This window comes from Photobacterium proteolyticum (assembly GCF_001939735.1).
Lineage (GTDB): Bacteria > Pseudomonadota > Gammaproteobacteria > Enterobacterales > Vibrionaceae > Photobacterium > Photobacterium proteolyticum.
In genome coordinates this window covers 115,075-310,913 of record NZ_MJIL01000095.1, presented here as the reverse complement: position 1 = coordinate 310,913, position 195,839 = coordinate 115,075, and the positions used below count along the sequence as shown (strand labels likewise).

General features: G+C 45.9%; 186 protein-coding genes, 1 pseudogene and 1 riboswitch (1 of these 188 running past the window's edge). Of the genes and pseudogenes, 112 read left to right on the top strand and 75 right to left on the bottom strand.

All coding sequences use genetic code 11. The features are described 5' to 3' along the window. Window positions 1–233: 233 nt before the first annotated feature. The 3 genes from gcvP to BIT28_RS24830 form a co-directional block, all read right to left on the bottom strand. Entirely contained in the window at window positions 234–3,113 is a 2,880-nt protein-coding gene (gene gcvP, locus BIT28_RS24840) for an aminomethyl-transferring glycine dehydrogenase (protein WP_075767618.1), read from the bottom strand. 130 nt (window positions 3,114–3,243) lie between these two features. After that, the gene (gene gcvH, locus BIT28_RS24835; protein WP_075767617.1) at window positions 3,244–3,624 is read right to left on the bottom strand and encodes a glycine cleavage system protein GcvH; all 381 of its coding nucleotides are present in this window, start codon (window positions 3,622–3,624) and stop codon (window positions 3,244–3,246) included. Between the two features lie 110 nt (window positions 3,625–3,734). Continuing rightward, window positions 3,735–5,030: a serine hydroxymethyltransferase gene (locus BIT28_RS24830; RefSeq protein WP_075767616.1), complete on the bottom strand. Its 1,296-nt coding sequence runs from the start codon at window positions 5,028–5,030 to the stop codon at window positions 3,735–3,737. Between the two features lie 574 nt (window positions 5,031–5,604). Here BIT28_RS24830 and BIT28_RS24825 point away from each other — a divergent pair. The 3 genes from BIT28_RS24825 to BIT28_RS24815 all read left to right on the top strand — a co-directional run bounded on the left by BIT28_RS24825 (window position 5,605) and on the right by BIT28_RS24815 (window position 8,124). Then, window positions 5,605–6,240 carry a helix-turn-helix domain-containing protein gene (locus tag BIT28_RS24825; RefSeq protein ID WP_075767615.1) on the top strand — a complete coding sequence of 212 codons (636 nt, stop codon included), beginning with the start codon at window positions 5,605–5,607 and terminating at the stop codon, window positions 6,238–6,240. Window positions 6,241–6,571: 331 nt separating this feature from the next. Beyond that, window positions 6,572–7,690 (top strand): glycine cleavage system aminomethyltransferase GcvT, encoded by a 1,119-nt coding sequence (gcvT, locus tag BIT28_RS24820; protein ID WP_075767614.1) that lies wholly within the window; start codon window positions 6,572–6,574, stop codon window positions 7,688–7,690. 155 nt (window positions 7,691–7,845) lie between these two features. Beyond that, window positions 7,846–8,124 carry a hypothetical protein gene (locus BIT28_RS24815; RefSeq protein ID WP_245823869.1) on the top strand — a complete coding sequence of 93 codons (279 nt, stop codon included), beginning with the start codon at window positions 7,846–7,848 and terminating at the stop codon, window positions 8,122–8,124. Between the two features lie 835 nt (window positions 8,125–8,959). Here BIT28_RS24815 and pdsS read toward each other — a convergent pair. Next, window positions 8,960–11,140 (bottom strand): proteobacterial dedicated sortase system histidine kinase, encoded by a 2,181-nt coding sequence (gene pdsS / locus BIT28_RS24810; protein WP_245823867.1) that lies wholly within the window; start codon window positions 11,138–11,140, stop codon window positions 8,960–8,962. Between the two features lie 12 nt (window positions 11,141–11,152). Continuing rightward, window positions 11,153–11,839 carry a proteobacterial dedicated sortase system response regulator gene (gene pdsR, locus BIT28_RS24805; RefSeq protein WP_075767613.1) on the bottom strand — a complete coding sequence of 229 codons (687 nt, stop codon included), beginning with the start codon at window positions 11,837–11,839 and terminating at the stop codon, window positions 11,153–11,155. Window positions 11,840–12,108: 269 nt separating this feature from the next. Here pdsR and pdsO point away from each other — a divergent pair, with 269 nt between their 5' ends. Further along, window positions 12,109–12,882, top strand: coding sequence for a sortase-associated OmpA-like protein PdsO (pdsO, locus tag BIT28_RS24800; RefSeq protein ID WP_075767612.1), 774 nt, complete (start codon window positions 12,109–12,111; stop codon window positions 12,880–12,882). A 14-nt stretch (window positions 12,883–12,896) separates the two neighbouring features. Next, on the top strand, window positions 12,897–13,082 hold the full coding sequence (locus BIT28_RS24795; protein ID WP_075767611.1) for a hypothetical protein: 186 nt from the start codon (window positions 12,897–12,899) through the stop codon (window positions 13,080–13,082). A gap of 148 nt (window positions 13,083–13,230) precedes the next feature. On the opposite strand, the gene BIT28_RS24790 is transcribed toward BIT28_RS24795, so the two are convergent. Continuing rightward, entirely contained in the window at window positions 13,231–14,169 is a 939-nt protein-coding gene (locus BIT28_RS24790; RefSeq protein ID WP_075767610.1) for a chemotaxis protein CheV, read from the bottom strand. An 846-nt stretch (window positions 14,170–15,015) separates the two neighbouring features. On the opposite strand from BIT28_RS24790, the gene fdhF reads away from it, so the two are divergent. After that, entirely contained in the window at window positions 15,016–19,167 is a 4,152-nt protein-coding gene (fdhF, locus tag BIT28_RS24785) for a formate dehydrogenase subunit alpha (RefSeq protein WP_075767609.1), read from the top strand. Between the two features lie 523 nt (window positions 19,168–19,690). Continuing rightward, complete coding sequence (locus BIT28_RS24775) at window positions 19,691–20,074, top strand: NADH:ubiquinone oxidoreductase (protein ID WP_075767607.1); 384 nt, start codon at window positions 19,691–19,693, stop codon at window positions 20,072–20,074. An 85-nt stretch (window positions 20,075–20,159) separates the two neighbouring features. On the opposite strand, the gene nagA is transcribed toward BIT28_RS24775, so the two are convergent. Next, window positions 20,160–21,284 (bottom strand): N-acetylglucosamine-6-phosphate deacetylase, encoded by a 1,125-nt coding sequence (gene nagA / locus BIT28_RS24770; RefSeq protein ID WP_075767606.1) that lies wholly within the window; start codon window positions 21,282–21,284, stop codon window positions 20,160–20,162. Between the two features lie 416 nt (window positions 21,285–21,700). Here nagA and BIT28_RS24765 point away from each other — a divergent pair, with 416 nt between their 5' ends. Next, on the top strand, window positions 21,701–22,462 hold the full coding sequence (locus BIT28_RS24765; protein WP_075767605.1) for a DmsC/YnfH family molybdoenzyme membrane anchor subunit: 762 nt from the start codon (window positions 21,701–21,703) through the stop codon (window positions 22,460–22,462). An 81-nt stretch (window positions 22,463–22,543) separates the two neighbouring features. Here BIT28_RS24765 and BIT28_RS24760 read toward each other — a convergent pair whose 3' ends face one another. Both BIT28_RS24760 and BIT28_RS24755 read right to left on the bottom strand, forming a co-directional pair. Then, entirely contained in the window at window positions 22,544–23,083 is a 540-nt protein-coding gene (locus BIT28_RS24760) for a hydrolase (RefSeq protein WP_075767604.1), read from the bottom strand. Between the two features lie 130 nt (window positions 23,084–23,213). Continuing rightward, window positions 23,214–24,758, bottom strand: a complete 1,545-nt coding sequence (locus BIT28_RS24755; RefSeq protein WP_075767603.1) for a glutamate synthase-related protein — start codon at window positions 24,756–24,758, stop codon at window positions 23,214–23,216. Window positions 24,759–24,983: 225 nt separating this feature from the next. Between BIT28_RS24755 and BIT28_RS24750 the strand changes: the two genes are divergently transcribed. Beyond that, window positions 24,984–25,670 (top strand): VC0807 family protein, encoded by a 687-nt coding sequence (locus tag BIT28_RS24750; protein ID WP_075767602.1) that lies wholly within the window; start codon window positions 24,984–24,986, stop codon window positions 25,668–25,670. A 153-nt stretch (window positions 25,671–25,823) separates the two neighbouring features. Next, on the top strand, window positions 25,824–26,105 hold the full coding sequence (gene ppiC / locus BIT28_RS24745) for a peptidylprolyl isomerase PpiC (RefSeq protein ID WP_007465584.1): 282 nt from the start codon (window positions 25,824–25,826) through the stop codon (window positions 26,103–26,105). Window positions 26,106–26,354: 249 nt separating this feature from the next. Here the strand turns inward: ppiC and BIT28_RS24740 are convergent, their stop codons facing one another. From BIT28_RS24740 to BIT28_RS29735, 5 genes are all read right to left on the bottom strand, one after another. Next, window positions 26,355–26,777 (bottom strand): hypothetical protein, encoded by a 423-nt coding sequence (locus BIT28_RS24740; RefSeq protein ID WP_075767601.1) that lies wholly within the window; start codon window positions 26,775–26,777, stop codon window positions 26,355–26,357. Between the two features lie 317 nt (window positions 26,778–27,094). After that, entirely contained in the window at window positions 27,095–27,601 is a 507-nt protein-coding gene (locus BIT28_RS24735) for a CPBP family intramembrane glutamic endopeptidase (RefSeq protein WP_075767600.1), read from the bottom strand. A gap of 54 nt (window positions 27,602–27,655) precedes the next feature. After that, window positions 27,656–28,075 (bottom strand): GFA family protein, encoded by a 420-nt coding sequence (locus tag BIT28_RS24730; RefSeq protein WP_075767599.1) that lies wholly within the window; start codon window positions 28,073–28,075, stop codon window positions 27,656–27,658. 121 nt (window positions 28,076–28,196) lie between these two features. Continuing rightward, window positions 28,197–28,532 (bottom strand): hypothetical protein, encoded by a 336-nt coding sequence (locus tag BIT28_RS24725; protein WP_075767598.1) that lies wholly within the window; start codon window positions 28,530–28,532, stop codon window positions 28,197–28,199. Between the two features lie 313 nt (window positions 28,533–28,845). Next, window positions 28,846–29,013 (bottom strand): hypothetical protein, encoded by a 168-nt coding sequence (locus BIT28_RS29735; RefSeq protein ID WP_175577606.1) that lies wholly within the window; start codon window positions 29,011–29,013, stop codon window positions 28,846–28,848. Window positions 29,014–29,270: 257 nt separating this feature from the next. Here BIT28_RS29735 and BIT28_RS24720 point away from each other — a divergent pair, with 257 nt between their 5' ends. The 4 genes from BIT28_RS24720 to BIT28_RS24705 all read left to right on the top strand — a co-directional run bounded on the left by BIT28_RS24720 (window position 29,271) and on the right by BIT28_RS24705 (window position 34,164). Continuing rightward, entirely contained in the window at window positions 29,271–30,443 is a 1,173-nt protein-coding gene (locus tag BIT28_RS24720) for an alpha/beta hydrolase (protein WP_075767597.1), read from the top strand. 331 nt (window positions 30,444–30,774) lie between these two features. Then, complete coding sequence (locus BIT28_RS24715; RefSeq protein ID WP_175577605.1) at window positions 30,775–31,491, top strand: class I SAM-dependent DNA methyltransferase; 717 nt, start codon at window positions 30,775–30,777, stop codon at window positions 31,489–31,491. A 292-nt stretch (window positions 31,492–31,783) separates the two neighbouring features. Further along, on the top strand, window positions 31,784–33,625 hold the full coding sequence (locus tag BIT28_RS24710; protein WP_075767596.1) for a lipoxygenase family protein: 1,842 nt from the start codon (window positions 31,784–31,786) through the stop codon (window positions 33,623–33,625). A 176-nt stretch (window positions 33,626–33,801) separates the two neighbouring features. After that, complete coding sequence (locus BIT28_RS24705; RefSeq protein WP_075767595.1) at window positions 33,802–34,164, top strand: phasin-related domain-containing protein; 363 nt, start codon at window positions 33,802–33,804, stop codon at window positions 34,162–34,164. Between the two features lie 446 nt (window positions 34,165–34,610). Here the strand turns inward: BIT28_RS24705 and BIT28_RS24695 are convergent, their stop codons facing one another. After that, a complete protein-coding gene (locus BIT28_RS24695; protein ID WP_075767648.1) occupies window positions 34,611–34,979 on the bottom strand; it encodes a hypothetical protein in 369 nt (122 codons plus the stop codon). A 122-nt stretch (window positions 34,980–35,101) separates the two neighbouring features. Further along, the gene (locus BIT28_RS24690) at window positions 35,102–36,406 is read right to left on the bottom strand and encodes a winged helix-turn-helix domain-containing protein (protein ID WP_075767593.1); all 1,305 of its coding nucleotides are present in this window, start codon (window positions 36,404–36,406) and stop codon (window positions 35,102–35,104) included. A gap of 356 nt (window positions 36,407–36,762) precedes the next feature. On the opposite strand from BIT28_RS24690, the gene BIT28_RS24685 reads away from it, so the two are divergent. Further along, window positions 36,763–37,998 carry an autotransporter outer membrane beta-barrel domain-containing protein gene (locus tag BIT28_RS24685; protein ID WP_075767592.1) on the top strand — a complete coding sequence of 412 codons (1,236 nt, stop codon included), beginning with the start codon at window positions 36,763–36,765 and terminating at the stop codon, window positions 37,996–37,998. 25 nt (window positions 37,999–38,023) lie between these two features. On the opposite strand, the gene BIT28_RS24680 is transcribed toward BIT28_RS24685, so the two are convergent. After that, a complete protein-coding gene (locus BIT28_RS24680) occupies window positions 38,024–38,986 on the bottom strand; it encodes a hypothetical protein (protein ID WP_175577604.1) in 963 nt (320 codons plus the stop codon). Between the two features lie 460 nt (window positions 38,987–39,446). Here BIT28_RS24680 and BIT28_RS24675 point away from each other — a divergent pair, with 460 nt between their 5' ends. After that, complete coding sequence (locus tag BIT28_RS24675; RefSeq protein ID WP_075767591.1) at window positions 39,447–39,725, top strand: hypothetical protein; 279 nt, start codon at window positions 39,447–39,449, stop codon at window positions 39,723–39,725. Window positions 39,726–39,773: 48 nt separating this feature from the next. Here BIT28_RS24675 and BIT28_RS24670 read toward each other — a convergent pair whose 3' ends face one another. The 6 genes from BIT28_RS24670 to BIT28_RS24645 form a co-directional block, all read right to left on the bottom strand. Next, window positions 39,774–40,700 (bottom strand): hydroxymethylglutaryl-CoA lyase, encoded by a 927-nt coding sequence (locus tag BIT28_RS24670; RefSeq protein ID WP_075767590.1) that lies wholly within the window; start codon window positions 40,698–40,700, stop codon window positions 39,774–39,776. 16 nt (window positions 40,701–40,716) lie between these two features. Then, entirely contained in the window at window positions 40,717–42,897 is a 2,181-nt protein-coding gene (locus tag BIT28_RS24665) for an acetyl/propionyl/methylcrotonyl-CoA carboxylase subunit alpha (protein WP_083652129.1), read from the bottom strand. Continuing rightward, entirely contained in the window at window positions 42,890–43,762 is an 873-nt protein-coding gene (locus tag BIT28_RS24660) for an enoyl-CoA hydratase-related protein (RefSeq protein ID WP_083652127.1), read from the bottom strand. Before BIT28_RS24660 ends, BIT28_RS24665 begins: the two co-directional genes overlap by 8 nt. Before the next feature lie 51 nt (window positions 43,763–43,813). After that, window positions 43,814–45,430: a carboxyl transferase domain-containing protein gene (locus tag BIT28_RS24655; RefSeq protein WP_075767589.1), complete on the bottom strand. Its 1,617-nt coding sequence runs from the start codon at window positions 45,428–45,430 to the stop codon at window positions 43,814–43,816. 12 nt (window positions 45,431–45,442) lie between these two features. Next, window positions 45,443–46,612, bottom strand: coding sequence for an isovaleryl-CoA dehydrogenase (locus BIT28_RS24650; RefSeq protein ID WP_075767588.1), 1,170 nt, complete (start codon window positions 46,610–46,612; stop codon window positions 45,443–45,445). Between the two features lie 62 nt (window positions 46,613–46,674). Next, complete coding sequence (locus BIT28_RS24645) at window positions 46,675–47,052, bottom strand: MerR family transcriptional regulator (protein WP_075767587.1); 378 nt, start codon at window positions 47,050–47,052, stop codon at window positions 46,675–46,677. A gap of 271 nt (window positions 47,053–47,323) precedes the next feature. Here BIT28_RS24645 and BIT28_RS24640 point away from each other — a divergent pair, with 271 nt between their 5' ends. The 7 genes from BIT28_RS24640 (at window position 47,324) to BIT28_RS24610 (ending at window position 55,063) form a co-directional block, all read left to right on the top strand. Further along, window positions 47,324–48,535 (top strand): thiolase family protein, encoded by a 1,212-nt coding sequence (locus tag BIT28_RS24640; protein WP_075767586.1) that lies wholly within the window; start codon window positions 47,324–47,326, stop codon window positions 48,533–48,535. A 78-nt stretch (window positions 48,536–48,613) separates the two neighbouring features. Beyond that, entirely contained in the window at window positions 48,614–50,107 is a 1,494-nt protein-coding gene (locus tag BIT28_RS24635; RefSeq protein WP_075767585.1) for a CoA-acylating methylmalonate-semialdehyde dehydrogenase, read from the top strand. A gap of 25 nt (window positions 50,108–50,132) precedes the next feature. Next, window positions 50,133–51,302 (top strand): acyl-CoA dehydrogenase family protein, encoded by a 1,170-nt coding sequence (locus BIT28_RS24630; RefSeq protein ID WP_075767584.1) that lies wholly within the window; start codon window positions 50,133–50,135, stop codon window positions 51,300–51,302. Window positions 51,303–51,347: 45 nt separating this feature from the next. Further along, window positions 51,348–52,130 (top strand): enoyl-CoA hydratase, encoded by a 783-nt coding sequence (locus tag BIT28_RS24625; RefSeq protein ID WP_075767583.1) that lies wholly within the window; start codon window positions 51,348–51,350, stop codon window positions 52,128–52,130. Window positions 52,131–52,150: 20 nt separating this feature from the next. Then, window positions 52,151–53,329, top strand: a complete 1,179-nt coding sequence (locus BIT28_RS24620) for an enoyl-CoA hydratase/isomerase family protein (RefSeq protein ID WP_075767582.1) — start codon at window positions 52,151–52,153, stop codon at window positions 53,327–53,329. Between the two features lie 33 nt (window positions 53,330–53,362). After that, window positions 53,363–54,274 (top strand): 3-hydroxyisobutyrate dehydrogenase, encoded by a 912-nt coding sequence (gene mmsB / locus BIT28_RS24615; RefSeq protein WP_075767581.1) that lies wholly within the window; start codon window positions 53,363–53,365, stop codon window positions 54,272–54,274. Window positions 54,275–54,304: 30 nt separating this feature from the next. Then, entirely contained in the window at window positions 54,305–55,063 is a 759-nt protein-coding gene (locus BIT28_RS24610) for an SDR family oxidoreductase (protein WP_075767580.1), read from the top strand. 120 nt (window positions 55,064–55,183) lie between these two features. Here BIT28_RS24610 and BIT28_RS24605 read toward each other — a convergent pair whose 3' ends face one another. The 3 genes from BIT28_RS24605 to BIT28_RS24595 all read right to left on the bottom strand — a co-directional run bounded on the left by BIT28_RS24605 (window position 55,184) and on the right by BIT28_RS24595 (window position 56,927). Next, on the bottom strand, window positions 55,184–55,291 hold the full coding sequence (locus tag BIT28_RS24605) for a 3-ketoacyl-ACP reductase (protein WP_075767579.1): 108 nt from the start codon (window positions 55,289–55,291) through the stop codon (window positions 55,184–55,186). Between the two features lie 143 nt (window positions 55,292–55,434). Next, entirely contained in the window at window positions 55,435–55,950 is a 516-nt protein-coding gene (locus tag BIT28_RS24600; protein ID WP_075767578.1) for an NUDIX hydrolase, read from the bottom strand. A 41-nt stretch (window positions 55,951–55,991) separates the two neighbouring features. Beyond that, a complete protein-coding gene (locus tag BIT28_RS24595; protein WP_075767577.1) occupies window positions 55,992–56,927 on the bottom strand; it encodes an alpha/beta fold hydrolase in 936 nt (311 codons plus the stop codon). A gap of 248 nt (window positions 56,928–57,175) precedes the next feature. On the opposite strand from BIT28_RS24595, the gene galE reads away from it, so the two are divergent. Beyond that, the gene (gene galE / locus BIT28_RS24590) at window positions 57,176–58,192 is read left to right on the top strand and encodes a UDP-glucose 4-epimerase GalE (RefSeq protein ID WP_075767576.1); all 1,017 of its coding nucleotides are present in this window, start codon (window positions 57,176–57,178) and stop codon (window positions 58,190–58,192) included. A 64-nt stretch (window positions 58,193–58,256) separates the two neighbouring features. On the opposite strand, the gene BIT28_RS24585 is transcribed toward galE, so the two are convergent. Next, window positions 58,257–58,871: a DUF2238 domain-containing protein gene (locus BIT28_RS24585; protein ID WP_075767575.1), complete on the bottom strand. Its 615-nt coding sequence runs from the start codon at window positions 58,869–58,871 to the stop codon at window positions 58,257–58,259. A 171-nt stretch (window positions 58,872–59,042) separates the two neighbouring features. Between BIT28_RS24585 and BIT28_RS24580 the strand changes: the two genes are divergently transcribed. Continuing rightward, complete coding sequence (locus tag BIT28_RS24580) at window positions 59,043–59,387, top strand: hypothetical protein (protein WP_139310518.1); 345 nt, start codon at window positions 59,043–59,045, stop codon at window positions 59,385–59,387. A gap of 175 nt (window positions 59,388–59,562) precedes the next feature. Next, window positions 59,563–60,900: a DEAD/DEAH box helicase gene (locus BIT28_RS24575; protein ID WP_075767573.1), complete on the top strand. Its 1,338-nt coding sequence runs from the start codon at window positions 59,563–59,565 to the stop codon at window positions 60,898–60,900. 103 nt (window positions 60,901–61,003) lie between these two features. Here the strand turns inward: BIT28_RS24575 and BIT28_RS24570 are convergent, their stop codons facing one another. Genes BIT28_RS24570 through pdhA form a run of 3 tightly spaced genes read right to left on the bottom strand, consistent with a single transcriptional unit; the run spans window position 61,004 to window position 64,207 of the window. Next, complete coding sequence (locus BIT28_RS24570) at window positions 61,004–62,146, bottom strand: dihydrolipoamide acetyltransferase family protein (protein WP_075767644.1); 1,143 nt, start codon at window positions 62,144–62,146, stop codon at window positions 61,004–61,006. Next, window positions 62,143–63,126, bottom strand: a complete 984-nt coding sequence (locus tag BIT28_RS24565; RefSeq protein ID WP_075767572.1) for an alpha-ketoacid dehydrogenase subunit beta — start codon at window positions 63,124–63,126, stop codon at window positions 62,143–62,145. Before BIT28_RS24565 ends, BIT28_RS24570 begins: the two co-directional genes overlap by 4 nt. After that, window positions 63,119–64,207 carry a pyruvate dehydrogenase (acetyl-transferring) E1 component subunit alpha gene (gene pdhA / locus BIT28_RS24560; RefSeq protein ID WP_075767571.1) on the bottom strand — a complete coding sequence of 363 codons (1,089 nt, stop codon included), beginning with the start codon at window positions 64,205–64,207 and terminating at the stop codon, window positions 63,119–63,121. The genes BIT28_RS24565 and pdhA overlap by 8 nt, the downstream gene beginning before the upstream one ends. 424 nt (window positions 64,208–64,631) lie before the next feature. On the opposite strand from pdhA, the gene BIT28_RS24555 reads away from it, so the two are divergent. The 4 genes from BIT28_RS24555 to BIT28_RS24540 all read left to right on the top strand — a co-directional run bounded on the left by BIT28_RS24555 (window position 64,632) and on the right by BIT28_RS24540 (window position 69,213). Next, entirely contained in the window at window positions 64,632–65,093 is a 462-nt protein-coding gene (locus tag BIT28_RS24555) for a hypothetical protein (RefSeq protein WP_075767570.1), read from the top strand. A gap of 93 nt (window positions 65,094–65,186) precedes the next feature. Further along, on the top strand, window positions 65,187–65,621 hold the full coding sequence (gene trxC / locus BIT28_RS24550; RefSeq protein ID WP_075767569.1) for a thioredoxin TrxC: 435 nt from the start codon (window positions 65,187–65,189) through the stop codon (window positions 65,619–65,621). A gap of 171 nt (window positions 65,622–65,792) precedes the next feature. Beyond that, window positions 65,793–66,707, top strand: coding sequence for a cation diffusion facilitator family transporter (locus tag BIT28_RS24545; RefSeq protein WP_075767568.1), 915 nt, complete (start codon window positions 65,793–65,795; stop codon window positions 66,705–66,707). Between the two features lie 904 nt (window positions 66,708–67,611). After that, a complete protein-coding gene (locus BIT28_RS24540) occupies window positions 67,612–69,213 on the top strand; it encodes an EAL domain-containing protein (RefSeq protein ID WP_083652125.1) in 1,602 nt (533 codons plus the stop codon). A gap of 60 nt (window positions 69,214–69,273) precedes the next feature. Here the strand turns inward: BIT28_RS24540 and nagZ are convergent, their stop codons facing one another. Next, window positions 69,274–70,278, bottom strand: a complete 1,005-nt coding sequence (gene nagZ, locus BIT28_RS24535; protein WP_075767567.1) for a beta-N-acetylhexosaminidase — start codon at window positions 70,276–70,278, stop codon at window positions 69,274–69,276. A gap of 390 nt (window positions 70,279–70,668) precedes the next feature. Between nagZ and BIT28_RS24530 the strand changes: the two genes are divergently transcribed. After that, window positions 70,669–71,154 (top strand): DUF1097 domain-containing protein, encoded by a 486-nt coding sequence (locus tag BIT28_RS24530; RefSeq protein ID WP_075767566.1) that lies wholly within the window; start codon window positions 70,669–70,671, stop codon window positions 71,152–71,154. Window positions 71,155–71,220: 66 nt separating this feature from the next. Here the strand turns inward: BIT28_RS24530 and BIT28_RS24525 are convergent, their stop codons facing one another. Continuing rightward, complete coding sequence (locus tag BIT28_RS24525; protein WP_075767565.1) at window positions 71,221–72,159, bottom strand: precorrin-2 dehydrogenase/sirohydrochlorin ferrochelatase family protein; 939 nt, start codon at window positions 72,157–72,159, stop codon at window positions 71,221–71,223. 275 nt (window positions 72,160–72,434) lie between these two features. Between BIT28_RS24525 and BIT28_RS24520 the strand changes: the two genes are divergently transcribed. Next, a complete protein-coding gene (locus tag BIT28_RS24520; RefSeq protein ID WP_075767564.1) occupies window positions 72,435–73,550 on the top strand; it encodes an efflux RND transporter periplasmic adaptor subunit in 1,116 nt (371 codons plus the stop codon). A 9-nt stretch (window positions 73,551–73,559) separates the two neighbouring features. Next, complete coding sequence (locus BIT28_RS24515) at window positions 73,560–76,712, top strand: efflux RND transporter permease subunit (protein WP_075767563.1); 3,153 nt, start codon at window positions 73,560–73,562, stop codon at window positions 76,710–76,712. 70 nt (window positions 76,713–76,782) lie between these two features. Here BIT28_RS24515 and BIT28_RS24510 read toward each other — a convergent pair whose 3' ends face one another. After that, on the bottom strand, window positions 76,783–77,841 hold the full coding sequence (locus tag BIT28_RS24510) for a S1 family peptidase (RefSeq protein WP_075767562.1): 1,059 nt from the start codon (window positions 77,839–77,841) through the stop codon (window positions 76,783–76,785). A 266-nt stretch (window positions 77,842–78,107) separates the two neighbouring features. On the opposite strand from BIT28_RS24510, the gene BIT28_RS24505 reads away from it, so the two are divergent. Both BIT28_RS24505 and BIT28_RS24500 read left to right on the top strand, forming a co-directional pair. Then, window positions 78,108–78,932 carry a DUF5718 family protein gene (locus tag BIT28_RS24505; RefSeq protein ID WP_075767561.1) on the top strand — a complete coding sequence of 275 codons (825 nt, stop codon included), beginning with the start codon at window positions 78,108–78,110 and terminating at the stop codon, window positions 78,930–78,932. 55 nt (window positions 78,933–78,987) lie between these two features. Next, on the top strand, window positions 78,988–79,539 hold the full coding sequence (locus BIT28_RS24500; protein WP_245823863.1) for a nucleotidyltransferase family protein: 552 nt from the start codon (window positions 78,988–78,990) through the stop codon (window positions 79,537–79,539). 55 nt (window positions 79,540–79,594) lie between these two features. On the opposite strand, the gene BIT28_RS24495 is transcribed toward BIT28_RS24500, so the two are convergent. Then, complete coding sequence (locus BIT28_RS24495) at window positions 79,595–80,599, bottom strand: lipid A deacylase LpxR family protein (protein ID WP_075767560.1); 1,005 nt, start codon at window positions 80,597–80,599, stop codon at window positions 79,595–79,597. Window positions 80,600–80,818: 219 nt separating this feature from the next. Here BIT28_RS24495 and BIT28_RS24490 point away from each other — a divergent pair, with 219 nt between their 5' ends. Next, on the top strand, window positions 80,819–81,670 hold the full coding sequence (locus tag BIT28_RS24490; RefSeq protein ID WP_075767559.1) for a sulfurtransferase: 852 nt from the start codon (window positions 80,819–80,821) through the stop codon (window positions 81,668–81,670). Window positions 81,671–81,729: 59 nt separating this feature from the next. Here BIT28_RS24490 and BIT28_RS24485 read toward each other — a convergent pair whose 3' ends face one another. Together BIT28_RS24485 and BIT28_RS24480 are read right to left on the bottom strand one after the other, a co-directional pair. Next, window positions 81,730–82,554, bottom strand: a complete 825-nt coding sequence (locus BIT28_RS24485) for a phosphate ABC transporter substrate-binding protein (protein ID WP_075767558.1) — start codon at window positions 82,552–82,554, stop codon at window positions 81,730–81,732. A gap of 81 nt (window positions 82,555–82,635) precedes the next feature. Further along, a complete protein-coding gene (locus BIT28_RS24480) occupies window positions 82,636–83,523 on the bottom strand; it encodes a GGDEF domain-containing protein (RefSeq protein WP_075767557.1) in 888 nt (295 codons plus the stop codon). A gap of 579 nt (window positions 83,524–84,102) precedes the next feature. On the opposite strand from BIT28_RS24480, the gene BIT28_RS24475 reads away from it, so the two are divergent. From BIT28_RS24475 to BIT28_RS24460, 4 genes are all read left to right on the top strand, one after another. Then, window positions 84,103–85,758, top strand: coding sequence for an ATPase RavA domain-containing protein (locus BIT28_RS24475; RefSeq protein ID WP_075767556.1), 1,656 nt, complete (start codon window positions 84,103–84,105; stop codon window positions 85,756–85,758). 14 nt (window positions 85,759–85,772) lie between these two features. After that, complete coding sequence (viaA, locus tag BIT28_RS24470; protein WP_075767555.1) at window positions 85,773–87,221, top strand: ATPase RavA stimulator ViaA; 1,449 nt, start codon at window positions 85,773–85,775, stop codon at window positions 87,219–87,221. Window positions 87,222–87,882: 661 nt separating this feature from the next. Then, on the top strand, window positions 87,883–89,304 hold the full coding sequence (locus tag BIT28_RS24465) for an NfeD family protein (protein WP_075767554.1): 1,422 nt from the start codon (window positions 87,883–87,885) through the stop codon (window positions 89,302–89,304). Between the two features lie 3 nt (window positions 89,305–89,307). Further along, window positions 89,308–90,102, top strand: a complete 795-nt coding sequence (locus tag BIT28_RS24460; RefSeq protein WP_075767553.1) for a slipin family protein — start codon at window positions 89,308–89,310, stop codon at window positions 90,100–90,102. A gap of 108 nt (window positions 90,103–90,210) precedes the next feature. Here BIT28_RS24460 and pelG read toward each other — a convergent pair whose 3' ends face one another. Genes pelG through BIT28_RS24425 form a run of 7 tightly spaced genes read right to left on the bottom strand, consistent with a single transcriptional unit; the run spans window position 90,211 to window position 102,197 of the window. Then, complete coding sequence (pelG, locus tag BIT28_RS24455) at window positions 90,211–91,584, bottom strand: exopolysaccharide Pel transporter PelG (RefSeq protein WP_075767552.1); 1,374 nt, start codon at window positions 91,582–91,584, stop codon at window positions 90,211–90,213. Next, window positions 91,565–93,079 (bottom strand): GT4 family glycosyltransferase PelF, encoded by a 1,515-nt coding sequence (gene pelF, locus BIT28_RS24450; protein ID WP_075767551.1) that lies wholly within the window; start codon window positions 93,077–93,079, stop codon window positions 91,565–91,567. Before pelF ends, pelG begins: the two co-directional genes overlap by 20 nt. Next, window positions 93,076–94,047 carry a HEAT repeat domain-containing protein gene (locus tag BIT28_RS24445; RefSeq protein ID WP_139310517.1) on the bottom strand — a complete coding sequence of 324 codons (972 nt, stop codon included), beginning with the start codon at window positions 94,045–94,047 and terminating at the stop codon, window positions 93,076–93,078. The genes pelF and BIT28_RS24445 overlap by 4 nt, the downstream gene beginning before the upstream one ends. Continuing rightward, window positions 94,007–95,350, bottom strand: coding sequence for a PelD GGDEF domain-containing protein (locus BIT28_RS24440; protein ID WP_075767549.1), 1,344 nt, complete (start codon window positions 95,348–95,350; stop codon window positions 94,007–94,009). Before BIT28_RS24440 ends, BIT28_RS24445 begins: the two co-directional genes overlap by 41 nt. Window positions 95,351–95,377: 27 nt before the next feature. Beyond that, window positions 95,378–95,899, bottom strand: a complete 522-nt coding sequence (locus BIT28_RS24435; RefSeq protein WP_075767548.1) for a hypothetical protein — start codon at window positions 95,897–95,899, stop codon at window positions 95,378–95,380. Between the two features lie 9 nt (window positions 95,900–95,908). Then, window positions 95,909–99,433: a tetratricopeptide repeat protein gene (locus BIT28_RS24430; protein ID WP_083652124.1), complete on the bottom strand. Its 3,525-nt coding sequence runs from the start codon at window positions 99,431–99,433 to the stop codon at window positions 95,909–95,911. Window positions 99,434–99,446: 13 nt separating this feature from the next. Beyond that, a complete protein-coding gene (locus tag BIT28_RS24425) occupies window positions 99,447–102,197 on the bottom strand; it encodes an endo alpha-1,4 polygalactosaminidase (RefSeq protein ID WP_075767546.1) in 2,751 nt (916 codons plus the stop codon). A gap of 306 nt (window positions 102,198–102,503) precedes the next feature. Here BIT28_RS24425 and rlmF point away from each other — a divergent pair, with 306 nt between their 5' ends. The 12 genes from rlmF (at window position 102,504) to BIT28_RS24365 (ending at window position 113,180) form a co-directional block, all read left to right on the top strand. After that, window positions 102,504–103,508 (top strand): 23S rRNA (adenine(1618)-N(6))-methyltransferase RlmF, encoded by a 1,005-nt coding sequence (gene rlmF / locus BIT28_RS24420; protein WP_075767545.1) that lies wholly within the window; start codon window positions 102,504–102,506, stop codon window positions 103,506–103,508. Between the two features lie 200 nt (window positions 103,509–103,708). Beyond that, window positions 103,709–104,656: a YbgA family protein gene (locus tag BIT28_RS24415; RefSeq protein WP_075767544.1), complete on the top strand. Its 948-nt coding sequence runs from the start codon at window positions 103,709–103,711 to the stop codon at window positions 104,654–104,656. After that, the gene (locus BIT28_RS24410) at window positions 104,646–105,458 is read left to right on the top strand and encodes a MerR family transcriptional regulator (RefSeq protein WP_075767543.1); all 813 of its coding nucleotides are present in this window, start codon (window positions 104,646–104,648) and stop codon (window positions 105,456–105,458) included. The genes BIT28_RS24415 and BIT28_RS24410 overlap by 11 nt, the downstream gene beginning before the upstream one ends. Window positions 105,459–105,489: 31 nt before the next feature. Next, window positions 105,490–106,974: a deoxyribodipyrimidine photo-lyase gene (phrB, locus tag BIT28_RS24405; protein ID WP_075767542.1), complete on the top strand. Its 1,485-nt coding sequence runs from the start codon at window positions 105,490–105,492 to the stop codon at window positions 106,972–106,974. A 46-nt stretch (window positions 106,975–107,020) separates the two neighbouring features. Further along, window positions 107,021–107,452 carry a nuclear transport factor 2 family protein gene (locus tag BIT28_RS24400; protein ID WP_075767541.1) on the top strand — a complete coding sequence of 144 codons (432 nt, stop codon included), beginning with the start codon at window positions 107,021–107,023 and terminating at the stop codon, window positions 107,450–107,452. 2 nt (window positions 107,453–107,454) lie between these two features. Beyond that, window positions 107,455–108,183, top strand: coding sequence for an SDR family NAD(P)-dependent oxidoreductase (locus BIT28_RS24395; RefSeq protein WP_075767641.1), 729 nt, complete (start codon window positions 107,455–107,457; stop codon window positions 108,181–108,183). Continuing rightward, window positions 108,183–109,511, top strand: a complete 1,329-nt coding sequence (locus BIT28_RS24390; RefSeq protein WP_083652123.1) for an NAD(P)/FAD-dependent oxidoreductase — start codon at window positions 108,183–108,185, stop codon at window positions 109,509–109,511. Before BIT28_RS24395 ends, BIT28_RS24390 begins: the two co-directional genes overlap by 1 nt. After that, complete coding sequence (locus tag BIT28_RS24385) at window positions 109,504–110,298, top strand: DUF1365 domain-containing protein (RefSeq protein ID WP_075767540.1); 795 nt, start codon at window positions 109,504–109,506, stop codon at window positions 110,296–110,298. The genes BIT28_RS24390 and BIT28_RS24385 overlap by 8 nt, the downstream gene beginning before the upstream one ends. A gap of 10 nt (window positions 110,299–110,308) precedes the next feature. Further along, a complete protein-coding gene (locus tag BIT28_RS24380; protein ID WP_075767539.1) occupies window positions 110,309–111,547 on the top strand; it encodes an SAM-dependent methyltransferase in 1,239 nt (412 codons plus the stop codon). 21 nt (window positions 111,548–111,568) lie between these two features. Further along, a complete protein-coding gene (locus BIT28_RS24375) occupies window positions 111,569–112,069 on the top strand; it encodes a DUF2878 domain-containing protein (protein ID WP_075767538.1) in 501 nt (166 codons plus the stop codon). Further along, window positions 112,066–112,560, top strand: coding sequence for a chalcone isomerase family protein (locus BIT28_RS24370; protein WP_075767537.1), 495 nt, complete (start codon window positions 112,066–112,068; stop codon window positions 112,558–112,560). The genes BIT28_RS24375 and BIT28_RS24370 overlap by 4 nt, the downstream gene beginning before the upstream one ends. A gap of 65 nt (window positions 112,561–112,625) precedes the next feature. Continuing rightward, window positions 112,626–113,180, top strand: coding sequence for a DUF3833 domain-containing protein (locus BIT28_RS24365; protein ID WP_245823861.1), 555 nt, complete (start codon window positions 112,626–112,628; stop codon window positions 113,178–113,180). 11 nt (window positions 113,181–113,191) lie between these two features. Here BIT28_RS24365 and BIT28_RS24360 read toward each other — a convergent pair whose 3' ends face one another. Both BIT28_RS24360 and BIT28_RS24355 read right to left on the bottom strand, forming a co-directional pair. After that, window positions 113,192–114,217, bottom strand: coding sequence for a sensor domain-containing diguanylate cyclase (locus BIT28_RS24360; RefSeq protein WP_083652121.1), 1,026 nt, complete (start codon window positions 114,215–114,217; stop codon window positions 113,192–113,194). A 150-nt stretch (window positions 114,218–114,367) separates the two neighbouring features. Then, window positions 114,368–116,047, bottom strand: coding sequence for an ATP-dependent endonuclease (locus BIT28_RS24355; protein ID WP_075767536.1), 1,680 nt, complete (start codon window positions 116,045–116,047; stop codon window positions 114,368–114,370). A gap of 233 nt (window positions 116,048–116,280) precedes the next feature. Here BIT28_RS24355 and BIT28_RS24350 point away from each other — a divergent pair, with 233 nt between their 5' ends. Further along, window positions 116,281–116,676 (top strand): VOC family protein, encoded by a 396-nt coding sequence (locus BIT28_RS24350; protein WP_075767535.1) that lies wholly within the window; start codon window positions 116,281–116,283, stop codon window positions 116,674–116,676. A gap of 43 nt (window positions 116,677–116,719) precedes the next feature. On the opposite strand, the gene BIT28_RS24345 is transcribed toward BIT28_RS24350, so the two are convergent. After that, the gene (locus BIT28_RS24345; RefSeq protein ID WP_075767534.1) at window positions 116,720–117,658 is read right to left on the bottom strand and encodes a YeeE/YedE thiosulfate transporter family protein; all 939 of its coding nucleotides are present in this window, start codon (window positions 117,656–117,658) and stop codon (window positions 116,720–116,722) included. A gap of 266 nt (window positions 117,659–117,924) precedes the next feature. On the opposite strand from BIT28_RS24345, the gene BIT28_RS24340 reads away from it, so the two are divergent. Continuing rightward, window positions 117,925–119,682: a bifunctional metallophosphatase/5'-nucleotidase gene (locus BIT28_RS24340; RefSeq protein WP_075767533.1), complete on the top strand. Its 1,758-nt coding sequence runs from the start codon at window positions 117,925–117,927 to the stop codon at window positions 119,680–119,682. Between the two features lie 201 nt (window positions 119,683–119,883). Then, window positions 119,884–120,525, top strand: coding sequence for a CatB-related O-acetyltransferase (locus BIT28_RS24335; RefSeq protein WP_425439653.1), 642 nt, complete (start codon window positions 119,884–119,886; stop codon window positions 120,523–120,525). Window positions 120,526–120,968: 443 nt separating this feature from the next. Here the strand turns inward: BIT28_RS24335 and ribB are convergent, their stop codons facing one another. After that, window positions 120,969–121,646 (bottom strand): 3,4-dihydroxy-2-butanone-4-phosphate synthase, encoded by a 678-nt coding sequence (gene ribB, locus BIT28_RS24330; RefSeq protein ID WP_075767532.1) that lies wholly within the window; start codon window positions 121,644–121,646, stop codon window positions 120,969–120,971. Between the two features lie 149 nt (window positions 121,647–121,795). After that, window positions 121,796–121,989, bottom strand: a riboswitch (FMN riboswitch). Between the two features lie 9 nt (window positions 121,990–121,998). On the opposite strand from ribB, the gene BIT28_RS30235 reads away from it, so the two are divergent. Further along, window positions 121,999–122,124 (top strand): hypothetical protein, encoded by a 126-nt coding sequence (locus BIT28_RS30235; RefSeq protein ID WP_281251588.1) that lies wholly within the window; start codon window positions 121,999–122,001, stop codon window positions 122,122–122,124. Here the strand turns inward: BIT28_RS30235 and BIT28_RS24325 are convergent. Next, window positions 122,121–122,930, bottom strand: a complete 810-nt coding sequence (locus BIT28_RS24325; protein ID WP_342743792.1) for a hypothetical protein — start codon at window positions 122,928–122,930, stop codon at window positions 122,121–122,123. The two genes, BIT28_RS30235 and BIT28_RS24325, sit on opposite strands and share 4 nt — an antisense overlap. 412 nt (window positions 122,931–123,342) lie before the next feature. On the opposite strand from BIT28_RS24325, the gene BIT28_RS24320 reads away from it, so the two are divergent. The 10 genes from BIT28_RS24320 (at window position 123,343) to BIT28_RS24275 (ending at window position 132,842) form a co-directional block, all read left to right on the top strand. Continuing rightward, window positions 123,343–123,534 carry a hypothetical protein gene (locus BIT28_RS24320; RefSeq protein ID WP_075767530.1) on the top strand — a complete coding sequence of 64 codons (192 nt, stop codon included), beginning with the start codon at window positions 123,343–123,345 and terminating at the stop codon, window positions 123,532–123,534. A 214-nt stretch (window positions 123,535–123,748) separates the two neighbouring features. Further along, on the top strand, window positions 123,749–124,027 hold the full coding sequence (locus BIT28_RS24315; protein WP_075767529.1) for an HlyU family transcriptional regulator: 279 nt from the start codon (window positions 123,749–123,751) through the stop codon (window positions 124,025–124,027). A 455-nt stretch (window positions 124,028–124,482) separates the two neighbouring features. After that, complete coding sequence (gene pntA / locus BIT28_RS24310; protein ID WP_075767528.1) at window positions 124,483–126,039, top strand: Re/Si-specific NAD(P)(+) transhydrogenase subunit alpha; 1,557 nt, start codon at window positions 124,483–124,485, stop codon at window positions 126,037–126,039. 10 nt (window positions 126,040–126,049) lie between these two features. Further along, entirely contained in the window at window positions 126,050–127,423 is a 1,374-nt protein-coding gene (gene pntB, locus BIT28_RS24305) for a Re/Si-specific NAD(P)(+) transhydrogenase subunit beta (protein WP_075767527.1), read from the top strand. A 175-nt stretch (window positions 127,424–127,598) separates the two neighbouring features. Then, on the top strand, window positions 127,599–129,041 hold the full coding sequence (gene vxrA / locus BIT28_RS24300) for a sensor histidine kinase VxrA (RefSeq protein ID WP_075767526.1): 1,443 nt from the start codon (window positions 127,599–127,601) through the stop codon (window positions 129,039–129,041). Further along, entirely contained in the window at window positions 129,016–129,687 is a 672-nt protein-coding gene (locus BIT28_RS24295) for a response regulator transcription factor (protein WP_075767525.1), read from the top strand. Before vxrA ends, BIT28_RS24295 begins: the two co-directional genes overlap by 26 nt. Continuing rightward, the gene (locus BIT28_RS24290; RefSeq protein ID WP_083652119.1) at window positions 129,687–130,553 is read left to right on the top strand and encodes a DUF2861 family protein; all 867 of its coding nucleotides are present in this window, start codon (window positions 129,687–129,689) and stop codon (window positions 130,551–130,553) included. Before BIT28_RS24295 ends, BIT28_RS24290 begins: the two co-directional genes overlap by 1 nt. 156 nt (window positions 130,554–130,709) lie before the next feature. Then, a complete protein-coding gene (locus tag BIT28_RS24285; RefSeq protein WP_175577603.1) occupies window positions 130,710–131,915 on the top strand; it encodes an NnrS family protein in 1,206 nt (401 codons plus the stop codon). A gap of 67 nt (window positions 131,916–131,982) precedes the next feature. Next, entirely contained in the window at window positions 131,983–132,156 is a 174-nt protein-coding gene (locus BIT28_RS24280; protein WP_075767524.1) for a YoaH family protein, read from the top strand. Window positions 132,157–132,326: 170 nt separating this feature from the next. Then, a complete protein-coding gene (locus BIT28_RS24275; RefSeq protein WP_075767523.1) occupies window positions 132,327–132,842 on the top strand; it encodes an HD domain-containing protein in 516 nt (171 codons plus the stop codon). Window positions 132,843–132,925: 83 nt separating this feature from the next. On the opposite strand, the gene nadE is transcribed toward BIT28_RS24275, so the two are convergent. After that, window positions 132,926–133,762, bottom strand: coding sequence for an ammonia-dependent NAD(+) synthetase (nadE, locus tag BIT28_RS24270; protein WP_075767522.1), 837 nt, complete (start codon window positions 133,760–133,762; stop codon window positions 132,926–132,928). A gap of 183 nt (window positions 133,763–133,945) precedes the next feature. Here nadE and BIT28_RS24265 point away from each other — a divergent pair, with 183 nt between their 5' ends. Beyond that, complete coding sequence (locus BIT28_RS24265) at window positions 133,946–134,491, top strand: nicotinate-nicotinamide nucleotide adenylyltransferase (protein WP_075767521.1); 546 nt, start codon at window positions 133,946–133,948, stop codon at window positions 134,489–134,491. A 130-nt stretch (window positions 134,492–134,621) separates the two neighbouring features. Then, window positions 134,622–135,080 (top strand): hypothetical protein, encoded by a 459-nt coding sequence (locus BIT28_RS24260; RefSeq protein ID WP_139310516.1) that lies wholly within the window; start codon window positions 134,622–134,624, stop codon window positions 135,078–135,080. Window positions 135,081–135,180: 100 nt separating this feature from the next. On the opposite strand, the gene BIT28_RS24255 is transcribed toward BIT28_RS24260, so the two are convergent. Continuing rightward, complete coding sequence (locus BIT28_RS24255; RefSeq protein WP_075767519.1) at window positions 135,181–135,867, bottom strand: AraC family ligand binding domain-containing protein; 687 nt, start codon at window positions 135,865–135,867, stop codon at window positions 135,181–135,183. Window positions 135,868–136,140: 273 nt separating this feature from the next. Here BIT28_RS24255 and BIT28_RS24250 point away from each other — a divergent pair, with 273 nt between their 5' ends. After that, window positions 136,141–137,250 (top strand): 1-acyl-sn-glycerol-3-phosphate acyltransferase, encoded by a 1,110-nt coding sequence (locus BIT28_RS24250; protein WP_075767518.1) that lies wholly within the window; start codon window positions 136,141–136,143, stop codon window positions 137,248–137,250. Between the two features lie 38 nt (window positions 137,251–137,288). Here the strand turns inward: BIT28_RS24250 and BIT28_RS24245 are convergent, their stop codons facing one another. Next, complete coding sequence (locus BIT28_RS24245; RefSeq protein ID WP_083652117.1) at window positions 137,289–137,837, bottom strand: OmpA family protein; 549 nt, start codon at window positions 137,835–137,837, stop codon at window positions 137,289–137,291. A gap of 88 nt (window positions 137,838–137,925) precedes the next feature. Then, a complete protein-coding gene (locus tag BIT28_RS24240) occupies window positions 137,926–138,855 on the bottom strand; it encodes a LysR family transcriptional regulator (RefSeq protein ID WP_075767516.1) in 930 nt (309 codons plus the stop codon). A gap of 491 nt (window positions 138,856–139,346) precedes the next feature. Between BIT28_RS24240 and chrA the strand changes: the two genes are divergently transcribed. Beyond that, the gene (gene chrA / locus BIT28_RS24235) at window positions 139,347–140,495 is read left to right on the top strand and encodes a chromate efflux transporter (RefSeq protein WP_075767515.1); all 1,149 of its coding nucleotides are present in this window, start codon (window positions 139,347–139,349) and stop codon (window positions 140,493–140,495) included. Between the two features lie 231 nt (window positions 140,496–140,726). Next, the gene (locus BIT28_RS24230) at window positions 140,727–141,026 is read left to right on the top strand and encodes a hypothetical protein (protein WP_075767514.1); all 300 of its coding nucleotides are present in this window, start codon (window positions 140,727–140,729) and stop codon (window positions 141,024–141,026) included. A 78-nt stretch (window positions 141,027–141,104) separates the two neighbouring features. On the opposite strand, the gene BIT28_RS24225 is transcribed toward BIT28_RS24230, so the two are convergent. Together BIT28_RS24225 and rpoS are read right to left on the bottom strand one after the other, a co-directional pair. After that, window positions 141,105–141,644 (bottom strand): YceB family lipoprotein, encoded by a 540-nt coding sequence (locus tag BIT28_RS24225; protein WP_075767635.1) that lies wholly within the window; start codon window positions 141,642–141,644, stop codon window positions 141,105–141,107. Between the two features lie 489 nt (window positions 141,645–142,133). Beyond that, entirely contained in the window at window positions 142,134–143,009 is an 876-nt protein-coding gene (gene rpoS / locus BIT28_RS24215) for an RNA polymerase sigma factor RpoS (protein ID WP_075767512.1), read from the bottom strand. A 746-nt stretch (window positions 143,010–143,755) separates the two neighbouring features. Between rpoS and BIT28_RS24210 the strand changes: the two genes are divergently transcribed. Continuing rightward, window positions 143,756–144,349, top strand: a complete 594-nt coding sequence (locus BIT28_RS24210) for a GNAT family N-acetyltransferase (RefSeq protein WP_075767511.1) — start codon at window positions 143,756–143,758, stop codon at window positions 144,347–144,349. On the opposite strand, the gene BIT28_RS24205 is transcribed toward BIT28_RS24210, so the two are convergent. From BIT28_RS24205 to BIT28_RS24195, 3 genes are all read right to left on the bottom strand, one after another. Further along, on the bottom strand, window positions 144,299–144,805 hold the full coding sequence (locus BIT28_RS24205; RefSeq protein ID WP_175577608.1) for a GNAT family N-acetyltransferase: 507 nt from the start codon (window positions 144,803–144,805) through the stop codon (window positions 144,299–144,301). The two genes, BIT28_RS24210 and BIT28_RS24205, sit on opposite strands and share 51 nt — an antisense overlap. Next, window positions 144,802–145,074, bottom strand: coding sequence for a type II toxin-antitoxin system TacA family antitoxin (locus BIT28_RS24200; protein ID WP_075767509.1), 273 nt, complete (start codon window positions 145,072–145,074; stop codon window positions 144,802–144,804). Before BIT28_RS24200 ends, BIT28_RS24205 begins: the two co-directional genes overlap by 4 nt. A gap of 133 nt (window positions 145,075–145,207) precedes the next feature. Beyond that, window positions 145,208–145,417 carry a hypothetical protein gene (locus BIT28_RS24195; protein ID WP_075767508.1) on the bottom strand — a complete coding sequence of 70 codons (210 nt, stop codon included), beginning with the start codon at window positions 145,415–145,417 and terminating at the stop codon, window positions 145,208–145,210. A 787-nt stretch (window positions 145,418–146,204) separates the two neighbouring features. Here BIT28_RS24195 and BIT28_RS24185 point away from each other — a divergent pair. The 5 genes from BIT28_RS24185 (at window position 146,205) to BIT28_RS24165 (ending at window position 152,643) form a co-directional block, all read left to right on the top strand. After that, window positions 146,205–147,689: a sigma-54 interaction domain-containing protein gene (locus tag BIT28_RS24185; protein WP_075767506.1), complete on the top strand. Its 1,485-nt coding sequence runs from the start codon at window positions 146,205–146,207 to the stop codon at window positions 147,687–147,689. 366 nt (window positions 147,690–148,055) lie between these two features. After that, the gene (locus BIT28_RS24180; RefSeq protein ID WP_075767505.1) at window positions 148,056–148,712 is read left to right on the top strand and encodes an amino acid adenylation; all 657 of its coding nucleotides are present in this window, start codon (window positions 148,056–148,058) and stop codon (window positions 148,710–148,712) included. 323 nt (window positions 148,713–149,035) lie between these two features. Beyond that, complete coding sequence (locus BIT28_RS24175) at window positions 149,036–150,556, top strand: AAA family ATPase (RefSeq protein ID WP_217696667.1); 1,521 nt, start codon at window positions 149,036–149,038, stop codon at window positions 150,554–150,556. Further along, window positions 150,549–152,090, top strand: a complete 1,542-nt coding sequence (locus tag BIT28_RS24170; RefSeq protein ID WP_217696666.1) for a VWA domain-containing protein — start codon at window positions 150,549–150,551, stop codon at window positions 152,088–152,090. The genes BIT28_RS24175 and BIT28_RS24170 overlap by 8 nt, the downstream gene beginning before the upstream one ends. A 19-nt stretch (window positions 152,091–152,109) precedes the next feature. Then, window positions 152,110–152,643 (top strand): HEPN domain-containing protein, encoded by a 534-nt coding sequence (locus BIT28_RS24165; RefSeq protein ID WP_075767503.1) that lies wholly within the window; start codon window positions 152,110–152,112, stop codon window positions 152,641–152,643. A 294-nt stretch (window positions 152,644–152,937) separates the two neighbouring features. On the opposite strand, the gene BIT28_RS24160 is transcribed toward BIT28_RS24165, so the two are convergent. Together BIT28_RS24160 and BIT28_RS24155 are read right to left on the bottom strand one after the other, a co-directional pair. Continuing rightward, window positions 152,938–154,257: an ISNCY family transposase gene (locus BIT28_RS24160; RefSeq protein ID WP_075767502.1), complete on the bottom strand. Its 1,320-nt coding sequence runs from the start codon at window positions 154,255–154,257 to the stop codon at window positions 152,938–152,940. A gap of 154 nt (window positions 154,258–154,411) precedes the next feature. Next, complete coding sequence (locus BIT28_RS24155; protein WP_075767501.1) at window positions 154,412–154,675, bottom strand: helix-turn-helix domain-containing protein; 264 nt, start codon at window positions 154,673–154,675, stop codon at window positions 154,412–154,414. A gap of 146 nt (window positions 154,676–154,821) precedes the next feature. Between BIT28_RS24155 and BIT28_RS24150 the strand changes: the two genes are divergently transcribed. The 23 genes from BIT28_RS24150 (at window position 154,822) to BIT28_RS24060 (ending at window position 167,811) form a co-directional block, all read left to right on the top strand. Continuing rightward, complete coding sequence (locus BIT28_RS24150) at window positions 154,822–155,070, top strand: hypothetical protein (protein WP_075767500.1); 249 nt, start codon at window positions 154,822–154,824, stop codon at window positions 155,068–155,070. Continuing rightward, window positions 155,067–155,297 carry a DUF3850 domain-containing protein gene (locus tag BIT28_RS24145; RefSeq protein WP_075767499.1) on the top strand — a complete coding sequence of 77 codons (231 nt, stop codon included), beginning with the start codon at window positions 155,067–155,069 and terminating at the stop codon, window positions 155,295–155,297. Before BIT28_RS24150 ends, BIT28_RS24145 begins: the two co-directional genes overlap by 4 nt. After that, on the top strand, window positions 155,294–155,500 hold the full coding sequence (locus BIT28_RS24140; protein WP_075767498.1) for a hypothetical protein: 207 nt from the start codon (window positions 155,294–155,296) through the stop codon (window positions 155,498–155,500). Before BIT28_RS24145 ends, BIT28_RS24140 begins: the two co-directional genes overlap by 4 nt. Continuing rightward, a complete protein-coding gene (locus BIT28_RS24135) occupies window positions 155,497–155,700 on the top strand; it encodes a hypothetical protein (RefSeq protein WP_075767497.1) in 204 nt (67 codons plus the stop codon). The genes BIT28_RS24140 and BIT28_RS24135 overlap by 4 nt, the downstream gene beginning before the upstream one ends. After that, entirely contained in the window at window positions 155,697–155,933 is a 237-nt protein-coding gene (locus BIT28_RS24130) for a hypothetical protein (protein WP_075767496.1), read from the top strand. Before BIT28_RS24135 ends, BIT28_RS24130 begins: the two co-directional genes overlap by 4 nt. 75 nt (window positions 155,934–156,008) lie before the next feature. Beyond that, window positions 156,009–156,155 carry a hypothetical protein gene (locus BIT28_RS29730; protein ID WP_175577598.1) on the top strand — a complete coding sequence of 49 codons (147 nt, stop codon included), beginning with the start codon at window positions 156,009–156,011 and terminating at the stop codon, window positions 156,153–156,155. 15 nt (window positions 156,156–156,170) lie between these two features. Further along, window positions 156,171–158,201, top strand: a complete 2,031-nt coding sequence (locus BIT28_RS24125; RefSeq protein WP_075767495.1) for a hypothetical protein — start codon at window positions 156,171–156,173, stop codon at window positions 158,199–158,201. Window positions 158,202–158,217: 16 nt separating this feature from the next. After that, entirely contained in the window at window positions 158,218–158,382 is a 165-nt protein-coding gene (locus tag BIT28_RS29725) for a hypothetical protein (RefSeq protein ID WP_175577602.1), read from the top strand. Beyond that, window positions 158,375–158,863, top strand: a complete 489-nt coding sequence (locus BIT28_RS24120; RefSeq protein WP_075767494.1) for a hypothetical protein — start codon at window positions 158,375–158,377, stop codon at window positions 158,861–158,863. The genes BIT28_RS29725 and BIT28_RS24120 overlap by 8 nt, the downstream gene beginning before the upstream one ends. Window positions 158,864–158,891: 28 nt before the next feature. Then, window positions 158,892–159,407, top strand: coding sequence for a hypothetical protein (locus BIT28_RS24115; RefSeq protein WP_075767493.1), 516 nt, complete (start codon window positions 158,892–158,894; stop codon window positions 159,405–159,407). Continuing rightward, window positions 159,407–160,078: a type IV secretory system conjugative DNA transfer family protein gene (locus BIT28_RS24110; RefSeq protein ID WP_075767492.1), complete on the top strand. Its 672-nt coding sequence runs from the start codon at window positions 159,407–159,409 to the stop codon at window positions 160,076–160,078. Before BIT28_RS24115 ends, BIT28_RS24110 begins: the two co-directional genes overlap by 1 nt. Window positions 160,079–160,346: 268 nt before the next feature. Continuing rightward, the gene (locus tag BIT28_RS24105) at window positions 160,347–161,198 is read left to right on the top strand and encodes a major capsid protein P2 (RefSeq protein ID WP_075767491.1); all 852 of its coding nucleotides are present in this window, start codon (window positions 160,347–160,349) and stop codon (window positions 161,196–161,198) included. Between the two features lie 9 nt (window positions 161,199–161,207). Further along, window positions 161,208–161,486, top strand: coding sequence for a hypothetical protein (locus BIT28_RS24100; RefSeq protein WP_075767490.1), 279 nt, complete (start codon window positions 161,208–161,210; stop codon window positions 161,484–161,486). After that, window positions 161,483–161,635 (top strand): hypothetical protein, encoded by a 153-nt coding sequence (locus tag BIT28_RS29720; protein ID WP_175577597.1) that lies wholly within the window; start codon window positions 161,483–161,485, stop codon window positions 161,633–161,635. The genes BIT28_RS24100 and BIT28_RS29720 overlap by 4 nt, the downstream gene beginning before the upstream one ends. Further along, window positions 161,635–161,838 carry a hypothetical protein gene (locus BIT28_RS24095; protein WP_075767489.1) on the top strand — a complete coding sequence of 68 codons (204 nt, stop codon included), beginning with the start codon at window positions 161,635–161,637 and terminating at the stop codon, window positions 161,836–161,838. The genes BIT28_RS29720 and BIT28_RS24095 overlap by 1 nt, the downstream gene beginning before the upstream one ends. Continuing rightward, window positions 161,838–162,269: a hypothetical protein gene (locus BIT28_RS24090; RefSeq protein WP_075767488.1), complete on the top strand. Its 432-nt coding sequence runs from the start codon at window positions 161,838–161,840 to the stop codon at window positions 162,267–162,269. Before BIT28_RS24095 ends, BIT28_RS24090 begins: the two co-directional genes overlap by 1 nt. Then, on the top strand, window positions 162,262–162,873 hold the full coding sequence (locus BIT28_RS24085; protein WP_075767487.1) for a hypothetical protein: 612 nt from the start codon (window positions 162,262–162,264) through the stop codon (window positions 162,871–162,873). Before BIT28_RS24090 ends, BIT28_RS24085 begins: the two co-directional genes overlap by 8 nt. Further along, entirely contained in the window at window positions 162,870–163,688 is an 819-nt protein-coding gene (locus BIT28_RS24080; protein WP_075767486.1) for a hypothetical protein, read from the top strand. Before BIT28_RS24085 ends, BIT28_RS24080 begins: the two co-directional genes overlap by 4 nt. Further along, on the top strand, window positions 163,685–164,782 hold the full coding sequence (locus tag BIT28_RS24075; RefSeq protein WP_075767485.1) for a hypothetical protein: 1,098 nt from the start codon (window positions 163,685–163,687) through the stop codon (window positions 164,780–164,782). Before BIT28_RS24080 ends, BIT28_RS24075 begins: the two co-directional genes overlap by 4 nt. After that, a complete protein-coding gene (locus BIT28_RS24070) occupies window positions 164,779–165,291 on the top strand; it encodes a virion protein (RefSeq protein ID WP_083652116.1) in 513 nt (170 codons plus the stop codon). Before BIT28_RS24075 ends, BIT28_RS24070 begins: the two co-directional genes overlap by 4 nt. A 100-nt stretch (window positions 165,292–165,391) precedes the next feature. Then, a complete protein-coding gene (locus BIT28_RS24065; protein WP_075767484.1) occupies window positions 165,392–165,607 on the top strand; it encodes a hypothetical protein in 216 nt (71 codons plus the stop codon). Between the two features lie 9 nt (window positions 165,608–165,616). Next, window positions 165,617–165,769, top strand: coding sequence for a hypothetical protein (locus tag BIT28_RS29715; protein ID WP_175577601.1), 153 nt, complete (start codon window positions 165,617–165,619; stop codon window positions 165,767–165,769). A 92-nt stretch (window positions 165,770–165,861) separates the two neighbouring features. Continuing rightward, the gene (locus BIT28_RS24060) at window positions 165,862–167,811 is read left to right on the top strand and encodes an ATP-dependent nuclease (protein ID WP_075767483.1); all 1,950 of its coding nucleotides are present in this window, start codon (window positions 165,862–165,864) and stop codon (window positions 167,809–167,811) included. Between the two features lie 38 nt (window positions 167,812–167,849). Here BIT28_RS24060 and BIT28_RS24055 read toward each other — a convergent pair whose 3' ends face one another. Together BIT28_RS24055 and yciH are read right to left on the bottom strand one after the other, a co-directional pair. Then, on the bottom strand, window positions 167,850–168,320 hold the full coding sequence (locus BIT28_RS24055) for a phage protein (RefSeq protein ID WP_075767482.1): 471 nt from the start codon (window positions 168,318–168,320) through the stop codon (window positions 167,850–167,852). Between the two features lie 577 nt (window positions 168,321–168,897). Then, window positions 168,898–169,221: a stress response translation initiation inhibitor YciH gene (gene yciH, locus BIT28_RS24050; protein WP_075767481.1), complete on the bottom strand. Its 324-nt coding sequence runs from the start codon at window positions 169,219–169,221 to the stop codon at window positions 168,898–168,900. 120 nt (window positions 169,222–169,341) lie between these two features. Between yciH and BIT28_RS24045 the strand changes: the two genes are divergently transcribed. Beyond that, window positions 169,342–169,947, top strand: coding sequence for an HAD family hydrolase (locus BIT28_RS24045; protein WP_075767480.1), 606 nt, complete (start codon window positions 169,342–169,344; stop codon window positions 169,945–169,947). Between the two features lie 108 nt (window positions 169,948–170,055). Then, window positions 170,056–170,571 (top strand): ATP-dependent zinc protease family protein, encoded by a 516-nt coding sequence (locus tag BIT28_RS24040; protein ID WP_075767479.1) that lies wholly within the window; start codon window positions 170,056–170,058, stop codon window positions 170,569–170,571. 70 nt (window positions 170,572–170,641) lie between these two features. Here the strand turns inward: BIT28_RS24040 and BIT28_RS24035 are convergent, their stop codons facing one another. After that, entirely contained in the window at window positions 170,642–171,007 is a 366-nt protein-coding gene (locus BIT28_RS24035; RefSeq protein WP_075767478.1) for a DUF3319 domain-containing protein, read from the bottom strand. Between the two features lie 251 nt (window positions 171,008–171,258). Between BIT28_RS24035 and BIT28_RS24030 the strand changes: the two genes are divergently transcribed. Further along, on the top strand, window positions 171,259–172,230 hold the full coding sequence (locus tag BIT28_RS24030; RefSeq protein ID WP_075767477.1) for a tyrosine-type recombinase/integrase: 972 nt from the start codon (window positions 171,259–171,261) through the stop codon (window positions 172,228–172,230). Between the two features lie 61 nt (window positions 172,231–172,291). Here BIT28_RS24030 and BIT28_RS24025 read toward each other — a convergent pair whose 3' ends face one another. The 4 genes from BIT28_RS24025 to BIT28_RS24010 all read right to left on the bottom strand — a co-directional run bounded on the left by BIT28_RS24025 (window position 172,292) and on the right by BIT28_RS24010 (window position 175,090). Further along, window positions 172,292–172,933, bottom strand: coding sequence for a putative adenosine monophosphate-protein transferase Fic (locus BIT28_RS24025; RefSeq protein ID WP_075767476.1), 642 nt, complete (start codon window positions 172,931–172,933; stop codon window positions 172,292–172,294). Continuing rightward, window positions 172,923–173,096 (bottom strand): YhfG family protein, encoded by a 174-nt coding sequence (locus tag BIT28_RS30435; RefSeq protein ID WP_083652114.1) that lies wholly within the window; start codon window positions 173,094–173,096, stop codon window positions 172,923–172,925. Before BIT28_RS30435 ends, BIT28_RS24025 begins: the two co-directional genes overlap by 11 nt. A 93-nt stretch (window positions 173,097–173,189) precedes the next feature. Then, window positions 173,190–174,182, bottom strand: a complete 993-nt coding sequence (locus BIT28_RS24015) for a D-alanine--D-alanine ligase (protein WP_075767475.1) — start codon at window positions 174,180–174,182, stop codon at window positions 173,190–173,192. 326 nt (window positions 174,183–174,508) lie between these two features. Then, window positions 174,509–175,090 (bottom strand): SPOR domain-containing protein, encoded by a 582-nt coding sequence (locus BIT28_RS24010; protein WP_075767632.1) that lies wholly within the window; start codon window positions 175,088–175,090, stop codon window positions 174,509–174,511. Window positions 175,091–175,240: 150 nt separating this feature from the next. Between BIT28_RS24010 and BIT28_RS24005 the strand changes: the two genes are divergently transcribed. Both BIT28_RS24005 and BIT28_RS24000 read left to right on the top strand, forming a co-directional pair. Next, on the top strand, window positions 175,241–175,750 hold the full coding sequence (locus BIT28_RS24005) for a DUF2301 domain-containing membrane protein (protein ID WP_075767474.1): 510 nt from the start codon (window positions 175,241–175,243) through the stop codon (window positions 175,748–175,750). A gap of 167 nt (window positions 175,751–175,917) precedes the next feature. Beyond that, on the top strand, window positions 175,918–178,620 hold the full coding sequence (locus BIT28_RS24000) for a bifunctional acetate--CoA ligase family protein/GNAT family N-acetyltransferase (RefSeq protein WP_075767631.1): 2,703 nt from the start codon (window positions 175,918–175,920) through the stop codon (window positions 178,618–178,620). 65 nt (window positions 178,621–178,685) lie between these two features. On the opposite strand, the gene BIT28_RS23995 is transcribed toward BIT28_RS24000, so the two are convergent. After that, on the bottom strand, window positions 178,686–179,579 hold the full coding sequence (locus tag BIT28_RS23995; RefSeq protein WP_083652112.1) for a LysR family transcriptional regulator: 894 nt from the start codon (window positions 179,577–179,579) through the stop codon (window positions 178,686–178,688). A 259-nt stretch (window positions 179,580–179,838) separates the two neighbouring features. Further along, a complete protein-coding gene (locus BIT28_RS23990) occupies window positions 179,839–180,492 on the bottom strand; it encodes a hypothetical protein (protein WP_075767472.1) in 654 nt (217 codons plus the stop codon). 321 nt (window positions 180,493–180,813) lie between these two features. Between BIT28_RS23990 and BIT28_RS23985 the strand changes: the two genes are divergently transcribed. After that, window positions 180,814–181,149 carry a hypothetical protein gene (locus BIT28_RS23985; RefSeq protein WP_075767471.1) on the top strand — a complete coding sequence of 112 codons (336 nt, stop codon included), beginning with the start codon at window positions 180,814–180,816 and terminating at the stop codon, window positions 181,147–181,149. A gap of 103 nt (window positions 181,150–181,252) precedes the next feature. On the opposite strand, the gene BIT28_RS23980 is transcribed toward BIT28_RS23985, so the two are convergent. After that, the gene (locus BIT28_RS23980; protein WP_075767470.1) at window positions 181,253–182,530 is read right to left on the bottom strand and encodes an NRAMP family divalent metal transporter; all 1,278 of its coding nucleotides are present in this window, start codon (window positions 182,528–182,530) and stop codon (window positions 181,253–181,255) included. Between the two features lie 454 nt (window positions 182,531–182,984). Here BIT28_RS23980 and BIT28_RS23975 point away from each other — a divergent pair, with 454 nt between their 5' ends. From BIT28_RS23975 to BIT28_RS23960, 4 genes are all read left to right on the top strand, one after another. Further along, window positions 182,985–186,263, top strand: coding sequence for an intermembrane phospholipid transport protein YdbH family protein (locus BIT28_RS23975; RefSeq protein ID WP_075767469.1), 3,279 nt, complete (start codon window positions 182,985–182,987; stop codon window positions 186,261–186,263). A gap of 48 nt (window positions 186,264–186,311) precedes the next feature. Next, window positions 186,312–186,527 (top strand): YnbE family lipoprotein, encoded by a 216-nt coding sequence (locus BIT28_RS23970; protein WP_083652108.1) that lies wholly within the window; start codon window positions 186,312–186,314, stop codon window positions 186,525–186,527. 18 nt (window positions 186,528–186,545) lie between these two features. Further along, complete coding sequence (locus BIT28_RS23965; RefSeq protein WP_075767468.1) at window positions 186,546–186,869, top strand: YdbL family probable chaperone protein; 324 nt, start codon at window positions 186,546–186,548, stop codon at window positions 186,867–186,869. A 117-nt stretch (window positions 186,870–186,986) separates the two neighbouring features. Beyond that, the gene (locus BIT28_RS23960; protein WP_075767629.1) at window positions 186,987–187,931 is read left to right on the top strand and encodes a YeiH family protein; all 945 of its coding nucleotides are present in this window, start codon (window positions 186,987–186,989) and stop codon (window positions 187,929–187,931) included. A gap of 114 nt (window positions 187,932–188,045) precedes the next feature. On the opposite strand, the gene BIT28_RS23955 is transcribed toward BIT28_RS23960, so the two are convergent. From BIT28_RS23955 to BIT28_RS23940, 5 genes and pseudogenes are all read right to left on the bottom strand, one after another. After that, the gene (locus BIT28_RS23955; protein ID WP_075767467.1) at window positions 188,046–188,267 is read right to left on the bottom strand and encodes a hypothetical protein; all 222 of its coding nucleotides are present in this window, start codon (window positions 188,265–188,267) and stop codon (window positions 188,046–188,048) included. Window positions 188,268–188,422: 155 nt separating this feature from the next. Further along, entirely contained in the window at window positions 188,423–191,140 is a 2,718-nt protein-coding gene (locus tag BIT28_RS23950; RefSeq protein ID WP_075767466.1) for a cation-transporting P-type ATPase, read from the bottom strand. A 34-nt stretch (window positions 191,141–191,174) separates the two neighbouring features. Continuing rightward, a pseudogene (locus tag BIT28_RS29390) lies at window positions 191,175–191,301 on the bottom strand (IS6 family transposase); the annotation flags it as partial. A gap of 22 nt (window positions 191,302–191,323) precedes the next feature. Further along, the gene (locus tag BIT28_RS23945) at window positions 191,324–192,628 is read right to left on the bottom strand and encodes a Y-family DNA polymerase (RefSeq protein ID WP_075767628.1); all 1,305 of its coding nucleotides are present in this window, start codon (window positions 192,626–192,628) and stop codon (window positions 191,324–191,326) included. A gap of 5 nt (window positions 192,629–192,633) precedes the next feature. Beyond that, on the bottom strand, window positions 192,634–193,017 hold the full coding sequence (locus tag BIT28_RS23940) for a LexA family protein (protein ID WP_075767465.1): 384 nt from the start codon (window positions 193,015–193,017) through the stop codon (window positions 192,634–192,636). Between the two features lie 263 nt (window positions 193,018–193,280). Here BIT28_RS23940 and BIT28_RS23935 point away from each other — a divergent pair, with 263 nt between their 5' ends. Then, window positions 193,281–193,685, top strand: a complete 405-nt coding sequence (locus BIT28_RS23935; protein WP_075767464.1) for an SPOR domain-containing protein — start codon at window positions 193,281–193,283, stop codon at window positions 193,683–193,685. Between the two features lie 90 nt (window positions 193,686–193,775). Here BIT28_RS23935 and BIT28_RS23930 read toward each other — a convergent pair whose 3' ends face one another. Next, window positions 193,776–195,191 carry an MATE family efflux transporter gene (locus BIT28_RS23930; RefSeq protein WP_075767463.1) on the bottom strand — a complete coding sequence of 472 codons (1,416 nt, stop codon included), beginning with the start codon at window positions 195,189–195,191 and terminating at the stop codon, window positions 193,776–193,778. Window positions 195,192–195,344: 153 nt separating this feature from the next. Here BIT28_RS23930 and BIT28_RS23925 point away from each other — a divergent pair, with 153 nt between their 5' ends. After that, a protein-coding gene (locus BIT28_RS23925) for a LysR substrate-binding domain-containing protein (protein ID WP_075767462.1) crosses the window boundary here: on the top strand, window positions 195,345–195,839 show its 5' portion. 471 nt of this gene lie beyond the right edge of the window; the window shows 495 of its 966 coding nt (coding positions 1–495); its start codon is at window positions 195,345–195,347; the stop codon falls past the right edge of the window.

The following is a 195,839-nucleotide window of genomic DNA, read 5'->3' as shown; positions in this document are numbered from 1 at the left end:
TCATAGGTTCATCTGGTGATACAGATGGTTCACTCATTAAGCGGTGAACAACGCTTCATACGACTTCAGGTCGCACGGGCAGAAGTGATTTAGAGAACACGTCAGATTAGATTCATCTCGATCCTGTTATTGGCTATCTTCAAATGATTCTCGTGATAAGAGAAAGAAAATGGACAAACCGAAGTTTGTCCATTTTTTATTAGGTTTGTCCAAATTTTAAACAGACGACTGCATTAGTCTTCAATGTAGTTCTCAATACCAGGGCAAGAACATACTAGGTTACGGTCACCAAATACGTTATCAACCCGGTTAACCGTCGGCCAGTACTTGGCGTCCTTGGTCTGGTTTGACGGGAAGCAACCTAGCTCGCGGCTGTAGCTGCGGTTCCACTCGGTTTCCATCAAGTCTGCCTGAGTGTGTGGTGCGTGGACTAGCGGGTTGTCTGCCAGATCCCACTCGCCATCTTGAACTCGGGCAATCTCGTGGCGGATTGCGATCATCGCATCACAGAAGCGATCCAGTTCAGCCAGGTCTTCTGATTCTGTTGGCTCGATCATCAGTGTACCGGCAACAGGGAATGACATGGTTGGCGCGTGGAAGCCGTAGTCCATCAGACGCTTCGCGACGTCTTCCTCAGAGATGCCAGAGGCTTCCTTGATTGGACGGATGTCGATAATACATTCGTGAGCAATACGGCCGTGTGTACCGCGGTACAGAACAGGGTAGTGCGGACGTAGACGCTCCATCACGTAGTTTGCGCCAAGGATAGCCAGTTTAGTGGCTTCAGTGAGGCCTTCTTCACCCATCATCGCAATGTAAGCGTATGAGATTGGCAGGATTGAAGCAGAACCTAGTTCAGCAGCTGATACAGCGTACTGAGGCTTGTCGCTTTCAGAGCTTTCTGTGTGACCCGGCAGGAACGGAGCCAGGTGCGATTTAACACCGATAGGACCCATGCCCGGACCGCCACCACCGTGTGGGATACAGAATGTCTTGTGCAGGTTAAGGTGTGAAACGTCAGAGCCGATGAAGCCAGGGCTAGTCAGACCAACCTGGGCGTTCATGTTGGCACCGTCAAGGTAAACCTGACCGCCAGCTTCGTGTACCAGCTCACACACTTCCTGAACGGCTTCTTCGTATACACCGTGGGTAGAAGGGTAGGTGATCATGATGCACGACAGGTTGTCGCGATGTTTTTCAATCTTCGCTTTCAGATCTTCAACGTCGATGTTACCCAGATCGTCACAGCCAACAACGACTACTTTCATCGATACCATAGCAGCAGAGGCCGGGTTAGTGCCGTGTGCAGAGCTTGGGATCAAACATACGTTACGGTGTGAATCGCCGTTAGACTCGTGGTAACGCTGGATTGCAATCAGACCGGCGTACTCACCCTGGGCACCTGAGTTAGGCTGTAGCGAGAATGCATCGTAGCCTGTTACCGAGCACAGCATTTCAGAGAACTTCTCGGCCAGCTCAGCATACCCCTTCGCCTGATCAGCCGGAGCAAATGGGTGCAGGGCACCGAACTCAGGCCAGGTGACAGGGATCATTTCAGCAGCAGCATTTAGCTTCATGGTACAGCTGCCTAGCGGGATCATGCCGTGAGTAAGTGAGTAGTCTTTGTTTTCCAGCTTCTTCATGTAACGCATCATCTGCGTTTCACTATGGTGCTCGCTAAATACTGGGTGCGTCAGGTACTTGCTGGTACGACGGCAGCTTTCTGGAATTGCTGCAAATTCGTCTGAAGCGATATCAGCCGTGAACATGGATGCTTTTAGAGCATCACCGCTGAACAGAGCAAGCAACTCTTCGATATCTTCAACCTTGGTGGTTTCGTCAATGCTGATACCAAGCTGAACGTCATATTTACGCAGGTTGATGCCGGCATCGAGTGCTTTTTTGTAGAACTCGTTCGTTTTCTTGCCAGTGTTTAGCGTGATGGTGTCGAAGAAGGTGTCATGCGCCAGTTCGATGCCAGAGTTGCGCAGGCCAGCTGCAAGAATTGCTGTTAGGTGGTGGACACGGCGGCCGATTTTACGCAGGCCTTCCGGACCGTGGTAAAGGGCATAGAATGCAGCCATGTTTGCCAGAAGCGCCTGAGCGGTACAGATGTTAGACGTCGCTTTTTCACGACGGATATGCTGTTCACGCGTCTGCATTGCCATACGCAGGGCTTGGTTATCTTTGGAATCTTTCGATACGCCGATAACGCGGCCTGGCATTGTACGCTTGTGCTTGTCTTTGGTTGCCATGAAGCCCGCGTGCGGACCACCGAAGCCCATCGGTACACCGAAGCGCTGGGCACTACCGATAACAACGTCGGCACCCATTTCGCCAGGTGATTTCAGAAGCGTTAGTGCAAGCAGATCAGAGGCAACGGCAACCAGTGTTTTCTTGGCGTGTGCTTTTTCGATAGTTTCAGTCAGATCGACTACGTTACCGCTGGTGCCCGGGTACTGAACCAGGGCGCCGAATACGTCGTGGTTGTCCAGCTCGTCGATAGAGCCAGTGATGATTTCAATGCCAATATAACCGGCACGAGTACGAACGACATCTACAGTCTGCGGGTGCAGGTCGTTCGATACAAAGAATGCTTTGCTCTTGTTCTTACCCGCACGCTGACAAAGGGTCATTGCTTCGGCAGCTGCTGTTGCTTCATCAAGCAATGAGGCATTAGCCAGTTCCATACCAGTTAGATCCATGATCATCTGCTGGTAGTTAAGAAGTGACTCAAGGCGGCCCTGAGAGATTTCTGGCTGGTAAGGAGTATAGGCTGTGTACCAACCTGGATTTTCCAGGACGTTACGCAGAATAACGTTTGGCGTTAAGGTGTTGTAGTAACCCTGACCGATAAAACTGCGGTTAATGATATTCTTGCTCGCCATGGCTTTTAGGTTGGCAAGCATATCTGCTTCGCTTTGAGGCTGGTCTAACTTCATTGGTTCTGGCAGGCGAATTGCCGCCGGGACGGTTTCTTCAATCAGCTGATCAACGCTTGCAACGCCGATAGTTTCCAGCATGATTTTTTGTTGTGCTGAATCCGGGCCATTATGACGACCTGCGAATTCCTTATCGTCACTTAATGCATTTAGAAGAGTCATGTCGGTCATGGTTCTTTCCTGAACAGTTACTGCCTATTACACCTGAGCATGATGCAATAGTGGGAAGTCATCGAGAGTAGGTTGAAAACGGCTTTTAAGCGGAAAATGTTTTTCTCGTTACCTAAAAGCCGGTATTCAATTAGTCTTCGTCGATAGACGCTAGGTATTTCTCACCGTCGATAAGCTTGCTTAGCTCTTCAACATCGGCCACTTTGATTTTAGCAATCCAGCCGCCTTCGTACGGTTCTTCGTTGATCAGCTCAGGGCTGTCTTCCAGCTCTTCGTTGATTTCAACAATTTCACCGGTTACAGGCGCGTAGATGTCAGAGGCTGCTTTTACAGATTCAACGAGAGAGAAAGACTCGCCAGCTTCTGTTGAGTCACCAACTTCTGGAAGATCAACGAATACAACGTCACCTAGTAGGCCCTGAGCGTGGTTAGAGATACCCATAGTGATAGTGCCGTCACCGTTGTCGCGTACCCACTCATGGCTTTCAGCGAACTTCAATGTATTTTCCATTTTTACTCCTTGCGCAATGCTTCCGCAGATTTTGTTTATTTTTACAGGCCCGTCTAGAAATGCATCGGGCCACAGAGTTTCGGTTTGTCTTAATCAATAATCGTAGAGGATTACTGATATAGCGGGAAACGGCTGCACAGTTTCTGTACCTGCTGTTTCACACGTTGCTCAACTTCACTGTTGTCTTCCTGGTTGGCAACCAGACCGTCAAGTACATCACCGATCCACTCACCGATTTGTTTGAACTCTTCAGAGCCAAAGCCACGGCTTGTGCCCGCTGGGGTACCAAGACGAATGCCTGATGTAACCATAGGCTTTTCTGGGTCGAATGGGATGCCATTCTTATTACAGGTGATACCTGCACGTTCCAGTGCCTCTTCAACCTGATTACCTTTCAGTCCCTTAGGACGAAGGTCAACCAGCATCAGGTGCGTATCTGTACCATCAGTAACAATATCGCAACCGCGAGCTTGCAGGACTTCCGCTAGTACTTTCGCGTTGTTGATCACATTTTTAATGTACAGTTTGAATTCAGGCTCTAAGGCTTCACCCAGAGCAACCGCTTTGCCGGCAATAACATGCATCAGCGGACCGCCCTGAAGGCCTGGGAACACTGCTGAGTTGATTTTCTTGTTAATGTCTTCGTGGTTAGTCAGGATCATACCGCCACGAGGACCACGCAGTGTTTTGTGCGTTGTAGTGGTTACAACGTGTGCGTGTGGGATTGGGTTAGGGTGCTCACCAGCGGCGATTAGGCCGGCAATGTGTGCCATATCAACCATCAGATATGCGCCAACTTCGTCGGCAATTGCGCGGAACTTGGCAAAGTCGATTTGACGAGGAATGGCTGAACCGCCGGCAATAATCATCTTAGGCTGGCTTTCGATAGCAAGCTCACGTACTTGGTCGTAGTCGATTTCGCAGTTTCCTTCGCTGACGCCGTATTGAACCGCATTGAACCACTTGCCGGAAAGGGCAGGGCGAGCACCGTGAGTTAAGTGGCCACCGGCATCCAGAGACATGCCCAGGATGGTGTCACCCGGCTGAAGCAGTGCAAGCATGACTGCACCGTTGGCCTGGGCGCCAGAGTGTGGCTGAACGTTCACGTACTCGCACTGGAAAAGTTGTTTGGCACGAGCAATGGCGATTTTCTCTACTTCGTCGACATGTTCACAGCCACCGTAGTAACGGCGTCCTGCGTAGCCTTCAGCGTATTTGTTGGTTAAACAGCTACCTTGTGCTTGCATAACCGCTTTAGAAACGATGTTCTCAGAGGCAATCAGCTCGATTTGCTGGTTCTGGCGGTTTAGTTCTGCCTCGATGCCTGCGTTGACTGCTCCGTCCACCTGAGCAAGATTGGTGGAGAAGAACATTTCTAAATCGTGGTTTTGGTATGAAGCTTTCATTTCACGTTATCCTCAAGTGCGCCCTAGTGGGTGTTCCATTTCCAGAGCCGTTGGCTGTTTTGTTGTTATGGATAATATCTGCAGCTTATTGCCCTAATCAGACGAAAAAATGATTCCGAATGTCTAACTGACCCTAACAACTGCGTAACATACCTTTCTATAGATAGCCGATCAAACGAAAATTTCCAATAGTGGAACATCGTCCACTTTAGTGTCGTGCATTTTAAGCAAACGTTTGCGTCTTGTCATGTGAATTTCTGTAAAAAGGCCAATTTCTTAGTCATTATTAAGTTTATTGGTGTCGTTGCGATGTGGTTAAATTCGGTAACAAACCCAGTTCTGGTAAGGGTTTTGTAAGTATTTTGCAAATGAGGTAATGTGGGAGAAAGGAATGTGCCGCAGTGCAATTATTGCCCTGTTAGGCAGTCAAAAAGGAAGCAGAAAAGTTGATGTTTCCTTTTGGAAACTTTGTTTCAAATATGATGCATGGGTCAAACTTTTTTATTCGTATGACTTTTAAGTTTCCGATCGGCTATGCCAAAATGAAGTATCAGTAGTACCAAGGAGGGATGTAATGAGTGACGAACAACAGCTTGATGTCTACCCATCGATGACGGTGGCGAAAGAACAGGGTGCAGATAAAGACGAAAAAATCGAACCGCTGAAACTCGGCAAGCGACTCAAAGAAATCCGGATGGCCCATGGCCTGACACTGGAAGAAGCCAGCAAGCGTACTGGTCTTGCCCGTTCGACGCTCTCAAAGATTGAGAACGAACAAATTTCTCCGACATTCCAGGCAATGCAAAAGTTGGCTGGCGGCCTGGAAATTGATATTCCTCAGCTATTTGCGCCTCCCAAGCAGATTAAGGCAACGGGCCGTAGAGACATTACCCGTCAGGATGAAGGTAAACCTCACCCGACAACGACCTATGAGCATGAGCTGCTGGCCACACAGTTGACCAAGAAGAAGATGATGCCGTTCAAATCACGGGTAAGAGCGCGTCAGTTTGAGGACTACTCTGATTGGATCCGCCATGACGGCGAAGAGTTCCTGCTTGTTCTCTCCGGAGAGATCACTTTCTTCTCTGAATTCTACGAGCCGGTGCAGCTTAAAGAAGGTGACTCCGTTTACTACGATGCCACAATGGGGCATATGCTGGTGTCTATCAGTAAAGAGGATGCACACATCCTATGGGTGACCGCATCGTGACAACCTCGCAACGGGCGATTGTTTGGCAATGAACTATGATGTTTATTGCCATTCCAAACGTGACCAGCCCGGAGGGCTGTAACTCATCGGAACAGGTGATACAGGTTATTAACAACAGGGCAAAGCTGGCTTCTTGATTACCGTATCGTTCGTTTTTGTATGACTGCAAAGTCAGACAAAAGGAAATATTTTACGTCTTTGTGAAATTATGTGATGTCGCGCAGTTTGAACTGAAAGAAACTTTGTTTACTATAGGAAACCTAGTTTAACATAGTCGCAACAAGTGATATGGAAAATAGCCGCATGCTCGCGGTTCACGGAGTATAAACGTATGTCCCAAGAATTACTGGTAACACCTCTGCACGCACTTCATGTTGAGATGGGTGCAAAAATGGTTCCTTTTGCTGGCTTCGACATGCCTGTTCAATACGCATTAGGCGTTCGCAAAGAACATATTCACTGCCGTGAAGCAGCAGGTCTGTTTGATGTGTCGCATATGGGGCAGCTTCGCCTTCATGGTGCCAATGCTGCGAAAGCACTGGAAGCTCTGGTTCCTGTCGATATTATTGACTTGCCAGCAGGCAAGCAGCGTTATGCCTTCTTTACCAATGAGCAAGGCGGGATCCTTGATGATCTGATGGTGACAAACTTTGGTGATCACCTATTTGTTGTTGTTAATGCGGCATGTAAAGATCAGGATATTGCTCACATCAAAGCGCACTTGCCTGAAGACGTTGAGATGGAACTAATTGACGACCGTGCATTGCTTGCGCTTCAGGGCCCTAAAGCGGCTGAAGTGTTGGCTCGTCTGAATCCTGCTGTCAGCGATATGCTGTTCATGGATGCGGTCTCTATTGACCTGCTTGGTGCTGAGTGTCTGGTAAGCCGTTCTGGCTACACAGGTGAAGATGGCTATGAGATTTCTGTTCCTGCCGATAAGGCGGAAGAATTAGCTCGTGAGTTGCTTGGCAACGCTGAAGTTGAGTGGATTGGTCTGGGTGCGCGTGATTCACTGCGTCTGGAATGTGGTCTATGTTTGTACGGCAATGATATCGACCCGACGACTACGCCAGTAGAAGCTAGCCTGTTGTGGGGTATCAGCAAGCCTCGTCGCGCAGACGGTGAGCGCGCTGGTGGTTTCCCTGGTGCAGATTTGATCCTTGAGCAAATCAAGACCAAAGATGTTGCTCGTAAGCGTATCGGTCTGGTTGGTCAGTCTAAGGCTCCGGTTCGTGAAGGTAGCAAGTTATTTGATGCTGACGATAACGAAGTGGGTATCGTAACCAGCGGTACTTTTGGTCCGACTAAAGGTGCACCGGTTGCAATGGCTTATGTGAAGACGGATCTGGCTCAGATTGGTACTGAGTTGTTTGCTGAAGTGCGTGGCAAGAAGCTTCCGATGACTGTCGAGAAAATGCCTTTCGTGCCTCAAAACTATTACCGTGGATAAGAACAAAGTCGACCGTGGTGAGTAGATAGTTAAACTGTCTGATACTGAAGGAAAAGGAGCCGATGGCTCCTTTTTTATTGAGTGTCTCATTAATAAGCTGGCGTTGTCGTTGTTCATCAACTTCACTTAAAAGGTCAAAAATTACCTTGGTGTGAATGATGATGAAACGAAGTGCACTATTGATGGTTGGTGTGGCTGTTTTCTTTATGGCGCCGGCACATTCAGAAACCTTGTTGATGAAATATGATGAATACATGGATCGTTGTCTTAGTACCTATGGCGAAGACAAGGTGACGAAAAGTGTATGCGAATCTCAATACCAAGCTATCGAAAAAAAAGAACAGGAGCTGATGGCGCAGGCTGATAGCGGCGATCAAAAGTCGTGGATACCAGCATCGTCGCAAGATGGACTGCGTGAAGAGCGAATAAAATAAGTTTTAACTGAACAATCACTTTAATTACTCCTCAAGCGTAATAACGGGTAAGGGGGCTAAAGCGTATGAAAGCCATGTGCTGAAAATAGTGCTTTTCCATAATCGTCTCTTATTCGATTGTGGTTATTATCTTCACCGTAGAGATCATTATTTTCGGAATCAATGAATCGCGGAAGTTCGATCGTACTGACCTTCCACTCTGCCAATAATTTAAGTGCCTTCTATTGGTTGAGCGGTAAATTGACGTCTTTATTATCACTGTGCTGATGTGGCGTTTCATACTTTGTTATTCAAGGTGGTAGGTTTAACTCTGCGAGTGATGACAAGTAATGAACTGTAATGATGAGAGTAGTAGAGGCTCAAAAGCCAAAAAATCAAAAAGTTACATTCACAAAGCTGCTTCTGTTGTGCTGTTCAGGTTCGATTTAGCCTCAGCCGTTAGTATCAATAATGTAATCTAAATAGAGGAAGGCATATTGGACACCATTGTTAGTTTGTTATTAATCAATAAACACACTTGCATTTATCAATGGGTCCTGTGTCATACAGTTCACATCTTTCGTTGTTGTTAACAAAGTTCAGATATTTGCTTACTCCCAAAGGGAAGGCATAGCTTTGGCATGGTAGCATTCATCGGATTATAAGCGTCCCAAGTTTAATCGGGACTGCTGGTTGGATAATTTATGCAAAATATGCTGTTTGAAGTGTTGTTAGCTATTGCTGCAATAACGATTGCTATCGGATTGTATACAGCAGTGGTGTAGACATAAGTGAAGCACGTTAAGGTGCTATGTTATACCCAAACTATTTATATTTAAGTAGTTTGGGTATGGCTTTAATTGTCGATGATTTGTACGGGAAGGGTAATCACAACCTCAACACCCTGCTGATCAAGACGGTTTTTTAGTTCAATTTCACCATGATGGAATTGGGTGATCAGGCGGGCAATAAACAGTCCAAGACCGAGGTGGGGTTTAGTTTGCTTTTGCTGACTGCGTACCGATACCATTGAATTGAGCAGTTGATCCGACATATCGTCAGGCAGTAGCGGACCTCGATTACTGACGGTGAGAATTGCAGATAATCCTTTCTGAACCAATGACACCTCAATCGCATCTTCACTGTTGCTAAAGTCTTCTGCATTGGCGATTAACTTGTCCAGAAGCTGGGCAAGGTAATCGGGTGCCCCATAAATGAAAATGTCCGAGTTACCAGTCTGTACATCAAAAGCCTGATGAGGGTAGGCCATTTGGTAGCCCTGCATGCACCCCGTTACAAGCTCGTTGAGCGGAAAACGTTCTTTTTCGGCTCCCTGAAGGCTCTGCTCGATTCGCGTTGCTTCTGTCATGCTTGAAAGGATAGTACTCAAGCGATGTACACCGTCCTGTGCGCGAGCAATGTAACGTTGCGAGTCTTCATCCTGGTTGTGCATTGACAGGTTTTCTATCGATGAACGAACGACGGCAACCGGCGTTCTTAGTTCGTGCGAAAGGCGAGAAGAAAGGTTCTCCAAATAATGGTTATATTGTCCTAATCGCCCCACCATCGCAGCCATACTTCGGGAGAGGTCGCCGATTTCATCAGCATCTTTGGTCGGTGAAATGTGTTGCTGAATACGTCCCTGGCTGTCAATGGCCTGCTCGGCTTCGTCACGAAGGCGGCGGATCCGCGATGAAATTTTCGATGCGAACAAGAATAGAGTGACGGTACCAATAGCCATTATGGTCAGAATAGCGTTAAACAGCTGCTCCATTGCCCGGTTACGCAAGGTTTGAATACCGACTGTTGATTCTTCGGCAATTACGGCTCCCATCACATTGTCGCCCAACCAGATAGGGTAGGCCGCAGCAAGGATCATAGCCTTCCCATCTTCTGACTGCCGCCAGTGGGAGTACCCGCGTCCACTCAGCGCCTGCGAGACATGCACGCCCTTAACCAAGGCTTCATCCTTGAGAGAGTCGACAAATTCGGTAGGCTCGGAAATAAAATAGCGATAATAAAGCGGATGAAGCACTTTTTTCTCGATAGTTGACCACCACGAATCGTCATTACCGGCGTATTTAACCGATGACGACCATACGCCGTTTGAGTCTTGGATATTGCCAGTTTGTGCGAGTACGCGCTGGTGGCGATCAATAACCCAGATACGGGTGCTGGTGTGTCCCATACCCTTTAAGATTTTCTCGATTTCCGGGGAAGGAACCAATACTGTGCCCAAGCGATTAAGATGAGAGGTATTGGAGGTACCAATGATTGTCTCGATTTCACGGTTCTGACTGTTATTGACATCGTAGAACGCAAAGCCCAGTTTGTTGCCGAGGAACGAGAGTGGGATCCTGAGCTCGATGTTGTATCCCTTGTCGGTTGTTCGCCAATAGCCCTGAATTTGGTTTTGCAGGATCAGGTTGGTTGAGTCAGTGATATCATCGGTGATTTGCCATGCATTGACCCAGCCATCTTCATGGGCGGCAACAACATAGCGGAAGAACTCACCGTCAGGTGAGGTCATCGCGATGATCAGGTGGTCGTTGCGGTCAACTCGAACGGAGTTCTTCCGGCGCATGATAGGGTTCTTATCCTTCACTTCGAAGGCGGCATACAGGTAGCCGTCATATTTTCCGACAAGATGGCGGAAGTTGATACTGTTATTGTTATACGGGCGACGGCTGAACTGAACATATTCACGCCCGTAGTGCACCATTCTGTCGTCATAGTCTGTCCAATCAGTAAGCTGGCCATTGAGGGTGATTGGCGACTGAAGTTCATAGGCATATAAGTCGCGCCCTTTTTTGACTGACTCCAGGAAGCTGGCTTGAGAGCTAAACAGTTTTGGGCGTTCGTTCAATGCAGTGGCGACAGCACGGGTTGTGCCTACCAGCGTCTGCTCCTGTCCCTGACGTAGCAGTTTTTCCATTTCAAGAATATATTTATAGCCAACCCAGGGCAGGGTAAGCAGAAAGCTTGAAATCAGAATGACTTTTAATCTGAGGCCGATACGAAATTTAGGCATATTCATGATCAACCTCGGTTATGAGCCCCACCGGTAGCCCATGCCGTACACCGTGTTGATGCAGTCGAAGCTATCATCATATTGCAGGAATTTTTTACGGATCCGTTTTACGTGGGAAGTGATAGTGCTGTCGTCGACAACAACCTGAGCCTCATCCATGAGGTCATGGCGGCTTTTGACATGGCCCGGGCGCTTTGCCAGCGCGTAGACCATCCAAAATTCGGTGACGGTGAGCTCAACCAACTGCTTGTTCCAGAAAATCTGCATCTTATTCTTATCTATCGTTAACGCCCCGCGCTCAATTAGCGTTTCTTGCTCTGTCGGGACAGCGAGCAGATCACTACGACGAAACAGGGCAGCAATTCGGGCCATAAGATGGGGCAAACTAACATCTTTGGTCAGGTAGTCATCTGCGCCCATTCTCAACCCGCAAACAGTGTCAAAATCACTATCACGAGCGGTCAGGAAGATAATAGGTAGGGTAGGAGACAGCGCGCGAAGAGACTGGCATAACGAAAATCCACCATCAATTTCATTCTGAAGGCCGATATCAATAATGGCGAGATCGGGTAGGTGCTGTTCGAATGCCGCTTGTGCATCGGGCCGGTTGTCATACCCCTGCACGCTATAGCCGTGTTTCTTCAACACATCGATATAGTTTTCACGGATAGCGGCTTCGTCTTCGACAATCACAATCTTCTTCATGTATGGCCTTAGCAGATGTTAGTTGGTAGCTCGGGATGTTGATATGTGCTGACTATACAATAAAAAATGCCTGAAAAAAGCCACATCAACCAATTGCCATTTTTTTGCCACAATTGATCAGCATATTGCCCTTTTTCCTCCCGAATATTGCCAGATCCAGTTGGTTTAATTGCCTCATCGAAACGACATCGATATAGCCAAAAAGCTTTAAACACGATGTCGATACCAAACAACCAATCAGCACATTGTTTACTGATGAGGAACGGAAAATGAAAAAGCAGCTAATTTCAACACTGATTGCAACCACTATGATGGCTTCTGTTATTACACCGGCCACACAAGCCGCAGAGGGGAAGACATCGGGGGCTAACACGACTCCAGATGCCTATACCGTTGGTCAGGATGAGCAGTTAATCGGCATGGGGTCCGGTGCGGCATTCGGTGCGTTAGTCGGTGGCCCTGCAGGGGCGGTGATTGGGGCAATTGTCGGTGGGATTGCCGGTACGGCAATGGGGCAGGAGCAACATATTCAGGCTCAAGACGAAGAAATGCTGGAGTTGACAGCACGTAACGGCGAACTTGAACGCATTAGCCAGCGCTATAACCAGTCACAAATAGAGATTGCACGCCTGCAGCAGCAACTCATCGACCAAAACAGTCTAGAGCAACGCCAGATAGATTTGGCTTTAGAGATGAATGTACACTTTCGAACTGGCTCTGCCCGGATTGAACCGCACTTTGAAGCCCAGTTGGAGGAGTTGGCAGAGCTAATGAAACAGGCCCCTGATGTGAAATGGGAACTGGCTGGATACGCTGATCGTCGTGGCGACAGCCTGAAGAACTACAACCTGTCACAACGTCGTGTTGATGCGGTTCGAGATTATCTGGAACAACGTGGTGTGGATGGTAACCAGATCTTTGCGTCAGCCTACGGCGATCAGGAGCCACTGAAAGCAGAGCAGAACTTTGAAGGTGACTTTTTCGACCGACGTGTAACGCTGCGTAGCAGCCAGAGCCAGGTTCGTACGGCAAATACGCACTGAGGGAGCGATGACGTATGACCCCAAAGACACCAAAAGGAGCACCTGATTGGGTGCTTCCTCTTCTCATCATCGTGTTGCTAACGATGCAGCTAACAGTAAAAGCCGAAGATGTGACTGAGCCAAAGATCGATATTTTGCATGGAGAAACGCTCGAGGCTTGGAATGAACTAGAGTCAGTGGCCAATAAGGAGTGTGAGTGATGTTTGTTGACGACCAGTTGTGGTTAACCTTGATGCTGAAACTGACCGTACTTCACTTCAGTATTATCTATTGCTAGGTGTATAGTTGGAGGCGGCATGAAGAAAGAAAAAACTCGCCCGCAGGCGAGTTCTTCTTGTTTTGATATGGTTAGAGTACCGCTCGTAACCTGTCTTGCACAACCTCAACCAAAAGATCTGGCTGGAACTTGGAGATAAACCGATCACAGCCAACTTTTTTCACCATCGCCTCATTGAAGCTACCACTGAGGGAGGTGTTAAGCGCTATATATATGTCGTTCATTCTTGGGTCATTGCGGATTTCGTGGGTAAGCTTGTATCCGTCCATTTCCGGCATTTCGGCATCGGTGAACATCATCAGGATTTCGTCATTGATATTCTTGCCTTCATCACACCAGCTCTTAAGCAGGTTCAGGGCCATCAGACCGTCGCTAGCTTCAATAATCTGCAACCCTAGCTGAGAAAGGGTGTCGCGGATTTGCGCACGAGCAGTCGAAGAGTCATCGACAATCAGTACCTTGCGGCCATGGAAATGGTTCACGATATTGTTATCAAGCACTTCTTCTGAGATCTGAATGTCATAGTCAATGATCTCAGCCAGCACTTTTTCGACATCAATGATACTTACTAGTCGGTCGACACCATCACGCTGCAATTTAGTAAGGGCAGTTAGGTAGTTGTTCTTTCCAACCTGGCTCGGTGGTGGCTGGATATCACGCCAGGTTAGGTTTTCAATGTTCATTACCTGGCCGACAAGGAAAGCCTGTACCGAACGGTTGTATTCGGTGATGATCATATTGCTTTCGCCGTCTGTATCTACGGGGCGCATACCAATTGCCTGACGTAGATCGATGACAGGAATTGATTGGCCACGGATGTTGGCAACACCGGTGATATTAGGGTGTGAACCAGGAAGCACGTTCAGTCTAGGAAGCTTAACAACTTCTTTAACTTTAAACACATTGATGGCAAATAGCTGTGATGAGTTCAGCTGGAAGATAAGTAACTCGAGTCGGTTTTCACCGACAAGCTGGGTACGCTGATCAACAGAATCTAGAATATTGGCCATAATTTGCCCGGCAGCTCACAAAATTATTAACATTATCATCAAATTATATGATGTTCATTAAGTAAAAGTCACGCCTTATATAACGTTTCCTGATAGCTTGGTAACGGATTTTGTGGCAACTCTGTGATTATCCTCGCTTTCTCACTACATTCTTTCGCCAAAGCTCAACGGGTGGATGCAGAGAGTAGTGCATGTCTACGCAGTGGTTCACCATACTCTGCTATCTGCTATCTGCTATCTGCTATCTGCTATCTGCTGACATTTATAATGCGAATATAAGCCACCCATGTTTGAAAGGCTGTTCAATCTAGTCTTGAAATTGCTATAAACTGATTGCACAAAACTTTGTTTTATCGTCAAGCAATAATTGATTGGCGAGATTGTATTGTACCGTCTAATAAAAAGACATTTTGTGTATTATTGTTTCACTTAATAATTCTGTCAGCAGTATGTTTATAAATTTAATCTTAATTTGTCGTGATGATTTAACGAAATTAACACTTTAGAATTATATATATACCGCCTTGGGGGTAGGTTGGCTGAAAATTAATAATGTAAATATATTTCAATATGTGACTATTTAAGGCGATACATAGATTATTGCTTGCTTTATTTTGCTTGGAAAATAATCCACTACAGTGTTCCAAATCAAGGAATTTTATCCTGAGCCTGATACGTTGGGGGAATAACAAAAAAATGATGATTTATCTAAATCATCCGTGAGCGCTGTACTGGCTTTCCCTATGAACAAGAAGTTAGTTACGAGTTGATAGCTGCGTATATATCCGGCTTATCCGTATAACTCATTACCTTGATGCAGCGCCAAGCAATAGAAAGAGGCAATATATGATAAATGTCACAATAGACGGACAAGCCGTGGTTGTTGATGATCAACAAACATTGCTTGAAGCCGCTACACAATGCCAAATTGATATTCCATCTCTATGTGGCTTAAATAAAAACGGTGAAAAAGTTCCTTGTGAATTATGCGTAGTTGAAGTCGAAGGACAGGGCACAAAGCGCGCATGCGAAATTCATCCTAGCGAGGGGATGAATGTTACTACGAAGAGTGATGCATTATCTGCTGCGCGCAAAAAAGCATTGAATCGCATTTTGTCTGATCACTACGCAGACTGTGAGGCACCGTGTCAGACTGCCTGTCCGGCCGGAGTTGATATTCAGTCTTATCTTTATCATATCTCTCAGAATGATCATCAAAAAGCGGTCGAAGTAATCAAGCGTACTTTGCCAATGCCGCTTTCTATCGGTCGTGTCTGCCCAGCATTCTGCGAAACGGAATGCCGTCGAGGACTTGTTGACGAACCGCTGGCTATCAGACAGCTAAAGCGCCATGCAGCGGATGCTGACTTGGAAGCACAGGAACAATATGTTCCCGAAGTAAAACCTGCCAAAGGCAAATCTATTGCCATTATTGGTAGCGGACCGGGCGGATTAACCTGTGGTTATTACTTAAGCAATGAAGGTTACAACGTCACCGTGTTTGAGTCGATGCCTCATGCTGGTGGCTGGCTACGTTACGGTATTCCAGAGTACCGCTTGCCGAAAGCGATACTGGACAAAGAAATCGAGCTGATGTGCCGAAACGGTATGCAGGTTGAAACCGGCAAAGTGCTGGGTAAAGACTTCCTCTTATCCGAGCTTGCTAACGACTATGATGCCGTCTGCCTGGCAGTAGGCGCATCAAAAGCTGTCGAGATGAACTATCAGGGCAGTGATCTTGATGGTTGTTACCTCGGTGTCGATTACTTGAAAGATTATGTAACCGGTCACCAGTATACGACGGGTAAGAAAGTAGCTGTGATCGGTGGTGGTAATACGGCGATAGACTGTGCTCGAACCGCTGTCCGCGATGGAGCAGACACTACGCTGATTTACCGTCGTACTCGTGATGAAATGCCTGCCGAAGATTATGAGATCCTCGAAGCAGAGCATGAAGGCGTACATTTCCACTTCCTGACCAACCCTGTTGAGAACATTGCCGATGCGAACGGTCGTGTTTGTGAGGTGAAGCTTGAGAAGATGGCACTCGGTGAGCCTGATGCTTCGGGGCGCCGACGTCCGGAACCTACTGGCGAATACTTCACAGAGGCCTTTGATACGGTAATTGCAGCCGTTTCACAGAAACCGGATTTGGCATTTCTTGAAAACGACGACATTGAGCTGCCTGTTACCCGCTGGCTCACTCAGGAGTCGGATCCGTATACGATGCACTCCGGCTTGGAAAACATTTTCAGTATCGGTGATTTCCGTCGCGGACCGGCTACGGCTATCGAGGCGGTGGCAGACGGACGCATTGCTGCCGAGTCTATAGACCGTTTCTTCAATGGCGATATGGAAAAGATCCCGGTCAAACCGTTCAACTCCCAGAAAGCACCGAAGGTGAAGCAGGTCGATCCAAAGCAGTTTGCCGGGATCAAGAAAGTCATGCGTTCTGTCATGCCGGAGCTGAGTACCAAAGAGCGTGAACTCAGCTTTGCCGAAGTCGAAACCGGCTTTATGAACGAAGACGCTATCCGGGAAGCCGAGCGCTGCCTTGAGTGTGGTTGTCAGGCCAACACAGACTGTAGCCTTCGTGACTATGCCACTGAATATCAGGTTGAGAATAAAGATCTGGATCTCGGTAGTTGCCAGAAGTTCAGCGTTGATGATAGCTCAGAGTTTATTGTCTTTGACGCTAACCGTTGTATCAGCTGTGGCCAGTGTGTGGATGCCTGTAACGAGCAGGCAGTCCATGGAGCGCTGAGCTTCATGAAAAATAGCGATGGTAGCAGCGCCAAGCGTCCGGAATGTCGTCCAGGGTTTGATAACGGCTATAGCATGGGCGATTCAAATTGTGTGCAATGTGGCGCCTGTGTTCAGGTATGTCCGACAGGGGCACTGGTTGATAGCCGGGATAAGTCTCAGGGTCGAATTGAGATGCTGAAACCGGTTGATACGATTTGTACCTATTGCGGGGTGGGCTGTAAGGTCACCATGTTTGTTGATGAGATCACCAACAAAATTAGATATGTTCAGGGCACCAAGGACTCACCGGTCAATCAGGGGATGCTGTGCGTGAAAGGTCGCTTCGGCTTTGACTTTATCCAGAGCGAAGAGCGACTGAACACTCCGCTGATCCGCAAGGATGGCGAGTTGCAGCCAGCAAGCTGGGATGAAGCGTTGACGTTGGTTGCCGAGAAACTTGGTGGAATTAAGTCTCAATATGGCGGCAACGCACTGGCAGGGTTCTCGTCGGCAAAAACAACCAATGAAGACAACTATGCCTTCCAGAAGTTTATTCGCCGCGAGCTGGAGACAAACAACGTCGATCACTGTGCCCGTTTGTGTCACGCATCAACGGTAACAGGGTTAGAGGCCTCTCTCGGTAGCGGGGCTATGACCAACGATATACCGAGCATCCAGCATTCGGACGTCGTGTTCATTATTGGCTCGGATACTACCTCTGCCCACCCAATCATTGCTTCGCACATCAAGCAGGCGATCCGTAAAGGAACGGCGCGTTTGATTGTTGCCGATCCGAAGAAGATCGATATTGCAGAGCATGCACAGCTCTATGTGGCTCATCGTCCGGGAACGGATGTGATGCTCATGAATGGCATTATGCAGCAGATCATTAAAAATGGCTGGCATGACGAGCAATATATTGCTGATCGCGTTGAAGGCTTTGAGGCTCTGAAAGCTGAAGTGATGCGAGATGAGTATACGCCGGACAAGATTGAGCTTATCACCGGCGTTCGTGCTGCTGATGTTATTAAAATGGCTGAAATGATCGGTACTGCGGACAGAACCGCTGTGTACTACTCAATGGGGATCACCCAGCATACGACAGGACATGATAACGTTCGTTCGATTGCCAACTTGCAGCTATTGTGTGGCAACATTGGTATTGAAGGCGGGGGTATTAATCCGCTTCGTGGCCAGTCTAATGTTCAGGGCGCGTGTGATATGGGGGCACTGCCGAACAACCTGCCGGGCTATCAGAAGGTGTATAACCCCGAGGTCCACAGCAAGTTTGCCAAGGCCTGGAATAAACCGGATTTGCCATCTGAATCGGGCTTGACGCTGACAGAAATAATCGACGCTGCCTGCCATCAGGAGGTGAGAGGTTTATATGTTATGGGTGAGAACCCAGTACTCAGCGATCCGAATCAGGCACATGTGATTGAGGCACTGGAACAGCTCGACTTCCTTGTCGTACAGGATATCTTCCTGACTGAAACCGCGCAGTATGCCGATGTTGTTCTGCCGTCATGCTCGTTTGCCGAGAAGTCAGGGCACTTTACCAACACCGAGCGCCGTGTTCAGCGTATCTCGCCAGCAATTAACCCGCCGGGCGAGGCGAAGGAAGACTGGTGGATTATCCAGAGCATTGCTAATGCGATGGGAAGTGACTGGGGATATGAATCTGTGCAGGGTATTACCGAAGAGATCTGTCAGGTAACACCTCAATATGCCGGTATTCACTGGGAGCGTGTTGGCCGAGACGGAATCCAGTGGCCTTGTAAGGACGCCCAGCATCCGGGCACTCGGGTTATGCACCAGGAGACGTTTATTCGAGGCAAAGGTGAGATGGTTGCGATACCGTTCCGCTATGCGGCAGAGCTTCCGGATGATGACTATCCATTAATCCTGACAACTGGGCGGCTGCTTGAGCAGTTCCACACCGGAACCATGACACGTAAGACTAAAGGGCTGGATAATCTGGCTGGTCCGCGTGCAATGATTTCTGTGGCTGATGCAGAGCGATTGGGGATCGGCAATGGCGAGATGCTGCGTGTATCGACCCGAAGGGGGAGTATAGAGACACCGGCATTTGTGACTAAGCGTATGCAGCCTGGCGTTGTATTCGTGCCGTTCCACTTTGCTGAGTCACCGGCAAACCGATTGACGATTACAGCGACGGATCCGCACGCCAAGATCCCTGAGTTCAAGGTTGCGGCGGTGAAAGTTGAAAAACTGGAAGCAGCGATAGCATAGAACTGATCTAACTGAGCTTTATAGCATCAGCTCTAACGTTCGAACACCCGGCCTCGGTCGGGTGTTTTTTTATCTGTAGTCAGCTACTGGAAGCGCGGATGGTCAATTGTTGAACGATTTTTAAGCATAAAGCTCGCCAGAATCACGCAAAAAACACATCCATTCGATAAATCTTAAATTCCATATTTAATAAACCAATCTGGCCTGTTGATAAATTCTCCTGCTGCTTTTTTTGGAAGAATTTTGTTTTTTCTAGAAGATTTATTTCAATAGTAACGATTTGAAAAGATTTCTTACAATTCACGCTATTTTTAACAATCAATTAACTCTTGGTGAAATATTCCTGTAATAATGCGCCCTTAGCATGTTACAGGATGTAAAAATATAAGCTTTTAGCATTCTTTTAGGTTTCGGCTTCTTTTGGGGAAGTATGATTATTGAACAAAAGATGGGAAAATATCCCTGTTAGCAATGATTAGCATTGAAAGGTTGTTTTTCTCTTATTCGTTTTAGAGGAGTATGTATGAAGTTCGCTCTGATTTTTCTAATGTCGACTTTAGGCGGCGTGCTTTCTGGAGAACATTTTCATTCATTCATGGCCGGGTTAGGTATTGCATCAGTTGCAGTAGGTACAGGTTACTGGCTGGCATTTCGCTGCTCAACACGATACCCACAGCTTGCATTATTGCTGCTATTGATGGGGATGATGGCCAAAATGGCGGTCACTATAGCTGGCGTTATGTGGGGCCTGGAAGCGAACGTGATTAACTCGCCAATCGTTTTTGCTCTTTCGTACCTGTTCTTTTCAATTGTGGTTACTTACCTCTACTCAAAACTGCGTGAGTTCCAGATGGCCAGAGCTACGGCAGCCACTGAGGCAAACAAGTTAAAAACGAAAACAGCTTAATTGCAGCATTCAGTAAAAAAGCGAGCTAAAGGCTCGCTTTTTTTATGTTTGATATATTTTAGGCTTTATTGATTCACACTGTCTATCAAATGCGCTTGGTACCCATCTGATACACGCTGTGAACTTCGTTGTTTGGTGTCAGCAAGGTGATATTTGCTTTGTAGCCCTTGGCAATGACACCGTAGTGGTCATCAATCTTTAAGGCTTTGGCTGGATAGAGGCTGGCCATCCGTAATGCTTCCTCTCTACTAACTCCAACATGATTGATTAGGTTTTGCACTCCTTCAATCATCGTGATTGCAGCACCAGCTATTGTTCCATCTTCATAGTGGCACTTTCCGTTGGTGACATAGCCTCTGGTTCCGGCCATATCGTATTCAGTCATGTCTGTTCCGGCAGGGGTAACAGCATCGGTGACCATAAACAGGTTCTCTCCCATGATCTCATGGGCAATACGCACAGAAGCAAAATCAGAGTGAATGCCGTCGACAATGATGCCGGCATGCGGTTTTTTATCGAAAATGTAACCGACGACGCCGGGCTCGCGTGACCCAAGCGGGCTCATGGCATTGTATAAATGAGTTGCCATGGTAATGCCGTGCTTTTCATCAAGCTGTTTGTAAGTGGCATTGGTATGGCCGAGAGAGACAGTAATACCCGCCTCGGTGAGAATGTCGATGACAGATTGGGAGGTGTTTTCAGGTGCCAGAGTGATCACTTTGATTTTATCGGCGTGGTCAGCCAGATAGTAGGCGGTCATTTCGTCTAGGTGGCGAATGTGAATAGGATCGTGAGCGCCTTTTTTCTCTTTACTTATGAAGGGACCTTCAAGGTGCAGCCCAAGGATCCCCACAGATGGTCTGTTATCAATATCACCGACCATATCGATGACCTGACGCATTGCGTCGTTACCGCTCGTAATGAAAGTAGGAAGGTACTGGGTGGTACCGTTTTGCAGGTTGGTTTGGTTCATGATATCCAGCGTCTCTTTGCGGATATCTGTGTTGAGCAGTACGCCGCCACAGCCGTTGAGCTGAACATCAATAAAGCCAGCTGTTGCTGTTAACCCAGTACCATCATAGGTTTCTTCAGGCAATGATGCTTGATCCATCGGGACAACAGCCTGAATCGTGTCACTTTCCACGAGTATGGCTTGGTTCGTTATAATGCTAGTGCCATCAAATACATCAACGTGAGTTATTGCAAACATAGGCGTCTCTGAATAATTAATCTGTTCAATTCCAGAAGTGAATGGCAAAGTTATGCAGCCTCTTCTCTTCCAACCGTAATGTACAAACTTCGCGATACTTATTTTTTCATTAAAAATAAGATAGCGGATAGTCGGGATTTTAGTCAACAACTAACCGTTATTTTTTGTCTGATAATTGATGGTCTGGCCTCAAACCTGTGATCAGAGCAGCTTCTTATGGTGCTTATTTCTTGAAGAAAATTCGTTTGCTGTGAGTCTGCCCACCATTGCCTAACGGTTGATGTATCGGGTCATGGGCTTAACTCTATCAATTCTGGCACATCGGTTCGGCTTCAGGCACAATACGCGGCTTTCATTACTCCATATAATTTCTGAGCATCCTGTGGTGAAACAGGGTCAGATTGAAGAGGTAGATCATGGCTTGGTTTGATTGGCCATTTATTTTATCCAGTGTGTTTGCCCAGCTTGCGATTGGATCTTTCATTGTTTTGGGCTTGGTGATTTTCAGTAGAAAGTTGTGTTTTGGTCAAAGCGATCGCTTGCATAAAACGATGCCAGTACTCTGGATGTTACTATTTGCTTCGTTGATCCTACGCGAAATAAATTTGATGATGTCTAATACCCATTCGGTATACAGCTTCAGTGTTGAAGCGCTGATGACAACCGTATTCTTCGTACTTGCCTTGCTTTACTGGTTTGCCGAGAAAGCGCTGATGGGCAGTGATACCCTTAGAAGTGGGATGCTTGCGGTTACACTAGCAAGCGGTTTTCTTTATTTCGGACATGGTTTGGTAGAGCGTAGCGAACAGTGGCTGGTGGCTGTTCATTTCATTGCAACAACCTTATGTGGTGGAACTTTGTTTGCCCACACTGCATTGATTAGAGCCGAACACAAAGTCGAGGAAGTTAACCGTTATCTGCCTCTGCTGGGTAGTGCAATTGCCGTTATTTGTCTTTTTACCGGTATTCCTCAGCTTACTGATCTTGCAAGCCGTGCTGAAACCTACAACGAACTGTCGCCGTTTATCGCGCATGTTCTGAGCTTAGGGCTGTTGCTTGCCGCGGTTGGCGTGTGGTTGATGCCGACTTTGACGAAAAGTAAGCCTGTATTGCATGTAATGACATTTGCCCTGGGGTTAATTTTTATCTCATCTTACTGCGCAGGGGTCGGCTATTAACGACAGACTAGCTCAGTCATAAAACGGTTGAATGCAAAGATTGAAAGCCGATGGGAACCATCGGCTTTTTGCTATAAACCGCTACTTAATGATACTCAGAATTTGCTTGAAGCGTTCGCCCTCGGCGATTTCCTGAAGTTCAAACAGTACCATTTCCGTGCATGACAGCTCTGCACCAGCATGCTGAAGCTTGTTCAAGGCAACTTGTTTGTTCTGTGGATCACGTGACGACACAGCATCGGTGATCACTTCGACATGGAAACCTGCGCTGATCATTTCGAGAACGGTCTGATAAACACAGATGTGCGCTTCAATGCCAACAACAATGACATTCTGACAATGCGTTTCAGCCAGCGCTTCGACAAAGGCTGAGGACTTATAGCAACTGAAGCTATTTTTGGCGATAGGCTGGTGGTCATGCAGCTGATCGGCAATTTGCGGAATCGTCGGACCCAGTTTATCTGGGATCTGTTCAACCCATACAATTGGTAGTTCAAGGATTTTGGCACCTCGGACAATGGTCTCGAGGTTACTGAACAGCGCATCCTTCTGATCCATTATCTGGGCCAGCTTCCCTTGGACATCAACAATGACGAGGGCAGTATTATCAGCTTTAAGCATTTTAAAGTCCTTTTTTGAGAGTGAGCAATATAGAGCATGGCCGTTTGCTCTAAAACCAGCTTATCAGAATATCAAGTTATATTCTTTTAACTATAAGAGGTTAGTAGAATTTCACAGAATAGTTGCCTTGCTACTCTCGTTGCTTAAAGCCGGAGTATTCAATGCCTGCGAGTCGAGCCATTTCATGGTGCCAGGTAGCCAAATCATCCTTATTGAATTCGTTGAGATGGGAGTGGCCACAAGCTCTGGCCATCACTTGCATTAGCTCAGTAGAAGCCGTAAGAAAATTAGCCAGTTGCTTGGCGGCTTTATCCGAATTTAATTTTTGGCGTAGGTCTTCTTTTTGTGTCGCGATGCCTGCCGGACAGTTGTTGGTGTTACAGATTCGCGCGGCAACACAGCCAATAGACTGCATAGCGCTGTTGGCGATGGCGATGCCGTCAGCACCCAGTGCCAGGGCTTTAACGAAATCGGCAGGTACACGCAGACCACCGGTAATAATGAGCGTGACCTGATCAGACATACCAGTTCTGTCGAGAAAATACCGTGCTCTGGCAAGGGCTGGGATAGTGGGGACGCTGATATGATCGCGAAATATTTGAGGCGCTGCGCCGGTACCGCCTCCGCGACCGTCGAGGATGATGTAGTCGGCTCCCGCCTCAAGGGCAAAGCCCATGTCTCGCTCGATGTGATTGGCGCTGAGCTTGAAGCCGATTGGGATCCCGCCGGTGATCTCACGGACATTGTCGGCAAACTCGGCGAAGTCGGACACGGTTTTTAAGTCGGTAAATGTGGGCGGAGAAACAGCGTCTGTACCTTCTTTTAAGCAACGCGTCTTAGCGATTTTTCCTGTGTTCTTAGCGGCAGGCAGGTGGCCTCCCGTACCGGTTTTCGCACCTTGTCCCCCTTTAAAGTGGAAAGCCTGTACCTTTTTTAGCAGCCCTTCGTGATAGCCAAATTTGGCACTGGCGAGTTCATAGAAGTATCGGCTGTTGGCCTGTTGTTCCTCTGCTAGCATACCGCCTTCTCCGGAGCAGATACCCGTACCGGCCATCTCAGCGCCCATGGCTAAGGCCGTTTTGGCTTCTTCAGATAGCGCGCCGTAGCTCATATCGGAAATAAGTAAGGGTATATCAAGCACCAGTGGACGTTTTGCTTTGGGGCCAATGACCAGCTCTTTGCCAACCTTGGCATTTTCAAGCAGCGGCTTGGTAGCCATTTGAGCCACCATGATCTGGATATCATTCCAGTCAGGAAGCTGATAACGCGGTACCCCCATGGCTGTCATAGGGCCGTGATGTCCCATTTGGGATAGTCCTTCCCGGGCGAGCTGATGGATAAAAGCGACAGTGGGTTCTTCCTTCGTGGCAGAGGCTACTGGCATTGCATCTTTAGTTGCTGTAACCCCGGGACCTTCTTTTCCGACGTCAGAGCCACTAAACTGTTTATGAGTACCATCGCAGAACGGGGCATTTCCGGTATGCTTACAGGCACACAAGTACTCTTCACTGCTTTGTTCTGCTTTGAAAGGTAGTGGGGTGATGCCTGTACCTTTATGGGAGCCATCACAGAAGGGCTGTTTTGTTGAACGGCCGCATCGGCAAAAGTAGTACTCCTGACCTTTTTCAAGGCTGACTTTGACGGGTTTATTATTGGCGATTAGCGGCTTGGCCATTGCTTGGCTCCTTGTTCATTGTTTCTGGATGACAGTAACAAGGTAATTCATAGACATGTTGATAGAGTATGGGAGAGGATGAGCGAATTTGCAGGCCAGTAAACAGAAGAATATGCGTATCAAGAATGATAATTTACGCTTTGTAACTGCAACACCCTTTACACCAGCTCCGTTTCACGGAACAATGGCACGGTATTAACTTTTAGGTAACGTTTGAAAGAGATTATGACAGAAAAAAAAGCGAACCCATTTACTGATTTGATTTTTAACGTCATTGTCCCGTCTGTTGTCCTCATGAAATTGAGTGGTGATGAGCATCTGGGTTCAGTTGGCGCGTTAGTTGTCGCTTTAGCATTCCCGATTGTTTTTGGTGGCTATGAGTTAATTAAGTACAAGAAGTTTAACTTCATCTCGTTGCTTGGCTTCGTCAGCGTGTTGCTGACCGGTGGTATCGGCTTATTGGAACTTGATGCCAAGTGGCTGGCAGTGAAAGAGGCGCTTATCCCAGGCTTGATTGGATTGGGAGTCTTTATCTCGACATTTACCAAGTATCCGGTAGTGAGCAAAATGTTGTTCAACGACACGGTACTAAACTTGTCTCTGATTAAAGAGAAGTTGGGAGATAATGGTAAAGAGAAAGATTTTCAGCGTTGCCTGGCTAAATCAAACTACCTGTTCTCTGGTACGTTCGTATTCTCTTCTGTGATGAACTACGTATTGGCAACGATGATCGTGACAAGCCCGTCGGGTTCTCAGGCCTTCAATGAAGAGCTGGGTAAGCTGACTCTGATGAGCTACCCAATGATTGCTATTCCTTCGATGGTGATGATGATGGGGATCTTCTACTTCATCTGGCGCCAGATCCGTCAAATGACCAATCTCGAAACGGCTGAGATTTTCAAGACGCAGTAATCTGCCTCAAAACAAACAGAGAAGAATGCCAGTCGACATATCGACTGGCATTTTTTATGCCTTGAGGATTTTACATTGAGATAGCGCTTGCGACTTTTAGTGATTTATCGCACACTTTCACCGTTTTAATATTGGTTATATTAGGTTTGTATCATGGCCTCAACAGCAGCAGCTCTACATATTCTGGTAAAGCACAAAGAACAAGCAGACGACATTCTGAAGCAACTGAAAAAAGGGGCTAAGTTCCAGACCCTGGCAAAGAAATACTCTACCTGCCCATCCGGCAAGCGTGGTGGTGACCTAGGCGAGTTCCGTAAAGGCGCAATGGTTCCGGCATTTGATAAAGCCGTATTCACCGGTAAAGTGCTAGAGCCAATCGGTCCGGTTAAAACCAAGTTCGGTTATCACATCATAAAGGTGTTATACCGTACTTAAGTTTGAATTGTCCACGCGCTATGTAATTATTTAGAGCATAGCGCGTGGGGTAGGAGAAAACTCCCATTCATTTCTTATTTGGCCACTATCTTCCTTGGTAGTATTTTATTTTGAGCGTATCTAGCTTCAACTAGAAGCTGCTATTTTGCACACGCATGATTAGGGAGGAGCTCTACCGATTAGGAATATCGAAGGTTAGTTTTGTCAGTCATGCAGAGCTGTCATCTAAGAATGTTTGATATTTAATCATTACATTTCAAAGTTCTCACATGTTTTTTTATCAATGAACATTGTTAATAATTCTTTCCCCTGTTTATTGACAAAGCGGCCACCAATCCTGGGTACTGTTCTTAGAATGTCCAAATATTTACTGTTTGAACAAAATTCATTAATAAAGCCCTTTTGTAATTGGTCACCATAATCGGCTAGAACAAATCCATCCAGAGACTTATCATAAGTACTAAAGATAACTGTACAGTTTTCTAACAATGGTTTGTTTACTATTATCTGACCATCTAAACGCAGGAAAGGAGTTACATTATCAATCATTTTATAAAATGATAATACGTTTTCATCACATGTGTTATTTTGTGATTTTGGATATATAAAAGAAATAAGTATAGAAGAAAAAAGTATGCATACCGTAACCTTAAACTTAGATGTACCTAACATTTTCACAACCCAATATTTTATTTGATTTTATAAAGTTATTCTCTTGTTTCAAAAATGAATCTATAAAATTTAAGATGATGATTTTTCAGAATAATTAGTCGATTATATATTAGCGCTGGGCGTTTCAAATGTGAGTAACGTCAACTTTTTATGTGATTATTCAAGAGGTAATGGCGAAAAGTCAAGATGTGATTCAAAGAATAGATTCCTTGTGCGACTAGCTAGTCTATGTTGAAGGATAAGGGGTGTTGTTTTTCAGCTCTGTTTTTGCGCGCTCCAAGCGTAATTCACTCAAATGATTCTCTCGCTTTTCTGGTTCAACTTACTCCAAACCAAAATGACAAGTCACCAAGGATAGTAAGAAAGTTCCAACAAATATGTGCCACACAGACAAGAATTAGTGCAGAGATATTTCCAATTCTCATTCTGACATATTCATAAGTTAAAGCCAGTGCAAACCCGAGGCCTATAACTATAGTTGCATTCAAAACTGAATTATTCAGATGAACCAGAGAGAACACAATAGCTGAACCTGCAATAGAAAAGCTTGGGCTACCTGTTATTCGGCGAAAAGCGCCTTGTATAAACCATTGGAATATTAGAGTTTCAGTAATTGGTGCATCAACCAGGAGGAAAAACAGAGCTGCTGAAATTTCGTCCTCAGTCGGAGTAGGAACAACGTCATTAATATCAATGAATATGAAGTGATGCAGAACGACTAGAGTTAATCCCCACGTAAGAGCTAACCCATATACTCGAAATATAAAGGGCTTAGTCCTTAATCCCAACGTGCTATAGATCAGTGAATTTAACTTTTCTAGCAAACAAAATCTCCATCTTTGTCTGATTTGCCAACTTGATTCCTTTGTGTGTTCTTATTAGCTGAATTTTTCCATAACTTCAGCTTCAGTCATGACCGGACAATCATTGTCAAAGCTGTAATAGTCTGGTTTTAAATCAATGAAGTACTGCATTGACATATGTAGTTTTTCTTTCTTATCAAGATCCATTGCACCCAGTAAGATGTTGTAGGTTCCTGACTGACTCATCTTGAAATATAAATGCGTTCCGCAATTGCGGCAAAAGCCTCTTTTTGCCCAAGGGGAAGATGTAAACTCTGAAAGATATTCAGCCCCTTGAATTTCAACGTCTGTACCGCATGGCATCGCAAATTGCGGTCCGCCATTCCACTTTTTACATGTGTCACAATGGCAGACGATGAACTCATCCTTAAGCTTTTGTATTTTTAGGGTTACTTTGCCACAAAAGCAAATTGCTTCATGATTAGTTTTCTCCATACTTAATCTCCTTAAGTTTATCACTAAACATCAGTTGCGCCTCGAAGACTCAATTAACGCGCTGTGATTCATATTAAAATATGAGCCACAGTTTCAGCTTGGATGTTTCGTCTATTAAGTACTAAATTGTGCAAATTATGTCTTTAAAGTAGCTATGTGCACCTTTCACTTTGTGGGTTTTGATATATTGCTCCATGCTTCTCTTTTTCCATGCGTCATTCGAGCCTTTAGCTTTTGCTGACTCAGAAAATAAATAGCCATGTGGGCAAAGTTCGCTAGCTTTATTCTTGAAAACACTATCGACTTCACTATTTGAGATCACAGATTCCTTATCACTAATGGCTATCAAAGTATATCTGTTATCGCTTACTTCATGGCTGAGTATTTCGGTCGACGAAACTTGAGAAGAAGCACATCCGCTTAAAAGTATCAAACTAAAAAATACTGTAGGCTTCATTTTTTCCTTTATAACCTTACATTGTGTTCAACGCACAAGGTTTCCATATCACTTCTCTTTCCAAAAAACGGTGTGGACTTTTGAACGCTGTTCTTTGGTGCTGTTTCGCGAATTGTATAATAATTTATTCACCCGTAAATTAGACATGCATCACACTTTTGTGGATGAGCCTTCTATATCCCATTATTACCGAGAGCGGATATGACATGATCAACCAGCTTCTGACCAATGCCCCGTGATTGCTAGGCTGATGATACTGACAGGTGTTGCAGATATCCTCTACGTCCATCGGCACCAACCAGAACGGCACCAATTATCTTGCTGTTGTGGATTGTAACAAAGCCAGCCCTTGGTTTCGCTGTAGGTACGTTTCTATGTTCGCTCTTGAGTCACCATCACTGAGAGTCATGCCTTTTGATGCTGCCCAAAGATTAATTACACCTTGATAGTCTGAGATATCCATTTCTCCAAATTGAATCATTAATACACCATTATTAAAATCTAAGTTGCTTGCGTCTTAGTTATTACCGTTGTCACATTTCGGCACGTATAACAAATGAGAATACTCTCTTTCATTGATTAGTCTAATCAAATTGATATAGATTGCATATTGTTGCATATTGTTGCATATGTTTGGTTGAATATTTGCTTTTTGGTGATTGTCTTGTTTTGCAAGTCGTTGTAATTGCCATTTTTGGTATGAATATCGATAAATAGAGAGAAGTAGGAATATCTAATATGAAATGGAAAATAGGAAGGCTGGCATTAGCTGGTTTTATCGGCATTTTGCAATGGCCTGCAATTGTTCATGCTGAGGCAGTTGAGCAGCATACTGCTGTATTTCCGAAACCAGATGGCCAGTATCAAATTGGATTTCATCAATTTGAGGTCACTGAAGAGGAAAGGTGGATTCAGGTTTCTGCATGGTACCCGAGTGAAGCAGAAGCCGTTGGTGAACAAGCGACCTATGTGATCCCGGCGATTGCCAAGGTACTACAAGATAATGATTTCCCTGAGTCTGAATATAAAGGGTTGCCAGCATCGTGGTCGTTTTTTGATCTGCCTGCGGCCTCGGGTAAACACCCTGTATTAATCTATAACCATGGATTTAATACCTTTCCGCGTCAGAGTATGACTCGGTTTGAGTACCTCGCCAGCCATGGTTACATAGTACTCGCGGTTGGCCATCCTGAAGATACAATGGCGATAGAAAGAGATACAGGGGACGTGGTTTATCAGCTAGATAAAAACATTAATGGAAATATTGATAAGGATGACCTGGCAGCCTTGATAACAAGCTTAAAACGTATGTCTAAAGCTGAATCTCAATTGGAGTGGCAAGAGGCGCTTAGTAAAGCCGTAACAGCGAAATTTGCGAATGGTTTCACTGATCGATTTGATACTTGGTACACCAATAATATGATGCTAGTCGATGCACTGTCTAAAATTCAATCAGGTACAATTTCGACACCATTACAACAACATATGGATCTAGAGGAAATCGCCAGTTTTGGTCATTCTTTTGGGGGGAATGTTTCAGTCATTCTGGCTAACAAGAACCCTGAAATAAAGGCTGGCGTCAATCTTGATGGGGCAATGTTTAATTGGACTATGGATGAGAAACTGACAGTACCTACATGTTTCTTTTATTCCAACTCCGGTGAATCGTTTCCTGGTCTCAATGATTCCTTGTTTAATGACTCAGTACCTGTTTGTTCTCTGAGCTTTAACGGCGCCAGCCACATGAGCTTTACCGATCTTACTTACACCATGCCAGATGGGGCTGGGAAAGTTAATGGCTATCCAATTGGTCAGGCGATTGATACTAACCTGAAAGCATTTTTCGATGCCAAGCTTAAACATGCGAACAGTTGGCCACCAGTGTCTAATGAAGGTGTTATACAAAAGTAAGGTGCAGAGATGGCCAGTTATTCTCTAGCATGAGAATGCTTGAAGCCGTATATAGCTTCGTATTACTACCTAATTTATTAAGGGGGCATGAGCCCCCTTTAATCAGCTGAATCCAACTCAATACATCATTGAAAGCTATATGTAACTATTGAAAGTTATAGCGCTGATTTATTGCTCTTTTACATGTTATTACCTGTCTGATGAATAAGCTGATGATATTTCTATTTTGGGTTGCTTGGACGCCTATCGGCTGATAAGTTCCTGCTTGCTTCGTGTTGAAATTTTCCAGCGAGCGTATCAAATGCCTCGCTTTATATGTTTAGGAAGCTCTATGAAATCTGATATGTATTCAAAATATGCAGAACAGTATGACTCGGCTGTACAGGACAATATTTACAATGCTCATTTTGAAAGACCGTCTATGCAGGCAATGCTGGACGATTTGTCGGGAAAGGATGTGCTTGATTTAGGATGTGGATCAGGTGTTTATGCTGAGTTTCTTATTAAGCAAGGTGCATCTAGTATAACCTGTATTGATGCCTCTGAAGAAATGATCAAATTGGTGAGACATAAGCTTGGTGATAGAGTTGTTTCTTATACTCAGGATTTGTCTATCGGCCTTCCTAAAGAAAAGTCGAATAGTACTGATGTGATTATTTGTCCGCTTGTTCTTCATTATCTACAGGATCTCTCAACTTTGTTTGATGACGTTAATAGAGTCTTAAAACCGAGTGGGTATATGGTTTTCTCCACGCATCATCCCTTTGCTGATTTTGAGTGTTCCACTAGCGGCAACTACTTTGAATGCGAGCTTGTGAAGGACATCTGGGACACTGTTGGTACTCCCGTTGATGTTACCTTCTATCGGCGATCATTAACGGAGATCATGACAGCCATTACAAATAGTGGCCTGGTTGTTTCCCAGTTATCTGAAGGTATTGTATCGGAGAAAGTCAAAGAGCTTTCATTGCAGCATTATGAACATTTATCTAACAACCCAAACTTCATCTTTATAAAGTGTCAGAAGTTATCATTGGGTGATCTATAGCCATTAATTCGCTAGGAAATGTGATCTTTCTTCAATTGTTTTGTTGGGCTGTGGAAATAAAACTTTCATGATCGGTGAGTGAATTAACAGTTTAGACTCTTGATATGCAACTGGTTTGATTTTGGCTGGTTAATTAAAGTTCCTGAACTATCTTCTTTATCAATCTTATCGAATAGTGGTTTGACCTGTAGCAATACAGTGGCTCGATGAGTGATGCCAATGACCATTTTTTAGATTTTGCATGTAACGGTCATTCTTATATATCTCTACAATTAAGAAGAAAGGACTCACCATGTTTAACTTATTTCCGCGTTTACACCCAACGCTGCCGCAGAATGACAGTAAACGAGAGCAAGAAAAGCGTCGGAACCAACTTGAGACAACACAAGAACAATATGTCTGGGATCTCAAGCATCCAAATGTTGCACCTGTTCCTATGGTTAAAGAAGTGCCGAGAGAAGCGGATCCGACCTTAACTTGGAAGATCACCGTGCTAAAAACCTTAGTACCTGTTGTTGAAAATCTTATCGCCAATGTCAAAGATGCTGCAGATCTGGTTGATATAAAAGATGGCTTGAAAGAAGTTTCCGAGGCAGCTGTGAGCTTGAAGCCTGGGCAAGAGTGGGCTTTGATCAGAAATACATCTGAAATGCTGAAGTCACTGGTTGAGATGTATTTGAGGTTGGTGCAATCGGAGGTGAAGGAATACCGCAATGAGGCCGGCCTCGATGCATACAAAGATCTGTTCAAAAAGATCCCTCTACCAGCTGTCGCCGAAGTGTTCCAGAAAAATGAGACTTTTGCCAGATTCCGGGTTGCGGGTCAGAATCCAATGTTAATCAAAGGGGTTACCAGCATTCCGGATAACTTCCCCGTCAGTGAAGAAGGATTTCAAAAAGTGATGGGGACTGATGATTCATTAGCCGAGGCGCTGACAAATAATCGTGTCTACCTGCTTGATTACCATGAGCTAGAGATGCTTGCCGACAACCCTCAGGGGGCAGAAAAGCAAGTCTTTGCACCAATTGCATTGTTTGCTATTCCCAAGGGCCAGAAATCACTAATGCCCGTTGCAATACAAAGTGCTCAGGATAAGGACACATCCATCTTAACCTATGCGGTCGAGAATAATGATAACTCTGCGGAATACTGGCAGTGGCAGGCCGCTATGACCTTGGTTCAGGTTGCGGATGGTAACTACCATGAGCTCTTTGTACATTTAGGCCGAACTCACTTGATCATTGAAGCCTTTACCATAGCGACGAATCGCTATCTTGCTGAATCTCACCCGATTAATGTGTTGCTGTTACCTCATTTCGAAGGGACCTTGTTTATTAACAATAGTGCCGCAGGTTCGCTAATCGCAGAAGGTGGGCCTATTGATAGTATCTTTGGTGCCAAGATTGAATCTACCCAACAGGCAGCTGGTACAGACAGGCTAAATCTGGACTTTTATGGGTATATGCTGCCAGCCGATTTAGCGACGCGCTGTGTAGATAATAAAGATATTCTGGATTACCCATACCGTGATGACGCTATTTTGGTCTGGGATGCGATTCAGGAGTGGACGACGTCCTATATCAATGTTTATTACTCTGATGATGCCGCTGTAACTGAAGATTATGAGCTAACCGCTTGGACAGAATCTTTGATGAAAGAAGGTTCGATAAAAGGGTTCAAGCCAATCACAACTCGTGAGCAGTTGTCCGAAGTGCTGACGATGATTATATTCACTGCCAGCGCACAACATGCCGCTGTTAACTTTCCACAAAGTTCTTTGATGAGTTTTGCACCTGCAGTAACCGGGGCTGTATGGGGCAAAGATCCGTTGAATGTACACACGGAGGAAGCTTGGCTGCAAAACTTCCCGCCTATGAAGCAGTCGCTTGAGCAGTTGTCATTGCTACAGATTCTTGGTGGTGTTTATTATCGTAGGCTAGGTGAATACCGTACGAACAATTTTCCATACTTTGAGTGGTTTGAAGATGACAGGATAACGAAAGAAGGCGGTCCTCTTTGCTGCTTTAATGCCTCTTTGAAAGAGGTTGAAAAAATCATCAACGACCGAAATGAAACGCGTGAAGAATACAGCTTCCTGTTACCGAGTAAAATCCCACCTAGCATTAATATCTAACTAAGCTGAAAGCGGGAGATGTTCTCCCGCTTTTGTTTACGTCATCCTGTACATATTTCCCTGAATGATTCGCTAAATTAGTGAGATCACTCTAATTGAAAGCATTATCCTGATACATAAGAAGTCAGCTTTTATCATTGGCTGGCAGTTGTAAGCTAGTGTATGAGGACATGATCATGAAAGACCAAGAACGGAAAATAGAAGATTCGGCCCGTGAAGAAAAGCTCCATAATAAGGTTTGGCTTGCTGGGTTAGGTGTATACGCGAAAGGTGGGGATGAATTGAATCAGCTCTCGGGCAAAGGCAAGGCTATGTACAATGAGCTGATTGAACAAGGTCGAGGCGTTGAATCTGAGCTGAAAGAGCGTATTCATACAACTCGTATCCACAAGTCTGTTTCTGCTGAAGAACGTGCGCACCAACTGGTTCAGAAAATGGTTGGTATGGATAATGAGCGCCTAGACAGTCTTGATGATAAGATCGATCAATTGACGGCAAATATTGAAGCGCTATTGGAGCGTCGTGAAGCGAAAAAATAACTGAGTGACATCACTAGATTGCTAGGTAGATATTGTACCAGGCTTCTAGTTGTCGCTCACAAATGTCGACTGTTATCAGTTCTAAGCGGGATGACCTGGCTCTCACGAGTATCAGCCCAGGCAAGGATCAACGCGTAGTACTTTTTCAATAACATCAGATACACTCCAGTCAGCGCAAAGCCCAAACATATTAGTTGGCTGGAGTCGTGCACGTTGGAAGGTGTCGCCATAAGTATTATCCCTAATGTAATGCCTAGTACACTTAAGCCAAACATAAGCGGATAAGCTAGGTTAAAAAAGGGCTGTAAGTTTATGAATGTGCTAAAAAGTAGCCGTTTCAACGTTACCATACCAAATCTCCCGTTGAAGTGTAGTTACAATAATTTAACAAATGGCGCGGGGATGGCAATAGCGGTATTAAGCAATTTTAGGTATTCGCTATGTACTTAACTTGAAGGGGCTGAGGCGCTTTTTAACTTCTCTAAAGGGTTAGGGCATTTTTCGTCTGCAATACGCATCACCTCTTTCTGGAGTGTCTCGTCAGCACTGATATCTGGGTATTTTTTACTTAGGTCTTCAATACACAGCTCAGAGGTGTTCATCACTCTCATCATCTCATCTTGTGAAGCTAATATCTTGGACATGTCGCCGGATTGCAGCGCCTCGTTTACGAGCGCTAATGTCTCTTCCGCATGTTGGTAAGGTCCTTCTAGGCAAACACAGACATCATCAGCAGCCGCTTCGAGGTTTGCTGCAAAGAGATGTGGGGAGAGAACTAGCGCCAGTACTGTAGCAGGGAAGATATACCGATTCATTGGATACTCACGTTTCGTTATGAATTTGTATGGAGGATCTGATGTCATGGATAGTATAGCTGAATCACTTTAAGTTGTGGTTCCGGCAAGGGCTGCCGGAATCAAGGTTGTACCGGAGTTCTCTAGTCACATTCTGGATCAGGGTTGAGCTGAAGATCTCCATTGCATTTGGCAAACTGGAAATATTCGTCGAAGTTTGAGTCGGTTTCTCCTTGCTGGGCATACCAATAGAAACCTACATCCGGTGAATACCAAAGGAAGAGTCCTTTTTGCCTGTATAACATGTAAGTGTCATAGCCAACAGCCTTGGTATATAGGCTATTTTCATAGTTCTTTACTTCACCAGGGAGTTTCACGCCCATTGTCTTGAGTTCTTCCTGAGAATTGATCCAATAGAAGTATCCGGGGGTTATCTTGCTGGTGGCAATGAAAGGCGAAATGTTAGATTCAATCAACGAGAATTGCCCCCCTTTAAATGAAATAGCGACAAACTCAGATTTATCTTTATTCATACGGAAGCTAATGCCGGTAAACTTCCATGTGTCCTTGCCTTTTTTGCGTACGAAGTATTGAGACAGGTTAGGGTAGATGTTGCCGTTCTCAAGGTATAAATTATATGACTTTGCAGAAGCCTGCATATTGGTCGTATTTTCATAAACTGACATCGCACCTATCGTCATTGATTCTTCGGTTAAGAGCGGCCAAAACGTATCAATGTCAAAATGCTTAAAGGTTACTGCACGGGCAGAATCTGGATCGCAGTAATTTTGCTTAGTTTTATTACAGAAGGCTATTGAATAGTATTCATCTGATTTTGAAATGAAAAACAGCTTATCATGAATAGTTTTAGGGGTAATGTATTGATTGCTATAACCATGTAGTGGAATAAGATCACTTTCAAGTTTAGATAGCAGCACCACAGTATTGTTCTCATCATCAGTGATAGTCCGATGATAAAACTGGTCTCTTTGCAGATGGCTATATAGCAATATGGAGAGGCCTGCGAATAGAGTCAATGCAAAACAAAGCGCGATCTTGGGTGCGCGTCGTGATTTATTTATTGTTTTATGGGGTCTTTCATCAGAAGGGGCAGGCTTTCTGGGCTGCATGATGTTTATTTTGTAACCAAGTTTAGGCACTAGCTCAATGATTTGCCCTTTCTCTTCTTCTTTTAGCTTTATCCTGAGGTTGCGGATGGTTTGAAACAGAGAGGTTGGAGTGACTTCTTTTCTTACCCAGCCTGCCTTCAGCAGCTCGGCTTTTGTCACCATTCGTGGTGCATTGGCTATCAGAGTATAGAGTACCTCTCGTTCAGCGCGGTTTAACTTAATGATTTGTTGTTTGTTTAAGAGTTGCTTCGTCGAGCAATCGAAAACGAGGGCTTTGCCGATTATAACTTTATCTGTTTGTTCGTGGTTATCAGGCATGCTGGTATTGCTCAATAGAAGGTGACTTTAGCTTTATAGATTTCGACACAAAACAATCCATTGATTTCATGCAAAACTCTATGACATGAAAGTTAAATACTGCCACAGAATATATATAGAAGCTAGTTTGAGTCTTAGTAGAAAAGAGCTGTATATCAATTAAGTAGATGAACATTTAATGCTTGTTAGCATTTATATTCTCGCTTAGATTTTTTTGTTTGAAAAATTATCGATATGGTCATTTTTGCGACAGGGGCAAAAGTGCTCACTTTCTATACTAATTAGTGACTTCATTGCTACTGACTATTTTAACAATTTAATTGTGGTGAAGGGCAATAATTTCTGGGGGAAGTTGTATGTCTGCGAAGCTAATTAGACTAATTACACCAGCCTTGGTTGCAGGAACCTTGTTGAGTCATCCCGCCGTAAGTGCAGCAGATGCCGAGCAGCAAGAGTCGGTTACAACCCGCTTATCTTCTGAAGTGTATAAGGCAATTTCTGATTTGATGGCGTTGGCTAGTGATTTTAGAGGTGATAAACCTGATTCAGTTTCTGCTCCTCCTGGGCAAGTTCCGTCGATGCCATATTTTGCCAGCAATAACAGTGAAATGGGCCAACGGGTAAGTAATTTACGTACCGCTATGAAATCGAATGCCCAGCCTACGACTTATGGTGGTCAATATTCTGAGCTAACACTATATCAGGATGGTTTGCTTGGCGAGCAAAACTACTCTCGTCTCGGTGCCTATTTTAGAGTTAACTCAAATGTAGCCAATAATGAAAGTTCGATGTTTGCAACTAGCAGAAATCAGGAACAAGATGGCTATTCATTAACCTTAGGTGGTGATTATTTATTGAATGACCACTACTTATTTGGTCTGGCGTTGGGGTTGCCCTTTTATGACGATGAGCATGAAAGTACGGAAAGTGATATTGACGGATTGGTCGCTTCCGGCTACTTCAGTTATTTCCAAAATGACTGGTATGTGGATTTCACTGCTAGCTATGCATTAATGGATACAGACATAGAAAGACGTATTAGTCATTATTCGGATACGGTTATCAACAATGCAAATGAAGCTGATTCGGATATATGGGTATTTTCGCTTGGTGGCGGGTACGTTATTGACTATAACTATCTTAATATTGCTTTTGAAAGCAGCTTTCAGTATACGTTATCCGATACCGATCGCTATGCAGAACGGCTTTCAAAAGGTAATGCAAACTACCTGATTTCTAAGGTCGAAAATGTCAACAACTTGGAATCAACAATGTTGATTACAGGTGTCAGTATCTCACATCCGGTACGATCGAGTTTGGGTATCTTCCAACCTTATGTTCGAGGGTATATTCATTATGATATTGACAGCGGATCAGAGCGAATTATCAGCCAATTGAAAGCTGATCATTCAGGTAGTGTGTTACCAATTATTGTTAACTCCGACGATGCCGTATACGGGCGGATGCATTTTGGGCTTTCAGGCGCATTTAACGAAGATTGGCATGGCTATGCAGAAGCCAGTACGCTTATTGGACTTGATGAGCTTTCCGCATCTTCCTTTACTGTTGGTGTAAGTATGTCCCTCAATTAATTGTTACTCATTTAGAGCTTGCGGATTACGGTGTCGGTATTGTTCTTTTTAACCTGTCTATACCACGATCTGAACTGAAGAATAATTCGAGTTCTACCATAATTCCCGGATTTATTTTGTAGTTAAATTTGTCCTGGAAGTCGATCTCGGGCGTCACTGTCAGATATAACCACTGCTTGTACAACCGATGTTTCCATCCTGCAGATATCCATGAGTTTGTAATAGAGTATGTGGGCCTTGAGTCTGCGCTGATACCCAGCGAGTATTGAAGTAAGTTATCATCATCAATACGATCAAGGATTTCTGTTTGCTGTACAAACTCCCAGTTATTGTCTGTATCAAGATACTGTATGTTTGAGCTGAGTTTTAATATTGTCGAGGGATCATCTCGGCGAGCGTAATAGAGATCAAGTGAGGACAGGCTGCCCGGTCCCTTTGAATGGTAATAAAAGATTTCTTGTTTGAAACGGCTTGTCCAGTTGTGACTGAGTTGGTCAACTCGGCGGAGATCTGCGCGAGTGAAGGGATCTAAAGGCCATTTGAGTTTTACCCCGAGGTCTATATTGGTTTTCCATTCTCCCAGTTTTCTCCCCTGGAGGCGCACACCGCCGATTGCGCTGTTCAGACTATTGTCACTGTTATTGCTAATGCTGCGCTCTTTATCCTCTAATCGGTCGAAGTCATCCGGATCTGTTTCAAAGATCAGCTTCCAGTTTTTCTTGGTATGAGGGAGGTCCAGTTTCAAATAGACATTGGCATCAGGGTCAAAATGTTCACGGTGGGTATAACGGCTTTTGAAGCGAATTCGTATATAACTTCGGTTGCTTATGGGTTCTTCATCTTCTGTTTTGCCGACAAAGTGGTCAACTGACGCACCATATTCTTGGATTGTATCGGATATGGAAAGTTGTGTGTCGTCAATCCATGATTGGAATGTTTCGTCATGTTCAGGTTCATTTACCTTCTCATGCTTGTATTCATTGAACATAGACTCAGATGATGATTCCTTTCCATTAGAAAGCGGCGAGAGAAAAATACTGATAACCAGAGAGGAGTATTTAATCGAATTTGTGAGCGCAGTTATCTGAAGCCGCGATAGCCTATCTTGGTGATAATGAAACGGGGTTATCACTGTCTCAAAACCTATAAGATTATGAAATAAAGATAATATAAGTGTAGCTTACTCCTACGTTACTTTATGGTGCTGAAACCCTGCGCCTGAAAAATGAGATGTTTTTCTAAAATATTAACTTTTTTGCGTTGTTTATTTTCATTGTGTTTTGATATTCAGATGGTTAACTAGAATGGAAACAGTGTCTTACAGTTAATTACAGATTGAATATTTAAAAAAGTCAAAAATCTTATAAGTAATAATTTATCAACTACACTTTATTTGATTTGAAAATCTGTACATTGGAGTACAGGATTATTTTCGGAGTAATAACACGATGGATAGTTCGGACTTTGATGGAATCAAGAGAGATATTTCACTAACGGTAAATGATATTTTTGAAGACTTTGAGCAAGACAACAACTGCTTGCCGACGGTGGAAGAATTCAGAAAACTGTTTTCTGGATATGCGGATCAATATATCGGTCCAATGGATGAACTTAGTGTTGAAGGTATCACCAATAACTTTGAAAAACATCAATCTAGGGAGCAGAAAATATGGCGGGCAGTGAACGAACTTGAAGCCGAGCAACGTTTCTTAAGGTCTGAGCAATAATTGCAATGCCCCGTTTGTCTTTGACGATGGTTACTCTGATCGAAGTAACTATCGTCTTTTTTGCTCGTCTCTGATCTTTCTGGCTCTAATAGCAAGAGAGGCCTTTGATGACGGTAACTTGCCAAGTTGTTGGCATATTGTCCAGCCTGCGTCTGCAACCTTGTCTATGTCGATGCCTGTTTCGATTCCTAGCCCGTTGCAGAGGTAGAGCACATCTTCTGTCGCCACGTTTCCGCTCGCCCCGTCGGCATAGGGGCAACCGCCAAGGCCTGAAGTGCTGCTGTCGATGACAGTGATCCCCATGGTTAAAGCTTGATAAATATTGGCAAGTGCTTGTCCCCAAGTATCATGAAAATGAACGGCGAGTTGGTTAATGGGAATATGTTGGTTAACTGATTCAAGCATTTTGGCAATACGTAGCGGGGTGGCAGTGCCGATTGTGTCGCCAAGCGAGATTTCATAACAACCAAGGTTGATTAGCTCGCGGGCTACTTCTGCCACTTTGACTGGTGGCGTTGCACCATCGTAGGGGCAATTGGCAACACATGAGAGATATCCCCGAACTGGTATTTGGTATTGCTCGGCCAGTTCCATCACAGGTTCGAATCGTTTTAGGCTCTCACTGACTGAACAGTTGATGTTGTGTTGGCTGAAACCTTCCGAGGCTGAACCAAATATTGCGACTTGATCCGCGCCAGCCTGAAGAGCGAGCTCGAAACCCTTTACATTTGGTGTCAGTGCTGAGTAGGTGATGCCAGAAGTACGGTTAATCTGGTTCATTACAGAGAGTGAATCGGCCATTTGTGGTACCCATTTGGGTGAGACAAATGCACCAGCTTCTATATGTTTTAGGCCTGTTTGTGATAGCTGGTTGATAAAGTGGACCTTGTCAGCGGTTGTGACTAGATTTTCATTTTGCAGGCCGTCTCGTGCGCCGACTTCAACAATAGAAACATGCTTGGGTAAAATCGACATCAGAGCTCTCCGTCTGTTATTTTTCCGGGTCAATGCGCACGAGTAGTTTGCCATGATCCACTTGATCACCGAGTGCGAATAACATTTTTGAAATTGTGCCTTTGTATGGCGCTCTGACGGTATATTCCATTTTCATGGCTTCAATAACCAGCAGTGGCTGGTCTTTTTCGACGCTATCGCCTGGCTGGCAGAGCAGGGCGGACAGGATGCCATTCAGGGGGGCAATGGCTTGATTTTCTTCTTCATTATGTAAATGGACATGGTCAGTGTCGTTACCGATGAAATAATTATCATGCCAGGTTTGATAATAAATATGCTGCTCTTCATTTGATTCAATATGCGTAAAGTGTTCTTTCTGACCATTAATTTCTATCTGGTAGCGATGCCCACCGTTGATATTGGTAATAGATAACAGGTGGATGTTCTGAGCGGCCAGGTTATATTGCTGGTTATTCGTTTCTATTTGTACCAGTTGGATTTCTAGACCATTAGGTGCAAGCGCTTTTGATACTGATGTTGATAGATCCGGGAACTGAAAGAGAAAGTGACAATGCCCATCTCGGGTGTGATTTACTGCTATTTTTTGGCTCGCTGATTGATTTAAGCGCCAATGTACAAACTGACCTTCCCGATGGATAGCTGATATTGCAGCGAATAGTGTTAGTTTGGAAATAGTTAGCAAGCCTGAGTGGTTGCTGGTCTTGTCAGCATCAGTCTTGCCTGTGTCTCTTAGCTTGACGCTAGGTGCTTGCTCGTTATTAAGTTCAGCTTGATGATGCTCTATAAAATGAGTTGTGAGCTCGGCATTGTTGAAAGCTGGGTGGTTAATGACCCGCTGTAGATAATCAATATTGGTTGCAGGACCAATCAGCCTATAATCTGCAAGTGCCTGAGAAAGTGCTGTTATTGCTGTTTTTCTGGTTGAAGCCCAGACGATGAGCTTTGACAGCATTGGGTCATAATGAGAGGTGACAGTGTCACCTTGTTGGATCCCGGAATCTACCCTGACAATTGATTGCTTGCTGCTTTTTTCTGGTTCACTAAGATGATGAATATGACCCGATGAAGGCAAGAAGTCCTGATTTGGATCCTCTGCATAAATCCTTACTTCCATCGCGTGCCCCTGATGGACTATCTCGTTTTGGCTGATTGGGAGCGGGTTACCTCTGGCGATATTGATTTGCCATTCAACCAAATCTTGCCCGGTTATGAGCTCTGTAACCGGATGCTCGACCTGGAGTCGGGTATTCATTTCCATGAAGTAAAACTGACCGGAAGCGTCAAGCAAAAATTCGACAGTACCGGCACCGATATAACCAATCGCTTTGGCAGCATCGACAGCAGCCTTACCCATTGCATGACGTAGCGATTCCGACAGGTTAGGGGCCGGTGCCTCTTCTACGATTTTTTGATGACGTCGTTGAATTGAGCAATCACGATCAGAAAGATAGATCGCATCTCCGTATTGGTCGGCAAACACCTGAACTTCAATATGTCTCGGCTCGACCAGATATTTTTCAATAAGCAGCAAATCATCCCCAAACGCTGCCGCTGATTCGCGTTTGGCGCTGGCAATGGCATCGGGCATCTCATGTGCAGATTCGACGATCCGCATGCCTTTACCACCGCCACCGAGTGCCGCTTTGAGCAGGACAGGGTAGCCGATTTGGTTGGCTATCGCAGTTAGTGTTTCAACGCTATTATCGTTACCGTGGTATCCCGGTATTAAGGGAACATGTGCCTGTTCCATAATGGATTTAGCATCTGACTTTGAGCTCATTGCTTTCATTGCTGAAGACGGTGGACCGATGAAAATTAAATCGTTTTCAAGGCAAGCTTCGGCAAATGCTGCATTTTCAGAAAGAAAACCGTAACCCGGATGAATGGCATCAGCCTCGAGTGTCTTGGCGGCCTTTATAATTCGTGCAATATTGAGGTAGGAATTAACGGTTGGCGCTTCACCTACCAAAATGGCGTGATCGGCCATCTTGACATGCTTGGCCATCCTGTCTGCTTCAGAGTAAATGGCGATGGTTTCAATACCCATTTTTTGGGCGGTCTCAATAACCCTGCACGCGATTTCACCACGGTTGGCAATAAGTATCCTGCGAATGCCTCTTGGCTCATTGAGTGCTGTCAGAGAGTCTCCGGTGTTATTTGCTAGGGGAATGACTTTCTCATCCGTAAGTTTACTCATTATCAATGCTCCATGCCGGTGGGCGCTTGGCGAAGAAGGCTTTCAGTCCTTCTTGTCCCTCAGGTGAGATACGGATTTCAGCAATGAGTTCGCTGGTAGTGTTTATAAGTTCTTCATCAATACTGTGTCTGTCACACAGTTGGCATAACTTCTTCACTTGAACCATCGCATTAGGACTATTGCCCAGGATATGAGAAGTCAGTTTAGTAACGAGCTCAATGGCTTCTTCTTGGGTGCTGGTTATTTCATGGATCACGTTGAGCTGATGGGCGGTTTCGACATTGAAGCGTTCTGCAGTCAGCATATAACGTCGTGCCTGGCGTTGCCCGATAGCGCGACAGACATAAGGTCCGATTGTCGCGGGGATCAAGCCGAGTTTGACTTCACTGAGGCAGAATTGAGCTGTCTTGTCAGCAATTGCAATATCGCAGCAACAAATGAGCCCTAAAGCGCCGCCAAAAGCACTTCCCTGAACATAGACAAGGCTGGGGGCTGGGAAATTGTCCAGTTCATACAACAGCTTGGCTAGTTGGAGCGCATCAGCCTGATTTTCTTCAAGAGGCTTATCGACCATGGATTTCATCCATTGAAGATCGGCACCAGCCGAAAAATGCTTACCATTGGCTTTTAGGATAAGTGCCCTAAGTGCAGGGTGGGCTTTTAACTGATAAAGGTAATCCAGTAGGGTACGAATGATATTGTTATCAAACGCATTGTGTTTGTTGACCCGGTTAAGCGTAATGGTCGCAATCCCGGTTTCGTCGATTGTGCATAACACATCAGCTTCGGGCTCGGTGTGCAGGTTTTCAGCTTTAAAGCTGTTACTGTGGTTGAGGCAATTGCTTCTATACGGGGGCTGACCCATGCTCATCTCCTTTGAAGCCCTATTCAGAAGTATTCTTAGCGATGTGTACCCTTACATTCTGAAAATACCAAATTGGCTTTCTGGAATCGGTGCCCTTAATGACGCTGAAAGGGCAATGCCGACAATCTCCCTTGTCTGTCTCGGATCGATAATGCCGTCATCCCACAGCCTGGCACTGGCATAATACGGGGAGCCTTCTTTTTCATACTGGTCGCGAATAGGCTTTTTAAAAGCGGCTTCCTCTTCGTCTGTCCAAGGTTGGCCTTTGCGCTCTTTGATATCGCGAGTGACCTGGGCCATCACCCCAGCCGCCTGAGCACCACCCATGACGGATATGCGGGCATTCGGCCACATCCACATCATGGTTGGGTTATAGGCTCTGCCGCACATGCCGTAGTTACCAGCCCCGTAAGAGCCGCCAATGATCACGGTAAATTTGGGTACGTCGGCGCAGGCTACAGCCATCACCATCTTGGCCCCATGTTTGGCTATTCCTTCAGATTCATATTTTTTGCCGACCATAAAGCCAGTTATATTCTGGAGGAAAAGCAGGGGGATTTTTCTTTTGGCGCAAAGTTCGATGAAGTGGGCACCTTTCTGGGCTGATTCTGAAAACAAGATCCCGTTGTTGGCAACAATGCCTATAGGGTGGCCATAGAGTGTTGCGAAACCGCAGACCAGAGTGTCTCCATATAAGGCTTTGAACTCATCAAAGGCAGAGTCATCAACGATGCGTGCGATCACTTCCTTGATGTCGATGGGCTTTCTCAGATCCGTGCCGACAATACCGAAAAGCTCATCGGCAGGGTAACGTGGCGGCAACGGGTGATTTTCAATTGAACATTCGGCTTTGGGTTGAGTTTCAATGTGACAGCTTGCTATTGCTTGCCGGGTCAGATCAATAGCATGATGCTCATTTTGGGCAAAATAATCGGCAACACCTGATGTTTTGCAGTGAACATCTGCACCACCAAGTTCTTCGGCAGAGACAATTTCACCTGTAGCGGCTTTTACCAGTGGGGGGCCAGCCAGAAAAATTGTGCCTTGCTCTTTAACGATAATTGAAACATCGGCCATGGCCGGTACATAGGCTCCACCTGCAGTACATAAACCCAGTACCACTGCAATTTGCGGGATCCCCTTGGCAGACATCCGAGCCTGATTGAAAAAGATCCGGCCAAAGTGGTCCCGATCGGGAAAAACTTCAGCCTGATGAGGCAGGTTCGCACCACCTGAATCCACCAGGTAAATGCAGGGAAGATGGCAGCGTTCGGCAATTTCTTGTGCTCGCAGGTGTTTCTTAACGGTGAGTGGGTAATAGGTGCCGCCTTTGACGGTGGGATCATTGCCGATAATCATGCACTCGACACCTTCCACTCTGCCAATTCCCGCTACGACACCTGCACAAGGAATTTCTTCGTCATAGACCTGCCAGGCTGCAAATTGTCCGATTTCAAGGAAAGGGCTGCCAGGGTCGAGTACCGCATCTATCCGTTCCCGCACCGGAAGTTTTCCTTTTTCTTTCTGCCGGGCTTTAGCCTGCTCGCCACCACCTTGAAGCAAGAGGTGAACATGGCTATGAAGCTCGTCAACCAGCTCGGCCATACTCTGCTTGTTTTGCTTGAACTGGGGTTCATTGGCATGAATATGTGTCTGAATAATTGCCATTAAGCCGTGTCCTTATTTAGATTCCTCGAACAGTTCTCTGCCGATCAGCATGCGGCGAATTTCAGAGGTGCCGGCACCTATTTCATACAATTTGGCATCCCTGAGCAGACGACCAGCAGGGAACTCGTTGATATATCCATTTCCGCCGAGTAGTTGAATGGCGTCCAATGCCAACTGTGTGGCCAGTTCGGCACTGTACAAAATGGCACCTGCAGCATCTTTTCGTGTGCTTTCGCCCCGATCACAGGCAGCAGCAACGGCATAAACATAAGCACGTGCTGCATTGGTGCGGGTGTACATATCTGCGACTTTGGCCTGAACCAACTGGAATTCGCCAATAGATTGGCCAAACTGCTTGCGGTCATGGATGTAGGGCATAACAAGATCGAGACAGGCCCGCATGATCCCCAAGGGGCCGGCGGCAAGAACGACTCGTTCATAGTCCAGCCCGCTCATCAAGACGTTGACCCCTTTGTTGAGTTCGCCAAGGAGGTTCTCGGCCGGCACGACACAGTCATGGAACACCAGTTCACAGGTGTTGGAGCCACGCATCCCGAGTTTGTCGAGCTTTTGTGCATGACTAAAGCCTGCAAAATCACGTTCAATAATAAACGCTGAGATCCCATGTGAACCGGACTCTGGCTCTGTTTTGGCGTAGACGACAAAGGTCTCGGCATCGGGGCCGTTGGTGATCCACATTTTGCTGCCATTGAGGACGAAATTGTTCCCGCGTCGCTCGGCCTTAAGCTGCATACTGACAACATCTGAGCCCGCATTGGGTTCACTCATCGCCAGGGCTCCAACATGTTCGCCCGTAATTAGCGGCGGCAGGTATTTTGCTCTTTGCTCAGCTGTCCCGTTGCGATAGATTTGATTGACACAGAGATTCGAGTGCGCTCCATAGCTCAAACCCACAGAGGCTGATGCCCGGCTAATTTCTTCCATGGCAATAACATGGGCGAGATATCCCATGTTAGCACCGCCATACTCTTCACTCACGGTGACACCGAGTAGCCCCATTTCGCCCATCAGAGGCCAAAGCTGGTTGGGAAATAGATTGTCCTTATCCGCTTGTGCTGCCAGAGGAGCAATGGCCTCGCTGGCAAAATTGTTTACCTGCTCACGGAGCATGTCGAGGGTGTCGTCAAGGCCAAAATTGAGGGGCGTGAACAGATCTTTCATAACATCTCCGGTTAACCAAGTTGTGATGAACAGCTGTAATTTCGATATCTAAATGGTCGTATTCAGTGTGTGTCTGAGTTGTTCAGGGCCTGATGGCAACGGGCTTTGGCAATCTGGAGCTCATTTAGCACAACATTGATATCATCAAGCTGGCGCTTCAAAATGGCCTGCTTATCGTCAATGATCCTTAGCATCTCATTGAGCTGGGTGTGGCTTTGGTTAGTGTCATAGAGTTCGAACAGTTCGCGAATTTCAGCCAATGAAAAACCTAGCCGCTTTCCTCGTAAAATCAGCTTGAGCCTGATTTTGTCCCGGCGTTTGTAGACCCGGGTATTACCGTTTCTGGATGGGTGTAGCAGGCCGACATCTTCATAAAACCGAATACTTCGGGTTGTGATGTTGAACTCCTTCGCTAAGTCACTGATTTTAAAAGTCTCCACTTTACAGCCTCCTCAAGGCGCGGACTCACAATATGGTGAGGTCCGGCAACAGTCTGGACTGACATGTTGAACTCAGCCTGCGATTACATTTGGCAATTATGCTGTACATCGGGTTGCCAACAGAATTACAAGTGTGATCAGTTTGTTTCTTAACGTTTACGTAAATGTTAGTGCTATGCTTACGTAAACGTCAAGAAATTGAGCCGGCTCTGACTATTATCAAAGATGTTCAGTTTTCACTGTTATTGCTGTCTTCAAAGAGGGCGAAGTAATGGAAAAAAACGTTTGGATTGTCGCAGCACGCCGTACTGCTCTCGGAAGCTTTCAGGGGCAATTTTCTTCATTCTCGGCACCGGAATTGGGGCAGTTTGCCATTCAAGCTGTGCTCGAAGAGGCAGCAATCACTCCGTCAGAGATTGATGAAGTTTACATGGGATGCGTGTTACCTGCCGGGTGCGGCCAGGCTCCGGCAAGGCAGGCCGCCCTTGGTGCGGGGCTGCCACATTCGGTTGGCTGTACCACCATAAATAAGGTCTGCGGGTCCGGGATGAAATCTGTCATGCTTGCGAATGACTTAATCTGCGCTGGCTGCGCCAAAGCCATTATCGCGGGTGGAATGGAAAGCATGACCAATGCACCGTATTTGCAAAAAGAAGCTCGCAGCGGAATGCGATTAGGTCATCACACTGTTTACGACCATATGTTTCTTGATGGTCTGCAAGATGCCTATGACGGACATTTAATGGGCGTTTATGCTCAGCAGGTGGCAGATAAATTTGAGTTTTCCCGCGAAGAGATGGATCAATGGGCAGCTATGTCTGTTGAACGGGCTGTTGCTGCGCAGCAACATCAGATGTTTGACCAAGAAATAGTATCCGTTAAGAAAGAAAGTAAACACGGAGTCATCTTAGTTTCTCAAGATGAGCATCCTGGCGAAATAAACATCAAGAAGATCCCTGCACTCAAGCCGGCTTTTGCCAAAGACGGAAGTGTTACCGCAGCCAATTCCAGCTCAATTTCTGATGGCGCGGCAGCTCTGTTGGTGATGGATGCCGAGTCGGCCAGCCAGCAAGGGCTTGCACCTCTCGCCATCATCAAAGGGCACGCGACATATGCACAGCGGCCAGCTGATTTTACAACAGCACCTGTTTATGCCATCCGCAAATTACTTTCCGAACTTGAATGGTCCGTCGATGATGTCGATTTGTGGGAAATTAATGAGGCCTTTGCTGTTGTGACCCAGATAGCCGTTCGTGAGCTGGAGCTAGATCCGGCAAAGGTTAATGTTCACGGAGGAGCTTGCGCACTTGGTCATCCAATAGGAGCAAGTGGTGCGAGAATTCTCGTTACCTTAATTCATGCTCTGAACAACAAGCAACAAGCCAAGACGAAAAAGCAGACATTGAAAGGCATTGCTTCGCTATGTATAGGGGGAGGTGAAGCGACGGCCATAGCTATTGAAGTTCCAGCGAACTCTGGTTAGTACACTTTGTGTATGAAAAATATTATTCACGAATTTTCCCTTCTATTTATACAGGGTGATAAACCCTGAGGAGCAATTATGACCCAACATGTTCCTTTATATATTGATGGTGAGTTCCGTCAGTCGCAATCACTGCAATGGGTAGACGTTACCAACCCGGCAGATAACAGTGTTATAGCCAAGCTACCTTGTGCGACAGAAGATGAAATTGAAGAGGCTATATCGAGCGCTTACGAGACTTTCAAATCATGGAAAGAGGTGCCGGTGCCGGAACGTTCCCGGTTAATGCTGAACTATCAGCAATTGCTGAAAACCCATCATGATGAAATAGCCACGTTGCTTTCCAGTGAAACAGGAAAGATATTTGCCGATGCCAAAGGGGATGTCTGGCGTGGGATTGAAGTGGTTGAGCAGGCTGCCAATATCGCCAGCCTCATGATGGGGGAAACGGTCGAGAACGTCGCCAAAGAGATCGATACTTATTCGATCATGCAGCCACTAGGAGTCTGTAGTGGGATAACACCATTTAACTTTCCGGCGATGATACCGTTATGGATGTTCCCGATGGCCATAGCCGCAGGTAATACCTTTGTACTGAAACCTTCTGATCAAGTGCCTCTGACTTCCATTCGGCTGGCCGAACTGTTTGAACAAGCCGGTGCCCCAAAAGGCGTGTTACAAATTGTTCATGGCCAACGGGAGCAGGTGGACTATTTATTGGCGCACCCGAAAATTAGAACGATTTCTTTTGTTGGTTCGGTGCCAGTTGCCCGTCATATCTACCAGACAGGGACTCATCATCTCAAACGTGTTCAAGCGTTTGCCGGGGCAAAAAACCATATGGTTGTGATGCCGGATGCCAACAAAGAGCAGGTAATTAATAACCTGGTGGGTTCATCTGTTGGTGCTGCTGGCCAGCGATGTATGGCAATTTCTGTGGCGGTGCTGGTTGATGGTACCAAGGAATGGATACCAGAGTTAAAGCAGGCTATGGCAAAGATCCGGCCCGGGTCTTGGGATGACGAAAATGCCGGCTATGGCCCTTTGATCAGCCAAAAAGCCAAAGATCGTGTTTTACGTCTGATCCGCGAGGGTAAAGATCAAGGTGCTGTCTGTGAGCTGGACGGTAGCCACTGTGAGGTTGAAGGCTATCCAGATGGCAATTGGGTTGCACCGACACTATTCAGTAGTGTTCAAACGTCAATGTCTGTCTATCAGGAAGAGATTTTTGGTCCGGTATTGCTCTGTGTTGAAGTCGATACGTTGGAAGAGGCTATTGCGCTCGTCAATGCCAACCCGTACGGCAACGGCACATCAATATTCACCGCCTGTGGTGCTGCTGCCCGTAAGTATCAGCATGAAATTGAAGTCGGTCAGGTTGGTATTAATGTACCTATTCCGGTGCCGTTACCTTTCTTCTCTTTTACCGGGTGGCGAGGGAGTTTTTACGGGGATCTGCATGCGTATGGCAAGCAGGCTGTTCGTTTTTACACTGAGACAAAAACAGTCACCTCTCGGTGGTTTGATGATGATATTCCAACCGGACCAAATTTGACGATCCACCTACGTTGATTTACCAACGCTAAGGGAGACGAAGATGGATTTTGAACTCAATGAAGAACAACGTGCTTTTGCTGAAACTGCCCGTCAGTTTGCCAATGAACGTTTGGCGCCACAGGCGGCTGAATGGGATGAAAAGCAGATATTTCCTAAAGAGGTGCTAAGAGAAGCGGGTGAACTAGGCTTTCTGAGTCTATATGTGCCGGAAGAGCAGGGAGGGTTAGGGCTAAGTCGCCTGGATGCCTCTATTATCTTCGAGCAGCTTTCGATGGGCTGCACCTCAACCACGGCCTTTATGACCATTCATAACATGGTTAGCTGGATGATTGCCTCGTTTGCTACCGAGCAGGCAAAGGCGGCGTTTTGTCCGAAATTACTGACGGGAGAATGGTTGGCTTCTTATTGTCTGACCGAGGCCAATGCCGGATCCGATGCAGCATCACTAACCACAACGGCTGTTAAGAAGGGTGATAGTTATGTGCTTAACGGAGCCAAGGCTTTTATCTCCGGCGCAGGTGAAACGGATGTGCTTGTAGTAATGGCAAGAACTGGCAGTGATGGTTCGAAAGCGACTGGAGCAAGTGGTATTTCAGCCTTTATTGTACCGGCGGAGGCTGCCGGGATCAGCTACGGAAGAAAAGAGCCTAAAATGGGTTGGAATAGCCAGCCAACCCGTGCTGTGACATTTGAAAATGTTGAAGTCCCTGCTGTTAACTTGCTCGGTAGTGAGGGAGAAGGCTTCAAATTTGCGATGAAGGTGTTAGATGGCGGGCGGATAAACATTGCATCTTGCTCGCTAGGTACGGCCCAGCATGCCCTTAATCAGGCAAAGCAATATGTGACCGAGCGGCAGCAATTTGGCCAGTCACTGTCTCAATTTCAGTCGGTTCAGTTCAAGCTTGCAGATATGGCAACAGAATTGGTCGCAGCCAGGCAGTTGGTGCGCTATGCCTCAACCAAGCTAGACCGACAAGATCCCGAAGCGACAGCATACTGCGCGATGGCGAAGCGGTTTGCGACAGACATTGGTTTCAAGGTTTGCGATCAGGCACTGCAACTCTACGGTGGATATGGCTATATCAAAGAGTATTCGCTGGAACGCCATTTCCGTGATGTAAGAGTCCATCAAATCCTAGAAGGAACCAATGAGATCATGAGGCTTATTATTTCACGGCGGGTACTGAAAGAAGGAACCGAGCTACTTTAATTCGAACTTGGATAGACCAAGCCAACAGAGATAAAGGAAGCCATTATGTCAGACAACAACGCGATTTTAGTCGACATTGACGGCCATGTCGCCGTGCTTACCATGAATAACCCACCAGCGAACACCTGGACGGCAGAGAGTCTTGTTCAGCTCAGAAAGATAATCGAGATATTGAACAAAGATAAACATGTCTATGCCTTGGTGATAACCGGGCAGGGCGAGAAGTTCTTTTCTGCCGGCGCTGATCTGAAATTATTCGCCGATGGTGATAAAGCCGTGGCAGTTGAAATGGCTCAGTGCTTTGGGATGGCTTTTGAGACTTTATCTGCTTTTCGTGGGGTATCCATCGCGTCAATCAATGGGTTCGCCATGGGAGGTGGGCTTGAAGTTGCACTGGCTTGTGATATACGAGTTGCTGAGGCCCATGCCGAAATGGCATTGCCAGAAGCCAAGGTTGGTCTGTTGCCATGTGCCGGAGGTACGCAGAATCTGACCTGGCTGGTGGGAGAAGGTTGGGCGAAACGAATGATCTTGTGCGGGGATCGGGTTAGCGCCTCTCAGGGGCTTGAAATTGGCTTGGTTGAAGAAGTCGTGGCGTCGGGGCAGGGGCTTGAGAGCGCCATGAAGCTGGCTAATTCTGTAGCTAACCAGTCTCCTTCATCTGTGGCTGCTTGTAAGAAGCTGATTCAGAACTGCCGGACAGCGCCATTGCAACATGGTCTGATGAAAGAGCGTGAATTGTTTGTTCAGTTGTTTGATACCGAAGATCAAGCTGAAGGTGTGAAGGCGTTTTTGGACAAGCGTCCACCCCAATGGAAGAACAAGTAATCAAAATAATGAGGTAGACAATGGTTGGCAAAGTGAACTGCAGTGAGCTTGATTGTGTTGATGGGAACAAGATTGGGGTAGTGGAACTAGACAACCCAGCCTCGCTCAATGCGCTGACACTGGATATGCTCAGGCAACTGAAAGCAAAGCTGGAAGTATGGGAGAGCGATGAACGTATCGTGTGCGTCTTTCTGCATGGCGTTGGTGAGAAGGCGTTTTGCGCAGGAGGTGATGTCCGCACCATGTATAACATGATGCGTGCTGCGTCAGAGAGAGAAGGGCAGGCCGAAACGGCAAAGCAATTTCTTACAGAGTACTTTACGGTTGAATACGGCTGTGATTACTTAATTTATCGCTACAGCAAGCCGGTGATAGTGTGGGGGGAAGGAATAATAATGGGGGGCGGGATGGGCCTCTATATGGGTGCCAGCCATAGAGTCACGACGCCCACCTCCAGGTTGGCCATGCCAGAGATAAGTATCGGGCTATATCCGGATGTTGGCGGAACCTGGTTTCTGAACAAACTTCCTGACGGTATTGGTATGTTTCTTGGGCTTACCGGCGCACAGATCAACGCTACTGATGCGCTTGAATTAGGGATGTCGGAGCATATGTTAATACCCGAACAGAAGCAGTCAGTGCTTGAGAAGTTACAGGGTAGCAATTGGGTCAAAAGTAACAAAGTTGCTGATGGTGATTTGACGTTCAACAAGGAGTTGGTCACAGAGATGTTGACTGGCTTTGCCGATACCGCAGACCCACATCGTCCGGTTAGTTATATCGGCCCTTACTTTTCTCAGATTCAGCTCGCCTGTAAAGCGGATGATTTGGTTGATATCTCCCGCCAGATCATGTCGATTGAAGGAGATAACCGTTGGCTGGAAAGAGCAAAAAGAACGCTTGAGGAAGGCAGCCCAATTACAGCCAATATTTGCTTTCGTCAGTTGACTCAATATCACCACTTGTCGCTGGAAGAGTGTTTTCGGCTTGAATTAAGTCTATCTGTGCATTGCGGTTTACTTGGTGAGTTTCAAGAGGGAGTCAGGGCAAGGTTGATAGATAAATGCGGTCAACCAGATTGGCTTTATACAACTTTGAGTGAAGTTGACCAAAGTGTCATTGACTCCTTGTTTACCCCGCTTTGGGATGAATCTGAGAATCCTCTGGCCACATTAGGTCAATCATTAACAATGAACTAACCAATATTATCTTTATTACGCAGGAGGTTTATCATGAGCACCATCGCGTTTATCGGGTTGGGTAACATGGGCAACCCAATGGCTCAAAATCTATTGAAAGCTGGCTGTAACGTAAGAGTTTATGATTTGAATACCGAGGCGGCAAAAAAGCTTGAAAGCCACGGTGCCTTTGTTGCCTCGTCTCCTGAAGAGGTGGTAAAGGGAGTAAACATTGTTATTACGATGCTTCCTGCCGGTGAACATGTTAGGGCTGTCTATCTTGGCGATCATCATGGAGGCGTCGGGCTGCTTAACCTTGTTGATGATGATACTTTCCTGATTGACTCTTCGACAATCGATCCTGAGTCGGCTCGTATCGTGGCCGCAGAGGCTGCAAAGAAGGGGTTCGAGTTTGTTGATGCCCCTGTTTCCGGTGGTGTCGCCGGGGCACAAGCTGCAACACTGACATTTATTGTTGGCGGTACTGACAGCGGTTTTGAGAAAGCGCAAGAGACTCTTAAACATGTCGGAAAGAACATCTTCCATGCGGGTAAGGCCGGTGACGGACAAATGGCCAAAATATGTAATAACCTGATGTTAGGTATTTTGATGTCGGGGACGTGTGAGACATTAAGCCTGGGCATTGATAACGGCCTCGACCCCAAAGTCCTTTCAGATATCATGCTGCAGAGTTCTGGGCGTAATTGGGCTCTGGAGCTGTATAACCCGTGCCCTGGTGTAACGGATAAAGCGCCTGCTAGCAACGCTTACCAGCCGGGGTTTATGAGTAAGTTAATGCTCAAAGATCTTGGTTTGGGGATGGATGCCGCCCTTCATAGCCAGTCGGCCATTCCTATGGGGGCTTTGGCCAGAAACCTTTATGCACTTCATAACGCAAAAGGCAATGAGTTACTGGATTTCTCCAGCATGTTCGAGTTCTACCGTGACAAGAAAACCAACAATTGAGCCTAAATTCTATTCAGGGGAGGCAGACATATGGATTTGAAGCAGAGTGTCATTGCAATTACAGGGGCCGGGCAGGGACTAGGCCAAATGATGGCAGTTACTTTGGCACAGGCTGGTGCTGAGCTGGCTCTTATTGATGTTAATGAAGATGGCTTGAAGCAAACTCAGTCGCAGTGCCAGATGCTCAGTACCAAAGCGTTGATATATATAGCCGATGTAACCTGCGAGAAGAGTGTTGAAGACGTCTTCTCGAGTGTGATTGATGATTTTGGTCAGTTAAACGGGCTAGTAAACAACGCCGGGGTATTACGCGATGGTTTACTGGTTAAGCAAAAAGAAGGTGAGATCAGCAAGATGTCACTGGAGCAATTCAAGACTGTGATGGATGTGAATGTGACAGGGACTTTCTTGTGTGGTCGAGAGGCTGCATTACAGATGATTGCTTCCGATAGCCAAGGAGTAATCATTAACATCTCAAGTGTCTCCCGAGCCGGTAATATCGGTCAGACTAATTATTCGGCCTCAAAAGCCGCCGTCGCAACCATGGCAGTGTGCTGGGCGAAAGAGCTTGGAAGGTATGGTATTCGTGCAGCAGCAGTTGCTCCCGGGATTGTGCAGACAGCGATGGCAGATCAGTTAAAGCCGGAGGCCATCGAGCGACTGAAGAAAATGGTCCCGGTTGGCAGGATGGGAGAGGCCTGTGAAATTGCACATGCCGTGAAATACATTCTGGAAAACGATTATTTCACTGGTCGGGTACTTGAAGTTGATGGCGGTATGCGAATGTAGTCAATTCCTAAGTAGACCTTAGGCGCGATGTATCGCGGTAACGCCTGACACAATGTCCAGGCGTTACCGTTTGTTAAAGAGCTTGCCTGTTTGCCTGGTGGCTGTGTGGCGTTGACTGTATTAATTGCCGTAAAACATGACAAACAGCGCCATACCGCCGCCAGCAATAAACATGAGCATAGCCAGCAGTGCCGTGGCCTTATTTAGCATCGAAAAAAGTTTGTCCATCAGAATCGTCCTCGTTAGTTGACGGGCAAGATGCCATAACTGGCACCCTAATTCGAGTGTTTGTTCTGTCTGAAATAGACCTTATTGGTAACAAAGTATTCCATGCTCCGGGATCCTGCCGTTACGAAGAGTCACTCCAGCACTTAGAGTAATTTCAGCATACGTGCCTTGAAAAAGGTTGAGAGTGTTTTGGCGTCTTGTATTTCGCCACTGGCTACTTTCATCTCAAAATCATTAACAGAGAGGGTGATAACTTCAATGATTTCATCATCATCTAGTTCGCCAGTGCACTCTGTTAGCCCTTTGGCAAAGAAGAGGTATTGGACTTCATCACAGAAGCCGGGGACAGGCAGCAATTCACCAAGGTCTTGCCACAGCTCTGCTTTAAGCTGAACTTCTTCGGCCAGTTCTCGTTTGGCACAGGAAAGGATATCTTCCTGACTTTCGAGAGTCCCAGCCGGAAACTCCAGAATCCATTTTTGAATTGCTGGCCGGTACTGGCGAACCATAACAAGCTCGCCGTTATTTGTTACCGGTAAAATCACTACAGCTCCGGGGTGCTTAACCGTTGTAAAGTCAATCTGTCGGCCATCTGGTAAGCTGTGTGTCGCCTGTTCAACAGAGAAACATTTCCACTGGCATAACGTTCTAGTTTTCATAATACTCATCTTGATAGTTTACTCTCCCACTGCGACTTGATTTAGGATAAGAATGATTTCAACAATTTAGTCACCAGTTTTGGTTGCTCGTTAGTAACACCGTGACCGGTATTGGGGATCACAACCAGCGATGAATTCATGTACTCGCTGAGTTTAATTCCGCTATCAAGGGGGAAAATCTGGTCACTGTCGCCCCAAATTAACATGCTCTGTGGCAGTTTATTTGCTGGGTATTTGCTGATCCGTTCTCTGTCACTAACAAGGCTCTGAATTAGCTGTTTTTTCTCACTTCGCCATGGTGCGAAATAGCTGAGGTAAATCTGGTCGGCAACAAAGTCTGGCATACGTTTTTTATCAACAAACACATAGTCAAATAAACGGCGAACTTCATTGCTATTTTGCGGTACAAACAAGTCCTCCGGTTTCTCGACATTGGCACGCATACAGAGCTGACTTAAATCATCATCATTGAAAAGAGGACCGGGGCTGGCGATGATGACTGATTTATCAATTCTCTGTGGTGACAGCATCATGTTGTAAGTAACAAAGCCACCATAGGAGATACCAGCAACATTGATTTTTTCAATGTTCAACGAATCAATGATCTGCCATACGGCATCGGTTTGGGTAGTGAGGTTAGGTGTACCGTTACTGTGCGAGTCGCCGAACCAAGCAAGATCAGGCGCAATCACCATGTAGTCTTTGTTTAGCTCTAGCATCTCCTTTTTCCATGTTGATATGGCCGTGCCGCCAAAGCCATGGAGAAGCAGCAAAGGCTTTCCAGTGCCTCCGACCCAATATTTCATTTTGCCGCCGTCGGCAAGAGTGAGAAAGTGTTCCGTGTAGCCCGCTTCCTGAAGGGCAAGTTTATCCTGCTCTGCTTTCCAGCCAACTATTTCACAGCCTGTTAAGGTAAACAGCAGGAAGCAAAGGGCTACAAGCTGGCGAAGAACTGTGGAGCTTGTGAATTTTGTCATTAATGAATGCCATGCTGAGAAAAATTAATTTTACATCGTTTTATTTTAGGAGTCTTCTTTAAATTATCTCTTCTGTCATTGAGTTTAAATTGCTAGAAATTAGGAATGGACTAGGTGATTTGTCTTCAATATCAGAGCTATATAAATGTAATTATTAGTATACACATGGTTGTTATGCCTGAGAAATGTACTATAGCTAAATAGAACAGTTAAGAATTTACTAATGTGATTTTTCACAGGGAGGCACCATGCGTGTTTTAGTAACTGGCGGAATGGGCTATATAGGTAGCCATACCTGTGTACAGATGATTGAAGCAGGTATGACACCGATTATTGTTGATAATCTCTATAACAGTAAGAAAACGGTATTAGCCAGGATAGAAAAACTGACTGGAGTTCAGCCTGCTTTTTATGAAGGTGACATTCGTGACCGTGCCTTCTTGGACAGTGTCCTGGCAAAAGAAAATGTCGAGTCAGTGATTCATTTTGCCGGCCTGAAAGCGGTTGGCGAATCTGTCGAAAAACCAATGGAATACTACGACAACAATGTTCACGGTACACTGGTTTTGGTTGAAGCAATGAGAGCGGCAGGGGTGAAGAGTTTAATTTTCAGCTCCTCGGCTACGGTTTATGGTGATCCGGCAACAGTGCCAATTACTGAAGATTTTCCGACAAGCGCAACAAATCCGTATGGGCGTAGTAAGCTGATGGTAGAAGAATGCCTGACTGACATTCAAAAAGCCCATCCGGAAATGAGCATCACTTTGTTGCGCTATTTTAATCCCGTTGGTTCCCATCAATCTGGTGAGATGGGTGAAGATCCACAAGGCATTCCAAATAACCTGATGCCGTTTATCGCTCAGGTTGCGGTGGGTCGTCGTGAGTATTTATCAGTGTTTGGTAATGATTATCCGACCGTTGATGGTACCGGCGTTCGTGATTATATTCATGTTCTTGACCTGGCTGACGGGCATTTGGCTGCGCTGAACTATAGAGGAAATAAGGCTGGTCTGCATATTTATAACTTAGGTACAGGCAATGGGCTTAGTGTTTTGCAGATGGTTGATGCTTTTTCGAAGGCGGCAGGGGTAGACGTTGCCTATCAAGTAGCACCTCGCAGGGCGGGTGATATCGCTGAATGTTGGGCGGATCCCAGTAAAGCGAAAGCTGAGCTTCACTGGGAGGCGACCCGGACGATTGAAGATATGACAGCGGATCTCTGGCGCTGGCAATCCAACAATCCAAATGGTTACCCAGACGTATAATCGATATAGAGCAATCTTGTAATGATCTAGATTAGGCCGCTGAAAATATTCAGCGGCCTTTGTATCAATAGGCGTTTGTGTAGGTTCGGTAGGGCTTGTTGAAGAAGAAAAATATCAGGCTTGTAATCGCCCCAAGGGTATCAGCCAGCATATCTTGCTGAGCATCCCATATATCGCCTTGTGAACCCAAAAACTCAATGCCAGCTTCTCCACCAGCCAATACAGCGTACCACCATTCGATGATCTCGTAACCGGCAGCAATAGCCATTATTGCGCATAGGCCGAATAATCCGGCAAGAAACGGAGAACAGTGGCCTTTACGTGAGAGATATTCAGCTATCGGGTAGGCGTAGAATCCAATAGAAAAATGGGCAAAGCGATCGAAGTGGTTTCGCTCGGAACCGATCAGTTCGCTAAACCATTCAAAGGGTACATTGGCGAACGTATAATGCGCGCCAACGGTGTGCAATATCAGCCAGCATGACATAAACAGGTATGCTGCGTTTGAGAACCTGAAGTGTTTATAGGTAATCAGTAATGGTAAGAAAATTAAGATGATCGGGACAATCTCCGCGATCCATACTTCAGGAAAAGCTGGGTTAATTCCAGACCAAACGATTGTCGAGCTTATGATAATGGCAAGGATTAATGGCAATGTCTTGTCTTTGTTTACTGTCATTGAGGGTAATCCCTTATCCGGATAGAGGTAACAATCAAATATAATACACTGTTTTATTGTTTTCGGAAACAACAGTGTGTAATTAATGAGATATTGATAGATTAGTCCCGTCAAATTTCATAATACGTTAACCAAGTACTATGCTGGTGGAGTTGAAGGCGATAATATTTAATGGTTTACGGACGTGTTTTACAAGGAGAAGATATGCATACGGTGGCGTTAGATGAAGGTGTAGCAGCATTACACCAGCAGCGGTTGATTGCAGGCTTCACGAAATACCTTGAACAATTTCCAGATTATCATGCTTACGGCGAAGAGAGTGTGGGGTTTATCCACATGCGAAATAACTCTCCGTTGTGTTTTTACAATTCATCATCAGGTTATGCAGCGCTTATCGATTGTCCAGTTGCCCGCCTTCAGTTTGAAGAGTTCCTCCAGCGCCCGGATATTGATGAGTATGTCGCTTTATCATTTGTAGGCACCCGTTACGAGCAGCAATATCCAAGGAAGTCTTAGTATCAGTATCCCGTTCTTGCATAACAAAAAATACAGCGTTTTAAGTAGATGTCAGTATCAATAATTGTGATATAATCCTCGGCTAACATTTTCTACCTTAGTGTGAGTTGGCTCACGTAAGGTAGAGCTGTAATAATTATCTGCTTAGCATTGAGCATTTTACCGGAGCACCATTTTGCATTTTAAAGACCTTGGATTAGACCAGCGCCTACTTAAGAAACTGAATCACCTGGCGTTCAATAAACCAACTGAAATTCAACAAACGGCTATTCCTGTTGGCATCCTGGGTAAGGATGTGTTGGCTTCGTCGAAGACGGGCTCCGGTAAAACACTGGCTTTCTTGCTTCCGGCTATGCAGCGTATGTACCGCAGCAAGCCGTTCACAAGACGCGATCCGCGCGTCTTGGTACTGACTCCGACTCGTGAGCTTGCCAAGCAGGTATTTGCTCAATTACGTACGTTGAATGCGGGTACACCCTATGATGGTACGCTGATTGTTGGCGGTGAGAACTTCAACGATCAGGTAAAAGCACTTCGCAATGACCCAATGTTCGTGATCGCGACTCCCGGTCGATTGGCTGATCACCTTGAGCACCGCAGTACTCATCTTGATGGGCTCGAAATGCTGATCCTTGATGAAGCAGATCGTATGCTGGACCTGGGTTTTGAAGCGCAGCTACGCCGAATTCATGAAGCTGCCAGCCATCGCCGCCGTCAAACTTTGATGTTCTCGGCTACGCTGGATCACGCTGATGTTATTGATATTGCCTCGGATATGCTGAATGCTCCGAAGCGTATTTCTATTGGTCACTCAGCTGAAGAGCATACAGATATTACTCAGCGTTTTATCTTGTGCGATCATTTAGATCACAAGCAGGCGTTGCTTGATAAAGTGCTGGAAACAGAAGACTACAACCAGGTGATTATCTTTACCGCAACACGTGCGGACACTGATCGCCTGACCAAAGAGCTGAATGAACGCAAGATGAAAGCTGTCGCATTGAGCGGTAACCTTAATCAGACTCAGCGAAACAGCATCATGAGTCAGTTTGAGCGTGACTGCCATAAGATCCTTGTGACAACAGATGTTGCCTCTCGTGGCCTCGATATCGACAAAGTATCTCATGTGATTAACTTTGATATGCCAAAGCATGCCGAGGAATATGTTCACCGTATTGGTCGTACTGGTCGCGCGGGTAACAAAGGTGATGCAATTTCACTGGTCGGCCCGAAAGACTGGAAGAGCTTTAAGAATGTCGAAGCTTTCCTCAAGCAAGAGATCAGCTTCAGTACCATCGAAGGCCTAGAAGGTAAATTTAAAGGTTTGAAACCGGCACCGAAGAAAAAGTTTGTTAAGAAGAAGCCTACCAGCAAGAAACCTGTAGCGAAGAAAACAGATTCTGCCAAACCGAAGAAGAAAATGGATAAACGCTTCTACGACAACATGGCGGTGGGTGATAACGTATTCGTTCCTAAAAAGAAAAAGCCGGTTAATCCAGCGAAGGAAGATTAATCGCCTTCTGTAGTGTTACAACGGTTAGTTAAAAAGTGCCAGCTTTCGAGCTGGCACTTTTGTTATTGGATAAACTGTCACCGATTGGTTAACTGCGATTAGGTTAACTGCTCCCTTGCTGTAAATGGTTGACAAGGATCTTCATAAATCGTGCTGCTTCGCCACCGGTACAGGCCCGATGATCGAAGGTCATTGAAAGCGGCATTAATTTTATTGAGACGGGTTTGTTATCACGCAGGATGAGTCTTTCGATAATACGGCCGGCCCCGACGATCGCTACCTGAGGAGGGGAAACAACAGGAGTGGCAAAAATACCGGCGATCGCCCCGAAATTTGTCAATGTGATAGTGGCATGCTGAAGCTGCTCACGGCCAATCTTTCTTTCCTTAATGCCCGTCACGGTTCTATCGACCCATTGCCGGATCCCACGCGCGCTGTATTCATCGGCATTGCGGAGAACGGGGACATACAGGCCATGGGGACTATCAACAGCGATTCCGATGTTCACGGTACTGTGAACACAACGGGTCATGGTTTCGGCGTCAAACCAAGCATTGAGAGCGGGTTCCTGATGGCAGGCTTCTATGATAGCCAAGACCAGGCGGCTGGTGATGTCTTCACCTGGGCTCCAATTTTCAAGCATCGCCTCTTCAGTGATAGTTACGGAAGCAACGTTGTGGTGTGATTCTGCCATGGTACGTACCATGGTTCTGCGGGCTCCCTTTAGCACCTCTGTACCGGGGAGCTGCTTGTCACAGGCATTGTAGACATCGGTGTCGAGAATAACGCCGCTAGGTCCGCTGCCGGTGATGTCATTCAAATCAACCCCCAGCTTTTTAGCCAGTAAACGTGCTGACGGCATGGCGGTTAAGCTATCAGTAGGCTTGATTGGCTGGTGTTGACCGACCCAAAATTCATCGACATTCACATCATGATCATGGTTGGATACTGTACCTACAACGGTTGCAGCATCGTTTGTTGAGACATTCTTTTGTTTAGGAGCTGTAGTGGACGATTCCTCTATTTCCAGTAACAGGCTACCTATACTGACGACGTCTCCCGGATTACCAAACCGTTTAATGATTGTTCCGCTATATGGGGCTGGGACCTCCACGGTTGCTTTGGCTGTTTCAACTGTCAGAACAACCTGATCAAGCTCAACGGTGTCGCCTATCTCGACATGCCACTCAATGATTTCTGACTCAGCGAGGCCTTCCCCCAGATCTGGCAAGGTAAATGACTTCATTTCCATCCCTCCGTAAGCTCTTTCGCTGCCCTGATGATGTCTTCTTCCTGAACCATGAAGTACTCTTCGTTGCGGTAATATGGCATCACAGTATCCATACCCGTAATACGTCTGGGTGGCGCTTTAAGCAAACACATGGCATGTTCGGCGGTTCTGGCAAGTATTTCGGCACCGACGCCACAGGTTTGGGCGGCTTCATGGACAACCAGTAAGCGTCCGGTTTTTTCTAATGAGGAATAAATAGTTGCCATATCTAGCGGCTTGATTGAGGCGACATCTATGACTTCCACTTCGATACCCTGATGTGACAGTTCAGTGGCTGCCTGAAGTGATTCAACCACGCAGGCTCCCCATGTGACCAGCGTTATATCCCGTCCTTTTCTTAGGGTGAAGCAGGTGTCCAGAGGTAATGCTTTGCCATCGTCAGCAACCTCGGATTTTACAGTTCGGTATATTCGTTTAGGTTCAAAGAACATAACAGGATCATTGCTTCTAATAGAAGCAAGCAATAAGCCATAGGCGCGTTGCGGTGATGACGGAATGATAACCTTTAGCCCAGGTATATGGGCAAATAGCGCTTCGACACTTTCAGAGTGATGCTCAGGTGCGTGAATGCCGCCGCCAAATGGCGCTCTGAACACAGCAGGGCAGGTGAGCCGTCCCCTGGTACGATTGCGCATACGGGCCGCATGGCAGGCAAGGTGCTCCATTGCCGGGAAAACAAAGCCCTGGAACTGGAACTCGGCGACTGGACGCAATCCCTGACTGGCCATACCGACAGTTACACCGCCGATCAGGGCCTCGGCCAACGGAGAATCAATAACGCGTTTACAACCAAATTTCTCTTTTAACCCGACGGTTGCTCGGAAAACGCCACCGTTGTCACCGACATCTTCACCTAATACGATGACATTGGAGTCTTCGGTCATCTCATGGTGAAGGGCAAGATTGACCGATTCTAGTAGTGATAATTCAGCCACGATCACCTCCCTGCATTCGCATAGCTTTGTTGATAATCAAGTCACGTTGCTTATGAAGATCGCTGTCTAAAGACTCATAGAGAAAGTCAAAAGCAGATTCTGGTGGCTGAGGAGTTAATGACCGGTATTTCTCTACCGCTTTTTCGACCAGTTCCCGGCAGTGTTCCTGCCATTGTGTGTCATCCGCTTCTGACCACCAGTTTTGGCTTATCAGGAATTTTTTCAAACGACCGACGGGTTCAAATTCCCAGGCTTGTTGCAATTCGTCTTCGCTACGGTAGCGGCTGGCATCATCCGCGGTTGTATGATCGCTCAGTCGATAGCTGATTGCCTCAATGAGTGTCGCGCCTTTGCCTTTTCGGGCTTTATCCAGGCTGGTAATGACAGCGTCGTACATAGCGACAATATCGTTGCCGTCCACCGTTAGCCCTTCAAGACCGGCGCCTTTGGCTTTATCCGAGAGGAACTCGGCACCACATTGAATTGCTCTTGGGACAGATATTGCCCACTGGTTGTTGTTGATCACAAAGACTAACGGAATGTTCCAGGCCCCGGCACAGTTTAATGATTCGAGGAAGTCGCCTTTGGAGGTGGCGCCGTCACCGCAAGTCACCAGTGCTGCCTGATGATTGCCTTGGATTTTTAATGCGGCAGCAACACCGACTGCATGAGTACACTGGGTGGCAATCGGGACACAAAACGGTAGATCACGACAATGACTGTCGTCGGGTGAGAAATCGCTGCCTCGCTCGTCACCGCCCCAGTATTGGAGGTTTTTCTCCATACCGATACCACGGGCCCACATCGCAGGCATGTCACGATAGTAAGGAATGAATACATCTTCAGCTTTCAGTGCCCGACCGATGGCAATGCCGATGGCTTCGGAGCCCAAATGTGAAGGGTAGGTACCGAGCTTACCGGTACGTTGTAGCGCAATTGCTTTGTTATCATAGATGCGGGTTAGTACCATATCGCAGTAAAACCCTTTCAACGTAGACGGATCGGCCCATGCGGGAAGTTGATCGACGAGATTACCATGATGATCAATGAAGCGATGCATTGGTAAGGCCTGAACATTCATCTCAAGCTCCTTCTGTTGCTGCCTCGGAAGAGGCGGACAGCAAATCAAAAAATGGCTATACCGACAAATGGGTGCTGCGCTGCTGTACCTAATAAATGGCTTATCTCAAGATAAGTCTTGGTATAACCAGATAAATATAAGTGTAAGCAAAATGTTAAAATACCGCCTCCATCAATGAGTTATTAGTCAGTAAAGAATACAATACAGACTAAAATGTCGATTTGTCGTAAGTGTGTTTCCAGTGCTTAGAAAAAAATATGGGTTTTTTGTTTTAGCGCGGTGTTTAATATCGCCCATGTTTCGCTTGTATAGGCCAGATAGTCTCAGTGTTGAGACTACCTGGGGATCCGCCGTTTGCTTCGAGAGAATTCGCTCATAATTAGGTGTGGACTTTGATGCTGTTCTTGACTCCTTGTGGTGCGCTATGAAGTTATACAGTAGTTTATTCTTTACATTTTTTGTTTCCGCCTGTACGTCGCAGGAAGCAGTGACAGATGTGGCCGGACAGAAAACAACCTACATACAAGGGGAGTGTTATGACTCCTCAACCTACAGCCTGACTGAAACGTTTGATGAGTTCATTGATGAGCGACAGCAAGAACTGAAAATCTTGCGCCCGGAACTCACCGCGGAAAACTATGAACAGTTGGATTATGCTCTGAGGCATTTTACAACTTACTGGATGCAACTCAGGCAGGAGCGTGATCAGGCTTGTGAAGAGCATGCGACCTGTGAATTTATCAGGTTGAAAAACTATGACTCTCAGGCTTACAACCGAGAGTTCTGTGACGGTACAGACTTTGAGTACAATGTTAGCCGTGCCAAAATGATTCATTTTTTCAATGATATAGAGCGGTTGCAGTTACAGCGTTCGGCTCAGCAGTAATGATTTTACTGAATATATAGATATGATCTTATGATTGGGGATCTGGTATCCTTGTGCACATTATGTATGTGCTGTAAGTCGTCCGGAAGGCCCATGAAGTTAATCAGTGTTTTATGTTCTCATTGTCAAAAGTCGGTGTCAATTTCTCCCCTGTCCTTGTCGAATACGGTCCTGTGTGAACATTGCAATAAACCCGTATTAGATGGCAAACCGATAGAGGCTGATGTCGGTAACTTTGATATTTTAATCAAAGGCCCTAAGCCTGTTGTTGTGACTTTTTGGGGAGCTAATTGCTCGCCTTGCAACTCTTTCAAGCCGATATTCGAAAAGGTGGCCTCTGAGAAGAAAAAGCAGCTTCGCTTCTTGCGTGTAAATGTCCAACGAAATAAAGCACTGGCGAGCAGGTACCGTATACGTGGTGTTCCAACCTTAATGGTTTTCAAAAAAGGCAAACAGCAATCTGTGTTGAATACCGCTTTGCGTAAAAAAGAGTTTGTTGACTGGCTAGATGACACATTAAATTCATAGCTTTGGATGATAATTAGAAGGCTTACTATGTGTTGGATGGTGCAGTATGAATGGTAAAAATATACAGCTTTTCATTTAGTTATAGTTAGTGCTAAGGTAGATAAATACTTAGCATCCTCCCTTAGGGGACTGGGTGTGGTCAATAATTTATTAGTGTATAAGGAGGATTGTATGGCTATTTGCCGTAAAATCAGTAAAGAGCGTTTGGCATTAAAATTATCCCTGGCTGGAACCGTTTTGTTGGCTGGCTTGGGGATTGGCTATGGATTATATGTCGGATCCAACGCCATTTTACTCGACGGCATGTTTTCGTTTCTCAGTATGGGTATGACTGGCCTAAGCCTTTATACCGCCTACCTCGTTTCAAAGCCTGATGACAAGCAGTTTCAGTTCGGTTACGCGCACATCGAACCTCTTATCAATGTCGTCAATGGCTTGCTCATCCTTATAACTTGCTTTTTTGCATTTCTCAGTGGTGTGCAAACCATTGTCAAAGGTGGACATGATATAGTTCTGGAACATGCAATTGTTTATGCGATCATTTCCACCGTATGTTGTTTTGCCATTTATTTTATTGAAACGTATATCGCGCGCAGTGTGGAGTCCGAACTGGTACGCGTTGACTCCCAGGAATGGCTTGTTGACGGCATTCTGAGTGCCGCAATATTGGTTGGCTTTATTATTGTAGTCTTATTGGATCAGTTAGGTTATTCACGCTGGAATGCTTATGTTGATCCAATCTTGGTCTCGACACTGGCTATTGCCGCCTCAGTACTTCCGATTAAAGTATTGCGGCGTAACCTTCGTGAGGTGCTGCTGGTTGCTCCTCAAGATAATGTACAACGGCAAGTTGATCGGGTGATTGCGAGGTTGTCGCGGCAATATCGCTTTGCTGATTACACCCATCACTTTGCCAAAACAGGGCGTCAGTACGATCTTGAAGTAAATATTCTGGTTATAGACGATGCCTATTGGACAACTACTCGGCAAGATTATATCCGACAGTTACTTTGGGATGAGTTAGCCGATGAGCTAGGTGATACCTGGCTTTCTGTTACCTTTACTGGTCAGAAGCGTTGGTTATAACAAACATTCGTATGAGCTAGTACAAAAGAACGGCACCAGTCGTTCTTTTGCTATTAGTTTTTCTAATTATGAAAGCCAATAAATTTCAGCAGTAAAGTGCTGGTAATCTTGTCTAATTGAGCGCAAAATATACGGGCTACAAATAAGAAACCGAATATTTATAAGAAATAGCGATTTAGATTGCTATTCTGGGCGCTGTGTAGATTAGCTTATTGATTATGGGTTAATAAATTAATCTACGATATAATGCCTGGTAGATGGATATGATTATTCATCACATTTTTGTAACTAGTTAGTGCAAATTAAACGTAAATAAGGTATCTTATTTTTAGTCTAAAAATTGCTTTTGCCAAGAGGCAATCTTTAGACCGTAGTTTAACCCTTTTTTTGGTGTCTTCATTCTCGGATTAAGCACCATGGCTTAAATCAAAGGTTTACAGGTTATTATGGAAACTCTGCTAGTCATTGCCTTCATATTCGGCGCTGCATTCATTATCGTAAAAGAGAAGAAATGCACGAAGGGTATAGACTATTCACGAGACTCGCTATAAAACTCGGGCGCCATATGGCGCTTTTGTTTTATTTATCTATTCAATGTGAATAGTAATTACTATTGTTTGACTATTCCTGTCTAAGCAAACTCCTGCTGCCTTTTCTTTACATCCTCATTTCCTCTGCATTCAATTTTGATCAAGATCAGGTTTAATCTAGATCTTGTAATACATTTTTTTCGTTTTTTATCAAGTCGTGATCTCAGTCGTAAGAGATAAAAATGTAATGCTTGAGAATCATCTCATTAATGAATATTGTTGTATATTGTTGTAACTCAATATCGTTGTTTTTATTGTGACATTCACTGTTACAATCCATGGACGGCTACTAGGGAAAGGTTGTTTTTCAGGTTATGTTATTCGATAATCGAGCTCGGAATACAGAGGCGAGTGTATTCAAGCGTGGGGTTCTAAAAAAGCATAACTTATCATCTATTGTATTTGTTCTAGGCCTATCGTTTCTTTTTTCACTGCTAAGTGGCTTCTTTTCACAGCTTCAGCTGTCATATATCATTAGTTCAGATTCGAAAGAGCTGTTGAATACCTATTCAATGAAGGTGGAACGCTTCCCTGATGTACTCAGTTCGCTAAGCCGGAATTTTCAGTTTGATTGCGGCCCACTTGATCAGCATCAGCTTCAGCACATTGCGTATAACGATTATGTTATTCGGCGGATTACCATAAAAACGAAGAGTGGTTCACAGTGCTCTAGCTTTCAGGGCGCTGATACGGAATCAAGGTTGGTTCCTTTGCTTAGCAACATGACGCCTGACGTTTCATTGTGGGTAGCATCAGAGTCGAGAAGCGAACAGAACCTTCTGGTAGCAGAATGGAAGGGCGAGAAGGGGAGGTTGTTGGTTCATATGGAGCCCCTTGTTTCTGAAACTCTAAGAAACAAGTACTGTGATGACTGTGTATTAAGCTCGATCTCTTCTATTGATAGTCCAACCGTCTCTTATTGGCGTGGAGACGCAGCATTGCTTGTTAATGAGCCGCTGTTTACCTCTGAATTTTCTGAAGGGCTCAGGATCAATACGTTTGTAAAGCAAGAGCTACTTGCTCAGTATAAGGAAGAGTTATGGTTGCCATTGTTTTTGTTTGGCGGTGGGCTTGGGGCTATCTGTCTTTCCTTATATCGTATGTTTATCCGTAGAAAAATGTCGCTCCACTCACTGGTTGAACAGGGCTTGGCGAAGCAAGAGTTTGTTCCTTATTATCAACCCATTGTTGATGTATCTAGCAATTCTCTTTACGGCTGTGAAATGCTTGCTCGCTGGCAGCGACCAGGACAAGATGTTATTTCACCGATGGAGTTTATCCCTTACGTTGAGAAGAGTGGCCAGATCTTACCCATTACCGAGCAGCTTATAGAAAAGGCAATTTATGAGATCAGCAAACTGAATTGGCAGACGACGAAACAGGTTATCAGTATCAATGTGGTTCCTGATCAGCTAGAGAGTCTGGATGTGCTGGAAAAATCACTAAAGCTGCTACAACACTCAGAAATAACACCCGAACAAATTGCTTTTGAAGTAACTGAGCGAAAGCAGTTTACAGACTTAACCATGGCTTCAGATGTTATTGAGCAGCTGAGAATGCGGGGTATTGGTGTCAAACTTGATGATGCCGGGACCGGTTATGGCGGTTTTAGCTATATCCAGCAGCTTAATATCAGAAGCCTAAAAATTGATAAGATGTTTGTGGAGAATATTGGCACTGCCGATATCAAATTATCCTTGCTTGATTCGATAATCGCTTTTGGCAAGGAGGCAGGGATGGAGATGATAGCCGAAGGTGTAGAGACTGAAGAGCAATCAAAGTACCTTGCCGAGCAGGGGGTCTACTTGCAGCAGGGATACTTCTTTGGTAAGCCAATGATTTTTCGTGATTTTGCGTATTTCTGCAAGAGTATGGCTTCTCAACCTCAGGAACAAAAGATGGCCTGTGTGGCTTGAGGTAGCTAGGGTATATTACCACTGCCGGCGGGATCGTTCTTATCCCGCCGACGAGAAGAATTAAGACTGCTGTTCCCGCCAAGATTGAGCAAGTTTGCTAATTGCTTGTTGATTGTCCTGCCACATCCTGGTTTTGACCAAATCTCTGTACTCACCAGTCGGCTTCTTACATAGTGCTTCTAAGCAAGGAACTTGTGTTTGGGGAAGGCCATCAAGTGCCTGAACAGCGCCGGCTCGGTTGTTACAGAGCATGACCATATCACAACCGGCTTGCTGGGCGGCAATGGCGCGCTCGCTATAATTTCCAAGCACATCGGCCCCTTTCATATTCAGGTCATCTGAGAAAATAACCCCTTTGAAGTTGAGATCGTCACGCAACACGCTCTTTAACCAATATTCAGAACCGCTGGCAGGTTGGTTGTCGTAAGCATCAAAGATGACATGGGCAGGCATCATAGCATCAAGCAAACCATCGTTAATAAGCTGCATGAATACTGTCATATCATGCTGTTTAATGTTATTGCGTGGATCTACCGGTGTTTCGAGGTGCGAGTCCTCAATGACGCCGCCATGGCCAGGAAAGTGCTTGCCTGTTGTCGCCATACCGGCTTCTTTCATTCCAAGAATGAATTGACTGGCATATTTAATAATCTGCTGAGGATCATCAGAAAAGGCACGATCTCCGATGGCTTTGCAGTCGAAGCCGAGATCCAGCACCGGTGCCAGGCTTAAATCGATATCCATAGCCAGCAACTCGGCGGCCATGAGCCACCCGCCTTGTTTGGCAAGCTCAAGACCGTTTTGTTGGCTTGCAAAAGCTTTGGCTGGCGGTAATAAGGTAAAGCCTTCACGGAATCGCTGTACTCTTCCACCTTCTTGGTCAACAGCAATAAGTAAAGGGCGGTTGGCTGTTTTTCGGATATCTTTGGTTAGCGCCCTTAGCTGCTGACGGTCATGATAGTTTCGGGCAAAAAAGATAATTCCGCCAACGGTAGGGTGTTGAATGATTTCGCGTTCTTCAGCATCTAGCTCGTAGCCAGATACGTCAAGCATTAAAGGTCCCATGAAAACTCCGACGTAAACAATGAACAGGTTGAAAGCGAGGAGCGAATAGTAAGCTGTTCATAGCAGTTAAAAACCGTAGATACGTTACCACAGTCAATTCAAGACAAACATGACTAATAGACCGGATTCATAGTATTGGAGACATATCACTAATACGAAACGTTATTTGTTTACGTTGGTAAACAGTGAGTTTACTCTTGGTTTGGCACTAACTAGTATAAACAGAACTGAAAGCCGTAAAGTGTTGATGAAATCGTTATTGTAGTGATCTGGATCTTATTTGCTGATTTTGGTGTATGTAAGTTTCATACTTTGTGTGATCTTAATCACTCAAATGAAATAGGAACTCAATTAGACTGTTTCCCTAAGCGTATTAATAAGAGATTTCACATGTCAGTTCTTGTCGCCATTGCTATCACAACGGGAATTCTTTCTGGTATCTGGGGATGGGTTGCCGTTTCGCTCGGCTTGCTAAGTTGGGCAGGTTTTTTAGGTTGTACAACGTACTTTGCCTCTCCGAAAGACGGAATTAAAGGTTTGGGTTTAAGTATTGCGACAAACCTTAGCGGCGTCTTTTGGGCAATGGTGATTATTCACCTCTCAACTATGGTTGGCATTGAGATTCTTGGCTACGTTGTAACAGCCGTTGTTGCGTTTCTGATGTGTGTACAAGCCAAGAAGTCTTGGCTGAGTTTTATTCCAGGAACGTTTATCGGTTCATGTGCGACGTTTGCAGCAAATGGTGACTGGCAGTTGGTGATCCCATCACTTATCGTTGGCGTACTGTTCGGTTATAGCATGAAAGCGTCTGGTGTATGGCTACAGAAAAAGCTGAGCCAACCAAAAGAAGATTTCGCTGTCGCGGAACTTGACTGATAAAATTATTCTATATCATTTAAAAAATGCCGCGCGATTGCGCGGCATTTTTGTATTTAAACTCGCTTAGCCTAAACAAGGAATAAGCGAGCTGTTATATTCGTCACATATAGCGTCTAGACCGCATGGGGCTGCGTGTTTGGGAACCAGTATGCAAACTCGTAAGTCCTTAGCTAATAGTGTGGCTACCTGCTGCTTAATAGTTGATTCCTTGTACATTTCACGTTCTGCATCTCGTCGGCACAAATCAACAAAAATATCATTGTTTCCCTCGGGATAAAGTACGCATTCAGCTTGTTGCATCAACCGTAATGCTTTCAGTGTGAGAAGTTCCGGATCACCACCGGTTTCGATAACGTATAGGCTTCCTGATGAAGTATCAGGTTGATTTAGCAGCCGTTGGAATGCTACCTCAAGTTGCTCTACTGAGGTGGCATTCTCAACTTCAGGCAGACGGAAGTATCGTTCCCAGAACTTGCGGCGCTCGTCGACCGTAGAGTAATGTTGCTTGATTCGCTGGCGCTGTTTGCCTGAGTAGCTTGCTAGCAGGCTAAGGTTTTGCGGGAGCTGGGTCTCCAGCTTCTCTCTGATAAAGCGAACCAGAACTGGAGATGCTCCACCACTGGAAACTGCGACTTGAATCGGGGTACGGTCAATCATTGATGGCGTAATAAAGTCGCAGTGGCCGGGATCATCGACGACATTGGTCCAAATGCGCTGCGCGTCTGTATCCTTGAATATTTGATGGTTTAACGATGGTACATCGGTCGTTGCCCATACTTGATGAAATCCTGTTATATCATCGGATTCATATTCTTTTTCTATCCAGGTTAGCTGACTGCTATCGGCAAGACCGGCAAGGTAAGGGTGTAGCTGAGGTGAGATCAATGTGATCGATGCACCTGCTCGCAGTAAAAGATCAACTTTTCTACATGCAACTTCCCCTCCGCCAATAACCAGTACTTTCTTATTGCTTAGTTTTAGAAAAACAGGGAAAAAGTCCATATAGATAATATTCCTTTGTTTGGGGTTACCTTTGTAAATATTTGTATTTAAACAATAAATGTCGCCATCGTTATTGATAATTGAATCAAATAAAGGCTAGAAACATTTTGAAACACTTAAGCAGCGAAAATCCGTTACTAATTTCAATTGTTCAGCTTTCATTAAAGGCGCAGTGCTAAGTTTATCAGACTACAAAAATATCTGAATAATTTATCAATTTTTCGGTAATTGCTTCGGCAATTTCTTGTTTTATATATATTACATATGGTCGGCAAATGAATAAAAAACATATTATTGCAACACTGATAGCTGCCAGCTTGTTGGCTGGGTGTGGCGATAAGGTATCGGGCAAATCTGCACCGGTCAGCCCTTTGGTAACCGCACAGCCTGTTTCACTTATTGATTATCAGCAAGGTAAGAAGTTTGTTGGTAGGACCGAAGCGATAGAAGATGTTGCAATTACCGCACAAGTATCCGGATACCTCAAAGAGCGATATTTTGATGAGGGGGAAGTGGTTGAAAAAGGCCAGTTGTTATTTCAAGTGGAACCCGCGGCCTATGAAGCAAAAGTAGCGAGTGCTAAAGCTTCAATAGCTCAGGCCGAGGCGACATTGAAACGCGCCAACCTTGATTGGGAAAGGAGTAAAAACCTGTTACCTAAAGGTAGTATTAGTCAATCTGATTTTGATAAAGCGACCGCAGACAAACTGAATGCCGAAGCCCAGTTAAAGTCCGCGAAAGCTCAGCTGATGTCAGCAGAGGTCGATTTGTCTTTTACCCGGATTATTGCGCCTTTTACCGGTCGGATTAGCGATAGCAAAGTCAGCATTGGCGATCTTGTTTCCCCCAATTCTGGGGTATTAACGACTTTGGTGAGCCTCGACCCCATTCAGACTTCATTTAATATCAGCGAACGTCAGCGACTCGATTTGGGTATTGACGGGCTTGACGGAAGTGGTGAGGGGCAAGGTGACGTCGAAGTTCTTCTGACGCTAAATAACGGTAAAGATTATGAGCACCTTGGTGAAGTTGACTTCATTGGCAATCGAATAGATCTGAACACCGGTACAATTGCGATGCGAGCCAAGTTTGAAAATCCTGAGCAGCGACTGTTGCCGGGGCAGCATGTGCAAGTCTTTCTGCGAGAAAAAGAGCCTGTCAAAATGACGGTGATCCCACGCCGCGCGGTACAGAGCGACCTTGAGGGGGATTTTGTTATGGTATTGAAAGACGGCAATGTGGCTGAGCGCCGGAATGTTGTGTTAGGTGCGCAAACAGAACAGGGCGTGATTATTCGCAAGGGCCTGGACTCAAAAGATGTCGTGCTGACCAAGGGCCTTCAGCGTGTTCGTAATGGTATGACTGTTCGTTTCGAACAGTCGGATGCGTAAGGAATAATCATGCTTAGTCGCTTTTTTATCCAGCGTCCTAAATTTGCGCTGGTGATCTCCATTATCTTGACTTTGGCCGGGGCCATCGCACTGATGAACCTGCCGATCGCTGAGTACCCAAAAATCAGCCCGCCTTCGGTGAGCGTGACTGCTTATTACTCGGGGGCGAGTGCCGAAGTGGTCGAAGAGGCTATTGCCGATCCCATTGAAGCGTCGGTAAACGGCGTTGAGAACATGATTTACATGTCCTCCAAAAGTGCCAATGACGGTTCCTATAACCTCAATGTGACGTTTGATGTCGGAACGGATCCGGATATGGCGCAGGTTAACGTTCAGAACCGAGTTTCTCAAATTGAGTCGAAGCTGCCGGCGGAAGTCCGCATGGTTGGTGTGACAGTGAAGAAACGCTCCCCGGATCTGTTGATGGTACTGAACTTCTATTCGCCAGATGGCAAATATGATGATCAGTTTCTGATTAACTACATTAACCTGAATGTAAAAGATCAGCTTGCGCGGGTACAGGGTATCAGTGAGGTAAATGTTCTTGGTGGCGGCGAATATGCGATGCGTGTTTGGCTGAACCCCGAGAAGATGGCCAACCTGGGATTGACGACCTCTGATGTCAACGCTGCTCTTGCAGAACAGAACGTTCAGGTAGCAGCTGGCAAGGTGGGGGCACCGCCATTCAACAATGCCCAGGAAGTACAGTTTAACCTGGTGACCAAAGGCCGCTTGGAGTCGGTTAGTGAGTTTGAAAATGTTGTGCTTCGTGCCAACCCGGATGGCTCGGTTGTTTACCTGAAAGATATTGCCCGTGTAGAACTGGGTAAAAAGTTCTATGACGGAAACGGTACCTTTAGAGGACAACCAGCCTCCATCGTGACGTTGTCACTTCAATCTGATGCCAACGCGCTGGAAAGTGGCAAGGCGGTGATGGCTCTTCTTGACAACCTGAAAGCCAATATGCCGGAAGGTATGGCGTATGAAACCAGTTATGACACCACCTTATTTGTTGCGGAGTCCATCAAAGGGGTTGTTAAAACACTGATTGAAGCCATCATTCTGGTTATTGCCGTAACGTATATGTTCCTGGGTAGTATGCGTTCAACCTTGATCCCGGTTGTTGCCATTCCTGTGTCTCTTATTGGTACTTTTGCCATTATGTTGGCAACAGGTTTTACCATCAATACGGTTACCTTGTTCGGCTTGATACTGGCGATTGGTATTGTGGTGGATGATGCGATCTTGGTTATCGAAAACGTCGATACCAACATGAAGCGGGATCCAAGCCTGACGCCTCGTCAAGCCACTCTTATTGCGATGAAAGAGGTCACGGGGCCGATTATCACCTCGACACTGGTTCTGCTGGCAGTATTCCTGCCTGTTGCTATGTTGCCGGGTATTACCGGGATCATGTATCGCCAGTTCGCGCTGACAATCTGTATTTCTGTTGTTATTTCGTCGATTAATGCACTGACATTATCACCGGCATTATGTTCGCTTGTACTTAAGCAAGGTGGGGAGAATACCTCTCGCTGGTTCCAGACGTTTAACCGAGGGCTGGACAAGATCACATTGAAGTACGGTGCCATCGCCGGTTTTATGGTACGAAAAGTTGGTATGCTGGTTAGCTTTTTTATTGTTGCAGTGCTGGCCGTAAGCTACTTGTCGAAGGCCACATCGACAGCATTTGTCCCGCAGGAAGATAAAGGGATATTGCTGGTAAATGTCCAGTTGCCAGATGCAGCCTCGCTCTCACGTACAGAAGAAACAACCATTAAGCTTCAGGAGATTGTCGAGCAAGAGCCAGGTATCGAAGGGATCACCGTTGCTAATGGTTATGCGTTCCTGACTGGTGCAGCGGCCTCCAATGGTGCATCACTGTTTATCAAGCTGAAAGAGTGGGACGAGCGCAATGCCATGGAAGGGGATCATTCGTCATTTGCTATTACCAATCGTATCAACGCACGCGCAGCAGCCGAATTGCCGGAAGCGATTGTGTTTGCTATGGGCCCACCTGCTGTTCCGGGGATGGGCGCAGCATCAGGATTTGAATTTGTTTTGGAAGATACGCTGGGCCGAAATCGAACTGATTTGGCCAATGTGATGGGTGAACTGATCCAAAAAGCCAATGCCCAGCCTGAAATTCAGTTTACTTTCAGTACATTCCGCGCCAATGTGCCGCATTACTATGTGGATGTTGATCGGGTTAAAGCCAAGCAACTGGGTATTCCGCTGACGGAGGTATTCCAGACGCTACAGGGTAACCTCGGTTCTATGTACATCAATGACTTTACACTGTATGGCAAGAACTTCCGTGTGACGGTTCAGGCGGACAGCGAATATCGAAACGACCTTGATTCGCTTGAGCGTTTCCACGTTCGCTCATCGAGTGGCGAAATGATCCCGCTTAGTACTTTGGCGACAATTGAACAGGTCTTTGAGTCGGATGTGGCATGGCGCTATAACATGTACCGCTCTGCTGTGATACAGGGCAGTGCTGCTGCTGGTTACTCGAGTGGTGATGCAATTGCTGCTATGGAGCGTGTTGCTGCTGAAGTATTGCCGCAAGGCTATCAGTATGAGTGGACGGGGATGGCCTATCAGGAAGTTAAGGCCGGTAACCAGGCTATCTATGCTTTTGCGTTAGCATTGATCTTTATTTACTTGTTCATGGTTGCGCAATATGAAAGCTGGAGTATTCCACTAGCGATTATCCTGGTTGTGCCGGTTGCGACACTGGGTTCTTTCCTCGCATTGGCAGCGACAGGGACACCGCTTAACCTGTATGCACAGATTGGTCTTGTACTCTTGATTGCGCTGGCTGCAAAGAATGCAATATTGATTGTCGAATTTGCGAAAATCGAGCGGGAAGAAAAAGAGCTGGATATTGAGCAGGCATCGGTCCGTGGTGGTAAGTTACGTTTCCGTGCGGTAAATATGACCTCCTGGTCATTTATTCTCGGAATCACACCACTGATCTTTGCATCGGGTGCTGGGCATATCAGCCAGAACTCCTTGGGTATCTCGCTGACAGGTGGTTTGCTATGTGTTTTGCTGGCAGGTACCTTCTTGATCCCTGGCTTCTTTGCACTAGTTCAGCGTCGTCGAGAGAAATTTCATGGCGGGTCAACAAAGATTGTTGCACTTGAAGATGCTTAATTTCAGACAAAACCTGTAACGCAAAAGGGCTCCGAACGGAGCCCTTTTTTTATTCTTAGAAGTTGTACTGTTAGCGACGCTGGCGCATAAAGCCAATTAGCGACAGCAGGCCAAGTCCCCAGATTGGCATTGAACCACCTGATGAGCCTGAGCTCTTAGGACGGTCTTCAACGACTACAAACGGATCCTGGCTTAAGGTTGGGGTAGGGATCGCCGAAAGGCTAAAAGATGGATTACTGTCTTCAGCCTGAATTGTCGTTTCTATCCAGGTACGGTATGTCGATAACTGCGAGTACTGACCATTGAGTTGATAAGCCGGGTTATCCGCATTGTCGTTTTTATCGCTGCATTTTGCCCCATTGCTTGTGACACCGACAAGGCGTATGCCCTTGTCTGTATCAGCGATAGAGCTTGGGTTCTGCCATATGATTGGTCCGCCAGAATCCCCGGCACATACATCTTTGATCAGGCCTGCAATGTTAGTGTCTGCGCAGACAAAACTGTCGTTGTCCGTCATCGTATTGTTGCACTGGTCATCCGGGATACCGCCAAGCTTGACGACCTGAAGCTCTTTTGGTGAGTTACCATTAGTGACAGTGTCACCCCACCCGGAAGCGATCAGGTTTCCTCTGGAATCAGCACCGGCCACCCAGGTATTGGCAAAGTCCTGATCAGCAACTGCTTGTTCAGCAGCGGTTGCAATTTTGATCGGTTGGGCGATGCTATATAGCGAGCGATCAACACGGAACAGGGCCACATCATGATTGATGTTAGTGTCATCATAGTTTGGGTGTGCAATACGTTTGACAACGTTGAATTTATACTTGTCATCTAGCTGGCTGAAATCGCCCTGCGGAATATTAGAGGTTCCGGCAATTACAACATTCCCAATTTGGAGAATGTCACAGTGAGCAGCCGTCACTACCCAGTTTTCACTGATAACAACAGCGCCACAGCCGGTAGAGTCAGCAAAGGTTTGCTTTATCGCGGCTTGCCAAGGTAGCAACAAACTGCCATAGGAGGAGGCGTCGCTACCGTTGATGACTTTAGTTTCCGGGGTTGCCGCACTACTTGGTGTTGCTGCGATAGCGAGAAGAATCGCTGTTGCCCCAAAGGTTGTTTTATACATCCTGTTACCTAGTGAACGTCGTTTTTTTATTGCAGCTAACTATATATAGGCAAAGTGAATAAGTCTATACAGATTGCTTCGTTATGTGCTGTATGTTGTTGCATGAAAAATATCTGTTAATGGATATATTAATCGAAAGCTGTATTATTTCTGTTCAAAGGGCAATTTAATCATTGAGCTGGCACAAAGACTCAACCATTGTTGAGTGATCTCCACGGGGCATCTCGATATTATGTTTATAGTTTTTCAAAGTGAATTAGACAGTTATGGCATTTAGAAATGTAATTGGTTTTGGCGTAGCCGGTAATTTTGCCGGTCACCTTGAGCAAGCAGGCGAAGCAAATGACTTTTTGACGGTTGAAGTAAAAGAAGCTGTTCAACCAAAAGCTATTTTTCCATTTTATGTCCCTTCGGATAAAGCTGGGTTTCTGGCGACTTACCCATTGTCATCAGACACCATTACCCCACCAAATGAAGCCGACAACTTACAGATTGAGCCCGAAGTTGCGTTGCTTTGTGATATTCAATATCAGGGTAAAAAAGTGATTGGGCTAAAGCCGGTTAAGTTTGCGGCCTATAACGACTGTTCAATCCGTAAACCTAATGCCAATAAAATCAGTGAAAAGAAAAACTGGGGAGCGAGTACTAAAGGGATCGCTAGCCAGATGTTTGAGCTGGAGAGCTTGTCTGAGGGCGGAGATCTTGATCGATACAGAATTGCAAGTTTTCATCAACGGGACGATCAGGTCGAGCGTTACGGGGAAGATAGCCCGGTGGTTGGTTATAGCTATTTCCATGAAAAGCTATTGAACTGGATTGTAGAACGGATGAACAATCAGCAGGATGTCGGGCCGACTGAGAACATTGCCCAACATCTTGAGAATGCCAACTATCCCGAGCAGGCGTTGATCAGTATCGGTGCGACGCGTTACACCGAATACGGTGAAACAACCTTCTTGCAACCAGGCGATACCAGCATGGTTGTTGTGTATGATGGCGAGAAATATTCCGCACAGGATATTGCGGCTATGGCTGAAAAGGCAGAGTTCCCGCAAGACGGTATTTCATCACTTATTCAGAAAGTCGTCTAGCAGCGTTTATTTGCCTTGTATCAATTTTGCGTTGTCGAGGGTAAGGGGGCAGAAAGTGACAGGATTTGAAGAAAAGACCAGCCAGATTTTAGTCCGTGACGAGCTGCGAATGGCCTGTTTAGAGGTGGCGCGTATGCTAGAGTTGCCAGATTGGTATCTGGGAGCCGGTTTTCTCAGAAATGCTATTTGGGATCACCTGCATAGTAAAACGGTCATGACACCACTTAACGATGTAGATGTCGTCTATTTTGATGCGAGGGATACCTCACCAAAGACAGAAAGCAATATAGAAGCAAGCCTTAGAAGGCTGTTGCCTGATGTTGAATGGGAGGTACGTAATCAGGCGAGAATGCATGCTCGCCATGGCCACCAGCCTTATTCTTCTACAACAGAGGGGATAGCGCGATGGATTGAGGTGCCGACATGTGTGGGTGTGAGGTTAGAGTCTGATCAAAGCTTTACATTTACGGCTCCTTTTGGCCTTGAGGAAAACTGGTCATTGATGGTGCGTGTTAATCCTTACAACCCAAGGCCGGAAATATTTCAACAGCGCATAGTTGAAAAGCGGTGGCTGAAGCTGTGGCCAAAACTGCAAATTCTCACTTAATACCAAACAAGTAACAGCAGTGGCGATATCGTCGCTACTGCTACTTTGTCTTAGATTACAAGCGCCAGAATACTTCCAATGAACCAATAGAACTTGATGAGTGCATATCCTCTTCAAATTCAGGTGTACTGATTGAAAAGCTAAGGCTTAATCCCCATTTGGGCTGGTAGTATACACCGCCAATTACCGCAGTTGCCTGTAAGTGTTCTACATTACTATCGGGAACCTCACTGGGGCGGTCTCCCTCTATGGTTATGTCATTTATCCGATATCGGCCCTCGATGCCAGTAAATAGGAAGTAGCCTTGCGGACTGGCTGAGAGCATGCCGATATCAACAAATTTTCCCGGGCTGAATCCGGTGGTGCCAAAGTTATGGGCAAGATTGTTTCCCCAGCGTGCAACCGAGCCAATGGCAAGCTCGCTTTGATAGTTACCTGCGTTGATACGGCCAACACCACTAAAGTCATATTGTGACAAGCCGCTATTTGATTGCTCAGTATTATGCCGGCTTATTAATCGATGGCCTTGATAGCCAAGATTAAATACGATTTGGTTCTCGATCTGGTAGTCCCAGCCCATCGGTTCATCCGAGCCGATAATGTCATGGATAAATCTTTGTCCTTGTTCGGCAAGAGAGTTGGGGCCAACTGTGCCGAACATGAAATTGTATTGATCAGTCCGGCTGGGTGAGTATTGATAGACACCTGTTTCGAGAAAGAGCAATCCGGCATAAGGTCGCTCGTCTTCGACAGGCTCGGTACTCTCAATGTCTTCCGGGGTCCATATTTGTTGACCAAAGACGACATTCCAGCCTTTAGCGCTCTCTTTGTCCAAAGGCAGATATTTTGCAATTTGGTAGATCGGTCCGGGAGTTACGTTACTCAGTAACGGTGAGGAGGCTGAATGATAAGCCAGAAAAATACCATTGGTATAGTTTTTATCGGTGCCAACAATACCATCATTATCAATAGTAAATGAAACACTTCCTGAGTTGTAAGCTACAGTATCAGGTGATAAAAACATACTGAAGGCAATAAGCCCGGTGAAAAAATGTTTCATCGATAGCCCTCGAGAAAACTAAGCTTTCTGGATAACAACATAATAATCATACTTAACGACGATGACTTATAGCTATTAGTATTATTGTTATAACCGTAAGAAAATGTGTTTATGCCAATCGAATAAGTAGGTGGTCGGATATTAACTTTAAGAATGACTAAATTTTTATATTGGTTGGCGTTATATAAAGATAGAAGTACCTAGCGAAAGGAATGCAATATGTCGGAAAAAAAGTTCCCGTCCCCGCTTGTGTCAGTCCAGTGGCTGGCCGAGCAAGTTGAAAGATCTGACATCGTGGTACTTGATGCCAGTTGGTTTTTACCTGGAGTAGAACGTGATCCGGAGCAGGAATGGTTGGAAAAGCGTATCCCCGGTGCTCGCTTTTTTGATTTTGATAAAAAAATCGCCGCACCAGACACCGAGTTACCACATATGTTACCGTCATCGATGCTGTTCTCTCAGGCGTGCTCTGAGCTTGGAATCCAATCTAGCGATAACATTGTTGTTTACGACAGCCAAGGGCTCTTTTCGGCACCAAGAGTTTGGTGGATGTTCAGGGCGATGGGACACCAATCGGTTGCTGTACTTGATGGAGGGCTGCCAGCCTGGGAAGAGGCAGGACTGCCAATTGATACTGACACTCCCGAGCAAGTGGCGAAGACTGAATATAACAGTGATTTTCAGCCTGAGTGGGTAATTGATGCTGATACTTTAAGTACTCAGTTAGATGCATTGGATACTGTAGTAATTGATGCCCGGCCAGCCGCACGTTTCTATGGCACCCAGCCCGAGCCGCGTAAAGGCGTTCGTAGTGGACATATGCCAAACGCCAAAAGCCTGCCTTTTTCACAGTTGGTGAAAGACGGCCACTTTATTAGTGTTGAACAGCTAGTGAAGCGCTTTGATGCGGTAAGTGATCCAGAACAACGCTTGGTATTTAGTTGCGGCTCCGGGGTAACAGCTTGCGTGTTGGCTCTGGCCGCTGAACTAGCAGGTCGCAATAAGTTGACAGTGTATGATGGCTCATGGACAGAATGGGGACGGGTTATGAAATATCCCGTTGTTCAATAAAGCGTTGAGAGTCAAAGGCCAGCATGTGCTGGCCTAGTCACTGTCATTGTGAATTGGCGTTACTGTGGATTGGCTGCAAGATAACCGCGTTTTTCGATGATTGTCTGGCCATTATCGGAGATAACGTAGTCAATAAATGCCTTGGCGTTATCAGCGATTTTCTTTTCTTTGTACAGCATTAGGAATGGTCGGGAAATTTTATAGTCACCGGACTCCAGTTTTGCCAGGCTAGGTTCAACCCCTTCAAATGCCAACGCTTTTACGGAGTCATCGACTGAACCCAGGGAAATATAGCCAATCGCATGGGTATTGCGCGAGACTAAACTTTTTACTGTGCCGTTGGTATTGACCACCAGTACTTGCGGGTTGATATCAGAGACCGTCTGACCGGCGACTTGCTGTGTCAGTCCCATGAAATCCTCGAAAGAGAAGCGAGAGCCTGATGCATTTTCACGGCTTACGACAGCCATTTTCAGATCAGGTCCACCCACTTGTTTCCAGTTGGTAATTTCGCCGTGGTAGATTTTGGATACTTGCTCTTTGGTCAGGTTTGTAACTGGGTTGCTTTTGTTAACGATGAGGGCGATACCGTCATGGGCAATAGTGACAGTTTGTACGTCAGGGTTAATTTCTGCTGTCTTTAAATACCGCGAGCTCATACCAATATCGGCAGCATTTTGTTTGACTGCGGCAATACCAGCAGAAGACCCCACTCCCTGTACTGCAATAAATGTTTCTTTATTAGCTTGGGAGTAGGTCTCTGCAAGCACTTCAACAACATGGCTAACAGATGTGGATCCTGTAACCGTAACAGTCTCTTTAGCATGTACATTAAATGCAAGGCCGGCGAAAATGGTGCATAGGGTAGTAGCCCTGGATAACATTACATTTCTCCAAAAATAAACCAGAATAAGATCGCCGGACATCTTATTACGGGTATATGACAGTAATGTGAAGAAGTGGGGTTAAGAAACAACGGATAAAGACTGGTTTGTCCGCTCCTTGTTGAGTTTGTTTTTGTACATCGCCTTATCCGCTTTCGCTAAAATAGCGTCAGGCTCGCTCAGGTTTCCGGGGTAGTATGGCGCCAGTCCAATACTGATATCGATATTGTAATGCTCTCGAGTTTCAGCCGTAACTTCATACAAAGTATCAATCCATTGATAACATTTTTTCTGATCTTCGTCAGGGAGTAACACGACAAACTCGTCACCTCCAATGCGGTATATTTGGCTGCCGGTCGGGACGGTTTTCAACAAGTACGAGGCGATATTGATCAGTAGTTGGTCACCATGATTATGCCCCAGACGATCGTTGACCTGTTTGAAGTTATCGAGGTCGATATAAGCAAGGATCCCTCTTTCAAGGTGAATGGCCATGTTGTCGAAGCGACGAAATAACGCGCGTCGGTTATTCAGGCCGGTTAGGTCATCTTGAAGGGCTAAACGGCTCAGTTGTCCCTCCAGGGTGCGTGCTTTGGCTATTTGAATATTGAGTTTACCGATAAGGTTAAATCGTTGGCGAAGCATTTTATTAAAGCAAAAGCAGATTAAGAAAACGCCAATATGCATGAAAATGTCATCGGTACTATCAAGTAGCCAATGTTTCCTTAACTCAGGAATTTCATCAAGCAAATCGGCTAGTACGCCAAGCCCGTATGTCCCTAATGCGAGGAATAGCCAACCGCGCATTTCATTGCCGAAGTCTTCACGTAGTAAAATAATAATCAATACGAGAGAAAAAATAGACAGTATGACGTCTAGCGCACCTCCTGACGGAACCAATACAGATAAGCAGATACCAGCGGTAACGACAATGGCTAACCGCTTAGGGAGTTGAGATAGGCTGTTCATTTATTACCAAAGAAAAGGCGAAGAAATTCTATGACGTTAAGAGCTAAATATAGTGTCAGAGTATGAAACCACACACAAGTTATTTGCTGGATGAACAAATGAAATCCAACGCTGATCTTTCTAGGTGAAATAAGGGGGCTTTTTTTGGGTTGTTATTGACTCGAATTTGTTAATTTGATCACAAACTTAAAACCTTGGTTCAAAAACAAACAATGGCTTCGGAGATGAAATAACTATTCTGATAAGGAACTCATTTGAAAACTGTGAAATGTATCATTTGTTTCTTATCGTGCAAAAAAACAGCAATAAAAGCGGAGTCTATATTAACCACATGAATATTAACTAATTATTTCGAGAGCATTTATACGGTATAACTGAATCACATTTACTAAGCAAGATCTCAATAATGCAATCATAGTTTCACTTATGGCTGTAGAACGAACTGTCTGATATACAAGGAATGTAACAAATTATTTCAGTTAACATTATTGTAACATGACGTGTTTTATGTCTATTCTATAGAAGACTAGAATTGTTGTGCTACAGGCACATGGACATAACAATTAGAGAGGTCGGAATATGCTAACAATGGCAAGACAAGCACAACCAAATAAAGCCTTGGTGTCTGAAAGGATCCAAAAACTTGTTAAGGCTCTGTCTAATGGTGTCTATGAGCGCGAAGAAACGATTAAGCTGTGCTTGCTTGCAGCCTTAGCTGGTGAGAGTGTATTTCTGCTGGGTCCTCCGGGCATTGCAAAAAGCCTTATTGCCAAGCGCTTGATTCAAGCATTTGATAATAGCCAATTTTTTGATTATCTGATGACGCGCTTTTCTACCCCTGAAGAAGTGTTTGGTCCACTCTCTATTCAAGAGCTAAAAGATAACGGTAAGTATGTAAGGTTGGTGGACGGTTATTTACCGACTGCGCAGGTCGTGTTTCTTGATGAGATCTGGAAAGCTGGTCCTGCCATTCTCAACACCTTGCTGACTGTTGTCAATGAGCGCACATTTAAAAACGGTCAGGATATCCTCCCGGTACCCATGCGCCTCTTGGTTACGGCATCCAATGAATTGCCCGAAGAAGACAGCGGACTGGAAGCGTTGTTTGACCGAATGCTAGTACGCGTGTTTGTTAATCGGATTCAAGAAAAGCAGAACTTTAAAGCCATGCTGATGGGAGACGGACCGTCGATAAAAGAATTAGAGCCGGGGCTGGCAATTACCGATGAAGAATATGAGAGTTGGCAGCAGCATATCGACGAGATCCGCTTGAATGATGAGATCTTTGAAAAAATCTATGAACTGAAATCGATGGTTGAACAGCGCGCTGAGGCTGGCGAGGATTTTGCCTCTGAAGATAGTGAGCTGTATATCTCAGATCGCCGTTGGAAAAAGTCAGTGCGTCTGCTGAAGACGAGTGCGTTCTTCAACGGAAGGGAAGCCATCAATCCGCTTGATTTGTTGCTGTTGCAAGACTGTTTATGGCATAGCCCTGAATCACGCAATGTCGTTCGTTCCATCATCAGTGAGTTTGCGACTCAGAAAGCTTTCAATCAGGAGACGGCGCAACTAAATGCCAATGAGGCACAGAGTATTATCGATGATGTCCATGATGATATTGCCTCTGAGCTGTGCATCACCTTTGAGCACGAAACTATGATGCGTAAAGAGAGGTTCAAGTGTGATTTCTCTACCGCTCGACGTTATAACGTGAATCATAATCCGCGAATGATCAAGCTGGTCATGCTGCAGCAAAATCCGTCTGTTTCCGAACAAGAAACCGGAGACAGCCGTTGGGTGTATGTTGATGGCGATGAGTTTGAGAAGAAAATTAAAACCGGCCAATGCGATATCTACGGCTTCGTCAACAAGAATACCCACCTTTGTCGATTACAGTTTGAGGTTGACGCCCAGCATCGTTTGGTCATTAAAGATATTGCTAATCGCTCTGTCTTGGTTGGTGTTGCAGGTGCAGATGGTATGACTGATGCCCAACAGCAACTGTGGCAGATCGAGGCAGAGAAGGCATCAGGTAAAATTGCAGATGCTGAGCATAGCCTTAAGGTGTCCCGTAGCAGCTTCCATGGCGCATTACCTCATAACTTTGTCGATGCCGAGCTTCCGGCTTTGATAGAGCAAAGTATTTCATCGGCCTCAGATTCCGTTGCTGATCTGAAGATTGTGATTGAGAAGAGCGCGTTTCGGATCTCTCAGATGTCTGAGTACTTTGCTTAAGCTGGAGAACTTCTATGCCAGTTACTGAAAGTGTAAATATTGCAATGATGCTTGCTGAGTCAGGTATTATTGACAATGCAGTTCATGAACTGATGATGCGCCCGCAGCTGATAGTTGCGGCTGAGTCTAATCCCGGCATCAAAGCGGCGATGAAAAACCAGATCATGAAATGGCGGGGACAGGTACAGCATCGTGTTACCAAGGTCAGTATAGAGGCTCGGTTTCAGCAGGAGATAGATCTCTACCATGAAGTGAGTAATTGGGAGCCTGAGTACTTTGTCGAACATGCAGACTCGATTGTTAAAAGACTCGAAGGCCATTCATCCTTTTATTTTAGGGCAAAAACCCTGGTAGACAGAGAACACCAGAAACATAACCCAATGTTTCAGAGCTATTTTTGTAACCAGTGGTATCAGGCATTGGCTAAGTCATTGACCGAGGCGCAGCAAACTGAGCTGGAGCAACACAAAGACAAGCTGTTGGCGGATCTGTATCAACGCATCGAAACTATGCAGCAGATGGAAGAGGTCACTGAAGCCGGTGACGAGAAGAAAGCAGGTCGTCTGTGGGACATGGCCAAGGCCAAGCTGACTCGCAGTGATGTAGATAGCTTAAAATCGATCGCTGGATTTTTGAAGAAGAACAATGGGCTTCAGGAGATTGCCGAAAAGCTGGGCCGAATGGCCAGTGAAATAGACGATCCGAACAAGGAACGTGTTCGTTCAGAAGATCTCAAAATGGTTGAAGAGCGCAGTGACAGTGTCACGGATGATATTGTTGGTGTACACGAGAGTGATGATCTGTCAAGGCTCTTGCCTAACGAGGCGATGTTTTTAGCCTATCCGGAGCTTGAAGTCGTCTTCTACAAGCATTTGGTCGACAAGCGCCTGTTGAATTATCGTGTGCAAGGTGCGCAACGTAAGCTGAGAAAGGTGAAGGCGTACAAGCGCCAGACTAAGCAGGTTGAACAAGATAAGGGACCGTTTATCGTTTGTATAGATGCTTCTGGTTCGATGAATGGTTTTCCTGAGCAATGTGCCAAGGCATTGGCCTACGGGTTGATGCAAATTGCCCTGGCTGAAGAGCGGGACTGCTATGTCATCATGTTCTCGACACAGCAAATTACCTATGAACTGACCAAACAAGACGGCCTCAGTGAGGTGCTGAATTTCCTTTCTTATTCTTTCCATGGCGGGACAGATTTAGGCCCGGTACTTGATCAGTCCATTGAGCTAATGACTAGTGGGAAATATAAGAATGCCGATTTGGTTGTGTTGTCAGACTTTATCGCGCCGTCTCAACCCGATGCAATGATGAAGCGGATTAACAAACTCAAGGAGCAGAAGAACCGTTTCCATGCTGTTAATCTTTCGAAATATGGTAACCCAGAGCTGATGACAATCTTTGACCACTGCTGGTCTTATCATCCGTCGCAATTAGGGCGCCTACTTAAGTGGAAATAACACGGTACACCCAAGCTACCTCAAGATGCTCGTTTCAGCGAGAATTACTTGGGTTGTGGCCGGGCCGCGCAGGCTAGGCACCGATTTGAAAATCTAGTGGCTCTAAATTAATAATCGGTAACAACGTATAGAAGCCCCTATCTACTTAAAAGAACAGGAGCTCGCCCTTTGGGAGAGAGCCAGTTGGTTCGGCATTCCGACGTCCATTTCTGTGTCAAATAACGTTGAAAGGGAATACCATTCCTACCGTCATTTTCCTTGAACGGAGCACGCTGGACTCACTCTGAATCCTGCATCTTGAGGTAGCTTGGGTATAATACTGTTTACTTGGCTTTGGTGACTTACCGGTCGCCATTTTTTTCACCTAAACCAAAATCACTCTCTGCTAAATACTTATGTAACACCTATCGCCATTCGAAAGTTTTTCTGACTCTGGGCAAGGCACGGTTAAGTGTTTCTGCATATTGGCTGCTCTTTTGCCCATACTTGCCTAAGTATAAATGTCATTTTTCCTTCATGTTGTTGTCTTATTTTTGAATGTAAGAAGCCATAAAAACAGTGTGCTTAATGACTTAGGCTATGCTTATAGCAGTTAATGGCAACTCAGAAACTTAGCAGTACTATCGAGTAAGTCGCTATTTTTCTTGGGGGAGGAAGTTAGATGAGGCTTTTCTCTTATTGTGCGCTGGTATTGACCTTACTGTTTACAGCATTTTCAGCTTCTGCCGATAATGTGTGGGTCATCGAAATTAGAGGTGGAATTGGCCCGGCGACGAGTGATTATGTGGCCCGTGAAATCGACGATGCCAGAGAGGCGCAGGCATCATTTATTGTGTTGAAAATGGACACCCCGGGAGGGCTGGATACCTCCATGCGGGATATTATCCGTGCAGTCACGACATCATCAATTCCCGTGGCAACCTGGGTCGGACCGTCAGGGGCTAGAGCTGCCAGTGCCGGGACGTATATATTATTAGCCAGTCATGTTGCGGCTATGGCGCCTGGGACCAACTTGGGGGCGGCGACGCCTGTCAATTTAACTGCTCCGTCAGGAAAAGATGATGACAGCAGTAGTAATCCGTTTGCGCCAAAGGAAGAGAAAAAAGAGTCGAATGAAGAGGAATCTGCGGCTACTGAAAAAGAGACAAAACCTGAAGATGATCGGGTAAAAGCGAAAACCGCCATGGAGAAGAAGGTCATTAATGATGCAACTGCCTATATCCAGGGGTTAGCCAAGTTACATGGCAGAAATGAAGAATGGGCGGCGAAAGCGGTAACTGAAGCGGCGAGTTTAGATGCCGAAAGTGCCCTGAAAGAAAATGTCATTGATTTTATTGCCGCCGATCTAGATAGCTTGATGACGCAGTCGAACGGGCGAACCATCACCATAAACGGCTTAGAGCAACAAATTGAGCTGGACAACATTGCTTTTGTCGAGAGGGAGCAAGACTGGCGCTTTAAGTTGCTTTCTGTCATCACCAACCCAAATGTGGCCTATATTCTGATGTTAATCGGGATCTATGGTTTGCTGTTGGAGTTTTATAACCCGGGTGTCGGTTTGCCTGGGGTTCTCGGTGGTATATGTCTGTTATTGGCAATGTATTCACTGCAAATGTTACCCGTGAGCTACGCAGGGCTAGGTTTGCTGCTGCTCGGTATTGCCCTGATGATTGCGGAAGCGTTTAGCCCGAGTTTCGGCATACTTGGTCTGGGCGGAATCGTGTCCTTTGTTTTGGGTTCGATTATGCTAATGGATACTGAAACACCAGGCTATCAAATCGCCATCCCACTTATAGTTGGCCTGACTGTGGTGTCTGCTCTCTTTACCTTTGTCATCCTCGCATTGCTGCTTAAGGCAAGGCGCAAACCCGTTACAACCGGTGTAGAAGTGTTATTGGGGCAAAGTGCCAAGGTGGTAAGTGGCTTCCCAGGTGATGGTCGAGTATTGGTTGATGGTGAGATATGGCAGGCGAAATGCGACCAGCCATTGGCTAAAGGGCAGAGCGTCGTAGTGAGAAGAGTTTCGGGTTTATATCTTGTTGTAGAAGACGGCTACAGTGATCCCTCAACTAATAAGGAATAACATATGGTTACTTATTCGTTAGCGACGATAATCGTGCTGGTGGTGGTCTTAATCGTCAGCATGTTTAAGATTTTACGTGAGTATGAACGTGCCGTCGTTTTCTTTTTGGGGCGGTTTTATGAAGTAAAGGGGCCTGGCCTGATCATCATTGTACCGATAATTCAGCAAATGGTGCGGGTTGATTTGCGGACTATTGTACTGGATGTACCCACACAGGATCTGATCACCAGGGATAATGTGTCGGTTCGGGTAAATGCGGTTGTCTATTTTCGTGTCGTTGACCCAAAGATGGCAATCAATAATGTCGAAAATTATCTCGAAGCGACCAGTCAGTTATCGCAGACAACTTTGCGCTCGGTACTCGGACAGCATGAGCTTGACGAATTACTGTCGGCCCGGGAAGAGCTGAATAAAGATCTGCAATTGATCCTTGACCAGCACACAGATAACTGGGGAATTAAGATTGCGAATGTCGAAATTAAGCATGTTGATTTAGATGAAAGTATGGTTCGCGCTCTGGCAAGGCAAGCAGAAGCGGAGCGTGCTCGTCGAGCCAAGGTTATTCACGCTGTTGGTGAGCTTGAAGCCTCAAAGAAGTTGAAAGATGCCGCTATGGTGTTAAACGAAGCCCCCAATGCTGTCCAGCTTCGTTATATGCAGACGCTAACTGAAATCTCCAACGATCGCACTACTACAATCTTGTTCCCTATGCCAATAGATTTGGTCGATAAGTTAGGCGGATTCATGAAAGCCTCTTCGGTCTCCTCTGAGACGGAACATAAGATTGATTATCCCTAAGGACTAAGTCGATTAACCAGTTAGCATCTAAACTTTAGGCTCCCAAAGCTGGGAGCCTAAATTGTCTGAAGGTTAATTTTCTTCATTTTTGAAGGAGAAAGATCAGTATCAGGGACGCTGAAGCATGAAGGTATGATACTCAAGATCATCAAATTGTCTGTCGAGCATGATGAGCCCAATAATCGTAGTAACCAGCATGGTAATCGCGAAGCCATAGCCATAATACACAGGCCCCAAGTCGATGCTGAGATGGGCCAAAACAAAGTTACCGACTGCCATTAATGCCGTGAGTGCCAATGCCGAGTAGCGTTTATCGAGGTAGAACATCACGTTCAGGATTGACATCACAAGTACCTGAAGGCTAACACCAACGAGGTCAACATAAAGTAGATGTAAGTAAGCTAAGTCAATGTTTAGCGACACGAGTATATCTTCAGCCCACAGCAACAGTAAGGCGAGCGTCATCCCCTGAACTTTGAATATTTCGTAGATACTTTGCTGGCAGGCTAGGATCATTTTATCTTTGAGCAGGAAGATAGAATCCAACGTTGCACCTTCACGAACGGCATCGTAGAACTTAAGGCAGGCATCCGCAAAATCTGTTTCCATACGAAGCATAAATACGGCCATACCGGGAATAATGGCCAAGTAGGCGACAAATATCGGCAGATCGTAGATGTAGGACGCTCGGAATAGGTCTATGACCTGATGAGAAGTTTCGTCTCTGAACCAAAAAACAAATTTATCCAGCCATACCCCAAGGTTGTATAAAAAACCGCAGAACAATAGCGAGTAAAAGACCTTTTTAGGGTTAAGAAACTCAAAGGAAATTAGCTGCTTGGCAGGGAAGTCGCGAATAACGTGATAAAGAAACGCAAACGTTAGTACTGCTTGGCAACCGCAGAAAATCACCATCAGTCCAAGCAATCCAAAAGGTGGTAATGTGACGCTTAATACAATCATCAGCCCGTAGCTGAGCATTATGGTGAAAAAGATACGGTAGTACTCTTTCATTCCACTGAGAAATATGATGATTAGCCACTGATTACAAAGGAGCACGAGGCAAGTAAATATGGTGATTTTGACTGCGGGCTCTAACTGGGTAGATAACGCCATGACACCACTGCCCACTGCAGCGGCGATTAAGCTCGTGACTAGCATTGATCCGAGCAGGTTAGGGATAATCCGATGTTCCTCCTCGGCAAAAAGAAGGTCAGAAATAAATCGCGTTAACAATAGCTGGAACAGGCCGCTAATGATCAGTGAACCGGCCATTAAATAGGTAACAATGACCAGAAATTGCACTATCACATTGGTTGGAAAGACAATCCCGATACTGAGTATGCCGATAGCCAGCAGGGCCAGAATAGAAATCACCCACGGCCCCGAACTGATCAAGCCAGCTAACCCATAGGCCTCGAGCATAGACAGTAACGAATTCTTTTTAAGTATCTTCCTTAATTCAAAGCCAATCCCTGCCACTGATGGCCTCCTCATATAAATGACGATACGAATCGTACATCCGTTTCTCATCGTAGTAACGGGTGACGCGTGCCTTGCCGACATCGCCTGTCTTGATCCAATTATCTGTGTCACTCAATACGTTGATAATCGCTTCTGCCCCCTCAATTGGGCTGGCTATCGGTATAATGACACCGCAAGAGCCAAGAGCTGCATCTTCACCAGCTGCACCGTCAATAATTTCCCGACAAGCGCCGACTTCGGTTGAAATACAGGGGATACCCGCCGCCATCGCTTCCAGCAGGACAAGCGGCTGGGCCTCACTGATAGAAGTTAGCATCATTACGCCAAGTCTAGGCATGATTTCCGCCACATTCTGGCTGCCGAGCATTTTGACATTATTGGTGAGGCCGAGACTTTCAATCAGCAACTCACACTCGTGTACATAGCCTGGATCTTCTTCAGTCGGGCCGATGATCCAGCCTTCAAGATCCGGTAATTCCTCTACGGCGCCACGAATGGTACGTATAAATGTTTTTATATCTTTAATTGGGACAACTCTGCCAACCAAGCCAACAACAAGAGGTGGTTTGGGTGGTCGCTTTTCGTAGGCTGCATGAAAATGCCTGGTGTTAATGCCATTAACAATTACCTGGGTTTTATGCTCTGGAGCGCCGTCTCTATGCTGACGCTGCCTGTTGCCCTCGAAAAGGGCCACGATTTCATCGGCATGATGGTAGGCTGTCAGACCTAGTTGTTCGAAAAAACGAATCCAGGTTTTTCGGGTTAAATCCATGTCTTTGTGCATACTGATATCAATCAGGCTGTGTCTGTCTTTAATCCAGTTGGCCTGCGATAAATCAATTTTTCGCTCTTTGGTGTATATGCCGTGCTCTGAAATTAGAAACGGGCGTCCTGTTTCTTGCCGGCAAAGTGCGCCAAGGAAGCCTGCATACCCTGTAGACACGCTATGAAAGGCCTTAGCATTCGGGAGGTTCTGGGATATTTGCGATAGAACAAAAAGCGGTTGGTAAATGCCTCTATAGGTCCAGAAATAGTCAACGAAGGACTGGTTTTCGGCGGACTCAAGATAACGCTCTGTCAGTACATCCCAAGATGCACGGCTATATAAGAAATCAGTCAGGCTGAGTTTATTTTTCTGTCCTAGAAACTCTGAAATTTGTCCAAGCAAGTCTCCGGGAATAGGTGTTTTTTCACTCTCAAAAAAAGACAAAAAGCGTCCCCAGGCTTGGAATAGTTTACTTTTCCCAGAGCGTGGAGATGGTTTCGATTCTCCTGGTGAAGATAACAAATAGTGGACTTCAAACCCGACGACATTATCCGGAAATTCATAGGCCGGTTCGCCATAAAAGTCAGGATGTCCGCCCAAAAAGATCAGGTGAAAAGTGTATTCGGGCAAGCCGCTTATGATTTGATGTACCCAGCTTGATACTCCTCCTCGCACATAAGGGTAGGTCCCCTCAAGCAGCAGACAGATGTCGACATCTTTGGTCATGACCAGTACTCCTTGATTTGGCTGAGGCGCTCACCTTTTTGATCAGGGAAGTAGTCAATATATTGCTTAACCTTTTGATAATCACCGGTTATATAGGCGGCTTCAGCTAAATATGGAGCCACCTGTTTGACGCGCAAACCACCGTGTAGCGCAGCTGTTAAGTAGATAATTGCCTGATCGGGACGTTGCTGTTCAAGCAGTACACGCCCTAGCAACAGGTTGTTTGACGCACGTTGTTCCTTTTCGATGGAAATCTTAAGGTAATGCTCGGCCTGCTCGAGGTAGTGTCTTTTTAGTACTCCCTCGGCAATCCCGAGATAACAGAGTTCCCAATATTGCTGAGCAATCTCGAATGCTTTGGCTGGCTGGGCGGTATTCTCATATTGCTTCTTGAACAGAGATATCAACTCGTTAATCTGACTTTCGATACCTTCCAAAGCTGCGTAGGCTAGTAGGCGAACATCATCGGACAGATCTTTGAGTGCTAGCTGCAAGAGTGGCACAGATTGTTGGCGCGGAAGGTGACATACGGCATTGACAGCAAGTGACCGGCGATCAGGGTCATCACTATGGATCAGTATTTCGCGCAGTGCTCCGGCGCCATACTGGTTGCCTAATACTTCTCCCGGGCTTTGTGGCAGGGGGTGTTCCTCACATTCCTGCCAGGTAATCTGGCTTTGTTTTCTTGGCAGGTATAGAGCTATTAATAACGAGCAGGCGGTACCAATCATGCCGACGAGCGGAAGTAAAAAATTAAATAGAAACAAAAAGCTCAGTGAGCTAATCAAAGGAAACTTAAACTTTTGCGGCAGCAGTAGCCAACTGAGCGCAGCAAAGCTGGCACAGGCGATAGCATGCGAAGCGACAAATGTTGTCCACTCGGCAGACGTCAATTCATGATTGAAGACGAGGTAGAAGCTTAGGACTTCAAATGAGATCGTCTGAATACACAGCCAGGCTTTCATCATAAGCTCCAAATTCATTCATAAGAGTTTTTATTTGTTTTTGATCTTGCTCTAAAGATAACGGTCCAAGAATATCGATATCGTCGATGTGATTGCCAATTGTAAGAGACACAAGCTCCTTGAGGCGCTTTATGTATTGCTGCGCATCATAAACTGACGTGAGGGGCAGCAGGACAACCAGTGCATGCTGGCCGTGTTTGGTCTGACAGGACCAGTAAACATCCGCCCCACGGCGGTAATTGACGATAGAATCTAGGCTCTTCTTGTGAACCCCGATAGTATCAATACATACAACAAGGGTGCTATCAGCTCCGTAATGACGTTTGTTGTACTCGGCTCTGTCAAGGTAACTAAGGAACAATGTACTCTGATGAGCCTGCAGGATGGGGGTAACAATCGCGTCACTGAGCAAATCGGCCGCATGGTTTGACACCAGAGATAAAAGAGCGACATTGGCTGGCGTCAGCATAAAGAATTTGGCATGCTCGGCAATGACAAAGCCTTGTAGTGTCTTATGGGTATCAAGTAGCGGGATACATAGTTGGTAACGCGATTTGTGGACTTGATTTTCATCTAGCTTAGCTGGTGAAAGAAGCTTCTGAGTTTCCAGCATGTCTTGTAGCATAGGATCGCTCAGCACCAGTCTGTGATGATCCCCAAGCGTAGCATGTGCCTGCGGATCGACCTTCCCATCTGTAACCCGGTATATGCCGGCAACTTCCAGTCCGCCAATTTCAGCCATAAGGTTAATGAACGGGTGGCCAAGATGCTCTAGCCGGTGCGAGCTATGTTTCGATGCAATTTTATGTAGCGCACTGATACTTGCTCTAAGGCTAACAGTTTGCCCGGCTGTACGTTGTTCCAATTGATCATGAGAGACTTTCAGCAAGTGGTAGTTTTGGGTAAAACTATCCAGCTTTTGTGCCATATAGGTATGATCTAATATGTGCTTTTGGTTAATGCTGTGCCAATAGTCATGGAATTCGCCTGCAATCATTGCGACCAGAATTAAACCAACAGCCAGCGATAGGGGGTAATACTCCAATAGGCCTGTAGCATTCATGATGCTTGCCAACCCAGCTGTCGTAAGCAAGGCGCTAATCAAGCCCTTGGCAAACCCGTATCGCAATGCAATGAGCAGCGGACCAAAAAGCGGCCAGAAGAAATTATGCTCGGTAGATGACGGAGCAAGGGAGTCTGACTGGGTCCATATGTATATCGAAAGTACTGAAACCACGATAGCTTCAAGCCAGGCGAAGCCATCCTGTTTGAATCCGATAATAAAGCGATTCCAAATGTTGTTCATTGGCAACCTTATTTCACTTACTGCTTGTTATTTTTGTTCGATGTTAAGGCCATCAAGAAGCGTTTCGATAACGATATGGCCGGTGCCGCTGACACTTTCTCTTCCCCATCCACCACGCGTACCTGTTGCACGCCAGTAGGTGTTTTTGCTTTTGGCTGATTGCACTTCCAGGGTAATACCTACGGCTGGCTCTCCATCAAGGCCGCTCTTATAGTGCCACTCTTCAATCGATCCGGTGATTACGTAATCGACGTTTTGGGAGGCCAGCCATGCCTGGGCATTTTTTCTTCTCGCTGAGTTATCTAAAATACTTGCTAGGTCACTGGTTTCGCTCGTCGGGTACATCACGGCATTAATACCTTTTGCATACAGTTGGGCGTTGAGAATTTGCTCGGCTTTTTCTGCCGCCAGCGGGGTATTGGAGTTATTGAGCATAGGCATCACTGCCCAGCGACTCCCAGCTGCAAATGTCGGGCTTTCCGGTACCTGGTAGCTCGTGCAGGCACTTAAGGCAAGGGTGGTTGCAAGTAACAGTTTATTTTTCATCATTGTAATCCTTTAAAAACTGTAAAAGTATCCCAGCGAGAGCTTCATCGACTCATCGCCATTTCTGTCCTGGTTTTGCCAGTCGACGGACAAGAAAAGCTCGTCGTTACCAACGACGCGCCAACCGAAGCCGGAGCTGACCGTCATATCAACCCGGCTGGTGGTGACGTTGTAACCTAATGAGCTGTCAAACCAGTATCTCGGAGAGGGAACCATGGCTCCGGGCTGGCCCGGGTTTCCATGCCAGACGCGCTGGCCTATAGCGACACGTTGATAATCGTCCTCAATAAAATCTGCACTGGTTAACGTCGACCTCCCTTCGCGCCAGTTATTGACACCATCAAGCGGATCATCGCTCAGGTTAACGCGCTGCATACTGAAATCGCCATAGACTTGCCATGCAGGATCGGCAAAGAAAAACTGTTCAGAAATGCGGAAGTTAAGGTCCCAGCCCTGACCGATTTCATCATCAAATCGGGTCGAGATATCATGCAGGTTGAACTGGAAAGCAACAGACTCACGTGCTGTCGGCTGGTAGTTTAGGTTTATGCCTGCAATAGTACTCTGACCAGAAAGTGTGAGTAGCTGGCTCGCTTCAATTGCATTATTAAGCCCCAGCTTGAAAGAGGCTGTCCAGTACGCGTCCAGCGGTGTCTGATAAGTGGCGGATACGCCGAGTCGCTTGTCACCAAGACCGTCTGCAATATCAAGATTAAACTTCCATGCAGCATCTAGCCGTTTGTGCCGATACTGGCCTCGGAGTCTGGTCTCATTGTCGATGTCATTGCCTTGAAACTGAACTGGGGCATCTGCGATTTGGTAGTCGCTTCCCAACTGCCAGTTGCCGTTATAGTGCGGCGTATAGTAATCCAGACTGAACTTGGTGATATCCCATTGGCTATTCTGAGTAACCTGTGATCGAAAACTGTGTGTTTTATCCGGGTGTTGATTGACATGCACCCGTTTTAGTTGCTTTTCTGCTGGCTTGTCTATTATACGGCCAAGGTTTTCCTGCCCATGTTGCCAGGCTTCCTGATACTGGCCTGTGAGCTGAAGAGCCGTGTTTTTATCTGCTTCGGGCAGGTTAACTGATTCCGTGAGCAGCCTTTCCATTTCATATCTGTCTTTAGTCTGTATAGCGAGAGATAACTGTTGCCAGTCAGGTAGCTGATAGTGTTTGAGCGCAGTTCTTTTATGCCAGAACAGAAGGTTGTCGGCTCGGTTTTGTGTAAGGAAAAACTGAAAGAGCTCTTGAGTCTTACGGTTGTTGGGTTGTTCCAGAGCCGCTTCGGCGACCTGGGCATAAGCAAACTGTTCGCCCATAAATAGTGCAACTAACGAGCGATAGGTAATATCGCCATCTTTAAGTTTGAGCAATGAATCACTGAGCTCGGCCGCGACATAACGACGAAGCTTGTAAGCCGTATCATAGCGCCCTTGTAATTCAAGCAAAGCTGCATAGTTAATAATAACGGAGACATCGGGTTTTTCTGTGTTCAACAGCAGGTGTTGATACCATAACTCTGCCTCTTCGGGGTGGCCGAGAAGTTGTGCCGTGGTGGCAAAAGCGAGCCATAGCTCTTTTTCACCTTTGAGGGCAGATTTATAACGACGATAAAGGCTATCCATAGTCTCATTGTCTTGAGTGTTAATGGCGAGCCATAGCAAACCGCCAATGGCACTGACATTGTTCGGTTCCCGTTTGAGAATGTCACTGTACAGAGTGTTTGCTTTCTCTATGTTGTTTTCATCAAGTGCCAGTTGAGCCTGATACAGTTGAATATTCGTATTATTGGCAAGTGAAGGGTCGTTCGAAGCCAGTTCCAGCAAACGGATAAATTGCTCTTGATTATTGGCTTCTTTCGCTGCCTTTATGGCAGCGAGTAGCGGCTGTTCATTGTTCGTATTCGTGTATAGGGTCACCAGTTCGTCTATTTTTTTGTTCAGAACGGGTAAATTGGTATTGAGGTAACGGTACACGTCTATGTTGTTGCTCGACAGCACTAACAGTCTATCTTGAGAAAGTTGCGCAAGTTTGCGATCGCTGGTTTCCCAGGCTAGCGAGGCGACGGCTTCAAGGTAGTCCTCATCAGCGTTCAGCCAGTCGGCAGGGGCTGTTAAGACTGCCAATGCCAATTTGGGCTGATAGGTCATGATGTAGGCGTTAGAAAAACGCAGAGCTTCAGCCGTCGTTGGTTTACGCAAGCGCTGCAGTTTCTGCCATTGTTTAATCACCCGGGCATAGTCACTCTGATAGTCGTACAGTCGCGCGGTGTGGACGACTAAAGCCGGATCCCTGGGGCGCATTGCAGAAAGCCGTTTTATGCTTTTTAGAGCCGCATTGGTGCCTTCAGCCTTTTCAAGCGCATTCAGCCAGCTTGAATACTCCTTGCTGGTGATTTGGTTATTTTCCGCAAGTCGGTTATAGAAAACACCTTCATGATAAATGTCCCCGAGAGCACGGGATTCTTCAACACCAGCTCTGAGTTGCGCTTCTGATGGCGAACGGTCGAGTAGCTCTTTGCTTAGCGCAAAGGCTTTAGGTACATTGCCTTGCCAGCGATAAAGATCATGTAGCTTGGCAATATGCACAGAGGCGTTTGTACTGCTTACCAACTGCTGTTGAAGAGACGTTGCTAACGCCAGGTCTCCGTTAGTGATAGCGAGTTCTACCGTGCTCGCCATTAGCTGGTTACTGGGCTCGATGGCCAGTAATTTTCTCGATTGCATCAGCGCGGTATCGAAATTGCCCATGAGCCTGGAGTGATCAATTGACAGGTGCAAGAAGTCAGGCTGTTGGCTGAGTTTGCCGTTATAGTTGTTAATAAATTGCTTGCTTAATACCGGTTCATTAGATGAGGCTAACAGTGCCAGTAATGATTTTGCCTGGTCGAGACTTTCGAACTCCCTGAATGCATCCAGTTGGAGCTTCAGCGAGTTATCATAGTCTGAATTCTGTAGCGCGAGAGTGATCAGCTCCTGGTGGTTGGTTTCGCCGCTTTGTAGATGTGGCAGCAAGAGAGCCAAACCTTTTTCCGGCATCGAGAGTTCAATTGCAGCATCGGCAAATTGACGCGCCAACTCAGCCTCGGGAACATAATCCGTGTTACTTATTACGCGCTTAATTCTGCTTTTTATTTCGCTATTAGTTTCATTCTGATGGAAAACATCCAGCAACAGTTGAAGGTAGACAGCAAAGGCATCCCAGTCTCTGGTGGCGTCGTCATAGGTAAGGATGGTTTGTGACAACGCTAATGCTTCTTTGCGGCGATCGAGCTGGGTATAGGTCTCGATCATCAGTTTGATGACTTCTCGGTTGTCTGGTTCCTGACTATTGATTTCACGTAAAAAGGCCAGTGATACATCGGGTGAGGAAGAACGCGCAACGAGTTTGATCAGCATATTCTGGCTAGGCGAGACTAACCATAGTGCCCATAATGAGGTAATCGTAAGAACAGCCAAGGTTCGCTTGTTAACCAGGCGTATCCTCGGCTTTTTTCTTTTACCTGAGTGGGGACGTTTTAAAAATGCTGACATACGTAGTTAACCGTTAGTCGTTTTTGTTCGTTGTTACAATTTGACTACTGCAGCGTAGTGAGCCAGAGAAAGTACCAGCCTTAGATGCGCGATATCTGATCCTGCCATTTGCGATGACAGTTGCTTTTAGTGTCGAGTCACTGATGAGTTTGCACCCTGACCCATTGGCGATTTCAAACTCAAGCGGAGTATGACTCTTAATTCTCCAGTACGTATTTGCCCCGTCTTTTTTCCATTGTATAAGTTGGCCGTTGGCATTTTTTAGATAGGTGTCTTGGTTTTGAATGTTAGCCAAAGCGATAACACTGCGTGGTGCTGATAGAGTCAAGAACTTACCATCCGGTCCTTGCTCCCAGCCTGCGATATTGCTTTCTGAGATAACCGGAAAGCCCATAGAGTCCGGCAGGCGGATGCTGGTAATGCCTGAACTGGTGACTTGCCAGTTGCCATTGAGGGTTTTCGCAATTCCTGTTTCATACAGAGTACGAGCACGCTTGGCATATTCGCTCAGGTAGAGGGGAGTGGCCTTTTGCTTCACTGCCCAGTCATAGACATCAAGAAGCCCCTTCAACGATGCGGGGTAAGCGCCTGAGTACATGTGATAGTAAATAGCGATAGTTTTCAATCGGCGTGGATTACCAAGTAACTCGAATGTTTCTACTGCACGTCCGTAACCATCATGATGTTCAGTCCAGAGATTAGTATATATATTTTCGTTTAGAACCGGCGCATAGACTTGAACCGCTGAGGGATACCAGGCAATAGTGGGTGAGACTTGGGTATAGTTGTTATTTCCTTTTACAACATAGGTGTTGCCGCCGTTAACATTGAGCAGGTTGGCTTTTTCAGCAATGGTTAGAATGTCTTCTTTGGGATCGGCTTTTCCAGACCACAGTATCAGCTTAGTTTTTTTGTCTTTGGGGGCGAGGTTTTTGTTGATGTAGTTAACACTACCGATGATTTCATTGTGGTAGTCCAGGGTGTAGCCGGGAATAGGCAGGTGATCACCATACTGCTTTTTCTTAAATGTCCTGGTCTGGTCCCAGAAAAAAGGGTGGCTAAAAGTATGTGATGCAATCTCTACATTTGGCAATGTAAATATGTCACGGGCTACCGCTTCCATGGCTTCACTTTCGTCAGGGTATAAGCCGCGTTTACCAACCTCGCCTTCAATAACAGAAACAGTTTGCGGTAGAGCGTATTTTTTAAAGACATGTTTTAGCAGTACTTCTGCGGTATAGGGCTTTCCAGGGAACCAGGCTTTGGATGGGAAACCGTCACCGTCGACATGGCTGGTAAGGATCCGTCTGCCTGATTCCGTCGTGGCGTCGGCCGCGGGAATAACCGGAAGGTCCAGTGTCTCGTCGATTAAGCGGAAAGGATCAATTGACCAAGTCTCAGTGTTGTTTGCCAGGTTAAGCACTGGTAATGGGGCCAAAACCGCGCCTCCCCAAGGAGCCTTGAACAGGAGACCTGAAGAATGGCCGTTTTCATCTGTTGCTTCAATGAGCCGAGCGATGCTTGTACTTTTGGTAACCCAACGCGGATGAGGTTCAAACTCGCTGAAAGTGGGAGGGTAGCGATTAGCCCCCCAGTCTCTGCCGCGACTGATATCGATTTTACCTTGTAGTGTGCCAGATTCGGTAATGCCGAGCTTGGCTCGTAATGTTTCATCCGTAGGCAGTGATTTGATAAAAAGGACCGGGCGTTCGTCAATAGTATGGAAAAGCCATTGCTGAAGTTTGGCATTGCTTTGATAGGAACTTTCTTCCAGCCACAGCAAAATGGCAGCGTAGCGACTGAGGTCGATATTGTCGATGTTGGTTGACCGGACGTCCCTGCATTCAGGTACGTAACCCATGTACTCAATAGGCATTGAGATCATCCGGTGACACTCAGATGATGAAAAGTCAGTGAACTGGCTGTCGTAAAAGCCGAGAATGCGCTTGGCAACCGGTTCGATTGTGCTCACGCCGAACTCATAGAGCATTCCGTCACTGATATACGGCGTATAGCCTTCGTCAAGCAGGCGTTTCGCGGCTGCAATTTGTGCTTCACGGTCTTTCGCCGGGATATAGTCAATAACAATCGCCTCGATGCCACGTGCTTTAACTTGATTCAGTTTGCCGGTAAGCCATTCTGAATCAGAGGGTTTGACTTTCTTATAGCTATTATCGACAGGGTGGTAGCTGTTGTAGAGCGACTCAGCTAGGACGGCAGAGATTGGATGCTCTAGCTGTTCGATGACTTCAAAGCCCCGGTTTAGAATGAGTTGTGGTTTACCCGATAGGTGATCAAGTTCGGCAATGATCTTAACAAGCGCCTGTTGTTGCTCTTTCTGTTTTTTCTCGGTTTTTGCAAAGAGGTAATAGCTGTCCAGAGTATCAAGAAATAAGCCATCAAAACCTTTGGCGAGATAAGCTTCAGCTTTTTGGGTCAGATATAGTTGCCATTGGGGATCGGTTAAATCCATGGCATAACTTTGCCAGTTTTCATTTCTTGCAGGAGAGGAAGTACGTAAGTTGTCGGGTAGGATTTGACCGTCAAATTCCCCAACACTCAGATAGGCAAAAACTTTCGTTTTTGCTTTATGTAATGTCTCTATTTGTTTTGGGGTAATTAGGTCCGCGGTTACAACGACACGATCGTAATTCATTAATTCCCTGACGGAATCAATTGAGTTGTAATAAAAAGCGATTGACGAAGGTGTCTGTGCAGACACCAAAGAAGGCAAAACGAACAGCACAAAGATCCATATACGCATAATGCAACTCCTTTTGCTTGTAATGCCTAAATAGCACTGCACAGCTATGCCAGTTAATTCCACTGTAAAATTTGAGACATGTTTTTTCTACAAATTTGTCTCATATTTAGCGAACTTTGCGTGAATTGACCATTTATTGACCATTTTGTCGCGGGGTATGCGTTTAGTTTTGCGTGTGTCTTGGAAAATATTTTTTATATGGTTTGTCCGTGGACTTATTGCAACAAGGTTTATGCTGTAAAATGCAGTGTATCAATTGCAGTTAACAGTATTGTTTAGCTGCTAATTAAGCAAAGTGATAATTAAATGACGCAAAAGAAGAAAACCCAGGTAACCAAAAAAGGGTTACATCCTCGCAATCCCCACCGTCAGCGTTATGATTTTGACGCCCTGATAGCGAGCTGTCCTTCGTTAAGTCCCTTTGTAGCAAAGAACAAGTTTGGTGACTTGTCTGTTGATTTTACTGATCCTCAGGCAGTCAAAATGCTGAATAAAGCATTGTTAAGTCATTTTTATCAGGTTCAGCATTGGGATATTCCACCGGGTTACTTGTGTCCGCCAATTCCCGGCCGAGCAGACTATCTTCACTATATTGCAGATTTGTTGGCTGACTCGAACAAGGGCGTGATCCCCAAAGGGAAACGTATAACTGGCCTTGATGTTGGAGTCGGAGCGAATTGTGCGTATCCGATTGTTGGGCACCGGGTTTATGGCTGGCGTTTCGTTGGGGCTGATATTGATCCGCTTTCAATTAAATCAGCGAAGTTTATTGTAGAGTCTAATCCAACGTTGTCTGGTGGGATCAAGTGCCGCTTGCAGAAAAATCCAGATCATATCTTTACCGGGATGATCAATGCAGACGATGTTTTTGATTTTACGATGTGCAACCCGCCTTTTCACGCTTCATTGGCAGAAGCGACCGCTGGCAGTGAGCGCAAAGTACGTAATCTTGCTGCCAACGCTCAAAAGAAGGGGACGGATAGCTTTCAAAAATCCGGAAAAGGGAAGAAGCCTGTTCTCAATTTTGGTGGGCAAAAGGCTGAGCTTTGGTGCCCGGGTGGAGAGGCCGCTTTTATCAAGCGCATGATTAAGCAAAGTGTTGACCATCAGGCCCAATGTTTTTGGTTTACAACGTTAGTGTCGAAGAAAGAAAACCTGCCGGAAATCTATCGTAGCCTGAAGAAAGCAGGTGCTGCCGATGTACGTACCATTGACATGGCACAAGGTCAGAAAATGACCCGTGTTGTAGCGTGGACGTTCTTGAATGGCGAGCAGCAGCAAGCCTGGCGTGAAAAGCGCTGGGAGCAATAAAGGTTCGCTTTTCAGCTTGTCACTTCAATAAGTTTCTAGAATTTGTCATTAACAGCAAAGCGGCCTTAGGCCGCTTTTTTCTTTGTTAATCATATGGCTAATCACGAACCTATATATGTACAAAAAAAATTATTGTACAACCTGAGAACATAGGCTAACTTTAGTTGTACAAGTTTGTTGGTTTGTACAAGGTTGGAGCTATGACTATTTCCGTTGGTATAAGTGCATGTGTTCTCGGACAAAAAGTTCGCTTTGATGGCGGACATAAGCAAAACCGCTTTGCGGCCGATGAGCTTTCAAAGTATTTTGATTTTAAGCCTGTTTGTCCTGAGGTTGGTATTGGGATGACAATTCCGAGACGCGCTATTCGGTTGTTGCAACTGCCAGCAGGTGATGAGCGTTTGGTGGACAGTAAAGACAACGACATCGACTTTACCTCTCAGATGCAAGAGTTTGCACGGCAGCAAATCCCCCATTTTGGTGGTTTGCGAGGTTATGTCGTGTGTGCCAAGTCACCAACCTGCGGCATGGAAAGGGTCAAATTACACATACCTAACGGAAATACGGTACCCGGTGGAAGTGTTGGGGTATACACCCGAGAGTTAATGGAGAAGATGCCCTGGTTACCCGTGGAGGAAGATGGGCGCCTTCAAGATCCGGTGCTGAGAGAAAACTTTGTATTTCGAGTTTTTTCGCTCAATGATTTTTATAATTCTATCGGTGATAACTTTAGCTACGATGCTTTTGTTAAGTTTCACTCACGCTATAAGCTCGTTTTGATGGCACATAGCCCGATAGCCTACAAAGATATTGGCCGGTTGGTGGCTTCAATAAAAGAATGGGATTTAACGGAATTCTATGTCGAATATCGACAGCAGTTTATGGACGCCATAAAAAATAGGGCGAGCAAAAAGAATAACACCAATGTATTAATGCATCTTCAGGGTTATTTCAAACGCTCATTAACCAAAGAGCAAAAACAAGAGTTAGCCGAACTGATAATGAGTTATCGTGAGGGTAACCAACCAATACTGGTACCTTTAGCACTTATTAACCATTATCTTAAGCAATATCCGGATCCGTATTTACAGCTACAAACATTTTTGAATCCATATCCCGAGGAGTTGAAATTACGTTATGGATTGTGAACATCAGTATTACGCAATAAAAGAAGTCTCCGATATAACGGGGGTGAATTCGGTAACCCTGAGGGCGTGGCAAAGACGTTATGGCTTGTTAAACCCGAAAAGAACCGAAAAAGGTCACCGTTTATATTCTGAACAAGATGTTGAGAAGATACGCATTATTCTATCTTGGTTGGATAAGGGGGTAGCAATAGGTAAAGTGCGTCCTCTTATTGAAGGCGTACAAGATGCCGAAAAGGAAAGTGAGCAGCCGGAAAATAAAAAATCTGTCGACTTATTATTATCGGCACTGATTGACTGTAATGGTGCCAAGCTAGATAAGCTATTAATACAGATAATGAAAGAGTATCCACTTGAAGTTTTTGTTACGCATATTGTGAGCCCTGTGGAAAGCGAGATAAAAAAAGCTGAGAATCCGTTCGTAAGTATTCAATTATCACTGTGGCAGTCAGCCATTATGCAGCGCTGTGTTGCGTTGATAGCCCAAGCCAAAAAGCGATCGTCAAACCTGTGTTACTTATTGAGCTTCGATACGCCGGGTGATTATCACATGTGGTTGCAGGCATGGCAGTTAACAGATGAGGGTTACAACGTCACTGTTCTTGGCTCGTTAGACGGTAAGTTAACTTCCCTTGGAGCGGCATTAGAAGCATTGAAAGTCAGTAAAGTGGTCGTGATTGGTGAAAGGCGCATATCAGTAAGTAACCTGGAACAATTAAAAAAGCTGGTTGTGAATTCGCAGTGTCATTTTGAACTCGTTGGCAGTATCAGGACGATACACCAGGATATGTTAGCTCAGCCGTAATGGCCCGAAATAATCAATGGGAGTTTGTAGTATGGTTAATCAATCATTAGAAAAGAAAGAGACGTCAGATACTCCCGAAGGTGCAAGTTTAATATGGTTTCGCTCAGATCTTAGGGTGGTCGATAATACAGCTCTCGCGGCCGCAACCCGTTGTAGTAACAATGTACTTGCAGCCTTTATTTCAACGCCAATGCAGTGGCATGAGCATAATGTTGCCCCGATGAAAGTTGATTTTATTCGGCGCCGCCTTGATGTACTCAGGGAACAACTTGCTGAACTCAGTATTCCGTTAGTTGTTGTTGAGGTCGACGACTTTGATAGAGAGGCGCAGGCAATTGCGGATTTAGCGGTGTCCCATAATATCAGTCATGTTTTTTGTAATCAGCAATATGAGTGGAATGAGCGTCAGCGTGATGAACTCACCGCAGGGCTGTTAGATATACACAATATCAGGTTCAGCGCGTTTGATGATGACTGCATTATTACGCCAGGGAAGGTACTGACAAGAAATGGTCAGCCTTTTAAGGTATTCACTCCCTTCAGGCGTGAGTGGCTAGAGGTTTATCGTTTTGAAGTGCCTTCTGTCCATCCTAAACCTGAAAAGCAGCAAGCAAATGGTTTTATGTTGGATGTGCAACCAGAGCCGATGATGTCGTTTACTTACCCGGTTGCAGACAGTGTTCACTGGCCGGTCGATGAAGAAGCTATCAAGCAGCGGCTTCATATGTTTTGTGAAGAAAAAGCAGCGCTTTATCATCAGCAAAGAGATATTCCCGCCATAGATGGAACCAGTTGCTTGTCACCGTATTTGAGTATAGGAGCACTGTCTGCTCGTCAATGTATGGCAGCATTGCTGGCTGAGTTTCCGCAATGTTTAGATGATTCGAAAAGTGGCGCATTTTGTTGGTTAAATGAAATTATCTGGCGAGAGTTCTATCGTCACTTAATTGTGGCCTGGCCGAAATTAAGCCGGGACCAACCTTTTCTCGGTTGGACCCGCAACGTGGTGTGGCAGAAGTCCGACTCTATGCTGAATGCCTGGCAGCAAGGCAGGACGGGCTATCCGATTGTCGATGCTGCGATGAGACAGCTCAGGCAGACAGGCTGGATGCACAATCGGCTAAGGATGATTACAGCCAGCTTTTTGACCAAAGATCTGCTCATTCACTGGCAAGCTGGCGAACAATGGTTCATGTCTCAGCTGATTGATGGTGATTTGGCTTCAAACAATGGCGGCTGGCAATGGGCAGCCTCGACTGGCACCGATGCCCAACCCTATTTCAGGGTGTTTAATCCGACCGTTCAGGGGGAGAGGTTTGATCCAGATGGTAGCTTTATCCGTACTTGGATACATGAATTACGAGACGTGCCAGATAAATATATTCATCAGCCGTTTTTATGGGACAAGGCGGAGAGCCTGAATTATCCGAAGCCGATTATTGATCATAAAAGTGCAAGGCTCAGAGCGATTGAAGTATTTAAATCGGCCAAAGCTCTAATTGGTGAAGCCCAATAAACCGAACCGGGCTGGGTATTAAATATATTATGTTGAGGAGTGAACTATGGCTGAACAGTCAGGGTTTTTGACAGCTAAATTTGTCGAAACATATAACCAACTTACCAAGCATAATTTAACTGAGCTTGAAGAACTCTATCATTCTGATGTGATTTTCGAAGACCCTGCCCACAAGATGGTTGGTTGGCCAAATTTACATGACTATTTCACCCGGCTCTTTCGGACCGTCAACGAATGCCAATTCGAAGTACATGACACCTTATCATCACAAAACAAAGCCTACATTGAATGGACAATGACATTCAGCCATCCGCGTATCGCCGGAGGAAAGCCCCGCTCAGTCAGAGGGTGCTCAAGGCTTGAATATAAAGACAACCGCGTTATATATCACCGGGACTATTTCGACATGGGGGAAATGCTCTACGAAGGCGTGCCGATTTTAGGCTCTGTTATCCGTCGGATAAAAGTGAGTATGTGATGATGGAACAAGTATTAATAACAGGGGCAAGTTCGGGTATTGGCGAACAGCTTGCATTAGATTACGCGGGAGAAGGTTGGCAGGTATATGCCTGCGGCCAATCGCAACAGCGGTTAGATTCACTCTGTCGGCACAGTGCAAATATTCAACCTGTTCAGTTTAATGTTACCGATATGGATGAAGTCACCCTAGCTATGACGTCATTGCCGCAGGTTCCGAAACTGATCATTTTAAATGCTGGTACGTGTGAATATATCGAACACGGACAAATTGACGTCGAACTATTCAGGCGTGTATTTGATGTCAATGTCTACGGACTGCTTAACTGCATTCAAGCTTTGCAGCATTGCTTTGATGCCGAAACCCAACTGGTGATTGTTGGATCAACGGCATCTTATATTCCGTTGCCTCGGGCCGAGGCATATGGCGCATCGAAAGCGGCTGTTGCCTATATCGCAAATACGCTTGCAATTGATCTTGCGAATAAAGGCGTCAAGGTTACATTGGTCAGCCCCGGTTTTGTCAAAACACCGTTAACCGATAAAAATGACTTCGCTATGCCGATGCTGGTGACAACGCAATATGCGTCGGCTGCGATTCGAAAAGGTATTGCCGCCGGAAAAACAGAGGTCCATTTTCCACTTAAATTTAGCTTGTTTCTTAAAATGCTTGCGCTATTGCCGACTCGGGTTCAGTTGGCTGTGGTTAAACGAATGACAGGAAAACAATGATGAAAATAGCCATTATCGGTACTGGAATATCAGGGTTAACATGTGCGTGTCATCTGCATCGTCAGTACGATATTACCGTCTATGAAGCCAATGATTATATTGGGGGCCATACTGCAACGGTCGATGTTTCAGTGGCCAGCGGAGACTACGCGATTGATACTGGTTTTATTGTTTTTAATAATCGTACTTATCCGAGATTTGAACGTTTGTTGTCGGAAATTGGTATTAGCGGCGATCCGACAGAAATGAGCTTCAGTATCCACAACGATAGCAACGGGCTGGAATATAACGGTCATAGCTTAGCATCCATGTTTGCTCAGAAGCGTAATATGGTTAACCCGAGGTTTTTATACTTTATCTATGAAATTCTCCGGTTTAACAAGTTGGCAATGTCGGTAGATTTGGCTGACGAGCAAAGCCGTACTTTGGGAGAGTTTTTACAGCTCCACAAATTCAGTCAGTATTTTGCCGAGAATTATATCTTGCCCATGGGCGCGGCTATCTGGTCATCGACCTTATCAGACATGCGTGCGTTTCCGTTATCGTTCTTTATTCGGTTCTTCCGAAATCACGGACTTCTTGAAGTGACAAATCGCCCGCAGTGGTATGTTATCCCTGGAGGGTCGCGAGAATATATCAAGAAACTCATTGTCCCTTTCAGGGATAAAATATTGTTGAGCCAGCCAGTTAGAAAAGTAATTCGTCAGCAAGGGAAAGTCATCGTTGAAACCGAACTTAGTCGTGAAGTTTACGATCAGGTGATATTTGCCAGTCATAGTGATCAGGCGTTATCGATGTTAGGGGATGCCACGGCTGAAGAGCAGCGGGTACTGGGTGCCATGGAGTATCAGGATAACGAAGTTGTGCTCCATACCGACATCAATATGCTCCCTCAATCTCGGACTGCATGGGCTGCCTGGAATTATCACCTTGGTCCCAGCGCCGAAAATGGGCAACTTAGAGACAATAAGTTAGCCAGTCTGACCTACAACATGAATATTTTACAGAATATTTCATCTCCCGAGACGTTTTGCGTCACTCTAAACCAGACAGAGCGGATAGCGCCGGAAAAAATACTCCGACGGTTTACCTACGCTCATCCTGTGTTTTCCACGTCGAGCATGATGGCGCAGCATGCAAGAAGCGATATTAACGGTGTTAACAACACATGGTACTGCGGAGCCTATTGGTATAACGGCTTTCATGAAGACGGAGTACATAGCGCGCTAGATGTTGTCGATGGTATATCAAATTTAACCGTTGACGGTTCACTGGGGAGTCAAAAGCTCACCGCAGCCTATCAGGTTGAGGGAGAAAGGTATGAATAGCGGACTGTATGTTGGCACTGTCAGGCATCGACGGTTCACACCGGTAGAGCATAGTTTTAGCTACCCGATGTTTATGCCTTTGATAGATCTCGACGAGCTTGAAGAATTACAAAGAACTGTGAAAGGGTTTGGCAAGAGCGTATCGAACTTCGCCCGTTTTCGTCCACTGGATTTTATGAATGATCCAAGTGCACAAGAACAGGTTAGAGTTATTGATCCTCAATCATTAAAGCAGGCTGTGCTTGCCAAGGTCGAGAACCTGACTGGAGAGCGAGTCCAGGGTCGAGTCATGATGCTCTGTCAGCTTCGTTATGCCGGCGTGTATTTCAGTCCGCTGAATATGTATTACCTTCACGATGAACAGGGTAATTGGCGCTGGGTATTGGCCGAGGTAAGCAACACTCCCTGGAACGAAAGGCACTATTATGCAGTGCCAGCTGGCTCACGCTATCACAATCCTAAAGCTTTTCATGTCTCGCCATTTAATCCGATGAGCCAGGAGTACCATTGGCGGCTCAAGGCTCCAGAAAAGCACCTAGTTGTGCATTTGGATATTCGCTCAAGTGATGGGGAGCAAAAAATCATGGATGCCACCATGGTAATGAAGCGCCGGCCTTTTACAACAAAAGTGCTCTGGCAGCTTATTACCGCCACACCGGTTCAAGCCATAAAAATAGTGATTGGTATTTATTGGCAGGCATTGCGGCTGTGGTTGAAAGGTGCGCCTTTCTACAACCATTCGCCAAGTAAGCAGATTCCGTCAAATCAAGAATGGAACAGTAAATAAGGGGCTCATTATGTTTAAAAGTGATGTAAGTCGTTCTGAGTTGGTGATGACGGGGACAGAGAATATTGCCCGCAAAGTGATTTTTAAGGCACTTGAGCAGCTAGAGAGTGCAGGGCTTACCGTCGTCGAACAGAGTGGAGATACGTATTTTTTTGGGCAGCGTCAGGCCAGTTGTCAGGCTCAGCTGATTGTACAAAACCCTGCGTTCTATAAGCGGTTACTGTCTGGCGGCAGTATTGCAGCTGGTGAGTCTTATATTGATGGTTGGTGGGATTCCCCCGATGTGACTCAAATTGTGAGAGTAATTGCCAAAAACCTGCCAGTTATGGAGCGGATTGAGGCAAAAATGAGTTGGTTGAGTGTGCTGAGAGATAAGTGGGTACACCGAACCCGACGTAACAGCAAGGAAGCCGCCAAACAAAATATTTTGGCACATTATGATCTCGGTAATGATTTCTACCGTACCTTCTTAGACCCGAACATGCTTTATTCGGCGGCTATTTATGATGACAAGCATCAGGAGTTGTTTCAGGCGCAGATCAACAAGATGGACAGGCTTTGTCGAAAGTTGAACCTGACTGAATCTGACCACCTGCTGGAAATTGGTACAGGATGGGGGGCGTTAGCGATACATGCGGCCAAGTACTACGGCTGTAAGGTGACAACAACGACTATTTCCGATGCGCAGCACCTATGGGCCAAAGAGCGAATTGAGCAGGAGGGGCTGTCAGATCAAATAACCTTGTTGCTCAGTGATTACCGGGAACTGAGTGGTCAGTATGACAAGATTGTCTCGGTGGAAATGATAGAAGCTGTCGGTAAGGAGTATCTGACCACTTACATCAAAAAGTGCCAGTCGCTGCTGAAGCCCGAAGGTTTGTTTGCTATTCAGGCGATTACGATGAATGACCAACGCTACGGTAGCTATAGCAAGGGTGTCGACTTTATCCAGAAGTACATTTTTCCGGGGGGCTTCTTACCGTCAGTGACCACAGTCGCCAATCAAATGACAGAACATAGTGATTTCATTATTCGCGATATTAAAGATATCGGTATGGACTATGCGAAGACATTGGCAGACTGGCATCATAACTTTAACGACAGTATCGAGAAGCTTACAGAGCAAGGGTTTGATAATAGATTCATCCGAATGTGGCGGTTTTATCTTTGCTACTGCGAAGGGGGCTTTTTAGAGCGCAGTATCAGTACCGTTCAGCTCGTTGCCAGTCGTTCGGGATGGCGTGAATAGCCGTTTCAAACTGGAGGTTGTATGCCAGCTCGTCAATTACTGATTATTGGTTTGATCTTTAATGTTTATTGGTTTCTGGCGGTGATAGGTCAGGGGCAGTTTGTTTGGCTTCTGGCTATTTTGTTGTTCGCTTGCTGGTGGCGTTACCAGGGGACGTGGCGGTTTGGACTGATGTTGGGCGCAACGGGTGTGCTGATGGACTTGATGCTTAGCTGGATGGGCCTCTACACGTTTGCAGCTAATGCGTTTCCAATTTGGTTAGTGTTGCTTTGGCTTGGTTTTGGCTCCTTCATTTGGGTAATGCGCCAGACCATAGTGGCTAACTCGCCATACATCATAGTGGTGCTGGGCGGTATAGGCGGGACCATGAGCTATTTTGCCGGTTACCGGTTCGGGGCCGTAATGTGGCCGTTAGGCATCGAAATTACTCTTATCTGTATTTTGGTGTGCTGGTTATGTTTTTCGGTATTGGTATTAGCGCTTCTCAATAGATGTAACAGGCAACAGTCGGAGGGTGTATGAAGGTAGTAATAGCATTGACTTTCCTGCTGGCCGTAATAACGGCAACAGCCAAGACACCGTGGCAAAGCTGGCCAACTGTCGGAGATGCACGGTTAAAATGGGGACCGTGGGTGATTTATGATTCCGAACTGAGAACGCCAACGGGAATTTATCGCAACGATACTGAAGATCTTGCCTTAGTGATCAAGTATCAGCGTAACGTTGATAAAGAAGATCTGCTGGAAGCCACCGATAAGCAATGGAAGCACTTGGGGATCTCTGCACACAAACGTCAGGCATGGTTATCACGTTTGGCTGAAATCTGGCCGGATGTACAAAAGGGGGACAGGTTGATTTTTGTCATTGAGCAGGCTGGAGGTGTTTTCTATCAGGGTAACCGTCAAATTGGAGTGCTGACAGACCAAGAAATGTCAATGTCGTTTCTTCATATCTGGCTATCGCCAAGGACTTCCTACCCGGATATTCGTCGTCAACTGATTGGGCAAGCCTAAGTTCATTAGCTTCAAATATAAGGCATACTCGAAAAACAGCCTGAGAAAGCAAGCTTGGAAAAGGGATGAAGATTTGGAGAGGCTACATGGTATTTACGTTGAAACGGCTGGTCATGGCGGCCGTTGTATTATTGCTTCCCGGATGCTCTCTATCGACTGATGAATATCAGGGAACAGAACCGGATTTTAACCTGTTTGAGTTTTTTGACGGTACTGTCATGGCCTGGGGAATGTTACAGGACAGAGACGGAAAGCAGACCAGGCGTTTTGAAGTGGTGATTCAGGGACGTGTACAGGGCAAAACGTTAACGCTCGATGAAGACTTTATTTTCGATGACGGCGAAAAACAACAGCGAACCTGGGTGATTACACGTACAAGTGATGGGCATTATTCAGGACGGGCTGGCGACGTCATTGGACTGGCAACAGGCAAGTCAGTCGGTAATGCGCTTAATTGGCAATATGTACTCCGTATTCCGGTTGATGATACGACTTACGATATTAGTATTGATGACTGGATGTACAGGCAAGATCATAAGCGGGTATTTAACATCGCCACAATGACTAAATGGGGAGTTAGTGTAGGGACACTGACATTGTTTTTTGAAAAGCAAGAATAGTCGGCTTAGGTTCAGCAACTGGCCATAAGCTTACGTTTATGTCTTTGCTTCGCTTCATACATATCAGAATCAGCAAGACAAAGCAGTGAGTGAATGTCGTATTCATCTATGTCACACCGCTGAATCAGGGTATAGCCAATCGAAGCCGAACAGTTCACATTATCAATTGTAAGGCCACCCCCGATATCATTGAGGAGTTGGTTGTGCTGACGTCTAAATGCGTTCTTGTCTTTAAATGTTGATAGCAAAGCGAATTCATCACCACCCAGTCTCCCGACAACGCCAGTGTCACAGCTCAGCTTATTTAGTCGTTTCGCTGTTTCGACCAGGACCAAATCACCAAAAGCATGACCATACTGATCGTTGATTGTCTTGAAGTTGTTGATGTCGATATAAAACAACGCAACATAGTCATCGTGTTTGTTGTAGTCATCGACCTCTTGTTGCAACTTCTGACAAAATGCCCGCCGATTATAGGCATTGGTGAGAAAATCATAGGTTGCAGACTGCATTAGCTCTTCTTCGATTTCGTATTTTTCGAGTGTAACAGCGCAAACCGATGCCGCCATTTCTAAAATTTCTAGCTCGAAAGGCGAGGGGCTTGATGGTTTGCGGCTGTAAGTGGCGAAAGTACCTAATAGTTTGTTCTTAGAGGATAAGATCGGAACAGACCAGCAGGAGGAAAGATTGGCTCTGGAGGCTATGGCTTTGAAATGAGCCCAGTTACTGTGCGTATCGATATTTTCGGTGATTACTTTCTGCCTATGGTATGCAGCAGCCCCGCATGAGCCAACGGTTGGCCCGATGTGAATGCCTTCAATCGCTTTGTTATAACACTCAGGTAAACTGGGCGCACAGGCACAGTGAAGGGTGTCCGTTTTTGGATTGAGCAGCATAATTGATGTCAACCGATCCGTATAGATGTTCTCGGTAACATCAATCAGCTGTTCGAGCATTTCCTCTTTCTCTTGCCCCAGGGCGAGCATCCGCAGGATTTTATTGAAAGCTCTGTGCGCGTGAAGAAGTTCGTTAATCAAAATACTTCCTTTCAGGCTAACTGTTTATTATTAGAGTTGCTTTTAATAGTTATCTTTTAATTTTATCCAATAACTTTTATGCAACAAAGCCAAGGCGTCGAAGTTTTGATATTTATTGCGAAACTGTGACATCAATTGTGTCGATAGTAGTTAACTGACTCCCCGCGACATCGCAACAATCCGCTTGAGTATCCACCTAAGCAGAAGTGGGATCTCTTCAATGTTATCTTCGTCGGTATATTCAACCATGGCCAGCGCGACATCCGGTTTGGCGTGACGCTTAAGTGCCCTCAATATAATCTTTTTGGGCGGTACCTGACTATCATGAGGAATGTTTGCCAAACGACGGAACAAAGGCTCGTAACCATTGTTAAACAGGAAGTGTTCGATATCCCGGTTAGGCAGCACGGTTAGTCGGTGGCGTTCGGCTTCGGTGCCCAATAAATTTCGGACCGTATCGGCATATTTTTTACCGGCCAGATCACCGTCAGCGACGAGATGCCACTCAATCCCTAAGCTTCTCGCTACCTTAATGAGCGGCTTCAGGCCACTTTGTGCAAACTCAATAATTTGTACGCCTTCAGCGGCCAGGTTATAACCGCAGATACGGGCAAACTCATTAAATAACCAGACTTCGGTTTCCCCTTCGACTAATAACCAGGCACGGGCAAATAGTGCATTGGGCCGATGAAGCCGAACATGGAAAGTTACCCGTCTTTCTTCGTCACGGCTGAGTCTCTTTGGTAGTATCGAATAGACATGAGTACGGTCCGGCTCACGAATAAGCTTTTTGATTGTGTGTAATGGCACAACACTCGTTAGATCCGGGCTATTGGTCGTTAAGATCTTCTGCATCGGCATATTCATAATAAATGACCAGGCCTGGTGCAGAATGGTTGGGTGAAGCCGGCCTTCAGGATCTTCGAGAATCATAATAGGGCGTGAAATACGCTTCAGTTCAACCGGCCCTCTTGCTCGGATAAACGCATTGAGTAAGCCCATTAGCACCAGTCGACCTTGTTTGGTCATCTGTGGTTGGGTGAGCTGTTCCAACGGGTTGACGGCGTACTGAGCTTTGACCGGAAAATGAGCGCGGTTGAAATCTTTCGAGCGATTGTGTGGCGTAAAAGCGAAATAATGATCGACCAGGGTCCTTAACGCATTAATGCTGCTTTTTATCTCTTCAGGGCTAACATGTCCCGGTCGGGTCATAAGCCGTTCGCAAGTGTTTTCAAGCCGGCGTTGGATACGCGCGTTTTCAGTCTTTTCTTTGTCACCATTCCCATTACCATTGCTGTGGCCATTCCCGTTACCATTGCTGCTGACTGGTTCAGTACGCAGCCTGCGCGCATCTCTAATCCTGACAATAGGGTGTAAAATCATCAGCTGGCGAGCGAGCTTGTCATTGTCGTAGCAATCTATAACTTGGGCGTTTTGGTTAAGGAATGCACGATGATTAATGATTTTATCGTCTTTGACAATGCTGTCGAGTTGATAATAAAGGTGCTTGATATCATCGTTACCTTGAACCCAAAGGGGAGCAAAGCACTTGTATTTTCGTAATTTATATTCTCCCGGATAGTCTTCTTTCCAATGAAGAACGATCTGCAACTGGGTCATCTTGTTATGACCTGCCGTGTAGTCGACATGAAAATCTGAGAACTTAAAATTATAAAACTTGGTGTCCGGAGAGAGGGCAATACTTAACGCATCGAGCAATGAAGACTTACCCCAGGCGTTTTCACCGATAAGCACCGTTAACTCGTCAAAAGTCAGTGATAGGCGTTTGATCCCTCTGAATCCAGAAACTTCAATTCGGTTTAGCTGCATAGTTCACCTCTAATATTTAGAGTACAGCACCTTTGTCGTATATGTGCGTGTCAAGCTCACAGAACAGTAAGAACTCATTGATTTTAAAGACTCAATCGCCAAATTAGACTGAAAGCTTGTTGTTATTCAGCCTGGTTGATATAGTCCGGAAAACTGAATTTGCCGGCATTTGACTTAACCTTCAACTGCTTAGGTGTAATTGAAAAAGATAAATAATTTACTGGAGTTGTCAGATGGCTAAGATAATCCATTCTATGATCCGTGTTTTGGATCTTGATAAATCATTGAAATTCTATAAGCAGGCGCTTGATCTTGATATTGCTGAGCGATTGGATTTTGAAGGCTTTAGCCTTGTCTATCTGCGCAATGAAGAAAACGATATGGAACTCGAACTGACCTGGAATGAAGGTACAGAAGAGCCATACACTCATGGTACAGGCTATGGTCATATCGCAGTCGCGGTTGATGACTTGGAAGCAGAGCATGAGAAACTAGAGGCGTTTGGGTATGAGCCTGCTGAGATAAAAGAATTCTTCCGTGATGGTATATTACTGGCGAAGTTCTTTTTTGTTCAGGATCCTGATGGTTATAAAGTTGAGTTCCTGCAGCGCCATGGCCGCTACCAGTAAACAGCTATATACGTGACTATGAGCGATAGGGCTTTCGCCAGTTTTACTGGTCAGTATCCGTCGCTCTGTCAGTAAAATGCTGGATAGCTTTTCTGATTAAAATCCCGCAAGTGATCCCCGCAATCATACAGAAGATAGTAATGGCACCTGCGGGTGAGAAAGATGGCAGAGCGATGAGTAACTGCGAGTCATTGCCACCTAACGCTAGCGAAGCACCAATGCCCATGATTATTCCTGCAATTAAGTGAACGATAATCTGGCTTGGCCTTAGTTCAAACTCCTGGACTGAGAGTCGCTTTTTAGCGCTAATGCTCATTCCGAAGACAAGACCGACAAGTATTAGGTAACGTTGCAAAGGCGGCCACTTCTCTGTTTCCCCGTGAATACTGGCGGCAGAGATGTCTTTGAACAGCTGGCTGGGTGACCATTCAGGTACCTGGTATGTAAGAATACTTGCAATAACACCAAATAATATGATGCCAAGAAGAATCGGTCTTCGTTGCGGCGGTATCCTAAACATGATGATCGCAACAAGAACAAACAACACCACAACCACGGTAACGGAGGGGCTTGTTATCGGTGCGAGTGGGGTGTAGTTAAGATCTGTTGGAATAGAGGCGAGTAGGCACCATCCGATGAGCCATCCGCCCACCGTAGCAAACATATGGTAATGGCCCTTGGATAGCTTGGTGATGGTTGATATAGAGCAGCCTTTATTGATGGCTGCTCCCAGCCCGAACAGTAATCCCCCCAAGATGAACGGAGTGCTGACGGAATGGCGGTTCATTGCGAGGCTGATACTGTCTTCAATAGCATAGGGGGTGACGAGCCAGAACCAAAACCCGCAGCACAATATTGTGGCAAGAAATCCGGGGCGTTTGGCTAGTAGCTCCTGAACACCTCTTACCATACAAAGGCCTGTTTTCTGAGCAAGAATACCGACTAGGCAGGCAAGAATAATAGGTAACAGATAACCAAGCATGATATCGCCCTGTCATAAATTTGTAGTGATTATCTTTTAACTATAATACGTCAGGCTCAGGCTGATTCGCCGGGAAGAGTGTCTACGGCTTGGCGTAAAGACATATCGAATGAAGTGCTGCTAGAACTCTCATACACCTTGTCAAATGTCACAAACTTAGTTTGTGTAAAATAATGTATCAGGAAATTATGTGATTTGAGTCATATTGTATTATGATGATGTCTTATACCAGAGATAAAGAAAGAAATGGAGAGCAATAAGCCTATATGACAATGCACCGCTTAGCGAAATTAACAATCGCGCATATCAACGACACACATTCACACTTTGAACCTTCTTCGATATCACTCAGTTTGCCCGAACAAGTACTGGACGCGGAGACGTCGGTTTATGCAAGCTGTGGTGGGTTCTCCCGCGTGTCGTCAGCGGTTAAGGATGTCAAAATGCAGGCACACCTGAAAGGGCGTGAGTTTATGTTTGTCCATGCAGGCGATTGCTTTCAGGGCACATTGTTTTTCTCACTCTATAAAGGTTTGGCGAATGCAAAATTGCTCAATGCAATTGGTGTCGAAGCCATGGCGTTGGGTAATCATGAGCTGGACATGGGCAATGGCGTTGTTGCTGATTTCATGGATCAGGCTAATTTTCCTCTGTTGGTAGCCAACTGGGACTTGGCGGATGAAAACCAGTCCAAGTCTAATCCGCTCCGTAGCAAGAACAATGTTTACGCATTCGATAACACCAATGATCATGGCCGCTATATCGTTAAAGATGTTGAAGGTGAACCGGTCGCGATTTTTGGGTTGGCCATTGAGAATATGGCGGGTATTGCCAACCCTGATCCTGACACATATTTCCTCAATGTTGTGAGCGTTGCTGAGAAAACTATTTCGGCTATCAGACAGCAAGGGATCAACAAAATTGTTTTGCTAAGCCATCTTGGCTATGACCGGGATCTCGAGTTAGCCTCTCAGGTTGATGGAATTGGTGCAATTATCGGCGGACATACCCACACAATGCAGGGCGACTTTTCCAATATCGGTTACGGTGTCACTGACTCCTATGCGAAAATGGTAAACGGTACCTGTGTGGTACAGGCTGGATGCAATGCATTGGCACTGGGGCAGCTTGAACTCGATTTTAATCCGGATGGTACTGTCGCCAGTGCTAGCGGGGCAAACCAGCTCTTGTTGGGAAGACAATTTACTGTGGATGCAACGCGAAGTGAGCACCTTGACGAAAGTAGCCATGATGCGGTCAAACAGTATCTGAAGGCACAAGCAAATGTTCGCTTTTGTGCCAAAGACCCGTTTATAGAGAATATCCTCAACACAGACTACCGTCCTGATGTACGTCAGCTTCAAACACAGCATATTGCAGAAGCGGTGGAGCCTTTACGCCATGTCAGGATCCCCGATCATAAAGGCGGAAGCCAGATAGCACCGCTGGTGGTTGATAGCTTTGTCTGGAAGGGGCGGCAGCTGGGTCATGACGTTGATTTTGCTATTCACAATGCTGGTGGGGTTAGAGCCTCGCTTAACCCTGGTCCAATTACGTCGGCTGATATTGCCGGTAAATTGCTTCCTTTCGCGATTGAACTAATGGTCTATCAGGTGAAAGGTAGGCAGATCAGGGCTGCCTTGGAAGGGGCGATTAACAATGCCATTGATAATGGTGTTGAGGGAACAGGGAGTGGCAGCTTCCCTTATACATCACATTTGCGCTTCACCTATCGTTGTTGTTCGTCACCTGGTTTGCGAATCGAAAGCTTGCAAACGTTCAAGGATGGAATCTGGAACGATATTGATGATGAGACGGTTTATACCTCGGTTTCTTCTGGTTATACGGCCACGGGTAAAGAAGGCTATAGTGCGTTGCTGGACTGCGTTTCTGAACCAGTGACACTCAACGTAACGATGGCAGATGCTTTTTCAACGTATGCAAAAGAAATGGGGGCGTTGGCTGCACCGACAGAAACGCTGATCTCCTATATTCCATGCGAATGCTCTCAGGTTGTCGCCTGATTAGATAAGTCACCAAAATGAATCAATACACCTTTTATAGGCCGTTGCTAAACCAACCAAGGGTTAGCAAGGCGGTGATAATTCTCCGGACGTAGAATTATCGCCATAGACGACGGGGTTTGTTTGGACAAACTTCATAACGTTCCGTGGCGCAGAGCAAATAACGAAACAGTCAGCTGATTGACTGATATAGGCGATGCCATGAAAAAACTGACAAATAAAACTTGGACAAAAACTCAACTGCTTAGTGACGTTGTCACTAATAAAAATATTGTCGTTAAGGGCAATCACAGTTATTACAGTGATTATTGGGACGATGGTTTTGAACAATCCGTGGTTCGTTACCTGCTCGGTGATGAGCTAACCCGTGATGCGCCCACACGATGGGAAGTCGATAAACTCTATATCGGTGACTATGTGTGTATCGCGGCAGAAGTTGTCATTTTGATGGGAGGAAACCATAACCACCGGGTTGATTGGTTTTCGCTCTACCCGTTTATGGATCATATTGAAGAATCCTATATCGGTAAAGGTGATACCCATATAGGTGATGGTTGCTGGATTGGTATGCGGGCAATGATTATGCCTGGCGTTACAATAGGTGAGGGAGCGGTGATAGCCGCCAATAGTGTCGTTACCAAGAACGTTGAGCCCTATAGTATTGTTGGAGGCAATCCGGCAAAGCATATACGCTATCGTTTTTCCCGTGAGGTGATAGATAAATTGGTAGAATTTGATATCTACAGTTGGCCTGAAGATAAGTTCGACTCCCTGAAACCATATTTATGCAGCTCTGATTTGACCGCCCTTGAAAGGGCAATCAAAGACTATGAACAAGAGTAAAGTCTCAGAATCTTAACGTAATAACTGCATCGAAATTGCGCTTTATTGCCGTTAAATGTCGTCAAAATATTGTAATTTGAGCATCTGGAGTGCCATTTAAATGGCACTCCTTTTTTTATTTATTCAGGAGGGGAATATATTTGGGAGCAAGTTAAAAATAATTCAGCTAATTAATAGAAAGATGCAAAAAAAAACTAAAGACTTAAAAGCCTATGACGATAAAAGGTAGTCAGGTAAGTAATTGTGGAGATGTGGTATGAGTCGTGATTGGGTCGATGTGGCAATGGTAACTGGGTGGATTTCAGCTTGGTCTGTGTTGATTTATTTTATCCCAGCAGCTGGCGTTTAACACTATTTGGATATACCTACTGTGAATATAATGAATGCGTTGATCGGTAAAAAGCCGCGCTTGGTCGCGGCTTTTTAGTCTCATTTCTCACTTATCAAGCGGTAATAGCCTCTGGCTGTTCAGAATTAGCGACTTCCTTTGCTAGTCGATAAGCGGCTAAATCTTCGATTGTCAGTACAGGCATATCAAACTTCTCACCAAACTTAATTACTTCTGGCAGGCGGGCCATTGTGCCATCTGGATTAGTGAGCTCACAAAGTACACCGTAAGGCTTCAAGCCTGAAAGCCTCATCAAATCAATAGTTGCTTCGGTATGACCACGACGCGCCAGTACACCTTCAGGATTTGCTTTAAGTGGGAATACATGACCAGGGCGGCTTAAATCGGCAGGTTTTGCTCCGTCTGCAATTGCCGCTTTAATCGTCGTTACACGATCGGCTGCAGATACGCCTGTAGTTACACCATGGGCCGCTTCGATAGTGACGGTGAATCCAGTCTGGTTTGCACTGGTATTGTTTTCAACCATCATTGGTAGTTCAAGCTGCTCGACGCGCTCTTCAGTCAGGCACAGGCAAACAATGCCTGAACATTCACGGATCATAATTGCCATTTGTTCTGCGGTAAGTGTTTCAGCAGAGAAAATGATGTCTCCTTCGTTTTCACGATCTTCATCGTCAACAACAAGAACACCGCGACCGTTGCGGATTGCATCAAGACCAGCTTCAACACGCTCGAACGGCGTACCAAAAGGGGATAGTAGTGACTGATTCATGGTAAAAGTACTCCAAATAAAAAAGATACCAGAATCAGGGCGTGAAAAGTCAGCGTTTTAGCCAATGCTAAAATAGCTTTACAGAAAGGTATAACAAAGCCAACTTGCATCGGCATTTGTATTGTAAAAGCCTATGGCCAAGGGCCATCACCGATTCTCTTTCATCCGGACTATAACCGTCGGCTCTGGATTGATACTTATAGTAAGTACTGGACCAGATCTGCTGACCTTAAAAGGTTGGTTGCGTAACAAACCTTTTAAGCGCTCGCGGGCTTTTCAAATGGCAGACTCTGCTGTTTGAACTACCGCCGGTGGGGAATTTCGCCCCGCCCTGAGAATTCGAAGAAATCTTATGGAAATCAACCGATACAAGCAAGAGAAAGTGTCGATTTTGGCGCATAAGTTTGAACTGGATGGCTCGCTGAGTGATTTGTCATCAGAGTTCGCGCGGATTTCAACCAGCTTCCTTGGTCGTTAGATATCAGCATTGGAGGACGCTGATGTTTTGAGTACAGTACTTTTTCTTAGATAGCGATTGAGCCACTTGACGAGCATAGGTAAACAATAGGTAGGTAGTTGAATTGCCCCCATCAGGATCAAAAAATCGGGCCCCAGGTAGCTGCCTGCAACGGTAAATGTAAGCAGTACATTACGATTAGCTGAGGTAATCGCTGCCAGTAATCCTTCATTGATACCAGCCCTGGCGTAGGCTACATAACCTGCAAGAAAGTATAAGGCGCAAATAGCTAGTCCAATAAAGAAGAAAACGATACCTGCTGAATATGACTGATCGAATACTTCCCTAAAAGGGCCAATCAGGCCAAATGGAAAAGCCAACACTAATAAGATAGTTACCTGGGATAGTTTTGCATGTACCCGGCTGAGCAGGTTACGAGGAACAACACGGTAACACACTGCAGAAAATAGCATTGGGCCAAAAATGAATATAACCAAACGCTGAAGGTAGCTTTGCATATCCAGTGAAAAGCTACTGTCCTGAAAAAGCAATAAGTTCACATAGAGCACAACAGGCATTAGCAGTGTCGAAGAGATGGTTATGGCCATTGCTTTTAGGGGCTCAAGGCCCACAGAGCGGGCTATGGCAGGCGTGGCAAATAGTGAGCCTGTGGCAGCGACAGCTGATATAGCAAGCGTTAGTGAGGCGCTGGCGCCAGCAAGAAGGGCTATAGAACAGCTTACGAGTGAGAGGAACACGGAATGAAAGCCGGCATATAGCCACACAGAGCGCAGTGCCAGCATTTTGATTAATTCGCGCTGTTGCATGCCAAGCAATGTAAAGAGCATTAAGCAAAATAAAATATAGGGAAGGTAGGGAAATACGGCTGCGGAAGCTGATGGAAATGCGAACCCGCATACAGCTGCAATGATAAGTAATAGAGACGAATGACGTGATAGGAAGCTCAGCATAAATTTTATTTTCTTATGACATGTTGCATTATTGTTATACAAAAAGTAAGCCGAATGCAAGCTTATGCTAAACAAGCAATTGAATGGTGTTTTTGCGGGTATTTATGCATAAAACCTGCAGCTTTAGACTAGGCTTTTTTTGCCCTTTTAACTGCAACTTAACACATTAGGAAAACTAATCCTGATATGGAAATATTGTCATTTTTGGAAGGAAAAATAAGCAGTTAAGATTACCTCAGTTCAAAAATACAACAAAAGAGAGGCAATCATGGCACAGGCACTGAATTTTGACACCATCGCAACCCCAGCCGCAATGGACAAAAAAGCCTATGCGGTTAACATCAAAGGATTGATTGCACACGCATTGGATATCTTGTTTGGTGGTAAAAAAACGCCTAAGCAATATAATGTTTCTGATTTACCTGCGCACCTGCAAAAAGACATCGGTCTGTACCGATAGCAGCAAGTCAGAACCAAAGGACATCAAAGAAACGCCGGCTTTTGCCGGCGTTTTTGTCTTCTTTAATTAATCTTATCTGAATTGTTGCAATCTTGTTTCTGTGGGCGGCATTTTTATTGAACTTTTTTGCCATATTTTAATCTTGGTTTAATTATTTTTTTCAAGAATATGGCATTATGGTCCCGTATGTGTATAAGCCACGGAGATGAATTTAGTGGGTTTTTTCTCAAAACTGTTTGGGTTAGATAAAGAAAGCAAGGTTTCTGAGGTGGAGCCTGTAGAATACGAAGGCTATCTGATCTATCCAGAGCCTATTGCTGAAGGCGGGCAATTCCGTATAGCAGGCCGGATCTGCAAGCAAATTGATGGAGAGATGAAAACTCATACATTTATTCGCTCAGATTTACTTGCATCAAAGCAAGATGCTGAAGAGTTTATGTTGAACAAAGCGAAGATGTTCATCGATCAAACTGGCGACAGCATGTTTCAGTGAGAATTCTATTCAAAAGAAGCCAGTACCTGCCACTGGCTTTTTTTGTTTTTGTCTGGGCAGGTGGTGCTACTGGGAAGTAGTAAGTTTTGCGCAACTTCATCAGGGATAGATAGGCTTAAGTTATGCCAATTAAGCTTTCAAGGCGTATCTTCTTCTGGTGAGTTTTAAACAAGTATTCTGCACAATCAGAGTGCTGTTTTGGACGATTAGATGGTTAAACTCGGTAAGCATGGCGATTTATGCAGCTTTTCGTGCGTATTTTGTTAATTTTATTCGTGGTTTGACCTCTGTCCAGGTGTTATAAACGTTCTTTTATTTCTGTTAGAAGGTAACATTCGTTGTAAATAACAACGTATATGTTGGAAAGTTTTGTATTATTCCTACAAAGTACTTGATATTACTGAGTGGGTTGGATACAAAATCGTTACTTCTTTGCCAATGTTCAGGGAATAATAATGCAAATTGGTGTGCCAAAAGAAATACTCGCCAATGAAACGCGAGTGGCTGCGACACCTAAAACGGTTGATCAGCTTATAAAAATGGGGTTCAGCGTTGCGATTGAGCAAAACGCTGGTATACACGCAAGTTTCGACAATGCAGCTTATGAAGCTGCGGGTGCGACAGTCGTTTCAACTGAGGAAGTATGGCAGTCAGATCTTATTCTGAAAGTTAATGCACCGCAGGTAAACGATGAAACTGGCGTTGACGAATTTGACTTGATTAAAGAAGGCGCAAGCCTTGTCAGCTTCATTTGGCCGGCTCAGAATCCTGAGTTGCTCGAAAAGCTATCAGGCAAAAACATCAACGTAATGGCAATGGACTCAGTGCCTCGTATTTCTCGTGCTCAGGCACTTGATGCCTTGAGTTCGATGGCTAACATTGCCGGTTATCGCGCTGTTGTTGAGTCAGCTCACGAGTTTGGACGTTTCTTTACGGGCCAAATTACTGCAGCTGGTAAAGTACCGCCTGCCAAAGTACTTGTTGCGGGTGCTGGTGTTGCCGGTCTTGCTGCTATCGGTGCTGCTGGTAGCCTGGGTGCTATCGTTCGTGCCTTTGACGTTCGTCCTGAAGTTAAAGAGCAGGTTGAATCCATGGGAGCCGAATTCCTTGAAGTCGACTACAAGGAAGACACCAGCACTGGTGATGGCTATGCAAAAGAAATGTCTGATGAGTTCAACAAAGCTGCCGAGCGTCTATACGCAGAGCAGGCCAAAGACGTTGATATCATCATTACAACCGCATTGATCCCTGGCCGTCCGGCACCGGAATTGATCACCAAAGAGATGGTTGATTCAATGAAGTCGGGCAGTGTTATCGTTGACCTTGCGGCAGCAAACGGTGGTAACTGTGCTTACACCGAGGCTGACAAGGTTATTACTACCGAGAACGGCGTTAAGATCATTGGTTACACTGATATGGTTGGTCGTCTGCCTACGCAGTCTTCTCAGCTGTACGGTACAAACCTGGTTAACCTGCTTAAACTTCTTTGTAAAGAAAAAGACGGTAATATCGACATCAACTTCGACGACGAAGTGTTACGCGGTCTTACTGTTATCAAAGAAGGTGAAGTAACTTGGCCTGCGCCACCTATCAAGGTATCTGCTCAGCCACAACAGCCAGTTCAGGAAGTTGCTGCGCCAGAAGAGGTGAAAGAAGAGCCTGCTTCTCCGGCGAAGAAATACGGACTGATGGCTGCTGGTATTGCAGCATTTGGTTGGATCGCAAATTACGCGCCTGCTGAATTCCTTTCTCACTTTACGGTATTCGTACTGGCATGTGTTGTGGGTTACTACGTTGTATGGAACGTAACGCACGCACTGCATACACCGCTAATGTCTGTTACCAATGCAATTTCCGGCATCATCATCGTTGGTGCTTTATTGCAGATCGGTCAAGGTATCGGTTTGGTCACTCTCTTAGCATTTATTGCCGTACTCATTGCAAGTATCAACATATTCGGTGGCTTCTTCGTCACCAAGCGGATGCTTGAAATGTTCCGTAAAGACAAATAAGGAGTAACACATGTCTGCAGGAATCGTACAAGCAGCATATATTGTTGCTGCGGTACTTTTTATCATGTCTCTTGCGGGTCTATCCAAGCAAGAAACCGCACGCGCCGGTAACTATTACGGTATTGCGGGTATGGCTATTGCGCTGATTGCCACTATTTTCGGTCCTGAAGCACAGGGAACTGGTTGGATTATTCTGGCGATGGTAATTGGTGGAGCTATTGGTATCCGTCTGGCGCAGAAAGTTGAAATGACTGAAATGCCAGAACTGGTTGCTATTCTTCACAGCTTTGTAGGTCTGGCTGCTGTTCTTGTTGGCTTTAACACTTACATTGACCATGGTGACCTAACTGGTGCGCTATTGAACATTCACCTTGTTGAAGTGTTCCTTGGTGTATTCATCGGTGCGGTAACCTTTACCGGTTCGATTGTAGCGTTCGGTAAGCTGCGTGGCATTATTGACTCTAAGTCTCTGATGCTTCCACACCGTCACAAGCTAAACCTGGCTGCGATTGTAGTTTCAGTTCTTCTGATGTTCTACTTCGTGAGTGTAGAAGGTTCAACGTTCGCGCTTATCCTTGTTACCTTGATTGCATTTGCGTTCGGTTATCACCTGGTTGCTTCAATCGGTGGTGCGGATATGCCTGTTGTTGTTTCAATGCTTAACTCCTACTCAGGTTGGGCAGCGGCAGCAGCTGGTTTCATGCTGGCGAACGACCTGCTAATCGTAACAGGTGCTCTGGTTGGTTCTTCTGGTGCAATCCTTTCTTACATCATGTGTAAGGCGATGAACCGTTCGTTCATCAGCGTTATTGCCGGTGGTTTCGGTACCGAAGTTGTTGAGTCAGCAGATCAAGATTACGGCGAGCACCGCGAAGCGTCGGCTGAAGAAGTCGCTGAAATGCTGTGTGATGCGAAGTCTGTTGTGATCACTCCTGGATACGGTATGGCCGTTGCCCAGGCACAGTATCCAGTACATGAGATCACTGACAAGCTACGCAAGAAAGGTGTTAATGTGCGTTTCGGTATTCACCCAGTAGCGGGTCGTCTGCCTGGCCACATGAACGTACTGCTTGCTGAAGCGAAAGTACCTTATGACGTCGTTCTTGAAATGGATGAGATTAACGATGATCTGTCCGAGACGGATGTTGTACTGGTAATCGGCGCGAACGATACAGTGAACCCAGCGGCGATGGAAGACCCGAACAGCCCAATCGCAGGTATGCCTGTATTAGAAGTTTGGAATGCCAAGCACGTTATTGTCTTTAAACGTTCAATGAACCCTGGTTATGCTGGTGTACAAAATCCATTGTTCTTTAAAGAAAACTCTCAGATGCTATTTGGTGATGCAAAAGATTCTTGTAACAAGATTCTTGAACATATCTAATATTTGTATATTGAGATAGATAATAATGGGAGCCTTTGGGGCTCCCATTTTTTTTGAATAATTTCTGCCTGAAATAACAATCACTTTAATAGCACGAAAGTGCTTGTTTCATAACTGTCTTAAACTAATGACAATTTTCTGACAATAGGGGGTCATTGAGTGATACACTTTGCTTATGAAAAAGTATGTCTTATTAATTTTGCTATTTGTTTCAGGGCCTAGCCTGGCTTCAGTTGAGAATTTACCCGATCGACTTAGCGCGGTGCGCTCAGAGCTACTTAATAGTGAGCCTTTAGCGACATACGATTTTCGTCAGCTTCAAAGCCGCTTCCCAAACTCGTTGTTATTACCTTCTAGTTTGTTACCTCAATCGGCAGCATACCCACTCAAATCACTGAAAAGGCTTTATACCAACGCAATTACTTGCAAAGGTCCCTGGCCTGTCAGTCCTCTGGTTACTCAACCTGTCGTTTTCACCAGAGCCATTTGTAACAATACAGTATTGCCAAAGGGGTGGTTTGTACGCTCTGGTTATATTCATCCTGGTGGTGGAAGCTATGCTGACCGGTATCTGGAAAAGCACCCTGATTCAGCAGAGCAGCTTGATGGTTTTTTGCATATTCAGGAAAGGAAACTGGCCCCAACGAATACTATTCTTGGCCGTTTGCAGCGCATGAGCAGCAATGAAATTCAGGTATTTATCGCTGGGGCAGAGACCTTTATCTCTAACGGCGAACTCTGGATTAGGAATGGCAATGAGTACCATATTTATGACCAGCCAACATGGTCTTTTGCGCTTGATAAATATGATATTACATTTAGCCGATTGAACCAGACTGACTTTTGTTTGGTTAAAAGCGGCAACCTATGTTGGCAGGAGGTGGATAAATCTCATCTGACATTTTATTTGTTGGTTGGTCTACTTGTTGCCAATGTTGCCTTATTGATTGGCTGGGGAGCATATCGATTGCGCATTCGTCGTCGTGCCATGCAGGAAAGGATGCTGGTATTGCAAATACTGACTCATGAGCTCAGAACGCCGATCGCCAGCTTGGCGCTGACTGTCGAAGGGTTTAGACGTCACTTTGATGCTTTGCCCGAAAGTCTATATGATGAGTTCAGGCGTTTGACGGAAGACTCAAGACGATTACGACAGCTTGCCGAAGCCAGTAAGGACTATTTACAGGCTAATCAGCAGGAGCTGAGTGTTCAGCAGGTAGATTCATTCAACGAATGGATTGAATACCTAAGTGAACCTTATGAGGATGTGTCCCTGGTATTGGATGAAGACAGATCCGTAAACGTGAATATTTATTGGCTGGGCACATGTATTGATAATTTGTTATCTAATGCTCAGAAATATGGCACCGCGCCAGTTACATTAACTTCATCGTTCCGTGACGGAAAACTGATTGTAAGGGTTAAAGACAATGGACCGCTTGGTTCTCGAGACTGGGCAAGATTAAGGAAGCCCTTTGTAAGTGAAAAAGGCTTGGGGCTTGGCCTTACAATCGTTGAATCGATGATTCGTAGAATGGGAGGGCGCATGAAGCTTGAAGGCCCTCCTACAACATTTATTTTGGAGATACCGTGTGAATCGAACTCTGCTTCTGGTTGAAGATGACCGCAACCTTGCCGATGGTTTACTCGAAGCCTTAAAAGACGCTGGCTATGAATGCCTGTACGCCGATTGCGCGACAAAGGTTGCTGATTTATGGCCAAATGCTGATTTGGTCGTGTTGGATCGCCAGTTACCGGAAGGTGACTCGCTGGATTATTTAAATGACTGGCTCTTGATTAAGCATGTGCCGGTTATTCTGCTTACTGCAATGGTATCAGTGTCAGACAAAGTTGTCGGGTTGGATTCTGGAGCGAAAGATTATTTGACCAAACCGTTCGCAGAAGAAGAACTGTTGGCAAGAATACGTTTACACCTGCGTACTGCCAGTACGAGTACAGAAGAGGTGCCTGTTGCCAATGTAATCTCTGTTGGTGATATAGATATTGACCTTGATAGCCGAGAGGTTAGGCAGGGCAGTGACGTTATTGTTTTGACTCGTACTGAGTTTGAGCTTTTGGTATTCCTGGCAAAGAACTCTGGTCGTGTGTTCACCCGTGACGAGCTTCTTGACCAAGTTTGGGGCTACAATCATTACCCAACAACACGTACTGTTGATACGCATATCCTGCAGCTACGCCAGAAGCTGGCTGGTATCGAAATCGAAACACTGCGTGGGGTAGGTTATCGGATGAAATCGTCGTAGTGAAGAGTAAGATTTCATATACCTGTTCACTGTTTATTCTACACTCGGTGCTAGCTGTACCGAGTGTGGCTGCAAACTGGTTTACAGGGCAAGATGCATACACTGTTGCCCATCAAAGGCTGCTTGAAGGTAAGACGTCTGATAGTTTTGACAGCATGGTTCAGGCGTGGCAGCAGGATCCAAATCAGGATCAACGAAGCAATCTCAATGCGTTATTCAAACTGGCAGTCACGGAAGACTGCGGACGAAGCCTGGCTCAGAAGGTGCTACCGCCGTGGATACCTAATCTATCGATTGAGCGTGAAGTTATTCGGAATCTTAATCAAACTATGCTTAAGTTATCGATAGCGGGAGTCACTCAATCGAATATTGCTGAAGTTAAACTGACTAAGTGGCCAAATCAAAACATCATCGCCAGTACACCTAACGTAGAAGAAGGTGGTTATTTTTCTGTCGAGACCCGTCGGCTTGAGAAACCAATCAGTGCCGGTTTGTATCAATTAACTATTAATACTGACGGTGAAGATAGCTTCAATCATTGGATATTGCTGACCGAACCTACAGCGAAGCAACGAATTGGCTGGAAGGACAGTAAAAATTGGCGTATCGAGCAAGGTCGATTACCGGATCCCGCTTGTCCGTCAGCTGTACTTTCGATGAGTCTGTATGATCTGAATGACACTACGTGGACTCCGCTCTGGACCGAAGATGTTGATGGTCGGCTGCCGACAACATTACCCAAAATTGATGTACCGGATGGACGTTATTGGCTAAGTGTCGGGTTAATTGAAAGCCGCTGGCAAGGTGATATCTCTATTTTGGATATACAAACTATTACACGTCCTGTCGACTACCCTGGGTTGTAATCTCTTAGTTATGACTAACTCTCTGTTTTATCAATAATCACCCTAAAATCGGTAAACCTGCTCAACAGAAGGGCATTTTATTTATAAACATGTATTTTAATTGTACCTTTTAAGGTGTATTATCAATGCATGTTTAGATGTGGGTTAGGTTTACCTATGATGCAGATCCTCGATAGCGAGAAAGAACAACGAATAATCCCCGTTTTTCGCTTAGCTTTTCGTCCTTTTTTTCTTGGAGCTAGTGCATTTTCAGTGATTTCAATGCTGCTGTGGGCTCTATTTTGGTCTGGGAGTGCTGATCTCAGTGCGTTGATGTATGGCAATCCGTTGTGGTGGCATAGCCATGAGATGTTATTTGGCTTTACCGGTGCCGTCATTATCGGCTTCTTGCTAACTGCCGTTCAAAACTGGACCGGTAACCCCGGTGTTCGTGGTTGGAAACTGGCTTCAATATTCATGCTTTGGTTGCTTGCCCGCATTGGTCTTTTAATCGGAACGCCAAGCACAGTAATTATGATTCTTGATCTGCTTTGGATGCCTTTGGCTGCTTATTTTCTCGCAAAGCCGATTGTTATACGCAAGCAATGGAACAACCTGTTTTTCGCCCCTCTAATATTGCTGTTAACGTATCTTAACGCTCGCTTTCATATGTTGGCGCTTGGTGTTGGTGAAGCCGATCTTCGCTCAGTATCCTTCATGTCACTGATTGTGATTTCGGTAATAGTGCTCGTTGTTGGGGGCAGGGTCATTCCGTTCTTTACATGGCGAGGGACAAATACCGAGCAGATCACCCGTGTTAAGTGGATTGAACTAGGGGCCTTGATACCAAGCTGGCTGCTGCTTGCAAACGTACTGCTGCCAGTACCTGCGACATTGAGTGAGTTCACTTTACCTCTGCTGTTAGCAGCAACAGGAATCTTTAACCTGATTCGTTTTGTGCGCTGGCGTACAGTCTCGACGCTAAAAAATCCGCTGCTGTGGCTGTTGCACTTTGCCTATATGTTTATGATTCTTGGGATGCTTCTACTTGCTGTTCACTTCCAAGCGGGAGATATTAGTTACAGTGTAGCGCTTCATTTCATTACTGTTGGTGGTATTGGGTGTATGATTCTGGCAATGATTGCGCGTGTTTCTCTCGGCCATACCGGAAGAAGTTTGCAGATCAATCGTGTCATGGTAGCGGCTTTTGTAACAATTATGGCATCGGCACTGATTCGAACTTTAGTCGTCATGCTATTCCCAACATTGATGCTTGATGGGTATATTTTGTCAGCGATTCTGTGGGCAATTGCCTTTGCAATTTTCACCGTTGTGTATTATCCGATTTTAACCAAGCCTCGATTGGATGGACGTCCGGGATAAATAGGTGACAAGCACCTAGATTATCCCTAGAATAACGCTCCCTTTATATCGATAAGAATGAACCGCTATGTTTAACAACGTGCCGACATTGACTCACGAACAACAGCAAAAGGCTGCAGAAAAGATACATGAACTGATGGCTCAGGGTATCAGCAGTGGAGAGGCAATTATGATTGTTGCCAATGAAATTCGTGAAGCTGACGCGAAAAAGAAAGCGGCACAGAGTGAAACAGACTCATAGCTTATCGCTTTAAGTTAATTCATTTATGAAAATAGGCACCTTTGGGTGCCTATTTTTTCATCAAACTGTGCGATAAATCTCAAGAGCTATATCTACCCTTAGCAAACAGACTGATGCTGAAATAGAATAATTAAGTTAGCTTTTATAAGGACTTTTGCACAGGGGGCAGGATGAACAACCGTTACCTGAAAGCTCGTACACTTGCTCGCGCTAAACATAAAGATCAAATGTACGGTGCTGTTCCTTATTATATCCATCTCGATGCGGTTTCACGGTTAGCTAGTCCATTTGGTACAGATGCGATGATAGTCGCCCAGTTACATGATGTTATTGAAGATACTCCAACGAGTATTGATGAACTGGCGGCTGATTTTGGCTACCTGGTCGCTGATGCTGTTGGTTATATGAGTGACGGTAAGCTTGAAGACAGAGCGGCTAGAAAAGCAGATATAAATTTTCGCTTAGGTGCTCTGGATGTCGACGAAGAGGCGGCCAGGATTGCTTTAATTGTTAAAGCATGTGACCGCCTTGCAAATGTCAGAGCAAGCTCAAAAAGTACCGAGAAATACTTTCATTTATACCAACAAGAACACCCGGATTTTAAGCAAGCGGTTTATCGAAAAGGCCTATGCGAGGCTATCTGGTGGGAATTGGATAACTTACTCAAGTATTCGGAAGCATCGTAACAAGGAATTATATAGCGCGACAATAGCACAACATAAAAAGGGGCCAAGGCCCCTTTTATGTTTATTCGCTTATAGACGTTTAATTATTCTTCGTCGTAAATGGTAGGAATTGGCTGACGCTTATGTTGCGTAGCCTGGTAGATTTCAACCAAACGTTCTGCAACTTCAGTCTCAACCGGCTTTCCTTCCAGGAAGTCATCAATTTGATCGTAAGTTACCAGTAGTGCATGCTCATCGGGTTTCTGCGGCGCAAGCTCTTCCAGATCAGCTGTCGGTACTTTCTTCACAAGAAGTTCAGGAGCACCCAGTGCAGCAGCAAGTTGACGTACCTGACGTTTGTTCAAGCCAAATAGAGGGGCAAGATCGCAAGCACCATCACCAAACTTGGTATAAAAGCCGGTAATATTTTCCGCTGAATGATCAGTACCCAGAACCATACCTCCGACAAGGCCAGCCACTTCATACTGGGCAATCATACGGGCACGTGCCTTTACATTGCCTTTTACAAAGTCGACTTTGTTGTGGCATGAAGGCAGAAGCTCCGTACCTTCCAATGCCTCGAGGGTTCTGGCATGGGTACCGTCAACACCGTCTTTGATGTTTATACTGATGGAGTGGGTTGGTTGAATAAATGAAAGAGCCAGCTGTGCTTCGTCTTCGTCGTGTTGTTCACCGTAAGGTAGACGAACTGCAATAAATTGATAATCTTGCGTGTTGGTTTCGTCATTCAGTCTGTTGATTGCAAGCTGAGCCAATCGGCCACAAAGTGTGGAATCGATACCGCCACTGATCCCAAGAACCAGAGACTTGCAGTTTGCCTGCTTGAGTTTATGCTGAATAAAACCGACACGGCGTTGAATTTCGAAATCGACATCAATTTCTGGCAGGACACGCATCTCTGCGCGAATAAGCTGTTCCATAGTGAATGAATCCTCAGGGCGTTGCCCAGTTTCTAATCATTTAGCTCAACCGAATGCAAAAAAATTCAGGTTTGCATTAAATCTTTACCAAAATCATGCGATAACTCTAAGACAGGATCAATCCTGAACTCACAATAAATCCAAATTAATGATAAATCGGTATAAAAAAGGGGCATTCTAGTCATGACAGCATCAATTGCCGTGTTTGGTAGCGCATTTAATCCGCCCAGTCTGGGGCATAAATCTGTGCTAGAAAGGCTGCAGCGTTTCGACCGCGTATTACTGTTGCCAAGCTATGCGCATGCGTGGGGAAAAGTGATGATCGACTATGATGCCCGTTGTGAATTGGTTGATGCTTTTATCGGTGATCTCAACCTGCCTAACCTTGAGCTATCACGTTTGGAGCAAGAGATGGCTGTCGGTAACGAGCCTATAACGACCTATGCAGTACTCAGCAAGTTGCAGCAGCAAACTCCAGATGCAGAGCTTACTTTTGTGATTGGTCCGGATAACTTTCTTAATTTTGCGAAGTTTTACAATTGTCAGGAAATTGTCAAAAAATGGCAAATCCTGGCATGTCCGGAGACGGTTAGCATACGAAGCACAAATTTACGTGATAATATTGTCAATAAGCGTTCCATCTCACACTTAACGACTCCAACAGTGGCTAGAATGCTTGATGACCGAACGCGTTATTGCTTTCACGAGACCAGCACCAAGGATCAATGACAAGCAATAACGATATCGGGTGACCTTGTTTTTTCACCATGGTATCGGAAGGCTTGTTTTGAGCAGTTGTAAGATAAGATCATATATCTATGCTTTCATAGCCAGTTCAATAAGCGCTTACGCTTGGGCTATGCCTTGTGAACAATTTACAGCAAGTCAGCTAGCTGGTATGACGGTCGAAGAGCAAAAAACCTTTTCGACGTCTTGCAGCGTTATTGATGATTCACCGCCAGATTATTATGTTCCTGCCGAGCGTCAACAAACTCAGCAAGCATGGAAGTCGGAGTCAAAGACTGAAAGTGATTTCTGGGATGACTGGAAAGGCAGCAATGGCTCGCCAGTAGTGTCGTCCAAATCAAAGTCTAATTCACAATTTTTCGGCCTTGGTGTCTGGATCCCGGCCAAATACGAAGATCCCGATATTGAGACGATGAGAGACGCCGAAGAGTGGATTAAAAACCACGGATTACAAATGAGCTTTGGCGTGGGTGGGGAAGACGGTCGTTCAACGCGCGTCAGGGTCGACTATCGTTGGCATGGCGAAAACCTTGATGATATTTCCCTGCAAGTAGAGATCCCTTTTCAGTAGCCATATACACCATAGGTCACCGTATCAAATGTACTGTTTCAATTTTAAAAGCGACGTTGTCACGTCGCTTTTTCTATTTCGTTCCAGCCTATTCTGTTGATTAGTCGAGTTCTAGTCCAAGAATCGGTTTTGCTAGTGCGGCAATCGTGTCCTTTGGTGTCTTCAGTGTATCCGAAATTTGCTCAAGCTTACGGCCTGAACGGGATAGTTTAAGCGCCTCGCGCATTACTATACATGCTTCAAGCTCACTGCTTGAGAAGCCGATGATTTCCGAAATGGCCGCCAGTGCTGGTTTATCCGTTACCTTGTCACCTTTTAGCAACTGATTGAGCTGGACATTATAGTCATTTCGCAAGGCAGGACAGAGTGAGTTTGATTTAACTTTTAACTTAGCAACTTGATCAGCTATTACACGCAATAGGTTGCCAGCTGGGCCGTCAAGGCTATCAGTTGACTGCGTTTTGAATTCTTGGCGCAATTCGGCAAGTAGTGCCGTTAAAAGCTTACTGACAGAGAAAAAGCCAGCTTCTCTACATACCGGTGTTGTTAAACGGGCAGAAAACTCGACTTTGTCATATTGAGTTCCCGGTAGAACGGTAAGTGCATGTAGGCAGTCAAAAGGGATCCAGAAGCCGGCACCTTTCGTGATTAAGAATTCTTGCTTACCTAGTCGGACAAGCGCAGAGCCTTCCTGAACAACAATCATATAAGAAGTATGACTTTTGCGACGTGAGCCAACGTGTAGGAAGTTTTGAATGTTGTGTGAAAATTCTATAGCCTGTTTCATAGTAAGTCTCTAGCAAAAAAGCACGCACATATTGTTCTGTTTTAAGCAAACCGTCAATAATTGGCATGGATTAGTCCGTGATTTGATGCATTATTAGTAAGAATTGCTACGCTAACAACAGACACCATCGCTTAAAATACGGTAATGTGTTTGAAATCTATCCATATTTATGTGGTATGACCTCCAACCAGGCAGGTAGTTGCGTCATGTCATTGGGCAAACTGATAAATCTGCGTAAAATGTCGCGGTTTTTATTTTATATGAAGCATAACTGTGCAAACTGATAACGATATATATAAAGAGATCCGTCCGTATAACGATGACGAAGTAAGTGAGGCAATTGAACGCCTTGTTAACGATAAGGAATTCATTTCTGCAATCCTAAATTATCGTTTTCCCCAACTATCAGGCGTACTTGGCTGGTTATTGATCCCGTTGATCAAACGCTTCCTGATTAAAAAATGGTCTAGCGTAAAGACAGTAGAAGACGTTCAGTTCCAGGTCGCCAAATATATGAACGCTACCATTGATCACTCATGTGACGGTGTCACAAATAGTGGTATGGAGAAGCTTGACCCGAATCAGTCTTACCTGTTTATTTCAAACCATCGCGATATTGCCATGGATCCTGCGATGGTTAACTGGTGTCTATATAAGCAGAACTTTAAAACAGTTCGCATCGCTATCGGCGACAACCTGCTTAAGAAACCTTGTGCGACAGAATTAATGCGCCTGAACAAAAGCTTCATTGTAAAGCGTTCCGCGAAAGGACCGCGCGAAATGATGAAGGCACTTGGTCAGCTTTCAAGTTACATTTCTCACTCTCTTGAAACTGGCAATTCTATCTGGATTGCTCAGAAAGAGGGTCGAGCCAAAGATGGAAACGATAAAACGGATCCGGCGATTCTGAAGATGTTTTTCATGGAAGGACGCAAGCGCAAGCAGTCTTTCAATGAATTTATCGCGGGGCTGAATATTGTTCCGGTCGCCATCTCCTACGAAAACGATCCGTGTGATGTGGCTAAAGCAAAAGAGCTTTACGAGAAAGCAACGTCTGGTAGCTACGAGAAAGGCGAGCTCGAGGATATAGAAAGTATTATCCAGGGTATCGTGGGTCAAAAGCGCCGCATTCATGTTAGCTTTGGCGATGTGATCAAGGCACCGTTTGAAACACCAGAAGAACTGGCTGAAGAAGTTGATCGACAGATCACCGAGAACTATCACTTGTTTCCGGCGAACTATATTGCAGCAGACCAGACGCATGAGTCTGTTACAGATGCAGAGAAAACACGATTCTCTGAGAAGCTATCTGATTTGCCAGCAGGTGTAGTCGATATCTTGAAGAAGATGTACGCATTTCCTGCACTGAAAAAACAGCAATAAGATGTCTGGCAGCAGGTATTAACTACCTGCTGCCAAGTTTAATATTTAGGATCGGGAGTAGCACTCAAGGTTCTTACTATCGCTTTAGGAGACAACACTTCAACCCGCCGGTTTTTTCTTTTGTCTGCCTCTGATGAACCCTTCGCAATCTTTTCACTAAATCCCGCAGCGACTATCTGGATTCTTTCCTCTTCAACCCCAAAAACAGATGAAATATAGATGGCGACACTAAACGCACGCTCATAGGAAAGAACAATGTTTTCTTCTTCGTTGCCACTGTCATCACTGTGTCCAACCACGACAATGAAACTGTCAGGATGTTGCCTGAGCCTGACTGCTATAGCATCAAGATCACGTTGGTTGGTTGCATCAAGCTCGTAGCTGTCTTTATCAAAATACACAGTCTGACGCATTTCGGGCAGTTCAGTTAGCAGGATCTTAGCGCTTGGCACTACAGAGGATGGAGATGTTGATTGTTGTACCTGGCTATTAGTGACGGCGTCACTTCCATTTCCGCAACCAGTCAGCAATAAGCCGCTCAGTAAGTACGGAATCAATGAATAGCATTGTTTTCTCTTGCACGACATTAGGCAACCTAAAGCAGTAAAGCACTACTTTAGGTTTAGAACATCTCTCTAGAATCACAACTACAGAATTGAGAAGGAATTTGCCTGTCTAGCGTTTAATAGCGGGGTTGGGGGTGCGGTAAGGCGGAACTGCCATACTTTCAGACATGAAATCTATAAATGAACGAACCTTAGGCGCGAGATATTTGCGTCGTGGGTACACAGCATAAATCGGCAGTTCTACGTCAGCTTTCCACTCAGGTAGTAGTTCAACAAGTCTACCAGTCTCGAGTTCATCATTAATTAAGTAGGTAGCCAGGTAGGCAATGCCCAATCCAGACAGTGCTGCATCGAGAACTGCCGGCGCGTTATCGATACGATAAGTGCCTCTTGCTCGAATTGATTGTCTTACACCATCGCGTGTGAATTCCCAGTTAACGTATTTTCGTTCACGGCTCTGGTAGGTAATGCAGTTATGCTTACGCAATTCACTTGGTGATGATGGCGTGCCATTTTGTTTCAGATAGTCTGGCGATGCAACGACAACAAACTTACAGTCGGCTAGCTTACGTGCCACCATACCTTCTGGCGGGTGTTCATGAATTGCAACCCAGCAGTCAAAGCCTTCTTCAAGCAGGTTAGGGCGGTGGTCAAATAAACTGACTTCAAGCTCTAGGTCTGGATGGGATTTTTGGAACTCGGCCAGTGCCGATGTAATGTTGGCATTGCCAAATGACTGCGCAATACCGACGCGAAGCACGCCTTTAATCTCATTACGGTAACCAGCAACCATTGCTTCAGCTTCACTGACTGTATCCAGCAGTTGCTGGCCGTACTCTGAATACTGCAAACCTATATCTGTTAGTGCTACGGCGCGAGTACTACGTTGTACTAACTGACAGCCTAATCGTTCTTCAAGAAAGCGAATCTGCTTACTGACTTGTGATTTCGAGATGCCAAGACGCTCTGCTGCACGAGTGAAGTTTTGTTCGTGACCAACAGTAGCGAGGATAACCATTTGTTGAAGATTTTCTAGCATAGGGGAGAACCATAAAGAGACAACATTAAAAGTATACCATTGATTACAAACCGGTAAATAATCTAGGTCATGGTCTGTGACAATGTCACAGTGAAATTTATTGCCTCCACACGCTCTCTCCACAAGATATCTCTGCAATAAGAAGAAGATCTCGCTCTCAAGCCTAAGATCTTCTAGATATTAATAAAATCAGCCCATACAGAATAATCGTTTGTTTGCTCTGAGTAGTAGTCACTTACTGATAGTAGGTTAGTGGATATTTACTTTATATAATTCAGTATCTTACAACATAGTTTTTGTGTGTGAACAATGCCAACTCTGATTTTGTAACTAAATTACACCAGCCACTGCCGATCAGTTTATTATTCTGATCTTCAAGGATCTTTGATTGAGCGAGCATAACCATTAATCAAATCGATGTACATCATCAAATTGAACGATTTTATTAATTTAATGTGGTTGACTATGATGAAGCCTCATTAGGAGGTTGTATGTTTAAAGTGTTATGGCGATTCTTTGTTTTGGGCTTATACAGTTTTGGGGGGCCTGCCGCTCATATCGGTTATTTCCAGCGGGAGTTCGTTCAGAATAGAAAATGGCTGAGTGATCAGGACTTCACTCACGCAGTCGCTTTGTGTCAGTTTTTGCCTGGCCCGGCAAGTAGCCAACTTGGTATGTATATCGGTTATAAGAAGGCGGGATATCTTGGTGCTGCTTCGGCGTTCATCGGGTTTACCTTTCCATCTTTTTTACTGCTGACGTTATTGGCTATTGGTAACCAGCAGTACAATGATGTCGTTATTATCGACACTGTTATACTGGCTGCGAAGCTATTGGCTGTTGTTGTGGTCGCAGATGCGTTTTGGGGAATGGCCAAGAAGAATCTGACTGGTAAGTTGACCTTCAGCGTCGCCTGTTTGACGGCGATAGGAGTCTATTTCAGTACTGGATTGATAGGGCAGATCTTTCCTATTCTCTTAGCTGCTACACTTGGCTTTTTACTTTCATTTAAAGACGGAGCCACTCAGTCAGACTCGAGTGAGAATACGCTTATTAGGCCAAACGTGTTTATACTGGGTTTCTTTGCTCTGTTGCTTGTCGGTATGCCGATGCTCGCAGGGCAGTTTGAACTGTTTGGTTTGTTTAATATCTTCTATCAGGCAGGGAGCTTCGTTTTTGGTGGTGGGCACGTAGTACTGCCGCTGTTGGAACCAATGCTTGATGGGATGGTCAGCCAGGATACGTTTCTGAGTGCCTATGCCTCTGCGCAGCTTGTACCTGGCCCTATGTTTACTATGGCGAGTTATCTCGGTGCATCTGCATTTGCCGATAGTCCAGTATTAGGCAGCCTGGTTGCAACCATTGCTGTTTTCCTACCAGGAAGTCTATTGCTATTTGCTTTCCTGCCTGCTTGGAGTGCTTTAGTTAACCACAGTCGGTTGAAGTCATCGATTATGCTTGTTAACGCCAGCGTTGTAGGCTTGTTGGCTAGTGCATTTGTTAAGCCAGTGCTGCTGACATCAATAGGAACGGTTTTTGATGTTTTTGCTGTCGTCGTGGGTTACCTTCTATTGAAGTATCGAAACTGTCCGGTCTGGCTACTGATCATCTTGTTCGCCGGGTACAAATTTATCATTTAAGACAAGATTCGAAATAGCAGCCTTTTGGCTGCTATTTTTCTTACCTCTAACGCACTATAACTTTATGGCTTGTATCCCAATATAATATCCATACATCATTCACCTAATAAATATAAACACTACGAAAGTAAGCTTAACAAGTGAAATATACCGAGAGATTTTGTTGATTAAGCTAATGTTAAGTCAGTCCTGCTAGTGTTTTGGTATTACATACACACTTGAACACAACAAATGACGATAAAAAGAAAGGTTCGACCAAATCTTACCAATTATGATGTACTTGAGCTCATTCAAGAAGAACTTCGTCAATCAGAGAAACGTATTGTCAGAAAGGTGATTATTGCTGTCTCAGCTGGGGTTTTAATGGTTTTGCTATTCATAGTTATCACCATTAGCACGCAAGGCAAAACAGTACGAGATTATGCTGCAGAAGCCATGAAGAAAGCCTTCGAAGCTGAGCGGGCAGTACACATTATTGATGAGGCTGCCGGCACCAATTTTCTAGACCAATCCAAGAGCGGCGCCAACTAAGAAGCTAAATACGAAGTTAACTACGAAACTAGGCATGAAGTCAGGTATATATTCGGGGCTCTAGGATGGAGTCCTTGGTTACATCTGTACTACCAATGAATGGTTCTTTATCAATAGCTCAGGCTTTGCCGTTTTTAGCATCGACTGTTTTGTATCTTCTTCATCGAGTCGATAAACGGGTTGGGTCAGAATCAATTGGCCAACCATTTCAACAACTGAGGACAGTAACTGTTTGCTGGCAAAGCTTGTTAATTCGTCAGGTGTTAACTCAAGCGATTCGACCTCAAGATCATTCAAGAAAATAGCGCCTTCATCCTGGTCATAATACGGCACAGCACTAAAGCTGACATCTATGGCTACCTCTTGTTGTCGTTGACCCGATATCATGAGTTTTGCCTGAGATTTGGCGTCAAGACTTACTCGATCATCAGCCACCCGTCCTATACCAACTTTTATGTCACTGAACTTAACATTGGCGTAGGCTAAACCTTTTATTCCGACAGTCCGCTCAAAAGCAGCACGACTATCAAGATAATCTTGAATCTCTGCCTCAGTTACGCTGTAACTTGCACAGGATGACAATGCGAAAGTAATGAGTAAGGCGACTAGTTTCTTCACTGCTGACCTTCTAAGTTTCACTCAAACATTCTTTAAGTATCAGCAATCTATTGGTTGTCTGCCACTTCAGGCGCGAGAAACACTAAAAACAGTATTTAAATTCGTCTTTATACAGTTTATCCAGTTGTTTACGGTACTTCACTGCTTGTTTATTAGTGTATTTCTGCCGCATTTTACTGTGTATTTTTTCAATCTTGGCACGTGTCTTGAAGCATTTTTCATGCTTTTCGCTGTTCGCGGCAACATATGAGGCGCTAGATAGCAGAGTTATGCTAAGTGTCGCACTGACTAATTTCCTAATCATCGATGTACCTGGTTAATTGATTGTTAGCAGCAGTATATGGGAATTACAGTTGCATGATTGCTTAAGTGGTAATGATTTGGAGTTTGAGCTCAGTTTTAGTTAGCAAGCTACAGCATAATTACTCACTGTTAGAGGGGGGGAGCATGATGAGTGTTCAGTTAGGCTGAACACTCATCATAGGGGCGTTAAGCGATTTCAGAGAAGAGTAGTTCAAGATCATAGTTGTTACGTTTTAATGTATTTTTCAGCTTATTCAAGGAGCTTACCTGCAGCTGTCGAATACGCTCTCTGGTTAAACCCACTTCATCTGCTACCTGTTGTAATGTCTGCACTTCATGGCCTAGCAGGCCAAAACGACGACAAATGATTTCTCGATCCCGCTCATTGAGACAGTCCAACATCGATATTGCCAAGTTTCGTATATCCTGCTTGTTGATAACGGTATCGGGTTGGGTTGATGTGTTGTCGGCAATAAATGCAGAAATTGTCTGTGAGTTGCTGTCTTCTGTGATTGCCTGGTCAATAGATACAACAGGAGCATCAAGCGCTAATACGCTTGAGACATCATCGACACTTCGTTCAAGCTTCTCAGCAATCTCTTCATGGCTTGGCTCTTGGTTGGAGCTTTTCATTAACTGCTTATAAGTTCGTAGAATCGTATTTATTTCCTTAGAGACATGCACAGGAAGACGAATCGTACGGGCTTGATTGTGTATAGAGCGTTCAATGGTCTGTTTAATCCACCATGTCGCATAAGTTGAAAATCGGAATCCGCGCTCCGGATCGAATTTTTCAACGGCAGTAATTAAACCGATATTTCCTTCATCGATTAGATCACTTAATAACATGCCGCTACCACGGTATTTCTTCGCAATACTCACAACAAGACGAAGATTACTTTCAATCATCGTAGCTTTTGCATACTCATCGCCTAAAAGGCTCTTACGGCTATATTGAATTTCATCATGTTTAGATAACAGTGGCTTCTGCGCTATATCCTGTAGATATAGGTGTATGACATCTGTTTCAAATCCATGTACATCTTGCGGTCTGATATCCATACCATTTCCCTCAATAAATTGTACAACAATATTTTTATACTTATTTTCCTATACACAACCACAGTAACATACACATGTTGCATATTCTATTCGATAACACCTCAAATATTGCAAATAGGTATAACCATTTGTTATTTAGAAGAGGTAGGGCAATGGATCATGAATTTCATTTTAAGAAATGATTTAATGCTGTGTCTTGATAAGGAGTGAAATATTAGTTCAACAATATTAAAGGCTTATAGTTAAATTGAGGTGAGAGAGGACAGCTATATAGATATATATTACGCATGATTAATGTGCCTGAAAGTCCCTGTTACGCTGTAACTTGTTGCGTCTGGGTTACTTTATTGTGATGCCCGTCAATGATAGCTATATATAGTTACATAAAATTTAATAGCTTAATTTCTATTAATAATAGCTGAGAAAATTATCTTTAACTAAATTCATCAGCTAGCTTAAGAATATTGCGACAGGTATCACTTGCCTGAATGTTTTTATAAATTTCCTTTAGCGATTATATGATTTTCAATAATGATTATTTCTAGAGAGTAATCATTAAAATTCATTTCTGTGAGTTCAATTTTTATTTGTGTTGGAATGCGTATTCCATGCTCCTAGTAGGTTTTTTGCTGTTTATTAATTGGTAGAATAGTTATGTCTAATATATGGCTCAAATTGTATGATTTTTCAATCTGGTTACAGCGTCACTCTTGCAAGATTGAACAACAGTAATAGAAGGTCCTCCTATGCTTCATATTGATGAAATAAAGCTAAGAGTTGCTACTAGTGAAGATAAACTACCTTTATATTCATTGCTCACTACAGATGAAGAGTGGACAAAGTTTAACGGTCCATATTTTCCGTATTCAACACCGACACTCGAAGAATTTGAATCTGGTATGTTCAAGCGACTATGTGAAGGTATCGACGCGCTTTTGATTGAGTTCCAGGGAGAAGTGATTGGCAGTGTTTCTTACTACTGGGAAGACCAGCGAACACGGTGGCTAGAAGTTGGCGTCATCATTTACGATAGTCGCTACTGGAACAAGGGAGTGGGTAGAAAAGCTCTAATCCCTTGGATAACACACCTGTTCAATACGCTTGAAATTGCACGCGTTGGGTTAACGACATGGTCTGGTAATCCAAGAATGGTCGCTTGCGCACAATCCATCGGCATGACACTTGAGGCAAGGTTGAGGAAAGTACGCTACTTTCAGGGGCAATATTACGACTCGGTTAAATTGGGCGTGCTTCGCGAGGAGTGGGTTGAGTTACAATGTAACGAATTTTCATACCAAGGGGCCGATACTCGCCCGCACATCTGCAATGGTGATAAATAGCTTGGAATGAGCATCCTGGAAGGCGGTGAACCCATACTTTTGATAGAAAAGTTCCGCGCCGTCTTTAGCATCAACAATAATAAGTGGAAAGGCGACCGTTTCGCTGGCCATGAGCAGCTTTCTCAGGGCATCAATCAGCAACCATTCGCCGTAGCCTTTATTCTTATACCGCTGATCCACTGCTAATCTTGCGATTAAGCCGCCTGAACTGACATTATGATGCTTTTTTTGTAGCCTCGCTGGCAGAGTTGCCAGATCTATCGGGCTCATCGTTAGTGTGTAGTAGCCGATAATGTGCTCTGTGCAGCTTTCGTCTTCCAGCACAAATGTTCTTGTGTTGTCTTTCTTTGCCTGCTGGCAAGCCATGAGTTTGAGATAATTGTTAAGAGCATCAATACCACAATCAAAACGATGACGGTCATGCTTAGATTTATCCAGTTGTACCGTCATCATTATTGCGATTTGTCCTTGTAGCGCGCTGCTGCTTGTTGCAAGCGAGTATTAGGCTTTGCTGGTTCGTCTAACGCATCCATCAGCATCATAGCGTCTCGCTGGCTTAGCTTAAGCGCGCGTTCGCGTTCCATGATCTGCTTTGCTTTTTCGACCGCAGCACTTAGCACAAACGAGTTAATGCTAGACATACCGGCAATAGCCGCCGCCTCGGACAATAATTCCTGTGTATCAAAGTCAACACGAGCAGTGATACGGGGTAATGCAGTCGCCATAGAAACCTCCCTAAGGTGACAAAATGGCACATGACAAGTATGGCACGCTATGAGGTGATTAGCAATTCATGTGTCAGTTTGGCACATACTTGAAAGGCACTTTTATCATCCAAAAAAAAACCCGAAAGGGGCTTTAATGATCCTTACAAGTCACATCAACTCTACCTTGGAGTCGTTCCTGTTTTATCTGAAGGAGAGCTTTATCAAGCTCGACCATATTGGAAGTCGGACAGAAAGCGAGTGTTGCTGATTGTAAGAAAACATAGTTATACATTTCACCACAAGCCGAACACTTCATATCAGGATAAGTTTGTACATGTTTATTCAAATCAGCTGCATTCATATCCACCTCTATTTCTCTAAGTCTTAAACATAGACTATGCAAATGGTTTTAACCATTAATGGGTAGGAGTAAGTGTTGAGCATATGAGAACTGTATATAAACAGTTCTCATATGACCCAGGTGCCTGCGGTTATATCGCACTTCACAAGGACTGTTATGATTAACCTGGAAGAATCCAGCACCAAGACCGGGGTGATGCTGTTCGGTAGTGCCGCTATGGACCTGCGATTTCGGAACACATACGCTGAAAAGTGGCAAAAGTTCATGATGGCTCAAGCGACAGAACTTAGTGAGTATGACGTAATAGACATTAAGTCGTGTATGGTAAAATTGGGGTTAAGTGAACGCGTAGTACAGCGATGATGAAAATGCGCCTTGATGGCTACAATTACAATGAAATTGGGCAACAATTCGGCCTAAAAGAGAGTAGAGCTAGGCAGCTAGTCAAAGAATCATCTGAAATCCTTGGAGTAAACCATAAGCTACTGAAGAAATGTATTAGTCATCATATTGAACCTTAGAACATGGAGGAACCTTAAAAATGCAAAGTGACTATCTGGTTGCGACCTTTAGAGTAATGACTGTTGGCATTTTGCAGTTCAAACACACATTGTTATGAAACCAGCGTTTCATCCACTGATTTAAGTATTGCTTTTGTTTAACAAGTAAGTTTTAGCATTGCTGATTATAATAGCAATATCCAGACAAAGCGACTAATTGAATATCAACTGAGAGACTATTAATGTAAGCTGTCTTCCCAAAAGTAAAAATAGTTACGGACGTTGAAATGGCAACCTTGCTCAGTTGGCTTGGCAGAACAGATCTCGATCAAATGAAGCTGGATAAATCTGCTTCAATTGCAACGATTGCTCTTAAAGGGAAAACTCTCGACAGAATCATTATTCTTGCCAGTACATGGGAAGATGAGTGGTACGACTACAAAGAACGGTTGGAGAGAAAGCTCGCTTGTGTTGGTCGTTCCAAGACCTCAGTAACTATTCTGCGTGTAAGATTGGTATCCCCAATTGACTACTCGTCAATAACAAAAGTGATGCAGAAGCACCTTGGTAAGCTCTCTTCTGATTCGGAACAAATTTACCTTAACCTAACTTCCGGTACGCCAGCGATGGCTGTTGTTTCTGTATTGCTTGGTAAGAGCATTGCGAAATGTCAGCTGCTTCAAACCTCTCCAAAGGGTGAAATAATTGAGGTTGAGATCCCTGTTGATTTCGCTACGGAATATACTAAGGCATCCACCAGTGCCTTACAGTCGCTTACTTCAGACAACCCTAGATTAAGCCCAGCTTTTGAAGCCATTACTGCAAAGTCTGACACGATGCGGTATTTAGTGAAAAAAGCTCAAAGGCTCGCGTTATCGGATTTGCCTGCCCTTGTACTTGGTGAAAGCGGGTCAGGTAAAGAAGTGATGGCCACAGCAATTCACAATGCTAGCCCCCGTTCTGATAAAACATTTAGAGCTGTGAACTGCGGTGCATTGCCAGAAAACTTGGTTGACTCAATTCTTTTTGGTCACGTTAGAGGGGCGTTTACCGGAGCAGATAAAGATCACTCAGGACTATTTGAGCAGGCGAATGGCGGCACTTTGTTTCTTGATGAAGTTGGTGAGCTTCCACTTGGCGTTCAAGTTAAGCTACTGAGAGCGCTACAACAAAAAGAGATCACGAGAGTAGGTGATGTAAAATCTAAGGTGATTGACGTGCGCATTATCGCGGCAACGCATCAAGACCTATTTCAAATGACATCAGAAGGGACATTTCGTGAAGATCTATTTTACCGGCTTGCGGTAGGTGTTATCGAAATGCCACCACTTAGATCTAGAGCTGAAGACATTCCAGAACTCATCGACACACTAATGAGTGACATCAATCAACAAGCGGAAAAGCATCCGCAGTTTGACAGTAAGAAAATTTCCAAAGATGCAATACAATTTGCACAGTCTTACTCATGGCCTGGCAATATAAGGGAGCTTTGGAATACATTGAACAGGGCTGTTTTATGGTCTGAAGCGAACACCGTTTTGGCACAAGATCTTCAATCTTCGATATTAAGCGCTGGTACTAGCCAACCAAGAACAAACTCATTTTCTGTTCCAGGAGATATTCAACAATATATTGATAACATTAAGAAAGATGCGGTTAATTCAGCTTTGGGGTATAGTCGTAGAAATAAATCCAAAGCAGCGGAAGCATTAGGACTTAAGAGTCATCAGACGTTAAGCGGATGGATGACAAAACTAGGGATTGAAGAATAAAGAAGGCGGCTAGAACAGGGTTGGCATACCCATTGCTCATTGAGGAAAGAATTACAATAAGAGTGAAAACGTCAGTGAACTTTGAACATCTAAGAAAAGATTGGCCAGAATTGGCTGCATTTGCAGAAGCATCTCAAACCGCCATCTTTTGTCTGGCGGTTTTTTTTACAAGCCTTAACTCATTGGTAATATACTGACCCTTTGTAATTATCATTACGATAAAAAATGTGATACTTCACAAAGACTCAATTAAATCATAGTGTTAGCGTTTAGTATATTTATTGACAGTGTCAATGCTTCAATTCTAAATTTCAGAAGTATCTTCGGATGCCTCTTTATTTGATCTAAGGTTAGTGGGTTATTTCTATGCAACTCCAAATTAGCGCCAGTAACGCACTCAACAAATGGCTCAAAGCGGATTTACCACGTTTGCCTGCTGAACTGGGTAAGCAAGCGGGCGTGAATAAACTGCACTCAAGTTCCAACACTATGAGTTGGCAGGTTCACATCCTTGATAATCGTCATCAATCGATGGAGAGAACCCTGATCGTCTGTGAAGCCTACAGCCGCTTTATCTATTTTATTCCGCTGAACAGAGCGTTTCTCACCCTTGATGAATTAAGTGAGCGGCTAAAAATAGAGTGGCAATTTGCCTTTGTTGAGGCATTGGAAACACAGGGCTTAGTTAGCCGTTACGATATTGCCATTATGTTATCAAAGCTCAATGACATTGAGTTCACGCCGTACTGGATAAAAAACACAGACCTTAGCATTAACGGCCATATCTCTGATGCTGCCCAATGGGTCACGCAAACCTTGGAAGATAGAAACCTCGACCGCTTAAACCAGCCATTGGCATTTGAGATATCTAGCTACATCAATTCTCAAACCAAAAGCGTGAAAGTCGGCAGCAAGAAGCAGCGATTTATCCCAATCGAACGCTTGCTCGCGTATGTTCAACAAATTACCCAACCTAACCCAGCAAGTAACGACATGAGTAATGTTGTTCCATTTAGGCGCTAATCAGCTTATCTCTATTTCCATGCCAACATTATATCGTAATAAAAATTACCATTGGTATATATTTTTACGGCATATCTTACTTATCCTTGTATTTACTTCAATAAAAACAATGATATATATTTTGGCATGTAAGTTGATAGCAAATTGATATTGATAGTTATGGACTTATGCACTTGGTGTTTACATTGTTAGTGCATGATTGCATAAATTATCGATCACAGAACAGCAAGAGAATCAGGGCTATAGATTCACAAATGTGCATTTAGGTGTATAAGTGTGCATTGTTTTTCTTGTTGGCGATAAATTGAAAGAAGGAATTTTTTGTGACAACGACAGTATGTGTTACAACAATGAGCAGAAAAGACAAGCTCCAGACACTAATGGCTCAAATGAGCGGTGGGTTATTGGAAAGAGAGCACCAAGTTAGATTAATGATGTTAGCAGCTCTTTCTGGTGAGCATGTGTTACTTGTAGGTCCTCCCGGAACTGCTAAAAGTGAATTAGCAAAACGTTTGAAAAACGTATTTGTTGAGGCGAACTACTTCGAGCGTTTAGTTACTCGTTTTTCGGTACCAGAAGAATTGTTTGGGCCACTATCAATCAGAGCATTAGAAGAAGACCGCTACAACAGATTGACGAGCGGCTACCTCCCTGAAACATCGGTGGCTTTCATCGATGAGATATTCAAAGCTAACAGTGCGATCTTAAACAGTCTTTTAACTTTGCTGAATGAACGCCAGTTTGACAATGGAAATCGAAGAGTCGATGTTCCCTTAATATCGGTTGTTGCCGCAAGTAACGAGCTACCTGAGGGTGAAGAGCTCAGCGCTCTGTACGATAGATTTATTCTGCGTTCTTATGTTTCACCTGTGTCAACGGAATCGTTTGATGAGTTACTTTGTGGAGCATTAGAGGGCTTTGACCCAGAACTCAATGTCCGTTTGAAGGTTGAAGATCTAAATGAGGTACAGCGCCTAGCTGAGAAAGTTGAGTTAACTGCTGCAACGAGAGAGGCTTGCAAAGAGTTTCGCAATTACTTGGTAGCACAAGATATTTACGTATCAGATCGTCGATGGCGAAAACTGGTGAAGTTAATGAAAGTGTCAGCCTTCACTTCAGGCTTTAACGAAACCAGTATCTACGACACTTGGATTCTTCCTCATTGCTTATGGGAGCAGCCAGAGCAGTTTGAAGGTCTTGAAGAATTATACAAGCGTTTGGTAACAGTCAATGGGAAAATGCCTCCATCACGCCTATTACAAGTTCTCAAAGCATGGGAAGGTAAACTTAAAGAGGAACAACAGAATCATAAGCGAAATGCTCAAGGTCGTCTTTTATATGTCGACCGAGATGGGGAAGAAACCATAGAAGAAGTTAGTAAGTACCAGAAGAAAGATGAATATGGAGAATTGCTTTATTGGGATGATCGGTACAGTGAAGAGACAACATATAAGGGTTCCTATTCGAACAAGAACAAACCAATCATGGAAGAGTTCAAAAATAAACCAGTTTCTTTACGTAGGTCATTTTCGAAAGCCCATGTTGAAGGACGAGTCTTAGAAATTCAGGGTATAAGAAATAGTATCGAGGAGTTTTATAGTCAGGTAAATAAAGGGCTCTCAGATGTCACTGGATACTTTGAGAAGCATCTGTGGCTAGATAAAAGTATGCTCTCTGAGGTTACAGATGCTCTGCACACTTCTCAAAAAGAAGTCGATAAACTTCTAAAAAGGGTTACATCTCTGGAGTCTGGGTTCAAAAACCTTCCGCAGGAGTCAGAGCTCGACTTAGCGTTAGAGCTGGAAGAAGATAGTGAAGCAATTGAAGGAGAGTTGTGTGATTAGCGAGTCATACATGGTTAAGTCTCCGTTGCTAAATTTGGATAGCCAATTCACTTGTCTTGATAAAGTGCCGGAGAAGTTTCTGCCGGCAGTTATCACGAGCTCTCATGGAGCGTTGCCGGAGCGCTGTAAATCTTTGACCAACTCTAGAAACGAGCTTTTATCAGGAGAAAGCCCGACGAGTCTATACCCTTTGGCTCCTCAACCATTGCAAAGTGCTATTTGCAAAGTGGTGGAGGAAACAGGGTTAAAACGGTATTGCTTCGAAAATGAAGAAGTCACAGATGCTCTATTATCGGACATACTTGTAGCGATAGATAAGCTTCAGTTACGAGCAGTTCCATTGGTAGCTGACCTGATACAACAGTTGGAAGATGAAGCGTTAAACCAAATTAAACAAGCTTTGGAGAAGAGAAAGAACAAGCGCAAACAAACCAAACCTCTTTCTCTCACTAATGCACAGCGAACAAGAATTGCCGTAACTGCTTCGGAAGAAGCTTGGCAAGAATTGCTCTCTGATACCACGGCTCTCTTGCCTGATGTATGGCAAGAGAGGTTGGCTGTATGGTCTCAACTAGAAGAAGTATTCACTGAGCTTGGGTTGATCACGGGATTGGGTTTTGATTTATCAAAAGGCGTTTTTCAAAGCCATGGTTGGCTCGATATCACACGACTAAATAAGCTTGTCAAAAAGCTCCCGAAGTTACAAAGCTTGATTCGAGACTTAGGGCGTGATGAGCAAACAGAGGGCTCTGTGCTTGAAGAGATCGTAATAAAAATGAGCGTAGCTTCTAGACATGAGAAGTATGTAGCAACACCTCTTATCCCAATGGAAACCAAAGGTATAACACGTTCAGATTCGATCTCCCGAATGTTGCCCCAAGAAGCCTCGCTTTTAACTAATCCGGTGCTTAAAAAGCTATGGCACGCCAAAAGAGCTGAACATGCTTTACTTTCATACTCTGTGGAAGGAACTGAAGTACTGGAAATAGAAGAAGTAAGAGAGCAAGAGTCTCTAAGTAACAAACAAGGCCATCGAAACAATAAGAATCGAGGCCCTATGGTTATTTGTTTAGATACATCAGGCTCTATGAAAGGATTACCAGAAAACATTGCCAAAGCGACCGTTTTGGAATGCATGAAAGTAGCCTACAAAGAAAAACGGCGTTGTTATGTATATCTATTTGGTAGTAAGAAGGAAATTAGCGAACTTGACCTGACGTTAGATACTTCAGGGTTTAATGAGTTGCTTAATTTCCTGACGATGTCTTTTGGAGGAGGCACTGACGCTGAGGGGCCGCTCAACAAAGCACTGGAAAAGTGTGACTCAGAAGAGTGGTACAAAGCAGATATTTTGTTAGTTAGCGATGGTGAATTTCCAGTTTCTTCGGGATTAAGTAGAAAAATTGGCAATCGAAGAGAAAAGCAGGGACTACAAGTCCACGGCATTCAAATAGGCAGCTCTCACTACACATCAATGAGCAAAATTTGTGACCCGATGCATTACTTTTCGGAATGGGTAGATTTAAAACGTTAGTAAAATTTAAAGGATTGTTATGTGCCAAGCAAAGAATGTGTTCGATGTGTCTATTCAAGACGCTGAAAGGATTTTAGAAGCCTATGAACATATGAAGAGTATCCCAGATTTGGGACGTGACCCAGAAGAACTTAAACGCGCTGCGCTGATAATGTCTTTAACAGCATGGGAAACTTATGTTGAAGACAAGATTAGCGAGGAAGTTGCATTGCAAACCAAGGTACTTCAAGGCTGCCAGATAGGTAACTTCATAAACAACTCGCTAGAAAAAGAGCTAAAGTTCTTCCACACACCGAACAGTAAGAAAACAAAAGATATCTTTGAACGTTTCCTTGGTATTGATGTGACAGAGTCTTGGTCATGGCCTGGCTATGAGGACCCAGATAGGACTCGAACTAAACTCAATGAGTGGATAAAGAAGCGTGGAGATGCTGTGCATCGATCAGTCGCTGATAAGCAAATCTCACATTTGATCAGTAAGCCCGAAGCGGAGAAATGTATTAAGTATTTTAAAAGCTTAGTAGAAGCAACTGATGCAGCATTGAATCACTGAACCTGCAACCATTGAGAAGTCTCACGTAAATTTAGAACGACTATTTTCAAAAAACGGATTAAACGACAGTTCGTGTTAGGCCTAGTAAAGTTTGAGTTTCTAAATTTGTGTGAGACTGAGTTTCAGTCAATTTCAATTTGAAATGATACCGGGCTGACCCAAACCATGTTAAAAAGTACAACCCGTTTGGGTGGTGTTTATCTCGTATTAAAATGTCTGCCTGTCTTCCCAGGTTACAATGTCTCTTTCCAAGGTCGTTCAGCCTGGCCAATGAGTGGCGGCAGAGCAGGGAAGTCAGGGTTTCTTCCGGCTGCCGGCTTTAAATTGTCCGGGATGAATCAATACCGGGTTTAGCTGTTCAAGTTGCCGGATAGCCCGCTGCTGGGCGGTCCGTTTGGGCGCTTTCTTGCTGCGCCCGCGTTTCTGTTGCTGCTCGAACTCCTCCTGCTTGGCCTGGGCAAACTTCAGTACCGCACCGAGGTGCTTGTTGTCGACGACTTGTCCCTGGTCGACATCGGCCAGCTTGTCGAAGATTTTGAACTCTAACTTCCGGCGGCCATACTGGATGGCAATGGTGCCGTCAGGCCGGTCGAGCACCTTGACGACCTGATGGACCAGACGCTGGTTTTCTTCGGTAGGCTCAATGAGATAGACGACCTTGTCATACTGAAACGTCAGGGATTTCGAGAGCTTGCGCAGCTCCTGCCAGGCAAAGATATCATCAAGCTCCTCAGCAGATTCCCGCACAGGCCGATACATGTCCTTGGGATACCGCGGCGGTTTGGCAAAGCGGCGATTGAAATCCGCGATAAAGTCGGGGAGCCAGGCATTGGCTTGCTCGATGGTATTTATGCCTTGCAGGCGCATCTCCTTGACTAAGCGATCCTGTAACGTTTTGTTCGCACCCTTGGCTTGCGAACTGTTGGCGCAGATGAGCTCGATATTCAGATCATTGAGCACGCGTCCAAACTGGGTCAGACGGTCAGACTGGGCATCTCGCTTGCTGACATGAAATACTGCATGGCGGTCACTGTAGAGCGCTGTCGGTTTGCCGTGTTGTGCGATGTACTCACGGGTAGCCACCATGTAATCAAAGGCCGATTCCGTTTCGCTGAAACGGAGGTTCATCAAACGACCGGTGGCATCATCGATGTAAACCAGCAGGCAGCATTTGGCGCTGCGGCCTTCAAACCAGTCATGGTGGGAGCCGTCAATCTGGATCAGCTCGCCAAGACAATCACGCCGGTGGCGAGGCTGATAGACACGTGGTTTACGTTTGGCATGGGGAACCCAGAGACCGTTGGCGATCATCCATTGGCGCAGTGTTTCCAAAGATACTGACATGCCATGGAGCTCCGAGAGTTTTTCATGAGCCAATGTCGGGCCAAAGTCCGAGTAATGTTGATGGAGCAATGCCAATGCCTGTAATTTCAATTTATCATCGTAGCGATGATTGCCGGGCTGGCCACGCCTTAAAGAAACCAAACCGGCAGCGCCGAACTCAGCGAAGCGTTTGACCATACGATAAACTTGGCAAGGGCTCAGCTTATGCAAACGGGCAGCTTCGACACCGGTGATGCATTTGTCACAGGTATCTTGAGCTTGATTTGTCAGTCATGGTCAATGGCATCCACAGGCTCCAAACACCGGTAAAGAAAGCGTGCTTAAAAGCTAGTTCAACATGACATTTCAATCTGGCTCAAACCTGGCACCTCTAACTAGATCTTATAATCCGAGTGCGCATTATGTACCGTATGGTTAAGCTAAATTAGGCAGGGGCGCCTTGTTGTAAGGCGTTGATTATGCGTGGGTTTTCATATTTATCTTTGAGCAGCCCGTAGACTACCTTTTGATCATCAATTCCAAGTAAATCAGCTACTTGGAACGCAACTTCCCAGTCCATTGCGTTTTTACGTTTCATCCAGTTACTAACTCTAGCACTACTTACTCCTAATTTCTTAGCCAGTTGATAGTCAGAGCCCAAGTCATACTTGGCTTTTACCTTCTCTAGCAATTCAATTGTGTAAGTCATAAGTAGGCCGTTCCTAAGTCCCTGATTGTTAAATAATAGGCGATCATTATGCCCAATTACATAGTAAGGGCCATCTTGCCAGTAAGATTTTCCTTGCTAATAATACAAGCGCATATACATACACTTGCTTATTGGGAAATAAGATTATGGAAAATCAACAAGATACTGTCACCAGCCCGATACATCGACCCTGTCCGGATATGCCGGGCACGGCCAATTTCAACGCCGAGCTAACCAAGAGGTCGGCAAAGATAGTTCATTCACTTCGCGAAAAGTTCGGTTTGACCACTGGCTGTAGTACAGCAGGCGGGAAAGACTTCCGTTTCAGTCGTACTTATCAGGTACAGGCACGCCGCGCACAGATGGCCCTGATGGCGAAAGGGGGTGTGCTATGAAACGGCATCACTTAAAAATCAAACCTGACTACCTGAAAGCCATTCTTGACGGCGATAAGACTTTCGAAATCCGCAAAAACGACCGTGATTTTCAAGTTGGTGACCGTGTGCATTTATACGATGGCGAGCGTTACCTAATCATTCGCATCAAATACATTACTGACTTTGCACAGCAGGAAGGTTATGTCGTGTTCTCCTTCGATTGGATTCATGGGGGCGTGTTATGAAAAGCATTCTTGATGAAGAAATTGAAGAGTATAAAGCTCTATTACCTAATAAGGCGCGCAACTCCCTCACTGATGAGGAAATCGAGCGAGATATTGTAGCGCGGTGTGCCTGTGGGTTTTATCCGCTTCCTTTAAAACAACGCATTGAAATCGTAAGGGAAGCAAACCGACGCGCTATGGTGACGAAAGGGGGCACGCTATGAAAGCTCAGGCCCAAGTTATCCGGATAGATAACAGATTTTTCTATGCCTTTGGCAAAGCCGAGCGTGTGCTAACAGCTTGGAGCCTCGGAGGCGGAAAGCTGTTCTTTAATTCATCTGCTGCTGAAAAAATAACGAAGCAACTGGAGGCTAAAGGTAAAAATCCAGAGCTTTTAAACGTTACGTTGGAGGTAGAAGTATGAGCACCTCAACGCAAAGAATCCCAAAGCAAGTGACCAAAGCCCCTTCGGGGGCGGCGGTTTCTTCTCCGATTATCCAGTCACTCAAGAACGAAATACGAGACAGTATTGCGTTATCAAAAGGATTTCGTGTAATGGGCGAGCGCCGTCAAGCTATCCGGTTTCTGAATGATGCAGCTGATGCTCGTTGCTGTTTGTTGAATGTGATGCGCTTTGTGCGGAGGTCACATGATTAAGACCCTTTTTGTGCTTTTCACTGCTGGGTGCGTTGCGGGGTGGATGGTTGTAGATATTTTTGCGGGGGCGATGTAATGGCCTCACGAAATGCCCAATACGAACAACGCCGAATCGACAAGGGTGAGAAGAAAATCACCCTCTGGGTACCACTTGCTGCGCAAACCGCAACCTATCTATCAACACTGTCCGCGACACTAAAACAGGTCGTTACGTATCACTAGAGAGGGCCGTCACTGATGACGCTAGCAACTAACGACTTGCTGTATGTGGCTGGCGCTGTCCAGCCGCACGACAAAACCGAAGCCGCGCTCAGTCGCGGTTTTTTAGGTTCCGATTTCCAGCGCCAGAACCATATCGGCAATATCAAGGCGCTAAATAGTTTCTTTGCCTCCGAACAGGTCAAGCATGAAGAATCCCTGCCGGAATTTGACGCCGAACACATCCGCGAAGCGGCGGCACGCAGTGACGAAAACAATAGGCTTGTCCAAGGGCGCAAAAGTCCGACACACCCGCAACAGGCCCAATTAGACAAGATTCTGCTACAGGAGCGTAAGTTACAGCGGGGTTCGTGCGTCCTTGATAGTATCGAGTCCGTTTACAACCATGAAGCCCTGTACGCGATTACAGAGCGTGAGGGCGGCGCAAAGATTTTACCGTTTGCCGACGAGGCAACATCCAATGCACCGGAAGTCAGCCCGGCATCGGTCCGGCTGATGAATCGCGAATGGTCAGGACAGTACAAAGTCCAGTATTACACCCAGACGCCAGCAAGTGCCGCCCCGGATGCTGTCTGCGGTGAGCGTTTTACCGAAAAACTGACCAAGCGTGCAGTGAAAAACATTTTCGAGTCTGCGGCCTATGTCTCTGCCTGCCATGGCGGCTTTACCACCTTTCTGACGCTGACATTTTCACAGGAGCAGCGCTGCAAGATTTTCGGCGGCATGAATGCCACCGCCACCGAAACCCCTATCGATATCCAAAAGAACATGGCCGACCCGGTAACCAATATTGCCGGGCCTTACTGCGATATCGATTTCAGCGCTGACGACCCGGCAGCAACCGTCAATATTCTGGATGACGGCACGGTCAAAGTATTGAACGGAAACAGGGAAATTGCCGGGGATTACACGCCGCTGTGCAACCGCCCGAAAGAGCTTTACACGCTGACCAAAACCGCCGAAAGCACCATCGGCAAAGAGGTTTCCCGCTTTATGGACGGGGTGAAAAAAATGTATCACCGCGGCTGGGTGGCTGACCACACGGTTGAGGTGGACGCCGAAAGCGGCGCTAAATTCTGCCCGTTGCCGAAAGTGGAAACCCAGATTGCCGGATACCGCAAGGCGGGAGAATTCGGGCCAACCAAAGAGCCTGCCAACTTCCATTATATCTGGGTGGCCGAATGCCCGGCCAACGATGACGGCGAGCCTAACCCGCACGTGCATGTATTACTGAATTGGTCGGTGCCACAGCAGTTGTTTTCAGCTTGGGCAAACCGTATCGAGGGGATTTGGGGCAACGGCTTTGCTCATCTTGAGCGTATCAGGGAATCAAAAGCCGCCGGAACCTACATCATCAAGGCCGTCGGCTATGCCGCAAAGGGCGACAACGCCGACCAAGGCTTAATTAAGGGTAACCGTTACAACATTGCCCGTTGCAGCCGCGCCCCGGCATGGGAATGCATCGCCAGCTTCGAAGCCGACAACATGGCCGCGATTATCAAGGAGTGCGGCTACAAACTGGAGCAGTGGAAAAAGCCGCTCAGCCGCACCTTGCACCGGATTGAGAAGCAACTAAACCAAACCGTCAAGGCAAGGGCCATCGCCAAAAAGGCAAAAAAACCACAGCAAGAAATCAACAAGCTGAAAGGGCGCATTATCCGCCTTGAAAACCAAGCAAGGGCGACCCGTGACCAGATGAAGGCGCGGTGTGTCCATGCCAGCACCAAGAACCTGTTTTGCATCGCCTTCGATGGCGAACAGGCCGGGAATAAAGCCTATGACTTTTTGCTCTGGGCCGCTGGCGCTCGGGGGTGGTCGATGTCACCGCGAACTGATGACACCGACTATCTCGAAGTGCTCAGGGAAGCCAAGCTAGCCGCTTGGGACAGATACCAGCACAGCTACCACCGATTCCGAGAAAAGCGGGCCTACTGGCACAGCGTTCTGACCGACCCGCTGATACCTCCGACAGAGGGTGACCCCGATATTGAACTGTCTCGCTCAATGGTATTGCGCGAACAGTACGAAACTTTGCAACTAGCAGCTTAGAAGGAAGCAAAACAACATGGAACTGAACCAAATCACATCCGAGTTGCAACAGGAACTCGACAAGGCCAAAGGCAATATGTTCGTCAAAAAGGTGCTGGCACCGCTGCGGCTGATACTGGTCTGGATGAATGGCGTGAACGAAAAACTGACGGAACTGGAGCAAAGGGGGAAACATGGCTAAGGACAAGAACGGCTGGCCCGTTCGCAAAAGTACCAACCCGACATTGGGCGGCATGCGTTGCCGCTGCGGCGATGTGATGACCATTCATCAAGCCAAGGGCAAGCGGGAAAAATTCCTCTATTCGACGTGCGATATTTGCGGCACCGACCAGCGGACGGGCAAGCGCCTCCAGGACAGCTGGTCGCGCTATTTCACCACCATGGACGAACTGTTAGCCAGCGAGCAAACCAAACCGGAGCCACAGAACAATGGGCAGCAAGACGAATCCGACAGCGTCACTGAAAAAGCATCGAAAACACTGTCAGAAACAGGTAGCGAAAGCCGCAATTCTGAAGCAAAGGCACCTCCGACAGCTAGCGCTACAAGCCGAACAGCAACCCAACCGCCAAAGCCAACCCAAACCGATGCGAAGCCGTTCTGGGCAATCTTTCGCGGCATCGTTCTGGGGGCTATTTTCGGCGGCGTCATTACACGATTTTGAGCAAAAAACAAACCTATAGGGAAAGACAATGGACGAGTTAAACCACGATACAGACGGACAGGCCGAAGCCCATACCGACGAGCAAGAAAAGGCACTGATTGCCGCTATGGAAGCCGCTGACGGTGAGGCGGCGAACGATGCTGACTTTGACCCCGAAGCGGCACAGGCAACCGCCAAGCAGGAAGCCGAAGATCAGCAAATGGCACTGATGGGGGCAACCATGACCGCCGAGTTCGGCCTCGGTGCGATTGAGATTGCCGTGCAGTCATTCGTACATCCCCGGTTCCAAATCCCGGAGCGAAACCGTGACGAGGTACTGCAAAACTGTGCCCCGTTACTGGTTAAGTACGGGGCACTGATACCCGAATGGCTGGCGGCCTATCAGGAAGAAATTGCCGCCCTCAAGGCTATCGGCTCGCTGGGCATTGCCAGCTATGGCGAAATTAAGCAGCTACAGGCCGAAGACGCCGCCTTGTTGGCCGAAAAGGAAGCCAGCAATGATGGCGAAACCGAGCCGGGGGCAGTTGACCGGGAGGCAGCCTAATGCAGCCGATTAACCCGAATAATGACCTCGACAACTACCACGTTTCGCTGATAGGGACTTCCGGCAGTGGCAAAACCTCCGCCGTGAAAAAGCTGTTCATCCAGCCGGGTGACCAAGTTGTGATGTTCGACCCGTACGGCGACTATACGGGCAACATCAAAGGCCGGGTGGTGCGGTCATATGAGAAATGGGGGGACTTCTCCCGTGCGGTGATGGCCGGGCGTAAAACCAAGCAAGGGTTCAAGATTGCCAAGACTTTTCGCGGCGAACCGACCCAAGCCGACTTTGACCGCTTTGCTGCACTGGTTTGGGGATGGGGTGACGGTTACCACCCCAAGCCGCTAAAGGCCGTGTTCGAGGAGTGTGCCCAGTTTGCAGACTCGACGGGTAAGGCGGTCGGCAAGCACGGCTCTATCATGCGGGTGGGCCGCAAGTTCGGCATTCACGCTATCAACCCGTTTCAGCGTGGGCAGGAAGTGGCGAAAACTATCCTTGGAAACAGCCGCTATAAATGGGTGGGCATTCAGGCACGTGAAAATGATGCCAAGTACCTTGCACAGGAAACTGGCATACCGTTGCGTGACATCCTGAACTTGAAAAAGCTTGAATACTACCTCAAGGACGGTGACACCATGAACAGCCACACCAAGGGGAAACTCGTTTTTCGATAGCGAAAATGTGCGCTAAATCAAATAAGTGAAAGCCCGTAAGCCTATAGGTTTGCGGGCTTTTTTTTGTTTGCCTTGAAGGCGAATCGCTTGCTTTTCTGACCGGGCTTATTTCGAGTCATAACCAAACAGAGAGCAAATAACATGAGTGCAAAAACGAAAGGCTATGTGATTACGGCTGTGATTGCATTGGTAATCGCCGGGGGCGTTGTCTGGGCATCCAACAACGTTGACGCTGTCGATGACGTAATCGGCTAAGGGAGCAAAAAAGATGGAACTATTGAGTACTCCTTTCGCACCTCGCCCCAAAGAGCTGGACCCGGTTGAGGGTGTAGGCTGGGGCAACCGTGCATCACTGCGTCTGGTCTCCGGCCCGACGTACCACAGTATCGAGCTGGTCACCGATATTCTTGACCCGGCAGATATCGAACGCGTCGAAGTGGCGCTCAACGGTACGCCAAAATTCAGCGTCAGCGGCGAAACGCTGGTCGAGCTACAGGCCCACCGCAAGAACTACGCCGAGCCGGGGCGCTATATCCTGTCGTTTGGTGACCCGACGTTGCGTACCAAAATCGGCGTCCGTCAGACCGACCTTGTCACCTTGGGCGGTGAAATCTGGTTTGTCTACATTACCCTGAAAAGCAAGCCTGCCGCGGATGCCAACGGCAAGGCCATCCATGCACCGAGCATCCGAGGCCGTGCCCATGTACTGCCTGCGCAGGCCGTTCGCTATTACATGCCGCGCCTGTATGAAATTACATGGCATGCTGCCGCCACTGGCCGCACCCCGTTTGATTTCTCCGAACGCAGTCCGGCGCTGAACCTCAAGCGTATCCATTTCAAGGATGAGTCTATCGAGCGCGTTCGCGTCGTGCGTGACGACCTCGAAGAGCTGAACGTCACCAAGGAAGACAACGCGTTTGACTTGGCCCAGTCGAAGAAAGAGCAGTGTGCAGGGTGGTTCAGCCTCGACTTTATCCGCTACGGCTTCGGTGCCGACGGCATGCTTAATACGGCTGCCCGCAAGCAGCTGGCTTTCGAACTGGATAAAAACAAGGTAGGCAGCGTGCCGGTGATTATCGAAGCGGTGGAACAGGTGAATGCATTGCCGGAAGCGGCATAAGGGGGCGGCATGGATTTGCTAGACAGCCTCGGGGAGACCTTGGGCGGCCTGACCGATTCGGTGCTGAGCGGTGGCGAAAAGCTGGTTGATTCTTGGTTTGACCACGAGGCCGACAAGGTCGCGTCTGCCGCACCGGAAGAAAACCGTACCGCTACCCACAAGGAACCCGCCCAGCAACCGACTGGGCAGCCTATTTACCCGATGAGCGCCATGCCGACCAGCATGATGATGTTCGGCGGTTTCGCGGTATTGATGCTGTTCATGTTCCTGATGCTAAGGGGGAAATGATGCCATTACTATTCTGGCCGTTGCTCGCTGGCACTGTGGGCTTTGTCGGCGGATTGTTCACGGGGGAGGCATTCAGCCGCACCCTTAAATTGCTGGTTGCCGTCGTGATGGGCCTTTGGCTCTACAACATCGTGTGGGGGAAAAAGTAATGCTCAGTATTCCGGGACTTACCAACTCCGGCACGATGCCGATTGATGCAGGCGGCGGGGCCGCCGGGCCATCGAGCGCCAAGGCCAATAACAAGTCAGGCTTTCGCGTCGGTGATATCAATATGGGCGGCGGCAGTTCGAACCTGCTGCTGATGGTTGTTGTCCTCGTGGGCATGTGGTTTTTGATGGGTAAGGGGGGCTAATGCACTTTCGATTGATTCGCCCGGCAGCGGCCGACTTTCCGGCACACCTGAAACTGCTCAAACCCGCCTTCGAGGGTTCGGATGACCCCAAGGGCGAATTTGAGTTCGTCCGTGACCTGCTTGAGGACAAGCGGGGCAGCTTCTACCTGTTGACGGGCAAGGGCATCAAGCTATGGTTTGTCAGCCGTCGCCTTGACGGCCGTTTCCATATCGTTGCCATGACGGGCCGCGGATTGGTACAGGCTGCCAGTCACATTATCGAACGCGCTACGAACTGCGGGTACCGGGCTATCAGCTATCACACCTACCGCAAGGGCATGCGTCGGATTCTTGGCCGCTTTGGCTTTGAGCAAACCGAGCAGGTGCGGGAGTTTGACGGCAAGGCCGAGACCGTTCATCAACTGGAACTAGTCGGGGGTGCGCATGGGTAAGGGAGGCAAAAGCTCAAGCAAGAACACCACGACCACAACCAATACCAGCGGCCAGAACGCCATTGACGGCGATAACCTCGGTGTGGCGATTTCGGGCGTCAACGGCTCGAATATCAACGTCAACATGACGGACCACGGAGCCATGGCACGGGCCTCAGAGCTGGGCGAGCTGGCATTGACCAGCAACACCCAGGTGACCAAGGCAGCACTGGACAGCAATGCCGACGTGTCCAAAGCGGCCTTGAAAATGGGCAAGGAGACCGTGGATTCGGCCATGGATTTTGGCCGCGATGCGCTGGCCTCGAACGAGGCCGCACTCGGCAAGTCGTTCGATTTCGGCCGGGATGCCCTCAAGGCCAATGCCGAGGTGTCGAACAATGCGATGAAGCATGTCAGCACAGCCCACGGTGAAAACCTACAGATGCTTGCCGGGCTGGCGGGCAACCAAGCGACACAGAATGCCGAGAACCTCGCGACGATTAAAGACCTTGCGGCGATGAAGGCCGACGGCGGGCAGGTCGCCACCTCCAAGCAGATGACCATGATGGTCGGGCTGATTTTCTTCTTCTTGGCCATGATGGCGATTTTCGGGGGTAAGAAATGACATTTAACCGTGTAATGCAACCGCGCCAGCAGGAGCAGTTTCAGGCAATCGGGGAGTTCCTCTATATCGAGGCATGCCCCGATACCGTGCTCATCCGTACCGAACGTGGCGAGTACCGCCTCAAGCCGGGCGCTCAAATCATCGACAGCAAGTTAACCGGGCGGATTACGGTCGAGAACTTGGGCGAGGCCGGAGCCGTGTCTATTATCTGCGGTTTCGGCCGCTATATCCCACCGACGGACGGGCAGAAAGTGGATGTCACCCAGATGCCCGCGGTGGTGTTCGCACCGGGGCAACAGGTCGATATTGCCAGCCCCGTGATGCTGGCAGACGGGCAGGTGATTGGTATCTCCCAACTGCCGAAAGTCCAGCTAGCCGACGGCCAACAGGTGACCGTGTCACAACTGCCCGCTATCCAACTGGCAGCCAATCAGCAACTGGCGGTGACGCATTTGCCAGACGTTGTACTGGCTGCGGGCCAGCAGGTCGGGGTTACCGAACTGCCCAAGGTCAAACTGGAAACCGGGCAGGCGGTCCGCGTCTATGCCACCACGCCGCTACTGACCAAGCCTGTCGGCGGCGATAGCGTTGCCAGCCAAGTACTGACACTGGCTGCCGGGGCCGCGGTACTGGCAAAGAATACGTCACGCTGTCACGTTTTACTCAAGGCGCCGACCACCAACACACACGCCGTGACCCTCGGCAGTGACTGGGAGCTGACACCGGGCGAGCCGCTGAAACTGGAAACTACCGCCGAGCTGGCCTTTGCCGGGACCGACGGCGATACCATTCAAATTATCGAGGTGAGCCGATGAGCACACTGAAAGACCAGCTGCCTGCGGGCAGCGCACGCAACAAAATTGAGTTTCTGGCCGAGCTAATGGAAATGACCGTTGCCGAGCTGTACGAGAAAATCGACGGGCTTGGCGGGGCCGAGAACCTGCTGGTCAATCCGAAGTTTAATGAGGGCTGGACATCGCAATCCGGTGCCTTGGCGCACATGGTCCGCAGCATGCACATGACCGCAGGCGTAAAGCCGGATTTGTCCCTGACGGTGGGCAACGGCCGCGGCTCGATGCTGGTTACCAATGGCTGGGCCATGGAGGTGCCTTTTGACAAAACCCAGAGCTATCCGGCACTGGTAGCCAACGGCCGCCCAATGAGCTGGAAACAGACCGTAGACAGGGAAAGCGGCGCGCTACAAGTACTGTGCCGGGACTTTACCTTGTATCAGGTGGTCACGGTGCCGATGAACGGCATGGACCACACGGCACTGAAAGGGCGCTTCACCCTGACCGGGGTGAAAGGCTCGACGGTCACGGTGGGGATTGCCAAGCTGAGCCCCTACAGCAACAGCATGGACTTGAGCTGGCGATATGGCGAAAACACCTACGTCATGGACAAAGACCATCATATCGATGAGCCGATTACTGTAGAGACCAAAAGCGTCGATTTATACCAGTATGCCCGCTCCGGTCCCGGCATGTTCGCGCTGTTCCTCAAGGTAGAGAACGGCGGCAGCGCGTATATCTATGACGCGGCGCTCTGGCATAGCGGGGTGCATGGCGACAGTCCGGCCCGGTTTATCAATCGCCGCCAGCCCGACAGCTACGGCCATTTCATTGACAGCGACCCCTTATCCGGTGCCGCCAAGGTTGAAACGGTGGCACCCAATACCGTCAAGTACAGCTTCAACCGCCATTTCCCGTACATGTACGACCCGCGGCAGCACTTAATTATTAACTGCCGCGACTACAAGAGCGCCAAGGTGACGGACATCAAGCCGGATTCTTTCACCATTGAGTTTAGCCAGGCGGACTACACCAAGCTGAACGGGATGAACGACTTCGGGTATAACTTCTGGCTGCAATACAGCTCGATGCCCGTCGGACTCGGGTTCTACCGATGAAATGGCTGTTGGCGTTGGCCCTCGTTTTACTTTGGCTCAACAGCCGCAAACAGGCCGCCCGCTCGGGTGGCCTTTCATGGCAACAACTCACAGGGATGACAGACACTATGGCATCAGGACAAAACCGCGGAATTCGCAACAATAACCCGCTCAACATCGAATACAGCAAGCGCAACAAGTGGCACGGGCAGGTCGGCAGTGACGGCCGTTTCTGCATCTTCGAGGATGATAAATGGGGCTTCCGGGCAGGTACCCGCGTGCTGCGCAGCTACCAGAAGCGCGGCATCAACACCATCGAGAGCATCGTGCACACCTTTGCCCCGAGCCACGAAAACGAGAGCGACCATTACGCCGACTTGGTGGCCCGGTGGACGGGCTACGGAAAGCACGACTTGCTCGACGTTCGCAACGACAACACCGCCGCGGTACTGATACAAGCCATGGCACGGATGGAAGTCGGCTATCGCTACACCATGAGTGAAGTCATGGAAGGGGTAACACTGGCATGAGCCCCGCCACCAAAATCGTCGCCACCAAGATTGCAATCAGCGTTGCCGGGATGGTTCTCGGCGCGTACACCCTTAAATTCTTACGTTCACAAGGACTGTTATGATTAACTTCAAGAAACTGCTTAACCTGAAAGAATCCAGCACCAAAACCGGACTAATGCTGCTCGGCAGTGCTGCCGTGGGCCTGCTGACCGGGAACAGCGAGCTGGTCACCGTCACCCTTGGCGCGTCCGGTGCTCAGATTGGCGGAGCCATTCCAATTGCAGCCGCTGCCACGATTGGCCTTTGGGACGTCGCCCGCAAGGAAAAAGGCTAGGGGGCTTCTATGGATGTCTACCAGACTGTGCTGGTCGCTGCGGCAACTGGCTTTTTCTCGGCCTTTGGTACCGGGATTGCCATGAAAACGGATATTGACTGGTTAAAAAAGATTATTGAGAACCATGAAAAGCGAATAGCATGTATCGAAAGACGGAAGTAGAATGTTCTTGATAGTTTTGTGACTAGATTTATGTACACAAAGGCTCAATAAGTAATACAATTCATCAATTAAAGTATTGTCTTGGGGTTGTTATGATTGTTGGGCTTTTTTTATCAAACTATAAGTGTTACGAAAATGGCCATTTTATATCGTTTTCTGAACATGGTGTATCAAACTTTAACATTTTAATTGGAGATAACGGAGTAGGAAAGTCTTCAATACTAGATGCTTTAAATTGCATCTTAAATAATGTTGAAGCTAAAAAATGGGAAACAACTGTTGGTAAAAAGAATGATAGAACCAGTATTTTTCCTGTTTTTCTCATTGAAAAGAAACTATTTAAAGGCTCATCAAAATATAACAAGCAATACAACTCAATTTCTGATGCATTTTGGAACTTTGACTTCACTCAATATCAAACAAATGACAATGCAAAATCATTTATAGCTTTAAGAGAAAGGATAAAGTCTGATGTAAATACTGAAGACTACTATTTATTTGCTATAGGGAAAAACAAAAAGAATGATATTTTAATGACAACGTTGTTTGACAGTAAAGTTCGTAACCTGACAAGAAAGGATTCAGTTTCAAAAGAGGTGGTCAACCAGTTATATAAAGATATCCTTAGCCATTATAGTTACATTTACTTCCCAATAGAAAGCCAGGTTAACGAGTTTCTAAATCTTCAAGCGAAAGAACTCCAATCATTGATGGATAAGAGTGTTGTTGATGAGATTAAACAACTTTTGGACAAAAAGGATATAACGGTTGATACTGAAAACCCAAGAAAGGCAAAAAAAAGCATCATAAGTATCATTAATGATAAGCTAGAAGATTATATAAGTGATATAAATAGTAGGATAGATAATAGCTATAGCTTTATCGCCAAGGATAACCACAAAAAATCAATTAAATCTTCCGATGTTATCGATATTGTAATAAATGAGTTCTTTAGTATCAGAGAACTAACGAAAAATCAGAAGAAACTAAAAAGCTTAAGCTCTGGTCAACAGCGTGTAGCTTTAATCGATGTAGCTACTAAGTTACTTTCTACAGACTCAGAAAAAGCAACTGAAACTATTCTAGCCATTGATGAGCCCGAAAGCTCCCTTGATAGCCAACACAGATTTGAACAATTTTCACTGCTAATGGACCTTGCGGAAAAGTATAAGCGCAACATATTCATAACCACTCACTGGTATGGCTTGTTATTAAGACCTACAACAGGAATGCTCCATTACATAGACACTAAAGATAATAATGAAATAACGTATAATAGTTATCCGCTAACTAATCTTTATGACTATAGACGGTCTTTCCCTGAGTCATTAGAAATGAAGAGTTATTTCGATTTGATGAGTTCTGTGTTATCGATAATCAAGAAGAAAGATGTCAAATGGATTATATGTGAAGGGTATGAGGATGCAATTTACCTTAATACATATTTAAATGATGACAACATTATTGTTTTGCCATTCAATGGTAATGGTAATGTGAAAAAGATATTTGAATTCTTATCTGTCCCCTTTGATGACAAGCAAGAAAGAAGAGCTATTAAAGGTAAGGTTTATTGCTTAATTGATACGGATACATCAAACTTGATAAAAGTTGAACGTTATACTTCTAAAAAATTTGATGATAAATTGTTTTTTGAACGATTAGGGTACGATAAAAACAATCTTGAAATTAAATTAAACTCTGTTTCATCTCCTGACGCAACAACTGTAACAATAGAGGACTGCTTAAACCCCACTGTTTTCTATGCAGCGCTTCAGCTCATAGCGCCGGAAAATGAAACTATTGCTCAATATTTGAAACATGTCGAGTTTGTAGAAGGGTTTAAGTATTCTTTAATTAATCACGGTATACCTTGGCTTGAGAAAAAAGATATGGATGGATACAAGATACATCCAAAATTTATAGAAGAACTATCAAATGAAAAAGTAAAATATCAACTGGCAATTAAATATCAGGAGTGCCAAAGTTTTATAAAAGCTGATACACCTGCATGGGTTGAAGATATAAAGAATAAATTAAAATAATCAAAGCCCGCAACCGCGGGCTTTTTCATACCCGCAGGCTAGGGAGCCTGCTTGTTCCGCTTGGCCTGTATCCTCCGGTACTCCTTCTTCTTGGCCTTGGTGACCGTGTCACTTTGGACTGCTTTCACCCGGCGACCGCCACGGAACGGCAGCGGCGTCACCACGTTGGAGCGCACCGGGACGTAGTCCAGTTCGTACATCCGTTTCAGGGCGTGGTACTCGTCGACGCGCTCGGCCCACGAGTCCAGCTCCTTGGGGCTGAAACGGCGCCCGGTGGGCGTGACGATGACCGCGTAATCCTCGTCGACCCGGAAACCGCGCCAGCGGGTATCGTCCGGCAGGTAGCCGCGGGCGCGGATAATCAGCAGCTTCTCGGCCATCGGGTTGACGTCCATCCAGCCGGACAGCCAGCGCTTGACGGTGACCGGGCTGACGTGGAACCACGCCGCGGCCTCGGGAATGGACCTGAAATGGAGCCAGAACAACTTCACAAACGATTCATGGAGCATGATGTACCTCGCAAAAAATTCATCCAGTTAAAAGTTATTTCCGATGGATACCGCAGACACGATTGCTGGCGACGATGGAACACGGCGTACGGACACCAGCGCCACAGAGTCCGCGTTTCGGCACGGACCAATCTAGCCGCAAACCAAGCGGGCAAAAATGGCGACGTTTCGGTTTAACTAACTGTTTCCAAGGACTTTTTTACGAAGAATGACGAAGGTATCGGCGCTGACCCAAAGATGTTAAATCATAACCCCTTAGTGCGCATTATGTACCTTATGTTAAATATGCTGGGTTTTGAGGGTAAGAACATGTTTTCTTTATACCTTTCCTCCTATTCTCTCAATGTGCATGGTGCAGCCTTCCAGTACTGTACAATTTAACAGTATTACGGATTTACCATAAAATAGGTAATTTACACCTATTTTTAAGCTCTGCTGCAAATGTTCAGTTTGCCTAGTGCTTCAAAGCTAGCTTGAATTACAAGAGCTATCTGTTAACTGCCGTACGTTCCCCTGCAGTTAACAGATAAGAAAAAGCCCGAGAGCTTCCCGGGCTTCAGTTGTTAAGCTTCTGCGATTAACCGCCAGCTAGTTTTACTGTGTGGCCTTTTTTCTCTAGCGTGGCTTTGATGACGTCACGCTTGTCGCCCTGGATCTCGATATTGCCATCTTTCACGGAGCCACCACAGCCGCAAACTTTCTTCAGTTCTGCAGCCAGTAGCTTTAATTGAGCGTCTTCAAGATCAAGGCCAGTCACAATGCAGACTCCTTTGCCTTTTCTACCTTTGGTTTGGCGTTGAATGCGAACAACACCGTCACCTTTTGGGCGTTGCGGTGCGGCTTTCTCTTCTTTGATTCGGCCTGTCTCTGTGGAAAATACCAAACGGCTGTTATCACTCATTGGGAAAAAATCTCGTCTACTTTCTGGGATTTGTGAACCTGGTAATAAGTTCGTTGCTCAATGTTGCAGATTACCAGTTACCGAATATTATCAATAAATGGTAGTAAAACGGAAACTCTTATGATTCGTAATGTAATCTTTGACTTTGGTGCTGTTCTTTTCCACTGGGATCCTCACCAAATTGTGGCTTCTTTTACAGATTCTACCGATGAGCAACACCTCCTTTTAGAAGAAGTCTTTCATCATCCCGACTGGCTCTCACTTGATCGAGGCACTATGCTGATGGCTGAAGTTATTCCTAAGTTTGCGGCAAGAACCGGAATAACCGTCTCGCGTATGGAAGATTTTTTCGAACACATCATCAATAGCCTGGTGAAAATTACAGAAACCGAAGAGCTTTTGTACCGGCTGCTGGATCATCACTATTCCGTTTATTATCTCACCAATATGAGCAGTGCTTTTTTTGAAACACTCAATGAACGAAACGATTTCATCTCTCTTTTTAAAGGTGGCATTGTCTCTGGAAAAGAACTGATGATGAAGCCCGATCCAGATATCTATGAGCTACTCATCGAGCGATATGATTTGGTGCCTAGCGAGACGCTCTACATTGATGACCACGAGCAAAATGTCAATGCTGCACAAGCTTTTGGCTTCCAAACCATACAATTTGAGCTATCTGCGTCATGTTTTCATAAAATTAACAAGATCTTGGATATAAATTAGTATTCTTTAGAAAGATTGAGTGTGTTCAGTATGCTGTTTTAGTAAGCTGGAACGTACTTATTAATCTGGTGTCTACATTGAAAACGACTGATTATTTTAGGAGCTCGTGTGAAGAAACTTCTGCTACCCGCCTTGATACTGTTTTCGGTAACCGGTGCAAACTTAGCAATGGCTGACGGTAAAGCGAGTAAAGATAAGTCGATTGTCGGGCAAGTTGAGACAATCAAAGTTTATGAGCTTGAACTCGACTATAAAGCACGTATCGATACCGGTGCGAAAACAACGTCAATACATGCGACCAATATTAAAGTAACTGGCGAAGAAAGCGACAGTGATGATATGCGTGATCACCTTGGGGAAACCGTTGAGTTTACCTCGATAAATGAGAATGGTGATGAAGCGACATATAAAGGAAAAATCATCAAAGTTAGCAAGATTCGCAATGCCCAAGGTGTTGAGCGACGCTACGCTGTAAAAATGGATTTAGGCTGGAATGGCGAACACAAACGCGTTGCAGTCAATTTACGAGACAGAAGCAAGCTCGACTACAAATTACTCATCGGCCGCAACTGGCTAAGTGGTGATTATTTAGTCGATGTTGATAAGCTTGACGAAGACGATTAATCATTTATAACCTAAACCTAAACGCCTTTGAGGCGTTTAGGTTAGTGAAAAATAGTAAGCTTACCCTACTCTATTTCTGTTGTTGTTTGAGCTTTTCAATAACAGCATCTAAATGCTTTTTAATTGCGATGGGCGATCCTTTCAATAATCGTCCACGTAATATCACATACCACTCATTAGGCTTCCCGCTGTCATTCATCAACTTAAAGCCTTTATAATCTTCAATCTTTTGATCTGCTTGCTGAGCTTGAGATCCAACAGTTGCAAACTTCTCTGGCGGCATGAATGCTTTCATGTCACACCACCAGTCGATGCTTTTCTTAACCAAAGTCAGTTTACTTGATACTGGACGACCATTAATTGTGGTTTTCCAGCCATCAGGGTCACCTGTTGCATTTTCAATGTTGTGCCCTCGATGGAATATTCTTTTCTTCATCCACACTCCTCAACAAAGTTGAGTTAAATCTCTGTACAAAAAACAAGCATCAAAAAAAAATCTCTCTCGATATAATAAGTATTGTTACAAAAACTCATTAAATCCAGTGTTATTGAAGCATTTAGTTGCCCATTTGTCTTCTTGTTAAGCTTATAAATTTGTTGTCAGTGTGATTTTTTTACTCTTCACTATGTACTAATTTATCTTTGGTATATCTTTATAATTATAGTGCACTAGAAGGTTATCATTAAATGGCCAAGAAAATTCCACCTATCGATAATGAAGAGCAGCTGCGCCTCAGCATCAAAACATTCGCTGGGTTTATCGAATCTACTGAGCCATGGGAAGAGCTTACGCACAGCCAATACGCTAAAAATACGCTGGTTGCTTTTAAGAATGATTGGAATAGCTTTGTTGCTTTCTGCATAGAAAATAAAGTGCCATGTTTGCCTGCAAAGTCAGATACAGTGCATAGGTACATTGACCAGATGTCCCGCTCTCGAAAGCTAGCTAGCCTAAAGCGTTACATGGTAACAATCAGTTTGGTGCATCGTTGCCATAATCTTACCGACCCCTGCTCCCACACCGAAATACGCCTTGAGATGCAAAAGCAGCAACTCAGAAAGCATGACGATTACCGTAATGCTTCAGCCTTTAGAGATGAACACTTACAAAAGCTTCTCTATCAATTTGAGCTTTCCACCAAAGTGAAAGATATCCGCGACATGGCGATTTGGGCCGTCTCATTCGAAGCAATGCTTAAACGCAGCGAGCTTGCTGCACTCACGATTGATTCATTGGAAATACATGCAGATGGTTTGATTGACCTCTTAGTTAACGGCCGAAGCATTGCCCTTAGCTCGGTATCGTCTAAAGCATTGCAGCGATGGCTTGTTATAAGCATGATTTGTGAGGGTTTTGTTTTCCGTCGTATCGATCGCCACAGCAACATAGGTGATAAGCCACTGGATCATTCATCAATTTATCGTGTATTTCGACGAGCCAGCGATGAACTGAACTTACCGTCATCCGCCCTATTCTCCGGGCAGTCGCCACGAGTTGGTGCCGCTAAGGATTTAGCTGATTCCGGCCTTTCAATTAACGAAATTCAAGAACAGGGACGCTGGAAAAGCCCGGCAATGCCGGCTCAATACGTAGGCAATACCGATCGTCACGACAAAGAAATCGCCAAGTATGTTAAGCCTAAGCCATGGGAAAAATGAGTATGGTATAGAATATGGAGATAATTCAAAAGTTATAGTGCATTAGTAGAGCTATATTGGGCTATTGCTCGGAAGGACTGTCGGCCCAATGTTCTCTTGGTCCTTGTTGAATATCAATCAGTACAGTGATCCGCTCAAACAAACGCTGCAACGGTTTTAGTTCGCCAAAGTAACCCATTTGATTGGCGTCGACCCACTCTTTGAGATTGATGCCTTCCCAACACACTTCATAGCCGGCATTAATCGCAAGGATTTCGAAAAAGATACGTTGCACCCTGCCATTACCTTCACGAAATGGGTGAATTATATTCAGCTCGCAGTAATAGTGCGCCATACGTTTGATAAACGTATCGAACGGCAGGCCGCAAAGGAACTCCTCTTGTTCCAGCTCGTTGAAGAGCTTTTCAGCTTCACGCTGAATATTCTCCATATGGCAAAACCGTGTTTGCCCTTTTGTAATATCGACCTGGCGTATTTGGCCGGCCCATAAGTACAAATCCTGGAACAAATGTTGATGGATTTTTTGAAGATAAGCCAGATTGAATTGATCAAACTCGGGCACAAAGTGTTCTGCCCGAACGCGGGTAAAATCTCGTTCTGCAAGCTCAAGCTCGTCTTCATCCTTGATAGATAAGCGATTCTTGAGAATAGTCGTACCGGAATAACAGTCCGGGTCTTGGTTTACACCATATTTATCTCGCATAGCGCTGTTTTAATCTGGCAATTTTAACGGATTCTGTAGATCGATCTATGTCGCTATCCATCTTCGTTGGCTCAACATCGAAACCTTCAAGCTGCAGACTCGCCCTGTAATTTCGAGCTCGCAAAGCTTCAAACCGTTCACGTTTTTGTTTCGTTGTCAGCATACTTTTCCTTTCTGTATCTATACCCAGTATTGCATCTCCAGACAGAATCGCCAATTTGGCCGGGGGAAAGCTCTCCTCCGGCCAAAGCGTAGTTTATACTGCAGCCGCTTTAATGGCTTTCTCCAGATATACGCTAAACGAGTGGCCATTATGCTCCAGCATTTGAGGGAACATAGAAATTGGCGTCATACCCGGGAACGTATTTATCTCATTAAGCAAGACTTCATTGTCTTCGCTGAGGAAAAAATCAATACGTGACAGATCTTTTAGCTTCATATGTACAAACGCTTTACGCGCATAATGGCGGATCTGTTCAACTTGTTCTTCAGTCAGATCACGCGCTTCAACCGTTGTTGTAGAGTGGCTGTCTGAGCTGTACTTCTCTTCATAGGTATAGAACTTGTCAGCCGGACACGATACTTCACCTGGCTTGGTGATCACCAGCTCATCGCCATATTGATAAGCTGCGATTTCAAGCTCACGGGGCTTGATAGCCTTTTCAATAAGAACTTGCTCAGAATAGGTAAACGCCTTATTTACCGCATCATCTAGTTCAGCAATGTTCGCGACATGGTAGCAGCCGACCGAGGAGCCCTGACAAGCGGCTTTAATGAAGACCTCTCCCCATTTTTCCAAAGCGGCAGCAGCTTGTGCATGTGCCGCTTCGTTATTATCACTCAGAAAAACGTAAGGCGTATTTGGAATGTTTAGTGCATCAAACCACAGTTTGGTGGTGATTTTGTTGAAGCAATTGGTGCTGGCCTCTGCGCCACAACCAAAGTATGGCAGTTTCGCCATATCAAGAAACGACTGGAGATCACCGGTTTCGCCAGGATAGCCGTGAACACATGGGATCACATAATTAACTTGCGTCTTCTGATCGCCAACTTGCAATGAGCGGTCAAGATTTAGCTGACAATGAGTACCTTCACTGTCAAACCAACCGCTCTCTTTCATTTCAACGCGGGTGTAGGTAATGCCATCAATCTTCTGGAGCTGCTGTTCCACAAAGTTAGCAGAAACGAGAGAAACTTCATGCTCGGCGCTTCCGCCGCCGCACAGTAATAAAACATGGATTGAGCTCATTATCATCCCTTGTAGTACAAGCCGGCAGATCTTGTGTTGCCAGCCATTAATTTGTTCAGCTTAACGTCAAAGCGTATCTCCGCCCATCCGACGCTCAAGCTATCATTCTGACTCAATAGTAATAAAAAAAACGGACGTATTGCACCTTACAGATCAGTTATCAGTGAAATATTTCATTAAATTAACATTGGTTGAGCATAAAAGTCGCGATAACTGATTGAAGTTAACGTTTTCAGCTGCTTGGGCGGCATCGATTGGACATCATGACTTCTGTCTGAATTTCCGGATATAAAAAAAGAGAGCAAGCTTGCTCTCTTTTCCATTGATTAGTTCAGCTTTGTCAGCTTAGGCGTCGGTGATGACTTAATCTCTTTCAGGCTGCGGATAAATGGACCGTAGTCTTTTACGTTTTGTGGCAATGCTGCCAGAGCCCTTTTCGCCTGTTCGCGTGTATCAAACTGGCCGTATAACAAGGTATACCAAGGTAAGCCATCAAGCTCTTTTTTGTTCATCCAGACAGGCTGATCCGATGGCAGTTTATTCATATAAGGTCGGAAACCTCTATTATGGCTCAATGCCAATACCTGAATTGTATATCCACCAGAAGCGGCCTTAGCATATTTGTAAACAGGCTTCTTCGGCTTAGGCGTTTGCTTTTTAGCCATTTGCTCTTCAGGATGCTGAGGCGATATTTTGACAACCTGTTTTACCGGTTTAGGTTTAACGGTTTCTTCAGTTAAGGCAATCACTGTCTGTTCAGTTTTTGCTTTTTGCATCTGTTCTAGTGAGCGAAGTTGCTCTGCCGTGTAACTTTCTTCAGATGAAGAGGTTACAATTTGCATATTTTCACTGTCTGACGCACACCCGGCTAGTGCCGTTACTACGGCGAACACGGCGATTTTCTTCATTATTACTCTGCCAAATAAGATCTCTGCTTTCATTCTGCCGTTGCTTCTAAGCCCAATCAACCCTTACTTTACGATAGATCAATAACTATCTGTCATTCGTCACATGATTCTGATGTAAAATACGTCATTCTTGTTAATTCGGAGCTTCAAATGGCCGATCCTCATATTCAGAGCGAGCTCGACAGCCTGGATAAATTAACCGTCATTCTATATCGCTGTGCCCTAACCGCAGCAGCTGCTATCTTGTTGATAATCTCTTGGAAAACTGAGTTAGCTATCCCAGCCATTGTGATCACCGCGCTTATTGCTGCAAGCACTGTTCATATCTACGATAAACGTTTTCGGTGGTTAATCATCGGCAGCGGGATGTTTGCCGCTATTTGGCTAATTCTTGATATATGGTCACCGCTTGCATTGGGAGCTGCTTTATTTACCTTTAGTGCACTCGCAATTAAAGAGTATTTTTGCTTTCAGATAAAAATACTGACTCTAACGCCATTGGCCCTCGCCGGTTACTGGTTCTGTTTTGTCTTCGGATTACCTCAGATTAGCCTTATTTTCAGCCTGGTCGGCGCCGTACTGTTAGCTATTGCCACCATTGCAAAATGGCGTATGCCGCTGCACTACGATATTGGTGATAAAAGTCGCTACCAAGTCTAACCATTTGGGTACTGCTTTCACTATTACGAGGCAATGCCCATTTTTATGGCTAAAAAGCTATTGATTCAAACAAGTTGCCATTGATCACAGCTCGCAAACTTTAGTCGGAAACTCCAATCTTCATCCGTTAGACTCTGGTGTAACTCTCATAAATGTCGGGTGAAGTTATGGATGGACTGGACAAACTACTCAAGCCGAAATCAATCACAGTAATTGGGGCATCAGATAGCCCCAACCGGGCAGGATACGTTGTTATCAGAAACCTGCTCTCAGGTAGTTTTCACGGGCCTATAATGCCTGTCACCCCAAAATATGATGCCGTTGCCGGTGTACTCGCCTACCCTACAATTGCCAGCCTTCCCCGTGTTCCGGATCTCGCCATTGTCTGTACCAATGCCCATCGTAATGTCGACATTATTCGCCAACTTGGTGAGAAAGGCGTTAAGGTAGCAATCGTGCTCGCTGCCGGTATGAATAGCGATTTCGACGGTAACGGTGAGACCGAAGAAGCTCGTATGTACGCGGTAGCAAAACAGTTCGATATGCGTATTGTGGGCCCGAACAGCATGGGCTTAATTCTGCCATGGCTCAACCTCAATGCTTCCTTTTCACCTATTGCGGCCAATAAAGGCAATATCGCATTCGTTTCCCAGTCAGCCGCCGTTTGCACCACCATTCTGGATTGGGCCAAAGACAAGAGCATCGGCTTTTCAACTTTTCTCTCGCTGGGCGATGCCTGTGATATTAATTTTGCCGAGCTGCTCGACTCACTCTGCCGCGACAGCAAAACAGAGGCCATTCTCTTATATGTAGATTCAATCAAGGATGCCCGACGCTTTATGTCAGCGGCGCGTGCCGCTGCACGTAACCGACGGATCCTGGTACTCAAAAGTGGGCGAACCCGAGCCGGTGGCGCAGCTGCACATCTTCATACTGGCGGAGAAGTTGGACTCGATGCCGTCTATGATGCGGCTATTCGACGCTCAGGTATGCTACGGGTACACAATACCCATGAGCTTTTTGCAGCTGTTGAGACACTTGCCCACTCAGTCCCTCTGCGTGGCGAACGCCTTGCCATCATCACCAATGGCGGCGGCCCGGCAATTATGGCTGTTGACGCGCTTTCAGACCGAGGCGGCAAACTGGCCGAGCTTAGTGCAGAAACCACCAGCAAGTTGTCTGAAGTGTTACCTGCTTGCTGGTCGCATTCCAATCCGATCGATATTATCGGCGATGCCGACATTAACCGTTATGAAAAGGCCGTTCGGATATTGCTCGACAGCGATGATTTCGATGCATTGCTTATTATGCACTCTCCTTCTGCTATCGCTCCCGGCCACGAAACCGCCAAACGGCTTGTTCATGTTCTGCAGTCCCATCCCCGTAGCAAACGCTTTAACATTCTGACTAACTGGGCTGGCGAGAATGAGGCGGCGGCCTCACGACAAATTTTTACTGAGGCCGGATTTCCTGCCTATCGTACCCCTGAAAGTGCGGTATCGGCCTTCATGCATTTGGTCGAATACCGCCGTAATCAGAAGCAATTGATGGAAACACCAGTTTCGTTCGGCGAGACTCAAGCCAACCCTCGCCACGTTCACGACGTGTTAAACCATCTGCTTGCCCAAGGTGTTTCTGAACTTGAAACCCATGAAGTTCGCCCGGTACTTGAAAGCTATGGTTTCAACACGCTCCCTACATGGATTGCTGAAGATCCCGCAGAAGCTGCACATATTGCCGAGCAAATTGGCTATCCGGTCGCGGTAAAACTTCGCTCCCCAGATATACGTCATAAATCAGAAGTACACGGGGTAATGCTGCATCTACGCACGGCAGCAGAAGTCGCCAATGGTGCCCAGGCCATTTTGGATCGTGTTTCAATCGACTATCCGAACGCCCAAATTGACGGGCTGTTAGTTCAGCGAATGGCAAAACGCTCCGGAGCCCAGGAGCTTCGTATCTCGGTTCACAATGACTCCATATTTGGCCCGGTTATTCTGATGGGAGAAGACGCTGCCGAGTGGGATATTCACAAAGATGCTGCAGTGGCTATTCCGCCGCTCAATATGGCTCTTGCGCGTTATATGGTTATCAACGCCATTAAGACAGGCAAGATCAAACAACGTAGCCTGCCAGAACGTATCGATATACCGGCATTGTGTAAGTTGCTGGTTAAGATTTCCCAACTGATCATTGATTGCCCGGAGATCATTAGCTTTGATATTCATCCTCTGCTGGCTTCTGGCGATGAGATGACCGTGATTGACGCTTCGATGACGATTAAGCAATTTACCGGCGACAAGCAAAAACGCCTGGCAATACGCCCTTACCCTAAAGAATATGAAGAAGAAGTTTCGTTGAAGGACGGTTCTTCAATCCTGCTTCGCCCGATCTTGCCCGAAGATGAACCGAAACATAAATCCTTTATCTCGAAAGTCTCTGTCGATGACTTATACCGTCGTTTTTTCTCTGATGTTGGGGAATTAAACCATGAGGCTCTGGCCAATCTAACACAGATTGACTACGACCGGGAAATGGCCTTTGTCGCTACCCGCCAAATCACTTTGGATAATGGTGAAGAAGATGAAGTGATCATCGGAGTAACCCGCGCCTTGTCGGACCCTGAAAATGAAGAAGCAGAATTTGCGATTTTGGTCCGCTCGGATCTTAAAGGGATCGGGCTGGGACGTATTTTAATGGACAAGATCATCAGCTATTGCCAACAGCGCGGGCTACAGCGAATTTCAGGAATGACTATGCCTTCTAACCGCGGGATGATCATGCTGGCGCAAAAAGTCGGCTTTGAAATTGATATCCAAATGGAAGACGGCATTGTCGAAATGCTGCTGCCATTGAAGACATCAAGTTAACGTTATTTCGCCCTATTACACAAATGGCGCCCAATATGGCGCCATTTTTACATCAAGCAATTTTACTAATTATACTTCTTTTTCCATAAGCTCTCGATGTGCTTGATACACCAAGTTTTTGCTTTGCCCATACGGCTTCGATTCCAGGCTAACACCATATCCAACTCGTAAACCGGATCATCACCGATCACAACAAGTTCGCCATTTTTAATCGCTTCCTCCGCATAGCAAGTCGACATTGTCGCAATGCCCATTCCTGCTTTAAGCGCCACAAATTTATCGTACATGGAGCTTACCGTAAGCAGCGGTTGTTCATCTAAAATATTGTGCGTTAGTGGTGGTAAATTTCTGGCGGTATCTGCTACGGCAATACCACGATACTGCTGCCTGACTTGTGGATCCAATGGGTTCTTGTGCTTATGGATAGGGTGATCCGGATGCGCTACCCAGATAGTATCAAGTTTACCTATTGGCTGAATCTTCACATCTGGTGGGGCAACGCTCGGTGCGGGTGCAATCAGGAGATCAGCTCTGTCCTGTGCGAGAGCCTCCCAACATCCGGCAAGAATTTCTTCCTGAAAGCGGATACGTGTTTTGCTGACTTTTGCCAACCCGTCCACCAGCGGCAACATATTGTCGAGCTTAACCAGGCCATCATATGCAATAGTAATATCCAATTCCCAGCCATGGGCCAACGCACTAGCATCAGAAATCATTTCATCCGCCGCCGTTAGCAACAGGCGACCTCGTTCCAGCAGTAAATGGCCAGCTTTGGTAAACGCAGCCTTATGGCCGGAGCGATCGAAAATCACTAAGTCCAGATCCTGCTCTAGTTTCTGCACCTGATAACTCAAAGAAGACGGCGCTCGCCCCAGTTCTTCTGAAGCAGCAGCAAAACTTCCCCGGCGCTCAATAGCATCCAGCACTAATAGCGCTTCGAAAGACAATAATTTGTTCACATCTACTCCCAGTTGTGACCCTGACATCCTTGTTATCGTTGTATCACATATCTCAGCGCCATTCCCATGAAAAAGAACAGTTTTACATTGCTATACATTGCCTCTAGCCGTTTCTGGTGCTCACGGGGATTTAAGAAGAGCCACAAAGACAAAAGTGGCCATTCAAATTAATGAATAGCCAATCATTTGTGAAAGTATTTCCCCGAGAAATTTCTGACTTTAGTGATAATTAAGTCAGAAAATTGCATAAAGATTATTGTTAAGTCTTGCTTGCAAGATCCTGGCTGAGATTCACATCACCAACGCCAATTTCAATATTAATCTGTTGAGTTCCTGCTCCGGTAATCGTGAGCTGATCAGAAACGATTACTCGCTCCTTCACCAAATTGCCCTGCTCAAACCCGTGAACCTGAATTTCACCGACACCAACAGCAGCCCGGACATGCTCATAATCCGTGCTATTTACACCAACCCAAGCTGAACCAACACCGATATCTGCTGAGAGCGTCTGGCTAAAACCATTAATCTCCACATTACCGACACCAAGTTGAAGCTGCAGTGCGAGCTCTTTAGGAACATTCAGAGTCCAATCCTGACTTATCCCGTCTTCATCAATCATTAAATGCAGTGTCTGGTCGGTGACTTGCGTTGAAAGCACCAGAGCATCAAGATCAGTAGCAAAGAAAGACCACCCCGATGAATTGTCCTCGACGTCTACACGATAAGTCACAGCACCGTCATCAACAACCTGGACATTGACCATTCCAACCGGGACTTCCATTACCAACTCGTGCAGCGCCTGCTCGCTGACATCGATGCTCCCCGTAAACGTCCGCTTATCCTTGGCTACTACAATATTACTTAAAGAAAACAGCGCTATGAAAACAATAAGTAAGCCAAATCCTTTCTTCATGTCGATTCCTTTAACCTACGATATGATTATTGTCTTAAGTTCATAGCAGGTAACATGCCAGAAATATAAACCCATATTTTCAACAACTTATATCATTCACCCTGAAACAAGCCTTTTCTTGGTGGTTATTTTAGCCACCGCATGGCAAATATAACCACCTACACAATGCGATCCATATCCAGAGTTCGTTTCTAAGCACAAAAGAATAAGCATTTAATTGATCTGCATTAATATTGATTAAAATGATTTACTCTACAGTGTCTGGCAAGTGACCGGGAAGACTAGAATTGATTTAAAATCAAAGATTAAGGATTGATCATTATGGAAAAACCCCCACAATCGCTTTCACAGACTATTACATACCTCAAGCACTGCTCATCGCAACTTATGACAAATCGCGCTATCTCCCCTGCTAGTATCTCGATTCAGCGCATTCATGAAATCGCCTCCATTGAATACCTCGAGCTCGATCGTGCATCCAAGCAAGTAACCAGTATCCAGAAAGACCTTTTCCGTGCGATTCATGCACTAGATGGTGATGATAAAGCCGCAGTAAGAGAAGCCCTCTCTGACATCATTTATCAGTTAAACAGTGAGATCCTCGTGCCAGCATCCAAGGATGACAAACTAGCTTGTGATCCTGCTCTTGCAGGCTAAATCAAGGTAAACATTACGCATTAAAAAAGCCCTCGATTTGAGGGCTTTATAGTCATTGGTATTTGTTTGATTTTGGTCTGGATTTCGAAAACAGCCTATCGTGCTACATCAACCACTTCCACCAAATAAACACAGCCAGGAAACCAAACAGATACGTCAAGCCAGCCCAAGACAGCACCTTCATCGTACGGCTCCACTGCAAGGCTTTCGGTAAAGCTGTTTTGGCCACCAGACGATAGTTCAGTAATGCAAATACAGGGGTTGTCATAAAGGCCAGCACCATGGCGAAATTAAGCAATGGCATCAACGCCGAGCTAAAGAACACAATGATGCCCATTGCAGCAGCACTGACGACAACCATCCAGGTATTGTGATAGCGGCGCTGATCCAGTGGCTTTTTCTGAAGCAACAATTGAGATTCCGCCAGCGCACGCGAATAACCATCAATAACAGTAATCGTACTACCGAAAATACAGAAGAAGGCAATAACCGCAATAAGGTAACGAGACCACTCTCCAATCGTCGAGGCATACAAGCCAACTAGCTGGTGCGAGAAACCAATGCCCGAACTTTTTAGTTCTGTACCTGTACCATGAAGAACCAGTGCCCCCAGTGACAGAAAGATAATGGCCAAAATAGCGGTTCCGATATAGCCAACATTAAAATCAAACAGCGCCGATTGTGCCGTTACCTTTTGCTCTTTCTGCTGACTCTTGAGCCAAAGCGAAGTCAGGCACGAGATTTCAATCGGTGCTGGCATCCACCCCATCATAATAACGATGAAGCCAATAGAAGCGATTGACCAGGCTGAAGGCGCCTCAAAATCTGCAGAAGCTGCACTTCCGTTACCAGCCGCAATAACCACCGCAGACAAGGTTGCAATCACAAGTACTGCCATGATTATTTTTGACAAGCCGTCCAGTGCCTTGTAATGACCTGCAAACAAAATGCTCAGACAGGCAGCCGCAACTATGGCCGACAATACCGGCAGAGAAAGCGTACCCGGCAGGAAGTAACCAAGTAGACTCGCGCTAAACAGCAATAATGCCGCCGTATTGACGATGGCTGATATAAGGCTCAGCCCGGTAAAAATCCAAAGGTAACTGCGTCCCATGCTGTCGTAGCCCTGAATTAGGCTATTTCCCGTTCCCATCGTATATTGGACCCCAGCACGGAAGAATGGGTATTTAAACAGGTTTACCAGTAAGATCAGTCCGGCCAGCTGCCAGCCATAAATAGCGCCAGCTTTTGTTGATGCGACAAGGTGTGAACCACCGACTGCCGCAGCTGCCATCATGATACCCGGGCCCAAAGATTGAATAAGTTGTTTTATACTACTGCCGCCTTCGGCAGATGTTTGAATTGACGCTGTGTCAGACATAATCACATCCTGATGATTTTATTGTTCTAATAGTATTTTTGCCCTCCAATTTCTCGCAGTTTTATCCTCAATGATCAAGCCTGCCTCTCTACCCATCAGCAACTATCACTGTGAGTCATACAATTTGCAGAGGATCATCTCTATCGAGAATTGTAATACTTATTGGTTGTCGGGCATTTGCAGCGAAAAAAACAATAAAAAAAAGTTTAATTTCAGTGTGTTTTTTTTAGAACAGTTAGGTGATTATTTTTTCACGCTTTTTTGTTTTACGGCTTATGCTTAGAGAAAGTAGACGGTATGGAAACAACCGTTCATATGTGCTCGTGTATATTCTCAAACCAGGCAGTTTTGATGATTCATGAATGAAACAGAGAACCCACGGCCCTCCGTGACCATCTCCAAAAGAAAAATACGAAGCCGAAGAAAACGTCTTTTTCTTTATGGTTTGTTTGTGATGTTATGTGTTCTCATCATTCCCGCCGTTATCATTCCACCATGGCTAGCCTCAAAAGGCATTGAGATTAACGCGCTCTCCGGCATCAGTTTTAATCAGGGGCTAGTCGTTGATGAAGTATCCATCTCTATCAACCGAAACGCGCTAACACTACGCAAGCTTTCCTTAGAACATTTTGTCAACAAAGACAGTGCTATCTCCAACTCATCATGGCGTTTGTTTTCAAAGCAGACTGAAGTTCGCCTTTCTCCCGACGTACTGAACGCCCTGAAACAACAAGGGATTAGATTAAGTGCCCTCACTTTGAAAGACACAGCCTTTAACTTCACCGACCTGTCGGAGCCTTATGTCTTTAGCGCCCATGCCAATACAATCGAAGCTTCTCTTTTCGATCACAACAATACAGCCGTCAAACAGCAGATTGAAGATATAGACCTTGTTTTAACGACGCAGCCTGCCGTGGTCATTAGTGGCTATATCAGGCATGGTGCTCTCAACCTTCTGATCCCGGGCGACAAAGCAGCTAACCAATATCCTTTTGAGTTCGACAAGGCTAATTTTTCTATCAGTTGGCAGCCATACAATACGCCGCTCTCTGTCCATGTCACCACACTTAAGCCCAAATGGCCGACTGTCACACAGAGTTACACCCAACAGGGAAAGAACATAGCCCTCGGGTTGGATCTCAAACATGCTGAAAACACAATTAAACTGACAGCAGACAGCCTCTGGCTTGATCAACCCAGCCAGTTGCCAGAGTTCATCGAAAAACCGGATAACACCAATCAGGGCCTTCACCTGGGACGAGCAATCGCCAAACTCTCTTTACTCCCACTACGTAAACTTAAGATCCATGATTTCAACTACGGTGAATTAATCATTCATTCTCTGCTGGTACTCGAGACCCCAAAAAAGCGAATGAATAAACCCGATAAAAAAGCCAGGCTAAAATTGGTCGGAAAAGCGCTCGGGCCTGACCCCTATGACATTGACGTGCTTGTCGAACATATCAATGAACAAGACGCGCATTTTTCCGGCACGATCGCCGGGCCGAAAGGAAACAAGCTGCAATGCCTTGCCAAGCTCCATTTTTCCAGTCCATTGCCAACGTCTCTTAATTGCCACGCGGACTTCCAACACACCAAAGAGCTAACCGACAGGCTTAAGCTTTACGGTATGCCTAATGCGAGCCTTAGTGAGCCGCTGACTATCCAAGCCACACAGACGGCGTTCAGCCAAGACTCCGCAAGCACCATAACAACCACAGCCGACACTCCAGCAAGCCAGTCATCTAATTCTAATCAAGAACTTTCTCCCACAGAGACGCTTTCAAGAAGCCTGGACAGCATTACTAAAGCGCAGTATCAGATCACAATTACGTTACCTCGTCACATCAAGGTAGATCTAAACCAGTATACGTTTCAGCACCCTATGCACAATTCGCCAGACAGCCCAGAGACAAAGGCTACCGTCTCGACCCTGTCCTTCAGCACTGACGGAACACTGACCTTTGATGCACTGTATCAAGATGAAAAGCTGATATTTGAACTCAGCGAACCCAGTGAAGAGATCGCGATGGAAAGCCCCCGGCATGACACCTTTTTTTCTTTACTCTTCAAGAAGCTATATTGCTCTATCAAGTTTGACCGGCACCATCCATCCAACTCGTTACAATGTAACAGCTCAGCCCATTTTCAGTCCCGAATTCAGCAGCTTTTCCCGACTATCGATAGCCAGCTAGATACAATTTCTGCTTCCAGTGACGTTGATCTGAACTGGTCTTCGACAAACCTGACATTGCAATTTCAGCAAAATCGATTCAACGTCGCCCAAGCGGTACTGCCTGTTGGTGCAACAATTGATCCCTCATTTATCCACTCTCAGGCTACTGACTTATCACTTCAGGCTGGCAGTATTGAGTTGTCACAATCTTTCGAGCACGACTCTCCACCTCAACTTAAGCTACAACTAGCACCTGATGCCGAAATCCTACTTACCAGTGACTTCTACGGCGAAAAACTGATCACCGAGGAAGCTGTTTCCGCCCAGTTTCGAAAGCGGCTTCTGCGCAACAAAAAGCAACTGCCAGTACAGAAGTACGATGCCAAACTTACACTCGCTCTCAAAGATGCCATGCTTCGACATTCAAACGGACAGTTGAATATAACAACCCACTACCAGACCAGCCTCAATCTTAAGCAGAACAACCAGCGTCTGCCTCCTTTCAGTAGCCAGGGAACACTGGCTCTTGAGCCCGAGACATTCAGTATTTCCGGCGTCTTAAACAGTGCTATCAAAGCGCAATTAGCCAAGTTTTCGATAAAGTCTGATTTGCTGCGCGATCAGACCAAAATAAAGTTACACCGTAATGACATTACCTTTGATACAAAGCGAAGTTTAAAAAAACACTATTTGCCACGGCTGCCAATCAAGTACGATCTCAATAGTGGGAAAGTGAGTTTTAATGCTGACCTGCTGCTTAACAAGGGCAAGCTAACTGGCGACTTTGCCGTCTTTGCCGATGGTTTGGGCGGGTATATACACGGGTTTCATTTTGCCGATCTCAATGTTTCTTTTAATGCTGTACTCACTCCTGAAGGGGTTCGTTCAACGTACCCTGTCAGCCTCCATGCAGGCCTGTTACATGCTGGCGTTTTACTCGAAAACATTTTTGCCCTGATCGAATTTGATACCGGAAATAACCACTATGCTCTCCACCGTGCCAGCGCCTATCTACTCGGTGGCTCCATCAGCACCCACGGCGTAACCAGCTCGTCGCTGACGAACATTCCCCACATTCCTATTCTTGTTCATCGCCTGGACCTGGAAAAGCTCATACAAGCTATTGAGCCTAATGACGTTGAGCTTACTGGCACCCTGGATGGCAGCTTTCCCCTGTCGATCCAAAACGGCCTACCGGCCATTCAAAACGGTAAACTTCACTCGCGATTCCCGGGAGGCGTGCTGCGGTACCAGGAGGGCTCAGCCATCGACAGGAATGTCGAGGCGGCCGGAGAAAATAGCCTAATGGTGATTAGTAAGATTCTCAAAAATTATAAATATGACTCGCTGGCCGTTGATATAGACTATTCTAAAGAAGGACAATTAAACGCTAGTTCGCGGTTTAAAGGCTACAATCCTGATTTTCAAAATGGACGGCCGATATATATAAACCTGAACATTGAAGACGACATTCCAGCACTTATAAAGACATTGAATGCGATAAATTCATCAAAGCTGGAAGGTCAATTTTTAAAGCAGCTTGGTTTAGATGAGTAGCATTATTGCGCTTTTGTTTAACATGATAGCTAAGAATGGTCGTAGCTCATGGATATTCAGCTAAAACTTTTCAGCATACTCACAATCCTTGCATTCGTAGCAATGTTTGGGATGATCGGTATTTCCGGCTGTACTCCCACGGTACAGGTCACAGCTTCAGACAAGCCCATAGAAGTAAACCTCAATGTAAAGATTGAACACGAAATAAGAATAAAAGTTGATAAGGAAATTGATGACTTGTTCAGCGATGACGATGTATTCTGATACGGCAGGGAGATTGCCATGAAGAATTTTCTAGTCCTATTTTTTGCTGTTTTCATATCCGCCAATGCCTACGCCCTTGACCTACAGCAGGCCAAGGATCAGGGTTTGATTGGCGAAGCCAACACCGGCTATGTTGCCGTTGTTACCTCAACAGCGTCGCAGGAAGTCCGACAGCTTGTGTCCTCCGTTAACAACCATCGCCAGGCCCGCTACAAAAAAATTGCCGTGTCCCATGGCCTCACGAGCTCGGAAGTTGGTCGGTTGGCCTACCAAAAGGCCATAGAAAAAACCAAATCCGGTAATTATTACCAAAACGCATCAGGTCGGTGGGTCAAGAAGTAGTATCAACATGTTCAGTATTTCTTAACCCTAGCATCAATATATTTAAATCTAACTAACTCAATTTTCGCGTATACTCGCTGCACCCTAATCTTTGATTTTCTTAACTACTCACTAATGATGTCGCTTTCTAACACCATCAAAAACGCCCAGACGTCTGACTATTTTTTCTTTGCTGTCGCCCTGCTTTGCCTGCTTCCCTTTATAAGCTCACCCGTCGCGCTGATTTTGGGCTTCACGCTTGCCAGCCTTGGATTGGTGCCAACGCACTTCAACCTGGCCTCTCTGACCAAAAAGCTACTGTCGTACTCCATTATTGGATTAGGTTTCGGCATCCATCTTGACCAAGCTATCGAAGCAAGCAAACAGGGCTTGGGGCTTATCGTCGCCTCGATTTTTTTCACGCTGATCATTGGCTACCTGCTGACCAAGCTTTTAAAAATCGAACAAAAGACCGGGCACCTGATTGCATCCGGTACCGCCATTTGCGGCGGAAGTGCCATTGCCGCCGTCGCACCAGCCATTAATGCCAGGGATGATCAAACTTCCCTGGCGTTAGCGACGGTATTTGTTCTGAATTCTGTTGCGTTATTTGTTTTTCCGGCTCTTGGCCACCTGCTTGAGATGAGCCAGCATGCCTTTGGTACCTGGGCTGCCATCGCCATTCATGACACTTCTTCTGTTGTAGGGGCTGCCGGTGCCTATGGCGATGAGGCGCTTAAGACAGCCACAACATTGAAACTGGCCCGGGCATTGTGGATCATTCCGATTGCCTTTCTGAGTGCGCTGATGTTCAAAGGTGACAGCAAAAAGATTGGCGTTCCCTACTTCATTGTTTTTTACTGTGTCGCTATTTTGTTCGCCCACTTCGTTCCGGATCTTCAGCCTGTCTACGATCAGGTATTTACTGTTTCCAAACGGGTATTGGTTGTTTGCCTGTTCTTGATAGGCTCGGGGATCACAATACAGAAACTGCGCGCATCCGGGTTTCAGCCGCTGTTGTTGGGGATCTTGCTTTGGTTAAGTATCGGATTGGGTTCGCTAACCTACATTCAGTGGCTATAACGAAGACTGACTGACCATACTTCAACAAAGAGAGCGAGTGTTCTACCCCTGCAGAACACTCGCTCTCTTTTGCATTATTCGCTTACCACCTTGATAGGTACCTTGGTGCGATATCTATGGTGCGATATCTATTCTCTCTTTGCTTTTAACTTCAGCACCTGATACATCATCCAAAAAGGTGTTTTCTGCCGATTCTGCCTTCCGTTTCATGGCCCTTCTCGCAACTACAAACAACAAAAGCAAAAAAGCCGCCAAATCAATCAAGGCACTCACTAGCCCCGATGTCATTAGTGACAGTCCCACAAGTGCGAGAACTCCCCCTATCCATTTGACCATCAGCTTATTTTTCCTACTCAGGCATATCTATTTGGCTACATTATCGGAAAGGTTCGGGGGAAAAGAAAAATACCCTTTGTGTCTATAAAATTCAAAATGGTTATAAGTTAATGAAAATATAACCGCTTTTATTATAAGTACGTAATGACACTCACTCACATCGCTCGCAATTCATGCAAACGCAGACGAAGCTGCTTTTCGGTTTCTATGATCGCGAACAACATGACACCTACGCCGACGATAAGCACTCCGTCGAAAAAAGGTACGGTCCGGGTACCGAACAACTCCTGAAGTGGCGGTAAGAAGGTAATGGCGAACTGAGCAACGGTAACGCCGATGACCGTAGACCAAACCACCTTCGTACCGCGCACAGCCATCCATGTGAGCGATGTGCCGTAGATGTTTCGAATAAAGAACAGGTGAAATATCTCCATAACGACTAGCGTGTTCAGTGCGATGGTGCGCGCTAGTTCGAGCGAATACCCCCGGTCTACCGCATAGGTGAACATACCGAATACGCCACCAAGAAATAGCACCGACACCAGCACGATATGCCATGCCAGTTCTCCGGTAAGAAGCGGTTCGTTCTTTGGTCTCGGCGGTCGATTCATGGTGTCCGCCTCCGTCGGCTCAAACGCCAAAGCGATACCCAACGTGATAGCGGTGATCAGGTTGACCCAGAGGATCTGTATTGGGGTAATCGGCAGGGTCATGCCGAAAAGCAGTGCGACAACGATTGTCAAAGCTTCACCTGCATTGGTCGGTAAGGTCCAACTGATGACTTTCTTGATGTTGTCGTAGACCGTTCGCCCCTCGCGTACTGCGGCAACTATCGAGGCAAAATTATCATCTGCCAGAACAAACTCTGATGCTTCCTTAGCCGTCTCGCTGCCTTTCATCCCCATAGCAATGCCCACATCGGCGCGTTTGAGCGCAGGCGCATCGTTTACCCCGTCTCCGGTCATGGCGACGGACAAGCCGTGCAACTGCAACGCCATTACCAGCCTGAGTTTGTGCTCGGGACTTGTGCGGGCGAATATATCGGTTTCGAGAATGGCGGCGGTGAGCGCAGAATCGTCCATGCCATCAATATCAGAGCCGGTCAGCACCGCATCGGGGTTTTGTAGCCCGATTTGCCTGCCGATAGCGGCGGCTGTTCCCCTGTGATCCCCGGTGATCATCTTCACGCGTATTCCCGCGCCTTGGCATTCTGCGACGGCTTCGATAGCTTCTGGGCGCGGTGGATCGAGCAGCCCGACCAGGCCGAGTAATATTAACCCATCCTCGACATCAACAAATTCGAGGACGGTATGTTTCGGCGGAACCGGCTTGACCGCGAAAGCCAGCACACGCTGGCCCTGTTCGGCAATGCATTCGGCTTTCTCGTACCAATAGTCGGTGTCAAGAGGTTCGGTTCCGTCGAAAACAGTTTTCTGCTCGTTACACATGGAGAGGATCTGCTCTGGTGCGCCTTTGACGGAAATAAACGCGTTGTTTTCATGGTCGTGGTTGAGAGTTGCCATGAAACGATGCTTGGCATCAAAGGGGATAGCATCCGTGCGCGTCCATCCCGCAAGCTCTTCGTTGATATCCATGTCAATCTTGCCGGATAAAGCCAGTAAGGCGCCCTCCATTGGATCACCTTCGACGATCCACACGCCGTCACGTTCATGCAGCGATGCGTCGTTGCACAACGCAGCCGAACGGCCAAGTTCTTCGAGAATCACATGTTCGCGCGCGCTTACGGTGGCGTTATTGAGTTTGATGACCCCTCTCGGTTCATATCCAGCACCTTCCAACGAGAAGATATGCGCCTGCGTTACAACGGATGCGACCATCATCTCGTTACGTGTCAGGGTGCCAGTCTTATCGCTGCAGATCACCGATACTGAGCCTAGCGTTTCTATGGCGGGCAAGCGCCGGACAATGGCACGGCGCCGCGCCATCGCCTGGACACCCACGGCCAGCGTGATTGTTAAGACAGCGGGTAAACCCTCGGGTATGGCGGCGACTGACAGTCCCACTACCGCCATGAACATTTCGGAGAACGCGAAATGTTGGACGAAATACCCGAATACGAGAAGTGTCGTAGCAATAAGCAAAATGAGTACGGTGAGCCACCGCGCAAACACGTTCATCTGCAGCACAAGCGGAGTGGTAAGTGTCTCGACAGTGGAAAGCATACCGCTGATGCGGCCAATCTCAGTATCACAGCCCGTTGCGACGACGACGCCTCTGCCGAGTCCACTTGTTACCAGCGTGCCGCTATACGCCATGCATATCCTATCACCAAGAGACGCATCGGCGGCCACTTGTGGTGTTCTCTTCTCGACGGGTGCAGATTCACCAGTGATGATTGATTCCTGTATCTTAAGGCCATGCGCCTTAAGTAGGCGCAGATCGGCAGGCACCTTGTCCCCCGCCTCCAGCAAGACAATGTCTCCCGGAACCAGTCTTTCGCCTTCAATCAAACGGCGGTTTCCGTCACGCACCACGGAGGCCTTAAGGGCGAGCATCCGGCGGATGGCGTCCATCGCCTTCTCAGCTTTACCTTCCTGCACGAAGCCGATGGCCGCGTTGGCGACAACCACGGTCAAAATAACCAACGTATCGACCATATGCTCCAGCGATGCCGTAATAACGGCTGAGGCCAAGAGCACATAGATAAGAATATTGTGAAAATGGCGAAGAAAGCGAACAATAGAGCTACGCTTTACAGGCTCCGGTAAGCGATTCGGACCGCAGGTTTCGAGTCGAGCTGCGGCTTCGTCCCGAGAGAGACCATCCGCATCTACATGCAAAGTATCCAACACGGTATTGATGGCCTCAGCGTGCCAGTTATTCTCTAACTTTTTATCGATGACTTTGTTCATTGCCTATGCTCCGAAAAACCAACGATTGAATACAAAGAGTCCTTTGCCTTGCAGATTCACCACGCTCGGCCAACATGTCACTGAGATTAGCGTAGCTCATCAAGGTAGAGCCATACCAATGAATGCACTAGAAAATGTTTCCATTTGAATGAGTTGGTCACTTAACGGTTCTCAACTCTGCCTTCAGCACTTGGCAACTTGCAACTCATCCAGCCGTGTGGTCCAGCGATTAGAACGAAATGCCTGACGCATATGCCAATTAGTTGAACCAATCACCGAGGCAGGCTTGATACCGTTCTTAAACCGGGCGTTCACCCTATCCGTAATGGCCATCAAATCCCGCCGTTTCATTTCTTCCAGTGCACTGGTATCAAACATATCAAGCTGAAAATTATCATTCTGGGCATCAGTCAGCTCATCTAGGATCACCCCTATTTTCTGGTATTCAAATCCCGGCTTGTACACACAATCAAGCTGCTCTAATGCCGATGCCAAAAACTTATAGGAATCCTGACTCGGACATGCCAGTGTTCGGACACAAGTCTTATTGTGCTGAGGGAGATCTTTGTAGCGGTTTGTCCGCAAGAAAACGCTGACAACACTTGCCTGGCTGCCCTGTTTTCGCAATTTCTCGCCTGCTCGCTGGCAGTGAAAAGCCAAGGCCGCTTTCAGCTCGTCGAGCTTGCTAATACCGGCACCAAAGCTTCGGCTGGATAATATCTGCTTTCTTTTTTCATCGATATCACCAGGAGAAATGCAGGCAACCCCCTGCAATTCGAGCACTGTGCGGGCCAAACCAACATTCCACAAGCGGCGCATATCGGCTGAATTTTTCTCTGCCAGTTGTAGCGCATTATCGATGCCCGTCGTGCGCAGCCGTGTTGCTGTCTTGGCGCCAATTCCCCAAATAGACTGAATACCGGTTCGCTCCAGCAACCAACGACGCTTATGGTCGGTATCAATCTCAACCACACCTTCTACACGATCCTCATATTGCTTGGCGGCCTCGTTACCTAATTTAGCCAACGTTGGGGTGGCCCCGATGCCGACACGTACCGGCAAACCAATATTTTTCCTGATAGTCTCGCGCAACTCCTGCCCATAGCCGGTCAGGCCATGATGCTCCAAACCGTCCAGGCGTACAAAGGCTTCATCAATCGAGTATTGCTCAACGTGAGGAGAAAACTGATAGAGCTCTTCAATAAAACGGCGGCTCATATCAGCATACAATGTATAGTTAGAACTCCTGACCTGAACGCCCAACTTTCTAGCCTCTCGTTCAATCTTGAACCAGGGTGCCCCCCGCTTAAAACCCAGCGCCTTTGCCTGCGTAGACAGGGCAACACAGCAGCCGTCATTATTCGATAACACCACAACGGGTTTATTAGCGAGAGAAGGGTCAAAGAGTTGCTCACAGCTGCTATAGAAGCTTTTTGCATCGACCAGCGCCCATATCTGATTCTGATAGCCCTCAAAGTCTTTAACCATCATTGTTAATCCATCAAGTTATGGATATTGCGGGTAACGACACCAAAGATCTCAGAGTCCTCCGGCATGGGAAATGGCTTATAGTTGGCGTTTTCCGCCTTTAGCCACCAGTTGTTGTCATGGCGTACTACACGCTTACAGGTAAACTCGTCATAAATGCGGGCAATTACAATTCGGCCGGGAACCACTCTCTCGGCCCGATCGACTACCAGCAAATCACCGTCATAGATACCGGCCCCCACCATGGAGTCACCGGAAGCACGAAGAAAGAAGGTCGCATTAGGATTACGGATCAGATAATCATCCAAATCCAGATCTTCCTGATGTCCGTCTGCCGGAGACGGAAATCCGCATTTCACCGACTCTAAAAAAACAGGTAAGACCGTCATATTTCACTCATCAACAATACTGTATGTATATACAGCTTAATCGAGACTGGATAGAATAGTCACTATTACGCTGTGTATTTTCTGGATGGATGCACAGTATTTAGGCAAGTACCGGGAATTGATGAAATTTCATACTCGACATGACGCAAAAAACAGCAAACAAACTGCAACGTTTAGTTTTATGCATCAATTATTTAGCTTCTTGATAAACTTGCCGCCTAGAAAAGATATCTAATGAATATGAAAACTATAGGAGACATTGGATGCATAAGATTGTTGCGTTGGTGGCGCTACTATTTATTGCGGGCTGTTCGACCACACAGACGACCCACACTGAAAGTCAGTGTGTCGGGGCAATGACTACGCAGGAGGCTTATGGTCACCTGGATCCTAACCGTTTTACTATTCAGGTGCTGGCACTCAGTGAAGAGCGTGATATCCGAAACTATATTCGCGAGATCAAAGGCCAAGATCCAATTTGGGTAAACTGGAAACACAGTTTGGGCAATCGCTGGTACGCCGTGATATACGGTGACTTTGCCACTAAGGACGAGGCCAAACGAGTTATTGACAACCTGTCCCCGCAAATACGCCAACAAGGCCCTTTCGTGCGCAGCTTTGCTGAAGTACAAAACGACAAGCAAACCGATGTATTTCGGATGCGCTAAGCTTCAATCGTTCCCAGTACGCCTCGCACAAAAGAAAGCCGGAAATAATTCCGGCTTTTTCTTTATTGCTCATAACGGCTTATCGCGCAATTAAGTCAGTAACGCTGATTGTCCGGCAGCAACAGCCTCGCCATTTTCTCTCTCAACTATGCCTTGTGCCAGCTGCTCTTTCCTGACCAAACGTTCGAAGTGGGCTAAATGCCTGAACAAAAGTATCACCAGCATAATACCGGTTGCTGCCAGCCCAATACCTAAACCTGCCCACACACCTTCCAGCCCCATTTGTTTCATTAGCAACCATGCTGCAGGCAAACCGATAAACCAGTAGCCAATAACCGTCGAGATTGTCGGACCAATCACCACTTTCATACCGCGCAAAATACTGATTGCGGCCAGCTGCCAGGCATCAACAACAAAACACAGAGCAACCATGATCATCACGCCCGGTAATGCCGCTACCAGTTCAGTTGCCAACTCGTCACCTTCAACACTAAACACCTGAGTCAGGAACTCCGGCCACACACTAACCAATACACCAATCACTGCACTGGTCGCCGTCACCATAAACAAACCAAGCAGCGCGTAACGACGAACCAACGACGGCTCCTTGCTGCCGACATGTTGGCTAACTAGAATCGAAGCGGCCTGAGAAAAGCCAAAAGCAATGTTCCATGACAGGTTCAGGCACTGCAGCGCAATCTGATGTATCGCCAGAGAAACGGCACCCAAAGTACCTGCCAGCAAAGCAGCTCCCGAAAATAAAGCATGCTCAAGCATGGTCGCTATCATGATAGGTACACCAATTCCCAGCAGCGGCACCATAGTACCAAGACGGTATTCATGCAGCTTGTGCAGCGGGTTATAGTTGCTGTACTTAGAGTGACTGAACACCCAGTAACCGTAACCTAGCATGATAATAAAGGCGGCCAACGAGGTGCCGTAACCCAAGCCAGCCAGTCCCATTTCCCAGTGGAAAGCAAACAAGTAGCTGAGCGGTACATTAAGCACAACGGTTGCTACAGACATAATCATGACCGAGCGAGTATCGCCAAAAGCACTAACCAAACTACGTAATACCAACAGAATCAGTGTAGGCAGCATCGACCATTTCAGAGCATCAAGATAATCCATGCCCAAAGCAACGGCCTGCGGATCCTGTTTCGCCATCACCAGAAGATCATGCATCATGAAAAATACCGGCTGTAGAGCTACAGTCAGGATCAAGGCCAGCAACAGCCCACCTTTAAGGGAAGAACGCACTTCTGCATCACCGACTTCCGGTTGTCTCACTCGCTTACCGTATGCAATTGCAATCAAGTTTGCTACGCACCCCACGGTGCTACCGGCAATAATAAATACAATTGAGTAGACAGTAGCCCCAAGGCCACCGCCGGCAATCGCCATAATACTAAGCTGAGCCATCATCCAGACATCGGTAAAAACCAACAATTGGGCAACCAGCTGTGAAATGATGAGCGGTACAGCCAGGCTAACCAGTTTCTTCATAAAATCCCCTTTTGTCATACTCATCTCGCTGAAACGAACATCTTGAGGCAAGAATGAGTATATCTCGACAATTTATGGATATTACCGTTGAGTTTCAAACGACTTTTATGGCACTTTAGCATTCATAAAACTCATGCAAAGATTTTCTGACTGATGAAAAAAAGACACGAACTACTGCCACCTTCTCTCAATGGATTAAGGGTATTTGAAGCTGCTGCGAGGCATCTTAGCTTTACACTCGCTGCCTCAGAGCTGAGCGTGACCCAGAGTGCGGTCAGCCGGCAGATACGCCAACTGGAGGAACACTTTGGTTTTTCACTATTTATTCGTCGCCACCGTGCGCTTTCACTGACAGACGAAGGAAAGGAAGTGGCGTTGTTATTAACCCGCCAATATAGCGAACTCAACAGCGCTCTTCGACAACTTAAAAGCAAGGAAAACGAACCGCTGCGAGTCAAGGTTGCGATGAGTTTTGCCGTACGTTGGCTTATCCCACGCTTACATTCCTTTAAGGAACACTACCCAACGTTAGATATTGCTCTAACATCAACCATGGGACATACAAGCGAAGAACTCAGGCTGGATGATGATGATTATGATGTCGCTATTTACGGCATGCCGAAGGCATCAAAGAACCCGTATCAAAAG

Bases quoted from the DNA above. Each gene is read 5' to 3' on its own strand.
- BIT28_RS24600 (WP_075767578.1), bottom strand. From the start codon at position 55,950: ATGAAAACTAGAACGTTATGCCAGTGGAAATGTTTCTCTGTTGAACAG.
- BIT28_RS30235 (WP_281251588.1), top strand. From the start codon at position 121,999: ATGGAAATCAACCGATACAAGCAAGAGAAAGTGTCGATTTTGGCGCAT.
- BIT28_RS24495 (WP_075767560.1), bottom strand. From the start codon at position 80,599: ATGAAACATTTTTTCACCGGGCTTATTGCCTTCAGTATGTTTTTATCA.
- BIT28_RS24335 (WP_425439653.1), top strand. From the start codon at position 119,884: ATGAAAAAACTGACAAATAAAACTTGGACAAAAACTCAACTGCTTAGT.
- BIT28_RS24625 (WP_075767583.1), top strand. From the start codon at position 51,348: ATGTCAGACAACAACGCGATTTTAGTCGACATTGACGGCCATGTCGCC.
- BIT28_RS29735 (WP_175577606.1), bottom strand. From the start codon at position 29,013: ATGATTCAATTTGGAGAAATGGATATCTCAGACTATCAAGGTGTAATT.
- pdsS (WP_245823867.1), bottom strand. From the start codon at position 11,140: ATGAATATGCCTAAATTTCGTATCGGCCTCAGATTAAAAGTCATTCTG.
- BIT28_RS24285 (WP_175577603.1), top strand. From the start codon at position 130,710: ATGATGCAGATCCTCGATAGCGAGAAAGAACAACGAATAATCCCCGTT.
- BIT28_RS24390 (WP_083652123.1), top strand. From the start codon at position 108,183: ATGAAAATAGCCATTATCGGTACTGGAATATCAGGGTTAACATGTGCG.
- BIT28_RS30435 (WP_083652114.1), bottom strand. From the start codon at position 173,096: ATGCTGACAACGAAACAAAAACGTGAACGGTTTGAAGCTTTGCGAGCT.
- BIT28_RS24510 (WP_075767562.1), bottom strand. From the start codon at position 77,841: ATGTATAAAACAACCTTTGGGGCAACAGCGATTCTTCTCGCTATCGCA.
- BIT28_RS24180 (WP_075767505.1), top strand. From the start codon at position 148,056: ATGCAACTCCAAATTAGCGCCAGTAACGCACTCAACAAATGGCTCAAA.
- BIT28_RS24265 (WP_075767521.1), top strand. From the start codon at position 133,946: ATGACAGCATCAATTGCCGTGTTTGGTAGCGCATTTAATCCGCCCAGT.
- BIT28_RS24620 (WP_075767582.1), top strand. From the start codon at position 52,151: ATGGTTGGCAAAGTGAACTGCAGTGAGCTTGATTGTGTTGATGGGAAC.
- BIT28_RS24375 (WP_075767538.1), top strand. From the start codon at position 111,569: ATGCCAGCTCGTCAATTACTGATTATTGGTTTGATCTTTAATGTTTAT.
- BIT28_RS24725 (WP_075767598.1), bottom strand. From the start codon at position 28,532: ATGAAGCCTACAGTATTTTTTAGTTTGATACTTTTAAGCGGATGTGCT.
- BIT28_RS24065 (WP_075767484.1), top strand. From the start codon at position 165,392: ATGATTAACTTCAAGAAACTGCTTAACCTGAAAGAATCCAGCACCAAA.
- BIT28_RS24705 (WP_075767595.1), top strand. From the start codon at position 33,802: ATGAAAGACCAAGAACGGAAAATAGAAGATTCGGCCCGTGAAGAAAAG.
- BIT28_RS24730 (WP_075767599.1), bottom strand. From the start codon at position 28,075: ATGGAGAAAACTAATCATGAAGCAATTTGCTTTTGTGGCAAAGTAACC.
- BIT28_RS24505 (WP_075767561.1), top strand. From the start codon at position 78,108: ATGGCATTTAGAAATGTAATTGGTTTTGGCGTAGCCGGTAATTTTGCC.
- BIT28_RS24515 (WP_075767563.1), top strand. From the start codon at position 73,560: ATGCTTAGTCGCTTTTTTATCCAGCGTCCTAAATTTGCGCTGGTGATC.
- BIT28_RS23975 (WP_075767469.1), top strand. From the start codon at position 182,985: ATGTTATGTGTTCTCATCATTCCCGCCGTTATCATTCCACCATGGCTA.
- BIT28_RS23970 (WP_083652108.1), top strand. From the start codon at position 186,312: ATGGATATTCAGCTAAAACTTTTCAGCATACTCACAATCCTTGCATTC.
- nadE (WP_075767522.1), bottom strand. From the start codon at position 133,762: ATGGAACAGCTTATTCGCGCAGAGATGCGTGTCCTGCCAGAAATTGAT.
- BIT28_RS24345 (WP_075767534.1), bottom strand. From the start codon at position 117,658: ATGCTTGGTTATCTGTTACCTATTATTCTTGCCTGCCTAGTCGGTATT.
- BIT28_RS24100 (WP_075767490.1), top strand. From the start codon at position 161,208: ATGGATTTGCTAGACAGCCTCGGGGAGACCTTGGGCGGCCTGACCGAT.
- BIT28_RS24695 (WP_075767648.1), bottom strand. From the start codon at position 34,979: ATGAATCGGTATATCTTCCCTGCTACAGTACTGGCGCTAGTTCTCTCC.
- BIT28_RS24115 (WP_075767493.1), top strand. From the start codon at position 158,892: ATGGACGAGTTAAACCACGATACAGACGGACAGGCCGAAGCCCATACC.
- BIT28_RS24130 (WP_075767496.1), top strand. From the start codon at position 155,697: ATGAGCACCTCAACGCAAAGAATCCCAAAGCAAGTGACCAAAGCCCCT.
- BIT28_RS24795 (WP_075767611.1), top strand. From the start codon at position 12,897: ATGACCCCAAAGACACCAAAAGGAGCACCTGATTGGGTGCTTCCTCTT.
- BIT28_RS24675 (WP_075767591.1), top strand. From the start codon at position 39,447: ATGGATAGTTCGGACTTTGATGGAATCAAGAGAGATATTTCACTAACG.
- BIT28_RS24555 (WP_075767570.1), top strand. From the start codon at position 64,632: ATGAAGTTATACAGTAGTTTATTCTTTACATTTTTTGTTTCCGCCTGT.
- BIT28_RS24750 (WP_075767602.1), top strand. From the start codon at position 24,984: ATGACAGAAAAAAAAGCGAACCCATTTACTGATTTGATTTTTAACGTC.
- BIT28_RS24520 (WP_075767564.1), top strand. From the start codon at position 72,435: ATGAATAAAAAACATATTATTGCAACACTGATAGCTGCCAGCTTGTTG.
- pdsO (WP_075767612.1), top strand. From the start codon at position 12,109: ATGAAAAAGCAGCTAATTTCAACACTGATTGCAACCACTATGATGGCT.
- BIT28_RS24165 (WP_075767503.1), top strand. From the start codon at position 152,110: ATGTGCCAAGCAAAGAATGTGTTCGATGTGTCTATTCAAGACGCTGAA.
- BIT28_RS24155 (WP_075767501.1), bottom strand. From the start codon at position 154,675: ATGACTTACACAATTGAATTGCTAGAGAAGGTAAAAGCCAAGTATGAC.
- BIT28_RS24000 (WP_075767631.1), top strand. From the start codon at position 175,918: ATGGATGGACTGGACAAACTACTCAAGCCGAAATCAATCACAGTAATT.
- BIT28_RS24135 (WP_075767497.1), top strand. From the start codon at position 155,497: ATGAAAGCTCAGGCCCAAGTTATCCGGATAGATAACAGATTTTTCTAT.
- pntB (WP_075767527.1), top strand. From the start codon at position 126,050: ATGTCTGCAGGAATCGTACAAGCAGCATATATTGTTGCTGCGGTACTT.
- BIT28_RS24690 (WP_075767593.1), bottom strand. From the start codon at position 36,406: ATGCCTGATAACCACGAACAAACAGATAAAGTTATAATCGGCAAAGCC.
- BIT28_RS24400 (WP_075767541.1), top strand. From the start codon at position 107,021: ATGGCTGAACAGTCAGGGTTTTTGACAGCTAAATTTGTCGAAACATAT.
- BIT28_RS24055 (WP_075767482.1), bottom strand. From the start codon at position 168,320: ATGCTCCATGAATCGTTTGTGAAGTTGTTCTGGCTCCATTTCAGGTCC.
- BIT28_RS24080 (WP_075767486.1), top strand. From the start codon at position 162,870: ATGACATTTAACCGTGTAATGCAACCGCGCCAGCAGGAGCAGTTTCAG.
- BIT28_RS24280 (WP_075767524.1), top strand. From the start codon at position 131,983: ATGTTTAACAACGTGCCGACATTGACTCACGAACAACAGCAAAAGGCT.
- BIT28_RS24120 (WP_075767494.1), top strand. From the start codon at position 158,375: ATGGCTAAGGACAAGAACGGCTGGCCCGTTCGCAAAAGTACCAACCCG.
- pdsR (WP_075767613.1), bottom strand. From the start codon at position 11,839: ATGAAGAAGATTGTGATTGTCGAAGACGAAGCCGCTATCCGTGAAAAC.
- BIT28_RS24350 (WP_075767535.1), top strand. From the start codon at position 116,281: ATGGCTAAGATAATCCATTCTATGATCCGTGTTTTGGATCTTGATAAA.
- BIT28_RS24210 (WP_075767511.1), top strand. From the start codon at position 143,756: ATGCTTCATATTGATGAAATAAAGCTAAGAGTTGCTACTAGTGAAGAT.
- BIT28_RS24435 (WP_075767548.1), bottom strand. From the start codon at position 95,899: ATGATGAAAAATAAACTGTTACTTGCAACCACCCTTGCCTTAAGTGCC.
- fdhF (WP_075767609.1), top strand. From the start codon at position 15,016: ATGATAAATGTCACAATAGACGGACAAGCCGTGGTTGTTGATGATCAA.
- BIT28_RS24825 (WP_075767615.1), top strand. From the start codon at position 5,605: ATGAGTGACGAACAACAGCTTGATGTCTACCCATCGATGACGGTGGCG.
- BIT28_RS24090 (WP_075767488.1), top strand. From the start codon at position 161,838: ATGCACTTTCGATTGATTCGCCCGGCAGCGGCCGACTTTCCGGCACAC.
- BIT28_RS24365 (WP_245823861.1), top strand. From the start codon at position 112,626: ATGAAGATTTGGAGAGGCTACATGGTATTTACGTTGAAACGGCTGGTC.
- BIT28_RS24070 (WP_083652116.1), top strand. From the start codon at position 164,779: ATGAAATGGCTGTTGGCGTTGGCCCTCGTTTTACTTTGGCTCAACAGC.
- BIT28_RS23945 (WP_075767628.1), bottom strand. From the start codon at position 192,628: ATGGTTAAAGACTTTGAGGGCTATCAGAATCAGATATGGGCGCTGGTC.
- BIT28_RS24790 (WP_075767610.1), bottom strand. From the start codon at position 14,169: ATGGCCAATATTCTAGATTCTGTTGATCAGCGTACCCAGCTTGTCGGT.
- BIT28_RS23930 (WP_075767463.1), bottom strand. From the start codon at position 195,191: ATGAAGAAACTGGTTAGCCTGGCTGTACCGCTCATCATTTCACAGCTG.
- BIT28_RS24765 (WP_075767605.1), top strand. From the start codon at position 21,701: ATGGCTTGGTTTGATTGGCCATTTATTTTATCCAGTGTGTTTGCCCAG.
- BIT28_RS24060 (WP_075767483.1), top strand. From the start codon at position 165,862: ATGATTGTTGGGCTTTTTTTATCAAACTATAAGTGTTACGAAAATGGC.
- BIT28_RS24415 (WP_075767544.1), top strand. From the start codon at position 103,709: ATGACTATTTCCGTTGGTATAAGTGCATGTGTTCTCGGACAAAAAGTT.
- BIT28_RS24145 (WP_075767499.1), top strand. From the start codon at position 155,067: ATGAAACGGCATCACTTAAAAATCAAACCTGACTACCTGAAAGCCATT.
- BIT28_RS24015 (WP_075767475.1), bottom strand. From the start codon at position 174,182: ATGAGCTCAATCCATGTTTTATTACTGTGCGGCGGCGGAAGCGCCGAG.
- BIT28_RS24440 (WP_075767549.1), bottom strand. From the start codon at position 95,350: ATGAACAACATTTGGAATCGCTTTATTATCGGATTCAAACAGGATGGC.
- BIT28_RS24755 (WP_075767603.1), bottom strand. From the start codon at position 24,758: ATGGCCAAGCCGCTAATCGCCAATAATAAACCCGTCAAAGTCAGCCTT.
- pntA (WP_075767528.1), top strand. From the start codon at position 124,483: ATGCAAATTGGTGTGCCAAAAGAAATACTCGCCAATGAAACGCGAGTG.
- BIT28_RS24830 (WP_075767616.1), bottom strand. From the start codon at position 5,030: ATGAAAGCTTCATACCAAAACCACGATTTAGAAATGTTCTTCTCCACC.
- BIT28_RS29720 (WP_175577597.1), top strand. From the start codon at position 161,483: ATGATGCCATTACTATTCTGGCCGTTGCTCGCTGGCACTGTGGGCTTT.
- rpoS (WP_075767512.1), bottom strand. From the start codon at position 143,009: ATGGATATCAGACCGCAAGATGTACATGGATTTGAAACAGATGTCATA.
- BIT28_RS23965 (WP_075767468.1), top strand. From the start codon at position 186,546: ATGAAGAATTTTCTAGTCCTATTTTTTGCTGTTTTCATATCCGCCAAT.
- BIT28_RS24465 (WP_075767554.1), top strand. From the start codon at position 87,883: ATGAGGCTTTTCTCTTATTGTGCGCTGGTATTGACCTTACTGTTTACA.
- BIT28_RS24140 (WP_075767498.1), top strand. From the start codon at position 155,294: ATGAAAAGCATTCTTGATGAAGAAATTGAAGAGTATAAAGCTCTATTA.
- BIT28_RS24245 (WP_083652117.1), bottom strand. From the start codon at position 137,837: ATGTCGTGCAAGAGAAAACAATGCTATTCATTGATTCCGTACTTACTG.
- BIT28_RS24255 (WP_075767519.1), bottom strand. From the start codon at position 135,867: ATGAAACAGGCTATAGAATTTTCACACAACATTCAAAACTTCCTACAC.
- BIT28_RS24385 (WP_075767540.1), top strand. From the start codon at position 109,504: ATGAATAGCGGACTGTATGTTGGCACTGTCAGGCATCGACGGTTCACA.
- BIT28_RS24655 (WP_075767589.1), bottom strand. From the start codon at position 45,430: ATGGCAATTATTCAGACACATATTCATGCCAATGAACCCCAGTTCAAG.
- BIT28_RS24230 (WP_075767514.1), top strand. From the start codon at position 140,727: ATGACGATAAAAAGAAAGGTTCGACCAAATCTTACCAATTATGATGTA.
- BIT28_RS24030 (WP_075767477.1), top strand. From the start codon at position 171,259: ATGGCCAAGAAAATTCCACCTATCGATAATGAAGAGCAGCTGCGCCTC.
- BIT28_RS29730 (WP_175577598.1), top strand. From the start codon at position 156,009: ATGGCCTCACGAAATGCCCAATACGAACAACGCCGAATCGACAAGGGT.
- ribB (WP_075767532.1), bottom strand. From the start codon at position 121,646: ATGAATCAGTCACTACTATCCCCTTTTGGTACGCCGTTCGAGCGTGTT.
- BIT28_RS24530 (WP_075767566.1), top strand. From the start codon at position 70,669: ATGTCAGTTCTTGTCGCCATTGCTATCACAACGGGAATTCTTTCTGGT.
- viaA (WP_075767555.1), top strand. From the start codon at position 85,773: ATGCCAGTTACTGAAAGTGTAAATATTGCAATGATGCTTGCTGAGTCA.
- BIT28_RS24325 (WP_342743792.1), bottom strand. From the start codon at position 122,930: ATGCAACAGCGCGAATTAATCAAAATGCTGGCACTGCGCTCTGTGTGG.
- BIT28_RS24370 (WP_075767537.1), top strand. From the start codon at position 112,066: ATGAAGGTAGTAATAGCATTGACTTTCCTGCTGGCCGTAATAACGGCA.
- BIT28_RS23935 (WP_075767464.1), top strand. From the start codon at position 193,281: ATGCATAAGATTGTTGCGTTGGTGGCGCTACTATTTATTGCGGGCTGT.
- BIT28_RS24110 (WP_075767492.1), top strand. From the start codon at position 159,407: ATGCAGCCGATTAACCCGAATAATGACCTCGACAACTACCACGTTTCG.
- BIT28_RS24395 (WP_075767641.1), top strand. From the start codon at position 107,455: ATGGAACAAGTATTAATAACAGGGGCAAGTTCGGGTATTGGCGAACAG.
- BIT28_RS24580 (WP_139310518.1), top strand. From the start codon at position 59,043: ATGGTTTACGGACGTGTTTTACAAGGAGAAGATATGCATACGGTGGCG.
- BIT28_RS24630 (WP_075767584.1), top strand. From the start codon at position 50,133: ATGGATTTTGAACTCAATGAAGAACAACGTGCTTTTGCTGAAACTGCC.
- BIT28_RS24680 (WP_175577604.1), bottom strand. From the start codon at position 38,986: ATGTTCAATGAATACAAGCATGAGAAGGTAAATGAACCTGAACATGAC.
- BIT28_RS24545 (WP_075767568.1), top strand. From the start codon at position 65,793: ATGGCTATTTGCCGTAAAATCAGTAAAGAGCGTTTGGCATTAAAATTA.
- BIT28_RS24105 (WP_075767491.1), top strand. From the start codon at position 160,347: ATGGAACTATTGAGTACTCCTTTCGCACCTCGCCCCAAAGAGCTGGAC.
- BIT28_RS24605 (WP_075767579.1), bottom strand. From the start codon at position 55,291: ATGGACAAACTTTTTTCGATGCTAAATAAGGCCACGGCACTGCTGGCT.
- rlmF (WP_075767545.1), top strand. From the start codon at position 102,504: ATGACGCAAAAGAAGAAAACCCAGGTAACCAAAAAAGGGTTACATCCT.
- trxC (WP_075767569.1), top strand. From the start codon at position 65,187: ATGAAGTTAATCAGTGTTTTATGTTCTCATTGTCAAAAGTCGGTGTCA.
- BIT28_RS23990 (WP_075767472.1), bottom strand. From the start codon at position 180,492: ATGAAGAAAGGATTTGGCTTACTTATTGTTTTCATAGCGCTGTTTTCT.
- BIT28_RS24380 (WP_075767539.1), top strand. From the start codon at position 110,309: ATGTTTAAAAGTGATGTAAGTCGTTCTGAGTTGGTGATGACGGGGACA.
- BIT28_RS24125 (WP_075767495.1), top strand. From the start codon at position 156,171: ATGACGCTAGCAACTAACGACTTGCTGTATGTGGCTGGCGCTGTCCAG.
- BIT28_RS24150 (WP_075767500.1), top strand. From the start codon at position 154,822: ATGGAAAATCAACAAGATACTGTCACCAGCCCGATACATCGACCCTGT.
- BIT28_RS24240 (WP_075767516.1), bottom strand. From the start codon at position 138,855: ATGCTAGAAAATCTTCAACAAATGGTTATCCTCGCTACTGTTGGTCAC.
- BIT28_RS29715 (WP_175577601.1), top strand. From the start codon at position 165,617: ATGGATGTCTACCAGACTGTGCTGGTCGCTGCGGCAACTGGCTTTTTC.
- BIT28_RS24660 (WP_083652127.1), bottom strand. From the start codon at position 43,762: ATGGGTCAGCCCCCGTATAGAAGCAATTGCCTCAACCACAGTAACAGC.
- BIT28_RS24075 (WP_075767485.1), top strand. From the start codon at position 163,685: ATGAGCACACTGAAAGACCAGCTGCCTGCGGGCAGCGCACGCAACAAA.
- gcvT (WP_075767614.1), top strand. From the start codon at position 6,572: ATGTCCCAAGAATTACTGGTAACACCTCTGCACGCACTTCATGTTGAG.
- ppiC (WP_007465584.1), top strand. From the start codon at position 25,824: ATGGCCTCAACAGCAGCAGCTCTACATATTCTGGTAAAGCACAAAGAA.
- BIT28_RS24650 (WP_075767588.1), bottom strand. From the start codon at position 46,612: ATGAAAGATCTGTTCACGCCCCTCAATTTTGGCCTTGACGACACCCTC.
- BIT28_RS24640 (WP_075767586.1), top strand. From the start codon at position 47,324: ATGGAAAAAAACGTTTGGATTGTCGCAGCACGCCGTACTGCTCTCGGA.
- BIT28_RS24610 (WP_075767580.1), top strand. From the start codon at position 54,305: ATGGATTTGAAGCAGAGTGTCATTGCAATTACAGGGGCCGGGCAGGGA.
- BIT28_RS24425 (WP_075767546.1), bottom strand. From the start codon at position 102,197: ATGCGTATATGGATCTTTGTGCTGTTCGTTTTGCCTTCTTTGGTGTCT.
- pelF (WP_075767551.1), bottom strand. From the start codon at position 93,079: ATGACCAAAGATGTCGACATCTGTCTGCTGCTTGAGGGGACCTACCCT.
- BIT28_RS23940 (WP_075767465.1), bottom strand. From the start codon at position 193,017: ATGACGGTCTTACCTGTTTTTTTAGAGTCGGTGAAATGCGGATTTCCG.
- BIT28_RS24475 (WP_075767556.1), top strand. From the start codon at position 84,103: ATGCTAACAATGGCAAGACAAGCACAACCAAATAAAGCCTTGGTGTCT.
- BIT28_RS24340 (WP_075767533.1), top strand. From the start codon at position 117,925: ATGACAATGCACCGCTTAGCGAAATTAACAATCGCGCATATCAACGAC.
- BIT28_RS24445 (WP_139310517.1), bottom strand. From the start codon at position 94,047: ATGATGAAAGCCTGGCTGTGTATTCAGACGATCTCATTTGAAGTCCTA.
- BIT28_RS24715 (WP_175577605.1), top strand. From the start codon at position 30,775: ATGAAATCTGATATGTATTCAAAATATGCAGAACAGTATGACTCGGCT.
- BIT28_RS24525 (WP_075767565.1), bottom strand. From the start codon at position 72,159: ATGGACTTTTTCCCTGTTTTTCTAAAACTAAGCAATAAGAAAGTACTG.
- BIT28_RS24355 (WP_075767536.1), bottom strand. From the start codon at position 116,047: ATGCAGCTAAACCGAATTGAAGTTTCTGGATTCAGAGGGATCAAACGC.
- BIT28_RS24490 (WP_075767559.1), top strand. From the start codon at position 80,819: ATGTCGGAAAAAAAGTTCCCGTCCCCGCTTGTGTCAGTCCAGTGGCTG.
- BIT28_RS29725 (WP_175577602.1), top strand. From the start codon at position 158,218: ATGGAACTGAACCAAATCACATCCGAGTTGCAACAGGAACTCGACAAG.
- BIT28_RS24710 (WP_075767596.1), top strand. From the start codon at position 31,784: ATGTTTAACTTATTTCCGCGTTTACACCCAACGCTGCCGCAGAATGAC.
- galE (WP_075767576.1), top strand. From the start codon at position 57,176: ATGCGTGTTTTAGTAACTGGCGGAATGGGCTATATAGGTAGCCATACC.
- BIT28_RS24320 (WP_075767530.1), top strand. From the start codon at position 123,343: ATGGCACAGGCACTGAATTTTGACACCATCGCAACCCCAGCCGCAATG.
- BIT28_RS24460 (WP_075767553.1), top strand. From the start codon at position 89,308: ATGGTTACTTATTCGTTAGCGACGATAATCGTGCTGGTGGTGGTCTTA.
- BIT28_RS24685 (WP_075767592.1), top strand. From the start codon at position 36,763: ATGTCTGCGAAGCTAATTAGACTAATTACACCAGCCTTGGTTGCAGGA.
- vxrA (WP_075767526.1), top strand. From the start codon at position 127,599: ATGAAAAAGTATGTCTTATTAATTTTGCTATTTGTTTCAGGGCCTAGC.
- BIT28_RS24095 (WP_075767489.1), top strand. From the start codon at position 161,635: ATGCTCAGTATTCCGGGACTTACCAACTCCGGCACGATGCCGATTGAT.
- BIT28_RS24085 (WP_075767487.1), top strand. From the start codon at position 162,262: ATGGGTAAGGGAGGCAAAAGCTCAAGCAAGAACACCACGACCACAACC.
- BIT28_RS24035 (WP_075767478.1), bottom strand. From the start codon at position 171,007: ATGAAGAAAAGAATATTCCATCGAGGGCACAACATTGAAAATGCAACA.
- BIT28_RS24430 (WP_083652124.1), bottom strand. From the start codon at position 99,433: ATGTCAGCATTTTTAAAACGTCCCCACTCAGGTAAAAGAAAAAAGCCG.
- nagA (WP_075767606.1), bottom strand. From the start codon at position 21,284: ATGTTTGCAATAACTCACGTTGATGTATTTGATGGCACTAGCATTATA.
- BIT28_RS24595 (WP_075767577.1), bottom strand. From the start codon at position 56,927: ATGACAAAATTCACAAGCTCCACAGTTCTTCGCCAGCTTGTAGCCCTT.
- BIT28_RS24570 (WP_075767644.1), bottom strand. From the start codon at position 62,146: ATGAAGTCATTTACCTTGCCAGATCTGGGGGAAGGCCTCGCTGAGTCA.
- gcvP (WP_075767618.1), bottom strand. From the start codon at position 3,113: ATGACCGACATGACTCTTCTAAATGCATTAAGTGACGATAAGGAATTC.
- BIT28_RS24010 (WP_075767632.1), bottom strand. From the start codon at position 175,090: ATGAAGAAAATCGCCGTGTTCGCCGTAGTAACGGCACTAGCCGGGTGT.
- BIT28_RS24720 (WP_075767597.1), top strand. From the start codon at position 29,271: ATGAAATGGAAAATAGGAAGGCTGGCATTAGCTGGTTTTATCGGCATT.
- BIT28_RS24200 (WP_075767509.1), bottom strand. From the start codon at position 145,074: ATGGCGACTGCATTACCCCGTATCACTGCTCGTGTTGACTTTGATACA.
- BIT28_RS24670 (WP_075767590.1), bottom strand. From the start codon at position 40,700: ATGTCGATTTTACCCAAGCATGTTTCTATTGTTGAAGTCGGCGCACGA.
- BIT28_RS24740 (WP_075767601.1), bottom strand. From the start codon at position 26,777: ATGTTAGGTACATCTAAGTTTAAGGTTACGGTATGCATACTTTTTTCT.
- yciH (WP_075767481.1), bottom strand. From the start codon at position 169,221: ATGAGTGATAACAGCCGTTTGGTATTTTCCACAGAGACAGGCCGAATC.
- BIT28_RS23980 (WP_075767470.1), bottom strand. From the start codon at position 182,530: ATGTCTGACACAGCGTCAATTCAAACATCTGCCGAAGGCGGCAGTAGT.
- nagZ (WP_075767567.1), bottom strand. From the start codon at position 70,278: ATGGGACCTTTAATGCTTGACGTATCTGGCTACGAGCTAGATGCTGAA.
- BIT28_RS24815 (WP_245823869.1), top strand. From the start codon at position 7,846: ATGATGATGAAACGAAGTGCACTATTGATGGTTGGTGTGGCTGTTTTC.
- pdhA (WP_075767571.1), bottom strand. From the start codon at position 64,207: ATGAATGTTCAGGCCTTACCAATGCATCGCTTCATTGATCATCATGGT.
- BIT28_RS24775 (WP_075767607.1), top strand. From the start codon at position 19,691: ATGAAGTTCGCTCTGATTTTTCTAATGTCGACTTTAGGCGGCGTGCTT.
- BIT28_RS24410 (WP_075767543.1), top strand. From the start codon at position 104,646: ATGGATTGTGAACATCAGTATTACGCAATAAAAGAAGTCTCCGATATA.
- BIT28_RS23960 (WP_075767629.1), top strand. From the start codon at position 186,987: ATGTCGCTTTCTAACACCATCAAAAACGCCCAGACGTCTGACTATTTT.
- BIT28_RS24260 (WP_139310516.1), top strand. From the start codon at position 134,622: ATGCCTTGTGAACAATTTACAGCAAGTCAGCTAGCTGGTATGACGGTC.
- BIT28_RS24585 (WP_075767575.1), bottom strand. From the start codon at position 58,871: ATGACAGTAAACAAAGACAAGACATTGCCATTAATCCTTGCCATTATC.
- BIT28_RS24025 (WP_075767476.1), bottom strand. From the start codon at position 172,933: ATGCGAGATAAATATGGTGTAAACCAAGACCCGGACTGTTATTCCGGT.
- BIT28_RS24760 (WP_075767604.1), bottom strand. From the start codon at position 23,083: ATGCTTAAAGCTGATAATACTGCCCTCGTCATTGTTGATGTCCAAGGG.
- BIT28_RS24195 (WP_075767508.1), bottom strand. From the start codon at position 145,417: ATGAATGCAGCTGATTTGAATAAACATGTACAAACTTATCCTGATATG.
- phrB (WP_075767542.1), top strand. From the start codon at position 105,490: ATGGTTAATCAATCATTAGAAAAGAAAGAGACGTCAGATACTCCCGAA.
- BIT28_RS24045 (WP_075767480.1), top strand. From the start codon at position 169,342: ATGATTCGTAATGTAATCTTTGACTTTGGTGCTGTTCTTTTCCACTGG.
- BIT28_RS24540 (WP_083652125.1), top strand. From the start codon at position 67,612: ATGTTATTCGATAATCGAGCTCGGAATACAGAGGCGAGTGTATTCAAG.
- BIT28_RS24275 (WP_075767523.1), top strand. From the start codon at position 132,327: ATGAACAACCGTTACCTGAAAGCTCGTACACTTGCTCGCGCTAAACAT.
- BIT28_RS23955 (WP_075767467.1), bottom strand. From the start codon at position 188,267: ATGGTCAAATGGATAGGGGGAGTTCTCGCACTTGTGGGACTGTCACTA.
- BIT28_RS24005 (WP_075767474.1), top strand. From the start codon at position 175,241: ATGGCCGATCCTCATATTCAGAGCGAGCTCGACAGCCTGGATAAATTA.
- BIT28_RS23985 (WP_075767471.1), top strand. From the start codon at position 180,814: ATGGAAAAACCCCCACAATCGCTTTCACAGACTATTACATACCTCAAG.
- BIT28_RS24480 (WP_075767557.1), bottom strand. From the start codon at position 83,523: ATGAACAGCCTATCTCAACTCCCTAAGCGGTTAGCCATTGTCGTTACC.
- BIT28_RS24665 (WP_083652129.1), bottom strand. From the start codon at position 42,897: ATGAGTAAACTTACGGATGAGAAAGTCATTCCCCTAGCAAATAACACC.
- BIT28_RS23950 (WP_075767466.1), bottom strand. From the start codon at position 191,140: ATGAACAAAGTCATCGATAAAAAGTTAGAGAATAACTGGCACGCTGAG.
- BIT28_RS24485 (WP_075767558.1), bottom strand. From the start codon at position 82,554: ATGTTATCCAGGGCTACTACCCTATGCACCATTTTCGCCGGCCTTGCA.
- gcvH (WP_075767617.1), bottom strand. From the start codon at position 3,624: ATGGAAAATACATTGAAGTTCGCTGAAAGCCATGAGTGGGTACGCGAC.
- chrA (WP_075767515.1), top strand. From the start codon at position 139,347: ATGTTTAAAGTGTTATGGCGATTCTTTGTTTTGGGCTTATACAGTTTT.
- mmsB (WP_075767581.1), top strand. From the start codon at position 53,363: ATGAGCACCATCGCGTTTATCGGGTTGGGTAACATGGGCAACCCAATG.
- BIT28_RS24635 (WP_075767585.1), top strand. From the start codon at position 48,614: ATGACCCAACATGTTCCTTTATATATTGATGGTGAGTTCCGTCAGTCG.
- BIT28_RS24185 (WP_075767506.1), top strand. From the start codon at position 146,205: ATGGCAACCTTGCTCAGTTGGCTTGGCAGAACAGATCTCGATCAAATG.